This window comes from Brevundimonas sp. NPDC055812, from assembly GCF_053616535.1.
On the sequence record NZ_JBSHDX010000004.1, the window covers coordinates 108796 to 330608 of the forward strand.

225 protein-coding genes, 8 tRNA genes and 3 pseudogenes (1 of these 236 running past the window's edge) are annotated in these 221813 nt (G+C 67.0%); 133 read left to right on the forward strand and 103 right to left on the reverse strand.

Annotated elements, in window-relative coordinates; genetic code table 11:
• Window positions 1–1485: the 5' portion of an Rne/Rng family ribonuclease gene (locus ACWGL1_RS08285; RefSeq protein WP_452111729.1), read on the reverse strand. 1236 nt of this gene lie to the left of the window's left edge; only the first 1485 of its 2721 coding nucleotides appear in the window; the start codon lies at window positions 1483–1485; the stop codon falls past the left edge of the window.
• Window positions 1486–1992: 507 nt separating this feature from the next.
• On the opposite strand from ACWGL1_RS08285, the gene ACWGL1_RS08290 reads away from it, so the two are divergent.
• A complete protein-coding gene (locus ACWGL1_RS08290) occupies window positions 1993–3150 on the forward strand; it encodes an N-acetylmuramoyl-L-alanine amidase family protein (RefSeq protein WP_452111850.1) in 1158 nt (385 codons plus the stop codon).
• A 4-nt stretch (window positions 3151–3154) separates the two neighbouring features.
• On the opposite strand, the gene ACWGL1_RS08295 is transcribed toward ACWGL1_RS08290, so the two are convergent.
• Entirely contained in the window at window positions 3155–3811 is a 657-nt protein-coding gene (locus ACWGL1_RS08295) for a uracil-DNA glycosylase (RefSeq protein WP_452111730.1), read from the reverse strand.
• Window positions 3808–4389, reverse strand: coding sequence for a LabA-like NYN domain-containing protein (locus ACWGL1_RS08300; RefSeq protein ID WP_291774399.1), 582 nt, complete (start codon window positions 4387–4389; stop codon window positions 3808–3810). Before ACWGL1_RS08300 ends, ACWGL1_RS08295 begins: the two co-directional genes overlap by 4 nt.
• 22 nt (window positions 4390–4411) lie before the next feature.
• Here ACWGL1_RS08300 and folK point away from each other — a divergent pair, with 22 nt between their 5' ends.
• The 14 genes from folK (at window position 4412) to ACWGL1_RS08370 (ending at window position 15845) form a co-directional block, all read left to right on the forward strand.
• Complete coding sequence (gene folK / locus ACWGL1_RS08305; protein WP_291774402.1) at window positions 4412–4972, forward strand: 2-amino-4-hydroxy-6-hydroxymethyldihydropteridine diphosphokinase; 561 nt, start codon at window positions 4412–4414, stop codon at window positions 4970–4972.
• Window positions 4973–5023: 51 nt separating this feature from the next.
• Complete coding sequence (locus ACWGL1_RS08310) at window positions 5024–5458, forward strand: cupin domain-containing protein (protein WP_452111731.1); 435 nt, start codon at window positions 5024–5026, stop codon at window positions 5456–5458.
• Between the two features lie 93 nt (window positions 5459–5551).
• On the forward strand, window positions 5552–5911 hold the full coding sequence (gene rpoZ / locus ACWGL1_RS08315) for a DNA-directed RNA polymerase subunit omega (RefSeq protein WP_003165386.1): 360 nt from the start codon (window positions 5552–5554) through the stop codon (window positions 5909–5911).
• 59 nt (window positions 5912–5970) lie between these two features.
• Entirely contained in the window at window positions 5971–8235 is a 2265-nt protein-coding gene (locus ACWGL1_RS08320) for a RelA/SpoT family protein (RefSeq protein WP_291774410.1), read from the forward strand.
• Window positions 8236–8272: 37 nt separating this feature from the next.
• Window positions 8273–9052: an LOG family protein gene (locus tag ACWGL1_RS08325; RefSeq protein ID WP_134580523.1), complete on the forward strand. Its 780-nt coding sequence runs from the start codon at window positions 8273–8275 to the stop codon at window positions 9050–9052.
• Between the two features lie 45 nt (window positions 9053–9097).
• Window positions 9098–9685 carry an orotate phosphoribosyltransferase gene (gene pyrE / locus ACWGL1_RS08330; protein WP_291774421.1) on the forward strand — a complete coding sequence of 196 codons (588 nt, stop codon included), beginning with the start codon at window positions 9098–9100 and terminating at the stop codon, window positions 9683–9685.
• A 3-nt stretch (window positions 9686–9688) separates the two neighbouring features.
• Entirely contained in the window at window positions 9689–9940 is a 252-nt protein-coding gene (locus tag ACWGL1_RS08335; RefSeq protein ID WP_291774424.1) for a hypothetical protein, read from the forward strand.
• Window positions 9937–10683, forward strand: a complete 747-nt coding sequence (locus tag ACWGL1_RS08340; RefSeq protein WP_452111732.1) for a pyridoxine 5'-phosphate synthase — start codon at window positions 9937–9939, stop codon at window positions 10681–10683. Before ACWGL1_RS08335 ends, ACWGL1_RS08340 begins: the two co-directional genes overlap by 4 nt.
• Window positions 10680–11081 carry a holo-ACP synthase gene (gene acpS / locus ACWGL1_RS08345; RefSeq protein ID WP_452111733.1) on the forward strand — a complete coding sequence of 134 codons (402 nt, stop codon included), beginning with the start codon at window positions 10680–10682 and terminating at the stop codon, window positions 11079–11081. The genes ACWGL1_RS08340 and acpS overlap by 4 nt, the downstream gene beginning before the upstream one ends.
• 51 nt (window positions 11082–11132) lie before the next feature.
• The gene (gene lepB / locus ACWGL1_RS08350) at window positions 11133–11882 is read left to right on the forward strand and encodes a signal peptidase I (protein WP_452111734.1); all 750 of its coding nucleotides are present in this window, start codon (window positions 11133–11135) and stop codon (window positions 11880–11882) included.
• 115 nt (window positions 11883–11997) lie between these two features.
• A complete protein-coding gene (gene lepB, locus ACWGL1_RS08355) occupies window positions 11998–12924 on the forward strand; it encodes a signal peptidase I (protein WP_338578604.1) in 927 nt (308 codons plus the stop codon).
• Window positions 12924–13640: a ribonuclease III gene (rnc, locus tag ACWGL1_RS08360; RefSeq protein ID WP_338578491.1), complete on the forward strand. Its 717-nt coding sequence runs from the start codon at window positions 12924–12926 to the stop codon at window positions 13638–13640. Before lepB (ACWGL1_RS08355) ends, rnc begins: the two co-directional genes overlap by 1 nt.
• Window positions 13637–14602 (forward strand): GTPase Era, encoded by a 966-nt coding sequence (gene era, locus ACWGL1_RS08365; RefSeq protein WP_338578492.1) that lies wholly within the window; start codon window positions 13637–13639, stop codon window positions 14600–14602. The genes rnc and era overlap by 4 nt, the downstream gene beginning before the upstream one ends.
• 4 nt (window positions 14603–14606) lie before the next feature.
• Window positions 14607–15845 (forward strand): serine hydrolase domain-containing protein, encoded by a 1239-nt coding sequence (locus ACWGL1_RS08370; protein WP_452111735.1) that lies wholly within the window; start codon window positions 14607–14609, stop codon window positions 15843–15845.
• On the opposite strand, the gene ACWGL1_RS08375 is transcribed toward ACWGL1_RS08370, so the two are convergent.
• On the reverse strand, window positions 15835–17220 hold the full coding sequence (locus ACWGL1_RS08375) for an aminotransferase-like domain-containing protein (RefSeq protein WP_452111736.1): 1386 nt from the start codon (window positions 17218–17220) through the stop codon (window positions 15835–15837). The genes ACWGL1_RS08370 and ACWGL1_RS08375 overlap by 11 nt on opposite strands.
• 103 nt (window positions 17221–17323) lie before the next feature.
• On the opposite strand from ACWGL1_RS08375, the gene ACWGL1_RS08380 reads away from it, so the two are divergent.
• Window positions 17324–18196, forward strand: a complete 873-nt coding sequence (locus tag ACWGL1_RS08380) for a DMT family transporter (RefSeq protein WP_452111737.1) — start codon at window positions 17324–17326, stop codon at window positions 18194–18196.
• A 10-nt stretch (window positions 18197–18206) separates the two neighbouring features.
• On the opposite strand, the gene ACWGL1_RS08385 is transcribed toward ACWGL1_RS08380, so the two are convergent.
• The 3 genes from ACWGL1_RS08385 to gltX all read right to left on the reverse strand — a co-directional run bounded on the left by ACWGL1_RS08385 (window position 18207) and on the right by gltX (window position 22765).
• On the reverse strand, window positions 18207–19715 hold the full coding sequence (locus ACWGL1_RS08385; RefSeq protein WP_452111738.1) for an acetyl-CoA hydrolase/transferase family protein: 1509 nt from the start codon (window positions 19713–19715) through the stop codon (window positions 18207–18209).
• A gap of 265 nt (window positions 19716–19980) precedes the next feature.
• Complete coding sequence (gene gltA / locus ACWGL1_RS08390) at window positions 19981–21282, reverse strand: citrate synthase (protein ID WP_291774456.1); 1302 nt, start codon at window positions 21280–21282, stop codon at window positions 19981–19983.
• Between the two features lie 67 nt (window positions 21283–21349).
• Entirely contained in the window at window positions 21350–22765 is a 1416-nt protein-coding gene (gltX, locus tag ACWGL1_RS08395; protein WP_452111739.1) for a glutamate--tRNA ligase, read from the reverse strand.
• A 58-nt stretch (window positions 22766–22823) separates the two neighbouring features.
• Here gltX and ACWGL1_RS08400 point away from each other — a divergent pair, with 58 nt between their 5' ends.
• The gene (locus ACWGL1_RS08400) at window positions 22824–24917 is read left to right on the forward strand and encodes a ComEC/Rec2 family competence protein (protein ID WP_452111740.1); all 2094 of its coding nucleotides are present in this window, start codon (window positions 22824–22826) and stop codon (window positions 24915–24917) included.
• 56 nt (window positions 24918–24973) lie between these two features.
• Here the strand turns inward: ACWGL1_RS08400 and lexA are convergent, their stop codons facing one another.
• The 3 genes from lexA to ACWGL1_RS08415 form a co-directional block, all read right to left on the reverse strand.
• Window positions 24974–25678 (reverse strand): transcriptional repressor LexA, encoded by a 705-nt coding sequence (gene lexA, locus ACWGL1_RS08405; protein WP_452111741.1) that lies wholly within the window; start codon window positions 25676–25678, stop codon window positions 24974–24976.
• A 122-nt stretch (window positions 25679–25800) separates the two neighbouring features.
• Window positions 25801–27897 carry a prolyl oligopeptidase family serine peptidase gene (locus tag ACWGL1_RS08410; RefSeq protein WP_452111742.1) on the reverse strand — a complete coding sequence of 699 codons (2097 nt, stop codon included), beginning with the start codon at window positions 27895–27897 and terminating at the stop codon, window positions 25801–25803.
• Between the two features lie 116 nt (window positions 27898–28013).
• Window positions 28014–31235 carry an autotransporter outer membrane beta-barrel domain-containing protein gene (locus ACWGL1_RS08415; protein ID WP_452111743.1) on the reverse strand — a complete coding sequence of 1074 codons (3222 nt, stop codon included), beginning with the start codon at window positions 31233–31235 and terminating at the stop codon, window positions 28014–28016.
• A 299-nt stretch (window positions 31236–31534) separates the two neighbouring features.
• Between ACWGL1_RS08415 and ACWGL1_RS08420 the strand changes: the two genes are divergently transcribed.
• The gene (locus ACWGL1_RS08420; RefSeq protein WP_452111744.1) at window positions 31535–32785 is read left to right on the forward strand and encodes a glycosyltransferase; all 1251 of its coding nucleotides are present in this window, start codon (window positions 31535–31537) and stop codon (window positions 32783–32785) included.
• A 151-nt stretch (window positions 32786–32936) separates the two neighbouring features.
• Here the strand turns inward: ACWGL1_RS08420 and ACWGL1_RS08425 are convergent.
• Together ACWGL1_RS08425 and ACWGL1_RS08430 are read right to left on the reverse strand one after the other, a co-directional pair.
• Window positions 32937–33013, reverse strand: a tRNA-Asp gene (locus tag ACWGL1_RS08425).
• A gap of 94 nt (window positions 33014–33107) precedes the next feature.
• Window positions 33108–34724, reverse strand: a pseudogene (locus ACWGL1_RS08430) (AbgT family transporter).
• 209 nt (window positions 34725–34933) lie between these two features.
• Here ACWGL1_RS08430 and ACWGL1_RS08435 point away from each other — a divergent pair.
• From ACWGL1_RS08435 to ACWGL1_RS08535, 21 genes are all read left to right on the forward strand, one after another.
• Window positions 34934–35311, forward strand: coding sequence for an NADH-quinone oxidoreductase subunit A (locus ACWGL1_RS08435; RefSeq protein WP_003164585.1), 378 nt, complete (start codon window positions 34934–34936; stop codon window positions 35309–35311).
• Complete coding sequence (locus ACWGL1_RS08440) at window positions 35281–35880, forward strand: NuoB/complex I 20 kDa subunit family protein (protein ID WP_087141646.1); 600 nt, start codon at window positions 35281–35283, stop codon at window positions 35878–35880. Before ACWGL1_RS08435 ends, ACWGL1_RS08440 begins: the two co-directional genes overlap by 31 nt.
• Complete coding sequence (locus ACWGL1_RS08445) at window positions 35877–36500, forward strand: NADH-quinone oxidoreductase subunit C (protein WP_291774501.1); 624 nt, start codon at window positions 35877–35879, stop codon at window positions 36498–36500. The genes ACWGL1_RS08440 and ACWGL1_RS08445 overlap by 4 nt, the downstream gene beginning before the upstream one ends.
• 92 nt (window positions 36501–36592) lie before the next feature.
• Window positions 36593–37771, forward strand: a complete 1179-nt coding sequence (locus tag ACWGL1_RS08450) for an NADH-quinone oxidoreductase subunit D (protein ID WP_291776096.1) — start codon at window positions 36593–36595, stop codon at window positions 37769–37771.
• Complete coding sequence (gene nuoE, locus ACWGL1_RS08455) at window positions 37768–38442, forward strand: NADH-quinone oxidoreductase subunit NuoE (RefSeq protein WP_452111745.1); 675 nt, start codon at window positions 37768–37770, stop codon at window positions 38440–38442. The genes ACWGL1_RS08450 and nuoE overlap by 4 nt, the downstream gene beginning before the upstream one ends.
• The gene (locus ACWGL1_RS08460; protein ID WP_312218487.1) at window positions 38442–38711 is read left to right on the forward strand and encodes a DUF3611 family protein; all 270 of its coding nucleotides are present in this window, start codon (window positions 38442–38444) and stop codon (window positions 38709–38711) included. Before nuoE ends, ACWGL1_RS08460 begins: the two co-directional genes overlap by 1 nt.
• Before the next feature lie 6 nt (window positions 38712–38717).
• Window positions 38718–40031: an NADH-quinone oxidoreductase subunit NuoF gene (gene nuoF / locus ACWGL1_RS08465; RefSeq protein WP_343829573.1), complete on the forward strand. Its 1314-nt coding sequence runs from the start codon at window positions 38718–38720 to the stop codon at window positions 40029–40031.
• A 5-nt stretch (window positions 40032–40036) separates the two neighbouring features.
• Complete coding sequence (gene nuoG / locus ACWGL1_RS08470; RefSeq protein WP_452111746.1) at window positions 40037–42082, forward strand: NADH-quinone oxidoreductase subunit NuoG; 2046 nt, start codon at window positions 40037–40039, stop codon at window positions 42080–42082.
• A gap of 3 nt (window positions 42083–42085) precedes the next feature.
• Entirely contained in the window at window positions 42086–43162 is a 1077-nt protein-coding gene (nuoH, locus tag ACWGL1_RS08475) for an NADH-quinone oxidoreductase subunit NuoH (RefSeq protein WP_291774511.1), read from the forward strand.
• Window positions 43162–43389, forward strand: coding sequence for a hypothetical protein (locus ACWGL1_RS08480; RefSeq protein ID WP_338578507.1), 228 nt, complete (start codon window positions 43162–43164; stop codon window positions 43387–43389). Before nuoH ends, ACWGL1_RS08480 begins: the two co-directional genes overlap by 1 nt.
• On the forward strand, window positions 43386–43601 hold the full coding sequence (locus ACWGL1_RS08485; protein WP_291774518.1) for a hypothetical protein: 216 nt from the start codon (window positions 43386–43388) through the stop codon (window positions 43599–43601). The genes ACWGL1_RS08480 and ACWGL1_RS08485 overlap by 4 nt, the downstream gene beginning before the upstream one ends.
• The gene (nuoI, locus tag ACWGL1_RS08490) at window positions 43601–44092 is read left to right on the forward strand and encodes an NADH-quinone oxidoreductase subunit NuoI (protein ID WP_040345161.1); all 492 of its coding nucleotides are present in this window, start codon (window positions 43601–43603) and stop codon (window positions 44090–44092) included. The genes ACWGL1_RS08485 and nuoI overlap by 1 nt, the downstream gene beginning before the upstream one ends.
• A gap of 114 nt (window positions 44093–44206) precedes the next feature.
• Window positions 44207–44833, forward strand: a complete 627-nt coding sequence (locus ACWGL1_RS08495; RefSeq protein WP_291774529.1) for an NADH-quinone oxidoreductase subunit J — start codon at window positions 44207–44209, stop codon at window positions 44831–44833.
• Window positions 44833–45141, forward strand: coding sequence for an NADH-quinone oxidoreductase subunit NuoK (gene nuoK / locus ACWGL1_RS08500; RefSeq protein ID WP_291774531.1), 309 nt, complete (start codon window positions 44833–44835; stop codon window positions 45139–45141). The genes ACWGL1_RS08495 and nuoK overlap by 1 nt, the downstream gene beginning before the upstream one ends.
• Before the next feature lie 14 nt (window positions 45142–45155).
• Window positions 45156–47234: an NADH-quinone oxidoreductase subunit L gene (gene nuoL, locus ACWGL1_RS08505; protein WP_452111851.1), complete on the forward strand. Its 2079-nt coding sequence runs from the start codon at window positions 45156–45158 to the stop codon at window positions 47232–47234.
• Between the two features lie 5 nt (window positions 47235–47239).
• On the forward strand, window positions 47240–48727 hold the full coding sequence (locus ACWGL1_RS08510; RefSeq protein ID WP_452111747.1) for an NADH-quinone oxidoreductase subunit M: 1488 nt from the start codon (window positions 47240–47242) through the stop codon (window positions 48725–48727).
• Between the two features lie 7 nt (window positions 48728–48734).
• The gene (nuoN, locus tag ACWGL1_RS08515) at window positions 48735–50177 is read left to right on the forward strand and encodes an NADH-quinone oxidoreductase subunit NuoN (protein ID WP_452111748.1); all 1443 of its coding nucleotides are present in this window, start codon (window positions 48735–48737) and stop codon (window positions 50175–50177) included.
• A gap of 6 nt (window positions 50178–50183) precedes the next feature.
• Window positions 50184–50930: a biotin--[acetyl-CoA-carboxylase] ligase gene (locus ACWGL1_RS08520; protein WP_452111749.1), complete on the forward strand. Its 747-nt coding sequence runs from the start codon at window positions 50184–50186 to the stop codon at window positions 50928–50930.
• Window positions 50927–51721: a type III pantothenate kinase gene (locus tag ACWGL1_RS08525; RefSeq protein ID WP_338578606.1), complete on the forward strand. Its 795-nt coding sequence runs from the start codon at window positions 50927–50929 to the stop codon at window positions 51719–51721. Before ACWGL1_RS08520 ends, ACWGL1_RS08525 begins: the two co-directional genes overlap by 4 nt.
• A 6-nt stretch (window positions 51722–51727) precedes the next feature.
• A complete protein-coding gene (locus ACWGL1_RS08530) occupies window positions 51728–53404 on the forward strand; it encodes a ribonuclease J (RefSeq protein ID WP_338578512.1) in 1677 nt (558 codons plus the stop codon).
• Window positions 53404–53742, forward strand: coding sequence for a DUF3088 family protein (locus ACWGL1_RS08535; protein WP_025977378.1), 339 nt, complete (start codon window positions 53404–53406; stop codon window positions 53740–53742). The genes ACWGL1_RS08530 and ACWGL1_RS08535 overlap by 1 nt, the downstream gene beginning before the upstream one ends.
• 174 nt (window positions 53743–53916) lie before the next feature.
• On the opposite strand, the gene ACWGL1_RS08540 is transcribed toward ACWGL1_RS08535, so the two are convergent.
• A complete protein-coding gene (locus ACWGL1_RS08540; RefSeq protein WP_291774550.1) occupies window positions 53917–54270 on the reverse strand; it encodes a 5-carboxymethyl-2-hydroxymuconate Delta-isomerase in 354 nt (117 codons plus the stop codon).
• A 73-nt stretch (window positions 54271–54343) separates the two neighbouring features.
• On the opposite strand from ACWGL1_RS08540, the gene ACWGL1_RS08545 reads away from it, so the two are divergent.
• From ACWGL1_RS08545 to ACWGL1_RS08560, 4 genes are read left to right on the forward strand one after another with little or no spacing between them, the layout of a single operon-like run.
• The gene (locus ACWGL1_RS08545; protein WP_291774553.1) at window positions 54344–54610 is read left to right on the forward strand and encodes a DUF1467 family protein; all 267 of its coding nucleotides are present in this window, start codon (window positions 54344–54346) and stop codon (window positions 54608–54610) included.
• A gap of 60 nt (window positions 54611–54670) precedes the next feature.
• Window positions 54671–55987, forward strand: a complete 1317-nt coding sequence (proS, locus tag ACWGL1_RS08550) for a proline--tRNA ligase (RefSeq protein ID WP_452111750.1) — start codon at window positions 54671–54673, stop codon at window positions 55985–55987.
• Complete coding sequence (locus ACWGL1_RS08555) at window positions 55984–57297, forward strand: lipoprotein-releasing ABC transporter permease subunit (RefSeq protein ID WP_338578514.1); 1314 nt, start codon at window positions 55984–55986, stop codon at window positions 57295–57297. Before proS ends, ACWGL1_RS08555 begins: the two co-directional genes overlap by 4 nt.
• Window positions 57290–58033, forward strand: a complete 744-nt coding sequence (locus tag ACWGL1_RS08560; protein WP_291774561.1) for an ABC transporter ATP-binding protein — start codon at window positions 57290–57292, stop codon at window positions 58031–58033. The genes ACWGL1_RS08555 and ACWGL1_RS08560 overlap by 8 nt, the downstream gene beginning before the upstream one ends.
• Here ACWGL1_RS08560 and ACWGL1_RS08565 read toward each other — a convergent pair.
• Entirely contained in the window at window positions 58030–58401 is a 372-nt protein-coding gene (locus tag ACWGL1_RS08565) for a hypothetical protein (protein ID WP_291774565.1), read from the reverse strand. The two genes, ACWGL1_RS08560 and ACWGL1_RS08565, sit on opposite strands and share 4 nt — an antisense overlap.
• A 202-nt stretch (window positions 58402–58603) precedes the next feature.
• Here ACWGL1_RS08565 and ACWGL1_RS08570 point away from each other — a divergent pair, with 202 nt between their 5' ends.
• From ACWGL1_RS08570 to lpxB, 18 genes are all read left to right on the forward strand, one after another.
• Entirely contained in the window at window positions 58604–59242 is a 639-nt protein-coding gene (locus ACWGL1_RS08570; protein WP_452111852.1) for a response regulator transcription factor, read from the forward strand.
• A 230-nt stretch (window positions 59243–59472) separates the two neighbouring features.
• Entirely contained in the window at window positions 59473–62928 is a 3456-nt protein-coding gene (gene dnaE / locus ACWGL1_RS08575; protein ID WP_452111751.1) for a DNA polymerase III subunit alpha, read from the forward strand.
• Window positions 62928–63293 (forward strand): GFA family protein, encoded by a 366-nt coding sequence (locus ACWGL1_RS08580; protein ID WP_291774574.1) that lies wholly within the window; start codon window positions 62928–62930, stop codon window positions 63291–63293. Before dnaE ends, ACWGL1_RS08580 begins: the two co-directional genes overlap by 1 nt.
• Window positions 63294–63521: 228 nt before the next feature.
• Window positions 63522–64370 (forward strand): 30S ribosomal protein S2, encoded by an 849-nt coding sequence (gene rpsB, locus ACWGL1_RS08585; protein WP_291774577.1) that lies wholly within the window; start codon window positions 63522–63524, stop codon window positions 64368–64370.
• Window positions 64371–64472: 102 nt separating this feature from the next.
• A complete protein-coding gene (gene tsf / locus ACWGL1_RS08590; RefSeq protein ID WP_338578516.1) occupies window positions 64473–65411 on the forward strand; it encodes a translation elongation factor Ts in 939 nt (312 codons plus the stop codon).
• 138 nt (window positions 65412–65549) lie between these two features.
• A complete protein-coding gene (gene pyrH / locus ACWGL1_RS08595; protein ID WP_312218653.1) occupies window positions 65550–66287 on the forward strand; it encodes a UMP kinase in 738 nt (245 codons plus the stop codon).
• Window positions 66288–66318: 31 nt separating this feature from the next.
• Entirely contained in the window at window positions 66319–66885 is a 567-nt protein-coding gene (frr, locus tag ACWGL1_RS08600) for a ribosome recycling factor (protein ID WP_409450024.1), read from the forward strand.
• A 34-nt stretch (window positions 66886–66919) separates the two neighbouring features.
• Window positions 66920–67678 (forward strand): polyprenyl diphosphate synthase, encoded by a 759-nt coding sequence (gene uppS, locus ACWGL1_RS08605; protein WP_452111752.1) that lies wholly within the window; start codon window positions 66920–66922, stop codon window positions 67676–67678.
• 1 nt (window position 67679) lies between these two features.
• Entirely contained in the window at window positions 67680–68498 is an 819-nt protein-coding gene (locus ACWGL1_RS08610; RefSeq protein ID WP_291774599.1) for a phosphatidate cytidylyltransferase, read from the forward strand.
• On the forward strand, window positions 68495–69691 hold the full coding sequence (gene dxr / locus ACWGL1_RS08615) for a 1-deoxy-D-xylulose-5-phosphate reductoisomerase (RefSeq protein ID WP_452111753.1): 1197 nt from the start codon (window positions 68495–68497) through the stop codon (window positions 69689–69691). The genes ACWGL1_RS08610 and dxr overlap by 4 nt, the downstream gene beginning before the upstream one ends.
• Before the next feature lie 15 nt (window positions 69692–69706).
• Window positions 69707–70924 carry a M50 family metallopeptidase gene (locus tag ACWGL1_RS08620; protein WP_452111754.1) on the forward strand — a complete coding sequence of 406 codons (1218 nt, stop codon included), beginning with the start codon at window positions 69707–69709 and terminating at the stop codon, window positions 70922–70924.
• Between the two features lie 53 nt (window positions 70925–70977).
• Complete coding sequence (bamA, locus tag ACWGL1_RS08625; RefSeq protein WP_291774608.1) at window positions 70978–73383, forward strand: outer membrane protein assembly factor BamA; 2406 nt, start codon at window positions 70978–70980, stop codon at window positions 73381–73383.
• Between the two features lie 34 nt (window positions 73384–73417).
• Window positions 73418–74002, forward strand: a complete 585-nt coding sequence (locus ACWGL1_RS08630; RefSeq protein ID WP_291774611.1) for an OmpH family outer membrane protein — start codon at window positions 73418–73420, stop codon at window positions 74000–74002.
• 8 nt (window positions 74003–74010) lie between these two features.
• The gene (gene lpxD / locus ACWGL1_RS08635) at window positions 74011–75030 is read left to right on the forward strand and encodes a UDP-3-O-(3-hydroxymyristoyl)glucosamine N-acyltransferase (RefSeq protein ID WP_291774614.1); all 1020 of its coding nucleotides are present in this window, start codon (window positions 74011–74013) and stop codon (window positions 75028–75030) included.
• The gene (gene fabZ, locus ACWGL1_RS08640) at window positions 75027–75491 is read left to right on the forward strand and encodes a 3-hydroxyacyl-ACP dehydratase FabZ (protein WP_046653574.1); all 465 of its coding nucleotides are present in this window, start codon (window positions 75027–75029) and stop codon (window positions 75489–75491) included. The genes lpxD and fabZ overlap by 4 nt, the downstream gene beginning before the upstream one ends.
• Window positions 75488–76276 (forward strand): acyl-ACP--UDP-N-acetylglucosamine O-acyltransferase, encoded by a 789-nt coding sequence (lpxA, locus tag ACWGL1_RS08645; protein ID WP_452111755.1) that lies wholly within the window; start codon window positions 75488–75490, stop codon window positions 76274–76276. Before fabZ ends, lpxA begins: the two co-directional genes overlap by 4 nt.
• Entirely contained in the window at window positions 76273–77112 is an 840-nt protein-coding gene (lpxI, locus tag ACWGL1_RS08650) for a UDP-2,3-diacylglucosamine diphosphatase (RefSeq protein WP_452111756.1), read from the forward strand. Before lpxA ends, lpxI begins: the two co-directional genes overlap by 4 nt.
• A complete protein-coding gene (gene lpxB / locus ACWGL1_RS08655; protein ID WP_452111757.1) occupies window positions 77109–78275 on the forward strand; it encodes a lipid-A-disaccharide synthase in 1167 nt (388 codons plus the stop codon). The genes lpxI and lpxB overlap by 4 nt, the downstream gene beginning before the upstream one ends.
• A gap of 148 nt (window positions 78276–78423) precedes the next feature.
• On the opposite strand, the gene trpC is transcribed toward lpxB, so the two are convergent.
• The 3 genes from trpC to ACWGL1_RS08670 are packed head-to-tail and all read right to left on the reverse strand — an operon-like array spanning window position 78424 to window position 80851.
• Window positions 78424–79227: an indole-3-glycerol phosphate synthase TrpC gene (gene trpC / locus ACWGL1_RS08660; RefSeq protein WP_452111758.1), complete on the reverse strand. Its 804-nt coding sequence runs from the start codon at window positions 79225–79227 to the stop codon at window positions 78424–78426.
• Window positions 79227–80264, reverse strand: coding sequence for an anthranilate phosphoribosyltransferase (gene trpD / locus ACWGL1_RS08665; protein WP_452111853.1), 1038 nt, complete (start codon window positions 80262–80264; stop codon window positions 79227–79229). Before trpD ends, trpC begins: the two co-directional genes overlap by 1 nt.
• Window positions 80261–80851: an anthranilate synthase component II gene (locus ACWGL1_RS08670; RefSeq protein ID WP_291774631.1), complete on the reverse strand. Its 591-nt coding sequence runs from the start codon at window positions 80849–80851 to the stop codon at window positions 80261–80263. The genes trpD and ACWGL1_RS08670 overlap by 4 nt, the downstream gene beginning before the upstream one ends.
• A gap of 124 nt (window positions 80852–80975) precedes the next feature.
• On the opposite strand from ACWGL1_RS08670, the gene ACWGL1_RS08675 reads away from it, so the two are divergent.
• Window positions 80976–81164 (forward strand): hypothetical protein, encoded by a 189-nt coding sequence (locus tag ACWGL1_RS08675; RefSeq protein WP_452111759.1) that lies wholly within the window; start codon window positions 80976–80978, stop codon window positions 81162–81164.
• On the opposite strand, the gene trpE is transcribed toward ACWGL1_RS08675, so the two are convergent.
• Window positions 81161–82678 carry an anthranilate synthase component I gene (trpE, locus tag ACWGL1_RS08680; RefSeq protein WP_291774634.1) on the reverse strand — a complete coding sequence of 506 codons (1518 nt, stop codon included), beginning with the start codon at window positions 82676–82678 and terminating at the stop codon, window positions 81161–81163. The two genes, ACWGL1_RS08675 and trpE, sit on opposite strands and share 4 nt — an antisense overlap.
• Window positions 82678–84606, reverse strand: a complete 1929-nt coding sequence (locus tag ACWGL1_RS08685) for a peptidylprolyl isomerase (RefSeq protein ID WP_452111760.1) — start codon at window positions 84604–84606, stop codon at window positions 82678–82680. The genes trpE and ACWGL1_RS08685 overlap by 1 nt, the downstream gene beginning before the upstream one ends.
• Before the next feature lie 131 nt (window positions 84607–84737).
• On the opposite strand from ACWGL1_RS08685, the gene tpiA reads away from it, so the two are divergent.
• From tpiA to ACWGL1_RS08705, 4 genes are all read left to right on the forward strand, one after another.
• Window positions 84738–85487, forward strand: a complete 750-nt coding sequence (gene tpiA, locus ACWGL1_RS08690; RefSeq protein ID WP_346521655.1) for a triose-phosphate isomerase — start codon at window positions 84738–84740, stop codon at window positions 85485–85487.
• Between the two features lie 85 nt (window positions 85488–85572).
• A complete protein-coding gene (gene secG, locus ACWGL1_RS08695) occupies window positions 85573–85977 on the forward strand; it encodes a preprotein translocase subunit SecG (RefSeq protein WP_312218110.1) in 405 nt (134 codons plus the stop codon).
• A 123-nt stretch (window positions 85978–86100) separates the two neighbouring features.
• Entirely contained in the window at window positions 86101–87753 is a 1653-nt protein-coding gene (locus ACWGL1_RS08700) for a CTP synthase (protein ID WP_338578526.1), read from the forward strand.
• Between the two features lie 69 nt (window positions 87754–87822).
• Window positions 87823–87951 carry a hypothetical protein gene (locus ACWGL1_RS08705; RefSeq protein ID WP_291774648.1) on the forward strand — a complete coding sequence of 43 codons (129 nt, stop codon included), beginning with the start codon at window positions 87823–87825 and terminating at the stop codon, window positions 87949–87951.
• 4 nt (window positions 87952–87955) lie between these two features.
• Here ACWGL1_RS08705 and ACWGL1_RS08710 read toward each other — a convergent pair whose 3' ends face one another.
• From ACWGL1_RS08710 to ACWGL1_RS08720, 3 genes are all read right to left on the reverse strand, one after another.
• A complete protein-coding gene (locus ACWGL1_RS08710) occupies window positions 87956–88675 on the reverse strand; it encodes a LamG domain-containing protein (RefSeq protein ID WP_452111761.1) in 720 nt (239 codons plus the stop codon).
• Window positions 88676–88846: 171 nt separating this feature from the next.
• Complete coding sequence (locus ACWGL1_RS08715; RefSeq protein ID WP_312218106.1) at window positions 88847–89905, reverse strand: GGDEF domain-containing protein; 1059 nt, start codon at window positions 89903–89905, stop codon at window positions 88847–88849.
• Between the two features lie 80 nt (window positions 89906–89985).
• Window positions 89986–91446 carry a DEAD/DEAH box helicase gene (locus tag ACWGL1_RS08720; RefSeq protein ID WP_312218104.1) on the reverse strand — a complete coding sequence of 487 codons (1461 nt, stop codon included), beginning with the start codon at window positions 91444–91446 and terminating at the stop codon, window positions 89986–89988.
• Between the two features lie 223 nt (window positions 91447–91669).
• Between ACWGL1_RS08720 and ACWGL1_RS08725 the strand changes: the two genes are divergently transcribed.
• Complete coding sequence (locus tag ACWGL1_RS08725) at window positions 91670–92038, forward strand: hypothetical protein (RefSeq protein WP_452111762.1); 369 nt, start codon at window positions 91670–91672, stop codon at window positions 92036–92038.
• A 39-nt stretch (window positions 92039–92077) separates the two neighbouring features.
• Here the strand turns inward: ACWGL1_RS08725 and topA are convergent, their stop codons facing one another.
• Complete coding sequence (topA, locus tag ACWGL1_RS08730; RefSeq protein ID WP_452111763.1) at window positions 92078–94705, reverse strand: type I DNA topoisomerase; 2628 nt, start codon at window positions 94703–94705, stop codon at window positions 92078–92080.
• Window positions 94706–94857: 152 nt separating this feature from the next.
• On the opposite strand from topA, the gene ACWGL1_RS08735 reads away from it, so the two are divergent.
• On the forward strand, window positions 94858–95043 hold the full coding sequence (locus ACWGL1_RS08735) for a hypothetical protein (protein WP_291774666.1): 186 nt from the start codon (window positions 94858–94860) through the stop codon (window positions 95041–95043).
• Here ACWGL1_RS08735 and dprA read toward each other — a convergent pair.
• The 7 genes from dprA to ACWGL1_RS08770 form a co-directional block, all read right to left on the reverse strand.
• Entirely contained in the window at window positions 95040–96128 is a 1089-nt protein-coding gene (dprA, locus tag ACWGL1_RS08740; RefSeq protein WP_452111764.1) for a DNA-processing protein DprA, read from the reverse strand. The genes ACWGL1_RS08735 and dprA overlap by 4 nt on opposite strands.
• The gene (gene plsY / locus ACWGL1_RS08745) at window positions 96125–96763 is read right to left on the reverse strand and encodes a glycerol-3-phosphate 1-O-acyltransferase PlsY (RefSeq protein ID WP_452111765.1); all 639 of its coding nucleotides are present in this window, start codon (window positions 96761–96763) and stop codon (window positions 96125–96127) included. Before plsY ends, dprA begins: the two co-directional genes overlap by 4 nt.
• 14 nt (window positions 96764–96777) lie before the next feature.
• On the reverse strand, window positions 96778–98076 hold the full coding sequence (pyrC, locus tag ACWGL1_RS08750; RefSeq protein WP_452111766.1) for a dihydroorotase: 1299 nt from the start codon (window positions 98074–98076) through the stop codon (window positions 96778–96780).
• A complete protein-coding gene (locus ACWGL1_RS08755; protein WP_338578533.1) occupies window positions 98073–99056 on the reverse strand; it encodes an aspartate carbamoyltransferase catalytic subunit in 984 nt (327 codons plus the stop codon). Before ACWGL1_RS08755 ends, pyrC begins: the two co-directional genes overlap by 4 nt.
• 23 nt (window positions 99057–99079) lie before the next feature.
• On the reverse strand, window positions 99080–100003 hold the full coding sequence (locus ACWGL1_RS08760; protein ID WP_452111767.1) for an AEC family transporter: 924 nt from the start codon (window positions 100001–100003) through the stop codon (window positions 99080–99082).
• A gap of 1 nt (window position 100004) precedes the next feature.
• Window positions 100005–100469 carry a Holliday junction resolvase RuvX gene (gene ruvX / locus ACWGL1_RS08765; protein ID WP_346486674.1) on the reverse strand — a complete coding sequence of 155 codons (465 nt, stop codon included), beginning with the start codon at window positions 100467–100469 and terminating at the stop codon, window positions 100005–100007.
• 199 nt (window positions 100470–100668) lie between these two features.
• The gene (locus ACWGL1_RS08770) at window positions 100669–100968 is read right to left on the reverse strand and encodes a helix-turn-helix domain-containing protein (RefSeq protein ID WP_291774686.1); all 300 of its coding nucleotides are present in this window, start codon (window positions 100966–100968) and stop codon (window positions 100669–100671) included.
• A 171-nt stretch (window positions 100969–101139) separates the two neighbouring features.
• On the opposite strand from ACWGL1_RS08770, the gene gatC reads away from it, so the two are divergent.
• From gatC to gatB, 3 genes are read left to right on the forward strand one after another with little or no spacing between them, the layout of a single operon-like run.
• A complete protein-coding gene (gatC, locus tag ACWGL1_RS08775) occupies window positions 101140–101427 on the forward strand; it encodes an Asp-tRNA(Asn)/Glu-tRNA(Gln) amidotransferase subunit GatC (RefSeq protein ID WP_046653549.1) in 288 nt (95 codons plus the stop codon).
• A 3-nt stretch (window positions 101428–101430) separates the two neighbouring features.
• Window positions 101431–102909, forward strand: coding sequence for an Asp-tRNA(Asn)/Glu-tRNA(Gln) amidotransferase subunit GatA (gatA, locus tag ACWGL1_RS08780; protein WP_452111768.1), 1479 nt, complete (start codon window positions 101431–101433; stop codon window positions 102907–102909).
• A gap of 2 nt (window positions 102910–102911) precedes the next feature.
• Window positions 102912–104405 (forward strand): Asp-tRNA(Asn)/Glu-tRNA(Gln) amidotransferase subunit GatB, encoded by a 1494-nt coding sequence (gene gatB / locus ACWGL1_RS08785; protein ID WP_452111854.1) that lies wholly within the window; start codon window positions 102912–102914, stop codon window positions 104403–104405.
• A gap of 170 nt (window positions 104406–104575) precedes the next feature.
• On the opposite strand, the gene ACWGL1_RS08790 is transcribed toward gatB, so the two are convergent.
• On the reverse strand, window positions 104576–105586 hold the full coding sequence (locus ACWGL1_RS08790; protein ID WP_452111769.1) for an RcnB family protein: 1011 nt from the start codon (window positions 105584–105586) through the stop codon (window positions 104576–104578).
• A gap of 153 nt (window positions 105587–105739) precedes the next feature.
• Window positions 105740–106297: an RcnB family protein gene (locus ACWGL1_RS08795; protein ID WP_452111770.1), complete on the reverse strand. Its 558-nt coding sequence runs from the start codon at window positions 106295–106297 to the stop codon at window positions 105740–105742.
• Between the two features lie 202 nt (window positions 106298–106499).
• Here ACWGL1_RS08795 and ACWGL1_RS08800 point away from each other — a divergent pair, with 202 nt between their 5' ends.
• The 3 genes from ACWGL1_RS08800 to ACWGL1_RS08810 all read left to right on the forward strand — a co-directional run bounded on the left by ACWGL1_RS08800 (window position 106500) and on the right by ACWGL1_RS08810 (window position 107297).
• Window positions 106500–106802 (forward strand): sel1 repeat family protein, encoded by a 303-nt coding sequence (locus tag ACWGL1_RS08800; RefSeq protein ID WP_312218086.1) that lies wholly within the window; start codon window positions 106500–106502, stop codon window positions 106800–106802.
• 93 nt (window positions 106803–106895) lie between these two features.
• Window positions 106896–107201 (forward strand): ETC complex I subunit, encoded by a 306-nt coding sequence (locus tag ACWGL1_RS08805; protein WP_452111771.1) that lies wholly within the window; start codon window positions 106896–106898, stop codon window positions 107199–107201.
• A gap of 19 nt (window positions 107202–107220) precedes the next feature.
• Window positions 107221–107297 (forward strand) — tRNA-Arg (locus tag ACWGL1_RS08810).
• On the opposite strand, the gene metC is transcribed toward ACWGL1_RS08810, so the two are convergent.
• A complete protein-coding gene (metC, locus tag ACWGL1_RS08815) occupies window positions 107256–108449 on the reverse strand; it encodes a cystathionine beta-lyase (protein ID WP_452111855.1) in 1194 nt (397 codons plus the stop codon). The genes ACWGL1_RS08810 and metC overlap by 42 nt on opposite strands.
• A gap of 78 nt (window positions 108450–108527) precedes the next feature.
• On the opposite strand from metC, the gene ACWGL1_RS08820 reads away from it, so the two are divergent.
• Both ACWGL1_RS08820 and ACWGL1_RS08825 read left to right on the forward strand, forming a co-directional pair.
• The gene (locus ACWGL1_RS08820; protein ID WP_291774709.1) at window positions 108528–109634 is read left to right on the forward strand and encodes an amino acid ABC transporter substrate-binding protein; all 1107 of its coding nucleotides are present in this window, start codon (window positions 108528–108530) and stop codon (window positions 109632–109634) included.
• 33 nt (window positions 109635–109667) lie between these two features.
• Entirely contained in the window at window positions 109668–110984 is a 1317-nt protein-coding gene (locus ACWGL1_RS08825; RefSeq protein ID WP_346486680.1) for a dicarboxylate/amino acid:cation symporter, read from the forward strand.
• Between the two features lie 58 nt (window positions 110985–111042).
• On the opposite strand, the gene ACWGL1_RS08830 is transcribed toward ACWGL1_RS08825, so the two are convergent.
• The 3 genes from ACWGL1_RS08830 to ACWGL1_RS08840 form a co-directional block, all read right to left on the reverse strand.
• Window positions 111043–111939 carry a pirin family protein gene (locus ACWGL1_RS08830; protein ID WP_291774714.1) on the reverse strand — a complete coding sequence of 299 codons (897 nt, stop codon included), beginning with the start codon at window positions 111937–111939 and terminating at the stop codon, window positions 111043–111045.
• A gap of 78 nt (window positions 111940–112017) precedes the next feature.
• Window positions 112018–112659 (reverse strand): hydrolase, encoded by a 642-nt coding sequence (locus ACWGL1_RS08835; protein WP_452111772.1) that lies wholly within the window; start codon window positions 112657–112659, stop codon window positions 112018–112020.
• Window positions 112660–112764: 105 nt separating this feature from the next.
• The gene (locus tag ACWGL1_RS08840) at window positions 112765–113634 is read right to left on the reverse strand and encodes a pirin family protein (protein WP_452111773.1); all 870 of its coding nucleotides are present in this window, start codon (window positions 113632–113634) and stop codon (window positions 112765–112767) included.
• 126 nt (window positions 113635–113760) lie between these two features.
• On the opposite strand from ACWGL1_RS08840, the gene ACWGL1_RS08845 reads away from it, so the two are divergent.
• Window positions 113761–114681, forward strand: coding sequence for a LysR substrate-binding domain-containing protein (locus tag ACWGL1_RS08845; protein ID WP_452111774.1), 921 nt, complete (start codon window positions 113761–113763; stop codon window positions 114679–114681).
• 88 nt (window positions 114682–114769) lie between these two features.
• Entirely contained in the window at window positions 114770–115786 is a 1017-nt protein-coding gene (locus ACWGL1_RS08850) for a DNA topoisomerase IB (protein ID WP_452111775.1), read from the forward strand.
• Here ACWGL1_RS08850 and ACWGL1_RS08855 read toward each other — a convergent pair.
• The 10 genes from ACWGL1_RS08855 to ACWGL1_RS08900 form a co-directional block, all read right to left on the reverse strand.
• Window positions 115783–116388, reverse strand: coding sequence for a cysteine hydrolase family protein (locus ACWGL1_RS08855; protein WP_338578546.1), 606 nt, complete (start codon window positions 116386–116388; stop codon window positions 115783–115785). The two genes, ACWGL1_RS08850 and ACWGL1_RS08855, sit on opposite strands and share 4 nt — an antisense overlap.
• A gap of 40 nt (window positions 116389–116428) precedes the next feature.
• On the reverse strand, window positions 116429–119092 hold the full coding sequence (gene metH / locus ACWGL1_RS08860; protein WP_452111856.1) for a methionine synthase: 2664 nt from the start codon (window positions 119090–119092) through the stop codon (window positions 116429–116431).
• The gene (locus ACWGL1_RS08865; protein ID WP_452111776.1) at window positions 119092–120168 is read right to left on the reverse strand and encodes a homocysteine S-methyltransferase family protein; all 1077 of its coding nucleotides are present in this window, start codon (window positions 120166–120168) and stop codon (window positions 119092–119094) included. The genes metH and ACWGL1_RS08865 overlap by 1 nt, the downstream gene beginning before the upstream one ends.
• The gene (metF, locus tag ACWGL1_RS08870; protein ID WP_338578548.1) at window positions 120169–121131 is read right to left on the reverse strand and encodes a methylenetetrahydrofolate reductase [NAD(P)H]; all 963 of its coding nucleotides are present in this window, start codon (window positions 121129–121131) and stop codon (window positions 120169–120171) included. It lies immediately after the preceding gene.
• Entirely contained in the window at window positions 121131–122093 is a 963-nt protein-coding gene (locus ACWGL1_RS08875; RefSeq protein WP_338578549.1) for an ArsR/SmtB family transcription factor, read from the reverse strand. Before ACWGL1_RS08875 ends, metF begins: the two co-directional genes overlap by 1 nt.
• Window positions 122094–122229: 136 nt before the next feature.
• Window positions 122230–123159: a 2-hydroxyacid dehydrogenase gene (locus ACWGL1_RS08880; RefSeq protein ID WP_338578550.1), complete on the reverse strand. Its 930-nt coding sequence runs from the start codon at window positions 123157–123159 to the stop codon at window positions 122230–122232.
• Window positions 123160–123253: 94 nt separating this feature from the next.
• Entirely contained in the window at window positions 123254–124921 is a 1668-nt protein-coding gene (gene ettA / locus ACWGL1_RS08885; protein ID WP_338578551.1) for an energy-dependent translational throttle protein EttA, read from the reverse strand.
• A 114-nt stretch (window positions 124922–125035) separates the two neighbouring features.
• A complete protein-coding gene (locus ACWGL1_RS08890) occupies window positions 125036–125962 on the reverse strand; it encodes an alpha/beta hydrolase (RefSeq protein ID WP_452111777.1) in 927 nt (308 codons plus the stop codon).
• 68 nt (window positions 125963–126030) lie between these two features.
• Window positions 126031–126642: a TIGR02466 family protein gene (locus ACWGL1_RS08895; RefSeq protein WP_452111778.1), complete on the reverse strand. Its 612-nt coding sequence runs from the start codon at window positions 126640–126642 to the stop codon at window positions 126031–126033.
• 53 nt (window positions 126643–126695) lie between these two features.
• Window positions 126696–127466, reverse strand: coding sequence for a tRNA1(Val) (adenine(37)-N6)-methyltransferase (locus ACWGL1_RS08900; protein ID WP_343829641.1), 771 nt, complete (start codon window positions 127464–127466; stop codon window positions 126696–126698).
• A 142-nt stretch (window positions 127467–127608) separates the two neighbouring features.
• Between ACWGL1_RS08900 and ACWGL1_RS08905 the strand changes: the two genes are divergently transcribed.
• Together ACWGL1_RS08905 and ACWGL1_RS08910 are read left to right on the forward strand one after the other, a co-directional pair.
• Window positions 127609–128583: a polyprenyl synthetase family protein gene (locus tag ACWGL1_RS08905; protein ID WP_343829835.1), complete on the forward strand. Its 975-nt coding sequence runs from the start codon at window positions 127609–127611 to the stop codon at window positions 128581–128583.
• Complete coding sequence (locus tag ACWGL1_RS08910) at window positions 128583–129035, forward strand: hypothetical protein (RefSeq protein WP_452111779.1); 453 nt, start codon at window positions 128583–128585, stop codon at window positions 129033–129035. The genes ACWGL1_RS08905 and ACWGL1_RS08910 overlap by 1 nt, the downstream gene beginning before the upstream one ends.
• Before the next feature lie 56 nt (window positions 129036–129091).
• Here ACWGL1_RS08910 and ACWGL1_RS08915 read toward each other — a convergent pair whose 3' ends face one another.
• Window positions 129092–130297 (reverse strand): pyridoxal phosphate-dependent aminotransferase, encoded by a 1206-nt coding sequence (locus ACWGL1_RS08915; protein WP_452111780.1) that lies wholly within the window; start codon window positions 130295–130297, stop codon window positions 129092–129094.
• Window positions 130298–130419: 122 nt separating this feature from the next.
• Here ACWGL1_RS08915 and ACWGL1_RS08920 point away from each other — a divergent pair, with 122 nt between their 5' ends.
• The 8 genes from ACWGL1_RS08920 (at window position 130420) to ACWGL1_RS08955 (ending at window position 138428) form a co-directional block, all read left to right on the forward strand.
• Window positions 130420–131142 carry a TVP38/TMEM64 family protein gene (locus ACWGL1_RS08920; RefSeq protein WP_452111781.1) on the forward strand — a complete coding sequence of 241 codons (723 nt, stop codon included), beginning with the start codon at window positions 130420–130422 and terminating at the stop codon, window positions 131140–131142.
• Between the two features lie 13 nt (window positions 131143–131155).
• Window positions 131156–131773: a glutathione S-transferase family protein gene (locus tag ACWGL1_RS08925; RefSeq protein ID WP_452111782.1), complete on the forward strand. Its 618-nt coding sequence runs from the start codon at window positions 131156–131158 to the stop codon at window positions 131771–131773.
• A 254-nt stretch (window positions 131774–132027) separates the two neighbouring features.
• A complete protein-coding gene (locus ACWGL1_RS08930; RefSeq protein ID WP_291774770.1) occupies window positions 132028–133068 on the forward strand; it encodes a rod shape-determining protein in 1041 nt (346 codons plus the stop codon).
• Between the two features lie 118 nt (window positions 133069–133186).
• The gene (mreC, locus tag ACWGL1_RS08935; RefSeq protein ID WP_452111783.1) at window positions 133187–134263 is read left to right on the forward strand and encodes a rod shape-determining protein MreC; all 1077 of its coding nucleotides are present in this window, start codon (window positions 133187–133189) and stop codon (window positions 134261–134263) included.
• Between the two features lie 20 nt (window positions 134264–134283).
• Entirely contained in the window at window positions 134284–134778 is a 495-nt protein-coding gene (locus ACWGL1_RS08940) for a hypothetical protein (protein ID WP_409450071.1), read from the forward strand.
• Window positions 134775–136769, forward strand: a complete 1995-nt coding sequence (gene mrdA, locus ACWGL1_RS08945) for a penicillin-binding protein 2 (RefSeq protein WP_312220117.1) — start codon at window positions 134775–134777, stop codon at window positions 136767–136769. Before ACWGL1_RS08940 ends, mrdA begins: the two co-directional genes overlap by 4 nt.
• Complete coding sequence (rodA, locus tag ACWGL1_RS08950) at window positions 136766–137923, forward strand: rod shape-determining protein RodA (protein ID WP_291774782.1); 1158 nt, start codon at window positions 136766–136768, stop codon at window positions 137921–137923. The genes mrdA and rodA overlap by 4 nt, the downstream gene beginning before the upstream one ends.
• Before the next feature lie 28 nt (window positions 137924–137951).
• The gene (locus tag ACWGL1_RS08955) at window positions 137952–138428 is read left to right on the forward strand and encodes a DUF6173 family protein (protein ID WP_338578557.1); all 477 of its coding nucleotides are present in this window, start codon (window positions 137952–137954) and stop codon (window positions 138426–138428) included.
• Window positions 138429–138443: 15 nt separating this feature from the next.
• Here ACWGL1_RS08955 and pip read toward each other — a convergent pair whose 3' ends face one another.
• Complete coding sequence (gene pip, locus ACWGL1_RS08960; RefSeq protein WP_452111784.1) at window positions 138444–139406, reverse strand: prolyl aminopeptidase; 963 nt, start codon at window positions 139404–139406, stop codon at window positions 138444–138446.
• A 27-nt stretch (window positions 139407–139433) separates the two neighbouring features.
• On the reverse strand, window positions 139434–139802 hold the full coding sequence (locus ACWGL1_RS08965) for a DUF423 domain-containing protein (RefSeq protein ID WP_452111785.1): 369 nt from the start codon (window positions 139800–139802) through the stop codon (window positions 139434–139436).
• A gap of 48 nt (window positions 139803–139850) precedes the next feature.
• Here ACWGL1_RS08965 and ACWGL1_RS08970 point away from each other — a divergent pair, with 48 nt between their 5' ends.
• Complete coding sequence (locus tag ACWGL1_RS08970) at window positions 139851–141020, forward strand: MFS transporter (RefSeq protein WP_452111786.1); 1170 nt, start codon at window positions 139851–139853, stop codon at window positions 141018–141020.
• Here ACWGL1_RS08970 and ACWGL1_RS08975 read toward each other — a convergent pair.
• The 3 genes from ACWGL1_RS08975 to ACWGL1_RS08985 form a co-directional block, all read right to left on the reverse strand.
• Complete coding sequence (locus ACWGL1_RS08975; protein ID WP_338578561.1) at window positions 141006–141608, reverse strand: hypothetical protein; 603 nt, start codon at window positions 141606–141608, stop codon at window positions 141006–141008. The genes ACWGL1_RS08970 and ACWGL1_RS08975 overlap by 15 nt on opposite strands.
• 118 nt (window positions 141609–141726) lie before the next feature.
• Entirely contained in the window at window positions 141727–144294 is a 2568-nt protein-coding gene (locus ACWGL1_RS08980; protein ID WP_452111787.1) for a tipN, read from the reverse strand.
• 142 nt (window positions 144295–144436) lie between these two features.
• The gene (locus tag ACWGL1_RS08985; protein ID WP_291774804.1) at window positions 144437–144748 is read right to left on the reverse strand and encodes a hypothetical protein; all 312 of its coding nucleotides are present in this window, start codon (window positions 144746–144748) and stop codon (window positions 144437–144439) included.
• A 34-nt stretch (window positions 144749–144782) separates the two neighbouring features.
• On the opposite strand from ACWGL1_RS08985, the gene ACWGL1_RS08990 reads away from it, so the two are divergent.
• Window positions 144783–146261: a phospholipase D-like domain-containing protein gene (locus tag ACWGL1_RS08990; RefSeq protein ID WP_312220547.1), complete on the forward strand. Its 1479-nt coding sequence runs from the start codon at window positions 144783–144785 to the stop codon at window positions 146259–146261.
• On the opposite strand, the gene ACWGL1_RS08995 is transcribed toward ACWGL1_RS08990, so the two are convergent.
• The 5 genes from ACWGL1_RS08995 to folD form a co-directional block, all read right to left on the reverse strand.
• Window positions 146246–147001, reverse strand: a complete 756-nt coding sequence (locus ACWGL1_RS08995) for an endonuclease/exonuclease/phosphatase family protein (RefSeq protein ID WP_452111788.1) — start codon at window positions 146999–147001, stop codon at window positions 146246–146248. The genes ACWGL1_RS08990 and ACWGL1_RS08995 overlap by 16 nt on opposite strands.
• A gap of 70 nt (window positions 147002–147071) precedes the next feature.
• Entirely contained in the window at window positions 147072–147761 is a 690-nt protein-coding gene (locus ACWGL1_RS09000; protein ID WP_452111789.1) for a TPM domain-containing protein, read from the reverse strand.
• A complete protein-coding gene (locus ACWGL1_RS09005) occupies window positions 147755–148624 on the reverse strand; it encodes a TPM domain-containing protein (RefSeq protein ID WP_452111790.1) in 870 nt (289 codons plus the stop codon). Before ACWGL1_RS09005 ends, ACWGL1_RS09000 begins: the two co-directional genes overlap by 7 nt.
• 7 nt (window positions 148625–148631) lie before the next feature.
• A complete protein-coding gene (locus ACWGL1_RS09010) occupies window positions 148632–149330 on the reverse strand; it encodes a LemA family protein (RefSeq protein ID WP_338578568.1) in 699 nt (232 codons plus the stop codon).
• A gap of 96 nt (window positions 149331–149426) precedes the next feature.
• On the reverse strand, window positions 149427–150350 hold the full coding sequence (gene folD, locus ACWGL1_RS09015) for a bifunctional methylenetetrahydrofolate dehydrogenase/methenyltetrahydrofolate cyclohydrolase FolD (RefSeq protein ID WP_291774823.1): 924 nt from the start codon (window positions 150348–150350) through the stop codon (window positions 149427–149429).
• 93 nt (window positions 150351–150443) lie between these two features.
• On the opposite strand from folD, the gene ACWGL1_RS09020 reads away from it, so the two are divergent.
• From ACWGL1_RS09020 to ACWGL1_RS09030, 3 genes are read left to right on the forward strand one after another with little or no spacing between them, the layout of a single operon-like run.
• Window positions 150444–152258, forward strand: a complete 1815-nt coding sequence (locus ACWGL1_RS09020; protein WP_452111791.1) for a PPC domain-containing protein — start codon at window positions 150444–150446, stop codon at window positions 152256–152258.
• A 35-nt stretch (window positions 152259–152293) separates the two neighbouring features.
• Complete coding sequence (fni, locus tag ACWGL1_RS09025) at window positions 152294–153307, forward strand: type 2 isopentenyl-diphosphate Delta-isomerase (RefSeq protein WP_452111857.1); 1014 nt, start codon at window positions 152294–152296, stop codon at window positions 153305–153307.
• A 50-nt stretch (window positions 153308–153357) separates the two neighbouring features.
• Window positions 153358–154119 carry a peptidase gene (locus ACWGL1_RS09030; protein ID WP_338578572.1) on the forward strand — a complete coding sequence of 254 codons (762 nt, stop codon included), beginning with the start codon at window positions 153358–153360 and terminating at the stop codon, window positions 154117–154119.
• A 33-nt stretch (window positions 154120–154152) separates the two neighbouring features.
• Here ACWGL1_RS09030 and ACWGL1_RS09035 read toward each other — a convergent pair whose 3' ends face one another.
• The 3 genes from ACWGL1_RS09035 to hutU are packed head-to-tail and all read right to left on the reverse strand — an operon-like array spanning window position 154153 to window position 157917.
• On the reverse strand, window positions 154153–154647 hold the full coding sequence (locus ACWGL1_RS09035) for a hypothetical protein (protein ID WP_338578573.1): 495 nt from the start codon (window positions 154645–154647) through the stop codon (window positions 154153–154155).
• Window positions 154648–154703: 56 nt separating this feature from the next.
• On the reverse strand, window positions 154704–156236 hold the full coding sequence (gene hutH, locus ACWGL1_RS09040) for a histidine ammonia-lyase (protein WP_452111792.1): 1533 nt from the start codon (window positions 156234–156236) through the stop codon (window positions 154704–154706).
• Window positions 156237–156240: 4 nt separating this feature from the next.
• Complete coding sequence (gene hutU / locus ACWGL1_RS09045) at window positions 156241–157917, reverse strand: urocanate hydratase (RefSeq protein ID WP_452111793.1); 1677 nt, start codon at window positions 157915–157917, stop codon at window positions 156241–156243.
• Window positions 157918–158003: 86 nt separating this feature from the next.
• Between hutU and ACWGL1_RS09050 the strand changes: the two genes are divergently transcribed.
• The 7 genes from ACWGL1_RS09050 (at window position 158004) to ACWGL1_RS09080 (ending at window position 168417) form a co-directional block, all read left to right on the forward strand.
• On the forward strand, window positions 158004–158702 hold the full coding sequence (locus ACWGL1_RS09050) for a UTRA domain-containing protein (RefSeq protein ID WP_452111858.1): 699 nt from the start codon (window positions 158004–158006) through the stop codon (window positions 158700–158702).
• A 19-nt stretch (window positions 158703–158721) separates the two neighbouring features.
• Window positions 158722–159612, forward strand: coding sequence for an agmatinase family protein (locus tag ACWGL1_RS09055; protein ID WP_452111794.1), 891 nt, complete (start codon window positions 158722–158724; stop codon window positions 159610–159612).
• A gap of 11 nt (window positions 159613–159623) precedes the next feature.
• Window positions 159624–160061 carry a hypothetical protein gene (locus ACWGL1_RS09060; RefSeq protein WP_452111795.1) on the forward strand — a complete coding sequence of 146 codons (438 nt, stop codon included), beginning with the start codon at window positions 159624–159626 and terminating at the stop codon, window positions 160059–160061.
• A complete protein-coding gene (hutI, locus tag ACWGL1_RS09065; protein WP_452111796.1) occupies window positions 160058–161269 on the forward strand; it encodes an imidazolonepropionase in 1212 nt (403 codons plus the stop codon). The genes ACWGL1_RS09060 and hutI overlap by 4 nt, the downstream gene beginning before the upstream one ends.
• Window positions 161270–161415: 146 nt before the next feature.
• Entirely contained in the window at window positions 161416–164808 is a 3393-nt protein-coding gene (locus tag ACWGL1_RS09070) for a class I SAM-dependent DNA methyltransferase (RefSeq protein WP_452111797.1), read from the forward strand.
• 137 nt (window positions 164809–164945) lie between these two features.
• Window positions 164946–167687 (forward strand): valine--tRNA ligase, encoded by a 2742-nt coding sequence (locus ACWGL1_RS09075; protein ID WP_452111798.1) that lies wholly within the window; start codon window positions 164946–164948, stop codon window positions 167685–167687.
• A gap of 4 nt (window positions 167688–167691) precedes the next feature.
• On the forward strand, window positions 167692–168417 hold the full coding sequence (locus ACWGL1_RS09080) for a TlyA family RNA methyltransferase (RefSeq protein WP_452111799.1): 726 nt from the start codon (window positions 167692–167694) through the stop codon (window positions 168415–168417).
• Window positions 168418–168490: 73 nt separating this feature from the next.
• Here ACWGL1_RS09080 and ACWGL1_RS09085 read toward each other — a convergent pair whose 3' ends face one another.
• Window positions 168491–169135, reverse strand: a complete 645-nt coding sequence (locus ACWGL1_RS09085) for a glycine zipper 2TM domain-containing protein (protein WP_291774857.1) — start codon at window positions 169133–169135, stop codon at window positions 168491–168493.
• 153 nt (window positions 169136–169288) lie between these two features.
• On the opposite strand from ACWGL1_RS09085, the gene ACWGL1_RS09090 reads away from it, so the two are divergent.
• On the forward strand, window positions 169289–170533 hold the full coding sequence (locus ACWGL1_RS09090) for a class I SAM-dependent RNA methyltransferase (protein WP_452111800.1): 1245 nt from the start codon (window positions 169289–169291) through the stop codon (window positions 170531–170533).
• Here ACWGL1_RS09090 and ACWGL1_RS09095 read toward each other — a convergent pair whose 3' ends face one another.
• The 4 genes from ACWGL1_RS09095 to ACWGL1_RS09110 all read right to left on the reverse strand — a co-directional run bounded on the left by ACWGL1_RS09095 (window position 170534) and on the right by ACWGL1_RS09110 (window position 178031).
• Complete coding sequence (locus tag ACWGL1_RS09095) at window positions 170534–171610, reverse strand: PA0069 family radical SAM protein (RefSeq protein ID WP_452111801.1); 1077 nt, start codon at window positions 171608–171610, stop codon at window positions 170534–170536.
• An 84-nt stretch (window positions 171611–171694) separates the two neighbouring features.
• Complete coding sequence (locus ACWGL1_RS09100; protein ID WP_452111802.1) at window positions 171695–175933, reverse strand: translocation/assembly module TamB domain-containing protein; 4239 nt, start codon at window positions 175931–175933, stop codon at window positions 171695–171697.
• Window positions 175930–177717 (reverse strand): autotransporter assembly complex protein TamA, encoded by a 1788-nt coding sequence (locus tag ACWGL1_RS09105; RefSeq protein ID WP_291774871.1) that lies wholly within the window; start codon window positions 177715–177717, stop codon window positions 175930–175932. Before ACWGL1_RS09105 ends, ACWGL1_RS09100 begins: the two co-directional genes overlap by 4 nt.
• Window positions 177718–177773: 56 nt before the next feature.
• Window positions 177774–178031 carry a hypothetical protein gene (locus ACWGL1_RS09110; protein WP_452111803.1) on the reverse strand — a complete coding sequence of 86 codons (258 nt, stop codon included), beginning with the start codon at window positions 178029–178031 and terminating at the stop codon, window positions 177774–177776.
• Window positions 178032–178283: 252 nt separating this feature from the next.
• On the opposite strand from ACWGL1_RS09110, the gene ACWGL1_RS09115 reads away from it, so the two are divergent.
• Window positions 178284–178360: transfer RNA gene (locus ACWGL1_RS09115), tRNA-Lys, on the forward strand.
• A gap of 87 nt (window positions 178361–178447) precedes the next feature.
• Here the strand turns inward: ACWGL1_RS09115 and ACWGL1_RS09120 are convergent.
• From ACWGL1_RS09120 to ACWGL1_RS09185, 14 genes are all read right to left on the reverse strand, one after another.
• Window positions 178448–179617, reverse strand: coding sequence for a site-specific integrase (locus tag ACWGL1_RS09120; RefSeq protein WP_452111804.1), 1170 nt, complete (start codon window positions 179615–179617; stop codon window positions 178448–178450).
• Window positions 179599–179964: a hypothetical protein gene (locus ACWGL1_RS09125; RefSeq protein WP_452111805.1), complete on the reverse strand. Its 366-nt coding sequence runs from the start codon at window positions 179962–179964 to the stop codon at window positions 179599–179601. Before ACWGL1_RS09125 ends, ACWGL1_RS09120 begins: the two co-directional genes overlap by 19 nt.
• The gene (locus tag ACWGL1_RS09130; RefSeq protein WP_452111806.1) at window positions 179961–180305 is read right to left on the reverse strand and encodes a hypothetical protein; all 345 of its coding nucleotides are present in this window, start codon (window positions 180303–180305) and stop codon (window positions 179961–179963) included. Before ACWGL1_RS09130 ends, ACWGL1_RS09125 begins: the two co-directional genes overlap by 4 nt.
• Window positions 180302–180517 carry a hypothetical protein gene (locus ACWGL1_RS09135; protein WP_452111807.1) on the reverse strand — a complete coding sequence of 72 codons (216 nt, stop codon included), beginning with the start codon at window positions 180515–180517 and terminating at the stop codon, window positions 180302–180304. The genes ACWGL1_RS09130 and ACWGL1_RS09135 overlap by 4 nt, the downstream gene beginning before the upstream one ends.
• Before the next feature lie 58 nt (window positions 180518–180575).
• Window positions 180576–180725 (reverse strand): hypothetical protein, encoded by a 150-nt coding sequence (locus ACWGL1_RS09140; protein WP_286950535.1) that lies wholly within the window; start codon window positions 180723–180725, stop codon window positions 180576–180578.
• Window positions 180722–181186, reverse strand: coding sequence for a TetR/AcrR family transcriptional regulator (locus tag ACWGL1_RS09145; protein ID WP_452111808.1), 465 nt, complete (start codon window positions 181184–181186; stop codon window positions 180722–180724). Before ACWGL1_RS09145 ends, ACWGL1_RS09140 begins: the two co-directional genes overlap by 4 nt.
• Window positions 181187–181196: 10 nt before the next feature.
• Window positions 181197–181595, reverse strand: coding sequence for a helix-turn-helix domain-containing protein (locus ACWGL1_RS09150; protein ID WP_286950539.1), 399 nt, complete (start codon window positions 181593–181595; stop codon window positions 181197–181199).
• An 85-nt stretch (window positions 181596–181680) separates the two neighbouring features.
• A complete protein-coding gene (locus tag ACWGL1_RS09155; protein WP_003165099.1) occupies window positions 181681–181902 on the reverse strand; it encodes a hypothetical protein in 222 nt (73 codons plus the stop codon).
• A gap of 59 nt (window positions 181903–181961) precedes the next feature.
• Window positions 181962–182330, reverse strand: a complete 369-nt coding sequence (locus tag ACWGL1_RS09160) for a hypothetical protein (RefSeq protein WP_452111809.1) — start codon at window positions 182328–182330, stop codon at window positions 181962–181964.
• On the reverse strand, window positions 182330–182611 hold the full coding sequence (locus ACWGL1_RS09165) for a DUF2312 domain-containing protein (RefSeq protein WP_286950541.1): 282 nt from the start codon (window positions 182609–182611) through the stop codon (window positions 182330–182332). The genes ACWGL1_RS09160 and ACWGL1_RS09165 overlap by 1 nt, the downstream gene beginning before the upstream one ends.
• Window positions 182611–182796: a hypothetical protein gene (locus ACWGL1_RS09170; protein WP_452111810.1), complete on the reverse strand. Its 186-nt coding sequence runs from the start codon at window positions 182794–182796 to the stop codon at window positions 182611–182613. The genes ACWGL1_RS09165 and ACWGL1_RS09170 overlap by 1 nt, the downstream gene beginning before the upstream one ends.
• Window positions 182793–183095: a hypothetical protein gene (locus tag ACWGL1_RS09175; RefSeq protein ID WP_452111811.1), complete on the reverse strand. Its 303-nt coding sequence runs from the start codon at window positions 183093–183095 to the stop codon at window positions 182793–182795. Before ACWGL1_RS09175 ends, ACWGL1_RS09170 begins: the two co-directional genes overlap by 4 nt.
• Window positions 183092–183301, reverse strand: coding sequence for a hypothetical protein (locus tag ACWGL1_RS09180; RefSeq protein ID WP_452111812.1), 210 nt, complete (start codon window positions 183299–183301; stop codon window positions 183092–183094). The genes ACWGL1_RS09175 and ACWGL1_RS09180 overlap by 4 nt, the downstream gene beginning before the upstream one ends.
• A gap of 188 nt (window positions 183302–183489) precedes the next feature.
• Window positions 183490–183825, reverse strand: coding sequence for a hypothetical protein (locus ACWGL1_RS09185; RefSeq protein WP_452111813.1), 336 nt, complete (start codon window positions 183823–183825; stop codon window positions 183490–183492).
• 69 nt (window positions 183826–183894) lie between these two features.
• On the opposite strand from ACWGL1_RS09185, the gene ACWGL1_RS09190 reads away from it, so the two are divergent.
• Together ACWGL1_RS09190 and ACWGL1_RS09195 are read left to right on the forward strand one after the other, a co-directional pair.
• Window positions 183895–184125 (forward strand): helix-turn-helix domain-containing protein, encoded by a 231-nt coding sequence (locus ACWGL1_RS09190; RefSeq protein WP_452111814.1) that lies wholly within the window; start codon window positions 183895–183897, stop codon window positions 184123–184125.
• Window positions 184122–184427, forward strand: a complete 306-nt coding sequence (locus tag ACWGL1_RS09195) for a hypothetical protein (RefSeq protein WP_452111815.1) — start codon at window positions 184122–184124, stop codon at window positions 184425–184427. The genes ACWGL1_RS09190 and ACWGL1_RS09195 overlap by 4 nt, the downstream gene beginning before the upstream one ends.
• 4 nt (window positions 184428–184431) lie before the next feature.
• Here the strand turns inward: ACWGL1_RS09195 and ACWGL1_RS09200 are convergent, their stop codons facing one another.
• Window positions 184432–184692 (reverse strand): hypothetical protein, encoded by a 261-nt coding sequence (locus ACWGL1_RS09200; RefSeq protein ID WP_452111816.1) that lies wholly within the window; start codon window positions 184690–184692, stop codon window positions 184432–184434.
• A gap of 122 nt (window positions 184693–184814) precedes the next feature.
• Between ACWGL1_RS09200 and ACWGL1_RS09205 the strand changes: the two genes are divergently transcribed.
• The 7 genes from ACWGL1_RS09205 to ACWGL1_RS09235 all read left to right on the forward strand — a co-directional run bounded on the left by ACWGL1_RS09205 (window position 184815) and on the right by ACWGL1_RS09235 (window position 190098).
• Window positions 184815–185132 carry a hypothetical protein gene (locus tag ACWGL1_RS09205; RefSeq protein ID WP_452111817.1) on the forward strand — a complete coding sequence of 106 codons (318 nt, stop codon included), beginning with the start codon at window positions 184815–184817 and terminating at the stop codon, window positions 185130–185132.
• Between the two features lie 670 nt (window positions 185133–185802).
• Window positions 185803–186225 (forward strand): hypothetical protein, encoded by a 423-nt coding sequence (locus ACWGL1_RS09210; RefSeq protein WP_452111818.1) that lies wholly within the window; start codon window positions 185803–185805, stop codon window positions 186223–186225.
• Complete coding sequence (locus ACWGL1_RS09215) at window positions 186222–186905, forward strand: hypothetical protein (RefSeq protein ID WP_452111819.1); 684 nt, start codon at window positions 186222–186224, stop codon at window positions 186903–186905. The genes ACWGL1_RS09210 and ACWGL1_RS09215 overlap by 4 nt, the downstream gene beginning before the upstream one ends.
• A 485-nt stretch (window positions 186906–187390) precedes the next feature.
• Window positions 187391–187993, forward strand: a complete 603-nt coding sequence (locus ACWGL1_RS09220; RefSeq protein ID WP_452111820.1) for an Ltp family lipoprotein — start codon at window positions 187391–187393, stop codon at window positions 187991–187993.
• 70 nt (window positions 187994–188063) lie between these two features.
• Window positions 188064–188333 (forward strand): BrnT family toxin, encoded by a 270-nt coding sequence (locus ACWGL1_RS09225; RefSeq protein WP_303703019.1) that lies wholly within the window; start codon window positions 188064–188066, stop codon window positions 188331–188333.
• Window positions 188323–188592: a BrnA antitoxin family protein gene (locus ACWGL1_RS09230; protein WP_452111821.1), complete on the forward strand. Its 270-nt coding sequence runs from the start codon at window positions 188323–188325 to the stop codon at window positions 188590–188592. Before ACWGL1_RS09225 ends, ACWGL1_RS09230 begins: the two co-directional genes overlap by 11 nt.
• Window positions 188593–189687: 1095 nt before the next feature.
• A complete protein-coding gene (locus ACWGL1_RS09235; RefSeq protein ID WP_452111822.1) occupies window positions 189688–190098 on the forward strand; it encodes a hypothetical protein in 411 nt (136 codons plus the stop codon).
• Window positions 190099–190259: 161 nt separating this feature from the next.
• On the opposite strand, the gene ACWGL1_RS09240 is transcribed toward ACWGL1_RS09235, so the two are convergent.
• The 13 genes and pseudogenes from ACWGL1_RS09240 to ACWGL1_RS09300 all read right to left on the reverse strand — a co-directional run bounded on the left by ACWGL1_RS09240 (window position 190260) and on the right by ACWGL1_RS09300 (window position 197603).
• Window positions 190260–190568, reverse strand: a complete 309-nt coding sequence (locus tag ACWGL1_RS09240; protein WP_452111823.1) for an ogr/Delta-like zinc finger family protein — start codon at window positions 190566–190568, stop codon at window positions 190260–190262.
• A 75-nt stretch (window positions 190569–190643) separates the two neighbouring features.
• A complete protein-coding gene (locus ACWGL1_RS09245; RefSeq protein WP_452111824.1) occupies window positions 190644–191390 on the reverse strand; it encodes a contractile injection system protein, VgrG/Pvc8 family in 747 nt (248 codons plus the stop codon).
• Entirely contained in the window at window positions 191351–191761 is a 411-nt protein-coding gene (locus tag ACWGL1_RS09250) for a hypothetical protein (protein WP_452111825.1), read from the reverse strand. Before ACWGL1_RS09250 ends, ACWGL1_RS09245 begins: the two co-directional genes overlap by 40 nt.
• Window positions 191762–191763: 2 nt before the next feature.
• A complete protein-coding gene (locus tag ACWGL1_RS09255; RefSeq protein WP_452111826.1) occupies window positions 191764–192135 on the reverse strand; it encodes a GPW/gp25 family protein in 372 nt (123 codons plus the stop codon).
• Window positions 192132–192686, reverse strand: a complete 555-nt coding sequence (locus ACWGL1_RS09260) for a phage baseplate assembly protein V (RefSeq protein ID WP_452111827.1) — start codon at window positions 192684–192686, stop codon at window positions 192132–192134. Before ACWGL1_RS09260 ends, ACWGL1_RS09255 begins: the two co-directional genes overlap by 4 nt.
• Window positions 192687–192760: 74 nt before the next feature.
• Window positions 192761–192853 (reverse strand): annotated as a pseudogene (locus ACWGL1_RS09265) (phage tail assembly chaperone); the annotation flags it as partial.
• Between the two features lie 254 nt (window positions 192854–193107).
• Window positions 193108–193197 (reverse strand) — tRNA-Ser (locus ACWGL1_RS09270).
• A gap of 98 nt (window positions 193198–193295) precedes the next feature.
• Complete coding sequence (locus tag ACWGL1_RS09275) at window positions 193296–194288, reverse strand: NUDIX hydrolase (protein ID WP_452111828.1); 993 nt, start codon at window positions 194286–194288, stop codon at window positions 193296–193298.
• Between the two features lie 22 nt (window positions 194289–194310).
• The gene (locus ACWGL1_RS09280) at window positions 194311–194904 is read right to left on the reverse strand and encodes an HD family hydrolase (RefSeq protein WP_312219911.1); all 594 of its coding nucleotides are present in this window, start codon (window positions 194902–194904) and stop codon (window positions 194311–194313) included.
• A gap of 154 nt (window positions 194905–195058) precedes the next feature.
• Window positions 195059–195937 (reverse strand): methyltransferase type 11, encoded by an 879-nt coding sequence (locus ACWGL1_RS09285; RefSeq protein WP_291783139.1) that lies wholly within the window; start codon window positions 195935–195937, stop codon window positions 195059–195061.
• 94 nt (window positions 195938–196031) lie between these two features.
• Window positions 196032–196892, reverse strand: a complete 861-nt coding sequence (locus ACWGL1_RS09290) for an AAA family ATPase (protein ID WP_291783137.1) — start codon at window positions 196890–196892, stop codon at window positions 196032–196034.
• Between the two features lie 70 nt (window positions 196893–196962).
• Window positions 196963–197169 (reverse strand): hypothetical protein, encoded by a 207-nt coding sequence (locus ACWGL1_RS09295; protein ID WP_291783135.1) that lies wholly within the window; start codon window positions 197167–197169, stop codon window positions 196963–196965.
• 8 nt (window positions 197170–197177) lie between these two features.
• Window positions 197178–197603, reverse strand: a complete 426-nt coding sequence (locus ACWGL1_RS09300) for a hypothetical protein (protein ID WP_346522622.1) — start codon at window positions 197601–197603, stop codon at window positions 197178–197180.
• A 154-nt stretch (window positions 197604–197757) separates the two neighbouring features.
• Between ACWGL1_RS09300 and flbT the strand changes: the two genes are divergently transcribed.
• Both flbT and flaF read left to right on the forward strand, forming a co-directional pair.
• Complete coding sequence (gene flbT, locus ACWGL1_RS09305) at window positions 197758–198183, forward strand: flagellar biosynthesis repressor FlbT (RefSeq protein ID WP_452111829.1); 426 nt, start codon at window positions 197758–197760, stop codon at window positions 198181–198183.
• On the forward strand, window positions 198143–198505 hold the full coding sequence (gene flaF, locus ACWGL1_RS09310; RefSeq protein ID WP_046653005.1) for a flagellar biosynthesis regulator FlaF: 363 nt from the start codon (window positions 198143–198145) through the stop codon (window positions 198503–198505). The genes flbT and flaF overlap by 41 nt, the downstream gene beginning before the upstream one ends.
• A 16-nt stretch (window positions 198506–198521) precedes the next feature.
• Here flaF and ACWGL1_RS09315 read toward each other — a convergent pair whose 3' ends face one another.
• From ACWGL1_RS09315 to ACWGL1_RS09345, 7 genes are all read right to left on the reverse strand, one after another.
• Window positions 198522–199175, reverse strand: a complete 654-nt coding sequence (locus tag ACWGL1_RS09315; protein ID WP_343831485.1) for an exopolysaccharide biosynthesis protein — start codon at window positions 199173–199175, stop codon at window positions 198522–198524.
• Window positions 199176–199267: 92 nt separating this feature from the next.
• On the reverse strand, window positions 199268–199456 hold the full coding sequence (locus tag ACWGL1_RS09320; RefSeq protein ID WP_024353207.1) for a DUF3008 family protein: 189 nt from the start codon (window positions 199454–199456) through the stop codon (window positions 199268–199270).
• Window positions 199457–199507: 51 nt separating this feature from the next.
• Window positions 199508–200671, reverse strand: coding sequence for an isovaleryl-CoA dehydrogenase (locus ACWGL1_RS09325; RefSeq protein ID WP_452111830.1), 1164 nt, complete (start codon window positions 200669–200671; stop codon window positions 199508–199510).
• Window positions 200672–200715: 44 nt separating this feature from the next.
• Window positions 200716–201588: a lysozyme gene (locus ACWGL1_RS09330; RefSeq protein WP_452111831.1), complete on the reverse strand. Its 873-nt coding sequence runs from the start codon at window positions 201586–201588 to the stop codon at window positions 200716–200718.
• Window positions 201589–201627: 39 nt separating this feature from the next.
• Window positions 201628–203046, reverse strand: a complete 1419-nt coding sequence (mgtE, locus tag ACWGL1_RS09335; protein ID WP_291783113.1) for a magnesium transporter — start codon at window positions 203044–203046, stop codon at window positions 201628–201630.
• Between the two features lie 65 nt (window positions 203047–203111).
• Window positions 203112–203196: transfer RNA gene (locus ACWGL1_RS09340), tRNA-Leu, on the reverse strand.
• A gap of 147 nt (window positions 203197–203343) precedes the next feature.
• On the reverse strand, window positions 203344–203595 hold the full coding sequence (locus ACWGL1_RS09345; protein WP_003164329.1) for a FliM/FliN family flagellar motor switch protein: 252 nt from the start codon (window positions 203593–203595) through the stop codon (window positions 203344–203346).
• Window positions 203596–203661: 66 nt separating this feature from the next.
• Between ACWGL1_RS09345 and lipB the strand changes: the two genes are divergently transcribed.
• Window positions 203662–204378: a lipoyl(octanoyl) transferase LipB gene (gene lipB / locus ACWGL1_RS09350; protein WP_452111832.1), complete on the forward strand. Its 717-nt coding sequence runs from the start codon at window positions 203662–203664 to the stop codon at window positions 204376–204378.
• Here lipB and ACWGL1_RS09355 read toward each other — a convergent pair.
• Window positions 204354–204773 (reverse strand): DUF805 domain-containing protein, encoded by a 420-nt coding sequence (locus tag ACWGL1_RS09355; protein WP_452111833.1) that lies wholly within the window; start codon window positions 204771–204773, stop codon window positions 204354–204356. The genes lipB and ACWGL1_RS09355 overlap by 25 nt on opposite strands.
• 184 nt (window positions 204774–204957) lie before the next feature.
• On the opposite strand from ACWGL1_RS09355, the gene ACWGL1_RS09360 reads away from it, so the two are divergent.
• The 4 genes from ACWGL1_RS09360 (at window position 204958) to ACWGL1_RS09375 (ending at window position 208484) form a co-directional block, all read left to right on the forward strand.
• Window positions 204958–206442 (forward strand): hypothetical protein, encoded by a 1485-nt coding sequence (locus tag ACWGL1_RS09360; RefSeq protein ID WP_452111834.1) that lies wholly within the window; start codon window positions 204958–204960, stop codon window positions 206440–206442.
• 72 nt (window positions 206443–206514) lie between these two features.
• Window positions 206515–207021 (forward strand): peptide-methionine (R)-S-oxide reductase MsrB, encoded by a 507-nt coding sequence (gene msrB / locus ACWGL1_RS09365; protein WP_452111835.1) that lies wholly within the window; start codon window positions 206515–206517, stop codon window positions 207019–207021.
• A 43-nt stretch (window positions 207022–207064) separates the two neighbouring features.
• Window positions 207065–207694 carry a hypothetical protein gene (locus ACWGL1_RS09370; RefSeq protein WP_312219577.1) on the forward strand — a complete coding sequence of 210 codons (630 nt, stop codon included), beginning with the start codon at window positions 207065–207067 and terminating at the stop codon, window positions 207692–207694.
• Between the two features lie 121 nt (window positions 207695–207815).
• A complete protein-coding gene (locus tag ACWGL1_RS09375; protein WP_291783090.1) occupies window positions 207816–208484 on the forward strand; it encodes a DedA family protein in 669 nt (222 codons plus the stop codon).
• Window positions 208485–208710: 226 nt separating this feature from the next.
• Here the strand turns inward: ACWGL1_RS09375 and ACWGL1_RS09380 are convergent, their stop codons facing one another.
• Both ACWGL1_RS09380 and ACWGL1_RS09385 read right to left on the reverse strand, forming a co-directional pair.
• Window positions 208711–211977, reverse strand: coding sequence for an amidohydrolase family protein (locus tag ACWGL1_RS09380; RefSeq protein WP_452111836.1), 3267 nt, complete (start codon window positions 211975–211977; stop codon window positions 208711–208713).
• A gap of 249 nt (window positions 211978–212226) precedes the next feature.
• A tRNA-Thr gene (locus ACWGL1_RS09385) sits at window positions 212227–212301 on the reverse strand.
• Window positions 212302–212399: 98 nt separating this feature from the next.
• On the opposite strand from ACWGL1_RS09385, the gene ACWGL1_RS09390 reads away from it, so the two are divergent.
• The 15 genes and pseudogenes from ACWGL1_RS09390 to ACWGL1_RS09460 all read left to right on the forward strand — a co-directional run.
• A complete protein-coding gene (locus ACWGL1_RS09390) occupies window positions 212400–212597 on the forward strand; it encodes a hypothetical protein (RefSeq protein WP_452111837.1) in 198 nt (65 codons plus the stop codon).
• 109 nt (window positions 212598–212706) lie between these two features.
• Window positions 212707–213996: a UDP-N-acetylglucosamine 1-carboxyvinyltransferase gene (gene murA / locus ACWGL1_RS09395; RefSeq protein WP_452111838.1), complete on the forward strand. Its 1290-nt coding sequence runs from the start codon at window positions 212707–212709 to the stop codon at window positions 213994–213996.
• Window positions 213986–214486 (forward strand): DUF2948 family protein, encoded by a 501-nt coding sequence (locus ACWGL1_RS09400; RefSeq protein ID WP_291783077.1) that lies wholly within the window; start codon window positions 213986–213988, stop codon window positions 214484–214486. The genes murA and ACWGL1_RS09400 overlap by 11 nt, the downstream gene beginning before the upstream one ends.
• Entirely contained in the window at window positions 214483–214950 is a 468-nt protein-coding gene (locus ACWGL1_RS09405; RefSeq protein ID WP_291783074.1) for a UPF0262 family protein, read from the forward strand. Before ACWGL1_RS09400 ends, ACWGL1_RS09405 begins: the two co-directional genes overlap by 4 nt.
• Window positions 214951–215057: 107 nt before the next feature.
• A complete protein-coding gene (gene infA / locus ACWGL1_RS09410; protein WP_003164348.1) occupies window positions 215058–215276 on the forward strand; it encodes a translation initiation factor IF-1 in 219 nt (72 codons plus the stop codon).
• An 8-nt stretch (window positions 215277–215284) separates the two neighbouring features.
• Complete coding sequence (locus tag ACWGL1_RS09415; protein WP_452111839.1) at window positions 215285–215884, forward strand: Maf family protein; 600 nt, start codon at window positions 215285–215287, stop codon at window positions 215882–215884.
• Entirely contained in the window at window positions 215884–216894 is a 1011-nt protein-coding gene (locus tag ACWGL1_RS09420; protein WP_452111840.1) for a ribonuclease E/G, read from the forward strand. The genes ACWGL1_RS09415 and ACWGL1_RS09420 overlap by 1 nt, the downstream gene beginning before the upstream one ends.
• A 3-nt stretch (window positions 216895–216897) precedes the next feature.
• Window positions 216898–217062 (forward strand): DNA gyrase inhibitor YacG, encoded by a 165-nt coding sequence (locus tag ACWGL1_RS09425; RefSeq protein WP_291783050.1) that lies wholly within the window; start codon window positions 216898–216900, stop codon window positions 217060–217062.
• 63 nt (window positions 217063–217125) lie between these two features.
• Window positions 217126–217201, forward strand: a tRNA-Phe gene (locus ACWGL1_RS09430).
• A gap of 430 nt (window positions 217202–217631) precedes the next feature.
• Complete coding sequence (locus tag ACWGL1_RS09435; protein ID WP_291783047.1) at window positions 217632–218549, forward strand: MotA/TolQ/ExbB proton channel family protein; 918 nt, start codon at window positions 217632–217634, stop codon at window positions 218547–218549.
• Window positions 218550–218554: 5 nt separating this feature from the next.
• Entirely contained in the window at window positions 218555–218986 is a 432-nt protein-coding gene (locus ACWGL1_RS09440; RefSeq protein WP_291783045.1) for an ExbD/TolR family protein, read from the forward strand.
• 19 nt (window positions 218987–219005) lie between these two features.
• Window positions 219006–219719 (forward strand): energy transducer TonB, encoded by a 714-nt coding sequence (locus tag ACWGL1_RS09445; protein ID WP_452111841.1) that lies wholly within the window; start codon window positions 219006–219008, stop codon window positions 219717–219719.
• 492 nt (window positions 219720–220211) lie between these two features.
• Window positions 220212–220970, forward strand: a complete 759-nt coding sequence (locus ACWGL1_RS09450) for a M48 family metallopeptidase (RefSeq protein ID WP_452111842.1) — start codon at window positions 220212–220214, stop codon at window positions 220968–220970.
• 93 nt (window positions 220971–221063) lie between these two features.
• Window positions 221064–221140: transfer RNA gene (locus ACWGL1_RS09455), tRNA-His, on the forward strand.
• A 46-nt stretch (window positions 221141–221186) separates the two neighbouring features.
• Window positions 221187–221585 (forward strand): annotated as a pseudogene (locus tag ACWGL1_RS09460) (methyltransferase domain-containing protein); the annotation flags it as partial.
• Between the last annotated feature and the right edge of the window lie 228 nt (window positions 221586–221813).

Here is a 221813-nt window from a genome sequence, read left to right on the forward strand (position 1 = left end):
GTGGTTCAGGATATACAGCGCCACGGCGGTCGAGACGCGCAGGTTCACCGATCCCGCGCCGTTCTTGCCGGCCTCGATGTCGACGGCGCGCAGGGTGGTCAGGGCCGCCGATTCGGCCGAGCGGACGCGCCCGGCGCCCTGGCAGCATTCGCAGACCTCGGTCGCGCCCTCGATCACGCCCAGGCGGCGGCGCTGACGGCTGATCTCCATCAGGCCGAAGCCGGAGATGCGGCCCATCTGGATGCGCGCACGGTCCTTCGCCAGGGCGTCCTTGAGGGCCTTCTCGACCGCGCGGTTGTTCTTGCCCTCGTCCATGTCGATGAAGTCGATGACGATCAGACCGGCCAGGTCGCGCAGGCGCAGCTGGCGGGCGGCCTCGACGGCGGCTTCCATGTTGGTCTTGGTCGCCGTGGCCTCGACGTTGCGCTCCTTGGTGGCGCGACCCGAGTTCACGTCGATGGCCACCAGGGCCTCGGTCTGGTTGATGACCAGATAGCCGCCCGACTTCAGCGGCACGACCGGCTGGTGAATCTGGGTCAGCACCTCTTCGATGCCGTTCGAGGCGAACAGCGGGCGCGAGCCCTGATAGAGGTGGATCTTCTTGGCCTGGGACGGCATCAGCACGCGCATGAAGTCGCGGGCCTGCTTGAAGCCCTCGACGCCCTCGACCTGAATGCCGTCGAAGTCCTTGTCGTACATGTCGCGCACGGCGCGGCGGACCAGGTTCTCTTCCTCGTGGATCATCGCCGGCGCATTGGAGCGCAGGGTCAGTTCGCGGATCGTCTCCCACAGGCGCAGCAGATATTCATAGTCGCGCTTGATCTCGGCCCGGGTGCGCTTGGCGCCCGCCGTGCGGATGATCAGGCCCATGCCCTGCGGCACCTTCAGCGCGGCGGCGGCGGACTTCAGCCGGCGACGGTCCGAGGTGTTGGTGATCTTGCGGCTGATGCCGCCGCCCTTGCCGGTGTTCGGCATCAGCACGCAGTAGCGGCCGGCCAGCGACAGCCAGGTGGTCAGGGCCGCGCCCTTGGCGCCGCGCTCGTCCTTGACGACCTGCACCAGCAGGATCTGGCGACGCTTGATGACGTCCTGGATCTTGTAGCGGCGCATCAGGCGACGCTTCAGGCGTTCCTCGTCGGCAAGCTTGCCGTCGGAATCGGCGTCGTCGGATTCACGGCCCAGATCGTCTTCGTCCGCGTCGTCGTGCGCTTCGGCCATGATGGCTTCGCGGTCGGCGACGGGGATCTGATAGTAATCCGGGTGGATTTCGTTGAAGGCCAGGAAACCGTGGCGGTTGCCGCCGTATTCGACGAAGGCGGCCTGCAGGCTGGGCTCTACGCGGGTGACCTTGGCGAGATAGATGTTGCCGCGAAGCTGGCGCCGCGCGCGGGATTCGAAATCGAATTCCTCAACCTGGCGGCCGTCCACGATCGCGACGCGGGTTTCTTCCGCGTGCGCCGCGTCTATCAACATGGTTTTTGACATTGAAGGTCTCTCTCAGGCGCGCCAGGCCGTGCGCCGCGAACGCAGTCGCGGGAATAGGGGCGGCTCGCCGAATGGAAATGGGGGCCAGGGCGCGCGTCATCCCCTCGCTGAAAGCGAGAGCGGCATGATCTTGCCGTTCGGGAGCGCAGGCGGGTCGGCCCATTGGGTTGTCGGTCCTGGGTCCGAACGCGCCGATCAAGGCTGCATCCCGAACCCGTATCTCCGGATCGACGGCCAGGCCGCGCGATCCTCGGAATTGGTGAAAGTTTCAGCGCCGCGAGGAGGGCGCGCCTGATCCCGAACAGATGACGGGCGGCGCGATCGTTCGCATGCGGAACCGATAATAGGCATATGCTGCGGAAAATAAAAGAACCGAGGCGGTAAGAGGTCTTAACGAAATCCTTAAACCCTGGGGTCATGCTGGCCCCTAAACTGCAGGGCGATTTCCCTCTGATGTTGGGTCGGTGGCGTGACAATCTGAGCCGTTGGGGCGTGCGCGAATGGTCGATGACCGGCCTGGCGTTTGTCGTCATCTGCCTTGTCGTGTTCACGGCGACGCGGGGCCTGGCCTTCGGTCCGGACGGCGAGATCGTGCGTCTTCGCTTCGGCGGCGACGCCCAGCGGACTCGCGTGGTGCTGGATCTGGGACGCTCGACGCGCGGTCAGGTGATCGAGGACGGTTCGGCTGGACGGGTCATCCTGTCCCTGGCGGGCGTCAGTCCGGCGCGGGGGCTGGAGGGCAGCGGCACGGGCCTGGTGCGCGGATATGAGGTCAGCGCGGCCTCAGGCGCGTCGCGCGTGCGGCTGGACCTGGCGCGCGGCGCCGAGATCGAGCGTCGCTTCCTGCTGCCGCCCGGCGACGGGGTGGACCACTATCGCTATGTCATCGACCTGAAGGCCACGGGCGACGCTGCGGCGGTTCCGGTCGCCGCGCCGCGTCGCGAACAGGCCCGCGCCGAGAAGCCTCTGATCGTCATCGACGCCGGCCACGGCGGCCGCGATCCCGGCGCTCAGGGCCAGCATGTTCAGGAAAAGGCCGTCACCCTGGCCGCCGCTCGGGATCTCAAGGCGGCGCTGGAGCGCACAGGCCGCTATCGCGTGCGCCTGACCCGCGACGGCGACGTCTATGTGATCCACGGCCGTCGGGTGCAGATCGCCCGCGACGCCGGAGCGGATCTGTTCATCTCCCTGCACGCCGACGCGGGGTCGGACCCGGCGCTGCGCGGCGCCAGCGTCTACACTCTGTCCGAACAGGGCGCGGGTCGCGCCGTGCGCGAGTTCACCAAGGGCGACGACTGGCAACGCGACCTGCGCCTGCCGGGTCGCGACGCCTCGGTCGACCGCATCCTGCTGGACATGACCCAGCGCGCCACCCAGAACCGCTCGGCCCAGTTCGCGCGGGTGCTGCTGACCCATATCGAGGGGGACAACCACCCCCTGCTGCGCCGCAGCCACCGCGATGCGGGCCTGGCCGTGCTGCTGGCGCCTGACGTTCCGGCCGTCCTGTTGGAGATGGGCTTCATCACCAACCCGGAAGACGAGCGCGTCCTGAGCGACGAACGCGCCCGCCGTCGCCTGATGCGCTCGGTCGCCGAGGGCATCGACCGCTACTTCCGCGAACCGGCCGCACCCGTGATGGTCGCCGGAGACATCGCCGGGGGCTGAAGCCTTAGGCCTCCAGCGCGGCTTTGGCGCGTCTGAAGACATCCTCGAACATCTCGGCGGTCAGTCGGCCGGTGTTCGTGTTCAGTCGCGAGCAGTGATAGCTGTTGATCAGGGTGTAGGGACCGACCTTGCCCTCGATCCCGTGCCCGGCGGGAATGGCCGAGCCGGGATAGCCCAGGGTGCGCAGGATGCTGCGCCGGGACACGTCGCCCAGGGTCACGATCACCTTCAGCCGGGGCAGGGCGGACAGCCGATCCACCAGGAAGGGGCGGCACGTATTCTCCTCCGTCGCCGTCGGCTTGTTCTGAGGCGGGGCGCAGCGCACGGCGTTGGTGATCATGCAGTCGACCAGCGTCAGGTCGTCGTCGCCGTTCGGGTCATAGCGACCCTGGGCGAAACCGGTCTTCTTCAGCGTGTCGTACAGCAGCCAGCCGGCGTGGTCCCCGGTGAAGGGACGGCCCGTCCGATTGGCGCCGGTGCGGCCCGGCGCCAACCCCGCGATCAGCAGCCGTGCGTCCGGATCGCCGAAGGAGGGCGCCGGGCCGTTCCACCAGTCCGGGTTCTGGCGCGCGTTCTCGGCCCGGTAGGCGACCAGGCGCGGGCAAAGGGGACAGTCGCGGGGCGGCTCGGGATTCAACTCAGCGCTCAGTCGGGGGCTCACGCGCGGTCGCTCCGGTCCAGGGTGCGGGCCACGCCTTGATTCATCGGAGCCTTGGGCTTGCCGACCTGGTTCATGATGTCGGCCAGATCGATGAAGGCGTCAGCCTGGCGGCGCAGGTCGTCGGATATCTGGGGCGGCTGGCTCTTGACCGTCGAGACGACGGTGACGCGCACGCCCTTGGCCTGCATCGCCTGGACCAGACGACGGAAGTCGCCGTCGCCCGAGAACAGCACCGCCTGATCCAGACGCGGCGCCAACTCGAGCATGTCGACGGCGATCTCGATGTCCATATTGCCCTTGGTGCGGCTATGGCCCTGGGCGTCGGTGAAGCGCTTCACCGGCTTGGTCACGACGGTGAAGCCGTTGTAGTCGAGCCAGTCGACGAGGGGGCGGACAGGCGAGAATTCTTCGCCCTCGACCACGGCCGTGTAATAATAGGCGCGCACCAGCCGGCCTTCGCCGACGAACCAGGTGGAGAGCTTCTTGAAGTCGAGGTCGCAGTTCAGGGCGCGCGCCGCCGAATAGAGGTTGGCGCCGTCGATGAACAGGGCGATGCGGTCGTCGGGGTGGTCGGTCATGAACGAAAATGAGTCCGTCGATATGGTCGAGAAAATGAAGGTCCCGACCGACGCCGCCGGGGAATCCCGGCCCGACATCGATCTGGACGCGGCAGTCATCGTCGCACTGGGCTGCAATGACAAGGGCGATTGGTCGTCCTGCGTCGAGGCGCTGGAGGCGGCGCTGGCCCGGTTCCGCGCCGAGGGCGTGGATGTTCTGGCCCGTTCGTCCTGGTGGTCGTCGCAAGCCTGGCCCGATCCGACTGATCCGCCGTTCCTGAACGGCGTGGCCGTGGTCAGCACCGCCCATGACGCCCCGACTCTGATGCGGACCCTGGGGCGGATCGAGGATCTGTTCGGCCGGGTGCGGACGGCGCGCAATGCGCCGCGGACGCTGGATCTGGACCTGATCGCCTATGGGCGTCTCAGCGGGGATCTGAACGGGCTGATCCTGCCGCACCCGCGCGCGGCGGACCGGCTGTTCGTCATGGGGCCGCTGGCGGAGGTCGCGCCGGAGTGGGTGCATCCCGTCTGCGGCGGCTCGGCGAAGGACCTGGCGGAGCGCGCCGGCGTGGGGCGCGATGCGCGGCCTTTGCCGCATTGATGTCGACGCGTCGCCGGGGCAGGGTGGGGCGATGACACCGGGAGACATGACATGAGCCTCGCCCTGTTGATGACGATGGCCGCCCTTCTGGCCGCCCAGGACGGGGCGACGCCCGCTTCGCCGCCTGCGGGCGTCGGACGGGTCGTGCGGGAGGCGGATGTCCGCGTGATGCAGCCGCCGCCGCATAACGGGACGGGCATGAGCACGGCCTATCGCATCAGCGACGGCGTGCCGAACCGGGCGATGGAGTTCCGCAAGCGGGTCCTGCACCCGGGGGCCTCGATCGGCCTGCATCCCATCGCTCATGACGAGGTCTATTATGTCGTCAGCGGCGTCGGCGTGGTCAGCAGCGACGGGGAGGATGCCGTTGTCGGACCCGGCGACGCGGCCTATCTTTACGACGGCAATGTCGTCGGCATTCGCCAGACGGGGGATGAAGATCTGGTTCTGATCATCTCCTATCCGCTGTCGAAGCGGCGGGATTGACCGGAAAACCGCCTCAATGCCGCCTTCGCGGCGTTGCACAATTGGCTTTCACCCTATATTTTGTGCGGTTCTCCCTGCCGCCAGAGGAAATTCATGGCCCGCGTCACTGTCGAAGACTGCATCGAAAAGGTGCCGAACCGCTTTGGTCTGGTTCTGCTGGCCGGCCACCGCGCCCGCAACATCGCCAACGGCGCCCCGCTGACGCTGGACCGCGACAACGACAAGAACCCGGTCGTCGCCCTGCGCGAACTGGCCGAGGACACCGTCACCCCGGACGAACTGCGCGAGAACATCATCACCACCCTGCAACGGGTCGATGAGCGCACCGAGGCCGAGGACGAAGCCGAGGTCGTGGCCCTGCTGGCCGAGCCGCAGCACATGAACATGGCCGAGGCCGAACTGATCCGCGCGCTGCAAAGCGACCGCGACGGGGGCCAGGAGGAGCGCTACTGACGGCCGACCCGGTCACCAAGGTAGCAAGACGGGCGGCGCGACCTCAGACGGACACGCCGATGGACCCCGCCGCGAATCTGCAGGACAAGACATCGGCGTCGTCTCTTTCCGAGGCGGCGCCGAAGTCGTCTGAAGGCCCTGCATTGTCTGATACCAAGCGCGCACCGATCATGCGCCAGTTCGAATTGATCGAGGCGGTCAAGGCCTATGACCCGACCGCCGACGAGGCGCTGCTGAACCGCGCCTATGTCTATGCGATGAAGATGCACGGCTCGCAGCTGCGGGCCTCCGGCGATCCCTATTTCGCCCACCCGATCCAGGTCGCGGGCATTCTGACGGATTACCGCCTGGACACGGCGACCATCGTCACCGCCCTGCTGCACGACGTGGTCGAGGACACCTCCGCCACCCGCGACGACATCGCCGAGATGTTCGGCGAGGAGATCGCCGTCCTGGTCGAAGGCGTCACCAAGCTGTCGCGGCTGGAGCTGCAGGCCGAGCACACGCGTCAGGCCGAGAACCTGCGCAAATTCATCCTGGCCATCAGCCGGGACGTGCGGGTGCTGCTGGTCAAGCTGGCCGACCGTCTGCACAACATGCGCACCCTCCACTTCGTGAAGCCGGAGAAGCGCGAGCGCATCAGTCGCGAAACGCTGGAAGTCTATGCGCCGCTGGGTCGGTCGATCGGCATCCACTCCATCGCCGCCGAGTTGGAGGAGCTGGCGTTCGAGCATCTGAACGCCACGGCGCGCGTCGCCATCCAGCGTCGTCTGGAAGCCCTGAAGCTCGAGAACGGCAGCGCCATCGAGGCCGTTTCGCCTGAGATCGAGCGCGTCCTGTCCGAGGCGGGCGTCCAGGCACGGGTCAAGGGGCGCGAGAAGACGCCCTATTCCATCTGGCGCAAGCTGCAGCGCAAGACGGTCGGCTTTTCGTCCCTGTCGGACATCTACGGCTTCCGCGTCATCGTCGAGAGCGAGGACGACTGCTATCGCGCCCTGGGCGTCATTCACCGCGCGTGGCCCATGGTGCCGGAGCGGTTCAAGGACTTCATCTCGACGCCGAAGTCGAACAATTACCGGTCCCTGCACACCACGGTGGTCGGGCCGGGCGGCCTGCGCATCGAGATGCAGATCCGCACCGAGGCCATGGACCGCGTGGCCGAGGACGGGGTGGCGGCGCACTGGCGCTACAAGAACCAGTCCTACGGCTTCGATCGTGAGGCGATGGAGGCCGATGGCGGTCGCGACCCCCTGCTGAACCTGCGCCATCTGGTTCAGGTGATCGAACACGGGGAGGGGGGCGAGGACTGGGTCGAGCACGCCAAGCTCGAAATGTATCTGGACCAGGTCTTCGTCTTCACGCCCAAGGGGACGCTGATCACCCTGCCGCGCGGCGGGATGCCGCTGGACTTCGCCTACGCCGTCCACACCGAGGTCGGCGACACGGCCGTGGGGGTCAAAATCAACGGCGAGCTGAAGCCCATGCGCACGGCGCTTCAGAACGGCGACGTGGTCGAGATCATCCGCGGGACCAAGCGCGAGGCGCCCACCGACTGGCGCAGCCTGACCGTCACGGGCCGGGCGCGCTCGGCCATCCGTCGATTCATCCGCTCGTCGGAGCGCGAGGAGTTCGTGCGTCTGGGCAAGACGACGCTGGAGCAGACGCTGGAGCGGGCGGGCAAGTCGTTGGCCGACGTCAAGCTGACGGAGGTGCTGAAGACCTTCGCCATGCCGTCGGAAGAAGACATGTTCGACGCGATCGGTCGCGGCCGCCTGACCGCGACGCGCGTGGCCGAGACCCTGTTCCCGGCGCTGAAGGGGCAACTGAAGGCCGGGCCGGAGCGCAAGCGCATCGGCGAGGAATCGCCGCGTCTGTTCGTGCGCGGCGGCGGTCTGACGCCCGGCGTCAGCATCCATTTCGGCCAGTGTTGTTCGCCCGTGCCGGGCGACCGCATCGTCGGCATTCTTGAGCCGGACAAGGGGCTGACGGTCCACACTATCGACTGCCAGACTCTGGCCGATTTCGCCGACGACGATTCCGTCTGGCAGGATCTGCAGTGGACGCCGCAGGCAGAGCGCAGCGCCGTCGGCTCGGTCAAGCTGCACGCCACCCTGACCAATGCGCGCGGCGTGCTGGGGCAGGTGGCCTCCATTATCGGCGAGGCGGGCGGCAACATCCTGAACCTGTCGATGGCCCATCGTCAGCACGACTTCTATGACGTCAACATCGACGTGGAGGTCGAGGACGCCCGCCACGCCACCATGATCATTGCGGCGCTGAGGGCCAATCCCTACGTCGATACGGTCGATCGCGCGCGCGGTTGAGCCGACGCTGACGCCATCAGTTTTCTCAAAGGTCGTAATGTCTCCCGAACAACAAAAGCTCGCCAATGAGGCCCAGATGGCCTCGCCCTCCTATCGTCTGGCCGCTCTGGATCAGGACTTCCTGCTGGGCGAGTCGATGCGCGGCGTGCGCTTCCTGATGGAGTATGAGAAGGCCGAGCAGGCGTTGAAGGCGTGGGGCGTGCGCTCGACCATCGTCGTCTTCGGCAGCGCCCGCGTGGGCGTGAACGGCGACGGCCGACACGCCTATTGGTACGAACAGGCGCGCGAGTTCGGCCGTATCGCCTCCGAACGCGGCGGCGCCTTCCGCGGCGAGCCCGGCGAGGTGCGCGACAACGTCATCGCCACGGGCGGCGGGCCGGGCATCATGCAAGCCGCCAACCAGGGCGCGCACGAGGCTGGGGCGCCGTCCATCGGCTTCAACGTCACCCTGCCGCACGAGCAGTTCCCGAACCCGTGGTCGACGCCGGAACTGACGTTCCAGTTCCACTACTTCGCCATGCGCAAGATGCACCTGGCCATGCGGGCCAATGCGCTGGTGGTCTTCCCCGGCGGTTTCGGCACCCTGGACGAACTGTTCGAGATCCTGACGCTGCGCCAGACCGACAAGGCGCCGCCCATCCCCATCGTGCTGTTCGACGAGGCCTACTGGCGCTCGGTGATCAATTTCGACGCCCTGATCGAGCACGGCATGGTGAAGGCGTCGGACATGGAGCTGTTCGCCTTCGCCGACGACGCCGAGACGGTGTGGACCCGGTTGCTGGAAGGCGGGTTGAAGCCCAACTGCGACATCAAATAGGGCGCGGGTTGAGGGCTGCCGTCACAGGGTCTAAGGACGGCTTTCATGAACACTGAAGACGTCCTCAACGAATTCCGCGACGCCGGCGCCCTGCGCGAAGGCCATTTCGTCCTCTCGTCCGGCCTGCACAGCCCGGTCTTCCTGCAGAAGAACCTGGTCTTCATGGACGGCGCCCGCTGCGAGCGCCTGTGCAAGGCGCTGGCCGAAAAGATCATCGCTACGGTCGGCCCGGTCGATGCGGCGATCTCGCCCGCCGTCGGCGGCATCATCCCCGGCTATGAGACGGCCAAGCACCTGAACGTGCGCTCCATGTACGTCGAGCGCGAGGGCGGCGAGTTCAAACTGCGTCGCGGCTTCTCGGTCGAGCCGGGCGAGAAGATCGTCATGGTCGAGGACATCGTCACCACGGGGCTGTCCTCGCGCGAATGCATCGCCGCGATCCAGAAGGCGGGCGGCCATGTCGTCGCCGCGGCCTGCATCGTCGATCGTTCGGGCGGCAAGGTCGATGTGGGCGTGCCCCTGATCGCTCTGGCCTCGATGGAGGTGCCTGCCTATCCGGCCGACGCCCTGCCGCCGGAACTGGCCGCCCTGCCGGTCGAGGATCCGGGCAGCCGCCGGTTGTCCAAGGGGTAGGAAATGGCGTCGCAGCCTATAACGGACCGGAACAGCCTGGCCTTTCGCCTGTTTTTTAACGAGCGGACGGCGCGTGGACTTTCGGCTTTGCGCTTCATGCTGCTGGGGGCTGCGTGTTTGGTGCTTGTGGAAAAATGGCGGCGAGGCGTGTTTACCGGCGACGAACTGTCCGCATTGGTGATCCTTGCCGTTCTGGTTGGCTTTTTGGGCGATTTGGTTCGCCGTAGAGCGACCAAGACCGGAGAGGCGGGATGAAGCGTCAGTGGGTTCGTCTGGGCGTCAATATCGACCACGTCGCCACGGTCCGTAACGCGCGCGGCGGCGCTCATCCCGACCCGGCCCGCGCGGCTGAGGCGGCGCTGGCGGCCGGCGCCGACGGCATCACCGCCCACCTGCGCGAGGATCGTCGCCATATCACCGACGCCGACATCGACGTGCTGACGGCCCTGTGCCGCCGCGCGGACAAGCCGCTGAACTTCGAGATGGCGGTGACGGACGAGATGCTGGCCATCGCCCTGCGCCACCGTCCGCACGCCGCCTGTCTGGTGCCTGAGCGCCGCGAAGAGGTGACGACCGAGGGCGGACTGGCCGTCGCCGGTCACGAGGCCCGCATCGCCCCGGTGGTGAAGGCCCTGTCCGACGCCGGCATCCGCGTCAGCCTGTTCATCGAACCGTCCGAGGATCAGGTCGAGGCCGCCGCCGCCGTCGGCGCCCAGGTGGTCGAGTTCCACACCGGCCGCTATTGCCACCTGACCGACCCGGCCCAGCGCGCGGTCGAGTTCGAGCGTCTGGCCGCCGCCGCCGCCCAGGCCGACATTCTGGGGCTGGAGGTCCATGCGGGCCACGGCCTCGACTTCGCCACGGCGGGGGATGTGCTGGCCATCCGCGAGATCGTCGAGCTGAACATCGGCCACTTCCTGATCGGTGAGGCGGTCTTCGTTGGTCTGGACGCCGCCATTCGCCGGATGCGCGCGGCGATGGACGAGGCCGTGTCGTGATCATCGGTGTCGGCGCCGACCTGTCGGACATCCGGCGCATTCAGGCGTCGCTGGACCGCTTCGGCGACCGTTTCAAACAGCGTGTCTTCACCGAACTGGAACGCGCCCGCTCGGACCGCAAGGCCGATCCGGCGTGGAGCTACGCCAAGCGGTTCGCCGCCAAGGAAGCCTGCGCCAAGGCCCTGGGCACCGGGATGCGCTCCGACGTCTACTGGCGCGACATGGAGGTGGTGAACCTGCCTTCCGGCCAGCCGACCCTGGCCCTGACCGGCCACGCGGCCGAGCATCTGACCCGCCTGACCCCGCCGGGGCATGAGGCGCGCATCCACCTGACCCTCAGCGACGAACACCCCTATGCCCTGGCCTTTGTGGTGATCGAAGCCGTGCCGTTGGCTTAGGCGCGTGGTGTCGGCTAGATAGCGATCGCTGGTTTTTTATCGGGGCCGACAATGAGTAAATCGCAGACGGCGTTGGCCGAATGGATCGACACGCTTCGTGTCGTGTCGATCTTTCTGCTGATCGCGCTGGTGCTGCGTGTGCTGCTGTTCCAGCCCTTCACCATCCCGTCGGCCTCGATGGAGCCGAACCTGTACGAAGGCGACTACATCGTCGTGTCGAAGTGGTCGTACGGCTATTCCAAGCACTCGATCCCGTTCAGCCCGCCGGTGTTCAACGGCCGCATCCTGGGCAAGGCGCCCGCGCGCGGCGACATCGCCGTGTTCAAGCTGCCGCGCGACAACAAGACCGACTACATCAAGCGCGTGATCGGCCTGCCGGGCGACAAGGTGCAGATGATCGCCAACAAGCTCTACATCAACGGCGCGCCGGTTCAGGACGTCGAGGTCAGCCGCGCCCAGATGGCCGATATGTTCGGCGCCCGTTCGGTGACGCAGCTGCGCGAGACCCTGCCGGGCGGCCGCACCTTCATGACGCAGGACTTCGGTCCGGGCGGCGAGCTGGACGACACGCCGCTGTATGAAGTGCCGTCGGGCCATTATTTCATGATGGGCGATAACCGCGACAACTCGATCGACAGCCGTGTCGAGATGTCGGCGGGCGTGGGCATGGTCCCGGCCGAAAATCTGGTCGGCAAGGCCGAGATCATCATGTTCTCGTGGACGCCGGGCGCCTCTCTGTTCAACCCGGTCAGCTGGTTCGCAAACGTGCGCTTCAGCCGGTTCTTCAAGATCCTCCATTAAGGCCATTCCTGAAGAGGTTGCGGTTCCTTCATCATGCGGAGTCTTGCCCGCTGCGGGTTCAGCGATTACGCCTCGCTCTTCCAACCCTGCGCGCGGCAGGGGATTCGAGCAGATGATGACCGACGACCCCAAGCTGAACGGCGGCGCGGGCGCCTCCGCCCTTGATCCGGCGGTCGGCCGCCCGATCTGGAGCGATGACGGCGACGCCCCCTTCGACATGGGGGACGACCCTGAAGCGCTCGACAGCGAAAAGCCGATCCATGCGCCGCGGCGCTACAGGAAAGCCAAACGAGTGACGAAAGAAAAGTCCGCGAGCAACGAAACGGTCGAGATCATCAAGACCGTCGTTTTCGCCCTGCTGATCGCGCTGGTGCTGCGTGTGCTGCTGTTCCAGCCCTTCACCATCCCGTCGGCCTCGATGGAGCCGAACCTGTACGAAGGCGACTACATCGTCGTGTCGAAGTGGTCGTACGGCTATTCCAAGCACTCGATCCCGTTCAGCCCGCCGGTGTTCAACGGCCGCATCCTGGGCAAGGCGCCCGCGCGCGGCGACATCGCCGTGTTCAAGCTGCCGCGCGACAACAAGACCGACTACATCAAGCGCGTGATCGGCCTGCCGGGCGACAAGGTGCAGATGATCGCCAACAAGCTCTACATCAACGGCGCGCCGGTTCAGGACGTCGAGGTCAGCCGCGCCCAGATGGCCGATATGTTCGGCGCCCGTTCGGTGACGCAGCTGCGCGAGACCCTGCCGGGCGGCCGCACCTTCATGACGCAGGACTTCGGTCCGGGCGGCGAGCTGGACGACACGCCGCTGTATGAAGTGCCGTCGGGCCATTATTTCATGATGGGCGATAACCGCGACAACTCGATCGACAGCCGTGTCGAGATGTCGGCGGGCGTGGGCATGGTCCCGGCCGAAAATCTGGTCGGCAAGGCCGAGATCATCATGTTCTCGTGGACGCCGGGCGCCTCGCTGTTCAATCCGGTCAGCTGGTTCGCCAATGTGCGCTTCAGCCGGTTCTTCAAGATCCTCGACTGATGGCCGGCGGACGCACGAACGTGCGCGCCGAGGCCGTGGCGGCCCTGCGTCGTCGTCTGGGACATGATTTCGCCGAGCCGGAGCTGCTGGAACGCGCCCTGACCCATTCCAGCGTGGGCGAAGGCGCAGGCCCGCAGGTTCCGGCCGACAACGAGCGGCTGGAGTTCCTGGGCGACCGGGTGCTGGGTCTTCTGGTGGCCGACCGCCTGGTGCGCGACTTTCCCGCAGCGGACGAGGGGCAGTTGTCGGCCCGCCTGCACGCCCTGGTGGACAAGGCCGCCTGCGCCCGCGTGGGCGAGCGGCTAGGCGTCGGCGACGCCCTGCGCCTGTCTCCGGGCGAGACCAAGACCGGCGGCCGCAGAAAGGCCGGAGTCATCGCCGATGCTGTTGAGGCGATCCTGGCGGGCGTCTATCGCGACGGCGGCCTGATCGCGGCTCAGGCCGTGTTCGAGCGCGCCTGGGCCGAGGAACTGGCGGCGCCTCCCGCGCCGGCCATCACCAATCCCAAGTCCGCCCTGCAGGAATGGGCGCAGGGGCAGGGCCGTCCGCTGCCGACCTATGCGGTGATCCAGCGCACCGGCTCGGACCACGCGCCGACCTTCACGGTCGAGGCGACGGTGACCGGCTATGAACCCGCCCGAGCCCAAGGGCGTTCGCGACAGGAGGCGGAAAAGGCCGCCGCCGTCGCTCTTTTGAAACGTGAAGGCGTGATTTGACCGAAACTCCCGAAACCACCGAGATCAGCAACCAGCACGCGGGCTTCGCCGCCATCATCGGCGCGCCCAATGCGGGCAAGTCGACGCTGGTGAACCGGTTGACGGGCTCCAAGGTCTCCATCGTCACCCAGAAGGTGCAGACGACGCGCTTTCCCGTGCGGGGCATCGCCATCGAGGGCGACGCCCAGATCGTGCTGGTGGATACGCCCGGCGTCTTCACCCCACGCCGCCGTCTGGACCGCGCCATGGTCGCCTCGGCCTGGGCCGGGGCGCAGGACGCCGACGTGGTCGTCCACCTGGTCGACGCCCAGTCGCACATCGACGCCGAAGGCCGCGAAGGCACGCCTGCCGACCGCCGCTCGGCCGAGGACACCGAGACCATCATCGCCAATCTGAAGGCGACCGACACCAAGGTCATCCTGGCGTTGAACAAGATCGACGGGATGCGCCGCGACACCCTGCTGGCCCTGTCGCAGCGCCTGTTCGAAACGGGTGTCTATTCCGAGGTCTTCATGATCTCGGCGCTCAGCGGCGACGGCGTGGACGATCTGAAGGCGCGTCTGGCCAAGGCTATGCCCGAGGGGCCGTGGCTCTATCCCGAAGACCAGTCGGCGGACGTGCCGCTGCGCGTTCTGGCCGCCGAGATCACGCGCGAGAAGGTCTATCTGCGCGTCCACGAGGAACTGCCCTATTCGGCGGCGGTCGAGACGACCAGCTTCGAGGACCGCGCCGACGGCTCGGCGCGCATCGAACAGACCATCTATGTCGAGCGTGAAAGCCAGCGCCCGATCGTGCTGGGCAAGGGCGGCCAGACCCTGAAATGGATCGGCCAGAAGGCGCGCGAGGAGCTGATCGAGATCCTGGATCGCCCCGTTCACCTGTTTTTGACCGTCAAAGTCGATCCGAAGTGGCAAGACTCTAAGGCATTGTACGCCCAGTTCGGCCTGGAGTTTGACGTCTAGTACCGTGTTCATCGTTCCCAAGACTGCGGGCGGCAGGCCCTGGTTCCTCGGCTCTCTCGTCGCCGCCGGCCTGATTTCGGCCGGGGCGGGGGCCTGGTTCCTGAACGCCGTCGCGCCGGAGACCCAGGCGGCTGTCGTCTACCAGTCGGACCTGCCCAAGCGACCGCCCGTCCAGGTGGTCGAGGCTCTGCCGCAGTTGAAGGAACGGTTGGATCATCTGGCCGCGACCAAGCAGTTCACCGGCGCGGTCCTGGTGTCGAAGGGCGGTCAGGTCCTGTTCCGTCAGGTCTACGGCAAGGCGAACTATGAGCAGGACACGCCCTTCGCCCTGGACACCCGTTTCCGCCTGGCGTCGGTGTCCAAGCAGTTCACCGCCGTCGCTGTCCTGAAGCTTCAGGACGAGGGCAAGCTGTCGGTCGACGACCCCGTCTGCAAATGGATCGAGCCGTGCCCGGACGCCTGGCGGCCGCTGCGCATCCATCACCTGCTGTCGCACACTTCGGGTATCCCGGACCTGATGGCCCAGGCCGAGTGGGGCCGTATTCGGGTCACCCATCGTACGCCGCAGGAGCTGACCGAGACCTCGGCCCGCTATGGCCTGCAGTTCGAACCGGGAACAAAGGTTCGCTACAACAACGCCGCCTTCAATCTGGCGGCCGAGATCGTGTCGAGGGCCAGCGGCCAGCCGTTCGAGACCTATCTGGAGCAGGCCATCCTCAAGCCCCAGGGCCTGAAGGACACCGGCTCCGACGTGAACGACGACGCCCAGGGGCTGGCCATGGGCTACGGCCTGTTCCCGGCGGGTCTGACGCCGCAGCCCATCGCCAACGTCAGCGTAGTGGCCGGCGCCGGGGCCTTGTATTCGACGCTGGACGACATGCTGGCCTGGAACCGCGCCCTGCATCAGGGCCATATCCTGAGCGACAAGGCCTATGCCGACCTGATCGCCGACCATGCGCCGGACGATATGCCGGAGCGGCGCGGCCCGCACCGGGCCTATGGCTACGGCCTCTATGTCAGCGCCCTGGGCGAGCGGACCTCTTCGCCGTTCAGCGATCGCCAGATTTACCACACCGGCAGCTGGGCGGGCTTCCGTAACCTGGTGTCCTATCAGCCGGATCAGGAGGTGACGGTGGTGGTGCTGTCCAACAACTACCACCTGCGCGACCTGGTGCTGTTGATCAATCAGCAGGCCATGGCCGAGGCTCTCGGCCGCCCGTTCCCCGCTGCGCTCAGCCGCTGAGGCCTAGGCGCAGGAAGCTCATCAGGCGCGGGTCGTCGCAGTGGGTCACATTGACCCGCATGAAGCGGCTGGCCGTCTGTGAGGGGCTGAACACGTCGCCCGGCGCCAGGACGATATCCTCCTTCAGCGCGGCCCGAGCCAATTCGGCGGAATCGATTTCGCCGGGCAGTCGGCACCAAAGATTGAAGCCGCCGCGCGGCTCGATCCAGGGTTCGACGCCGAGGGATCTCAGGCGGGCGATCACCTCGCGGCGCTTTCGCGCCAGGCGTCGATGAACCTCGTCCAGATGCTTGCGATAGCCGCCCCCGGCCAGGACGTGGGCGATGGCCTCGGCCGCCACCGGACTGGCGCCGACAAAGCCCGTCGCCACCTGAAGATCAGCCAGGTCCGAAATCCGGTCGACGCGCGCCGCGATGTAGCCGCAGCGCAGGGAGGCCGACAGCGTCTTGGAGAAGCTGCCGATGCGGATGACCCGGTTAAGCCCGTCCAGCGCCGCCAGTCGGGTGGTGGGCTCGGGCTCCAGATCGGCGAAAAGATCGTCCTCGATGATGGTGAGGTCATGCGCGGCGGCCAGATTCAGCAGGCGGTGCGCCGTCTGGGGCGCGATGCCGGCGCCGGTCGGGTTCTGAAGCCCGGCGTTGGTCAGATAGAGCCGGGGCGAGGCCTGCTTCAGTACGGCCTCGAACCGTTCGACGTCAGGGCCTGTGGGCGTGTAGGGGACGCCGACGACCTGGACCTGATGCGCGCGCAGCAGGGCGCGGAAGTTGAAGTAGCAGGGATCGTCCACGACCACCGTATCGCCGGGCCGCAGCAGATAACGGCACGTCAGATCGACGGCATGGGTGCCGGAGCCGGTCAGCAGCACCTGATCCTGGCCGAGTTGCAGCCCCTCGGTCGCCAGACGACCCAGAAGGATGCGGCGCAGCGCCCTCGAGCCGAGCACGCCGCCATAGTCGGTCAGAAGGGCGTCGTCCGCCCGCGCTACGGCGCGCAGGGCCTTGCGCAGCGCCTCGGTCGGCATCCAGTCGGCAGGCAGCCAGCCGCAGCCGGGCTTGAGGGCCTCCGGCGGCGCCTCCAGCGACTGGCGCGACACCCAGAAGGGATCGACGGCGCGGTCGTGCAGGCCGGGATCGACCGCAAAACTGAGCGGAGGCAGGGCGGCGCCCGAGACATAGAAGCCTGATCCCGGCCGGGCGCGGATCAACCCCTCGGCCGCCAGCCGGTCATAGGCCTCGACGACGGTTGAAGGCGAAACCGCCATGGTCTCGGCGAAACGCCGGATCGACGGCAGGCGGTCGCCGGGGGCCAGGCTGCGCCCGGCGATACGGATGCGAATGGCCTCCATGACCTCGGTGGTGCGTGTGCTGCGGGACAACCGTGCCGGCTCCATAATCCATACAGTTCGGCGAAAGCGTATCGATCTGTGGCTGCCTTCGCCAGCGCCGGGAGTCCAATCAGGCGGCGAAGAGGAAGACGGAATGGACACGGCGAAACAGAAGCGCATCGACGGCCTGATCTGCGGGCTTCTGGGGGTGGTGATCTTCAGCGGCTCGCTGCCCGCGACGCGGTTGGCGGTGGCGGACCTGTCGCCGCTGTTCCTGACGGGCGCGCGGGCGGTTATCGCGGCGGCGCTGGCGGGGCTGGTGCTGTTGGCCACGCGGCAGGCGCGGCCGGACCGGCGCGATCTGATGTCGCTGGCGGTGATCGCGGTCGGGGTGGTGGTGGGTTTTCCCCTGCTGTCGGCCCTGGCGCTGCAGCATATGACCTCGGCCCGGTCGATCGTCTTCATCGGCCTGCTGCCGTTGTCTACGGCCATCTTCGGCGTAATGAGAGGCGGGGAGAGGCCGCGCCCGCTGTTCTGGCTGTTCTCCGGTCTGGGCAGCGCCACGGTGATCGGTTTCGCCTTCAGCAGCCACGGCGACGGAGCGTGGACCAGCGACCTGCTGATGCTGGGCTCCATCGTCATCTGCGGTCTGGGCTATGCCGAGGGCGGCATACTGGCGCGGCGTCTGGGCGGCTGGCAGGTCATCTGTTGGGCGCTGGTGCTGTCGGCGCCGATCATGCTGGTGGTGACGACGATGGACCTGCCCGCCGACTGGAGCGCCATCGGCGTCCCGGCGTGGACCGGACTGGCCTATGTCTCGGTCTTCTCGATGCTGATCGGCTTCATCTTCTGGTATCGCGGCCTGGCGATGGGCGGCATCGCCAGCGTGGGTCAGCTGCAACTGCTCCAGCCCTTCTTCGCCCTGGCGCTGGCGGGGCTGGTGCTGCACGAGGCCGTGCCGTGGACCATGGTCGCGGCGGCCGCACTGACGGTGGCCAGCGTCGCCGTGGCCCGCCGTTATGCCTGAGACGGGAGGGTCAGGCCTTCATCGACCCCGTTTCGATGTAGCGCTGGTGCCACGACAGCGCCTCGGTCAGCAGGTGCGGCGACTGCAGGCCGTATGACCCTTCCAGCGCGCGGTCGTAATAGTCCTTCAGCGCGTCGCGATAGTCGGGGTGCGCGCAGTTGGCGATGATGACCCGCGCGCGCTGCTTGGGCGACAGGCCGCGCAGGTCGGCCAGCCCCTGTTCCGTGACGATGACCTGCACGTCCTGGGTGATGTGGTCGACGTGGCTGGCCATGGGCACGATGGCCGAGATCTTGCCGCCCTTGGCCGTCGAGGGCGTGACGAAGCAGGAGATGTAGGCGTTACGCGCAAAGTCGCCCGAGCCGCCGATGCCGTTCTGGATGCGCGAGCCCATGACGCGGGTCGAGTTGACGTTGCCGTAGATGTCGGCCTCGATCAGGCCGTTCATGGCGATGCAGCCCAGGCGGCGGATGATCTCCGGGTGGTTCGAGATTTCCTGTGGGCGCAGGATGATCTTGCCGCGGAACTGCTCCATCCGGCTGTTCAGATCGGCGGCGGCCTCGGGGCTGAGCGAGAAGGCGGTGGCCGAGGCGACCGTCAGTTTCCCTGAGTCCAGCAGGTCCAGCATCCCGTCCTGCAGCACCTCCGTATAGGCGGTCAGGTTCTCGAACGGGCTGTCCTGAAGGCCGGCCAGCACGGCGTTGGCGACATTGCCCACGCCCGATTGCAGCGGCAGCAGATGGGCGGGCAGGCGGCCCAGCTTCACTTCATGCTGCAGGAACTCGATCAGATGCCAGGCGATGGCTGTGGCGCTGGCGTCGGGCGCGGCGAAGGGCAGGTTGCGGTCAGGGCTGTCCGTCTCGACGATGGCGGCGATCTTCGATGGATCGACGCGGAAGACCGTCTCGCCGATCAGGTCGGTCGGTTTGGTCAGCGGGATCGGCACGCGCGCGGGTGGCAGGGCGGTGCCGTAGTAGATGTCGTGCATCCCCTCCAGCGCGGCGTTCTGCCAGCTGTTGACCTCGAGGATGATGCGGTCGGCGCGGTCCAGCCAGGTCTTGTTGTTGCCGATGGACGACGAGGGGATCAGCGCCCCGTCCTCGCGGATGCCCGACACCTCGACTACCGCCGTCTCCAGCGGACCGAGGAAGCCCTGCCAGGCCACCGGCGCCACCTGCGACAGGTGCATGTCCAGGTATTCCATCTCGCCCTTGTTGATCTTCTCACGCGCGACGGGATCGGAGTTGTAGGGCAGGCGGAACTCGATGCCGTCCGCCTTGGCTAGGGCGCCGTCCAACTCAGGCCCGGTCGAGGCGCCGGTCCAGACCTTCAGCCGGAACGGGTTGCCGGCTGCGTGCTCGGCCTCGATCCGCTCGGCCAGGGCCATGGGCACGACCTTGGGATAGCCCGAGCCGGTGAAGCCGCTCATGCCCACGGTCGAGTTGGCCGGGATCAGGGCGGCGACGTCCTGGGCGGACATGATCTTCGACTTGAGGGCGGCGTTACGGACGCGGGACATCGCAAACCTGACGACTGGAGCCGGGGAGGGCTCAAGGAACGACGCGGACATAGGCGCCGCATCACCCTGATTCCAATACGGCTTTGGTCGTAACACGCCGTGATCACAAAGGCGTTAGCCGTAGGATTGTCTGGCGGACAGCGCCATGATCGCCGGATCCTCGCCTTGCGGTTCACTGAGGGCGCGAGGCTTGATGACTCACCGAGCACGAAAAAACGCCGGAGCTTTCGCCCCGGCGTTTCTGCATTTTTCGTTGTGCGACGGCTTAGCCGCGCTGGGCCAGCGGCACGTAGTCGCGCTCGGTCGGGCCCGTGTACAGCTGGCGCGGACGGCCGATCTTCTGCGACGGATCGGCCATCATTTCCTGCCACTGGGCGATCCAACCCACGGTGCGGGCCAGGGCGAACAGCACGGTGAACATGGTGGTCGGGAAGCCCATGGCCGACAGGGTGATGCCCGAATAGAAGTCGACGTTCGGGAACAGCTTGCGCGAGGTGAAATATTCGTCCTGCAGGGCGACGGCTTCCAGTTCCTTGGCGACCTGGAACAGCGGGTCGTTCTCGCGGCCCGTGGCGGCCAGAACCTCATAGGCCGACTGCTGCATGACCTTGGCGCGCGGGTCGTAGTTCTTGTACACGCGATGGCCGAAGCCCATCAGCTTGTACTTGCGCGCCTTCACGCCCTCGATGAACTCGGGGATGCGGTCCGGGGTGCCGATTTCCTTCAGCATGTTCAGCGCCTCTTCGTTGGCGCCGCCGTGCGACGGGCCCCACAGACAGGCGATGCCGGCGGCGATACAGGCGAACGGATTGGCGCCCGACGAACCGGCCAGGCGGACGGTCGAGGTCGAGGCGTTCTGTTCGTGATCGGCGTGCAGGATGAAGATGCGGTCCATGGCGCGCACCAGGGCCGGGTCGACCTGATAGTCCTCGGCCGGGACGGCGAAGCACATGCGCAGGAAGTTCTCGGCGTACGACAGGTCGTTGCGCGGCGAGATGAAGGGCTGGCCGATGTGGTACTTGTAGGCGCGGGCCGCGATCGTCGGCATCTTGGCGATCAGACGGATGGCCGAGATGTTGCGCTGGACCGGGTCATGGATGTCCAGGCTGTCGTGATAGAAGGCCGACAGGGCGCCGACGGTGCCGACCATGATCGCCATCGGATGAGCGTCGCGACGGAAGCCCTCGAAGAAGCGGTCGAACTGGGCGTGCAGCATGGTGTGGCGCGTGACGCACTGCTCGAACTCTTCGAATTCGGCGGCGTTCGGCAGTTCGCCGTGCAGCAGCAAGTGGCAGACTTCCAGGAAGTTGGACTTGGAGGCCAGTTGGTCGATGGGGTAGCCGCGGTGCAGCAGCACGCCTTCATCGCCGTCGATATAGGTCAGACCCGATTCGCAGGCCGCCGTGGAGGTGAAGCCGGGATCGAAGGTGAAGGCGCCGGTTCCGCCGTACAGCTTGCGAATGTCGATGACGTCCGGGCCGGTCGAGCCGGAAAGGACAGGGAGCTCAACAGTCTTGTCCTGGTAGGACAGGGTCGCCGAGCCGGCGGGTTTCGCTTGTTCAGTCATCTAGGCCCCTTGTTCTTCCTTGGACCGGCGCGCGGGGAGGCGGGCGGCCTGAGTTGGTTATGGGTGATCACTTAGTCTGTTGCAGCGCATCATCCAAGCGCCCGAGGCTTTCGTCGCGTCCGAGCGCGCAAAGCGTGCGGGCGATATCGGGCGACGCCGAGCCAGCCGTCAAGGCAGCGCGCATGGAAGGGCCGATTTTTCCGAAGCCTACGCCTTCCTCCTCGGCGAAAGCCTTAAGTTCTGCCTCCAAGGCGAAGACGTCCCAGCTCTGGAAAAGTCCCAGTCGTTCACGCAGTCGTGAGATTCGCAGCCCGGTTTCGCCCTGCAGCAAAGCCGCCGATTTCTCGTTCAACGGGAGCGGACGCGCCTGCAACACGAATGCCGTTTGGTCGGCGAGTTCCGGTATGGTCTTGGCGCGATCCTTGATGAAGGGCATGGCCCGCAGCAGCCGTTCCTCGTCATCCGGCTGCAGCGCGCGGCCGCGCGCCAGATGGGCGTCCAGCGTCAGCTTGGCCAGACGGTCGTCGTCGGCCAGGCGCAGCCAGTGGGCGTTGACGTGGGCCAGTTTGTCGAAGTCCAGGCGGGCGGGCGCCTTGTTGACGCCGGTCAGGTCGAACCAGGCCAGGGCCTGCTCGTCGCTGAACAGCTCGTCGTCGCCGTGGGCCCAGCCCAGTCGGGCCAGATAGTTGCGCATGGCCTCGGGCAGATAGCCCATGTCGGCGTACTCATGCACCGCCTGGGCGCCGTGGCGCTTGGACAGCTTGGCGCCGTCCGGGCCGTGGATCAGGGGGATGTGGGCGAAGGTGGGCCGCGTCCAGCCCAGGGCGTCGTAGATCAGGCTCTGGCGGGCGGCGTTGTTCAGATGATCGTCGCCGCGGATGACGTGGGTCACGCCCATGTCGTGGTCGTCCACCACCACGGCCAGATTGTAGGTCGGCGCTCCGTCCGAGCGGAGGATGACCAGATCGTCCAGCGATGCGGACTCCCAGCGCACGGTTCCCTGCACCGCATCGTCGACCACGACAGCCTGATCCAGCGGGCGGCGGAAGCGCACCGTGTGCGGCTTGGCCAGATCGTCGACGCCGGGCTCGCGGTCGCGCCAGGGCGAGACGAAGTCGCGGCCCTCGGCCTTGGCCTGGTCCCGCAGGGCCGTGGTCTCGTCGGCGGTCAGGAAGTCACGATAGGCGTGGCCGCCCGCCAGCAGTTCATTGATCACCTCGCGGTGACGGTCGGCGCGCGCGAACTGGAAGACCGGCTCTTCGTCGCCGAACAGCTCCAGCCAGGACAGGCCGTCGAAGATGGCCTTCACCGCCTCATCCGTCGAACGCTCGCGATCGGTGTCCTCGATGCGGATCAGGAATTTGCCGCCGCGTCCCTTGGCGTACAACCAATTGAATAACGCGGTTCTCGCCCCGCCGATATGCAGGTAGCCTGTGGGCGAGGGGGCGAAGCGGGTGACGACGGTCGAGGAAGGGGAGGTCATAGAGGCAGGGTCCATAGGGCAGGGTCTTATACGCCCGCCCGTGGGGAAGCGAACCCTTATGGCCCGGTTAATTGACAGCCTGGGCGACGATGCGCGGTCCCAGGCGGATCGTTGGCCGCTGTGGTCATCCGTCTGTTTCGGGGCGGGATGCGGCTGCTACTTCATCCTGAAAGAGGAACCCGCGACGTGGCCGCTGGCTGCGGCGGGCCTGGCGCTGTTGGGCCTCTGGCTTGTCGGTCGGGCGCGGGGGTTGCCGCGTGCTGCGACACTAAGCCTGCTTATGCTGGCCTGTTTCAGCGGCGGCCTGGCGGTGGCCAAGCTGAGGGCCGAGGCGGTGGCGGCGCCCATCGCACCAGCGGACATGGTGCCGACCCAGATCGAAGGGTGGGTGATGGACGTGGATTCGCCGGGCCAGAACGGCGCTCGCATCGTCGTGGCGCCGGTGCGGGTGCGCGGTCTGACGCCCGAGGCGACGCCCGAGCGGTTGCGCGTGACGGTGAAAGGCGCGCCGCCGCCGCCCGGCGCGGCCATCCGCGTCTTCGGCATCCTGAATCCGCCGCCGCCGCCCGCCAGTCCCGGCGCCTATGACTTTGGCCGCAACGCCTATTTCCAGGGCATGGGCGGGACGCTGTTCGCTCTGGGGCCGACGCGGCCCGCCGCTCTGGCGCCGCCGCCGTGGCGGGTGCGGATGGAGATGAAGGTTAACGCCGTGCGCTACGCCCTGGCCGAGCGGATCGTGGCGCGTCTGGGCGAACGCACGGGCGGGGTGGCGGCGGCCATGACGACGGGGCACGAGACCTGGATCCAGAGCCCCGACCTGGACGCCATGCGGGATTCGGGACTGGCGCACATCCTGTCGATCTCGGGCCTGCACATGGCGGTCGTCGGGGGCTTCGTCTTCTTCACGGCGCGCCTGTTGGTCGCAGCCTGGCCGTGGCTGGCGCTGCGCGTGTCGGGCAAGAAGGTCGCGGCGATCGCCGGTCTGGTTGCGGTCGGGACGTATCTGGTGATCTCGGGCGCGCCGCCGCCGGCCGAGCGGGCGGCGGTCACGGCCTCCATCGCCTTCCTGGCCGTCCTGGCGGACCGGCAGGCGGTGACGATGCGGGCGTTGGCGGCGGCGGCCTTCGTGGTCCTGTTGCTGCGGCCGGAAGCCGTGGTGACGCCGGGGTTCCAGATGTCGTTCGCGGCGACGGCGGCTCTGGTCGCTCTGGTCGAGGTCTGGCCGCGTCGTATCCGCGAGTTCGCCGCGCCCTGGCCTATCGTCATGGTGCAGAGGTTCGGCAGTTGGCTGCTGGCCGCCTGCGCCGCCAGTCTGGTGGCGGGCATGGCGACTGGGCCGTTCGCCATGCAGCATTTCAACCGTACGGCCGTCTATGGGCTGATCGCCAACCTGGCGACGGCGCCGCTGGCGGACTTCATCATGATGCCCGCCTTGGCGCTGGGGGCGGCGCTGGAGCCTTTGGGACTTGGCGCGCCCTTCCTGTGGCTGGCGGGGAAGTCTGTGGACGCCATGCTGGCCATCGGCCACTGGGCGGCGAGCCTGCCCGGCGCGGTTCAGGCGATCCCCAGCGCTCCGGCGGCGGCCCTGCCGGTCGCCTTCCTGGGGATTCTGTTCATGTGCCTGTGGCGCGGACGATGGCGATGGGTGGGCCTGCCCTTCGCGGCGGCGGTGCTGATCTGGCCGCGCCCGGCGCCGCCGGACGTGTGGATCGGCGACGGCGGGGCGAATGCGGCGTATCAGCAGGGGGAACAGGCGGTCGTGATGCGGCCTGCCGTGCGTCAGTTCGCCAGCGACCTGTGGTCCCGGCGGCGAGGGCTGGAAGCGGTCGGGCGGCCGGGTGAAGGCTGGACCTGCAAGCGGTCCTTCTGCGCGCCGGAAGGCCGGGAGGGCGCGCTGGCGCTGTGGTGGGGCAAGGCGGCGCCGGCCGCGGAGCAGATGGATCAGATGTGTCGCAACGCCGAGGTGGTCAGCGTGCGAGCCGTGGTCGCGACCCTGCCGCCGTCATGCGAGGGGCGGCTGGTGCTGGACGGCGCCGACCATGCGCACGGCGGCTCGGTGGAGCTGTGGCGGGATGAGGCGGGCGGCTGGCGCGCCCTATGGGCGGCGGAGGTGCGGGGACGGCGGCCGTGGAGCGGAGGCGGGACGGATTAGGCGTTGACCCTCAACCCCGCTCATCCCGGCGGACGCCGGGATGAGCGGAAGTGGGATCAGTGATACCGGCGCAGCAGACCGACCAGCTTGCCCTGGACCTCGACCTGGTCGGGGCCGAAGATGCGGGTCTCATAGGCGCTGTTGGCGGGCTCCAGGGCGATGGACTGGCCCTTCTTGCGCAGGCGCTTCAGCGTGGCTTCCTCGCCCTCGACCAGGGCCACGACGATCTCGCCCGAGGAGGCGTTCTCGACCCGCTTGATGATGACCGTGTCGCCGTCGAGGATGCCGGCTTCGATCATGGAGTCGCCTTCGATCTCGAGCAGGTAATGCTCGCCGGCGCCCAGCATGGTTTCAGGGACGGGCAGGCGCTCGCGCTCATGCTGGATGGCGGCGATCGGGGTGCCGGCGGCGATCTTGCCCAGCAGGGGCAGATCGCGCACGTCGTTGGCGGCTTCCGCGACAACCTGGCGCGGGTTCAGGCCGCCGCCCTGGATCACGTCGGGCCTGAACGGGGCCCGCCCCTTGGCCGGCGCAGCGGCCGTCGCCTGTTCCGGCAGCTTGACCACCTCCAGCGCGCGGGCGCGGTGGGCCAGACGGCGGATGAAGCCGCGTTCCTCCAGCGCCGTGATCAGGCGGTGGATGCCGGACTTGGACGCCAGGTCCAGCGCCTCCTTCATCTCGTCGAAGGACGGCGAAACGCCCGTCTCCCGGATGCGCTCATGAATGAACATCAGGAGTTCGTGCTGTTTCTTTGTGAGCATGGCGGCGAATCCAGAACAAGGCGTGAACCGTTCGTGATGTTCTGTAAGTGTTCTGGTTAAAAGTCAACTAACGCCACGCTGGCCCCCCGCGCCCGTCGCCGGACGGACGCGGGGACAGGCTCTTACTGCGCCGTCATGGTCGGGGCGCCGTCCTTGTACCGCTCGAACCACTCGATGATGGCGTTCATGCGGGCCGCGTTCTGGGACGGGCGGACGGCCAGGCTGTGGCCGACGCCGGGGATCTTCACCAGGGCCGTGGGCACGCCGCGCAGCTGCAGGGCGGTGTAGTACTGCTCCGACTCGCTGACCGGGGTGCGATAGTCCTCGTCGCCGACGACGACCATGGTCGGGGTCTTCACGTTGCCGACCAGCGACAGCGGCGACCGGCGCCAGTAGGCCTGCGGGTTCTCCCACGGAAATTCGCCGAACCAGTAGCGGGCGAAGAAGGCGGGGTTGTCGCCCGTCAGCACGAAGCTGGCCCAGTCGATGACGGGCTTCTGGACCACGGCGGCCTTGAAGCGGTCGGTCTTGCCGACGATCCAGCTGGTCAGCACGCCGCCGCCCGAGCCGCCGGTGACGAACAGGCGGTTCGGATCGGCGACGCCCTGGGCGATGACGGCGTCGACGCTGCTGATCAGGTCGTCATAGTCGTTCGACGGATAGTTGTGGTGGATCAGGTTGGCGAACTCGTCCCCATAGGAGGTCGAGCCGCGCGGATTGACCGACAGGACGGCATAGCCCGCTGCGGCGAACAGCTGGTTGTCGGTGGCGAAGTGCGGGCCATAGGCGGCGAACGGGCCGCCGTGGATTTCCAGCACCAGGGGATAGCGCTGGCCCTCGACATAGTCGGCCGGCAGCGTCAGCCAGCTTTCGACCGCGCGCTGATCGTGGGAGGAGGCGACCTGGACGCGACGCACCTCGCCCAGGCGGCGAGCGCCCAGGAAATCGGCGTTCAGACGGGTCAGCTGGGTGCTTCGGCCGCTCTTCAGGACGTGGACGTCGGCCGGGCGGCTTGAATCGCCGCGCGTATAGGCGATGGCGCCGTCGTCGGCCACGGTGAAGCCGCCGCCGGTGTAAGGACGGCCGAAGTCGTCGCCGGTCAGATCTTCGATCAGGGTGGTGATCGCGCCGTCCAGCGACACGCGGGCGACCTTGGTGCGGCCCTGGTCGTCATAGGCGACATAGACCGAGCGGCCGTCGCGGCTCCACACTGGCGACTGGACCGAACGGTCGATATCCCCGGTCAGGACGCGGCGGTTAGAGCCGTCGGCGTCCATCACATGAAGGCGGGTGTTGTGATAGCCCATCCGATTGTCGTCGTAGCCGAGGTAGGCGATGCGACGACCGTCGGGCGATGCGACGGGCGAATTGTCCGGCCCCGCGCGGTCGGTAAGGGCCGTCAGACCTCCCGTCTGCACGTCCAGGGCGTAGACTTCACTGTCGGCGGACTCGCGTTGCCAGTCGGCACGGCGGTTGGCGCTGAGGTAGATGGTGCGGGAATCGGCCGACCAGGACAGGCCGCCGCCGTGATTGAAGTCGCCATGGGTCAGCTGGCGCCCGCCGCCGCCCTGGGAGCCGACGACGAAGACGTGGCGGAAGCCGGGCTTCAGATAGCCCTGACCGTCGGCGCGATAGGTGACGGTGTCGATGATCTCCAGCGGCGGAGCCCACTGGGCGCCTTCCGGCTTGACCAGCGGCGAACCGATCTTGGGCTTTTCGCCGGGAACCAGGACGGAATAGGCCAATTGCTCGCCGTTGGGCGACCAACTGACGCTGGACGGGGTGTTCGGTAGGTTGGTGACGCGGACCGATTCTCCCGACGCCATCCAGCGCACGAATAGCTGCGGCGCGCCGCCTTCGGCGCTGGAGATGTAGGACAGGCGCGTGCCGTCCGGCGACCAGCGCGGCTGACGGTGCGAGCCGGCCGAGGCGATCAGCGGCGCGTGGCGGCCGGTCTTCACGTCGATCAGCCAGATGGTCGGGCGCATCCGGTCGGTCATGATGTCGGCCGTCTGGCGAACATAGGCGATCTGCGCGCCGTCCGGACTGATCTGGGCGTCGGAGGCGACCTCCATGCCGAACAGGTCCTGGGCGGAGAAGAGACCGCGGTCGACGGCGGGCAGGGCGGGCGCGGCGATTGACGGCTCGGCGGTCTGGGCCATCGCCGGCGCATGGGCGCTCAGGATCAGGGCGCAGGCCGCCCAGGCGAACTTGTTCATATGAAACCCCCTCTGGTTCGGGAGGATCATAGAAAGGCGAGAGGGCTCGGCAAGATAGGGAAAGGGCCGCCGGAACGAATCCGGCGGCCCTTTTGTGTTCGTGTTCCGAAGAAAAATCAGAACTTGAAGCTGGCCCGCAGCAGCAGGGTGTAGCGGACGTAGTCTTCCAGCAGTTCGGCATCGCCGGTGATCGACAGCAGCCCCAGGTCGTTGCCGACGTTCAGGCGGAAGCCCAGGATCGGACCGCCGCCCTCGATGCTGGCGGGGTCCAGGGTGAAGGCGTCGCCGCCCGAAGCCAGGCGGGCGATGGTGGTACCGGCGTCGACCGAGAAGTTCTGACGCCAGCCCAGACGGACCTCGGGGCGAATCCAGCCGTCCTTGCCGAAGCCGTAGCCGATGTTCACGGCCGCCACGCCCGAGAAGATGTGGCCGTCGCGCTCATCGATATCGAGGTCGAAGCCGTCGCCGCCGCCCTGTTCGGTGCGGGCGTCCTCGCTCAGCGAGAAATATTCGACATAGGCCTCGGGGCGGATGTTCAGGCGCCCGAAGTGGCGCTCGTACGAAGCGCCGCCGGCGGCGGCCAGGGTGAAGCCGTGCCAGCTGGATTCGTTCTTCAGGTTGACGCCCTCGGCGACCAGCTTGCGCGTGGCGTTGAAGGAGGCGTAGCCGCCTGCGGCGCGCGCCCAGGTCGTCCAGTATTGGCCTTGAGCCCGCCAGTAGAGGCCCAGCTCCAGGAGGCTGGCCGACAGCACTTCCTCGGCCGCCGATTCCGAGTCTTCCAGATCCGACGAGGTGAAGGCCGCCGTCAGGCCGAAGGCCCCCATGTTGGTGCCGCGTTCGACGCCGCCGGCCAGGCCGAAGCCCTCGGAACGGAAGCCGTAGGTGTCGGTCTTGTCCTTGTCGGCGTAGAAGTTGATCTCCTGCACCCAGGCGCTGGTTTCGCCCGGCGCCGCGGCGGCGTTGCGGCCGGTCAGGGCGCGGGTCACGGCGTCGACGCCGCTGGCCAGCGACAGCAGCGGGCCGCCCGAGTGGTCGGGCAACAACTGCTGATAGATGTGGAAGAAGCCGTCGCGGTCCGTCTGGTTCAGCATGGCCGCGCGGATCAGCTCATTGTCGGCCAGGCCGGCGTAGAGCACGTCATAGGCGGCGGCCTCGGCCTTGATCATGCCGGCCTCTTCCGCCGTGCGGCGACGGGCGTCGACCGTCAGCTTTCCGGCGGCTTCGTCGACGTTGGCGTTGACCACGAAGGCGTAGGGCGAGTTGGACTGCAGCACGTCCTGGTCGATGGCGCCGACGTTCAGGTCGCCCGCCTCGATGATGGTGAAGGACGTCGGGTCCTGGATCAGGGAGTTGAAGCGCACGCCCAGGCCCGCCCCGTCGGCCAGGTCGGCGCTGCCGCTGACCTTGAAGCCGCCGTTGGCGTCGTTGGCGGGGTCCAGGGTCACGATCAGGTTGCCGTCGGCGCCGACGTTCAGGTCGCTGACCTGAAGCTGGCCCGTATGGCGCGCATCCAGGGTGCCCTTGGAGATGTCGATGTCCAACTGGCCGTCGCCATTGGACAGCTTGCCGGTCACCACGGCGCCGCCGCTGATGGCCAGGCGGTCGGCGCCGGTTCCGAAGGAGATGTCTCCGTTCACCGTGCCGTTGCGGATGTCCAGCACATCGGCGCCCGAGCCCAGACGGATGTCGCCGCGGATCGCGGGTTCATTGGCGTCAGGCACCCCGTCGCCGTCGGCGTCCGGCAGCTTGTGATCGGGAACGACCACGCCGTCCTGGACCAGGGTGACGCCTGTGCTGTTGGCGCTGACGTCCACGGCGATGGCCGAGCCGGTCTGGGCCACATCCTTTTCGGGGCTGATGGCGGCCACGATCTTGCCGGTGTTGTTGATCGTGGTCAGCGTGCCGGATTCATCGCGCAGGGCGACGGCGTCGCCCTTGGAGCCGTTGACCCCTGCCGTCACCGAGCCGGAGTTGACGAAGGAGGCGACATTGGCGCCCTGGTTGATCAGCACGCCGGCGGCGACGTTGGCTTCCGAGCTGGCGGAGACGCTTTGAATCGCCCCCGAGTTGACGATGCTCGGCGCCGTGGCGTCCGCGCCGATCAGGACCCCCGTGCTGTCGCCCGTGTTCGCCGAAGAGGTGATCGTGCCCTGGTTGCGCAGCCCGCCGGCCAGGGTGACCGACTGGCCCGTGCCGCCGATCTGGACAGCGGTGGCGTCGACGTCCTTGTAGACGCCGGCCGCCTCGATGGAGCCCCGGTTGATCAGACCATAGGCGTCGTCTCCGGTTCCCACCGGGCCCAGGTTGATGGCCTTGTCGGCTGAGCCGACCAGCACCGCCGGCGCGCCGCCGAACGAACGGATGGCGGCGGTCGTCTCCTGGGCGTCGGGAATACCGTCCTTGTCGCGGTCGGTGTCTTTCTTCTCTTCCTCAGTCGCGTCGTCAGGCAGGGGCGGGGGAGGGCCATCAAAGACCACGCCGCCGGTGACGTCGCCCGCGATGCGGACGGCCGGGCCGCCCTGCAGCAGATCGTCGTCGTCGAGATTTTCGAGATAGGTCGCGCCCTCGCGCGGCTCGCCCGTCGTCGGCTTGCTGGGCGGCGGGGTGGTGTAGCGATAGCCGGTCGTATTGACCGCGCCCTGAATCTTGACCGCGCCGTCGACCGCGCCGTCGATAGCGACCCCGGTCGCGTTCTCGCCGATGGCGCTGACGCTGCCCAGAATAGTGACGTCGCCGGTGATGTCGCCGGTCGTGTGGATGCCGTAGGTGTCGTTGCCGACGACGCTGACCTGACCCTGGCTGAAGAGGTCGCCGGTCAACGGGGCCTCGACCGTCAGGCCCGAGGAATTATTGCCCTCGACCTTGATCGAACCGGACGATTCGATGCGGATGTCGCCGACCAGCGGAGCCGAGCCCGTGACGCGGACGCCGTGACGGTTCGTCCCGTCGGCGAACGGACCGTCCAGGTCGCCGTCCTTGTCCTCGTCCTTATATTCCTCGATCGAGTCGGTGATGTTGATCGCGCCGCCGATGGTGACGTCGCCGGTGTTGCCGCCGTTGACCAGGATGCCCGTGGCGCCGTCGGCGGCCTTGAGCATGTCGATCTTGGACCCGGAATCCAGTTTCACGTCATTGCTGGAATCCAGCGTCACGGCGGCGCCTGACGTCACGGCGATCGAACCGCCGCTGGCCAGCCGCACGTCGTCCCGCGCGCCGTTGTTGGCGGTCGAGGTGCTGACAGGCGTCGTCCGCGCGTTCGAAATGACCTGTTCGGCCTGAGCGCCGGACGCGACCAGCAGGGGGGCGATCGCAACGGCGCTCGCGAGCAGAATACGCATTCGTAAGAAACCCCTCGTGGTCGCACGCGCAAGGATTGAAGGCGCCCCTCCTAACAGGGTCCACGCCCGCACGCCCCAAGTTTCTCGAATTTGAGGCGAATGCAAGGCCCGGCCTATGCAGATGAAGCTGAACGGCGGATGAAAAGCGGCGGCGTGCGACCGGATTGCGACGCCCTCTTGAGCGTAGCGGTTCCAGGCGCTACGGGCCGAAAGTCGCGGTGAAGATCAGCCGTGTCCGTCGCATCCAAAGCCGGAGCTTTAGCGTTAGCGTGAAGAACGACAGGCACAGGATCCATCGCATGAGCGCGAACCATATCGACGTCCAGGAAAGCGAACTGAGGCTGTTTCCCGGCCTGGACGAAGAGGTGGCCGACACCTTGCGAGCCACGAAGACCGCAGCCGCTGATTCCCGGCCGCGCCTCGTTGACACCACCATGTTGTTCGCGCCGCGCTCCGGCGGGGTGAAACGCTATCTCCTATCGAAGAAGGCCTGGCTGGAGGGGCATCGGCCCGAGGTGGCGCACAACCTGGTCGTGCCGGGGGCGGGATACAGGATGGAGCCTGACGGCGTGGTCCGTCTTCACGCGCCCAAGCTGCCGTTCGGCGACGGCTATCGCTGGCCCAGTTCGGTGCGGCGCTGGGGCGCCTGGGTGTCGTCGCTCAATCCCGCGCTGATCGAGGCGGGCGATCCCTATACGCCTGGCCAGGGCGCGCTGGAGGCCGGCCAGAGGGTCGGCTGCCCGGTCGTCGGCTTCTGCCACTCGGACCCGGCGGCCCTGGCGGCCCTGCATTTCGGGGAATGGGCCAAGAAGCCGGTCGAAAAGCGGTGGGCCAGGCTGTTCTCCCAATTCGACCGCGTGGTCTCGCCCAGCCGTTTTATCGCGCAGCGCCTGGAAGAGGCGGGCGTGGGCGGCATTGTGATTCGTCCGCTGGGCGTCGAGGTGGACACCTTCCATCCCGACCGCCGCGATCGCGACTGGCTGTTGAAGAAGCTGGGCCTGGGCGCCGACGCCCGTTTGCTGTGTTTCGCGGGGCGTCCGGCCAAGGAGAAGAACGTCGGCGTCCTGATCGACGCGGTGCAGCGTCTGGGCGCGCCCTACCATCTGGTGCTGGTCGGTGCGGGGGCGGGGATGCCGCCCGAGGATCGGGTCATCTCCCTGCCTTACGAGAAGGATCCGCGCGCGGTGGCCCGCATCATCGCCAGCTGCGACGCCTTCGTGCACGCCAACGACAAGGAACCGTTCGGCCTGATCGTGCTGGAGGCCATGGCCTGCGGCCGGGCCGTGGTGGGCGTCAACTCGGGCGGCGTGGCCGAGACGGTGGACGAGAGCGTCGGTCAGTTGGCCGTTTCCGCCGACCCGGTCGACTACGCAGCGGCCATTGAGGCCCTGTTCGCGCGCGACGTGGAGGCCCTGGGGGCGGCGGCGCGGGTCAAGGCGGTCGAGCAGTTCGCCTGGAACCGCGTGTTCGAGGATCTGACCATGCTTTATGGCGAACTGACCGGGAAGGCCGAGTTCGTCACGCCGCGAGAGATGTTGCCGATCAACTAGGCGCCCGCCGCTGTCGCCCTCGGGCTCGTCCCGAGGGCTTAAGGCCGGACGCGGCGGAACAGACGCACGAAAGCTGCGTCTGCGATCAATCTCGATTGTCAGAAGACAAAGGGAAGGGCGGTGCGCCACTCCCTCAGAACCCTGAGAGGAGTGGCGCGAGTGACGGGGCTCGAACCCGCGACCTCCGGCGTGACAGGCCGGCACTCTAACCAACTGAGCTACACCCGCGTTCCCATCCGAAGCGACTGTGCGCCCCGGCGAGGGGCGTCGTTTAGGCGGGGCCGCGTCGCACGTCAAGCGACGCGGCTGTGGATAAATCAAATCATCTGGCCGAGGGCGTTGCGGCGGCCTGCGGCGGGGCTGCGGGACCGGCGATTCCGCCGTCCGCAGGCAGTTGCGACGCCGTGGCGGGCGGCGGCGGTTCGTAGTGGACGCCCACGCCCGGTCCCAGCGGCAGGTCCAGCGCCACCCAGGACGCGACCATGATCAGTCCCGCGACCAGGAAGGCCCCGGCGTAGGGCAGCATGGTCGCCATCAGCGAGCCCAGACCGAACTTCGGATCCCAGCGCTGGGCGAAGGTCAGGATCAGCGGGAAGTAGCTCATCAGCGGCGTGGCGATGTTGGTGACGGAATCACCCATGCGATAGGCGGCGGTGGTCATCTCGGGACTGATGCCCAGCAGCATGAACATGGGCACGACGATGGGGGCGAGCGCCGACCACTTGGCCGAGGCCGAGCCGATGAACAGGTCGAAGACGCAGGACACCAGCACCACCATGATCAGCAGCAGCGGCGTGGGCAGGGCCAGTTCGCGTAAGGAGGCGGCGGCGTTGACCGCCAGGATCGGCCCCAGGCCCGACCAGTTGAACATGGCGACGAAGTGGGCGGCGAAGAAGGCCAGGACGATGTAGGGGGCCAGTTGGCTGATGCCCTCGCGCATCATCCGCACCAGGTCGTGGTGGGTCTTGATCGAGCCGGACCCCGCGCCGAAGGCCGCGCCCGCCATGAAGAAGGTCAGGGCGAAGAAGGCCACCAGCGAGCGATACAGGGGATTGAAGCGCTGTTCCGGCTCGGCGTCGGCGTCGACGAAGGGCGAGCCAGGCAGGAAGGTCACGATTGTCCAGACGGCGATCATGGCCAGGATGGTCAGGCCCGCCCAGGCCAGGCCGCGCTTTTCGGCCGCGGTGAGGGGCGTCTTCTCTTCGGCGGCGACCGGTGCGGCGTCGTGCGGCGTCCAGGCGCCGAGGCGCGGCTCGATCACCCGGTCGGTCAGGAACTAGACGATGGGCGTGAAGACGATCACCACCCCGACGATGAAGAACCAGTTGCCGGCGATGCTGACGGCGTAGGACGGGTCGATCAGATGGGCGGCGGGCTCGGTGATGCCCAGGATCAGGGCGTCGCTGGCGCCGGGGAACAGATTGCCGGCATAGCCGCCCGACACGGCGGCGAATCCGGCGGCCAGGCCGGCTAGCGGATGACGGCCCGCTGCGGCGAAGATGACGGCCGCCAGCGGAATCACCACGACATAGGAGGCGTCGGAGGCGTGGTGAGACACCATGCCGGTGATCACCACGATCGGCGTCAGGATGAATCGCGGCGCATTCAGCAGAGCGCCGCGAATGGCGGTGGAGAACAGGCCCGTCCGTTCGGCCACCGAGGCGCCGTAGATGATGGTGATGACGATCCCCAGCGGCGGAAAATCGGCCAGGGTGCGCGGCATGCCGATGAACAGCCGCTCCAGATTGGCGGGCGACAGAAGGCTTTGCGCCTGCAGCGCCTCGCCGGTCACCGGATTGATTGCGGACCAGCCCAGACCTGCGCCGACCAGGCTCAGAACAACCAGGCCCAGGATCAGCCAAAGGAATAGGAAGACAGGATCTGGCAGCCGATTGCCGATGCGTTCGATGGAGTTCAGCAGGCGGGCGGCCAGGTTCATGCGCAAGCTCTCGGCTGTGTCGAAGGCGACGGCGCATTTCGCGGATCAGCGGCATAGGAGGCAATCGCGCGGCCTGCGGCAAATCGCGCAAAAAACTGCGAACCATTCGCAACAAAAAACCTTTGCCGACATGGGTTTGAACCCTGGCGAGGTTGGGTCTAAGAAGCCCCGAATCCGCCCCCTACCTCCCGGCGGGCGAGGCAGCTCGAATGAACGAATTTCTTCTAGAATATCTTCCGATCGTCGTTTTCCTGGGCATCGCCATCGTGCTCGGCGCCGGCTTCATGCTGGCGGCCTGGGTGCTGGCCCCCAAGAACCCCGACACCGAGAAGCTCTCGGCTTATGAGTGCGGCTTCAACGCCTTTGACGACGCGCGCATGAAGTTCGACGTGCGCTTCTATCTGGTGTCGATCCTCTTCATCATCTTCGACCTGGAAATCGCCTTCCTGTTCCCTTGGGCGGTGTCGATGTTCGACCTGTCGCACGGCGGCATGGTCTTCGCCTTCTGGTCGATGATGGTCTTCCTGGGCGTCCTGACGGTCGGCTTCATCTACGAATGGAAGAAGGGAGCCCTGGAATGGCAGTGATCGCCCCCTCTAGCCCCCTGGTCCCCGCCGGTTCCGCCGCGCGCTCGACCGTCGAGGGCTATGACCCCAAGATTCACGACAAGTTCTTCGAGTCCGTCAATACGGAGCTGGGCGAGCGTGGCTTCCTGACGACCTCGCTGGACGACGTCATCACCTGGGCCCGCACCGGTTCGCTGATGTGGATGTCGTTCGGCCTGGCCTGCTGCGCCGTCGAGATGATCCACCTGTCGATGCCGCGCTTCGACCTGGAGCGCTTCGGCACCGCGCCGCGCGGGTCGCCGCGCCAGTCGGACCTGATGATCGTCGCCGGCACCCTGACCAACAAGATGGCTCCGGCTCTGCGCAAGGTCTACGACCAGATGCCGGACCCGCGCTACGTCATCTCGATGGGGTCGTGCGCCAACGGCGGCGGCTATTACCACTACAGCTACAGCGTCGTGCGCGGCTGTGATCGCGTGGTGCCGGTGGACGTTTACGTTCCGGGCTGCCCGCCGACCGCCGAGGCTCTGCTGTACGGCATCCTGCAGCTGCAGAAGAAGATCCGCCGCACGGGGACCATCGAGCGATGAGCGAGCTGGTGCGCGTTGCGGAGCGCGAATCCGCCCTGACGCCTCTGGGCACGGAAATGGTCGCGGCGCTCGGCGTCGAGGCGGTGGTCGCCTATGGCGAACTGACCCTGATCGCCCCGCGCGAGAAGATCGTCGAGGTCATGACGGCCCTGCGCGATCAGTTCGGCTTCCAGCAGTGCATGGACGTCTGCGGCGCCGACTATCCCGACCGCGCCGAGCGGTTCGAGGTCGTCTATCACCTGCTGTCGCTGACGCGCGCCGCGCGCGTTCGCGTCAAGGTCTCGACCGACGAAGTGAAGCCGGTCCCCAGCGTGTCGTCGGTCTATCCGTCGGCCGGCTGGTTCGAGCGTGAAGCCTTCGACATGTACGGCATGATCTTCTCGGATCACCCGGACATGCGCCGCATCCTGACCGACTACGGCTTCCAGGGGCACCCGCTGCGCAAGGACTTCCCGATGACGGGCTATGTCGAGGTCCGCTACGACGAAGAGCAGAAGCGCGTGGTCTATGAGCCGGTGAAGCTGACTCAGGAATTCCGCAACTTCGACTTCCTGTCTCCGTGGGAAGGCGCCGATTATCCGACCGTCCTGCCGGGCGACGAGAAGGCGGGAGCGCAGTAATGGCCGACGGTAACAACACTCCGGCTCCGACCGGTTCGGCGATCGACCCGTTCGAGGACTATGAAGACGGCCTGACCCCGCACGCGCGGGCGATGGACGACCGCAAGTTCACCATCAACTTCGGCCCGCAACACCCGGCCGCGCACGGCGTGCTGCGCCTGGTGCTGGAGCTGGACGGCGAACTGGTCACGCGCGTCGATCCGCACATCGGCCTGCTGCACCGCGGCACCGAGAAGCTGATGGAGGCGCGCACCTACCTCCAGAACATCCCCTACCTGGACCGGCTGGACTACGTCTCGCCGATGAACCAGGAGCACGCCTTCTGCCTGGCGATCGAACGCCTGCTGGAGATCGACGTGCCGTATCGCGGCCAGCTGATCCGGGTGCTTTATTCGGAAATCGGCCGCATCCTGAACCACCTTCTGAACACGACCATGCAGGCCATGGACGTGGGCGCCCTGACCCCGCCGCTGTGGGGCCATGAAGAGCGCGAGAAGCTGATGGTCTTCTATGAGCGGGCCTGCGGCGCGCGTCTGCACGCCAACTACTTCCGTCCGGGCGGCGTCCACCAGGACCTGACGCCCGAGCTGATCGACGACATCGGCCGCTGGTGCGCCGAGTTCCCGGCCAAGCTGGACGACATCGAAAGCCTGGTCACCGAGAACCGCATCTTCAAGCAGCGCAACGTCGACATCGGCGTGGTGTCCAAGGAGAACGCGCTCGCGTGGGGCTTCTCGGGCGTCATGCTGCGCGGCTCGGACATCGCCTGGGACCTGCGCAAGGCTCAGCCGTACGACTGCTACGCGGACCTCGAGTTCGACATCGCCGTCGGCAAGAACGGCGACTGCTGGGATCGCTATCTGTGCCGCGTCGAGGAGATGCGCCAGTCGATCCGCATCATGGAGCAGTGCATCCACAAGCTGCGCAACTGCCCCGGCGAGCCGGTCCTGACCGAAGACAACAAGATCGCCCCGCCGCGCCGCGGTGAGATGAAGCGCTCGATGGAGGCGCTGATCCACCACTTCAAGCTCTACACCGAAGGCTTCCGCACCCCGGAAGGCGAGGTCTATGCGGCCGTCGAGGCGCCGAAGGGCGAGTTCGGCGTCTACCTGGTGTCGGACGGCACCAACAAACCCTACCGCGTCAAGCTGTCGGCGCCCGGCTTCCGTCACCTGCAGGCGATGGACTGGATGAACCGCGGCCACATGCTGGCGGACGTGTCCGCCATCCTCGGCTCGCTCGACATGGTGTTCGGAGAAGTGGACCGATGAGCGTTCGTCGCCTGGCCAAGGAGCAACCGGCCTCTTTCGAGTTTTCGAAGGAGACGATGGAAAAGGCTCAGTGGTGGATCAAGAAGTACCCGGAATCGCGTCGCCAGTCGGCGGTGATCCCGGTCCTGTGGCTGGTCCAGAAGCAGGAGGGCTGGGTGTCCGAGCCGTCGCTGCGCGCCATCGGCGACCTGCTGGGCATGGCCTATATCCGGGTGCTGGAGGTCGCGACCTTCTACACCATGTTCCAGCTGACGCCGGTCGGTACGGCTGCGTTGATCCAGGTCTGCGGCACCACGCAGTGCATGCTGCGCGGCTCCAACGAGCTAATGCGCGTGTGCCGCGAGAAGATCGGTCCCAAGGACGAGCTGTCGGCTGACGGCCGCTTCACCTGGCAGGAAATCGAATGCATCGGCGCTTGCTCGAACGCGCCGGTGGCCCAGATCAACGATCTCTACTACGAAGACCTGACGCCCGAGAACATGGCTCAGATCATCGACGATTTCGCGGCGGGCAAGACGCCGAAGGCGGGCAGCTACGTCGGTCGCCACACGTCAGAGCCCCAGGGCGGCGCGCGCGTTCTGACGGACCCGGCGCTGTATGACGGCTCGGCCGCCAAGAAGATCAAGAAGCTGCCGAACTCGGAGCCTGTCGCTGAAAAGGCGCCGGCCTGATGGCGCGGCCGGACCTCGAAACGGAAGCGGGCAGGGCGGCCTATCGGGCCGAACTGCGACGTGTCGGCTGGCGCCCGCGTTGGGCGGGCCTGGCCTGTATCGTGGTCGCGGCCGCTCTGGTTTTGTTCGCGCGCGAGGGCCGTTTCGGCCTGACTGAAAACGCCGCGGTGGCGGCCTATGGCCTGTTGGCCATCGGATGGGTGCTGGTGATCTACGCCGTCTTCCAGCGCACCCGCCACCACAAGCGCCGCATGGCGGAAGGACTTTAAGGGATCATGGTCGGCATCCTCCAAGACAAGGATCGGATCTTCACCAACCTCTACGGCTTCCATGACTGGGGCCTTGAGGGGGCGAAGAAGCGCGGCGCGTGGAACGCCACCAAGGACATGCTGGACCTTGGCGGCGAATGGATCATCAACAACGTCAAGAACTCGGGCCTGCGCGGACGCGGGGGCGCCGGTTTCTCGACCGGGCTGAAGTGGTCCTTCATGCCCAAGGAAGTGAAGGATCGCCCTCACTACCTGGTCATCAACGCCGATGAGTCCGAGCCCGCCACCTGCAAGGACCGCGAGATCATGCGTCATGATCCGCACCTGCTGATCGAAGGCGCGTTGATCGCCTCCTTCGCGATGAAGGCCCACGCCTGCTACATCTACCTGCGCGGCGAATACATCCTCGAGCGCGAGCGCATGGAAGCCGCCGTCAAGCAGGCCTATGAGGCCAAGCTGATCGGTGACGACAACGTCCACGGCTGGGACTTCCACGTCTATATCCACCACGGCGCCGGGGCCTATATCTGCGGCGAAGAGACGGCTCTGCTGGAGTCGCTGGAAGGCAAGAAGGGCCAGCCGCGCCTGAAGCCGCCGTTCCCGGCGGGCGCCGGCCTCTATGGCTGCCCGACGACTGTGAACAACGTGGAATCGATCGCTGTGGTCGGCACCATCCTGCGTCGCGGCGCCGACTGGTTCGCCAGCTTCGGTCGTCCGAACAACACCGGCACCAAGCTGATGTCCCTGTCGGGCCACGTGAACACGCCCTGCGTGGTCGAAGAGGCCATGTCGATCCCGCTGCGCCAGTTGATCGAGGATCACGGCGGCGGCGTGCGCGGCGGCTGGGAAAACCTGAAGGCCATCATTCCGGGCGGCGCGTCCTGCCCGGTCATCACGCGCGAACAGGCCGAAGTCGCCCTGATGGACTTCGACTCCATGCGCGAGCATCGCTCGTCGCTGGGCACCGCCGGCGTGACGGTCATGGACCAGTCCACCGACATCGTGAAGGCGATCGCCCGCATCAGCTACTTCTTCAAGCACGAGAGCTGCGGCCAGTGCACGCCGTGCCGTGAAGGCACCGGCTGGATGTGGCGCGTGCTGGAACGCATGGCGATCGGCGACGCCGACCCGTCCGAGATCGACCTGCTGCTCGACGTGGCCAGCCAGGTCGAAGGCCACACCATCTGCGCCCTCGGCGACGCCGCCGCCTGGCCCGTTCAGGGCCTGATCCGGCACTTCCGTCACGAGATCGAAGAGCGCATCCACACCTACCGCAGCCGCCGCGCGAACTTCGCCGGCCACGCGATCGCGGCGGAGTAATCGTAATGCCTATCGCCAAGGTCAACGGCGTTGAAGTCGAGTTCGAACCGGGCATGACCGTGCTGCAGGTCGCCGAGCGCGCCGGGCAGGAAATCCCGCGGTTCTGCTACCACGAGCGCCTGTCCATCGCCGGCAACTGCCGCATGTGCCTGGTCGAGGTGAAGCCTGGACCGCCCAAGCCCCAGGCGTCGTGCGCGCTGCCGGCCGCCGACGGCCAGGAAATCTTCACCGACACGCCGATGGTCAAGAAGGCCCGCGAAGGGGTGATGGAGTTCCTGCTCATCAACCACCCGCTGGACTGCCCGATCTGCGACCAGGGCGGCGAGTGCGACCTGCAGGATCAGGCCGTCGGCTACGGCCGCGACGGGTCTCGCTACGGCGAGAACAAGCGCGCAGTCGAAGAAAAGAACATGGGCCCGACGGTCAAGACGTTCATGACGCGCTGCATCCAGTGCACGCGTTGCGTCCGCTTCATCACCGAAGTGGCGGGCGTGCCGGACATCGGCATGATCTCGCGCGGGGAAAGCGCTGAGATCACGACCTATCTGGAAAAGAACATCGACAGCGAACTGTCGGGCAACGTCAACGACCTGTGCCCGGTGGGCGCTCTGACGCACCGCCCGTGGCAGTATCACTACCGCCCGTGGGAGCTGAAGAAGACCGAGACCATCGACGTGATGGACGCGCTCGGTTCGAACATCCGCGCCGACGCGCGCGGCGCCGAGGTCATGCGCGTTCTGCCGCGCGTGAACGAGGGCATCAACGAGGAGTGGCTGTCGGACAAGAGCCGCTATGCCGTCGACGGCCTGCAGGCGCGTCGTCTGGACCGTCCTTGGGTGCGTGAGAACGGCAAGCTGCGTCCGGCTTCGTGGGACGAGGCTCTGTCGGTCGTCGCCGACAAGATCAAGGCCGCCTCGGCTGACCGCATCGGCGCCATCGCCGGCGACCTGCAGGACGCCGAGTCGATGAAGGCGACGCTGGACCTGTTCCGCGCGCTGGGTTCGGCCAACACCGACTGCCGTCAGGACGGCGCCGCGCTGGGCGGCGAGGTTCGTGAAGGCTGGCTGTTTAACTCCGGCCTGCAAGGCATTGAAAACGCTGACGCCATTCTGATCGTCGGCGCCAATCCGCGTACAGAAGCGCCGCTGCTGAACGCGCGCATCCGCAAGACCTGGCTGAAGGGCGGCGTCGAAGTCGGCGTCATCGGCCCGCAGGCCGACCTGACCTATGACTACAACTACCTCGGCGCCGGTTCGAAGACCGTCGGCAAGCTGCCCAAGGCCGCTGTCGACTTCCTGACCAAGGCCGAACGGCCCGCCATCATCGTCGGCGCGGGCGCCCTGACCGGCGAGACCGGCCCGGCCGTGCTGAACGCCCTGGGCGCGCTGGCCAAGAAGGTCGGCGTGGTCAAGGACGGCTGGAACGGCTTCAACGTCCTGCACACCGCCGCCGCGCGTGTCGGCGGCCTGGACATGGGCTTCCTGCCGGGCGAGGGCGGTCTGGACGTGGCCGCCATGCTGAAGCCGGGCGCGCTGGACGTGCTGTTCTTGCTGGGCGCCGATGAGGTGAACGCGGACGCATCGGGCGCCTTCCGCGTCTATCTGGGTTCGCACGGCGATCGCGGCGCGCACGGCGCGGACGTGATCCTGCCGGGCGCGGCCTACACCGAGAAGTCGGGCCTCTACGTCAACACCGAGGGCCGGGTGCAGATGGCCGAACGCGTGGTCTTCCCGAAGGGCGAGGCCAAGGACGACTGGGCCATCATCCGAGCCCTGTCGGAACGCGTCGGCTGCAAGCTGCCGTTCGACACCCTCGACCAGTTGCGCACGAAGCTGATGGGCGACCATCCGACCTTCGGCCGCATCGACTATCTGGCCCCGGCCGCGACGTTCGACGTCGCCAAGCTGGGCGCCAAGGGAGACCTGGGCGACGTCGCCTTCGTCTCCGTCATCGCCGATCCCTACCTGACCAACCCGATCGCGCGCGCCAGTGAAACCATGGCCCAACTGTCCGCTGAGCGGACGGCGCCGGTCGCTCTGGCGGCGGAGTAAGACATGGACGCTGCGACTTCCTTCTGGGCCACTCCCGTCGGCTGGACCCTCGCCACTCTGGGCGGGATCCTGCTGGTCGTGGTCGGCATCCTGATCTCCCTGGCCTTCCTGCTGCTGGCCGACCGCAAGATCTGGGCGGGCGTTCAGCTGCGCAAGGGTCCGAACGTGGTCGGTCCCTTCGGCCTGCTGCAGTCCTTCGCCGACTTCTTCAAGTTCGTGCTGAAGGAGATCGTCATCCCGGCCGGGTCGGACAAGGTGGTCTTCATTCTGGCCCCGCTGATCAGCTTCGTGCTGGCCTTCATCGCCTGGGCGGTGATCCCGTTCGCGCCGGGCTGGGTGGTGTCGGACCTGAACGTCGGCATCCTGTACATCCTCGCGATCAGCTCGCTGGGCGTGTACGGCATCATCATGGGCGGCTGGGCTTCGAACTCGAAGTACCCGTTCCTGGGCTCGCTGCGTTCGGCGGCGCAGATGGTGTCCTATGAGGTCTCGATGGGCCTCATCATCATCAACGTCATCCTGCTGGCCGGGACGATGAACCTGACCGAGATCGTGACCCAGCAACAGGGTTGGATCTGGAACTGGAACGCCTTCGGCGGCGGGCTCGAGACCCTGCCGACCATCATCGTCATGCTGCCCATGACCATCGTCTTCTTCATCTCGGCTCTGGCCGAGACGAACCGTCCGCCGTTCGACCTGCCCGAAGCGGAGTCGGAGCTGGTGGCCGGTTATCAGGTCGAATATTCCTCGACCCCCTACCTGCTGTTCATGATCGGCGAGTACGCCAACATCGTCTTCATGTGCGCCATGATCACCCTGCTGTTCTGCGGCGGGTGGAATCCGGGCTTCCCGACCGACTTCCTGAACAGCGTCCCGGCCTTCGTGGCCAACCTGTTCTACCTAGCGGTCTTCGCCGTGAAGGTGGTCTTCTGGTTCTTCATGATCGCCCTGGTGAAGGCCTTCGTGCCTCGCTACCGCTATGACCAGCTGATGCGCCTGGGCTGGAAGATCTTCCTACCGGCTTCGCTGATCGCCGTGGTCTTCGTGTCGGCGTGGCGCGTGTTCGCGGTGGGGGCGTGATGGGCGTCCGCGCCACAGTCCTGATCGCGTTGGCGCTCGCCGCCGGCCTGTCGGCCTGCACCTTCACGCCGATGGATCCGGCTGCGCCCGAGACCGCGTCCGCGCGTCTCGAACGCCTGGACCGGGAGCGAGGAGAGGAGGCGGACAAGCGCGCCTATTGCCAACGTCTGTCGCGGGACGATCCGCGTTTCGACAGGGACGGCTGCGAACGCCGGATCGGCGGATGAAGATGAAGGCCGCAGCCCTGATGATCGCCCTGACCGCGCCCATGCTGGCGTCGGCCTGCGCGCCCTATGAGGCCGAGCCCGTCTCGGTCTATCAGTGGGAGCGCAAGGTGCAGGAAGTTGAACGGCGCGAGGCGGAACGCCAGCGCCTTTGCCAGACCCTCGACAAGGAAAGCGCCCGCTATGAACGCGAGTGCGCCGGAGTGAAATCGTAATGCTGACCCGTATCGTTCAGGCGGCCAAGGGCGCGATGCTGACCGACGTGTTCGGCGCCGTCGGCCTGTCGATGAAGTACATGATGAAGCCGAAGGCGACGGTGAACTATCCGTTCGAGCGCAACCCGCAGTCGCCGCGCTTCCGTGGCGAACACGCGCTGCGCCGCTATCCGAACGGCGAAGAACGCTGCATCGCCTGCAAGCTGTGCGAGGCCATCTGCCCGGCGCAAGCCATCACCATCGAGGCCGAACCGCGGGCCGACGGCAGCCGCCGCACGACGCGCTACGACATCGACATGGTCAAATGCATCTACTGCGGCCTGTGCCAGGAGGCCTGCCCGGTGGACGCCATCGTCGAGGGACCGAACAGCGAGTTCGCCACCGAGACCCGCGAAGAACTGCTCTATGACAAGGCGCGCCTGCTGGACAACGGCGACCGCTGGGAGCGTCTGATCGCGAAGAATCTGGAACTCGACGCTCCGTATCGCTAAACGGAGCGGCGATTCCGCCGCGCTGACCCTGACCTTCGGGCCGGGGCTGATTTCTGGAAGGGTCCGGGATTTCCGTCCGGGCCATTGGTTTTGAAGAGGGGCGTCGTCCCGCACATGTTGCAAGGCCTGGCCTTCTATCTTCTGGCGACGGTCGCCGTGGTTTCCGCCCTTCTGGTGGTGACCGCGCGCAATCCCGTGCACTCCGTTCTCTGGCTGATCCTGACCTTCTTCTCGGCGGCCGGACTGTTCGTGCTGCTGAGCGCCGAGTTCCTGGCGATGCTGCTGGTCGTCGTCTACGTCGGCGCCGTGGCGGTGCTGTTCCTGTTCGTGGTCATGATGCTGGACGTCGACTTCGTGAAGCTGCGCGAGGGTTACGCGCGCTACCTGCCGCTGGCGGGCGTCGTGGCGGGCGTGCTGCTGGCCGAGATGATCATGGTGTCGATCAGCGTCGTTCAGGGCGGAGCCGCCCGCGACGCCGCCTCGCCGGTGCCGGCCGGGCCTGACGTCACCAACATCGAGACGATCGGCCGCGTGCTCTACACGGACTATGTCTACTTCTTCCAGGCGGCGGGCGTGGTTCTGCTGATCGCCATGATCGGCGCCATCGTCCTGACCCTTCGTCACCGTCCGGGCGTGCATCGTCAGGATCTGGCGGCGCAAGCCAACCGCGAACGCGCCAAGGCTGTCGAGATCAAGTCCGTGACCACGGGCCAGGGCGTCACCCCAGAGGAGCTTCTGTGATGGATATCTCGCTCCACCACTATCTGGCGGTCGCCGCCATGCTTTTCACCATCGGCGTCTTCGGCATCTTCGTGAACCGCAAGAACGTCATCATCATCCTGATGTCGGTCGAGATGATCCTGCTCGCGGTGAACATCAACTTCGTGGCCTTCTCGACCCACCTGAACGACGTGTCGGGTCAGTTGATGGCCATGTTCGTCCTGACGGTCGCCGCGGCCGAGGCCGCCGTCGGCCTGGCCATTCTCGTGACCTTCTTCCGTAACCGCGGCGACATCGCGGTCGACGACGCCTCCGTGATGAAGGGCTGATCGGAACCGTGACTATCCAGACTCTCGTCACTCTCGGCGTCTTCGCCCCCCTGCTGGGGGCCATGATCGCCGGCTTCTTCGGTCGCCGGATCGGCGACATTCCGTCCCAGGCCGTCACAACCGGCCTGCTGTTCTTCTCGTGCGCGGTCTCGTGGATCGTGTTCAGCCAGTGGACCTGGGGCGGGCTGGAAGCCTTCACCGTCCACATCGCGCCGTTTATCCATGTGGGCGACTTCCAGTCGAACTGGTCGATCCGCGTCGACGCCATGTCGGCGGTCATGCTGATCGTGGTGACCAGCGTCTCGTCGCTGGTCCACCTCTATTCCTGGGGCTACATGAAGGAGGACGACAGCCGTCCTCGCTTCTTCGCCTATCTGTCGCTGTTCACCTTCATGATGCTGGCGCTGGTGACGGCGGCCGACTTCGTGCAGATGTTCTTCGGCTGGGAAGGCGTGGGCCTGGCGTCCTATCTGCTGATCGGCTTCTGGTACAAGAAGGCCTCGGCCTCTTCGGCGGCGATCAAGGCCTTCGTGGTCAACCGCGTCGGCGACTTCGGCTTCCTGCTCGGCATGATGACCGTGTTCTGGATGTTCGGCACGATCGAGTTCGCCAAGCTGTTCCCGATGATCGCCGGCAAGGTCGGCACGGGCTGGGAATTCCTGGGCTACACCTGGTCGGCGCTGGACCTGGCCGGTCTGCTGCTGTTCGTCGGCGCCATGGGCAAGTCGGCGCAGTTCTTCCTGCACACCTGGCTGCCGGACGCGATGGAAGGCCCGACGCCTGTGTCGGCCCTGATCCACGCGGCCACCATGGTCACGGCTGGCGTCTTCATGGTCTGCCTGCTGTCGCCTCTTTATGAGCACGCGCCCGTCGCGTCGCAGTTCATCGCCATCATCGGCGGGATCACCGCCATCTTCGCCGCGACCGTCGGCATGATGCAGAACGACATCAAGCGGGTGATCGCCTATTCGACCTGTTCGCAGCTGGGCTACATGTTCTTCGCGGCGGGCGTCGGCGCCTATCAGCCCGCCATGTTCCACCTGTTCACGCACGCCTTCTTCAAGGCCCTGCTGTTCCTGGGCGCCGGTTCGGTGATCCACGGCATGCACCACGAGCAGGACATGCGGAAGATGGGCGGCCTGTGGAAGCTGCTGCCCGTCACCTATGCGACCATGATGATCGGCACCATCGCCATCACCGGCCTGGGGATGCCCGGCGTCGGCGGCTTCGCCGGCTTCTACTCCAAGGACTCCATCCTCGAGAGCGCCTATGCGGCGGCGACGACCGGCCATTCGGCTGCAGGCATGTTCGCCTTCTTCATCGGCATCTCTGCGGCTCTGCTGACGGCCTATTATTCCTGGCGTCTGGTCTTCATGACCTTCCACAACAAGCCGGTTTGGAAGGAAGAGGAGGGCGCGCACGCCCATCACGCGGACGACCATGCCTCACACGCTCAGATCGAAACCCATTCAGAGCCGCTGGACAGCGACGATCACGCTCACGACGACCACCACCACGGTCCGCTGAAGCCGCATGAAAGCCCGTGGGTCATGGTGCTGCCGCTGCTGCTGCTGTCGGTCGGCGCGGTGGCCGCGGGCATGATCTTCGCCCCGCACTTCATCGGCCATCATGAGGCCGAGTTCTGGCGCGGCGCCATCTTCGTCGGGGCTGAGAACCACGTCCTGCACGAAAGCCACAACGTCCCGACCTGGGTGAAGTGGGCGCCGCTGATCGTGACGCTGCTGGGCACGGCCATCGCCTACTGGCTGTATGTCGTGAAGGAAGGCGCGGCCAAGCAGATGGCCGACCGCAAGGGCCCGCTGTGGACCTTCCTCTACAACAAGTGGTTCTTCGATGAGCTGTATGACGCCGTCTTCGTGAAGGGCGCCAAGGCGATCGGCGACTTCTTCTGGAAGATCGGCGACGTGAAGATCATCGACGGCCTCGGCCCGAACGGCGCGGCCTGGGCTTCGCTGAAGTCGGGCGGCTGGCTGTCCCGGTTCCAGTCCGGTTTCGTCTACTTCTATGCATTCGTGATGCTGATCGGCGTGGCTGCGTTCCTTGCTTTCGCCATCTTCACGTGGGGAGCCTGAGCCTCGTGCCTCACATTCTGAGCATCGTCACCTTCCTGCCGCTTCTCGGCGCGGCCGCGATCCTGGTCGCGCGCCTGCTGAACAAGGGCGGTCAGGACGCCGCGGCCCCGGCCGCCCGCTGGATCGCCCTGGTCACCACCCTGGTGGTGCTGGCGGTGTCCGTCCTGCTGGTCGCGCAGTTCGATCCGTCGAACCCGGCCTATCAGTTCGTCGAGAACTACGCCTGGTTTGCGGGGGCCAGTTATCACCTGGGCGTGGACGGGATCTCCATCCTGTTCGTCCTGCTGACGGCCTTCCTGCTGCCGATCTGCGTGGTGGCCAGCTGGAAGGCGATCGAGACGCGCGTCGTCGAATATATGATCGCCTTCCTGATCCTGGAGACGCTGGTCATCGGGGTGTTCACCTCGCTGGACCTGTTCCTTTTCTACATCTTCTTCGAAGGCACCCTGGTGCCGATGTATCTGATCATCGGCATCTGGGGCGGCGCCAACCGCATCTACGCGGCCTACAAGTTCTTCCTCTACACCCTGCTGGGCTCCGTCCTGATGCTGCTGGCCATGCTGTGGATGGCGCACACGACGGGCACCACCAGCATTCCGGAGCTGAAGCAGTACGCCTTCGACGCCTCGGTGCAGCCGATCCTGTGGCTGGCCTTCTTCGCCTCCTTCGCGGTGAAGATGCCGATGTGGCCGGTGCACACCTGGCTGCCCGACGCTCACGTTCAGGCGCCGACGGCGGGTTCGGTCATTCTGGCCGGCATCCTGCTGAAGCTCGGCGGCTACGGCTTCATCCTGTTCAACATTCCGATGTTCCCGCTGGCGTCGCAGATGTTCACGCCGCTGGTGTTCACCCTGTCGGTGATCGCCGTGGTCTACACCTCGCTGGTCGCCTTCCGTCAGACGGACATGAAGAAGCTGATCGCCTATTCGTCGGTCGCTCACATGGGCTTCGTGACCATGGGCATCTTCGCCGGCAACGACACCGGGGTTCAGGGCGCCGTCTTCCAGATGCTGAGCCACGGCCTGATCTCGGGCGCGCTCTTCCTGTGCGTCGGCGTGGTCTACGACCGGATGCACACCCGTGAGATCGCCCTCTATGGCGGCCTGACGGCGCGGATGCCCTGGTATGCGGCCATCTTCCTGATGTTCACCATGGCCAACGTCGGCCTGCCGGGCACCTCGGGCTTCATCGGCGAAGTGCTGACGATGACGGGCGCCTATCAGGTCTCGACCTGGACGGCCCTGATCGCGGCCTCGGGCGTGATCTTCTCGGCGGTCTATGCGCTGACGCTGTTCCGCAACGTCATGTACGGCCCGATCACCAATCCGGCGCTGGAAAGCATCACCGACATCGACAAGCGCGAGCTGCTGATCTTCGTGCCCCTGATCGTCGGCACCATCTGGCTGGGCCTCTATCCCAACGCCGTTCTGGATTACACCGGGCCAAGCGTTGAGGCCCTGACGACCGCCTATCGCGCAGCCATCGGCGGGTGAGAGCATAATGACTGATCTGTCTTCCGCCCTTCATCTCTCGGCCCCGGAACTGACCCTTGCGGTCGGCGGCCTGGTGCTGCTCATGCTCGGCGCCTTCGCCGGGGAGAAGTCGACGCGCCTGGTTTCGGGCCTGTCGGTGCTGCTGCTGCTGGCGGCGACGGCTCTGGCCGCCGTCGGCCCGCTGGGCGCGGCCTTCAACGGGGCCTATGTGGCCGATCCGCTGGCCGTCTACGGCAAGGCGGTGATCTTCCTGTCCGCCGCTGTGGCCGTAGTGCTGGGCGACGGCTGGATGCATCGCAACAACATCGCCAAGTTCGAATATCCGATCCTGATCGTGCTGGCCTCGGTCGGCATGGGGATGATGGCGTCGTCGGGCGACCTGATCTCGCTCTACATCGGCATCGAGATGCACTCCCTGGCCCTCTACGTCCTGGCCGCCTATCGCCGCGACGATCTGAAGGCCTCGGAAGCCGGTCTGAAGTATTTCGTCCTGGGCGCCCTGTCGTCGGGTCTGCTGCTGTACGGCGCCAGCCTGATCTATGGTTTCGCCGGTTCGATGCGGTTCGAGGACATCGCCGCCTTCGCGACCGCCAACCCCGGTCCGGGCCTGATCTTCGGCCTGGTCTTCCTGATCTGCGGCTTGGCGTTCAAGGTTTCGGCCGCGCCGTTCCACATGTGGACGCCGGACGTCTATGAAGGCGCCCCGACGCCGGTCGTGGCCCTGTTCTCGACCGCGCCCAAGGTGGCGGCCATGGTGCTGATCATCCGCGTGCTGGTCGAAGGCTTCGGCCTGGCCCATGCCCAGTGGGCGCAGGTGGTGATCCTGATCTCGCTGATCAGCTTCGCCGTCGGCGCCTTCGGCGGCCTGATGCAGAAGGACATCCAGCGGCTGCTGGCCTATTCGTCCATCATCAACATCGGCTACGCCCTGCTCGGTGTCGCGGCGGGCACGCAGGTCGGCGTTCAGGCGACCCTGATGTTCATGACCCTGTATGTCGTGGACCAGATCGGCTTCTTCGCCATCCTGCTGTCGCTGAGCCGCAATGGTCGTCCGATCCGCAAGATCGCCGATCTGGCCGGTCTGAAGAAGGACCGCCCGCTGACGGCCGTCGCCCTGACGATCCTGTCGCTGTCGGCTATCGGCATTCCGCCGATGTCGGGCTTCTGGGGCAAGGTTTATGTCTTCGGCGCGGCCGCTGACGCCGGATACTGGATAGCGGGCGCGGCGGGGCTGGTGGCCTCGGTCGTGGCGGGCTTCTACTACCTGCGCATCATCAAGGTGATGTGGTTCGACACGCCGGACTTCGACGTGACGACCGACAAGGCGCCGGCCGGCGCCCAGTGGATCGGTTGGGCGGCTGCGGCCTTCAGCTTCCCCGTGGTGCTTCTGGCTCTCGTCTGGCTGGAGCCGCTGACGCGCGCGGCGGCGGCAGGCGTCGGGATCGGATAAGGGGCCTTGGCGGCTCCGGTCCTGATCCTCGAAGAGACCGACTCCACCAATGCCGAGGCGCGTCATCGCGCCGAGGCGGGCGAGGCCGGGCCGCTGTGGATCGCGGCTCGGCGTCAAACCGCCGGGCGGGGCCGTCGCGGCCGCGCCTGGGACAGCCGCGACGGCAATCTGGCCACGACCCTGCTGCTGACGCTGAAGCGTACTCCGGCCGAGGCGGCGCAACTGACCTTCGCCGCTGCGCTGGCGGTGGCCGACCTGCTGGACCGCTATGTCCCGCCCGCGCTGGTCAGCATCAAATGGCCCAATGACGTTCTGTTGGATGGGCGCAAGTCGTCCGGCATCCTGATCGAATCCGGCCCTGCGCCGTCTGGCGGTCTGTGGCTGGCGGTCGGCATCGGCGTGAACCTGTCCCACGCGCCCGAAGGGACCGAGCGCCCGACCACCTGCATCGCCGAGCATCTTGGTCACGACGTGGCTTCGGCGCCGTCGATGGAGGAGGGGGCCAAGGCGCTGGCTGAAACCTTCGACGTCTGGCTGGAACGCTGGACGCGTCTGGGCTTTCAGCCGGTGCTGGACGCCTGGGTCGCGCGGACGCCGGGCCTGTTCGGGCCGTGCACGGCGCGGCTGAGCCATGAAACCCTGAGCGGGATCGCCGACGGCGTCGAGGCCGACGGCGCCCTGCGTCTGAAACTGCCGGACGGAGGCCTGCGAGTCATCTCCGCCGGCGACGTCTTCTTCGGAGAGACCGCCTGATGCTGCTGGCGATCGAGCAAGGCAATACGAACACGCTTTTCGCCGTCCACGACGGCGAGGAGTGGATCTTCCAGTGGCGCACCGCCACCGATCCCATGCGCACGGCCGATGAATACGCCGTCTGGCTGCACCAGCTGTTCGAGATGCGCGGTCATGGCCTGACCATGGCCGACATGGACGGCTGCATCATCTCCAGCGTGGTGCCGCAGTCGATTTTCAACCTGCGCAACCTGGCGCGACGCTATCTGACCGTCGAACCCCTGGTGATCGGCGAGAACGTCGAGCTGGGCATTGAGGTGCGCATCCACAAACCCAGCGAGGCCGGGGCCGACCGCCTGGTCAACGCCATCGGCGCGCTTCAGGCCTATGAGGGCGACCTGCTGCTGATCGACAGCGGCACGGCGACCACTTTTGACGTCGTCTCGGGTGCCAACGGCAAGGGCGGGGGCGCCTTTGAAGGCGGACTGATCGCGCCGGGCATCAATCTGTCGCTTCAGGCCCTGCACGAGGCTGCGGCCAAGCTGCCGCGCATCGCCATTCAGCGCCCCGAGACCGTCATCGGGCGCGACACCGTCACCTCCATGCAATCGGGCGTCTTCTGGGGCTATATCGCTCTGATCGAAGGGCTGGTGGACCGTATCAAGGCCGAGTGGGGCAAGCCCATGACGGTCATCGGCACCGGCGGCGTCGCCTCCCTGTTCGAGGGCGCTACCGACTCTATCGACCGGTTTGATCCGGACCTGACCATCCGCGGCCTACTCGAAATCTGGCGGCGGAACTCCCATCTGTAAGGCCGTATGACTAAGAAAAATCAAAACGACGAACTCGTCTTCCTGCCGCTGGGCGGTTCGAACGAGGTCGGTATGAACCTGAACGCCTATGGCTTCGGCCCGGCGCATGATCGCAAATGGATCATCGTCGACGTGGGCGTGACCTTCGGCGACCAGTCCACGCCGGGCGTGGACGTCATCGTGCCGGATCCGACCTTCCTGGAAGGCGAGAACATCCTGGGCATCGTGCTGACGCACGCGCACGAGGACCATATCGGCGCCCTGGGCTGGCTGTGGCCGCGCATTCAGGCGCCGCTGTACGCCACGCCCTTCACCGCCTTCCTGATCCGCGAGAAGCTGCGCGACGCCGGCATCTATGAAGATGTCGAACTGATCGAGGCGCCGCTGGGTTCGACGGTGGATCTGGGCCCGTTCGAGGTGACCTATGTCACCATCACCCACTCGATCGCCGAGCCGAACGGCCTGGCCATCAAGACGCCTCTGGGCACGGTGCTGCACACCGGCGACTGGAAGATCGACAACGATCCGGTCGTGGGCGAGCGCACCGACGTCGACTTCATCCAGAATCTGGGCGACGAGGGCGTCCTGGCTATGGTGTGCGACTCCACCAACGTCTTCGTCGACGGGGTCGCCGGGTCCGAGGGCGAGGTGAAGGTCAAGCTGGCCGAGCTGATCCAGGGCCTCAAGGGCCGGGTCGCCGTCGGCTGCTTCGCCTCCAACGTCGCGCGCATGGACAGCGTGATCCGCGCCGCCGAGGCCGCCGGTCGCCGCGTAGCGCTGGCCGGTCGCTCGATGCACCGCATCACCGCCGCCGCCAAGTCGGTCGGCATGTTGAACGACATCAAGCCCTTCCTGTCCGAACAGGAGGCCAAGATCTGGCCGGCGGACGAGATCCTGTATCTGTGCACCGGCAGCCAGGGCGAGGCGCGAGCGGCTCTGTCGCGCGTGGCCGAAGGGACGCATCCCTTCGTCAAGCTGGGGCAGGGGGATCACTGCATCTTCTCGTCGCGCGTCATCCCGGGCAACGAACTGTCCATCGGCCGCCTGCAGGACAAGATGGCTGAGCGCGGAATCCGTATCTACACTGAGAAGGATCACCCCGGCATCCACGTCTCGGGCCACCCGTGCCGTGACGAACTGCGTCAGATGTATCAGTGGGCCCGGCCGCAGATCGCCGTGCCGACCCATGGCATGCGCCGTCACCTGATCGAGCACGGCAATCTGGCCAAGGACATGCAGGTGCCGGAGACGGTGACGCCGCGCAACGGCGACATGGTGCGCCTGGCCCCCGGACCCGCCGCCATCATCGACGAAGTGCCCTCGGGCCGTCTGTTCGTCGACGGCGGCATGTTGGTCGAGGAAGGCGGGGAGGCTCTGCGTGAGCGCAAGCACGCCGCCAGCAACGGCATCCTGATCGTCAGCTTCGCCCTGGACAAGCGCGGGCGGATCGCCAGCGACATCGACGTGCGGGGCATCGGCCTGCCCGGCGACGCGGACCGTCCGCTGGGCGATGTGCTGGATGACATGGCCGAGCGCGTCGAGAACACGGTGCGCGGCCTGAAGGGCGAGGCGCTGGAAGACGAGATGGTCATCGAACAGGCCGTCAGCCGGACCCTGAAGAAGGCCAGCCAGCAGATCTGGGACCGTCGTCCGATCGTCGAAACCGTGGTGCTGAGGCTCTGATGGCGGATCGTCTGTATCTATTGAACCCAGACTGGTTCGACGATCAGGGCGGGCCGTGGTTCTGTCCGCCGGGCGCGCGGATCGAAGGCGTGTTGGGCCTGTATCCGCGCCTGCGCGAGCACCTGACCGTGACCTATCTGGATCACCCGCGTCCGCGCCCGGCCGTGATCGCCGAGGTGGGGGAGGCGAACCAGAGCTGCCCCCTTCTGGTCCTGGACGGCGAGTTCGACTGGCCCGATGCTCAGGTCAGCGAGGAAACGGGCGCGCGCTTCCTGCAGGATGACGACATCCTGCCCTACTGGGCCGCGCGCTACGGCATCGGGCGGCCGCATCCGTAAGCAATGAATCCTTCTCCCGATGGGAGAAGGTGGTCCGAAGGACCGGATGAGGGTTCCCGGCCGATGTCGGCGAAAGCCGTCGCCTGAACGTCTGATTGCGGAACCCTCACCCTTTCGCCTGTTCCAATCGCTCCGCTCTTGGAGGCTCAAGCCCTCTCCCATCGGGAGAGGGTGTTAGAGCGTCACCTTGCGATAGTTGTCGCGGTCCAGGTTTCCGATCTCGACCGAGATCTGGCGTGGGCCTTCATAAGGCGCGACTCCGGCCAGCAGCGCGGCCTGGACGGCTTCGCCCAGGGCTGTCTTCTGTTCCTGGGTGCGGCCGCTGAGGATGCGCAGATCGCAGTGGACCATGGCCTGGACCGGATCGCCGTCGGCGATGATCAGGTTTTCGCAGCGCACGATGCGCGTCTTGCAGGCCTGGGTCGTCGCGCCGACCGTGTCGACACAGAGGCGATGAATCTCCAGCGCCAGGGCGCGCCAGTCGGTCGCGTCGAAATGGGTGGAGTGTTCCAGCGTAATCTGTGGCATTCAGGGCGTCCTTGTTGCGGAGCCTCTCTTATCGCGCCGTGACGATGATTGCGATGAACGGACTTTAGAGACGATGCCCCTTGGCCCCTTCACCCTGGTCGCCACCTTTCTGACGGTGTGGTGGATCGTGTTGTTCGCGATTCTGCCGCTGGGGATGTCTGATCAGATCAAGGATCCGCCGACGGACGGGACCCAGTGGGGCGCGCCGAAGAATCCGAACCTCAAGAAGAAATTCATCACCACGACCTGGGTGTCGATCATCGTCTGGCTCGTCATCGTCGCCGTCGTCTGGATCGGCTGGACCCCGGTGCCCGACATCACCCACGCCAACGCGCTCTAGCTTTCGCCCCCTTCGCCCGGTTAAACCTCGGGCCTGACTGAATTTGCCGAGAATCCTCCCATGCGCCTGTCGCGCTACTTCCTGCCGATCCTGAAAGAAGCCCCCTCCGACGCCCAGATCGTGTCGCATCAGCTGATGCTGCGCGCGGGCATGATCAAACAGGAGGCCGCCGGCATCTACGCCTGGCTGCCGCTGGGCCTGCGGGTACTGCGCAAGATCGAAGGCATCGTCCGCGACGAGCAGGTAAAGGCCGGCGCCGTCGAGCTGTTGATGCCGACGCTGCAATTGGCCGACCTGTGGCGCGAAAGCGGCCGCTACGACGCCTATGGCCCGGAGATGCTGCGCATCACCGACCGTCATGAGCGCGAGTTGCTCTACGGACCGACCAATGAGGAAATGGTCACGGATATCTTCCGGGCCTATGTGAAGAGCTACAAGGCCCTGCCGCTGAACCTCTTCCACATCCAGTGGAAGTTCCGCGACGAGCGCCGTCCGCGCTTCGGCGTCATGCGCGGCCGCGAGTTCCTGATGAAGGACGCCTATACCTTCGATCTGGACGAGGCCTCGGCCCGCATCGCCTACAAGCGGATGTTCGCCGCCTATCTGAACACCTTCGCCCGGCTGGGCCTGAAGGCGGTGCCGATGCGCGCCGACACCGGCCCCATCGGCGGCGACCTGAGCCACGAGTTCATCGTCCTGGCCGAGACTGGCGAGAGCGAGGTCTTCTGCGATCGCAAGCTGGTCGAGATGGCCGCGCCGGGCCACAACCTCAGCGTCGAGCAACTGGAGGGCGTGTTCAACGAACGCACGGCCCTCTACGCCGCGACCGAGGAAATGCACGATGCGGCCCAGTTCGAGGCCCAGACGGCCGAAGGCGACCGTCTGTCGGCGCGCGGCATCGAGGTCGGCCACATCTTCTACTTCGGCACCAAATACTCGGTTCCGATGAAGGCCAAGGTCGCCGGGCCGGACGGCCAGGACACCGAGGTCCATATGGGCAGCTACGGCGTCGGCGTGTCGCGCCTGCTGGGCGCCATCATCGAGGCCAGCCATGACGCCGGCGGCATCATCTGGCCGGACTCGGTCGCTCCGTTCGACGTGGTGGTGATCAATCTGCGCGCCAGCGACGAGGCCGTCTCGGCCGCCTGTGAAGACGCCGTGGCCCGCCTGGAAGCCCTGGGCAAGGACGTCCTCTACGACGACACTGACGAACGTCCGGGCGGCAAGTTCGCCACCGCCGACCTGATCGGCGTGCCGTGGCAGCTGACCATCGGACCCAAGGGCCTGGCCGACGGCGTGGTCGAACTGAAGCGCCGCGCCACCGGCGAGAAGCAGAGCCTGTCGCTGGACGCCGCCCTGGAGCTGCTCACGAAATGACCGACGCCGCGACGGCTTCCGCTCCGCCGCCTGCCTCGAAGGCCTCCGGCCCGTTCTCCAGCTGGGAGATCGGGCTGGCGCTCCGCTACCTGCGCGCCAAGCGCAAGCAGGGCGGGGTGGCGCTGATCGCGATGATCAGCTTCATCGGCATCATGCTGGCCGTCGCCGTGCTGATCAGCGTGATGAGCATCATGGCGGGGTTTCGCGGCACGCTGATGGACCGGATCCTGTCGTTCAACGGCCATATGTATGTTCAGGGACCGGTGCTCTATGCGCCTGATCGCGACGCGGCGCTGAAGCGGATCGCCGATGTGCCGGGCGTGGTGGCGGTGACACCTCTGATCGAGAACCCCGCCATGTTCCGCGCGGGCGGGGCGGCCACCGGCGGCATCGTGCGCGGCGTGCGTCCGCAGGACCTGGCCTCAACCAAGTTCGTCTATGACAGCCTCAGCTCCGAGGCGCGCGAAAGCTTCGGCAAGGGCGAATACGGCGGCGACCAAGTCCTGATCGGCAAGAGCCTGGCCGAGCAGATGGGACTGCGCGAGGGCGATCCCATCTCCATCTACTCCCCGACCGGAGCCGACAGCGCTTTCGGCAATCTGGGCGGGTTGGAGAAGACCTATATCGTCGGCGGAATCTACACCTCGGGGGCGGCGGACTATGATCGCGCCTTCATCTTCATGCCGCTGGAGCAGGCGCAACTGTTCTTCGGCAAGGACGGCGTCTGGGACGTCATCGAGATGAAGGTGGCGGAACCCGACCTGGTCGAGAACCTGCTGACGCCGGTTCAGCGCGCGGCCGGGCCGGGCAGCGTCGTCACCGACTGGCGCAACCGTCAGGCCGCCATCTGGGGCGCGCTGAAGGTCGAGCGCGTGGCCATGAGCATCATCCTCGGCATGGTGGTCGCCATCGCCGCCATGAACATCATCAGCGGCATCGTCATGCTGGTGAAGAACAAGACGCGCGACATCGCCATCCTGCGCACCGTCGGCGCCAGCCAGTCGTCCATCCTGCGCATCTTCTTCATGTCGGGCGCGGCCATCGGCATCGGCGGCACGATCGCGGGCCTGGTGCTGGGGCTGCTGTTCTGCTGGAATATCGGCGCGATCCAGCATTTCCTCGAAGGCCTGCTGGGCGTCCAGCTGTTCAACGCCGACGTCTATATGCTGGACTCCGTTCCGGCCAAGGTCGATCCGTGGGACGTGACCTGGGTCGCCGTCTTCTCCTTCTTCATGAGTTGCCTGGCCAGCCTGCCGCCGTCGTGGAACGCGTCGCGCATCGATCCGGTGGAGGCCCTGCGTTTTGAATAGGCTGCTGAAGAAGAAGCCCGCCGTCGCCGCCGAGACGAACGGCGCCATCCTGTCGTTGCGCGGGGTGACGCGGACCTATCCGACGGCCCAGGGCGGGCTGACGGTGTTGAAGGGCGTCGATCTGGAGGTCATGCCGGGCGAGGTCGTCGGCCTGATCGGACCGTCCGGCTCGGGCAAGTCCAGCCTGCTGCACGCGGCGGGTCTGCTGGAGCGCCCGACCAGCGGCCAGGTGCTGATCGACGGCGAGGATGTCGGCGGGCTTGATGAGCGGTCGCGTACGCGTCTGCGTCTGCATCGCATCGGCTTCGTCTATCAATTCCATCACTTGCTGCCGGAGTTTGATGCTCTGGATAATGTGGCTCTACCGATGCGGATCGCGGGCGTGCGGGAAGGCGAGGCGCGGCGTCGCGCCACCGCGCAGCTGACGGCGCTCGGCCTGGGGCAGCGCGTCACGCACCAGCCCGCGCAATTGTCGGGCGGCGAGCAGCAGCGCGTCGCCATCGCCCGCGCCCTGGCCAACAGCCCCCGCCTGCTGCTGGCCGATGAGCCGACCGGCAATCTGGACCCCGCCACCAGTCAGGCGGTGTTCGAGGCCTTGCGTGAACTGGCCAAGACCACGGGCGTCGCCGCCCTGATCGCCACGCACAACATGGAGCTGGCGGGCCACATGGACCGCGTCTTCGCCCTGAAGGACGGCCACCTGGAGCAGCGCGCGGCCGAAAGCCACGCCTACTAGGAAGCGATGAGCCGCGTCGTCGCCTGCAACGGCGTGCGATAGGCCAGCATCGACCAGCGCAGAGCGGCGGCCGCCAGCAAGGCCGGTATCTCGCCATAGGCCGGATTGTCGGCGTCAAGCGCCCGACGCAGGGCTGCGGCTTCCTCGCACGTCAGGGGCGGGTGCGAGAGCGCCAGGACGCGATGGAAGCGAAAGCGGACCTCCTGACGCCACGCCTGGATCGGCTCGGTCTCGCACGGGCTGACGCCCAGCAGTTGCAGGAAGCCGTCCACGGAGTCGGCCGAGCCCTCCACGGCGTAGATGATCACGTCATCGACAGCGGCCGCAGCACCCGCCAGGCTCAGCGAACGCGCCTGGTCGCGTCTCATGTCGATCAACGCCGGCCATCGCGTGCTGCCGATGAATCCTGATGGGGCGCGAGTCAGGAAAACGGCGCTTTGCAGCATGGCGGGCCTTCCTGGTTGATATCGGCGTATCGGGGGTATGGTTCACCCATGAGTCTTGGGCGATCAATTGCGTGGGACTACGAGGTTTTGCTGCGGCTGAGCCTTGCGTACTTTCGACGGCATGATGCGTGATGGCGTGGACGGCGGTCGAAATGAACAGGCTTCAGAAAGGGTTGGGGGCGCTATTTCTGACATCGCCATCATCGACGATGACCGCGCTCTATTGGAGGTGACCCTGCTCGCCGTGCGCGAGGCGGGCTTCTCCGCGGTCGGCTTCCATGAACCGCTTGACGCCCTCATGTGGGCTTCAGACGCCGATCCGACCTGCATCGTCGCCGACCTGAAGATGCCGGGCGTCGAAGGGTTGGATCTGGTCGCCGCCTTCTGTGCGCTGAACCGTCACGCGGTGATCATCGTCAGCGCCTTCGTGGACGTGCGGACGACGGTCGACGCCATGCGTCTAGGCGTGGACGATGTCCTGCCCAAGCCGGCGACGGTCGATGACCTGGTCCGCGCCCTGCGTCGCGGGGCCGAGGCCTTGAAGACTGCGCCGGCGCGCGAGGAACTGACCTTCACCCGCCGCGAGCGTCAGGTCGCCGAAATGCTGGTCGAAGGCCTGACCACAAAGCAGATCGCCCAGAACCTGGCGCTGAGTCCGCGCACGGTGGAGTTCTTCCGGGCCAGCCTGCTGCGCAAGACCCAGTCCCCCAACTCGGCCGCCCTGGCCTCGGCCCTGACGCGCCTCGGCTTCCTCGCGAATTGAGGTTGACGAGAACAAAGAGGAAACATAGAACAAATGGGCAACATTTGATCTGGGGATAAAACCAATGACGCGTTGGGTGAGGGATCTGCTGTCGCTTGCGTCCTGCGGCGGCTTCGTCTGGATGGTCTGGCAGGCGGCGTTCCTGGTGACGTGACCGCGCCCCAGCGGGCGACTCCCTGCATGATGATCACGCGCCCGTATGATCTGGCGCTGCGATGCGGAGTTTTCGATTGGCGGATGCGGTGAACAGTCAGGGCTTTGTCCACCTGCGGGTCCGCAGCGCCTATTCGCTTCTGGAAGGGGCGATCAAGGCCGGCAAGATCGGCAAGATGGCCGCCGATGCCGGAATGCCGGCGGTGGGCGTGGCGGATCGCGCCAACCTGTTCGGAGCTCTGGAGTTCAGCCAGGCGACCAAGGATGCGGGCGTCCAACCCATTGTCGCCTGCGCCCTTCCGGTGCTCGACATCGGCGGACAGGTCGCCCAGCGCTGGGCCAAGACCCCGACGGTCGTGCTGATCGCCCAGAACGAACAGGGCTGGCTGAATCTGTGCGCCCTGTCGTCGTCGGCCTACCTCGACGCGGGCGAGATGGCCGAACCGGGCGTGCCCTGGGGGCAGATTGTGGATAAGTCCGAGGGGCTGATCCTGCTGTCCGGCGGACCGGACGGTCCCGTCGATCCCTTGTTCGTACAGAAGAAGCCAGCCGAAGCCGCCATCGCCCTGGCGGAGATGAAGCGGGTCTTCGGCGACCGTTTCTATGTCGAACTGCAACGCCATGGCCTGTCTGGCGAGACCGTGGCCGAGGGCGGTCTGGTCGAATGGGCCTACGCCAACGACGCGCCTCTGGTTGCGACCAACGATGTCTATTACGCCAAGGCCGCCCAGGCGAAGTCGCATGACGCCTTGCTCTGTATCTCCGACGGCGCCTTCACCGGCCAGGAGGACCGCCGCCGCGTCACCGGCGAGCACTGGTTCAAGTCAGCTGAGGCGATGCGCGAACTGTTCGCCGACCTGCCGGAGGCCTGCGACAACACCATTCAGATCGCTCGCCGCTGCGCTTTCCTGGTCAAGACGCACAAGCCGATCCTGCCGCGTTTCGATACCGGCGCGGGCCGTTCCGAGGCTGATGAACTGGCGCATCAGGCGCGCGAGGGGCTGAAGGCGCGCCTTGAGAAGAACAAGGCCTATGCGCCCGAGGAGGACTACTGGAACCGCCTCGAGTGGGAGGTCGGGATCATCCAGCAGATGGGGTTCCCCGGCTACTTCCTGATCGTGTCGGACTTCATCAAATGGGCCAAGCTGCATGACATCCCGGTGGGACCGGGACGGGGCTCGGGCGCGGGCTCCCTGGTCGCCTGGTCGCTGACCATCACCGATCTGGACCCCTTGCGGTTCGGCCTGCTGTTCGAGCGCTTCCTGAACCCGGAACGCGTATCGATGCCCGACTTCGACATCGACTTCTGTCAGGAGCGACGCGAAGAGGTCATCGACTACGTTCAGGACCACTACGGCAAGGACCGGGTGGCCCAGATCATCACCTTCGGCACCTTGCAGGCGCGCGCCGTGCTGCGCGACGTGGGCCGGGTGCTGCAGATGCCGCTGGGGCAGGTGGACCGTCTGGCCAAGATGGTGCCCGCCAATCCCGCCAACCCGGTGACCCTGGCTCAGGCCATCGACCTGGAGCCGCGTCTGCGCGAGGCGCGCGACGCCGAGGCTTCGGTCAAGGCGCTGCTGGAGACGGCGTTGGAGCTTGAGGGCCTCTACCGCAACGCCTCGACCCACGCGGCGGGCATCGTCATCGGCGATCGGCCGCTGACGGAGCTGGTGCCCCTGTATCAGGACCCGCGCTCCACCATCCCGGCCAGCCAGTTCAACATGAAGTGGGTCGAGCCGGCGGGCCTGGTGAAGTTCGACTTCCTGGGCCTGAAGACGCTGACGGTGCTGGACCGGGCCAAGGGCTATCTGGAACGGCGCGGGGCGGCCCCGGAATGGAACCTGCTGCCGCTGGACGATCCCAAGACCTATGAGTTGATGGCCTCGGGCCAGACGGTCGGGGTGTTCCAGCTGGAATCGCAGGGGATGCGCGACACCCTGCGCAAGATGCGCTGTGGCTCGATCGAGGAGATCACCGCCCTGATCTCCCTCTACCGGCCAGGGCCGATGGAGATGATCGACACCTACATCGACCGGAAGTTCGGCCGGGCCGAGGTCGATTATCTGCACCCCAGCCTGAAGGAGGTGCTGACCGAGACCTACGGCGTCATCATCTACCAGGAACAGGTGATGAAGATCGCCCAGATCCTGGCGGGCTACAGCCTGGGCGAAGCCGACCTGCTGCGTCGCGCCATGGGCAAGAAGAAGAAGGAGGAGATGGACTTCCAGCGGGCCCGCTTCGTCAAGGGCGCATCCGAGAAGTCTGTGCCGGAGAGCCAGTCCGGCTCCATCTTCGACCTAGTGGCCAAGTTCGCAGGCTACGGCTTCAACAAGTCGCACGCGGCGGCCTATGCGCTGATCTCCTTCCAGACGGGCTGGCTGAAGGCCAATCATCCGGTCGAGTTCTTCGCCGCCTCCATGAGTCTCGATCTGTCGAACACGGACAAGCTGGCGGTCTTCTATCAGGACTGCCGCCGATTCGAGGTTCCGGTGCTGGCGCCGGACATCAACCGCTCGTCCGCCGACTTCGACGTGTCGTGGAAGGACGGGCAGGGCAGCGTGCTCTATGCGCTGGGCGCCATCCGCAACGTGGGCCTGGAGGCGATGAAACACGTCATCGAGGTGCGCGAGACGGGCGGGCCGTTCGCCGACATCTTCGACTTCCTGGAACGGGTCGACCCCAAGGCGGTGAACAAGCGGGCGCTGGAAGGTCTGGCGCGGGCCGGAGCCTTCGACAGAATCCATCCGAACCGCCGTCAGCTGTTCGAACAGGCCGATGTGCTGATGGCCTATTGCCAGAGCGTGGCGGCGGAGCGGGCCTCGTCCCAGGTCAGCCTGTTCGGCGCCGATCAGGCCGCCGCGGCGCGGCCGCGTCTGAAGAGCATGGAGCCGTGGGCCGGGCCGGACAAGCTGGATCACGAGCTTTACGCCGTCGGCTTCTATCTGTCGGGCCATCCGCTGGAGGAACTGACGCCTGCATTGAAGCGCAAGCGCGTGACCTTCGTGGCCGAGGCGCAAGGCCTGGCCGAGGCGGGGCACGAGGCCTTCCAGATGGCCGGGGTGGTGCGCCGCCGTCAGGAGCGGGCCAGCGCCCGCACCGGCGAGAAGTTCGCTTTCGTCACCTTCTCGGACCCGACGGGCGAGTTCGAGTGTCTGTTCCCGCCGGAACAGTTGCGGCGTTGCCGCGAAGTCCTGGAGGTCGGAACCTCTGTCCTGGTCAAGGTGCGGGCCAAGGCGGCGGACGGCGAGGTGCGCTTCTTCGGCGACGACGCCAGCCGCATGGACGTGCTGCTGGACGACGCCCAGATCGGATTGCGGGTGGTCCTGTCGGCCCAGTCGGCGGACGCCGAGGCGCTGAAGGCGCGGCTGGATCGGGCGCGGGCGCAGGGCAAGGGCGGCGAGGTGTGGCTGCAGGCGACGCTGGGCGGCCGCACCGAGGTCGAGATCAAGCTGCCTGGACGATACCGGCTGGACGCGGCGCTGCGCGGCGCGTTGAAGTCGGCGCCGGGGGTGGTGATGCTGGAGGATGCCTGATGAGCGAGACGAGCGTGAAGACCCATGCCGGGTCGTGCCACTGCGGCGCGGTGGCCTATGAGGTCGATGTCGGGCTGGATGGACTGGTCGAGTGCAACTGCTCCCATTGCTACCGCAAGGGGTTCGTTCTGGCGTTCGCGCCGCGTTCGGCCTTTCGCCTGACGAAGGGAGAGGGCGAGACGACGTCCTACTTCTTCAATCAGCACAAGATCGAGCACCGCTTCTGCAAGACCTGCGGGGTGCAGCCGTTCGGCTACGGCGTGGCGCCGGATGGCGGCGAGGTGGCGGCGATCAACATCCGCACCCTGACCGACGTCGAGCCGTGGGATTGGGCCGCCCAGCGCGTGGACGGCCGCAGCTTCTGATCCGGCCGGAACGTCGGCTCGCGGGATGACATCGGCCTCGCGGCGTCTGATGCGGCCATGTTGTTCGGCCGCTTGTGTTTTTCAGGCCTTTCGCCTATATGCGCGGCGCACTTCGCACGTGGGCGTGGCGCGGTCCGGGGAGACATCCCGGCCTGCACCGTTCCGAGGGATCAGCCGATCCTTTTAACCGCCCGCGCTAGGTTTGATCGGAAAAAGGAAAACACGATCATGGCTCTGCCTGAATTCTCGATGCGTACGCTGCTGGAAGCCGGCGCTCACTTCGGCCACCAGACGCACCGCTGGAACCCGAAGATGGATCGCTACATCTTCGGCTCGCGTTCGAACATCCACATCATCGACCTGTCGCAGACGATGCCGCTGCTGCACCAGGCCCTGGTCGCCGTGCGCGACGTGGCCGCCAAGGGCGGTCGCGTGCTGTTCGTCGGCACCAAGCGTCAGGCCGCCGATCCGGTCGCGCAAGCCGCCACGCGCTGCGCCCAGTACTACATGAACAACCGCTGGCTGGGCGGCACCCTGACCAACTGGCGCACCGTCTCCAACTCGATCCAGCGCCTGCGCGAACTGGAAGGCATCGTTGAAGGCGGCGGCGAAGGCCGCAACAAGAAAGAGCTGCTGACCCTGCAGCGCGAGAAGGACCGTCTGGAACTGTCGCTGGGCGGCATCAAGGACATGGGTTCGGTGCCGGACATCATGTTCGTGATCGACACCAACAAGGAAGCGATCGCGATCCAGGAAGCCCGCAAGCTGAACATCCCGATTATCGCCATCCTGGACACCAACTCGGATCCGGACGGCATCACCTATCCGGTGCCGGGCAACGATGACGCCGCCCGCGCCATCCAGACCTACTGCGACCTGATCGCCGACGCCGTCCTGGACGGCCTGGCCGCCGGCGCCGCCGCTCAGGGCATCGACCTGGGGGCTTCGGAAGCTCCGGTGGAGCCGGCCCTGCGCGAAGCCGTCGTGGTTGAAGCCGAGGCTGAAGCCGCTCCGGCCGGCGCCGAAGGCGCGGCTGAAGAGCTGGTCGCCGCCGAGGCCGAGAAGGTCGAAGGCTAAGGACGAAGCGTTCCGGCGCCGCCGCGCGCCGGACCGACGTCAACTTGACATGCGGCCGGGCTAAACAGTCCGGCCGCCCATTTTGAATTTCAGGAGAAAGACATGGCCGAGATCACTGCCGCCCTCGTGAAGGAGCTTCGCGAGCGTTCGGGCGTCGGCATGATGGACTGCAAGAAGGCGCTGGTTGAGAACAACGGCGACATCGAAGCGGCCATCGACTGGCTGCGCGCCAAGGGTCTGTCCAAGGCCGCCAAGAAGGCCGACCGCGTCGCCGCCGAGGGCCTGGTGGCCGTCGCCGTGCGCGAAGACGGCAAGGGCGAAGTCGCCTCGGCCATCGAGTTCAACGCCGAAACCGACTTCGTCGCCCGCAACGACCTGTTCCAGTCGGCGGCGAAGGAATTCGCTCAACTGGGCCTGCACCACGAGGGCGTCGACGCCATTCACGGCGCGACCCTGGAAAACGGCAAGACGGTTCAGGACGAAGTCACCAACCTGATCGCCACCATCGGCGAGAACATGCAGCTGCGTCGCGCGGCTCGCCTGTCGGTCGGTGAAGGCGTGGTTTCGACCTACGTCCACAACGCCGTGTCGCCGGGCGTCGGCCGCATCGGCGTGCTGGTCGCCCTGGAAGGCGCCGGCGACAAGGAAGCCCTGCGCGAAGTGGGCCGTAAGATCGCCATGCACGTGGCGGCCACGGCTCCGCTGGCGCTGGACACCTCGGACCTGGATCCGGCCGCGATCGAGAAGGAACGCGCCGTTCTGATCGAAAAGGCCAAGGAAGAAGGCCGCCCGGAAAACATGATCGAGAAGATCGTCTCGGGCCAGATCGCCAAGTTCCAGAAGGACGTGGTGCTGACCAAGCAGCCGTTCGTTATGGACCCGGACGTGACCATCGAACAACTGGTCGCCAACACCGGCAAGGAGCTGGGCGCCGAGCTGAAGCTGGCGGGCTTCGTCCGCATGGCGCTGGGTGAAGGCGTCGAGAAGGTCGAATCCCCCGACTTCGCGTCGGAAGTCGCCTCGATGACGGGCGGCAACTAACTCGAAACCTCTTCCCGAAAGGGAAGAAATTTCAAAAGGGCGCGTTCGGCTTTGAAGGCTGACGCGCCCTTCGTCTATGATGAGCCGCCGATTCACCTCGCGCGGATGCCAACTCCCTGTATCCACGGACCCCTGACCATGCCCGACGCCCCCTCCGAGTTTCGTTACAAGCGCGTCCTGCTGAAGGTCTCGGGCGAGGTGCTGATGGGCGATCAGCCCTACGGCATCGACATGAAGACCGTGGACGTGGTCGCCGCCGCGGTCGCCGCCGTGGCGCGCCAGGGCGTCGAGATCTGCCTGGTCATCGGCGGGGGCAACATCTTCCGGGGCCTGTCCAAGGCCGCCGAGGGCATGGACCGCGCCAACGCCGACTACATGGGCATGCTGGCCACCATCATGAACGCGCTGGCCATGCAGGGCGCGCTGGAGAAGATCGGCGTCGACACGCGGGTTCAGAGCGCCATTCCGATGGCTGCGATCGCCGAACCCTACATCCGCCGCCGCGCCCTGCGTCACCTGGAAAAGGGCCGGGTGGTGATCTTCGCTGCGGGCGTGGGCGCCCCCTTCTTCACCACGGACTCCGGCGCCGCCCTGCGCGCCGCTGAAATGGGCTGCGACGCCCTGCTGAAGGGCACGAGCGTCGACGGCGTCTATACCGCCGACCCGAAGAAGGACCCGACGGCCACCCGCTATGACACGCTGACCTATCAGGATGTTCTGGCCAAGGACCTGCGCGTCATGGACGCCTCGGCCATCGCCCTGATGCGAGACAGCGGCATTCCGATCGTGGTCTTCTCGATTCGTGAGGAAGGCTCGCTGCACAAGACCTTGACGGGGCAGGGCACTTTCACCGTCATCACCAACAAGCCCGCCTGAGCGGCTTCGCCATTCAACGACAGGACCAAGGATATTCGCCATGGCCAAACCCGATCTCAAGACGTTCCGCGACCGAATGGACAAGTCGGTCGCCGCGCTGAAGGATGACTACGCAGGCCTGCGCACGGGGCGCGCCAACGCCGGACTGCTGGAGCCGGTCGTGGTCGAAGCCTATGGCGCGACCTCGCCTCTGACGGCCGTGGCGGCCATCAGCGTGCCCGAGCCGCGCATGATCTCGGTCAGCGTCTGGGACAAGGGAATGGTGGTCTCGGTCGAGAAGGCGATCCGCGCCGCCGGCCTGGGCCTGAATCCCGTCGTGGACGGCCAGACCCTGCGCATTCCGATCCCGCCGCTGACCGAGGAGCGCCGCAAGGATCTGGTCAAGCTGGCCGGCAAATACGCCGAGGACAAGAAGATCGCCGTGCGCAACGTGCGCCGCGACGCCAACGACGAGCTGAAGAAGGCTGAAAAGGCCGGCGAGATCAGCCAGGATGAACAGAAGAAGATGGAAGCCGAGGTCCAAAAGGACACCGACGCCGCCATCAAGCGCATCGACGAGACCTTGAAGACCAAGGAAGTCGAGATCATGCAGGTCTGACGCCGTCGTCAGACCTGTCCAAGGAAGGTCCCATATGTCGGCCGAGCCCGTCGCCACGGCGCCTGCAAAGGGGCCTCGTCACGTCGCCCTGATCATGGACGGCAACGGCCGCTGGGCGCAGCGGCGGGGCCTTCCGCGCGCCGTGGGCCACCGCGAGGGGGTCCAGGCCCTGCGCCGGACCATCAAGGCCGCGCCCGAACTGGGCGTGCGATGCCTGACGGTGTTCGGCTTCTCGACCGAGAACTGGAGCCGCCCGGCGGATGAGGTGTCCGACCTGATGGGCCTGGTCCGCGCCTTTGTCGGCAGCGACCTGAACCGGCTGGACGCCGCAGGCGTTCGGGTGAAGGTGCTGGGTCGTCGCAAGGGCCTGCCGGACGATATCGCCGCCATCGTCGCGCGAGCCGAGGCCCAGACAGCGCCCAATGAGAAATTCCTGCTGCAGGTGGCCTTCAACTACGGCGGACGGGCGGATCTGGTCGACGCCGCTCAGCGGCTGGTCGATCGCGCCCGAGCGGGCGAGGAGGTGGTCGTGGACGAAGAGGCGCTGGGCGCCGGCCTGTCCACAGCAGGCGCGCCGCCGGTCGATCTGATCGTACGGACGTCGGGCGAACAGCGTCTGTCCAACTTCCTGCTGTGGGAAGCCGCCTACGCCGAGATGGTGTTCCAGGAGATCCTGTGGCCCGACTATGGAGCCGAAGCCCTGGCCGAGGCCATCGCCCAGTTCGGCTGCCGCGAGCGTCGCTACGGCGGACGCGAGGTCATGGACGCGGCCTATGGCGAGGCGGCGGGCTGATATGGCGTTGAAGCCTCGGGATATTGCTCTGCGCGCCGCCTCGGCGGTTGTGCTGGCGCCGGCGGCGGTCCTGGCGACCTGGGCGGGCGGCGACTGGTTCTGCGCCCTGGTGGTCGCGGGGGCGGTGCTGCTGGCCTTCGAGTGGGCGCGGATGTGCGCGCCGAACCTCTGGCGCCCGATCGGGGTCAGCGTAGCCCTGGCCCTGGTCGTGGCGGTGATCGCGGCCCATGTCGGGCAGATTTCCCTGGCTCTGGTGCTGATGGTGTTCGGCGCCTTGGCGGCCGGCCTGTTCGCCCGCACGCGCGGCGAGTCCCTGCTGGATACGGCCTATGGGGTGCTCTACCTCGGCTGGCCCTGCATCCTGCTGATCTGGCTGCGTGACTTGCACGAGGTGCAGGGGCTGTACTGGACGGTGCTGGTCTTCGCCGTGGCCTGGTCTGCCGACATCCTGGCCTATCTGGTCGGCAGCTTCGTCGGCGGGCCCAAGCTGTGGCCGCGCTTTTCGCCCAACAAGACCTGGTCGGGCTTTATCGGCGGCCTGACCGCCGGGATGATCGCCGGCGCCGCCATGGCGGGCTGGCTGGACATGGGGCTGCTCAACGCCTTCTGGGGTGGGGTTCTGGGGTTGGCTGCGGCCCTGGCCACCATGGGCGGCGACCTGTGGGAATCGGCGCTCAAGCGGCGCTTCGGGGTCAAGGACGCGGGCAATCTGATTCCGGGCCACGGCGGTCTGCTGGACCGTGTCGACGGGCTGATGTTCGCCGTGGTCGTGGTGTCGGCGGGGCGTCTGATCGTCCTGATGCTGGAGCGAGCGGCATGATCGCGCGGCGCGTCACTGTTCTGGGATCGACCGGATCGGTCGGCTCGTCGACCCTGGACCTAATGGGGCAGGCGCAAGGCGCGGGCTCGGCCGCGTTCGAGGTCGAGGCCCTGACCGGCGGCGCCAACATCGCCCGTCTGGCTGAACAGGCCCGCCGCTGGCGGCCGCGTATCGCCGTGACGGCCGATCCGGCGCGCTTGAACGAACTGCGCGACGCCCTGGCGGGAACCGGGGTCGAGGCGGCGGCCGGGCCGGACGCCATCGTCGAGGCGGCCGTGCGGCCTGCCGACTGGATCATGGCCTCCATCGTCGGCGCGGCGGGCCTGCGCTCGGCGTGGGCGGCGGCGGGGACGGGCGCGACCCTGGCTCTGGCGAACAAGGAAAGCCTGGTCTGCTGCGGTCCGGCGCTGATCGAGCGGGTCAGGCGCAGCGGCGGGCGGCTGATTCCAGTGGATTCCGAGCATTCGGCCATTTTCCAGGTGTTTCCGGCCGAGGCGCCGGAGCGGGTGTCCAAGCTGGTTCTGACCGCTTCTGGGGGGCCGTTCCGCACCCTGCCGCGCGCGGCCATGACGCGGATCACGCCGGAACAGGCTGTGGCCCATCCGAACTGGAGCATGGGCGCCAAGATCTCGGTCGACAGCGCCACCATGGCCAACAAGGGGTTGGAGCTGATCGAGGCCGCCTATCTGTTCGACATGCCCGGCGAGCGGGTCGATGTGGTCGTCCACCCGGAATCGATCATCCACAGCCTTGTGGAGTATGTGGATGGTTCGACCCTGGCCCAGATGGGCACGCCGGACATGCGCACGCCGATCGCCTGCGCCCTGTCCTGGCCGGACCGTCTGGCCTGGCCGGCGCCCAGGCTGGACCTGGCGGCCCTGGGGCGGCTGACCTTCGAGGCCCCGGACGAGACGCGGTTTCCGGCCCTGCGCCTGGCGCGCGAGGCCCTGGCGGCGGGCGGATCGGCCCCCATCGTGTTCAACGCGGCCAATGAGGTGGCGGCCCTGGCTTTCCTTGACCGGCGGCTGGGCTTTCTCAATATTGCCGCAGTCGTCGCCGACACCCTTGAGAAGGCGACGGGCGCGGGCGTGTCTTGCGGTTCCGACGATGCCTGCGACGCGGCCCTGGCGGTCGATGCGGAGGCGCGACGGATCGCGGGCGACGTCATCGCATCGCTGAACATCGCGGCCTGAGGAGATACGAACGGCATGATAGGCGTGATCAGCCAGGTTCTGACCTATGTCGTGCCGTTCCTGCTCGTGCTGACGCTTGTCGTGACGGTGCATGAGCTGGGCCACTTCCTGACGGCGCGCGCCTTCGGGGTGAAGATGGACCGCTTCTCCATCGGTTTCGGGCGCGCGATCTTCCGCCGGACCGACAAACATGGCGTCGAGTGGCGCCTCGGCTGGCTGCCGCTGGGCGGCTATGTGAAGTTTTCCGGCGATCTGGATGCGACCGGCGTGCCGGATCGTGCGGGTCTTGAGGCGCTGCGCCAGGCTGTGACGGCCGAGCATGGGCCGGGCGCCGAGCGCGACTACCTCTATTTCAAGCCTTTGTGGCAGCGCGCCCTGGTCGTGGCGGGCGGGCCGTTCGCCAACTTCGTCCTGGCCATCTTCATCTTCACCCTGCTGTTCAGCCTGGTGGGCGTCGAACTCAGGCCCGCGCGGGTGATGGAGGTCCAGCCTCAGTCGCCGGCGGCGCAGGCGGGCTTCCTGCCGGGCGATCTGATCACCCATGTGAACGGCAAGCTGATCTCCGACGGCGGCGAGGTGACGCGCGTCGTGGCCCTGAGCAGCGGCGATCCGGTGCGCTTCACCGTGGAGCGCGGGGATCGGGCTGTGCAACTGACGGCCACGCCGGAACGCCGGGTCGAGACGGATCGCATCGCCGGTCGGGTCACCGTCGGCCGCATCGGCCTGGCCCTAGGCTCGAACCGGAATGAGATCCGCCACGTCCGCTATGGCCCCGTCGCGGCCGTGGGGCAGGGGGTGCGCGAAACCGGCGCCATCCTGAACACGACCCTGACCTATATCGGCCGCATCTTCACGGGGCGCGAGTCGGGCGATCAGTTCAGTGGCCCGCTGGGCATCGCCAAGGCTTCGGGCGCCCTGACCAACGCCGCCGTGGCGGCCAATCCCGAACCCTGGGCCATTGTCCGCAATCTGTTGCTGACGCTGACCAGCTTCGCGGCCATACTTTCGGTCGGAATCGGCTTTCTTAATCTGATGCCCATTCCCGTTCTGGATGGGGGGCACCTGCTGTTCTACGCTTATGAAGCCGTGGCGCGCCGTCCGATGGCCGCCCGTGTTCAGGAAGCGGGATATCGGGTCGGTCTTGCTTTGCTGGCGGGTTTGATGTTGTTCGCGACCTGGAACGATCTGCAGAAGCTCAATCTCTTCAAATTCCTCGGCGGGCTCGTCTCGTGAGCCGACGCCAGCCCCCGATGGTATCCCGCATGAATCAAAACGACAGTCGCCTCATGACCCAGACTCCTGGCCGCATTCTCGGGGTCAGCGCCCTGGCCCTGACCTTCGCCGCCGGACTGGCGCAACCGGCCCTGGCCCAGGCCGAGACGGCTCCTGCGCCGACGGCCGCCGCCCAGACGCCGCAGGTGCAGATGGCGCAGCCGGAAGCCGAGCGCGCCCTGGTCAACCGCATCCTGGTGCGGGGCAACCAGCGCATCGATCAGACGACGGTGCTGTCCTATCTGCCGATCCAGCCTGGCGACACCATCGACGCCGTGACCATCGACGTAGCGGTTCGCACCCTGTCGCGCACGGGCCTGTTCGCGGATGTGCAGATCGGCCTTCAGGCCAATGGCGACCTGATCGTCGAGATCGCCGAGAACCCGATCATCAACCAGGTGACCTTCGAGGGTAACAAGGCCCTGGCCGAGAAGAAGCTGCGCGATGAAGTGACCATCCGCCCGCGCGGCATCTACACTCGCGCGCGGGTTCAGGAAGACGTCGGCAAGATCGTCGAGCTTTATCGTCTGTCCGGCCGCATCTCGGCGACGGTGACGCCCAAGCTGGTCCAGCTGGAGCAGAACCGCGTCGACGTGGTGTTCGAGATCGATGAAGGGCCTGAAACCGGCATCGCCGCCGTCACCTTCCTGGGCAACACCGCGTTTTCGGACAGCGACCTGCGTCAGGTCATGGTCACCAAGCAGTCGGCCTGGTGGCGTCTGTTCAGCTCGAACGACAACTACGATCCGAACCGGATCGACTACGATCGCGAGCAGTTGCGGAAATTCTACACCAACCGCGGTTATTACGACTTCCGCATCCTGTCTTCCGTGGCCGAGCTGAAGCCGGACAACAGCGCCTTCGGCCTGACCGTCACGGTGGATGAGGGCGATCGCTACAACTTCGGGGAGATCAAGGTCGTCACCGAGAACGATCGTCTGAACGCCGACTTCCTGCAGATGCTGCTGCCGATCCGCTCGGGCGACCTCTACGAGAGCGACCGTATCCAGGCGGCGGTCGACACCCTGACCTTCGCCGCCGGTTCGGCCGGCTACGCCTTCGTCGAGATCAACCCGACCTATCGCGCGGATCCCGAGACCGACACCGTCAACGTCACCTTCAACGTTCGCGAAGGTCAGCGCGTCTACATCGACCGCATCAATGTGGTCGGCAACACCCGCACCCTGGACACGGTCATCCGCCGCGAGCTGATGGTGGGCGAGGGCGACGCCTTCAACCGCTCCCTGGTCGAGCGTTCGCGCAACAACCTGCGCGCCCTGGGCTTCTTCAAGGACGTCAAGATCGAGGAGACGCGCGGCAGCGCGCCGGACCGTTCGGTCGTCAACGTCACCGTGGAAGAGCAGCCCACCGGCGAACTTTCGGTCGGGGCGGGTTTCAGCTCGGTCGACTCCTTCGTGCTGAACCTGGGCATCACCGAGCGCAACTTCCGCGGTCGCGGCCAGAACGTCGTGGCGCGCGCCGAGTGGGGCTCGCTGCGTCAGCAGATCGACTTCCGCTTCACCGAGCCGAAATTCCTGGGACGCGACGTGCGGGCGGGCTTCGACCTGTTCCACATGCGCTACGACCTGAGCAAATACTCGTCGTATGACTATCGCTCGACCGGGGGCGGGGTGCGCATCACCTATCCGCTGAACGGCTACGCCTCCTTCAGCACCCGCTACTTCCTGAAGAGCGACGAAGTCGTCATTCCGTTCGGCTATTGCGGCGGCGTGGGCGCCGGTTCGTCGGCGCTGTGCGACCAGGCGGGCTCCTACATCAACTCCTCGGCGGGCTACACCCTGCTGGTGAACCGCCTGAACGACCCGGTGCGGCCGACGCGCGGCTGGACCGCGTCGCTGCGTCAGGACTTCGCCGGCATCGGCGGCGACGTGAACTACATCAAGACCGAGGCCGACGCTTCCTGGTACTATGGCATCCGCCCCAACTGGGTGGTCAGCGTTCAGGGCCAGACCGGCTATGTCAGCGGCTGGAACGGCGACCCGATCCGCATCAACGACCGCTTCTTCAAGGGCGGCAACACCTTCCGCGGCTTCGAGACGGCGGGCATGGGCGCGCGCGACCTGACCACGACCGACGCCCTGGGCGGCAACTTCTACGCCATCGGCACGGTTGAACTGACGGTGCCGAACTATCTGCCCGACGAGTACGGCATCAAGACCTCGCTGTTCGCGGACTTCGGCACCATCGGCAAGCTGGACGATCGCTATCTGGTCGACCCGGCGACGGGGCTGCGTAACCCCAACATCGTCGATGAGCTGTCGCTGCGCGCGGCCGCCGGCGTCAGCATCCACTGGCGCTCGCCGATGGGGCCGATCCGTTTCGACCTGTCCAAGGTTCTGAATCGCGAAGACTACGACAAGACCGAGACCTTCCGCTTCTCGACTTCCACCCAATTCTAACCGCGGTCTGACCGCCGCCACCAAGGCCTAGATTATGAAACTCATCGCTATCGGCGCCTTCGCCCTCGCTTCGCTGACCGCTTCGGCCGCCCTGGCCCAATCGCAAGGTCCGGCCAACCCCGGCCCTGCCATCCCCGGCGTCTGCGTCTATTTCAACCAGCGCGTTCTGGCTCAATCGACCGCCGGTCAGGCCGTCCAGACCCGCATGGAGCAATTGGCGCAGGAAGTTCAGGGCGAACTCCAGCCCTACGCCACCGCCATCCAGACCGAGGCCCAGGCCCTGCAGCAGGGCCAGGCGACCATCCCGGCCGACCAGATGAACCAGCGCCGTCAGGCCCTGCAGACCCGCATCCAGGAAGCCCAGCAACTGGAAGGCACGCGCGACAACGAGCTGCGCTACACCCTGGCGGAACAGCGCCGCAAGATCTCGGAGGCTATCGAGCCCCTGCTGGTCGCCGTCTATCAGGAGAAGGGCTGCGGCATCATGATCGACCGCGAGAGCGTCTTCATCATGAACCCGGCCATGGACGTGACGGATATCGTCATCCAGCGCCTGAACGCCCAACTGCCGACCCTGAGCTTCAACCGCATGCCGGTTCCGGCCCAGCCGCAATCCTAAGGCGGGCCATGCCCGATCCGAGGTTCTTCCAGACCCTGTCGTCCCTGACGGTCGCCGCCCTCGCCGAGCACATCGGCGGGGAGGCGGTCCGGGGCGGCGAGGTCGTCATCTCGGCCGTCGCGCCCCTGTCCAGTGCGGACCGGGGCGCGATTGCGTTTCTGGGCGACCGCAAGTTCGCCGCCGCCTTGGCGCAGACGAAGGCGGGATGCGTGATCGTGCCGCCGTCGGCGCTTGATGCGGCGCCGGCTGACGCCGCCGTCATCGTATCAAACGAGGCTCAGGCCGCCTGGGCGCGGGCGTCGGCCCTGCTGCACCGACCGATCCGTCTGGATCGCGCCATCACCGCCGCCGAGGCCGCTGAGGACGACACCGTGGTGGTCGAGCCTGGCGTCATCCTGGGCGAGGGCGTCCGCATCGGACGCGGCAGCCGCATCGGCGCCAACACCGTCATCGGGCCCGGCGTCCAGATCGGCCGCGACTGCCTGATCAGCCCGGGCGTCACCGTGGGCTTCGCCCTGCTGGGCGACCGGGTGAAGCTTCTGGCGGGCGCGCGGATCGGCGAGGCGGGCTTCGGCGCCGCCGGATCGAAGGCCGGACCGGTGGACATTCCCCAACTGGGCCGCGTCATCCTGCAGGACGGGGTGACGGTCGGGGCCAACTCCTGCATCGACCGAGGCGCCTATAACGACACCGTCATCGGCGAGAACACCAAGATCGATAATCTGGTCATGATCGGCCACAACTGTGTTATCGGCCGCAACAACCTGATGGCGGCGCACACCGGCATCTCGGGTTCGGTGACCAGCGGCGACAACTGCATCTTCGGCGGCCGGGCGGGCGTGGGCGACCATATCACCATCGGCGAGGGCGCGCGCGTCGCGGCCGGCGGCGGCGTCCTGGCCGACATTCCGCCGGGCGAGACCTGGTCCGGCTATCCCGCCAAGCCCATCCGCCAGTTCTTGCGCGAGACGGTCTGGCTGTCCAAACAGGCGTCCCAGAAGAAGGGCGCGAAGGAATCGAAAGAATGAGCGAAGACAACAACATCGACTACGCCGAGGTGATGCGTCGCCTGCCGCACCGCTATCCCTTCCTGCTGGTCGACAAGGCGCAGGACTTCGTGGCGGCGACCTCGATCGTCGGCATCAAGAACGTCACCCATAACGAGCCCTTCTTCCCCGGCCACTTCCCGATCGACCCGGTCATGCCGGGCGTGCTGATCGTCGAGGCCATGGCCCAGACGGGCGCCCTGCTGATGTCCAAGTCGCTGGACGTGGCGGTGGCCGACAAGGTCATCATGTTCATGTCGATCGACGGCGTGCGCTTCCGCAAGCCCGCGCGTCCGGGCGATCAGCTGCGCATGGAGGTCAAGGTGATCAAGGCGCGCGGCGACGCCTATAAGTTCCGCGGCGAGACCTTCATCGACGGCAAGCTGGCGGCCGAGGCCGAATTCATGGCCATGGTCGTGACCGTGGCGGAGCCCGCCCAGTGACCATCCACCCGACCGCCGTCGTCGACGCCTCGGCGACCGTGGCGGACGGGGTCGAGATCGGCCCGTTCTGCACCGTGGGGCCGGGCGTGGCGCTGGCTTCCGGCGTGCGCCTGGTCAGCCATGTGGTGATCCAGCAGGACGCCAGCATCGGCGCGAATACCACGATCCACCCCTTCGCCGTCATCGGCGGCGATCCGCAGCACGGCGGATACAAGGGCGAGCCGGTTCGGCTGGAAATCGGCGAGAACAACCTGATCCGCGAGCACTGCACCTTCAACCGGGGCACGCCGCAGGGATCGGGCGTCACCCGCATCGGCTCGAACAACCTGTTCATGACCGGCGCTCACGTGGGCCACGACTGCGTGGTCGGCGACAGCGTCACCATGGCCAACAACGCCACGCTGGGCGGTCACGTCCATGTCGGCGACAGGGTGTTCCTCGGCGGCCTGTGCGCCGTGCACCAGAACGGCCGTGTGGGACAGGGCGCCATCGTCGGCGGCCTGGCCGCCGTGACGCGCGACGTCATCCCCTATGGCTCGGCCTGGGGCAATCACGCCAGCCTGCATGGCCTCAACTTGATCGGGCTGAAGCGCAAGGGCTACGGCAAGGACGCGGTGCGCCGCCTGCTGGCCGCCTATCGCGATCTGTTCGAGGGCGACGGCGTTTTCGCCGAGCGCCTGGATCGGGTCGAACAGGCCTATGCCGACCTGCCCGAGATCATGGAGATCACCGGCTTCATCCATGACGGCGGCAAGCGCCCGCTGTGCCTGCCGGGCGCGGAATGAGGACCGCGCCCAAGCTGGCCCTGATTGCGGGGTCGGGCGATCTGCCCATCCGCGTCGCCCAGTGCTGCGAGGCCGAGGGGCGCGAAGTCTTCATCATCCGCCTGAAGGGCTTCGCCGACGCCCACCTGCACCGCTGGCCGGGGCAGGACTTCAGCATGGCCGAGATCGGCAAGATCGTGAAGGCCATGCGCGCCGAGGGCTGCCGCGCGGTCTGTCTGGCGGGCTACGTCAATCGACCGGACTTCAAGACGCTGAAGCCCGATCTGAAGGGCGCGTCCCTGCTGCCGGGCATCATCGCGGCCGCGTCCAAGGGCGACGACGCCCTGCTACGCAAGATCCTGTCGGTGTTCGAGGATGAAGGCTTCGCCGTCGAGGGCGCGGACGATCTTCTGGGCGGCGAGATGCTGGCGGCGGGCGCGCTGGGCCGTGTGGCGCCGACGGCGGAGCAATTGGCGGACCTGAAGAAGGCGCTGCACGTCGCTGAAAAATCAGGTGAACTGGACATTGGTCAGGGCGCGGTCGTCTGCGACGGACTGGTGCTGGCGGTCGAGGCGCAGGAAGGCACGGACGAGATGCTGCGGCGCGTGGCTGGCCTGCCCGCCGATCTGCGCGGCTCGCCGGGCTTTGCGCGCGGCGCGCTGGGCAAGGCGCCCAAGCCGATACAGGATCTGCGCGTCGACATGCCCGTTATCGGACCGACGACGGTCGAACTGGCCGCCGCTGCGGGCCTGGCCGGGATCGGCGGGTTCGAGGGACGGCTGATCGTCATCGACCATGAAGGTCTGGTCGAGGCGGCCGACCGTCTGGGCCTGTTCGTCTGGGGAGTCGAGAGATGAGCCGTCCGTTGAAGGTCATGCTGGTGGCGGCCGAGGCGTCGGGCGATGCGCTGGGCGCCGGGCTGGCCCGGTCGCTGAAGGCGCGGCTGGGCAAGGACGTGGTCTTCGTGGGCGTCGGCGGTCCGAAGATGGCGGCCGAGGGAGTCGCCAGTCCCTTCGATATTGCTGAACTGTCGATCCTGGGCTGGATCGAGGGCCTTAAGGCCTATGGCCGGGTCAAGAAACGGGTGGTCGAGACGGCGGCGCTGGCGGCGGCGGAAAAGCCGGACGCCGTGGTGCTGATCGACAGCTGGGGCTTCACCATCCGCGTGGCTCAGGCGATCCGCGCCGCCTCGCCGAAGACGCCGCTGATCAAATACGTCGGGCCGCAGGTCTGGGCCTCGCGGCCGGGAAGGGCGAAGACGCTGGCGGGGGCGGTGGATCACCTGCTGGCCCTCTATGCGCTGGACGCGCCGTGGTTCGAGAAGGCGGGCCTGCCGACGACGGTCGTGGGTTCGCAAGCGCTGCACGTCGACATGGCGGGGGCCGACGGCGCCCGCTTTCGCGCGGCGCGAGGCATAGCGGCGGATGCGCCGCTGCTGCTGGTCCTGCCGGGCAGCCGCCCCAGCGAGATCACGCGCATGACGCCTGTCTATGAGCAGGCGGTGAAGCAGTTGAAGGCGAAGATTCCGGGGCTGGAGGTCGCTGTCGTCGCGGCGGGCACGGTAGCCGCCGACGTGGCGGGGCGGGTCGCCGCTTGGCCCTTCCGCGCCCATGTGGTGCAGGAGGCCGACAAGTACGACGCCATGAAGGCCGCAAACGCCGCCCTGGCCACCAGCGGCACGGTCTCCACCGAACTGGCGTTGGCGGGGGCGCCGATGGTCATCGCCTATAAGATCGACGGGCTGAGCTATGTGCTGATGAAACGGCTGGTGACGGCCAAGCACATCACCTTATTCAACATCGCCGCCGACGAGGCCATCGCGCCGGAGTTCATCCAGCACGAAGCGACGCCGCAGGCGCTGGCCAAGGCGGTCGGGCGGCTGCTGACCGATCCCGAGGCGGCGGCCGATCAGGCGCGTCGCCAGATCGAGGCGCTGGACCTGATGGGACGCGGCGGGCCGGACCCGTCGGAACTGGCGGCGGACGCCGTGCTGCGGGTGATTGCGGCGAAGGCGGGCTGATTACCTCACACCCGCTCATCCCGGCGGACGCCGGGACCCAGTAAGAACCTCGCCCGCAGTTTTTGGCCAATTGTGCGGGCGTTACCGTGGTTGAGCCCGTGACCGTGGCCAAAGCACTGGGTCCCGGCGTCCGCCGGGATGAGCGGGGTTAGGCCAGCAAGGCTCGCGTCGCGGCTTCCACATCCGCCTGACGCATCAGGCTTTCGCCGACCAGCAGGGCGCGGGCGCCCGCATCCGCCACTCGCGCTACGTCCTGGGGCGTGAACAGGCCGCTTTCGGCGACCAGCAGCGCGCCGTCGGGGCTCAGCGCCGCCAGTTGCTCCGTCGTCGCCAGATCGACCTCGAAGGTCCGCAGCGAGCGGTTGTTGACGCCGATCAGGGCGTCGTCGCGGCCTTGAACCAGCTTGGCGGCGCGGGCCATCTCGTCCGCGTCGTGCGTCTCGATCAGGGCGTCCATGCCCCAGCGGGTCGTCTCGGCCAGCAGGTCTGCGGCCAGGGCGTCGTCCACCATGTCCATGATGATCAGGATGCAGTCGGCGCCCAGCGCCCGGCTCTCGGCCACCTGCCACGCATCGACCAGGAAGTCCTTGCGCAGGCAGGGCAGGGCGACGGCCGCACGCGCGGCGGTCAGATAGGCGTCGTCGCCCTGGAAGCTTGGCCCGTCGGTCAGCACGGACAGGCAGGACGCGCCGCCGCGCTCATAGGCCTGGGCCAGAACGGGCGGGTCGAAATCGGCGCGGATCAGGCCCTTGGACGGGCTGGCCTTCTTGATCTCGGCGATCAGAGCCGGTTGGCCGGTCTCGGAGAAACGGCGGGCCAGGACGGCGCGGAAGCCGCGCGGGGGCGAGGCCTCGCGGGCGCGCGCCTCGATCGCGTCCTGCGATACGGCGGCCTTGCGGGCGGCGACATCCTTGCGCTTGTAGGCGGCGATGCGGTCCAGAACGTCGCTCATCAGGCGTCCTCGTCTTCGATCGGCGCGTGGGAGACGCGCACCAGTTCAGCCAGGGCGGCGGCGGCGTGACCGTCGTCGATAACGGCGGCGGCCAGTTCAGCGCCCGATTTCAAGTCTTCGACCCGCTCGGCCACCACCAGGGCGGCGGCTGCGTTCAGCAGGACGATGTCGCGGTAGGGTCCGCGCTCGCCCGCCAGCAGGGCGGTCAGGGCCGCCGCATTATGCTCGGCGTCGCCGCCGCGCAGATCGTCCAGCGTCGCCAGCGGCAGTCCGGCGTCGGCGGGCGTGACGGTGAAGCGGCGCACGGCGCCGTCCTTCCATTCGGCCACATCGGTCGGGCCTGTGGTGGTCAGTTCGTCCAGACCCTGGCCGTTGACGGTCCAAGCTCGCTTGGCGCCCAGTCGGCCCAGAACCTCGGCCAGAGGCTCCAGCAGGGCGAGGTCATATACGCCCATGACCTGATGCGTCGCGCCTGCCGGATTGCACAGCGGCCCCAACAGGTTGAACACGGTGCGGAAGCCGATCTCGCCGCGCACCGGCCCGACGTGGCGCATGGCGCCGTGATAGGTCGGCGCGAACAGGAAGGCGATGCCCGCCTGGTCCAGCGCGCGCGCCTGCTGGGCAGGCGTGGCGTCCAGATTGACGCCCAGCGCAGCCAGAACGTCGGACGAGCCGGACTTGGAACTGATGGCGCGGTTGCCGTGCTTGGCGACCTTCAGCCCGGCGCCCGCCAGAACGAAGGCGGCCGCCGTCGAGACGTTGTAGGTGTGCTGGCCGTCGCCGCCGGTGCCGCAGGTGTCGATCACCTGATCGAACGGGTGGTTCAGCGACAGGGCGGCTTCGCGCATGGCGCTGGCGAAGGCGACGATCTCGTCCACCGTCTCGCCCCGGATGCGCAGGGCGGTAACGGCGGCGGCGACCTGTGACGGGGTCGGCTCGCCGCGCAGGCAGGCGGCGAAGAAGCTCTTGGCCTCGTCCAGGGTCAGCACCTGTCCGTCGACCAGCTTGGCCAGCAGGGGCTTGATGCTGTCCATCAGACGTTCGCCAATCTCTTGACGCCCGCCAGATCGAGGAAGTTGGCGATCATCTCGTGGCCGTGCTGGGTGGCGATGGATTCCGGGTGGAACTGGACGCCGTGGATCGGCCGCGTGCGGTGCGACAGGCCCATGATCTCGCCGTCCTCGGTCCAGGCGGTGACCTCCAGCACATCAGGCAGGGTCTCGCGGCGCACGGCCAGCGAGTGATAGCGCGTCGCCGTAAACGGCGAGGGCAGGCCGCCGAACACGCCGCGCCCTACATGCAGGATGGGCGAGGTCTTGCCGTGCATCAGGGTCTTGGCGCGCACCACCTCGCCGCCGAAGGCCTGGCCGATCGACTGGTGGCCCAGGCAGACGCCTAGGATGGGCATGGTCTCGGCGGCCGTCTCGATCAGCGACAGGCAGATGCCCGCCTGGTCGGGCGCGCAGGGGCCGGGCGACAGCAGAACGGCCTCGGGCTGCAAGGCCCAGGCTTCCTCGACCGTCAGGTCGTCGTTGCGGACGACGTGCGTCCGAGCGCCCAGCTCTGCGAGGTAGTGGACGAGGTTGTAGGTGAAGCTGTCGTAGTTATCGACGACGAGGATCATGGCGAAGGCTTCTTGAGAACGGGGAGGCAGGGCGGTCCAAACATGGAAGGCAAGCGGGCCGATTGAAAGCGGACGTTAAGCTGTCCGGGCGATAGAGGGGCATCGCCATCGGAAGAAATCCGTCTTGACCCCTGTAGAATGCATCCGTGACGCCCGCGCCCTGTTGAACGAGGCGCCCAGCGAACAACCCAGACCGCTGCGCCTGCTGGCGGCGGCCGCCTTCGCCGCGACGACGGCGGTTCTTTTGGCCGGGACCATGGTCGTGGGCCCAGGCATATCATTTGACCAGGCTGCCATGGTTTCCAATCCCTAGCCGTCGGAACCCTGGCCGCGCGTGGTCGCGGTGAATCGCCAGGCTTCGCCGGCCGCCTTCATCGGCGCGCGAGCCTTGGCCAGGGTTTCAGCGTATTCGGCGGCCGGGTCGCTGTCGGCGACGACGCCGGCGCCCGCCTGAACGAAGATCTGGCCTTTCGCGAACATGGCGGTGCGCAGGACGATGCAGATGTCCGCCTCGCCATTGGCCGAGATGTAGCCGACGCCGCCGCCGTAGCCGACGCCTCGCTTTTCGGTCTCAAGCTCGTCGATGACCTCCATCGCCCGCACCTTGGGCGCGCCCGACAGGGTGCCGGCGGGCAGGGCGGCCAGAAGCGTGTCCACCGCGTCCAGCTTGGGATCGGCCGAGCCGTTGACGTTGGAGACGATGTGCATGACCTGGCTGTAGCGCTCGACCACAAAGCTTTCCGTGACCTCGACCGATCCGGGCGTCGAGACGCGGCCCACGTCGTTGCGGCCCAGGTCCAGCAGCATCAGATGCTCGGCCCGTTCCTTGGGGTCGGCCAGAAGTTCGACTTCCAGCGCCATGTCCTGTTCGGGCGTGGCGCCGCGCGGGCGGGTGCCCGCCAGCGGGCGGATAGTGACGCGCCCGTCCTTCAGTCGGACCAGGATTTCCGGGCTGGAGCCCGCCAGCTGGAAATCCACATAGTCGAGGAAGAACAGATAGGGCGACGGGTTGCCGCGCCGCAGCGAGCGATAGAAGGCGAACGGATCCTGGCCCCACGGCGCCGAGAAGCGGTGCGCCAGCACGACCTGGAAGATGTCGCCCGCGGCGATGTAGTCCTTGGCCCGCGCCACCATGCGGCCGAAGGCGGCCTCATCGACGGGAGAGTGGAAGTCGGGCGCGGGAACCGGCTCGACCTCGCGCTGGATCGGCAGGGGGCCGCGCAGGCGGTCCTCGAAGTCCTCCAGTCGGGCCTCGGCGGCGGCATGGGCTTGGCTCGGATCGGCCGCCGTGTCGGGATAGGCGGCGGAGATCAGGACGATCTCGTGCTTCACCGAATCGAAGATGGCGACCAGGGCCGGGCGCGCCATGACGGCGTCGGACAGGTCCAGAGGGTCGGGGTTGGCCGGACCCAGCGGCTCCAGCAGACGCACCATATCATAGCCGAAGACGCCGAACAGACCGGCGGCCATCGGGGGCAGGTCGGCGGGCAACTCGAACTTCGTCGCCGCGATCAGGGCGCGCAGGGACTCCAGCGCGGGCCGGTCTTCCGGGGTGAAGACGTCGGCCAAGACGTCGGCGCCGCGCGCAATCTCCGCCTTGCCGTCGCGACAGCGCCAGACCACGTCCGGCGACAGGGTGACGAAGGAATAGCGGCCGTTGACGGCGCCGCCTTCGACCGACTCGAACAGGCTGGCGTAGCGCCGCCCGTGCCCGACCTTAAGGAAGGCCGAGACGGGGGTCTCCAGGTCATCAACCAGGCGGCGGACCAGAACCTGAGGGCGGCCCGCCGACAGACCGGCGATGAAGGCGTCGCGTTCTTGAAGCATTACTTCTTGGCGGGAGCAGGCGCCGTAGCCGGAGCCGCCGCGACCGGAGCCTCGACGCCCAGAGCTTGCAGGCCGGCGGCCGGGTCGTTGCGCGACTTGGTGCGTGCAGCGGCGGCGGCGATGGTGCGGTCGGCCAGGGTGTTGGCCAGCTCTTCGGTCAGACGCGGGCGAGCCTGCTCGGCCAGCGGTGCGGCCAGGGCCGGATCGGCGGCGTGGATGGCGTCGACGCGGCCGACCACGAAGGCGGTCTGCGACTGGGCGTCGGAGAAGACCTGACCCTTGCTCTGGCCGAACAGGCCGCGCAGCACGCCGTCGCCGACCTGGGCCTGCGACTCGCGGCTCTGCTGCACGCCGGTGCGGACGGTCAGCTGGGCGCCGGCCTCGGCGGCCACCTTGGCGATGTCCTCGCCGGCGCGGACGCGGCCGGCCAGTTGTTCGGCCTTGGCCGACAGCAGGCGGGCGTTTTCACGCAGGGTCCACTGCTGACCCAGCGGGCCGCGCACTTCTTCCAGCGTGGGCAGGGCCGAGGGGCGGATGTCGTCGAGGCGGACGGCGAAATACTGACCGTCTCCGGCGTCGATGACGTCGCTCTCGCCGCCCTTGGACAGGGCGTAGGCGCTTTCCAGAACCTGACGCGGGGCGTTCATCGGCTGGCCGTCGGGCAGTTGGCCCTGCTGGGTGAAGGGCGGCAGCTGGATGACGCGGGCCTTGGCGGCCGCGGCGGCGTCGGCCAGGTTCTTGCCTTCCTGACGCGCCTTCTCGAACTGCTCGACCTTGGCGTAGGTCGCGGCCTTGACCGCTTCGGCTTGCAGCTCCTGGGTCAGGGCGGGGCGGGCGCTTTCCAGCGTCACGGCCTGACCGGCCTGGATGGCGGCCAGCTTGGCGACGGTGAAGCCCAGGCGGCCCTGGATCGGCGCCGAGACCTGGTCGATAGCCAGGCCGAACACGGCGGCGCCGACCGCGGGGTCGCCAACGGCGGCCTGCGGCGTGGCCTTGTAGTCGCCCAGCTGGATGTTGTTGGCCTTGGCGACCTCAGCCGGGTTCTTGCCGGCGCGCAGGTCAGCGGCGATCTTGTCGGCGGCTTCCTTGGTCGGAACCGTCAGGGTGACGAAGGTGCGCTTTTCCGGGTCGGCCAGGGCGGCCTTGCGGAACTCATAACGCTCGTTGATCTGCTCTTCGGTGACGGTCGGGCGAGGATCGTTCGGGCCGGGCGTGAACAGCACCAGGGAGATCATGCGGAACTCGGGGCTGCGCAGGCGCGCCTCGTTCTCCTTCATGAAGGCGGTCAGCTGGGCGTCGGTCGGCGCGCCCGCGCGGCCGGCCATGTCCTGAGTCACCGAGAACCAGCGGCCGTCGCGGGTTTCCAGCGCCTGACCCGCCAGCAGGGCGGCGTAGACGCGCGGGGCCTGCAGGCCGGCGAAGACGGCCGAGCCGACGTGCGAGGTGACGTACTGGTCGCGCAGGTCCTGCTCGAGCATTTCCGAGGTCAGGTTCTGCTGGGCCAGGGCCTGAACGTAGAGGTCTTGGTCGAACTGGCCCGTGATCTGGTTGAAGAAGGCCGGAATCTTGCGAATCTCGGCCAGCACCAGCTCCTTGCCCGGACGGATGCCCGCCTTATAGGCCCAGTCCAGGAAGCCGAGACGTTGGGTCTGGCTGTCGAGATACTGCTGATGCAGGTTCTCCTTGACCATGTCGTCATAGCTGACGGGGCGGCCGGCCTGCTCCTGCAGATTGGCGCGCACGCGCTCGAAGTCGGCGCGGAACTGGTTGGAATCGACGCTGCGGTCGCCGGCGCTGATGATATGGCGCGGCCCCAGGTTGGCGAAGATGTCGGATTGCGCGCCGACGATCAGGAAGCTGAGGATGATCAGGGCGAACAGGCCGGCGGCCCATTTCGACTTGGCGAAGTTGCGGAAGAGCGTGATCATCTAAGAAGAACCTGACGAGGGCCGGCGTCGAAAGGGCGCCAAGGGTCGCGTATAGGGGGTGCGGGGCCGCCGCCGCAAGTGAGGCTTGACGACATCTTGGCTTCCGCGACCGTCGCCACTAGACAGGCCGCATGAAACAATCTGTGAAGCTGGTCGCCGGCAACTGGAAAATGAACGGCCTGGGCGCGAGCCTGGCCGAGGCTGAAACCCTCGCAAAGGCGCTGAAGGAACAGGCTGCGGCCTGCCGCGTCGCCCTGTGTCCGCCCGCCACCCTGATCGATCGGATGGCCCAGACGCTGAAGGGCGGCGTCGTCGAAATCGGCGGGCAGGACTGCCACGCCGAGGCGTCGGGCGCCTATACCGGCTCGGTCTCGGCCGGGATGGTCCGCGATGCGGGCGCCGGCCTGGTGATTCTCGGCCACTCCGAACGTCGCGCCGGTTTCGGGGAAACCGACGCCGACGTCGCCGCCAAGGTCGAGGCCGCCCTGGCTGCCGGTCTGGAGCCGATCATCTGCATCGGCGAGACGCTTCAGGAACGCGAAGCCGGACAGGCGGTCGAGGTCGTCAGCCGTCAGGTCGCCGGTTCGCTGCCGGTCTCGCTGGCGGGCAAGGCTTTCGCCGTGGCCTATGAGCCCGTCTGGGCCATCGGCACCGGCCTGACGCCGACGCTGGAGCAGATCGAAGAGGTCCACGCCGCCGTGCGCGCGGCCATGATCGCCAGGCTGGGGGAGGGCGGCCGCGCCGCGCCGATCCTGTACGGCGGCTCGGTCAAGCCGTCGAACGCGGCCGAGATCCTGGCCGTGGCCGAGGTCGGCGGCGCCCTGGTCGGCGGCGCCTCGCTGAAGGCCGAAGACTTCCTGGGCATCATCCGCGCGGTTTGACCGCCTGACAGTTTGCTCGAAACCCGCAACGGTGTTAGAGGCGGCCGCTTGATCGGCGCGTTTCTGCGCCCACATGAATGACGCCATGCTCCAGACCATTCTGCTCGTCGCGATGATCATCATCTCGGTCGCCTTGTCGGCCGTGATCCTGCTGCAACGTTCCGAGGGCGGCGCCCTGGGCATGGGCGGCGGTCCTTCGGGCTTCATGACGGCGCGCGGCGCGGGCAATCTGCTGACCCGCACCACGTCATTCCTGGCGGTGGCCTTCTTCGTCTGCGCCATCGGTCTGACGATCGCGGGCAACTATGCGCGCGGGTCGCGGTCGGTGATCGACGCTGACGCCGTCGGCTCGATCGCGCTGGACCAGCCGCAAGAAACGGCTCCGGCCGCTCCGGAAGCCGCGCCGGCGACCCCGGCCGCTCCGGCCGCGCCGTCGCTGGACGATCTGGAAGCCAGCCTGCCGGCCGGCCAGGGCGCGCCCGCCCAGTAAGGGCGTCGCCGCCATCGAGTTTGGGGAAGCGCGCCGCGAGGCGCGCTTTCTTCTTTTGATCAACAGTTGGATTCGTTCAGGGCCTCTCCGCTCCGGACGAATCATGGAGTAAGGTGTCCGCCCATGGCTCGCTATGTGTTCATCACCGGCGGCGTGGTTTCCTCTCTTGGAAAAGGCCTCGCTTCCGCCGCTCTCGGCGCTCTTCTGCAGGCGCGCGGCTACAAGGTCCGCCTGCGTAAGCTGGACCCTTATCTCAACGTCGATCCGGGCACGATGAGCCCCTATCAGCACGGCGAGGTCTTCGTGACCGACGACGGCGCCGAGACGGACCTCGACCTGGGCCACTATGAGCGCTTCACCGGCGTCTCGGCGGCCAAGTCGGACAACATCACGACCGGCCGCATCTATCAGACGATCATCGAGAAGGAGCGTCGCGGCGACTATCTGGGCGCGACCGTCCAGGTGATCCCGCACGTCACCGACCAGATCAAGCAGTTCTGCCTCAACCCGGCCAAGACCGATGCGGGCGAGGATGTGGACTTCGTCCTGGTCGAAATCGGCGGCACCGTCGGCGACATCGAGGGCCTGCCCTTCTTCGAGGCGATCCGCCAGCTGGAGCAGGACCTGCCGCGGGGCCAGTCGTGCTTCGTCCATCTGACTCTGCTGCCCTTCATCAAGACCGCCGGCGAGATGAAGACCAAGCCGACGCAGCACTCGGTCAAGGAGCTGCGCTCCATCGGCATCCAGCCCGATATCCTGCTGTGCCGGTGCGAGGCGCCGATCCCGGCCGACGAGAAGCGCAAGATCGCCCAGTTCTGCAACGTCCGCCCCGACAGCGTTATTCAGGCGATGGACTCGGCCGACATCTACGCCGTGCCGCTGGATTATCACCGCGAGGGTCTGGACACCCAGGTGCTGGCCCACTTCGGCCTGGATGATGCGCCGGCGCCGGAGTTGTCCGGCTGGAACGAGATCGTGCGTCGTCGCCTGCATCCGGACGGCGAGGTCACCATCGCCGTGGTCGGCAAATACACTGTGCTGAAGGACGCCTATAAGTCATTGATCGAGGCGCTGCAGCACGGCGGCGTCGCCAACAACGCCAAGGTCAATATCGACTGGGTCGAGGCCGACACCTTCGAAGGCGACCCGCAGGCCTGCGCCGAACGTCTGGAAGGCGCCCACGCCATCCTCGTGCCCGGCGGCTTCGGCGAGCGTGGGGCGGAGGGCAAGATCGAGGCGGCGCGCTACGCCCGCGAGCGCAAGATTCCCTATTTCGGAATCTGCTTCGGCATGCAGATGGCGGTGATCGAGGCGGCGCGAAACCTGGCGGGCTTCCCCAAGGCGACCTCGACCGAGTTCGGCCCGGCGGATGAACCCGTGGTCGGCCTGATGACCGAGTGGGTCCAGGGCAATGAGCGCGTCAAGCGCGAGCATGGCGGCGATCTGGGCGGCACCATGCGTCTGGGCGCCTACGCCTCGACCCTGGCGCCGGGCTCCAAGATCGCCGAGATCTATGGTCAGACCGACATCAACGAACGCCACCGACACCGCTATGAGGTGAACATCAACTACCGCGAGGCGGTGGAGCAGAAGGGCGGGCTGTTCTTCGCCGGCATGTCGCCGGACGGCGTCCTGCCGGAAACGGTCGAGCGCCGGGACCACCCCTGGTTCATCGGCGTCCAGTACCACCCGGAATACCGCAGCCGCCCCTTCGCCCCGCATCCGCTGTTCGCCAGCTTCATCGCGGCGGCCCTGGTGCAGAGCCGGCTGGTCTGATCACGAATCCTTGTTGGGGCGTTCGCCTAACCGTGTGTCATCATGTTGTTAACCTTTTGGGCGACGCAGATGGCAGGCGAGATTCTCTACTTTCTGCACCGGCATTTCCGCCTGGTGTTTCTGGTCGGCGCGACGGTCGGCGTGATGACGCTTGGCCTGATCTTTCGCAGCCTTCTGCGCCTTCTGTTCAGCGCTTAGACCTTCAGGGGCGCGGCAGGACGAACTGATCGGGCGTCAAGGCGGAGCGAGAGAAGGCGGCCGCCCGCACCGCGCCGTTGAAGTAGTTGACCCGATTGAACCGACATCCGATCGAGGACGCTCCGGGGCCCTGTGGCTTGAAGGCCAGCGGCGCCTCGCCTTCCAGTCGGCCGTTGACGTAGCTGCGGTAGGTCGCGCCGTCGAAGGTTTGAGCGACGTGAGCCCAGGCGCCGACGGGGTGCAATTTGTCCGGGAAGATCAAGGTGTGATTGTAGCCGGGCCCCTTGGTGAAGGCGTCCAGGCACCATTGCTCGCCGAAGACCCTGATTTCAAACAGAAAGCGGGTGCCGGGCCAGTCGGGTCCGGCGTCAGGAGGCGGGGTTTCCTGAAGGTGGAACCAGCGCTGCTCATGCGCCCCGCCGTCGGGGCGAAACAGGGCTTCGAAGGTGAAGCGCGACGCCCCGGCCAGGGGATGGTTCTCGATGAAAAGAGCGTCGTCGACGCCGTCGAAGGACGCGGCCTGACCCCAGGGCGAATCCGTCAGGCGGGGGCCGCCCTCCGCCTTGACGGCGTGTCCGCCGATCTCGTCCAGCCGGTCGAAGGTCCAAAGATCAGCAGGCGAGCGGAGCGTCGCGCGATCCGGAGAGGAGGCGCACGCCGCCGTGGTCAGGGCCAGACCGCCCATCAGCGTCAGACGACGGGTCGGCAAGAAGGGCGCGCGCATTTCGGAACTCCTATGACACCGGTGGCCATTCTGTTCGCTCTACCGGACCGGAAGGGCGTCGACGCGATCCTGACGGCCGCACCGGCGCGGTCAAGATCGATTCGGCTGTGATGGGCGACTCAGAGGTCGTCTGCGGGAGCGCTCGCGCGGAAACGGGTTTGCTGGAACCGCTTAGGCGGCGGCGGAAGCGACCGCCTCAGCGTTGGTGACCCGGTTGCGACCCGTCCGCTTGGAGGCGTAGAGGGCCTCGTCGGCGCGCTCCAGGAACTGGGACGCCGCTTCGCCGGAGCGGCGCAGCGCGAAGCCGACGGAAATGGTCACGGCGCCCAGGTCGTCGTTGGTCGAACGGCGGCGCAGGCTGCGTGAAGCGATTTCTTCGCGGGCGGCGTTGAGCGCGGCCTCGATCGCGCCCGCCGTCTCGCGCGGGAAGATGACGGCGAATTCTTCGCCGCCATAGCGGGCGGCGATGCGCGGCGCCCGCGCTATGCGGCCCAGGACGCTGGCCACATAGCGCAGCACCTGATCGCCGGTCTGATGGCCCCAGGTGTCGTTGAACCGCTTGAAGTGGTCGATGTCGATCAGGGCCAGTCCGATCGGGGTCGCGTCGCTCTCGGCCTCGTCGCACATGCGCTGCAGTTGTTCGTCGAACGCCTTGCGGTTGGCCAGGTTGGTCAGGGCGTCGGTCATGGCGTCGCGACGGACCTGCTCCAGGTGGTCGCGCAGCTTGACGACCTCGCGATTGGAAGATTCCAGACGACGCTCCAGCGCCGAAGTATGACGACGGATTCGCCGCGTGGCGTCGCTGAGCGAGGAGACGATGACGCCCAGGCTGTCGGTGTCGGGCGCCGAGGCCATGCGGTCGGCCGCCTGGGCCAGGGTGTCGCCATAGTCGGCCTGGCTCTCGCGCGCCTTGTCGATGGCTGCGGCCACCGCCGCCAGTTCGCGGTTCAGGACGACGCCGGCGTCACGAATCTCTTCCGAGAGGCGGCTACGCGGCAGGAACTCGGCTGCCAGCATCTCGGCCGTGGTGTCGGTGAACGGCGCGCCGCTGGACAGCAGGCGCGCCATTTCCTGGCTCAGCGGGCTGTCAGGCGCGCTGAGGTAGTGCAGCCAGAGTTCGAAATTCAACGGCGTCGGCCAGACCGCCGCCGCCTGCATGGCGTCCACCGCCCGGCGCGCCAGGGCATAGGCTTCCGGACTGCGGACCGTGGTGTCGACCTGAGTGGCCATGCCTTGAGCGCCCCTGGGAAGTTCAGGCCGGAACGTTAGCTCGGCCTTCCGTAACGCAGGGTTAAACTAGGAACTGGCTGTCAGTCAGCAAAAACGACCGGTCGTCGCAGGAAGGCCGGCACGTCGTCACCAAAGGCGCTGCCGCGAACAGTCTCGGCGGGTTTGGAGACAGTCTGGGCGGCGGGAGCGCGATCTTCGGATTTCTTGCGGCTGCGCGAACGGCGCGGCGCCTCGTCGGCTTGCGGCGTCGAAGTCTCGGGCGCAGCGGGAATCTCGCTGACCTCGACGGCTTCGACCGGCGCGGCCTCGAGCGATTTGCGCGAGCGGCTGCGTTCGCTGCGCTCGCCGCGCCCACGACCGCGGCTGGAGCGGCTGTCGTCGCGCGGGCGGTCCTTGATCGAGGCGAAGTCGATGTCGTCCAGCGGCAGTTCGACCGGCTCCTTCTTGATCAGCTTCAGCACCTTGTCCAACGACTTGTCGTCGGCGGGCGTCACGATCATGAAGGCCTCGCCCAGGCGTCCGGCGCGCCCGGTGCGGCCGATGCGGTGGACATAGTCGTCGGCGTGGTGCGGAACGTCATAGTTGAAGACGTGGCTGACGGCCGGGATGTCCAGGCCGCGCGCGGCGACGTCGGACGCGACCAGCAGCTTCAGCTCGCCGCTGCGGAAATCGGACAGGGTCTTCATCCGCAACGACTGGTCTAGGTCGCCGTGGATCGGCGCGGCGTTGAAGCCGTGGACCTGAAGCGACTTGGCGACGATGTCGACTTCGGACTTGCGGTTGCAGAAGACGATGCCGTTCTGGACCTCGCCGCGCTCGACCAGGGCGCGCAGGGCGGTGCGCTTGGCCTTGGGGTCCGAGGTCGGCAGGCGGGTGATGTGCTGGGTGATTGTGTCGGCGGTCGTGGCCGGGCGCGCCACCTCGATCCGGGTCGGATCCTTGAGGAATTGCTGGGTCAGGCGCGTGATCTCCGGCGGCATGGTGGCCGAGAAGAACAGGGTCTGGCGGCGCGGCGGCGTCAGCTTGAAGATGCGCTCGATGTCCGGGATGAAGCCCATGTCCAGCATCCGGTCGGCTTCGTCGACCACCATCATCTCGACGCCGGTCAGCAGCATCTTGCCGCGATCGAACAGGTCCAGCAGACGGCCCGGCGTGGCGATCAGAACGTCCACGCCCTTGTTCAAGGCGGCGACCTGGTCGCCCATGGAGACGCCGCCGATCAGCAGCACCCAGTTCAGGCGCGTGCCCTTGGCGTATTTGGCGAAGCTTTCGGCGACCTGGTCGGCCAGTTCGCGGGTCGGCGCCAGCACCACGGCGCGCGGCATCCGGGCGCGAGCGCGGCCTGAGGCCAGGCGATCGACCATGGGCAGGGTGAAGGCGGCCGTCTTGCCGGTGCCGGTCTGGGCGATGCCGAGGACGTCGCGTCCGGCCAGGGCCACCGGAATGGCTTGTTCCTGGATCGGCGTGGCGGTCGTGTAGCCGGTATCGGCGACCGCCTGAAGGGTCGTGGGCGAAAGGCCCAGCTTGGAGAATTCAGTCATGCAGTCCTGAAGGGACGGAGGATAGCGTTCGCAAACGCCTTCAGCTGACGGAACCGCCCCTCGTGGGCGAGCGGGCGGCGCGCATCGCCAGTCCTGTTCCGAGCCTGCGGCCGTATATGGAAGGCCCTACGCCTCAGTCAAGTATTTCTGTTCGGAACAGCCCGCTTGGCGCCGGCGTTTCGGCCTGTATGGTCCCGCGTCGGGACTGGGAGAGGGACGCCGAATGCGCGTAGCCGTATGGATCGCGGTGATGCTGGCTGCGCCGACAAGCGCCTGGGCGTCCGGCGGGCGCGAGGCGGACGCCATGAGCGCGGCGTTCGGCAATACCGTCGTTTCCTACTATGCCGACGGGAACTGGGTGAAACACTGGTTCGACCGCGACGGCGCCTATAGCGCCCTGTTTTCAGATGGGCGCCGCCTGACCGCCCGCTGGGCGCGCGAGGGCGACAAGGTGTGTCTGAACGGGATTCGTCCGCGCATGATTCTGTCACGCTTCTGCACGCCCCTGGTCGACGCTTCGGTGGGCGAGACCTGGCCCGGACGCGACCCTCTGGGACGCCGCGTCCGCAACGAGCTGATTGCAGGGCGGTAAGAAAAACGCCCCCGTTCGTGAGAACGAGGGCGCTTCGTCTTATTCGGCTTCCGCAGTCTTCTTGGCGGGAGCCTTCTTTGCAGCCGGTTTCTTGGCCGCAGGCTCCTTCTTCGCCGTGGGCTTTTTCGCAGCGGCCTTCTTGGCGGGCGCCTTCTTCTTCGGTGCTGCGCCGGCCTTGGCCGCCAGCAGGGGCAGGGCGGCCTCCATCGTCATGTCTTCGGGCGCCGTGCCCTTCGGCAGGGTGGCGTTGATCTTGCCCGACTTGACGTAGGGGCCGTAGCGCCCGGCCATGACCTGAACGGCCTCGCCCGTTTCCGGGTGGGCGCCCAGCTCCTTCAGCGGCGCGGCGGCCGAGGCGCGACCTGCACGACCCGCACGCTTTTCGGCCAGCAGGGCGACCGCGCGGTTCAGGCCGACGTCGAACACCTCCTCGATGTCCGCGACGTTGGCGTAGGTGCCCGCGTGCGCCACGAACGGCCCGTAGCGGCCCAGGCTGGCGGTGATCATCTTGCCGTCCTCGGGATGCGGACCCACGTCGCGCGGCAGGCTGAGCAGGCGCAGCGCCTTCTCGAGGTCGATCGAGGCCGGGGACCAGCCCTTGGGCAGGGACGAGCGCTTGGGCTTGTCCGCATCCGGCGGCGTGGTTTCGACATAGGGGCCGAAGCGGCCGATCTTCAGGTGCACGGGCTGGCCGGTCGCCGGATCGACGCCCAGTTCGCGATCGCCGCTCTCCGCGCCGCCGTCGGCCGCGTCAGGCGAGGCCACCGGGCGGGTGTATTTGCACTCCGGATAGCGCGAGCAGCCGATGAAGGCGCCGAAGCGGCTGGTCTTCAGGCTCAGTTGCCCCTGATGGCACAGGGGGCATTCGCGCGGGTCCGAACCGTCGCTCTTGTCGGGGAAGATGTGCGGGCCCAGCGCCTCATTCAGGTGGTCCAGGATGGCCGTGGTGCGCAATTCGCCTGCGGCCTGGGTCGCGGCGTGGAAATCCTGCCAGAAGCGGCGCAGCAGGGTCTTCCAGTCCAGATCGCCCGCCGACACCTCGTCCAGCTGGGTCTCCAGCGCGGCGGTGAAGTCGTACTCGACCCATTTGGCGAAGAACTGCTCGAGGAAGGCCGTGACCAGCCGTCCCTTGTCCTCGGGGAAGAAGCGGTTCTTGTCCATGCGGACGTATTCGCGGTCGCGCAGGGTCGTCAGGATGGAGGCGTAGGTCGACGGGCGGCCGATGCCCAGTTCTTCCAGCTTCTTGACCAGGGTGGCTTCCGAGAAGCGCGGCGGCGGTTCGGTGAAGTGCTGATCGGTGCGGATGGCCTCGACCTTGGCCTTGGCGCCTTCCTTCAGCGCAGGCAGGCGGCCGCCTTCGTCGTCCTCGTCCTCGGCGCCCTTTTGCTTGTCGTCGCGGCCTTCTTCATAGGCGGCGATGAAGCCGTCGAAGACCACGACCTGGCCGGTGGCGCGAAGGCCCGTCTGGCCGTCGGGCGTCTCGATCTCGACCGTGGTGCGGTCCAGACGCGCCGATTCCATCTGCGAGGCGATCATCCGCTTCCAGATCAGTTCGTACAGACGCTGCAGATCGCTATCGAGCCGCAGGGTGTCGGGGCTGCGCAGGATGTTGGTCGGACGAATGGCCTCGTGCGCTTCCTGGGCGTTCTTGGCCTTGGTCTTGTAGTAGCGCGGCTCGGCCGGGACATAGGCGGGGCCGAAACGCTGGCCGATGGCCTCGCGCGCCTGGGCGATGCCCTCGGGCGTCACATAGACGCCGTCGGTCCGCATATAGGTGATCAGGCCGCCGGTGTCGTCGACGCCCTCATACAGCTTCTGCGCCGCCTGCATGGTGCGCTGGGCGGTGAAACCCAGTTTGCGCGCGGCTTCCTGTTGCAGGGTCGAGGTGGTGAAGGGCGGGGCGGGGGACCGTTTGGCCGGCTTCTTCTCGACCGATTTGATGGTGAAGTCGCCGCTATGGACGGCTTCGCGCGCCGCCATGGCCATGGCCTCGGACACGATGTCCAGACGCTGGACGCGCTTGCCTTCGTGCTTGACCAGACGGGCGGTGAAGGGCGGGCTGTCGGCGATCAGATCGGCCTCGATCGACCAGTATTCCTGAGCCTTGAACCGCTCGATCTCCATCTCGCGGTCGACGACGATGCGCAGGGCGACCGATTGGACACGCCCGGCCGAGCGTGCGCCCGGCAGCTTGCGCCACAGCACCGGCGACAGGTTGAAGCCTACCAGATAGTCCAGCGCCCGGCGCGCCAGATAGGCGTCCACCAGCTCCATATCCAGCTGGCGCGGGTTGGCCATGGCCTCCAGCACCGCCGACTTGGTGATGGCGTTGAAGGTGACGCGCTGGACGTCCTTGTCCTTCAGCGCCTTCTTCTTGTTCAGGATTTCCAGAACGTGCCAGCTGATCGCCTCGCCCTCGCGGTCGGGGTCGGTGGCCAGGATGACGCGGTCGGAGGCCTTGGCGGCCTCGGCGATCTCCGACAGGCGTTTGGAGGCCTTGGCGTCGACCTCCCAGTGCATGGCGAAGTCATCGTCAGGCAGGACGGAGCCGTCCTTGGACGGCAGGTCGCGGACGTGGCCGTAGGAAGCCAGAACCTTATAGTCCGAGCCCAGGTACTTATTGATGGTCTTGGCCTTGGCGGGGCTCTCGACGATGACGAGATTCATGGCGCTCTATCGGGGAAAACGGGGCGCGAACGTGGTTGCGGCGGGCGCGGAAGTCAATCGGCGCGTTGAAGATGGGCAACCATTCCGGGTAACGTGAGTTTACAAGATACCTTAAGTTGTGTTCCTCTCAGACGTTCTCGGGAGGGTTGACGATGAACAAGACAGCGCAGCGACGCCGCAAGGCGGCGAGCCCTGATCTGACGGACTATCCGGTCCGCGAATACGTGGCCGCCATGGCTACGGAACTGGCTGGAATGGCCCGCTGGGACGGGGATGAGCGATTGGCCGGACTTCTTGAAAGCGCGGCGGATCTGGCCCGCCGGACGGCCCCCGCCTAGGTCGAGGCCAGACCGCCGGGCAACAGCGTCGCCCGGCCTGCGAGATGAAGCTCCAGCAGGGCGGCGGCCGTTTCTGCAATCGATAGCCTGGCGGCGCGCGCCAGTTCGTCGCGGCCGATGGGCGTTGGCGACAGCAGGGCCTCGACGCGGTCCAGAACTGCATCGTCGACCTGATCCGGCGATCCGGCGCCGAACGGCGAATCAGCGGGCGGTTCGCGCAGGGTCCGCAAGGACGCGAAGGCCCGCTCGATGTCCTCGATCCCTTCGCACAGGATGGCGCCTTGCCGCAGCAGTTCGTTGGGGCCTTTGGAGCGAGGGTCCAGCGGCGATCCGGGCACGGCGAAGACATCGCGGCCCTGCTCGCCCGCCAGTCGGGCGGTGATCAGGGAGCCGGAACGGATTTCGGCCTCGACCACCACCACGCCGCGCGACAGGCCCGAGATGATGCGGTTGCGGCGCGGGAAGTCGCGCGCCTGCGCTCGCGCGCCGACGGGGCTTTCCGAGACGATGCAGCCGCGCTCGACGATCTGGCGATACAGGTCGGCGTTGTCTGAGGGATAGATGTCGTCCACCCCGCCGCCCAGCACCGCGACCGTGCCGGTTTCCAGCGCGCCCAGATGCGCCGCCGCATCCACCCCTCGCGCCAGACCCGAGACGACGACGTGGCCGCTTTCGCCCAACTGCTGGGCCAGGCCGCGCGCGATGCGTTGCCCGCCCGCCGAGGCGATGCGCGCCCCGACGATGGCCATGCAGGGCCGCTGCATCAGCGACGGATCGCCCAAGGTCCAAAGCAGGGGCGGTGGCGGATCGACTGCAGCCAGGGCTTCGGGATAGGCGGCCTCGCCCCACAGGATCAGCCGCGCGCCGATGCGGACGCCCGCTTCCAGTTCAGCTTCGACGGCTTCGGGCACCGGGATGGAATAGCCGGTGCGTCCTCGATTGCGGATCAGATCGGGCAGGGCGTCCAGCGCGCGCTCGGCCGCGCCGAACCGCTGCAACAGCTGGGAAAAGGCCACGGGGCCGACGCGGTCGGTCCGGGCGAGCCGGAGGCGGGCGAAACGCTCGGCCTCCGACAGCGCCGTCACGCCTTCTTCGCCCCGATCTTGGGCTCGGCGCCTTTCAGCAGGCGGCCGATGTTTTCATGGTGGCGGATGAAGATCAGCACGGCGGTGAAGACCGCCATGATGAAGATGGGCTGTGGCGCCGGCAGGCCCAGCGCAGGCAGGGGCAGCAGGGCGTAGAACGGCGTCAGCGCCGCCGCCACCAGGGCCGACAGGGAGGAATAGCGCAGGGCGAAGGCCATGATCAGCCAGGTCGCCGCCGCCAGCAGGCCCAGCGGCCAGCACGCGGCCAGGATCAGGCCGAAGAAGGTCGCGACCCCCTTGCCGCCCTTGAACCCCAGCCAGACGGGGAACAGGTGGCCCAGGAAGGCCGCGCCGCCGGCGATGGCGCCCGCGACGTCGGTTCCCAGCAGATGCCGCGCGATCAACAGGGCGACCGCGCCCTTGCCTGCATCCAGGATCAGGGTGGCGATGGCCAGATCCTTGCGCCCGGTGCGCAGGACGTTGGTCGCGCCGATATTGCCCGAGCCGATGTTGCGCACGTCGCCCGCGCCCGCCGCGCGGGTCAGGACCACGCCGAACGGAATGGAGCCCAGCAGGTATCCGCCGACAGCCACAAGCCCGAGCGTAAGGAGCGCCGGCCCCGTCAGATCGTGCAAGTGATTCGCTCCCCTTAACGTGCGTCGTGGACGATGCGGCCCGAAACGACGGTGAGCAAGACCTTCCCTTGCAGTCGCCGCCCGTCAAAGGGCGAATTCTTCGACTTGGAGCGAAGCGTCGCGGCGTCGACCACCACCGGCGCCCCGGCGTCGAACAGCACCAGATCGGCGGGCGCGCCTTGCGACAGCTCTCCGGCCTCCAGCCCCAGCAGGGCGGCCGGGCCCTGTGTCATCGGCCGCAGCACGTCCAGCAGATCGACGCCGTATTCGTGGTGCAGCGTCAGGGCGGCGGGCAGCAGGGTCTCCAGACCCACGGCGCCCGGCTCGGCCTCGGCGAAGGGGCGGCGCTTGTTCTCGGCCGGTTCTGGACAGTGGGCCGAGGTGATGACGTCGATCAGGCCGTCGCGCACCGCCTCGACCAGGGCCTGCCGGTCGCTCTCGGCGCGCAAGGGCGGGTCCAGCCGGTAGAAGGTCCGGTAATCGCCGATGTCGATCTCGTTGAAGCACAGGTGGTTGATCGAGGCCGAGGCCGCGACCTCCAGCCCTCGCGCACGAGCGCGGGCCAGCGTCTCCAGCGCGCCCTCGGTCGATATCTGGTCGATCAGGAAACGCGCGCCGGTCTGTTCGACCAGGGCCAGGTCGCGCTCCAACTGGATGCGCTCGGCGATAGCGGGCGCGCCGGACAGGCCCAGTCGGGTCGCTAGTTCGCCCGAGGTCGCGACCGCGCCTTCCGACAGCCACGGCTCGGTCGGGCGGCAGGCGATCAGGGCGTTGAACGAGGCGGCGTAGCTCATCACCCGTTGTAGGGTGCGGGTGTTGCGGATCACCCGGTCGCCGTCGGTGAAATACAGGGCGCCCGCCTCATGCATCAGGCCGATCTCGGCCATGCGCTCGCCGTCGCGAGCTTGCGTGGCCGCGCCCGCCGCACGGACGTGGACCAGGTCGAGCGCCGCGCCGCGCCGCTGGATGTGGTCGATCAGGGCCGGATCGTCGATGGCCGGATCGGTGTCGGGCTGGACGACGATGGTGGTGACGCCGCCCGCCGCCGCCGACAGGCTGGCCGACTTCAGCGTCTCCTTGGGCTCGTTGCCCGGCTCGCCGGTCTTGACCCGGATGTCGATCAGGCCGGGCGCCAGGCAGCGGCCGTCGGCGTCGATGATCTGCACGCCCTCCGGGCGTTGCGTCGCCTGTCCGTGGATGACCTCGACGATGCGGCCGTCCTCGATCAGGACCGCGCCGGGGCCGTCATAGTCGCTGGCCGGGTCCAGCAGGCGGGCGTTGATGATAGCGATGGGCTGTTGAGAGGCGGTCATGCGGCGCCTCCCGCGCGGCGGTGGGCGAGGGCGGCCAGAACGGCCATGCGGGCGGCGACGCCCATCTCGACCTGATCCTGGATCAGGGAGACGCTCAGATCGTCGGCCACGTCGGAATCGATCTCCACGCCCCGGTTCATCGGGCCGGGGTGCATGACCTTGGCGTTCGGCGCGGCCCAGGCCAGCTTTTCGCGATCCAGACCCCAGAAGCGGAAATACTCGCGCGTCGAGGGGATCAGGGCGCCCGCCATCCGTTCCAGTTGAAGGCGCAGCATCATCACCACGTCACAACCGGCCAGACCCTCCTTCATGTCGTGGAAGACCTCGCAGCCCCAGCGGTCGGCGTCGCCGGGCACTAGCGTCGGAGGTCCGATCAGCCGCACCCGCGCGCCCATCATCTGCAGCAGGGCGACGTTCGAGCGCGCCACGCGGCTGTGGGCGATGTCGCCGCAGATGGCCACGGTCAGTCCGCCCACGTCGCCGAAGGCGCGGCGCAGAGACAGCAGGTCCAGCAGAGCCTGCGTCGGGTGCTCATGTCGTCCGTCGCCCGCGTTGACGACCGCGCAGCCCACCTTCTGCGACAGCAGGTCCACCGCGCCGGAAGAAGCGTGGCGCACCACCAGAATCTCCGGCTTCATGGCGTTCAGCGTCACGGCGGTGTCGATCAGCGTCTCGCCCTTCTTCACCGAGGACGAGGCGACCGGCATGGTCACGACATCGGCGCCGAGACGCTTGGCCGCGATCTCGAAGGAGGAACTGGTTCGCGTCGAGTTCTCGAAGAACAGGTTCACGACCGTCTGGCCGCGCATCAGGTCCACGCCCTTGGCTGACTGCCTGTTAAAGTCGACGAAGGCGTCGGCCAGATCCAGCAAGGCCAAGGCGGCCGGCGGATGGAGGTCTCCGGCGGCGAGGAAGTGGTCGCGAGGAAACGGCGTCAGCCGTTCCTTGATGAGATCGGTGACAGGCGCTGCGTGGGTCATTGAGACGCCGTAATAGGCGGGACTCAGGCCAGATGGAATAGCAGCAGCGCCATGGGGATGCCGATCACGGAGAATACCGTCGTCGCCGCGATGATGCCGGCCATCAACGGCGCGTCGCCGCCCATCTGGCGGGCCAGCACATAGGCCGAGGCGGCGCCGGGCGCGGCCCCGCACAGCAGGGCGATTCCCTGCGCCAGTTCATCGCCGCCGTACAGGCGCGCCAGCTGCCACATGGCCAGCGGCGTCACGATCATCTTGACCACCACCACGGCGCTCACCGTGACGCGGGTGCGCGCCAGTTCGCGGAAGCTGAGACCTGCGCCCGCCACGATCAGACCCAGCGGCAGGGCGGCCGATCCCAGCAGTTGCAGCGTCTCGGCCACCCCCGGCGGCCTTGGCGCGCCGGAAAAATTCAGCGCCAGACCCGCCAGACAGGCCAGAAGGATGGGATTGGACATCATCGCCCGGAACAGGGCTTTGGGCGAGGCGCCGCGCTGGTCCGCGCCCCACTTGGCCAGGACGATGACGCTCAGGATGTTGCTGACCGGGATCATGGCGGCGATGACCACGGCGGCCAGGCCGACGCCCTCCGCCCCGAACACCGCCTGCACGACCGGCAGGAAGACGAAGCTGTTCCAGCGGATCATGCCCTGGAAAACGCTGGTGTAGGCCGGGCCGCTGAGGGGTAACAGCGGCCTGGACAGCAGGGTCAGGGTCGAGACGATGATCGACACGGTGACGGCGGCGGCGCCCGCCGCGCCTGCGGCCGATCCCGACAGGTCCGCGTTCCAGATCGCCGGGATCAGGAAGCCGGGATAGAGGACATTGATGGCCAGCTTCTCGATCGGCCGCCAGGCGGCGTCAGGCAGATAGTCCGATTTCTTCAGCCCATAGCCGAGCGCCAGAAGCAGGAAGACCGGCAGGACGCCCGAGAGGAGGGCTGTCATCTCAGTCGCGCAGCCGATCCAGCGCGCCTTGCAGGATCCAGGCGGCGGCGGTGCGGTCCACCACATCGGCGCGGCGCTTGCGGGTCAGGTCCAACTCGTCGATCAGGAACCGCTCGACGGCGGTGGTCGACAGCCGCTCGTCCTGAAAGGCGACGTTGACCGGCCGGAACCGCTCCAGATTGCGGGCGAAGGCGCGGCACGACTGGGCGCGCGGCCCCTCGGTCCCGTCCATGTTCAGCGGCAGGCCGATGATCAGGGCCGAGACGTTGCGGCCGTCCATGATCTTGAACAGGCGTTCGGCGTCCTGGGTGAATTTGGTTTTGCGGATCAGCTCCAGCGGGCTGGCGATGATGCGCCCGGCGTCGGAGGCGGCGACGCCGATGGTGTTCTCGCCCAGATCCAGACCCAGCCACGGGGTGTTGGGCGGGCAGGCGGCGGACAGTTCGGAGAGATCGAATACAGGCACGGGCGGGCGTTAGGCCCTGTGGGCGTGCGTGTCAAAGTGCGGGACCTTTCCACCGCTCATCCCGGCGGACGCCGGGATCCAGTAAGAGCCTCGCGCGCGGCGGGTCGCGACCATCATGCAATGTGATCAAGGTTCTTGCTTGAAGCCAAAGTACTGGATCCCGGCGTCCGCCGGGATGAGCGGGAGCGGGGGGAGTGACTCACACGTCGTCGTCCCCGACCGGCCCGCCTTCGTTCTCCATGCTGCGGATCGAGCGCACTTCCTTGCGCGTGAATTTCAGCCGCACGCCCAGACCGCCGTCGGTCTCGTGCAGGAAGACGGCGCCGCCTTCCTCCAGCGCGGCTTGCAAGCGGCTGCGGGCCTCGTCGCCGGGATCGACGTTCTCGCGCTCGAAGTCCGCGAGGACATCGACCGTCAGGCCGGACAGGCGCGCCACATGATCGCGCGGCCATTGCACCAGGGCGCGGGCGGCGCGGACTTGAGGGCCGGTGATCTTCATGGTCGCATCTCCTTCGATCCGCCTCTCATACTTAGGCGCCGTTGCAGCCGTCAAAAGGGGGCGTTTGGCCGCAACGGCCAGGCTCATTTCGCGCCTGCACCCAAATCCTTGTCGAAGCGGCGTCGAGACGCTAATCCCGACCCCTTAGACTCTCATGCTTTGGAGGGCCGCATGGCCATCGACGCCGCGACGGTGCGCAAGGTTGCGCATCTCGCCCGCATCAAGACCCCCGAGGACCGCCTGGAGCCGCTGGCCCAGGAGCTGAACGGCATCCTGAAGTGGATCGAACAGCTGGACGAGGTGGACGTGCAGGGCGTCGAACCGATGACCTCCAACGTGTCCCAGCCGCTGCGTCTGCGCGACGACGTGGTCACGGACGGCGACAAGGTCGCCGACGTCCTGTCCAACGCGCCCAAGTCCGCCGACGGCTTCTTCGTCGTGCCCAAGGTCGTGGAGTAAGTCATGACCGATCTGACCAAGCTGACGCTGGCCGACGCCGTCGACGGCCTGAAGGCCAAGACCTTCTCGTCCGAAGAACTGACCCAGGCTTTCCTGACCAACATCGAGGCCTCGAACCCGACGCTGAACGCCTATGTCGAGGTGACGGCGGACAAGGCGCTGGAACAGGCGCGCGCGTCCGACGCCCGTCTGGCCAAGGGCGAGGGCGGGGCGCTGGAAGGCGCGCCGCTGGGCATCAAGGACCTGTTCTGCACCGAGGGCGTGCAGACGACCGCCGCCTCCAACATGCTGCGTGGTTTCGTCCCGCCGTATGAATCGACCGTCACCGCCAATCTGTGGCGCGACGGGGCGGTCATGCTGGGCAAGCTGAACATGGACGAATTCGCCATGGGCTCGTCCAACGAGACCTCGGCCTTCGGCCCGGTGAAGAACCCGTGGAAGTCCAAGGGCTCGAACGCCGACCTGACGCCGGGCGGCTCGTCGGGCGGTTCGGCCTCGGCCGTGGCGGCGGACCTGTGCCTGGCCGCGACCGCGTCGGACACCGGCGGCTCGATCCGCCAGCCCGCCGCCTTCACCGGCACCGTGGGCATCAAGCCGACCTATGGCCGCGCCAGCCGCTACGGCATGGTCGCCTTCGCCAGCTCGCTGGACCAGGCCGGGCCGATCGCCAAGACGGTCAGGGATTCGGCCCTGCTGCTGAACTCCATGTGCTCGTTCGACGCCAAGGATTCGACCAGCCTCGACATCCCGACCCCCGACTGGACCCAGTCAGTCGGCCAGTCGGTCAAGGGCCTGCGCATCGGCGTGCCCAAGGAATACGTCCTCGACAGCATGCCCGCCGAGATCCAGAAGCTCTGGGAGCAGGGCGTCGAGTGGCTGAAGGCCGCCGGTTGCGAGATCGTCGAGATCAGCCTGCCGCACACCAAATACGCCCTGCCGACCTACTATATCGTGGCCCCTGCCGAGGCGTCGTCGAACCTGGCGCGCTATGACGGCATGCGCTTCGGCCACCGCGCCGAAGAGTTCACCTCGCTGGACGACCTCTATGCGACCTCGCGCGCCGAGGGCTTCGGCAAGGAGGTCCAGCGCCGCCTGACCATCGGCGCCTATGTGCTGTCGGCGGGCTTCTACGACGCCTACTACGTCAAGGCGCTGAAGGTGCGTCGCCGCATCGCCCAGGACTTCGACAATGTCTGGGGTCAGGTGGACGCCATCCTGACGCCGTCCACCCCGTCGGCCGCCTTCGCCATCGGCGACAAGCAGATCGACCCCCTGACCATGTATCTGAACGACGTCTTCACGGTGACGACCAACCTGGCCGGTCTGCCGGGCATCTCGGTCCCCGCCGGCCTCAGCGCCGACGGCCTGCCGCTGGGCCTGCAGGTCATCGGCAAGGCCCTGGATGAAGCGACGGTGTTCCAGGTCGCGGGCGCCCTCGAAGACGCGGCGGGCTTCGTCGCCAAGCCGGACCGTTGGTGGTGAGCATGACTGAGAACTCCAAACTGATCCAGGGCCGCACCGGCGCTTGGGAAATCGTCATGGGTCTGGAGATCCACGCCCAGGTCGCCTCGAACGCCAAGCTGTTCTCGGGCGCGGCGGTCGGCTTCGGCGCCGGGCCGAACGAGCAGGTGTCGCTGGTCGACGCGGGCTTCCCCGGCATGCTGCCGACCCTGAACAAGTATTGCGTCGAGCAGGCGGTGAAGTCGGGCCTGGGCCTGCGCGCCCAGATCAATCTGAAGAGCCAGTTCGACCGCAAGAACTACTTCTATCCCGACCTGCCGACCGGCTATCAGATCAGCCAGCTGTATCACCCCATCGTGGGCGAGGGCGTGGTCGAGGTTGAGGCCGAGGACGGCAGCTTCTTCAACGTCGGCATCGAGCGCCTGCACCTGGAACAGGACGCGGGCAAGCTGATCCACGACCTGTCGCCGACCGAGTCCTACGTCGACCTGAACCGTGCGGGCACGGCGCTGATGGAGATCGTCTCGCGCCCCGACATCCGCACGCCGGAAGAAGCGGTCGCCTACGTCAAGAAGATCCGGACCATCCTGATCTACCTCGGCACGTGCGACGGCGACATGGAGAAGGGCAATCTGCGCGCCGACGTGAACGTGTCGGTCTGCCGCGCCGGGAACTACGGCAAGTTCAAGGAAACAGGCGACTTCAGCTTCCTGGGGACGCGCTGCGAGATCAAGAACGTCAACAGCTTCCGCTTCATTTCTCAGGCGATCCAGTATGAGGCGCGCCGCCAGATCGAGATCCTCGAAGACGGCGGTTCGATCACGCAGGAGACCCGTCTGTTCGACGCGGTGAAGGGCGAGACCCGCTCCATGCGCTCCAAGGAAGAGGCGCAGGACTATCGCTACTTCCCCGACCCCGACCTGCTGCCGCTGGTGCTGGAACAGGCCTGGATCGACGAGATCAAGGCCAGCCTGCCGGAACTGCCGGACGACAAGCGTCGCCGCTTCATGAGCGAGTACGGCCTGTCGCAATACGACGCGGGCGTGCTGATCTCGGAACAGGCCAAGGCCGACTATTTCGAGGCCGCCGCGAAAGGTCGCGACGCCAAGCTGGTGTCCAACTGGGTGACGAACGAGGTCTCGGCCCGGCTGGCTGCGGACAGCAAGGACTTCAGCGACAACCCGCTGCCCGCCGCCCATGTGGCCCAGCTGGTCGAACTGATCGAGACGAACGTCATCTCGTCCAAGATCGCCAAGGAAGTCTTCGACTACGTCTGGAACGGCGAAGGCTCGCCCGCCGAGGTGGTCGAGAAGCACGGCCTGAAGCAGGTCACGGACACCGGCGCCATCGAGAAGGCGGTGGACGAGATCATCGCCGCCAACCCGGACAAGGCCGCCGCCGTCGCCGAGAAGCCCCAGGCCATCGGCTGGTTCGTCGGTCAGGTCATGAAGGCCACCGGCGGCAAGGCCAACCCGGCCGCGGTCAACGATATCCTTAAATCAAAGCTGGGGCTTTGATGCTTGGGGGCTGCGGCCCCCAAACCCCCGGCTGGTCGCTAACGCTCGCGACGCGGTCGCTCGCTGCTTGAGCGACAGGGGAGTGCGTCGGGTCGAGTAGGCGAAGCCTTTCTGACCGCAGCCCGTTAAAAAGCCCCGGAGATCGCTCTCCGGGGCTTTCCTGTTTTGCGCTACCAGCGCCAGGCGTCGCGGACGACTTCGATGATGTAGCCGTCGTAGTCGTCGATCAGATAGATTGCGTTGTCGACATAGACCCACCGCGTGCCCGGAGGCGGATAGCCCAGGCCGTAGGTGCGCCAGTCGTTCACCTGATAGCGCCAGAAGATGTCCGGCAGGTACTGGCCGACGTAATACTGCCGGTTCCAATAGCTGCGCGGCACGCTGTAGTAGCCGTAGCCGGGGGCGAAATAGTAGCCGATGCGCACGCCGTTCCAGCCCCGGAAGCGTTGGTCATGACGCCACCAGTCGCTGCGATGGCGGCGATCCCAGTCCCGGCGCCACTGGTCGCGGTTCCAGCGGTTGTGGAATTCGCGATAGTCGCGATCCCGATTTCCGTTCCAGCCGGGGCGGTTCGGCCGATTGGGCCGATTGGCGTCGGGACGGCCGGGGCGGTTCCAATCCGGCCGGTTCGGTCGATTGGCGTCTGGTCGGTTCGGACGGTTCCAGTCGGGGCGGTCCGGTCGGTTGGCGCCGGGACGATCAGGACGATCCGGTCTCGACTGGTCGGGACGGTTGGGCCGGTTCGGGCGGTCGGGTCGTCCCGGCCGATCTGGCTGGTTGGGTCGATTCCAGTCGGGGCGATTGGGTCGGTCCGGTCGATCCGGGCGGTTGGGACGTTGCGCTTCCGGACGAGACGGACGATCCGGCCTTGATGAGTCGGGACGCTGACCCGTCGGGCGTTGAGGCCGTTGGCCGTCCGGCCGTGCTTGAGGCCGCGTTTGATCGGGGCGTGATTGCGGGCGAGGCGAATTCTGGCGGGGCGCTTCCTGGCGCTCGCGCGGGCGCACGGCCATGTCGCCGCGTTCACGTTGCGGCGTGGCGCGACGTTCGGCGCGGCGCGGGCTGTCTCCGCGCGTTTGAGCACGGTGCTCGGGCCGGTCCTGGGCCAGGACGGACAGAGGTGCTGCGGCGGGCACGAGGAAGGCGGAGACCGCCGCGAACATGAGAAGGGAACGTTTCATGGTCAAAGTCCTCGCACGCCCAGATTGGGCGGCTTGGGAGGAAAATGCACGAGGGCCCATGAACTGCGGCTGAACGTCGATCACAGAGCATTGTCATGAAAAAAGCCCCGCAAGACAGGATCTTGCGGGGCGAAAAAGATAGCAGTCGCTGCCTTAATAGACGTTGTTCATCACTCTGGCGATCAGGCCGGTCGCGACCGCGATCATCAGGATGTCGTTGCCGGCGTGGACATAGCGATAACCGCGCGGCGCGGGGCGCAGGCCATAGAAATAGGGGTCGCTGACGTAGTAGTTGCGATAGGCCGACGGCAGGTAGCCGCCCGTGCGCCAGCGATAGCCGTAGTAGCGCGGCTCGACCCGATAATAGCCATGGCCGGGGGCGTACCAGTAGCCGTTCCGGGCGCCGCGATAGTCGCGGAATTCCGGCCGCCCGCGCCACCAGTCGCGATTGTCGCGACTCCAGCGGTCATGGCGGCGTTGGTCCTGGCGCCAGTCGCGACGGTCGTGGCGGCGGTCCTGACGCCATTCGCGTCGGTCCTGACGCAATTCACGCCGGTCATCCCGACGGTCCTGACGCCATTCGCGGCGATCGTCACGGCGATCCTGACGCCATTCACGGCGATCGTGTCGATCCTGGGCCTGCGCCATCATGGGAGCGGCCGTGGTCGCCAGCGCCAGGGCGATGACGGCGGCCTTGGTGAGGCGGTTCATATTCAACTCCATTCGAAGCGGCGAAACCCTGTCTGAAGCCCAACTTCGGCGTCCGCGAATGAATGGCGCCTGAACCGCGCTTTCAGCTTGCGCATCGCGCCGCGCGCGGGAGGAAGGCGCGTTAATGCTAATTTCAAACCGCCGGTATTTGAATGCGTTTCCGAGGGCGGCGCAGAAGGTGCTGCTCAGGAGGGACCAAGCGATGAACGCCCACGAAACGGCGCACGAACCGACGGACCGCACGGCCTTGCCGTTGCCGACGCCGGACATGGACGGCGATGCCCTGTTCCGGTTGGGCCTGGCCTATTCGGCCGGCCTGGACGGATGCCCCATCGACCGGGTGTCGGCTCACATGATCTTCAACCTGGCGGCCATGAAGGGGTCGCTCGAGGCGAGGGGATACCGCCGCGACCTCAGCCAGGAGATGGAGCACGACGAGATCGCGGAAGCCCAGCGCGCCGCGCGGCGCTGGATCGACGCCGGCTCATCGTCTCTGGCGGCCTGACCTTTGGCGGCCTGAGAAGCCTTTCGGCGTCTGGACCGGGCGGCGGCGGCGGGGTATGCACCCGGCGAGTTCCCCGTCCGAAGGATTCCGTCCATGCTCGCTCGCATCTACCGCCCGGCCAAGACCGCGATGCAGTCCGGCAAGGCCAAGACGCACGACTGGCGTCTGGAGTTCGAGCCGGCTTCGGCCCGCACGATCGATCCGCTGATGGGCTGGACCAGCTCGACCGACATGAACGGCCAGGTCCGCCTGTCCTTCGACACCAGGGAAGAGGCGATCGAGTACGCCGAACGCCACGGCATCCCCTTCCGCCTGCATGAGCCGAATGAGGCGCCGGTCATCATCAAGGCCTACGCCGACAACTTCGCCACCAACCGCAAGCAGTCCTGGACCCACTGAGTCCGACTGCGGCCCCCCGGCGCCCTTAGCTCAACCGGATAGAGCACCCGCCTTCTAAGCGGACGGTTGCAGGTTCGAGTCCTGCAGGGCGCGCCACGCCTCCAGACCCTTCTCGAGATCGGCGACCAGGTCGGCGGGGTCTTCCAATCCGATATGCAGGCGCAGCAACTGGCCGGGCAGGTCGGGCGCGTGTTCGCGATAGGCCAGTTGCGGGGTCTCAAAGGTGATCAGGCTTTCGAAGCCGCCCCAGGAATAGCCCATGCCGAACAGGCTGAGCGCGCGCATGAAGGCGTGGGCGGCCGCCGTGTCGCCGCCCTTCATGATCACGCCCATCAAGGAGGCGGCGCCCTCGAAATCGCGTCGCCACAGGTCATGGCCGATCGAGCCGGCCAGGGGCGGATAAAGGACGTCGGCGACCTCTGGCCGCGCCTTCAGCCATTGGGCGATCTCCAGAGCCGAGCGGGCCTGGGCTTCATAGCGCAAGGGCAGGGTGCGGACGCCCCGCACCGCCAGCCAGGCGTCATCCGGCGATACGTGCCAGCCCATGTCTTCGATGGCGTGGGCGATGGCGCGAACGATCTCGGGCGCGCACGCCGCGATGCCGCCCATCAGCAGGTCGGAATGGCCGCCGACGTATTTGGTCAGGGCCTGGACGCTGACGTCGACGCCGTGCGCCAGAGGGCGGAAGGCCAGCCCGGCCGCCCAGGTGTTGTCCATGACGGTCAGGACGCCGCGCTCGCGACAGGCGGCGGCCAGCGCGGGAACGTCGGTCATCTCGAAGGTCAGGGAGGCGGGCGCCTCGATCAGCACAAGCCGCGTGCGGGGCGTCAGGGCGGCCAGGACGGTCTCGATCGAGGCGTCGGCGGGGTGGAAGCGCGCGCTGATGCCGCGCGCGGCGAGATGGCGCGTCAGGAACCGGCGCGTCGGGCCGTAGACGGCGTCGGTGGTCAGCACCTCGTCGCCAGGCCGGAGCAGGGCGACCAGGGGCACGGTCACGGCGGCCAGGCCCGAAGGGACCAAGAAGGCGTCGGCGCCGCCCTCCATCTGGGCCAGCAGGGCGCGCAGTTCGCGCGCGGCGCTCGTGCCGTCGAGACCATAGACGGGTCCGTCCGAACCATCCTGCATCCGGGCCGGGTCGTCGCTCAGCATGGTCGAGGCGCGTTCGAGCGGTGGATTGACCGGGCGGCGGCCCTGGCCGCGCCGGGTGGCGCTGGCGATCAGCCGAGTTCGGTCGGAAATGGGCGGCATGGCGGCTCCGGCGGGTTGCGGTTCGGCGCCTAGAGGGCTCTAAACTGTTCAGGGGTGCAAGACGGAGCGGCGGAACGGATGCGGAAATGGCGAGGCGGAGCGGCGGCGGCGGGCGTGGCGGCGCTCCTGGCGACAGGAGCCTGTCAGAGGACGGCTGAACCACAGGCGCCCGAGCCGCGCGAACCTTCCCGCCAGGCGCCGGTCGCCGCCGGCGAGGCGGAGCCCAGCCCGACCCTGGCGGCCGTGCGTCAGCGCGGGCGTTTGAACTGCGGCGTGCACGAGGGACTGGTCGGCTTCGCCTATACGGACAACAGGGGCGCCTGGCGGGGGTTCGACGTCGACTTCTGCCGGGCGACGGCGGCGGCTATCTTCGGCGATCCGGACGCCGTGCGCTTTGTGCCGCTGACGACGGAGCAGCGCTTCGACGCCCTGCGGGACGGGCGGGTGGACGTGCTGTGGCGCAACACCTCCTGGACCATGAGCCGGGATACCGGCGCGCAACTCAGCTTCGCCGGGATCAACTATTATGACGGTCAGGGCTTCATGGTGCGGCGCTCGCTCAATCTGAGCAGCGCGGCCGAATTGAACGGCGCGCGCATCTGCGTGCAGTCGGGCTCGACCACCGAACTGAACGTCGAGGACTATTTCCGTCGCCGGGGCATCGAATATCGACCCGTCGTGGTGGCGACCGAGGGCGAGGCGCGGCAGGCCTATGCGCGAGAGGAATGCGACGCCTTCACCGCCGACATCTCGGCCCTGGCGGCGGCCCGCACGACCCTGCCGAACCCGCAGCAGCACGTCATCCTGCCCGACGTCATCTCCAAGGAGCCGCTGGGCCCCGTGGTGCGCAGCGGCGACGATCGCTGGACAGCGGTGATCCGCTGGACGCTCAACGCCCTGATTCTGGCTGAGGAATTGGGCGTGACGCGCGCAAATGTCGCAGACCTGTCCAAGAATTCCGCTGACCCCAGAGTGCGTCGCCTTCTGGGCGACGAAGGTGACTTTGGACCCAGCCTTGATCTATCGAGAACATGGGCGAAAGACGCGGTTTCCGCAGGTGGAAACTACGGTGAGATATTCAGTCGGAATCTGGGCTCTCAGTCGTCGCTTGATCTGGAGCGCGGGCTGAATGCTCAATGGTCATCACGACCTGGCGGGTTGATCTATGGCCTTCCTGTCCGTTAGTCCAAGGGGATGAGGGAATAGGGAAGGGACCGGATGGAGACCACGGCCAAGCGCGGACTGCCGCTTCATGTGTTGATGCTGATCGGGTTTCTGGTCGGTCTCACAGGCGGCCTCATCGTCAATCTGACCGTCGGGGGCGACGTCGGTTGGGTGCAGTGGCTGACCTCCAACATCACGGGCCCGGCGGGACAGATCTTCCTGCGCCTGCTGTTCATGCTGGTCCTGCCCCTGCTGTTCTCGGCCCTCGTCATCGGGGTGGCCGAGATGGGCGACCTGAAGGCTCTCGGTCGTGCGGGGTCCAAGAGCCTGGGCTTCACCGTCTTCATTTCGGCCGTGGCCGTGCTTATCGGCATGGTGATGGTCAATGTCTTCCGTCCGGGCGACGGGGTTGATCCGGCCCTGGCGCAACAGCTGCTGGATCAGGGGCGTGCGGGGGCCGCATCCATCGTCGGCAGCGCGCCGACCTCGGTGCAGGCGGGCGACTTCTTCCTGGACCTGATTCCGTCGAACGTCTTCACGGCGGCGGCCGAGAACCAGATTCTGCCGGTCATGGTCTTCGCCCTGTTCTTCGGCGTCGGCCTGGTCATGACCAAGAGCCCGGCCACCGACCGGCTGCAACAGACCATCGAGGGTCTGTTCGAGGTGATGATGAAGCTCATCAACCTCGTCATCCGCATCGCGCCCATCGCCATCGCCTGCCTGATGTTCAACCTCGCGGCCCTGTTCGGCTGGGAGCTGCTGATCCGTCTGGGCGCCTTCGTGGCCGTGGCCGTGGGCGCCATGGCGATCCATATGTTCGTGGTCTATCCGCTGGTGATCTGGCTGTTCGGCGGCATGTCGCCGCTGAAGTTCTTCCGCGACATCCGCGAGGCCATGGTGGTGTCCTTTTCCACCGCCTCGTCAAACGCCAGCCTGCCGGTGTCGCTGCGCGTGGCCGAACAGGAACTGGGCCTGCCGCGCAAGATCGCTCGTTTCGTCCTGACCGTCGGCGCCACCGCCAATCAGAACGGCACGGCCCTGTTCGAGGGGGTGACGGTGCTGTTCCTGGCCCAGTTCTTCGGCGTCGACCTGACCCTGGGCCAGCAGGTGATCGTCATGCTGGTGTGCATTCTGGGCGGAGTGGGCACGGCGGGCGTGCCCGCAGGCTCCCTGCCGGTCATCGCCATGATCCTGGCCATGGTGGGGGTGCCGCCGGAGGGGATCGGCCTGATCCTGGGCGTGGATCGCTTCCTGGACATGTGCCGGACGTCGCTGAACGTCACCGGCGACTTGGTCGTCGCGGCGGTGGTGTCGCGCGGGGAAGAGGATGCCGACGCCGACGAGCCGCCTGCAGCGCCGGCCGCCGCCTAGGAAAAAGGCCGACGCAGGATCGCCTGCGTCGGCCTTGTCCCTGGCGCCCGGTCCCCGGTCAGGACATGGGCGGCGCGGGCGGCGTCGGATCGGGAGGCAGGGGGATGAATTCCTGATCATCCATGTCGGGCAGCTTGATGCGGCCCGCGCGCCAGTCGGCCTTGGCCTGCTCGATGCGCTCCCTGGAGGACGAGACGAAGTTCCACTCGATGAAGCGCTCGCCCACCGGCTCGCCGCCCAGCACCATGACGGTGGTCGGCTGCAGGGCGTGGATCACGGACGGCGCGCCCGAGGAGAGGACCGCCATCTGACCGTGACCCAGGGGCTTGCCGTCGTCGATCTCGACCAGGCCCTGGACGACATAGACGGCGCTTTCCGAATGATCGGTCGGAGTCTGGAAGCGGGCGCCGGGCTCAAGCTCCAGGTGCAGGTAGTGCAGCGGCGAGAAGGTGCTGACACCGGCCTTCATGCCCATGGTTTCGCCCGCAACCAGGCGTCCCTTCACCCCGCCCTCGACCCAGGTCGGCAGATCGCCGGGGACGACATGCTGGAAGGACGGGTCGATCTCTTCCTGACCATTGGGCAGGGCGACCCAGGCCTGGATGCCTTCCAGACGCGCGCCTTCGCGGCGAGCGCGTTCGAAACGCTCCGAGTGGGTCACGCCGCTGCCCGCGGTCATCCAGTTGACCTCGGCCGGCCGGATGTCCTGCTGCACGCCCAGGCTGTCGCGGTGCGTGATCTCGCCCTCGAACAGATAGGTCAGGGTCGAGATGCCGATGTGCGGGTGGGGACGCACGTCGACCGTCTTGGGCAGGCCCGCCGGCATGTCCACCGGCCCCATGTGGTCGAAGAAGGCGAAGGGGCCGACCATACGGCGCTTGGCGAAAGGCAGGACGCGGCCGACCTCAAAGCCGCCGAGATCCTTGCGGCGCTGGTCGATGACGAGTTCGATCATATTGATTTTCCTGGAGTAAGAAACGCTGCAACGACGCACGGGGCGACCCGCGCACTATGGCCCGGATCGCCCCAAAGGTCAGTCCTCCTTGTCGTAGGAGAATTGGATCCCGGCCGTGCCGCCGGTTTCGATGAACAGGTTCATGAAGGCGGGGACGGTTTCCGACCGTTTCCAGTCACGCTGCAGCTCGCAGAAGAGCTGAGGCACGGAAATCATCTTTCCGCCGGCCTGTTCGATGCGGCGCAGACCCATTTCGTGGGCGGCGACCGAGGTGCCGCCGACGGCGTCGGCCACGACATAGACCTCATATCCCTCACGCAGAGCGTCCAGAGCGGGGAAGGTCAGGCAGGCCTCGGTCCACAGGGCCGTCATGATCAGCTTCTTGCGGCCGGTGGCCTCGACCGCCTTGCGGAATTCCACGTCTTCCCAGGAGTTGATCGTGGTGCGGTCATAGGTCGGGTAGTCTTTCAGGACCTTACGCAGTTGACCGATCGGCGGCTTGTTCAACCCTGTCTCGACGTTGACGGTCGAGTGGACGATCGGCAGGCCGTAGGCGACGGCGGCCTTGGCCGTGCCGACGATGTTGTTCACCAGCAGTTGGCGGTCCATCGAGGCGATGGAGTTCACCTGGATCGGCTGATAGTCGATGATGACAAAGGCCGAATTCTCGGGGGTCAGAAGGTGATCCGACTTCGGATCGCGGATCGGTTCGCTGGCCATTGGGTCTTTCCTTTCAGGCAGGGGGCCGCGCTCGGACAAATGTCCGTTCGGGGCGGGGGGTGCGGCCCGGTCCGAAGGCCGGGCCTTACGTTTCTGTGAGGGGGATCAGGCGGCCGGAATGTCGCCGAAGCGGCCGCTGTTGAAGTCCGTGATGGCAGTGCGGATCTCGTCCTCGCTGTTCATCACGAACGGGCCGTAGCCGACGATGGGCTCGTCGATGGGCTCTCCGGTCAGGATCAGCAGGGTCGTGTCCGCATCGGCGCTCAGGGCCACGCTGTCGCCCTGACGGTCCAGCAGCAGGGCTTCGGCGGCGCCGGCCGGCTGGTCGCCGTTGACGGTGACATGGCCTGACAGAACCACCACCATGGCCGTATGGCCTTCGGGCAGGTCCAGCGTCGTCTCGGCGTCCCGGTTCAACCGCACGTCCCAAACATTGATGGGCGTGAAGGTGCTGGCCGGGCTTTTCGAGCCGCCCATCGCGCCGGCGATGATCCGGGCCGTGCCTGCGTCATCCGGTAGGGAAACGGTCGGAATGTCGGCGTTCAGGATCGACTGGTAGCCGGGACGGGTCATCTTGTCCTTGGCGGGCAGGTTGACCCACAGTTGAACCATGCGGAACGGGCCGCCGGTGCGCGAGAAGGCCGGGGAGTGGAACTCCTCGTGCAGGATGCCGCCGCCCGCCGTCATCCACTGGACGTCGCCGGGGCCGATGACGCCGCCCTGGCCGGTCGAGTCGCGATGCTCGACCTCGCCGTCATAGACGATGGTCACGGTCTCGAAGCCGCGGTGCGGATGCTGGCCCACGCCGCGCCGCTCGGTCGTCGGCTCGAAATTGTACGGACCGGCGTAGTCGAGCAGCAGGAAGGGGCTGACCTGCTTGCCGACGGCGTTGTAGGAAAACAGCGAACGGACGGGGAAGCCGTCGCCGACCCAGTGGCCGCGGTCGTTGCCGTAACGGCCCAGAACCTTCTTCATGGTCTAGTCTCCATTCGTTGGATCGGCCGCTGGAGGCAGGGCCGATCGCGTTGAAGACTTTATGGCCCTGGAACGCCGGCCTGTGCAGATTGCGAAATCGCCTCGCTGCGTCCTATCAATAGGACGATGAGAGACCTCAACGACCTCTATTACTTCGTCCAGGTGGTGGATCACGGCGGCTTCGCGCCCGCCGCGCGAGCGCTGGGCATGCAGAAGTCCAAGCTCAGTCGACGTATCGCCTTTCTGGAGGACCAACTGGGCACGCGCCTGATCCAGCGATCGTCCCGCAAATTCTCGGTTACGGAGGTCGGTCAGGAATATTACCGCCACTGTCTGGCCATGCTGGTCGAGGCCGAGGCGGCCCAGGCCGTGATCGACAATGTCGCGGCCCAGCCGCGCGGCGTCATTCGCGTCGCCTGCGTGCCGGGGCTGCTGACCTATCAGATGGGCGGGCTGATCGCGCGCTTCATGGCCGTCTATCCCGAGGTCGAGGTGCATCTGCACAGCACCAGCCGCCGGGTGGACGTCATCGGCGAGGGTTTCGACCTGGCTATCCGCGTGCGCGAGCCGCCGCTGGAGATGACGGACCTGGTTATGCGCAAGCTGGACGAGAGCGTGCACCGCCTTGTGGCTGCGCCCGATCTGATCACGCGGTTTGCGCCGCCTTCCGGCCCGGCCGACCTGGCGGGCTGGCCCAGTCTGGATTTCGGTCCGGCGCACCGCGACCACGTCTGGTCCCTGCACCATAAGGACGGCATGACCGCCTCGGTTCGCCATTCTCCGCGTCTGGTGACCGACGATCTGCACATGCTGCATGAGGCGGCGGTGCAGGGGCTGGGCGTCGCCCTGTTGCCGACCGTGGCGGTGGTGCGCGATCTGCATGACGGGCGTCTGGTCGACCTGCTGCCGGATTGGCGGCCGAAGAAGTGGATCGTCCACGCCGTCTTCCCCTCACGACGAGGCCTGCTGCCGTCGGTGCGGATGCTGCTCGATTTCCTGGCCGAAGGCTGTGCGGAACAGCAGGCGCATGGCGAAGCGGTGAGGTGAGCGACTCAGACCAACGGCTGACGACGTCTTCAGGGAGCCGAAGTCCAGCCCTGGCGTTGCCTAGACGCTAGACCGGGCAAGAGCCGCGATGATGCTCATGAAGACGACCGAGGCGCCGTGTTCCGATGGACTGACCTGGTCCAGCGACGACCAACCGGGTCTGACGCGGCGACGGAGCGGTCGCGGTTTCTGTTATCGTGATCCGAACGGACGCCTGATCCGCACGAGAGAGGTTCTGGAGCGCATCCGCGCCCTGGCCATCCCGCCCGCCTGGGAAGACGTCTGGATCTGCGCCGACGCCAGAGGCCATATTCAGGCGACCGGCCGCGATGCGCGAGGCCGCAAGCAATACCGATATCACCCCGATTGGACAGCCCATGCCGCCTCGCACAAGTTCGCGCGCCTTCCGGCCTTCGCGAGTCGCTTGCCGCGCCTGCATGATCGGGTTGAACAGGATCTGTCGCTGCGGGGGCCGCGCAAGGACAAGGTGCTGGCTACCGCAGTGCGTCTGCTGGAGCTCACCCTGATCCGGATAGGCAACGCCGCCTATGCCCGCCACAACCGCAGTTTCGGTCTAACGACCCTGTGCAAGCGGCACCTGGAGGTCGACGGCTCGGTCCTGACGTTCGAGTTCCGGGGCAAGAGCGGCAAGGAACATCGGGTGAAGGTCAGCGATCGGCGCCTGGCGCGGGTGTTGCGCAGCCTGGAGGGCCTTCCGGGCCAGCATCTGTTCAAATACCGCGACGCCGAGGGGACGCTGTGTGCGATCAGTTCGGACGACGTGAACGCCTATATTCACGAAGCCATGGGCGAGCAGTTCTCCGCCAAGGATTTTCGCACCTGGGCCGCCACTGTCTCGGCTGCGCGAGCCTTTTGCGAGATGGCGCCGCCCGCCTCCCAGGCCGAGGCCCGACGCAACGTCTCGACCTGCATGAAGGCGGTGGCGGGTCTGTTGGGCAATACGCCTACGGTCTGCCGGGCCTCCTATGTCCATCCGCGCGTGATCGAACTGTATGAAGCCGGGACCATTGCGAACCTGCTGCCGGGGCCGGACGCTCGGCGGTTCGACGCCCGGCTGGCGAAACTGCTGGATGAGGCCGCCTAGGCCCAGGCCTCCAGAACCTCGTCGCACTCCGCCGTTTCGATCTGCTGGCCGAAACGGTCGTGGTAGAGGTCGAGCAGGGCGTCGTGCGACTGATCCGAGGAACTGCACAGGGCGTCGGAGACCACCACCACCCTGAACCCAAGGTCCACGGCCCCCAGGACGGTCGCCAGCACGCACATGTCGGTCTCCGCTCCCGTCACCACCAGGGTGTCGACCTGGCCCGTCATGAGGGCCGTCGCCAGGCCGGTATCGAGCCAGGGCGAATAGTGCGCCTTGTCCAGCACCCTGGCGGGCGGGGTGAAGGCCTGAAGCTCGGGCAGCAGCTCGACGCGCTCCTCGCCGAGGTTCTCGAGCGTGATCGACGCCCATCGCTCCCAATAGCGCCGCCAGGTCCCCCGTCCGTCGCCGGGCGAGCGCGCGGGTATGAAGCGGGTGAAGCAGGTGCGCTCGGCCTTGCGCTCGCACAGGCGCACGACCACCGGCAGGACGCGGGGCATCCACGGGGTGCGCCACGCCGTGTCCTCGGCGAACAGCCTTTGCATGTCCACGCACAGATGGACCGCGTTGGCCGGGATGCGGCCGAAATGGATGCCGGAAGCCATGCCTGCGCCAAAGCTTAGGGCTTCGAGTGGTTCCCGCCGATCAGGCCGCGTCCCGCGTCGCCGCCTGAGGATCGTAGTTGAGGATGGGCGCCAGCCAGCGCTCGGCCGTCTGCACGTCCCAGCCCTTGCGGGACGCGTAATCCTCGACCTGATCGCGGTCGATCTTGCCGACGCCGAAATAGTGGCTGCCCGGATGGCCGAAGTAGAGGCCGCTGACCGAGGCCGGGGGCGACATGGCGAAGCTTTCCGTCAGCTCCATCCCGGCGTTGGTCCCGGCGTCCAGAAGGCGGAACAGGGTGGATTTTTCCGTGTGGTCGGGCTGAGCGGGATAGCCGGGGGCGGGGCGGATGCCCTGATACTTCTCCTCGATCAGGTCCTGCACTGAGGTTTGTTCGTCAGGGACGTAGCCCCACAACTGGGTGCGGACTGCCTTGTGCAGACGCTCGGCGAAGGCTTCGGCCAGACGGTCGGCCAGGGCCGTGGCCATGATGGCGGAATAGTCGTCGCCCGCCGCCTTGAACTCGGCCGCCTTTTCCAGCTCGCCGTGACCGGCGGTGACGGCGAAGGCGCCCAGGTAGTCGGCGCCGTCCTCGGCGACGAAGTCGGACAGGCACAGGTTCGGCTTGCCGTTGGACTTCTTGATCTGCTGACGCAGGCCGTGGAAGCGGGCGGCTTCGGTCGTCCGGGTTTCGTCGGTCCAGACCACGACGTCGTCGCCACGCGCATTGGCGGGCCAGAAGCCGACGACGCCCTTGGCCGTGAACCACTTCTCCCCGACGATGCGCTTCAGCATGGCCTGCGCGTCGCGGAACAGATCCTGCGCCGCCTCGCCGACAATCTCGTCCTCAAGGATCAGGGGATAGCGGCCGATCAGCTCCCAGCTGGCGAAGAAGGGCGTCCAGTCGATGTGGTCGGCCAAGTCCTGCAGGTCCCAGGCCTCATAGGCGCGCACGCCGAGGAAGGAGGGCGCCGGGGCAGGGCGTTGCGCCTCCTCCGGCCGCCAGCGGTTGACGCGCGCCTGGTCCAGGCTGGCGCGGGCCTTCACCTCCTGCCCACGGGCGTATTGCTCGCGGATGCGGACGTATTCCTCGCGCGTCGCTGCCTCGTTCTTCGCCTTGTCGGTTTCGGACAGCAGGCCGGACACCACGCCGACCGCCCGGCTGGCGTCGATGACATAGGTGGTCGAGCCCTTGCGGTAGTTCGGCTCGATCTTCACCGCCGTATGTGTGCGGCTGGTCGTGGCGCCCCCGATCAGCAGCGGAATGTCGAAGCCGCGCCGCTCCATCTCGGCGGCGACGAAGGTCATTTCGTCCAGCGAAGGCGTGATCAGCCCCGACAGGCCGACGATGTCGACCTTGTGCTCTATGGCGGCGTCCAGGATGCGGTCGGCCGGGACCATGACGCCCAGATCGACCACCTCGTAATTGTTGCACTGAAGCACGACGCCGACGATGTTCTTGCCGATGTCGTGGACGTCGCCCTTGACCGTGGCCATCAGGATCTTGCCCGCCGCCTGACGCGCCTGACCGGCCTTTTCGGCCTCCATGAAGGGTTCAAGGTGGGCCACGGCCTGTTTCATGACGCGGGCGGACTTCACCACCTGCGGCAGGAACATCCGCCCCGAGCCGAACAGGTCGCCGACCACGTTCATCCCGTCCATCAGCGGGCCTTCGATGACGTGCAGCGGCCGCTCGGCGGCCTGACGGGCTTCCTCCGTATCCTCGACGATATAGTCGGTGATGCCGTGGACCAGGGCGTGTTCGATGCGCTTGGCGACGGGGGCGTCGCGCCATCTCAGATCGACTTCCTTGACCGCGCCCTTTTCGCCCTTGTAGCGGGGCGCCATGTCCACCAGCCGCTCGGTATTGGAGACGTTCGTCCGCTGCGGCCGGTTCAGGATCACGTCCTCAACGGCTTCGCGCAGTTCGGCGTCGATGTCGTCATAGACGGGCAGGTCGCCCGCATTGACGATGCCCATGTCCAGACCGGCGTTGATGGCGTGGTACAGGAAGACGCTGTGGATCGCCCGACGCACCGGCTCATTGCCACGGAAGCTGAACGAGACGTTTGACACCCCGCCCGAGACGCGGGCGTGGGGCAGGGTGGCCTTGATGACCTTCGTCGCCTCGATGAAGTCGACGGCGTAGTTGTCGTGCTCCTCGATCCCGGTCGCCACGGCGAAGATGTTGGGGTCGAAGATGATGTCCTCGGGCGGGAAGCCGACCTCATTGACCAGGATGTCATAGGCGCGGGTGCAGATCTCGATCTTGCGCGCGGCGGTGTCGGCCTGGCCGACCTCGTCGAAGGCCATGACCACCACGGCGGCGCCGTAGCGCAGACACTGGACGGCATGGTGGCGGAAGGCGGCCTCGCCCTCCTTCATGCTGATCGAGTTGATGATCGGCTTGCCCTGAACGCACTTCAGACCCGCCTCGATCACTTCCCATTTGGAGGAGTCGATCATGATCGGCACGCGGGCGATGTCGGGCTCGGCCGCGATCAGGTTCAGGAAGGTCCGCATGGCGACGGGGCCGTCCAGCAGCCCTTCGTCCATGTTGACATCGATGACCTGGGCGCCCGCCTCGACCTGCTGACGCGCGACCGACAGGGCGGCGGGATAGTCGCCCGCGATGATCAGTTTCTTGAACTTGGCCGAGCCGGTGACGTTGGTCCGCTCGCCGACGTTGATGAAGACAGGACGCATCACGACACCAACTCAAACGGTTCCAGGCCCGACAGGCGCAGGGCTGTGGGGCGCTCCGGCACGGCGCGCGGGGTCACGTTTGCGACCTCTTCGGCGACGTGGCGGATGTGGTCGGGGGTGGTGCCGCAGCAGCCGCCGACGATGTTGACCAGGCCCGACTGCGCCCATTCCTCGAGGAAGTGAGCCGTTTCGTGCGGCTGCTCGTCATACTGGCCCATGGCGTTGGGCAGACCCGCGTTGGGATAGGCGCTGACCAGGGTGTCGGCGATGCGGCTCAGTTCAGCGATGTGCGGCCGCATCAGCTCGGCACCCAGGGCGCAGTTGAAGCCGACGGCGAACGGCTTGGCGTGGCGGATCGAGTTCCAGAAGGCTTCCGCCGTCTGGCCGCTGAGGGTGCGGCCCGAGCGGTCGGTGATGGTCCCCGAGATCCACAGGGGCAGGGGTTCCAGCCCTTCGTCCTCCAGATCCTTGATCGCCTTGATCGCGGCCTTGCAGTTCAGGGTGTCGAACACCGTCTCGATCAGGAAGATGTCGACCCCGCCGTGGTGCAGGGCGCGGGCCTGCTGCTTATAGGCCTCATAGACCTCGTCGTAGGTGACGGCGCGATAGCCGGGGTCGTTGACGTCGGGGCTCAGCGACAGGGTGCGGTTGGTCGGGCCGATGGCGCCGGCGACGAAGCGGGGCTTGTGCGGCTCTTTCGCGGTCCAGCGGTCGGCGACCTCGCGCGCGATGCGGGCGCCCTCATAGTTCAGGTCATAGACCGCGTCTTCCAGACCGTAATCGGCCTGGGCGATTGTGGTCGAGGAGAAGGTGTTCGTCTCCGAAATGTCCGCCCCGGCGGCGTAATAGACGTCGTGCAGGTCGGCGATGATGTCGGGCCGCGTGAGGATCAACAGGTCGTTGTTGCCCTTTTGCGGGTGGTTGTGCTGGCGGAAGCGCGCGCCGCGGAAGTCTTCTTCCGTCAGCTCGCGGCGCTGGATCATCACGCCCCAGCTGCCGTCCAGCACCAGAATGCGCTCTTTCGCCGCCGCGTGAAGAGCGGCGATGCGGTCGGCGCGGGTCAGGGGGGACGTCATCTACGCAACAGCCTTGGTTTCACGCACGCCCAGAACCCGACAGATCGCATAGACCAGCTCGGCCCGGTTCAGGGTGTAGAAGTGGAAGTCCGAAAAGCCCTCTTCCTGAAGGCGGGCGCAGGTCTCGGCGGCGATGGAGGCGGCCAGCAGCTTGCGCGTCTCCGGGTCGTCGTCCAGCCCGTCGAAATGGCCAGCCAGCCAGTCGGGCAGGGCCGCGCCGCACGCCGCCGTCATCCGCTTCAGACCCGCAAAGTTGGACACCGGCATGACGCCGGGGATCAGGGGAATGGTCACGCCCGCCGCCCGCACCCGGTCGCGGAAACGAAGGAAGGCCTCGATGTCGAAGAAGAACTGCGTCACGGCGCGCGTGGCGCCTGCGTCCACCTTGGCCTTCAGCACCTCGATGTCGTGGTCGATGGACGGGCTTTCCGGGTGCTTTTCCGGATAGGCGCCGACCGTGACCTCGAACCCGCCGATGCGGCTGAGGGCGGCGGTCAGTTCGGTGGCGTTGGCGTAGCCGTCGGCGCGGGGGGTATAGGCGCCGCCGATGCCTGCGGAGCCCGGCGGGTCGCCGCGCAGCGCGACGATGTGATCGACGCCGATGGCCTTGTAGCCCTCGATGACCTCATCGACCTCGGCGCGGCTGGCCTCGACGCAGGTCAGGTGGGCGGCGGGACGCAGGGTGGTCTCGCTGATGATGCGCTGGACCGTGCGGTGCGTCCGCTCGCGCGTCGAGCCGCCCGCGCCGTAGGTGACGGAGACGAAAGCGGGGTTCAGCGGCTCCAGTCGCCGGATCGCCGACCACAGATTGGCCTCGGCCGCGTCCGTCTTGGGCGGGAAGAACTCGAAGGAGACGTTGACGCTGCTGCGGTTGGAACCGGCGCGCGCGACCGGGCCCAGCGGCGACAACAGCAGGGCGCGGGCTTCGGCCAAATTCAGCGAGGATGCGGAGGAGGGGGCCATCAGGCGGTCTTTCGGGCGGTCTGGGCGGCGCGTTCGCCGGTCCAGATGTGAACGGTCAGCCCTTCGGTGTCGGGGGGCAGGGCGATGGGCGCCGAGGGCGTCAGGCCCGCCTCGGTCAGCCATTCGCGGATCTCGGCGTCCGGGAAGCCCAGACGGCGGTGCTGATGCGCCTCGCGCAGGTGCTCGAAATTATGGGGCGCGAAGTCGACGATCAGCAGCTTGCCGCCCGGCATGACCAGACGCGCGGCTTCAGCCACGGCCGCGGCGGGATCAGCGAGGTAGTGCAGCACCTGATGGACGATCACCAGATCGGCGCTTTCGTGAGGCAGGCGGGTCGAGAAGATGTCGCCGTGGCGAAGTTCGACCTTGTCCAGCCCCGCCTTGGAGACATTGGCGCGGGCGATGTTCAGCATGTTCTGCGACAGGTCGAGGCCGACCGACATCTTCGCCTTCTTGCCGAACAGGGTCAGCATCCGGCCCGAGCCGGTGCCTAGATCGACCACGCGCTCGAACGGACCGGAGCCGGCGGCGCGCTCAACCGCCGCCTCGACGGCGCTTTCGCAGACATAGAGGCTGCGCATCTGGTCCCACTGAGGCGCGATCTGTTCGAAGTAGCGGGCGGCGTCGATGGCGCGCTCCTTGCGCACCTCGTCCAGACGGCGATGGTCGGCCTCGCCCTCGCCGTCGTCCAGCAGGTCCAGCACGGTGTCGATCAGACGCCGCGACAGGGCGTCGTGCGACAGGCGGTAGAAGACACGCGCGCCATCGGGGAATCGCTCGATCAGCCCGGCGTCCGCCATCAGCTTTAGATGGCGCGAGACACGCGGCTGGCTCTGGTCCAGAACGCGCGACAGCTCCATCACCGACAGCTCTTCCGCTGCCAGTAGGGACAGGACGCGCAGGCGGGTCGGTTCGCCGGCGGCGCGCAGGGCTTCAACAGTCTGGTCGGCGGTCAGCGTCATAGGTCGTATAAAGATATCCTTATACGCTTATGCAAGCAAAATCTGGTCGCGCGCGTCTTCTATCCGCGTAATGCAGGCACGGATCGTTCGTTCTGCGTCTGGAATAGGGGACTAGACCGCCCCGAGGAGCAGATTTTCAGTCTGCGACAGGCGTCTTCAGCGGCTCGTCCGCGAAGTGGGCGGAGAGATTCTGCAGAAGCAGCATCAGCATTCCCTGCACCGCTTCGGTCGTGGCGCCGCCGGTGTGGGGCGTCAGGACGGTGTTGGGCACCCCCGACCAGCGTGCGGCCTCGGTCGGTTCCTGGGCGAAGACATCCAAGGCCGCGCCGCCCAGACGGCCGTCCTTCAGGGCCGCGATGACGGCGTCCTCGTCCACCAGTTGTCCGCGCGCGACGTTGACCAACAGGCCGGATGGCCCGAGCGCCTCGATCACTTCGGCCGAAATCAGGCCCCGGTTGCTCTCGTCCGCCCGGCAGGCGACGACGAGGACGTCGGAGCCGCGCGCCAGATCGATCAGGCTGTCGGCGCGAGGCCAGGCCGTCTCCTTCTCTCGCGGCGCCCACCAGCGGATATCCATGCGCATGACCTCGGCGCGACGCGCCACAGCTTCGCCGATGTGGCCCAGGCCGACGATCCCCAGTCGCTGACCGCCCAGCGAGGTGGTGATGCTGCGCGTCGACAGCTTCCATTCGCCCGCGCGGATGGTGCGGTCGCCCTCGGCGATCTGGCGGCGCGCGGCCAGGATCAGGCCGATGGCGTGGTCGGCCACGTCTTCGTGGTTCACGCCGGGCGCATGGGTGACGGGCAGGCCGCGCGCGCGGCACCACTCGACGTCGATGCCGTCGTATCCAGCCGTGAAGCAGGCGATCAGCGACAGATTGGGCAGGCGCTCGATCAGCGCCTTGTCCAGTTCGAACTCGCCCGCGACGATCAGGGCGCGGATGTCTCCAGCCGCCTCGACCGGCGGGCCTTCCCAGAAGCGATAGACATCGTAGGCGCCTTCCAGGAAAGCGCTCAGCGGGGCCAGATGCCGCTGCATGATCAGGACGGCGGGGCGCTGGGTCATGAACGCAGACTATCCCGCTTTCGCCGGAGCGCCAGCCCAAAGCAGAACGGCCTCCCATGAAGGGAGGCCGCTCATTGTCAGTCGATCAATCGGATCAGCGACCGAACTTCTGGTGCTGGATGCGCTTGGGAATGATGCTGTCCGCGCCCAGGCGGCGCATCTTGTCCTGTTCATAGGCTTCGAAGTTGCCCTCGAACCATTCCACGTGGCCGTCGCCTTCGAAGGCCAGGATGTGGGTGGCCAGACGGTCCAGGAACCAGCGGTCGTGGCTGATGACCACGGCGCAGCCGGCGAACTCTTCCAGAGCCTCTTCGAGGTTCTGCAGGGTTTCGATGTCCAGGTCGTTGGTCGGTTCGTCGAGCAGGATCAGGTTGCCGCCGGTGGCCAGGGTCTTGGCCAGGTGGACGCGGTTGCGCTCACCGCCCGACAGTTGGCCGACCTTCTTCTGCTGGTCGCCGCCCTTGAAGTTGAACGAGCCGACGTAAGCACGCGTGTTGATCTCGCGCTTGCCGACCATCATGACGTCGGTGCCGCCCGAGATGGCCTGCCAGATGGTGTCGTCCGGCTTCAGGTCGTCGCGCGACTGGTCGACATAGGCCAGCTTGACGGTCTCGCCGACCTTGATCGTGCCGCCGTCGGGCTCTTCCTGACCGGTGATCAGCTTGAACATGGTCGACTTGCCGGCGCCGTTGGGGCCGATGACGCCGACGATGCCGTTGGGCGGCAGCTTGAAGTTCAGATCGTCGAACAGAACCTTGTCGCCATAGGACTTCTTCAGGCCGCTGACTTCCAGAACGACATTGCCCAGACGGGGGCCGGGCGGGATCTGGATGGCGGCGAAGGTCTGGGCCTTGGCGGAGTTCTCCTGCTCGGCGACCATCTTCTCATAGGCGGCCAGACGGGCCTTGGACTTGGCCTGACGGGCCTTGGCGCCCGAGCGGACCCATTCCAATTCGCGGGTAAGGGCGCGCTGGCGGGCTTCGGATTCAGACTGTTCTTGAACGACGCGCTTGGTCTTGGCTTCCAGCCACGAGGAGTAGTTGCCCTCGTGCGGGTGGCCCTTGCCGCGGTCCAGCTCCAGCGTCCACTTGGTCACCTGATCCAGGAAGTAACGGTCGTGGGTCACCAGGATGACGCAGCCGGGGAAGTTCTCGAGGTGGTGCTGCAGCCAGGCCACCGACTCGGCGTCCAGGTGGTTGGTCGGTTCGTCCATCAGCAGCATGTCGGGCTTCGACAGCAGCAGGCGGGCCAGCGCCACGCGGCGCTTTTCACCGCCGGACAGGTTGGTGACTTCCCAATCGTCGGGCGGGCAGCGCAGTGCGCCCATGGCCTGATCGATGCGGCTGTCGATGTCCCAGACGTCGCCGGCGTCGATCTTCTCCTGGAGGGCGGTCATCTCCTCCATCAGCTCGTCGGTGTAGTTTTCACCCAGCTCATTGGCGACTTCGTTGAAGCGGTTGACCCACTGCTTCTCTTCGCACCAGGCCTCGACGTTCTGGCGAACGTTCAGGTTCGGGTCGAGCTGCGGCTCCTGCTCCAGATAGCCGCGCTTGACGCCGTCGGCGGCGCGGGCCTCGCCCTGAAACTCGTGGTCCAGGCCGGCCATGATCTTCAGCAGGGTCGACTTACCCGAGCCGTTGACCCCGACGACGCCGATCTTGGCGTCGTTGTAGAAGCTGAGCCAGATGTTCTCGAAGACCTTCTTGCCGCCGGGATAGGCCTTGGTCAGGCCCTGCATCTGGAAGATATATTGCTGCGCCATGCGTCGCGTCGCGCCCTTGATTCAGTGCGGATGGGGAAGTTGCCGGGGGATGTAGCGATCCCGAGGGCTTTGGGCAAATCTTCGGACGCCGACGCGGCTTTTCGATGGCGGTCTTCAGCGAGCGGGAAGAACGGCTTCCAGGGCGCGGGTGAAGCCGACCGGGGCGACGGTCAGGTGGTCCTCGTCCTCCAGGACGACGGAACTGATCTTCAGGCCGGGATAGCCGCGCGATTCCAGATTCCGCTGCAACGTCTGCATGTCGCCGACCATGTCGGCCTCGCTGTTGCGGCGGGTGGGGCCAGGTTTCTCGTGACCGCCCACATACATGAAGACCTGGCCCTGAAGATCGCGATGGTTGCGGGCGTAGTCGGCCTCGACCCCCATCATGTAGCCCTTGTCGTACCAGAGCGACGGACTGCCCAGGACGTAGGACTGGAACATCGCCGGGTCGCTGAACAGGATCTGCGCGCCCAGCAACCCGCCGTAGGAATGGCCCAGCAGCACGCGGCGCGACGGATCGGCGCGGAACGTCTTCTCGATGAAAGGCAGGGCCTGGGTCTTCAGATAGGTCTGATAGGCTGCGCCGCCGCCGTGCACGGCGGCGCCGGAGCTGCGCGGGCCGTTGGGAGTCGGGGTGTAGTCGCGGCGGCGGCTGTCGGCGCCCTTGTCGCCCTCGGCGTACGACAGGCCGACCAGGATGAACTCCTGCACGACCGGTCCATCCAGATTCACACGACGGGCGATCTGGCGGATGATGGGGAAGGCGTAGTCCGCGTCGGTGACGTAGAGGGTCGGGTAGCGGCGGCCGGGGTTGGCTTCATAACCGGCGGGCAGGCTGACGAAGACCTGATAGTTCCGGCCGGACACGGGGTCGGGCACGCTCCAGACCTGGGTGCCGGTCAGCACATAGGGGGCGCCTTCGGCGGCGGCGCCTGGCTCGGAGAGCGGTGTCCCGGCGTCGGCCTTTTCGCTGCAGGCGCCGAGAAGAAGGGCGCCTGTCGTGAACATGGCGATCGCCGCCGCCGCGCTGAAAACCCGCATCCATTCCCTCCAAGCTGTGCCGTTGGCGCAGGTTTCGGGGCAAATGCGGCGAGGGAAGGGCGAGGACGTCAGGCGTAGTTGAAACTGATGGAGATGCGCTGTTCCTCGGCGCGATTGGCGGGCACCTCGTGGCGCAGCCAGCTTTCCCACATCAGCACCGTGCCGGGCGCGGGCTTCAGATAGACGAAGGGCTGTTCGGCCTCGCCGGCGTCGGCGGTCAGGCCGGGGCGGGCCATCATCATGGCGAGGCGCGGGTCTTCGATCTTCAGGGAAGAGGCGCCGTCGGGCACGTGAATATAGATCGTGCCGGACAGGATCGCGTGCGGGTGGATGTGGCCGGTGTGGCCGCCGCCGGGCATCAGGACGTTGACCCACAGATTGTCGAGCTGAAGCTTCTTGGCCAGGTCGAAATTCAGGGCCTTGGCGAAGGCCGCCGCCTGCTTGTCCAGCAGGCGTTTCAGCGTCGCGAACTCTGGAAACCGCTGCGGCAGGTCGTTGATCGAGCCGTAGGACGTATAGCCCGGATAGTGATTGGCCCGGCACCATTCGATCCCGGCCTCGTCCTCCTCGGCCATGACCAGGCAGAGGTCGAGCAATTCCTCATGCAGTTCCGCCCAGCCGCGCGAAGAGGCGAGGGAGGCGTCATAGACCTGGGTGGCGAAAAGGGATCGCAAGGACATGGCGGGTGCAATAGCCCTTCTCCCACAAGGGGAGAAGGGTGAGAAAGCCGGTTCTAGAAGCCGAGATCAGCCTCGCCGCGCAGGATCGCCTCCGCCTGCTGACTATGCTTGGCCCCGGCGCGGTCATGCAGGATCAGGGGCGGCAGCAGGCGCAGCGGCGCCTTGCCGGTCTTGATCGCCTGGACCAGCACGCGCTTGGCCGGCTGATCGGCGTAGGGCTGGATCGGGCGGATGGCGAACGATCCCGCCTTGGGCGACAGCAGGCTCAATATGTCGGCCAGGCGGTCGGCGCGGTGGATGATGACGATGCGGCCTCCCTCGCGAACAGCCTTCAGCAGGAAGCCGGCCCAGGCGGTCAGGCCGTCGTCGGCCATCCAGGCGCCGAGTTTGCCTTCGGCGGGCGCGCGCAGGGCGGCGGGATCGTCGAAAAAGGGCGGGTTGCTGATCGCCCAGTCGAACGGCGGCAGGCCCAGGGCGCGAAAGCCGCGCGCCACGTCGCCGTTCACGATGGTCGTACGCGCCTCGGCGCCGTTCAGCCCGGCGTTCTCCCGCGCCAGCGCGGCCGCGGCCGCGTCGCGCTCCAGCCCCGTCAGTTGGACATCGGCGCGCCGGGCGGCGACCTGCATCAGCACGGCGCCCGCGCCGCAGCCGGCCTCGATCAGTCGTTCGCCGGGCCGGGCTTCGATCGCTGCGGCCAGCAAGGCGGCGTCCATGCCCGCGCGATATCCCTTGGCGGGTTGGCGCAAGCGGACGCGGCCGCCCAGAAGAGCGGATTCGGTCACCTCTGCGGCGACAGTAAGGGATGACTCGGCTTGACCCGTCATGGCGCCGCCACCATTGTGCGCCGCATCGCGTCCGGGCAAGCGGATGCGTGTGAATTTCGGGCGAATCTCCCCCTTCGCCCCTGTGCTGAAAGAGATTTTCGTGGACGCAGCTCTCGCCGTCGCCTCCCGTCCCAAGGGCGATGTGGACGCCCTGGTTCGTCTGGCCAAGGACGACATGGCGGCGGTCGACGCCCTGATCATCGCGCGGATGCAGTCCGACGTGCCGGTGATCCCCTTGCTGGCGGAGCATCTGGTGTCGGCGGGCGGCAAGCGTCTGCGCCCCCTGCTGACCGTCGCCGCCGCGCGCGCGGTGGGCCAGACGGGCGCCATCGAAGGCCCCAAGAAGCTGGCCGCCTCGGTCGAGTTCATCCACACCGCCACCCTGCTGCACGACGACATCGTCGACGGCTCGGAAATGCGCCGGGGCAAGGTCGCGGCGCACCTGATCTGGGGCGCGGCCTCGTCGGTGCTGGTCGGCGACTTCCTGTTCGCGCGCGCTTTCGAACTGATGGTCGAGACGGATTCCCTGCGCGCGCTGGGCATTCTGGCCACAGCGTCGGCCGTGATCGCCGAGGGCGAGGTGCTGCAACTGACGCGCGCCCACGATCTGAACCTGGACCTGGACACCTATCTGCAGATCATCCGGGCCAAGACGGCGGAGCTGTTCGCCGCGGCCGCCGAATCGGGCGCGGTCGGGGCGGGCGCGACGGACGAACAGGTTGCGGCCTTGCGTGACTACGGCATGGCCCTGGGCATCGCCTTCCAACTGGCGGACGACGCGCTGGACTATGGCGGCGCGACCGAGACCCTGGGCAAGAACGCCGGAGACGACTTCAACGAGGGCAAGGCCACCCTGCCGCTGCTGCTGGCCGTTCAGCGCACCAAAGGGACAGAAGATCTGTTCTGGGATCGCGTCATCACCAAGGGCGACCGCAAGCCCGAGGATTTCGACCGCGCCCGCGAACTGATCATCGGCAGCGGCGCCGTCGCCGCCACGCTGGACACGGCCGGCGACTACGCCGACCGAGCCAAGGCGGCCTTGCAGGTCCTGCCCGCCGGGCCGTGGCGCGCGGCGCTCGAGGCCCTGGCCGACTTCGCCGTCAGCCGGGCGACCTGATGCTGGCGGGCGTCCTGCTGGTCGGAGCGATCCTCGCCATGCAGGATGCGCCGCGTTTCACCATGCCCGCCTCGCCCGGCGACGCCCTGACCGCCGAGGTGTTTCGCCTGAACCCGGATGCGGTCGAGGCGCAGGTGAAGGCCTTGTTGGGTTCCGCCGCGGATGCGGAGGCGGATGAAGCCGATCCGGACCAGCCGCGTCCACCCCTCGACGAGATCATGATCCAGTCTTCCGGTTTGCTGAACATGGCCTATCGCCAGGGTTCGCTGCCGGTCGGGCCGGTGGTCCTCTATGCGGGCCCCGATGCGGATCACGCTCCCGACGCCGCCTGCCGCCTGACCCGCCGCCTGGACGCCGAGATAGACAACTCCGCCGAGGCGACGGAATGGTGCCTCGGGTTCGTGCTGAAGCTGGCGCCGACCCTGGTGTTGCCGCCGGCGCCGATTCATTAGGGGCCATTGACGGCCTGTGACCCTCCCCATCGAAAGGGGAGGGCTTTCAGGGCCTCTTACTTCAGGCTGGCGCAGAAGCGCTGGATGCGGGTGCAGGCCTCTTCCAGCACCGCGTCCGAGGTCGCGTAGCTGATGCGGAAGTAGGGGCTCAGGCCGAAGGCCGCGCCCTGGACCACGGCCACGCCCTCGGCGTTCAGCAGTTCGGCGGTGAAGATCTCATCGTCCGCGATGACCACGCCCGACGGCGCCGTCTTGCCGATCAGGCCCTCGATCGACGGATAGACGTAGAAGGCGCCTTCCGGCTTCGGACAACGGATGCCCGCCGCCTGATTCAGCATGGAGACGACCAGGTCGCGGCGCTTTTCAAAGGCCGCGGCGCGGACGGGCAGGAAGTCCTGCGGGCCGTTCAGGGCCTCGACCGCCGCCCACTGGCTGATGGACGAGGGGTTGGAGGTCGTCTGGCTGGCCACCTTGCGCATCAGATCGATCAGGGGCTTGGGGCCGCCCGCATAGCCGATGCGCCAGCCGGTCATGGCATAGGCCTTGGACACGCCGTTGACCGTCAGGGTGCGGTCGTAGAGGTCGGGCGCGACCTGGGCGATGGTGACGTAGTCGAAGCCGCCGTAGACGAGGTGCTCGTACATGTCGTCGGTAAGGATCCAGACCTGCGGATGCTTGCGCAGCATCTCGGCCAGGGCTTCGAGTTCGGCGCGGGTATAGGCGGCGCCGGTCGGGTTCGACGGCGAGTTGAGGATGATCCACTTGGTCTTCGGCGTGATGGCGGCGTCCAGAACCTCGGGACGCAGCTTGAAGCCGTCGGCTTCCTGACCGATCACAGTGACGGGCTCGCCGCCGGCCAGCAGCACCATGTCGGGATAGGAGACCCAGTAGGGCGCGGGCACGATTACCTCGTCGCCGGGGTTCAGCGTCGCCACCAGCGCGTTGTAGATCACCGGCTTGCCGCCCGAGGCGACGTGGATCTGGTTGGTTTCGTAGGTCAGGCCGTTTTCACGGGCGAACTTGGCGACGATGGCGGCCTTCAGCTCGGGCATGCCGTCCGCGTCGGTGTACTTCGTCTCGCCGCGGTTGATGGCCTCGATGGCCGCCGCCTTGACGTTGTCCGGGGTGTCGAAGTCCGGCTCGCCGGCGCCCAGGCCGATGACGTCGCGGCCCTGACGTTTCAGCTCGCGCGCCTGAGCGGTCACGGCCAGGGTAGCCGAAGGCTTGACGCGGGCGAGGGAGGCGGACTGAAGGCTGGACATGGCTATCCTGTCTGGAGGATGTGGAGAGTGCCGGGGAGGCGAAGGCTTGATACGCAACCCCGCAGGGCCGCACAACGTTTGTGCGCGTCGCGGACGATCAAAAGGCGATTTGGGCGAAATTTATGCGGCGCATCGTCGATTTCCTGCTGAACATGGAGGCCAGACGGTGGCGAACCCTGGCCGTCACCCTGCTGCTGCTTGCGGGAATCATCGCTCTGTTCGCCCTGGGCAAGACCCAGTTGGCGCTGGGCGCAGAGGACCGGCTGGAAGACTGGCTGGCGGGCTATCGCATCGGCCCGTGGGGCCTGGTCGCGGCGGTGGTGGTCTTCACCCTGTCCGCTTTCATCGGCGTGCCGCAGTTCCTGCTGATCGCCGCCTGCGTGGTGGCTTTCGGGCCGTGGTTCGGCTTCCTCTATAGCTGGATCGCCACTATCGCCTCGGCGGCCGTGACCTATTGGCTTGGGCGCGGACCGACCGCGCACACGCTGGAACGCTACGGCGGCGGGACGGTGGAGCGCATCCGCCGGTTTGTCGGCCGCAACGCCTTTTCGGCCAGCTTCATCATCCGCAACGTGCCCTCGGCGCCCTTCATCGTCGTGAACATGGCGTTTGGGGCGGTGCGCGCTTCATTCCCGGCCTACCTGGCGGGATGCGCCCTGGGGGTGCTGCCCAAGACGGCGCTGGTGGCCTTCTTCGGAGGCTCATTCATGGCGGCGGTCAGCGGCGACGGCGTGTGGACCTCGGTGATCCTGGCGGCCGTCGCAGGCGTTTGGCTTGTATTGATGCTGGCGGTGCGCGAGTGGGTGAAGCGCCGCGAGGCCGCACGCAATCTGTCAGTCGATTGATCGGAGAACGACCATGCTGAAGCTCTACTATTCCCCCGGCGCCTGTGCTGTCGCCTCGCATATCGGCCTGGAAGAGGCGGGTGCGGATTATGCGATCGAGAAGATCGACCTGCGCGCCGGCCAGCAGCGGACGCCGGAGTATCTGGCGATCAACCCGGCGGGCGTGACCCCGGCGCTCCAGACCTCCGAGGGCGTGATCACCCAGAACGCCGCCATCCTGGCCTATGTCGCCCAGACGCATCCGCACGCTCAACTGGCCGACCTGGATAATCCGTTCGAATTCGCGCGACTGCAGGCTTTCAACGGCTGGCTGGCGTCCTCGCTGCACCCGGCGATCGGCAAGGCGCTGTTCTCCAAGCCGCCGCTCGAAGGCGAGGCCAAGGACGAGGCCGTCAAGGTCGCGTTGGAGAAGTACGACCTGGCCGAGAATCATCTGCTGGCCGGTCCCTGGGTCATGGGTGAAGATCATTCGATGGCGGACGGTTATCTGATGGTTTTCACCCGCTGGGCGCGCCAGGCGGGCCTGTTGGACAAGACCCGTTTCCCGAAGCTCAACGCTCATCTGGACCTTGTTCAGTCGCGCCCGGCCGTGCAGCGCGTGCTTCATGCCGAGGGTATTCCGGCCGTCTGATCCGAACGCCCCGCAAGCGGGGCTGGAAAGCTTGACCGGCAAGGCTTTCAAGCCTTGCCGTGACAAGCCTGTGATCGAGAAGTCATAGGCGCTTGCAATCCCTGCGGCATGAGGGCAAACGGGCCTGTAGTCGGCTCGGCGAAGACGGTCAGGACAGCTTTGCGGTCAGCGTGAAGCGGGGGTAGGGCGTCGCCACAGCGGACGAATGAAATTCACGCCCTTGCAGGCCCGAACTAAAGCGGTAACCGACGCCCATGCTTTCACCCCTCTTCGGCATGATTTCCAATGACATCGCAATGGATCTGGGGACGGCCAACACCCTGATCTACATGCGCGGCAAGGGGATCGTCCTGAACGAGCCGTCGGTCGTCGCCCTGCGCAACGTCGGCGGCCGCAAGATCGTCCACGCCGTCGGCCTGGAAGCCAAGCAGATGCTGGGCCGCACCCCCGGCCACATGGAAGCCATCCGCCCGATGCGCGACGGGGTCATCGCCGACTTCGAAGTCGCCGAAGAGATGATCAAGCACTTCATCCGCAAGGTTCATAACCGCAAGGGCTTCGTGAACCCGAAGATGATCGTCTGCGTCCCGTCGGGCGCCACGGCCGTCGAACGCCGCGCCATCAACGATTCCTGCCTGAACGCCTCGGCCCGCCGCGTCGGCCTGATCGACGAGCCGATGGCCGCCGCGATCGGCGCCGGCCTGCCGATCCATGAGCCGACCGGTTCGATGGTCGTCGACATCGGCGGCGGCACGACCGAAGTCGCCGTGCTGTCGCTGTCCGGCATCGTCTATTCGCGTTCGGTCCGCGTCGGCGGCGACATGATGGACGACGCCCTGATCGCCTATATGCGCCGCAACCATAACCTGCTGATCGGCGAGACGACCGCCGAGCGCATCAAGAAGGACATCGGCACCGCCCGCGTCCCGGCCGATGGCGAAGGCCTGTCGATCGAGGTCAAGGGCCGCGACCTGATGCAGGGCGTGCCGCGCGAAGTGAAGATGAGCGAACGTCAGGCGGCGGAAGCCCTGGCCGAGCCGGTCTCGCAGATCGTGGAGGCCGTGAAGGTCGCCCTGGAGGCCACGCCGCCGGAACTGGCCGCCGACATCGCCGACAAGGGCATCATGCTGACGGGCGGCGGCGCGCTGTTGCGCGGCCTGGACGCCGAGATCCGCGACCACACGGGCCTGCCGGTGCAGGTGGCGGACGACCCGCTGTCCTGCGTCGCCATCGGCTGCGGCAAGGTGCTGGAGCACCCGTCGTGGATGAAGGGCGTGCTCGAGTCGTCGCTCTGAGGCTGATCGGCCTGTCGTCGGCGCCGCAATCCTGAAGAGGGGGCGGTTTCAGCGACAGGCCCGCACCGTCGGCGGGCCTCGGTCCGCCGATTTCTAAGCTCTAGCAGGAAGGCTGGCCGTGGCGTTTCGCGACGGACCGTTCGAGAATCTGAAGGTGCCGCTGGCCTGGACGGCCGCGGTCATGGTCGTCGGCGGCATCGTCGCTGCGATCATGCTTCTGCTCGCCGATCGACCACAGCCGGGCGCGGATGACCTTCAGCCGGCGCAGGCCGCGTTCGACACCGCCGCAGGAACCACGGGCGGCGTCCTCGCCGCTCCGGTGCGCTGGACCGGCGACGCCGTCGATTACGTCAAAGGCTATTTCTTCGCCGTGTCGGAGAACCGTCGCCTGCGTCGCGAACTGGCGGAGATGAGCGCCTGGCGGGACGACGCCATGGCGTTGAAGAATCTGAACGCCCGCTACGAACAACTTTTGGGCCTTCAGACCGAGCCGCCCATCGCCATGACGGCCGGCCGCGCCATCACCGACGTGCGCGGTCCGTTCGCCCGGTCGCGCCTGCTGAACGTCGGCGCCGGCAAGGGCGTGCGTGTCGGCAATCCGGTGCTGAGCGAGCACGGCGTCGTCGGCCGCATCTCGGGCGTTTCCGGCGTGCATAGCCGCATGGTGTTGCTGACCGACGTGGCCTCGCGCATCCCGGTCATGGTCGAGCGCACGGACGCCCGCGCCATGCTGACCGGCGACGGCAGCCGCAGCCCGCGCCTGGACTATGTGCGGGGCCAGGGGGCGGTGCAGGACGGCGACCGCATCCTGACTTCGGGCGACGGCGGCGGCTTTCCGCGCGGCCTGCCGGTCGGCGTGGTGGCGAAGGGGGTCGACGGCTCCTGGCGGGTCAAGCTCTACAGCGACCGCACGGCCATCGACTATGTGCGGGTGCTGCTGTTCCAGGACTTTGGCCAGCTGGCCGACCAGAACGCCCTCAACGCCGCGCCCCTGGCCAGCCTGAACACGGCGCCGCCGCCGAATGCCGCGCAGGCGGCTGCGATCCAGGACGTGGCTGTTCGCCGCGCCGCCGCCGCCCGCGCCGCCGCTGAACGCGTCCGCGCCGCCAACGCCGCTCCGCCGCCTGCGCCGGTCGCGTCGCCGCCTCAACCCACGACGCCGGCGCCGCCCGCGCCCGACGGAGGCCGCGAGTGAGACGGACGATCACGGTGCGGATGGTCGGTCCGATGCAGTGGATCGGCTACCCGGCGCTGATCGCCGTCGCCGCCACCATCCTGTTCGCCATTCCGCTGCGCCTGTTCGGCCTGACTCTGCCCGAGCCGGTCTGGCCTATGGTTCTGGCTTTCGCCTGGCCGTTGATCCGTCCGTCCATGCTGGCGCCGGCGGTGTTGTTCGGCCTGGGCGTCTTCCTGGATTTCTTCTGGGGCGGTCAGGTCGGGATGTGGGCGCTCAGCCTGCTGCTGATCTACGGCGCGATGCTGCTGGCGTCCAAATATCTGGCCGGTCAGGCGACCATCGTCCTGTTCGCCCTCTATGTCGCGTCGACGGGCCTGGCGTTCGCGGTCGCCTATTTCGTGACGCGCGGCAGCCTTGGGAATGCTCCCAATCTACTGGCTGTTATGGGGCAGATGATCCCGACGCTGCTGCTCTTCCCCCTGGCTGACTGGCTGATCGAGCGTTTTGACGACGCGGACGTGCGATTCCGATGAGCAGCGAACCGCATATCTTCTTTTCCGACGTGAACGAGCGGCAGGGCTCCTTCCTGCGGCGCACCATGCTGCTGGGCGGGGCGACGGTCGTGGGCGGGCTGGCCCTGGTCGGACGCCTGGCGCATCTGCAGCTCTTCAAGTCGGAAGAGTTCGCCACCCTGGCGACGCGCAACCAGTTCAACTTCCGCCAGGTGCCGCCGCCGCGCGGTCTGATCAAGGACCGCAACGGCGTGGTCATCGCCGGGAACCGGCCCAGTTTCCGCGTCCTGGTCGTGCGCGACGAAACCAAGGATCTGGACCAGACGCTGGATCTTCTGGGTCAGCTTCTGCCCGACACTCTGGACCGTCGCCGCACCATCATTCGCGAGGTGAACGCCGCGCCGCGTTTCTCGCCTGTTCCGGTCAAGAGCGACCTGACGTGGGAAGAGTTCTCAAAGGTCAACCTGCACGCGGCGGAGCTGCCGGGCGTCATGGCCGACATGAACGAGGCCCGCTACTATCCGCACGGCGGCGCCTACGCCCATGTGGTCGGCTATGTGGCCAAGGTGTCGGACCGCGACGTGCAGGCCATCCGCGACAAGGGCGAGCAACCGCCCGCCATCCTGTTCAACCCCGGCTTCCGCATCGGCCGTCAGGGCATTGAAAGATCTCTGGATCTTGATCTGCGCGGCGTGGAGGGCGGCAAGCGGGTCGAGGTCAATGCGCGCGGTCGCGTCGTGGCCGAGGACATCGCCGGATCACGCCCGGCGGTGCAAGGCTCCGAAGTCGTCCTGACGCTGGACAACGACGTCCAGCAACGCGCGCTGGAGGTCTTCGGCGAAGAGGCGGGCAGCATCGTCGTCATGGACGTCCGCAACGGCGACATCCTGGCCATGGTGTCGTCGCCGTCGTTCGACCCCAACCTGTTCGTCTCGGGCGTGCCGTCCAAGATCTATCGCGCCCTGGCCGATTATGAGCGTCGGCCTCTGTTGGACAAGGCTCTGAGCGGCACCTTCGCGCCGGGCTCGACCTTCAAGCCGATCGTCGGCCTGGCGGCGATGAAGCGGGGCCTGGACCCCAGCCGCCGCATCGTCTGCAACGGCAGCTTCTATCTGGGTCGGCGGTTCGCCTGCCTGGGACGGCATGGGGCGCTGGATCTGCGCGGCGCCATCAAGGCGTCCTGCAACGTCTACTTCATGACCCTGGCGAGCGAGATGGGGCCGGACGCCATCGCCGAGACCGCGCGCGACATGGGCTTCGGCCAGACCTTCGATATCGGCATTCCCGGACAGAAGGCGGGGTTGGTCCCCGACCGGGAATGGCGCCGGAAGAATCCGGTGCGCGGCGACGGCAAATGGTATCCGGGCGAAAACCCCAGCTATGGCATCGGACAGGGAGCCCTGACCGTGAACGCCTTGCAGTTGGCGGTCTACACGGCGCGGATCGCCAATGGCGCCAAGGCGGTGTCGCCGCGTCTCATCAAGTCCGTCGGCGGAGTAGAGCAGGGCGGCAGCGCCTTCGCCGACCTGCCTTACGATCCCCAGATGCTGCAGGTCCTCCGCGACGGGATGGAGGCGGTGACCGCCGCCGGGGGGACGGGCTTCCGAAACAGCCAGTTGGGGCTGGGCACGGTCAAGATGGCGGGCAAGACCGGCACCGCTCAAGCGCGTAACTACGGCTCCGGGTCGCGCAAGGGGGCCGGGCGCCCCTGGGACCAGAAGGACCACAACCTGTTCGTCGCCTATGCGCCGACCGACAATCCGCGCTACGCGGTCTCGGTCATCGTCCAGCACGGCGGCCTGGGCGGCGGTACGGCCGGGGCGCCGCGCGCGCGCGAGGTGATGAAGGTCGCCCTGCTGAAGGACCCCGAAATCCGCGCCCGCATTGAATCGGCCGGCTTCGAGGCCCAGGAAGACGCCGGCGTCCGTGAGGCCGAGGCCCGGGGCGAGCCGATCGACAGCGCGGATGTCGGCGCCGCCGTCCCGCCCCCCCTGACGGAGCCCGGACAATGACCGCATCCGCCCTGACCCGTCCCGGCGAGCGCGACCGCCTGTCCAGCAAGTTCGCCGAGCTGGATTGGCGCATCATCGGCCTGTTGTGCATCCTGGCCGGGATCGGCACGGCCATGCTGTATTCCATCGCGGGCGGTCACTGGCAGCCGTGGGCGGTCAAGCATCTGATCCGCTTCGGCGTCCTGCTGGCGGCCATGATCGGCATGGCCATGATCCATCCGAAGTGGTGGTTCCATGCGGCCTATCCGTTGTACGGCGTGCTGCTGTTCATGGTCATGCTGGTTGAGTTCACGCCGCTGGGCTACACGGCTGGCGGGGCCAAGAACTGGCTGCACCTCGGCTTCATCCGCATTCAGCCCGCCGAGTTCGTGAAGATCGGCCTCGTGCTGGCCCTGGCGCGTTGGTATCATAGCCATTCGGCCCAGGACGCCCGCTGGTCGTGGAAGCTGCTGATTCCCGCAGGGCTTGTCGGCGTCCCCTTCATCCTTGTCGCCAAGCAACCGGACCTGGGCTCGGCCATGATCATCGGCCTGACCGGAGCGGTGATGATGTTCATGGCGGGGTTGAGCTGGCGCGTCATCGCCGCGGGCGTGGCGGCCGCCGTGGCGGTCATTCCGCCCTTCGTCATGTTTGGGATGCACGACTATCAGCGCAATCGCGTGCTGACCTTCCTGAACCCGGAAGCCGACCCGTCGGGCACGGGCTACAACATCATCCAGTCCAAGATCGCCCTGGGCTCAGGCGGCCTGATGGGCAAGGGCTACGGCCTGGGCAGTCAGAGCCAGCTGGAATTCCTGCCCGAGCGCCACACCGACTTCATCTTCTCGACCGTGTCGGAGGAGTTCGGCTTTCTCGGCTCCTTCACCGTTCTGGCCTGCTATGTCGCGCTGATCCTGATCTCGCTGCGGATCGCGGCGCTGTCGCACAGCCACTTCGGCCGTCTGAGCGCGGCGGGAATGACGGCCTTCGTCGCCCTGTTCGTCCTGATCAACGGCGCCATGGTGATGGGGCTGGCGCCGGTCGTCGGCGTGCCCATGCCGATGCTGTCCTACGGCGGCTCGTCGATGATGACGGTGATGGTCGGCTTCGGCCTGGTCCTGTCGACGCGGGTGCATCGCTATGTCGAACTGCCGAAGGGGCAGGGGCTGTTCTAATCACCCGCGCGGGCGTTAGGCTGTCGCCATGACCGTTCAGACGCCCGCCGCCGAAGCCGCCGACATCCCCAAGGCCGATCCGTCCATGTTCTCGGACTGCGGCGACACGCCCTGTCCTCAGCCCGTCATGGCCGACCCCAGGAATGAGGCGGCGGTGCAGGCCGAGGGCGTGCGGATGCGCGACAACCCGGCGGAATGGGCCTTCGTCCGCCTGTCCAAGCTGATCGAGGAGTTTGAAGCCAATCTCGACAAGGATGAGGAGATCGGCGCGCGCGTGGTCGGCCTGCCGGGCGACGGCACGATGCAGATCATGGACGTCGGCTTCTGGGGACCGGACCTGATCATGTTCTTCGGCCGGAACGCCGACGGCAAGCCGGTCCGACTGATCCAGCACTACAGCCAGATCAATGTGGTGCTCAGCGCTGTAAAGAAGCCGGAGGAACGCGAGGCGCGCCGCATCGGCTTCCAACTCAGCGAGATGGTCCAGAAGACCAATCCGAAATAGCCGATGCGATGACGCTTAAAGCGTCGCAGCCCAGTCGGTGGCGCGGACCAGGCTGTCGATGATGCCGGGCTCGGAAGAGGCGTGGCCGGCGTCGCCGATGAGCTCAAGCTTGGCTTCGGGCCAGGCGCGGTGCAGGGACCAGGCGCCCGAGATCGGCGTCACCACGTCAAAGCGGCCTTGGGCGATCCAGCAGGGGATGTCGCGGATGGTCTCGATGTTCTCGAGGATCCAGTGCTCGCTGTCGAAGAAGCCGCCGTTGGTGAAGTACCAGTTCTCGATCCGGGCGAAGGCGACGGCGAACTCGGGGTCGGCGAACTTGTCCGGCTTGCCTGACGGGCCCTGGATGCTGACGGTCTCGCCTTCCCAGGTCGCCCAGGCCACGGCGCAGCGGTTGCGCTCCTCGACGTCATCGCCGGTCAGGCGCTTGTAGTAGGCGGCCATCAGGTCGCCGCGCTCGGCCTCGGGGATGGGGGCCAGGAAACGCTCCCAGGCGTCGGGGAAGATCATCGAGGCGCCGTCCTGATAGAACCAGTGCAACTCCTTCTTCGTCAGCAGGAAGATGCCGCGCAGGACCAGGGCCAGACAGCGATCGGGGTGCTTGATCGCGTAGGTCATCGACAGGGTCGAACCCCAGGAACCGCCGAAGACCACCCATTTGTCGATGCCGAGCAACTCGCGCAGGCGCTCTATATCGGCGACGAGGTCCCAGGTCGTGTTGTCTTCCAGCGAGGCGTTGGGTCGCGACAGGCCGCAGCCGCGCTGGTCGAACATGACGATGCGGTATCTGGTCGGGTCGAAGTAGCGGCGCATGCCCGGGTTGACCGCCCCGCCGGGGCCGCCGTGCAGGACGATGACCGGCACGCCGTGGGGATTGCCGCTTTCCTCGTAATAGATCTCATGGACGCTGTCGGTGGGCATCCAGCCCGAGGCGTAGGCTTCGATTTCCGGATAGAGGTCGCGGCGCTCGGTGTTGATCACGTGGGATGCCTCTTTGAAAGGATGGTCTCAGGTCTTGGCGAGATTGGACTGGAAGGCGGCGAAGAGGATCAGGAGCCAGCCGGCGATCATCATGGCGCCGCCGACGGGGGCCACGGCGCCCATGAAGGGCAGGCTCAACAGGCCGATCATGGCCAGGGCCACACAGAAAACCAGTCCGCCGGCGCTCGCCAGCCAGCCCGCCAGACGCAGGCGGCGGCTTGACCCGAACAAGGCCAGGGCGACGGCGAGGGCGGCGTGCACCATCTGATAATGGCCGCCTGTGGTCAGCAGGGTCTTGACGGCGGGAGCGGCGCCGTGGGCCGCGAAGGCGCCCAGGGCTACGGCCATGGCGCCGTTGAAACCGGCGAAGGCGAGCAGTTTGCGGTCAGGGCTCATGCCTAATGTCTAGACCACAAAATCGGCGAAGTCTGCTATCGCGCGCCGATGAAAGCCGCATCGCGCATGGCGCTGCAATATATCCTGCTGTTCGGCGCCAGCGGCGTGACCCTGCCGTTCGCCGGCCTGTGGTTCCGCGATCAGGGGCTGAGCGGCGCCCAGATCGGGGCCCTGCTGGCGATTCCCATGCTGGCGCGAGCCCTGACCGGTCCGCTGCTGGCGGTCTGGGCTGATGGTTTCGCCCTGCGCCGGACCCCGATCGCCTTGCTGGGCCTGGTCATGGCCGTCGGCTATGGCGGGGCGGGACTGGTCGAGGGCTTCATTCCATGGGCCCTGTTCTGGCTGGTCGGGGCGACGGCGGCGGCGGCCTTGATCCCGCTCAGCGATGTGATGACCCTGCGCGTTGCGGGGCGCGAGGGGTTCGCCTTCTCCCTGCCGCGCGGCTGCGGTTCGGCGGCCTTCGTCGTCGCCAATCTGACCATGGGAGCCCTGCTGACGCAGGTCTCATCCGACGCCGTCATCCTCTGGGCGGTGACCGCCGCGGTGCTGATCGCGGTCACCGCCTGGCGTGTGCTTCCGGTAGAGCCGGTGGCCGAGGGCGGTCCAGCTTCGCGGTTGGAGCGCTTTCAGGGGCTGGGACGGTTGTTGCGCCGTCCGGTGTTCATGGCGGCCATCTTCTCCGTCGGCGCGGTGCAGGCGACGCACGCCTTCTATTACGGCTTCTCGGCCATCGCCTGGCGCGCGCAGGGGCTGGCCGAGAGCGTGACGGGCCTGTTGTGGGGCTTCTCGGTCGTGGTCGAGATCGGTTTCATGTGGTGGATCGAGCCATGGCGTCGCCGCATCGGGATCGGTCCATGGACCATGTTGTTCATCGGCGCGGGCGCGGCGATCCTGCGCTGGGGCCTGATGGCGTTCGCCCCGCCGCTGTGGATGCTCGTCCCGTTGCAGATGCTGCACGCCCTGACCTTCGCCGCGACCTATCTGGCCGGGGTGCAGATCGTCGAACGCCTGTGTCCGCCGGACAGCCATACCGCCGCCCAGACGCTGAGTTCGGCGCTGTCGGCCGGGGTGCTGATCGGTCTGGCCACCTTGGCCAGCGGGCCGCTGTACGACATCGTTGGGCTGAAGGCCTATCTGGCCATGGCCGGATTGGCGCTGATCGGCGCCCTGGTCGGGCTGTGGGTTCGCGCGCAGGAAGCCGCGTCAGGCCACGACTGAGCGGGGCAGGGGCGCCAGCCGCCGCGCCATGGCCGAGGCCGCTGTCTTCACCGCTGTCCGGACGATGGTTTCGCTGGTCCCGTCGGGAATCCGCAGCAGGCCGATGGACGGCGATTCCAGATTGTCCGGAAGATCCGCCAGGACGCGATAGAGAATGTAGCTCCCCGCATCATCCTCGGCGTCGGAGGCGGCGATGGCCGAAACGCCCGCCGCCGTAAGGTCGCGAAGCATGTCGGCGACCGGCGCCGTCACACGCGCAATGCTGGGGTTGGTGCTGCCCAGGCGACCGGGCTCGCCCAGGCGGCGGTTTTCCGCGCGCATCTGAATCCGCACCGGTCCGGCGTGGACCGTGCGGCCGACCAGGAGCAGGGCCGAGCATTCGCCCCCCGACAGCAGGTTCGTCAGAGTGTCCGCCAAGGTCTCGGCCGAGGCGTCGCCGGGGGTGGCCAAGGTGCGGGCGCCAGGCGGGTTCCAGGGCTCGCCGGACAGATCCTCGACAGGATCCCAGGCCCGATACGACGGCGACCAGGCGCAGATGGAAATGGCGGGGCGCCGATCAGGACGACCGTTGGAATCCAGACCCGTCAAAGGAAATAGACCCCCTCTAGCGCCACGATGGCGCGCCGCAGCCGGAACGGTGCTTTGAAATGCGGCGTCAGGTCAAGCCTGACCGGCGCCGCGATGGCGAGATGAAAAGGCGAAACGGTCAGCTCAGGTCGCCTACGGCGGCGTCCAGAAGCATGAAGGCGCGGCCCTCGTCGGTGGCCAGCCGCATCTGGACGTCGTCGGTGCTGCCGCGCTCTGCCTGAATCTTCAGCCCTTGGGCGAAGGCGCGGACGTAGGCCTCGGCGTCGGCGCGCAGGGCGTCGTCGCCCAGAATACGGCGCGAGACGCTGCGGACGGCGGCCGGCGCGACGCGGCGGACGATCTGACGGGCGCGCGCCGGATCGTGGCTGGAGAAGGCCTGGGCGGCTTCCTCCACGCGGGAGCGCGGCAGCAGGGCGTTGGGATCGACCCCCATGCGACGGATGGCCGAGGTCACGCGCGCCGCCAAGGCGTCGATCTCTTCGGGCGTGCCGATGGCGGCGTTCAGCTCCAGCGGCGGGCTGGGCTCGGACGGGGCGGCGGGCGCCTGTTCCGGCTGGACCAGATCGCGCCAGCTGAGGGCGTCGCCGATGCGCGCGGGGTCGGCTGGAGCCGTTTCAGGCGGCACGGCAGGGGCCGCAGGAATCGGTTCGATTTCCGCTTCGGCCGGATGCTCGGGGCGCAGGCGGCCGCGCAGGCTGGAGGCGGGGGGCGGGGCGGCCTCGCGCGCTGCGGGCGTCGTCGGGCGACGACGGGCGCCGCCTTCGCCGGACACGGCGCCCATCAGACGCACGGCCTCGGTCAGCATCTCATAATTGCGACGCACGCGGTCCTGGAAGCCGGCGTCCAGGGCCTCGGTGTCCTGGGCCGCCTTGCGCGAGGCGGCGGTCAGGGCGCTCAGGCCTTCCTCGACGCTGAGGCGCACGGATTCGACACGGGCGCGCGCTTCGTCGGGCAGGCGGGCGGCGCGCTGATCCATCTCGGCGACCGCCTGTTCGACGGACGTCAGGGCGTCGGTGACCTGAGCCAGGGTCGCCTGGAGGCTGTCGACCAGCTTCTGTCCGGTCAGATCGACCATGTCGGCGGTCTGGGCGACGATGCGGCGGGCGCCGTCGATGCGGGCCTCGGCCGCTTCGTCGGCCTTCTGGGCGGCGTCGAACAGGGATTCGCCCAGGCGGTCGGCGCGGATCTGAGCCTGTTCGATCGCGGCCTGCGCCGCGGCGCGCTGCTCTTCGGCCGTGGCCTGAAGCGCCTCCAGCGAACGTCGCGTCTCCTCGACCAGCAGGTCGCGGGATTCGGCGGCCAGACTCTCGAAGCGGTCCAGCGACAGCTTGGTGGCGTGGTCGAAGCCGTCGGCCTCGCGCTGCGACATCTCCACCAGGGCCTTGAACTGGTCGATCACGGCCTCGACCTGCGCCTTGATGGCGGCGGCGGCGTCGTCGCCTCGCTGGTTCAGATCGTCGGCGGCGGTGCGGGTCTGGGACAGGTGGTCCAGAAGCTGGGCGCGCTGGCTCTCGATCTGGGCGGAGAAGTCCTCCTGGTCCGTGCGCAGGGCGTAGGCGGCTGTGACAAGGGCGGCGCGCTGCTGGCCCAGGCCTTCCTCGACCGACTGAATCTGTTCTGCGACTCCGGAGCCGGCCGTTTCCAGACGGAGGGTCTGGCGCGCCAGATCGTCGGAGGCGGAACGGGCGGCTTCCTGGGCCTCGTTGGCCGCAGCGGCCAGATCGGCAGCGCGGGCGGCCAGGGCGGCCTCGGCCTCACGCAACTGGGTCTGGGCCAGGTCGGAGGCGTCCGCCACCATGCGCGACTGGCGCTCGACCGTCTCGACCACGGCCGAGGCCTGGTTTTCCAGCTGGCCGCCCAGAACCCCCATCTGCTCACGCTCATGCGACAGCTGTTCGGCCAATCGACGGGCCGTGCCGCCCGCCAGCTCCGCCGCCTCGTTCAGGAGGTTGGATTCCTTGACCAGGGCCTCGCGCAGGGAGGCCAGGTCGTCGCGAGCCCGCTCGGCCGACTGTGCGGCGCGGTCGATATCCTCACGCAGGGTGTTCAGCACCTGTCCCGCCTGATTGGCGGCCAGGGCGGTCGGCCCCACCAAGGCGTCGGCCATCTCCCGCGCGCGCTTGGTCTCCTGCGCCAGTCCCGCGCCCTGGCGAACGGCGTGGGCCAGCAGGATGGACAAGCCGACCGGCGCCAGAAGGATCAGGGCGTAGACCGCCAGGCGCAGGGGATCGAGCTCCATCATTCCCGAGCCCAGCTCATAGGCGAACCACGACGCCAGACCGCCGACCCACAGGGCTGAAGCCAGGCCGGCGATCAGATAGGCGTTGGCCGCGCCGTTCGAGGCCTTGCCCTTGCGTCGCTTGGCGGACGTTCGGGCGGGAGGGGCTGCGGGCGCTATCGTGGCGGGCGGCGCGTCGGCGGATTCGGCCAGGGGCGACAGGGCGCGCGCAGCCTTCTCGGCCTCGGCGGCGCGTTGCTCGGCCAGGGCCTGTTGCTCGGCCAGACGCCGGCGCTGGCGTTCCGACATGGGGCGCGGAGGCGCCTCGGGCAGGGGCTCAAGGGTCGGGTCGGGCTTTGCCGGCGCCGCCTCGGCGGCTTCAGCCGTGTCCGACGCGGGCAGGGGCTCGGTCTCCGAGACAGGTTCGGATTCGGTCAGGTTGAGCGGCGGCCGATGGCGGGATTTCATGGGCGTCGGTCTCGATCACTGATCGCCAGGAAGGCGGCGAAGGGGCGCAGGGCACGGACCCTAACGGCTGGATCGTAAGGCGAAAAGGCTCGAGCGCGGATTAGATCGCCCTTAGCCGACAGGGATCAGCGTGATCTGTGGATCAGCAGGACGGCGGAGCGGTCACGTGGACCACGGCCGCAGGCTTGGCGTCGCCGCAATCCTGCACCCGTTGGATTTCACGATCCGACTTGCGCGGAGCATTCATGTCGACGCCGAATTGCGACAACGCCGCTGCGGCGAGCAGGGCGATCAAACCGGCCAGCATCTCAATCAGAGCTTGCATAATTGGACTATGCCAGAAACATCTTCGGGCGACAATGCGACGAACAGACGAAGCGTCGCCATTGATCCGACTGATGCGAAAATGGAACGATCCGGCCGCGCTGGCGTCTGATGAGATCAGGACGCCCATTGGGTCGTCACGCGAATCAGCCATTGCAGGGGGTATGGGAGCAGACCAGTTCTATGAGGGCAGCCTGCTGGAGACGGCCACCGGAGTGTGGCGGTCTGCGACGGCGCATCGGTTCGCCCCCCTGATGGAGAATAAGGCCTACTTCGACGCCCTGGCGTCGGCGTTGCACAAGGCCGAACGCTCCATTCTGATTCTGGGCTGGCAGTTCGACCCGCGCACGCGCCTGGATCCCGAAGGGCCGCTGACCGATCGTCGGGCCGAGATCGGCCATCAGCTGAAGGCCCTTGTCCGCCACAAGCCGGAGCTGGACGTTCGGCTGCTGATCTGGCGTTCGCCGTTGCTGATCGCAGCCTCGCAGGGCTTCTATCCGCACAAGGCGCAGCGCTGGTTCCGGCGTCGCATCGTCGAGTTCCGACTGGACGGCCCCGGCATCCTGGGCGCCTGCCACCATCAGAAGGTGGTGGTGATCGACAATCAGATCGCCTTTTGCGGCGGCGGCGATATCTCGACCGACCGCTGGGACACTGACGAGCATTTCTCGGGCGATCCGCGCCGGTGCGAGCCGACCGGCGTCATCCCCGCGCCCCGGCATGAGGTCATGTGCGTAATGGACGGGCCGGCCGCCCAGGCTCTTGGCGATCTGGCGCGCGAGCGGTGGAGAAGGGGGACGGGCGAGGTGCTCTCCCCGGTTACGGCCAGATGCGGGGATTCCTGGCCAGACGGCGTGTCGCCCTCGATGACGCAGGTGCAGATCGGCGTATCGCGCACCGAGCCCAAGGTGCGCGGCCGTCCCGAGGTGCGTGAGAACGAGGCCCTGCATCTCGAGGCGATCCGGCGGGCGCGTTCGCTGATCTATATGGAGAACCAGTATTTCACCTCGCCCCTGCTGGCGGCGGCCCTGGCTGAACGGCTGGCCGAGCCGGACGGGCCGGAGGTGGTGTTGGTGTCGACCGGGCGAAGCCCCAGCTGGTTCGACGGCCTGACCATGGATACGGCGCGGGCCGAGGTCCTGTATCGGTTGGAACAGGCGGACCGCCACGACCGCTTCACCGCCTTCTATCCGGTGACGGACGAAGGCGAGCGGATCATCGTCCACGCCAAGATGACGATCATCGACGACAAACTGTTGCGGATCGGGTCCAGCAATCTGAACAACCGCTCCATGGGGCTGGATACGGAATGCGACGTCTCGGTCGAGGCGGAGACGGATGAACAGCGCGACGTGATCCGGCGTTTTCGTCGCCGATCCCTGGGTCACTTCATCGGGGTGTCGGGCGAGGCCTTCGCCGAGGCCGAGACGTTGATGGGGTCGGTCGGTCAGGCGATCCAGACCTTTGGACAGGGCCGGATGAAGCCGCTGGGCGCCGCCGAGCCGACGCGGGTGGAGCGGATGTTCGCCGAGTGGCAGTTCGGCGATCCGGTTTCCTCCACCGACGCCTGGCGGCCGTGGAAGCGCCTCAACCGTTCGCACCGCACCCGGCCCAGGTCCGAGGGCGGTCAGGCGCCGGGCTGATTCTTGGGCTGATCGATTTCGAAATCGATGATGAGCGGCAGGTGATCAGACGCTGCTCGCGCCAGGGGCGATGACGCGGCGCTGGCGCTGATCACGCGAATCTCGCGGCTGACGAAGCAGTGGTCGATGCGGATCGCCGGGAAGCTGGACGGGAAGGTCTTGATCGAGGGCTTCAGGCCCAGGCGTCGCTGAGCGTCGTCCAGCCGCCGGGTCAGAGCCTGATAAGGGCGGGTGATCGAGGTGGCGTTGAAGTCGCCGGTCAGGATGGTCGGTCCCTGACACATGGGATCGCCCAGCCATTCATTGCCGATCAATGCGGCGGCCTGAAGCCGCTGCTCCCGCGGGACCAGGCCCAGATGGGTGTTCATGATGTTGACGATCACCCCGTCGAAATCGACGGCTGACCACAGGGCGCCGCGCGGCTCCAACCCCTTGATGCCGGGCAGGGTCGGCAGCGAGGCCGCGCGCACCAGTCGTTCGGGACGGTGGGTCAGTATGGCGTCGCCGTAAAGCTCGGCCTCGACCTTCATGGCGGGGTGGAATTGCACGCTCATCGCCAGGCGTTGGGCGATGGCGTCGGCCTGGTCGACCCAGCCGGTGCGCGCGCGGCCGACGTCCAGCTCCTGCAGGCAGACCACGTCGGGTTCATGCTCGGCGATGACGTCGGCGATCCGCTGCACATCCAGTCTGCGATCGACGCCGACGCAGCGATGAACGTTGTAGGTCAGAAGTCTCGGCATGAATTCCTTGCCCGCGATCGCAGCGACTGTCGCGCCTCAATGCGGCGGTCGCGAGGCCCTGATAACCGGACTAGATGACAACCAGCTTGTCGGGGATCTCATTTTCATCAGCGGGCTTGGGCGGAAAGCGTTCCGCCAGCACCTGACCGCACAGGGCGACGGCCTTCTCGAAGCCTTCGACCGGTCGGTCGCGACGCAGGGCCCCGGTGAGAGCGGCGACCGCGTCGGCCCAGACCTCTGGACTGACGCAGGAATGGATGCCCTCATCGGCCACCACCTCGACCTGATGATCGGCCAGGGCGGCGAAGATGAGGACGCCGGTGCGCGCTTCGGTGACGTGCAGACCGTGGGCCAGGAACTGCTGCATGGCGGCGCGGCGGACCCGCGTGCGACGCAAGGCGGCAGGCGTCAGCAGCCGTCGCACGATCGGGATCAGAGACAGCAGGAACACGGCCAGGAAAACCCCGGCCTGCACCAGCCCATAAGCCGCCAGCGCGCGCCCGATCTCGGCCGATCCGGCGGGCGCGTGGGCGATCTCCCACCCGCCGCCGAAAGTCAGCCAGTCGCCGTTGAAGCCGAACGGGATCAGCCCCAGCGGCAGCAATAGGGCCGCAGCCGCCGCCCAGCCCAGGCTGACGTCGCGATAGGAGGACACCTGGCGCGCCACGACGCAGAAGATCTCGCCGGAGGTGTTCGCCTCGGCCTGAGCGATGGCCTGGGCCACGCGGGCGTGGTCGTCGTTCGTGAATTGCATCACCATCCCCCCGAGGCGCCGCCGCCGCCGAAGCCGCCGCCGCCTCCGCCGAAACCCCCGCCGCCGAAACCGCCGCCGCCGCCCCAGCCTCCGCCGCCGCCCCAGCCGCCGCGATCATCTTCGTCGCGGTGACGCAGGGCTTCGCTGGCGGCCCAGATCAGGATGGGCGACAGGCCGTCGCCGCGACCGCGTCGTTTCCGACCGCCTGCGGCGGCGCCGATCATGCCGAAGAAGATGAAGGCGAAGACCGCCAGGATGACAATGGCGGGCAGGACCGGCTTGGTCGTCCGGGACGCCGCGCTTTTGGCCTCTTCCGCCCGCGCCTGAGCCTCCGCCGGATCGGCGGTCAACTGGGTGATGATGGCGTCCGTCCCGGCGATGATCCCGGCCGCGTAGTCGCCCTGGCGGAAGGGCGGCAGGATGTCGTTGCGGATGATCAGGGACGAATAGGCGTCGGTCAGCACGCCCTCCAGCCCATAGCCGACCTCGATCCGCACCTTTCGCTCGTTCGGCGCGACGATCAGCAGGGCGCCGCCGTCGTTTTCCTTCTGACCGATGCCCCAGTGACGTCCCAGCTGATAGCCGAAGTCCTCGATCTCCTGATCCTGAAGCGAGGGCAAGGTGACGACGACCAACTGGTCGCCGGTCTGCTGCTCCAGCGTCGCCAGTTTGCCGGTCAGGGCCTGCTCCTGTTCGGGCGTCAGCAGTTGGGCGTCATCGACCACGCGGCCGGTCAGCGCCGGAAAACTGATTTCGGCGGCCAAGCCGGCGCCGGGCAGGGCGGCCAGCCACAGGATGAGGCCCAGCATCAGCGCGGGGAGGAGGCCCCGCGCCGCGCCTTCCCTCAGGGCGAGGGCGGAAGGGTTCATTTCAGGCTTACTGCGCCGCCGGGGCGGGCGCAGCCGCAGGCGGCGTCGAACCGGGCGCGGCGCCGGGCGCCGTCGCAGGCGCGCCGCCGCCGGGCTGGACGCCCAGGTCGAAGTTCACGGTCGGCGCCGACTGGGCCTCAGCCGTGGCGGTGAACAACTGCATGGGCTTGGAGCCGCCGTGCAGCGTCTTGGCCCAGATCACGCTCGGGAAGGTGCGCAGGGTGGTGTTGTAGTCGCGCACGGCTTCGTTGTAGTCGCGGCGCGCCACGGCGATGCGGTTCTCGGTCCCTTCCAACTGCGACTGCAGGGTCAGAAAGTTCTGGTTGGCCTGGAGCTGAGGATAGGCCTCGACCGTCACCAGCAGCCGCGACAGGGCGCTGGAAAGCTCGCCTTGCGCCTGCTGGTATTGCTGGAAGGCGGCGGCGTCATCGAGGTTCGAGGCGTCGATGTTGACGCTGGTGGCCTTGGCGCGCGCCTCGATCACCTGGGTCAGGGTGGTGCGCTCCTGAATGGCCGCGCCCTGCACGGTGGCGACCAGGTTCGGCACCAGGTCGGCGCGGCGCTGATACTGGCTCTGAACGTCGGCCCAGGCGGCCTCGGCGCGTTCCTGCTTGGTCGGAATGGTGTTGTAGCCGCAGGCGCCCACGGCGGGGGCCAGGACGACGACAGCGGCGACGGCCGCGATGCGAGGCGAGAAACCAGCCATGAAGAAGCTCCTGCGGGCGGTGGTCGGGACCGCTGATCGCTAAAGACTATCGGGGCCGAAAGGCTCCGCTTCAAGGCTGGATTTTTGACGCAGGTCTCAGCCGTTCAGGTCTTCCGGCTCCACGCCCGCCGTGCGGCAGGCGGCGGTGTAGGTGTTGGCCAGCAGGCAGGCGATGGTCATGGGGCCGACGCCGCCGGGAACGGGGGTGATGCGGCCGGCGACCTCGACCGCCTGGTTGAAGTCGACGTCGCCGACCACGCGGGTCTTGCCTTCGGCGGCCTTGACCGGATCGCGCGAGGGGACGCGGTTGATGCCCACGTCGATGACGGTGGCGCCGGGCTTGATCCAGTCGCCCTTGATCATTTCCGGGCGGCCGACGGCGGCGACCAGAATATCGGCGGTGCGGCACAGGGCCGGCAGGTCGCGGGTGCGCGAGTGGGCGATGGTGACTGTGCAGCTTTCGCCCAGCAGCAGTTGCGCCATCGGCTTGCCGACGATGTTGGAGCGGCCGACGATGACGGCGTTCAGGCCTGACAGGTCGCCCAACTGATCCTTCAGCAGCATCAGGCTGCCCAGGGGAGTGCAGGGGATCATGCCCGGCAGGCCGACGGCCAGGCGCCCGGCGTTGACGACATGGAAGCCGTCCACATCCTTGTCCGGCGAAATGGCGTCCAGAACAGCAGCCGAATCGATGTGCTTGGGCAGGGGCAACTGCACCAGCACGCCGTGGATGCCCGCGTCGGCGTTCAACTGGGCGATCAGGGCCAGCAATTCGTCCTGGGTCGTTTCGGCGGGCAGGCGGTGGGTGTCGGACCGCATCCCGGCCTTCAGCGTCGTCTCGCCCTTGTTGCGGACATACAACTGGCTGGCGGGGTCCTCGCCGACGATGACGACAGCCAGGCCGGGCTTGACGCCATGAGCGGATTCCAGCCGGGCGGCGGCGGCCGCGACGCGCTCCACCAGGGTCTGTGAGAAGGCCTTGCCGTCGATCAGCGAGGCGCGGGCGGGTTCGACAGCCATATTTGGCTCCATCTGCCGGGAACTGGAAAGCGTGGCTGCGATTTACAGGCGCTGCGGTTCGGCGTCTATGATGACGCCAGCAAAGAGGTTTTTATGCGTTATTCCCTGTTCGCGGCGGCCAGCGCCGTCGCCATCCTGTCCACCGGCGCAGCCTGGGCCCAGACGGCGTCTGACGCCCGGCTGGGCGACGACATCCGGGGGCGGCTGGAAGAGGGAGACGCTCGCACCCGTGGAAGCGACGGCTATCGCTACGACGACTATCGCGTGAACCTGCGCGCCGGACAGCGGCTCGAGGCCGAGATGACGGCGGACGATTTCGACGCCTATCTGGAAATTTACGCCGAGGGCTCCTTGCGGGACTCCCTGGCCAGCGACGACGACAGCGCAGGGGCGCTGAACGCGCGTCTGCGATTCACCGCACCGGAGGCGGGGGCGTATATCGTTCGTGCTCGCACCTTCTCGGGCATCGAGACCGGCGACTATCAGTTGTCGCTGAAGGAGCGAGCCGCGCCGCGTCTGCCGCGTCCAGGACGGATCGCTGTCGGCCGAGACGCGACGGGCAGCCTGGGATCGAACAGCGCCGAGGATGACGACGGCGCCCGTTATGACGCCTACGCCTTCCGCGCGTCGGCGGGCGAACGGGTCAAGATCGACCTGGAATCCGACGATTTCGACGCCTTCCTGCGCGTCGGACGCGTCGTCAACGGCGCCTTTGTCCAGATGGCCGAGAACGACGACGGCGGCTCCGGCCTCAACGCCCGTCTGGTGTTCACCGCGCCGCAGGCCGGGGAATATCTGATCCGCGCCACGTCCTATAACAGCTCGGCCCAGGGCGATTATCGGCTGGCGCTGGAGCAGGGACCGCCTGCGCCGACTGCCACGTCGGTGACGGTTGGTGAGGAGACGCGCGGACGCCTGACGCCAGACAGCGCAACCAGCGATTCCGGGGCGCCGGCGGACCTCTATCGCTTCAGCGGGCGCGCCGGGCAGCGGGTGGCCATCACCATGAAGGCCGATGGTTTCGATACCTACCTCGAGCTGTTCGACGCCAACCACAACAGTCTGGCGACCGATGACGACAGCGCGGGCGACCTGAACTCCCGCCTGACGCATACCCTGACCGAGGATGGGGATTATCTGATCGAGGCGCGCGCCTTCTCCAGCGGCGAGGGCCCCTATACGCTGAACATAGAAGAGATCGCGCCGCCGCCGCCGCCGTCGGCCATTGCTTTCGGCCAGACGGTCGAGGGCGAACTGACCAGCAGCGACGCCACCGACGACGACGGCCGGCTGTATGACGCCTTCATCTTCAGCGGGACCGAGGGGCAGCGCGTCCAGGCCGTCATGCGGTCCGGCGATTTCGACGCCTATCTGCAACTCGGGCAGGGCGAAGAGGACTTCAGCGAGATCGCCAGCGATGACGACGGTCTGGGCCAGGGAACGGACGCGCGCCTGATCTTCACCCTGCCAGAGACCGGCGACTATGTTCTGCGCGCACGTTCGTGGTCGCGCGACGCCAAGGGGCTCTATGCGCTGGAGCTTCAGGATCTGGGCGGCGAGCCTTCGCCGGGCAGCTTGCTGATCGGCTCCACCGTGCGAGGCCGCCTGACCGAGCGGGCCAGCATCACTGACGACGGAATCTACTACGACGCCTATCATTTCAAGGCCAAGGCGGATGAGAAGCTGCGCTTCACCCTGATCGCCAGCAGCTTCGACGCGGTGATTGAGGTCGGCGAAGAGAAGGACGGCGACTACTTCAAGCTGGAGGAGGACGACGACAGCCTGTCCGACACCCACGCCCGCCTGAACTGGACCGCGCCGCGCGACGGGACCTATGTCCTGCGGGCCCGCAGCTTCGGCGCCAACTCGACCGGCGACTATGTCCTGATCACGGAGCGGCAGCCCTGAGCGAAACCGGCGACGACGCTGCTTCGGCCCTGATCCTGGGCCGGAAGGACCAGCACCTTGACGTGGTGCTGGCCGGCGGCGGTCGTCATGCGCTGTCGGCCGGGTTCGACGATTGGCGCTTCGTGCACGAGGCCCTGCCGGACCTGGACCATGCTCGAATCGACCTGGGCGTCGACTTCCTGGGGCGGCGGCTGAAGGCGCCTTTCCTGATCAGCGCCATGACCGGCGGCCCTGCGCGGGCCGAGGCGATCAACGCCCGTCTGGCCGAGGCGGCCCAGCATCTGGGCATCGCCCTGGCGGTCGGGTCGCAGAGGGCGGCGCTGGAAGGCGGGGCTGCAGGCGGTCTGGACTTCTCACTGAGGCTGAAGGCGCCGGACACGCCGATCCTGGCCAATATCGGCGCGGCCCAGCTGACGCGCGGATTCGGCCGGGATGAGGCGCGTCGCGCGATGGACATGATCGGCGCTGACGCCCTGGTCGTTCACCTGAACCCGCTTCAGGAGGCCTGTCAGCCGGAGGGGGACCGCGACTGGTGGGGCGTGGGCGCGGCGCTTCAGGCCCTGATCCGCGGTCTGGACGCGCCTGTCATCGTCAAGGAGACGGGCGCCGGGATTTCCGCCGTTACGGCCCAGCGTCTGATCGCCATGGGTGCGGCGGGCGTCGATGTGGCCGGAGCCGGAGGCGCCAACTGGGGCCTGATCGAAGGCGAGCGCGCGACCGATGGGGCGGACAAGGCGCACGCCCTGGCCTTCGCCGATTGGGGCATGCCGACCGCGCGCGCTCTGGCTGAGACGCGCAACGCCTTGCCGGACGCCTTGCTGATCGGATCTGGAGGCGTGCGCGACGGCGTCGACGCGGCCAAGGCGATCCGGTTGGGCGCGGACGTGGTCGGCATGGCCTCGGGCGTCATTCAGGCCGCCACCGTCTCGACCGAGGCCGTCATCGAGCGCTTCCAGTTGACCATTCGGCAACTGCGCACCGTGTGTTTCTGCGTAAACGCTTCAAATTTAGCGGCGTTGAAACGAGTTCCATTGCTTCCTGTCAAATAAGTCGGGCATTTCCGCCCGCACGTTTTTGCGTCGCACCCAAGGAGATTCCCATGCGCGCCCTGCTGATGTCGTCGATCCTGACGTCGTCCCTGCTTCTGGCCGGCGCCGCCGCCGCCCAGAGCACCATCCGCCCCGGCCAGACGGTGACCGGCAATTTCAGCAGCAAGGACGCGCGCATGGACGACGGGTCCCATTACCGTTGCTACGTCGTCCAGACGCAGGCAGGTCAGGCCTACACGGTGACGATGCAGTCCGAGGACTTCGATACCTATCTGATGGCGGGCGCCGGTGCAGATTGCGATGAAACGTCGGTGACGAACGACGACGGTCCGGACATGGGCACCGACTCGCAGTTGCGCTTTGTTTCCAATGGCGGAAACTGGATCATCCGCGCCAATACGCTCAGCGAGGGCGAGACCGGTTCCTTCCGTCTCAGCGTCTCTGAAGGTCAGCGCCTGCGCCCGACCACTCAGGTCGTGCCGATTTCGGTCGGCGAAAGCCGCCAGGGCCGCCTCGAGTTCAGCGACCGCCAGGCGGATGACGGCTCCTTCTACGACTGCTACGCGCTGAGTGTCAGTCGCGGTGGGAATGTCTCGGTTCGCATGGATTCGGCGCAGTTCGACGCCTACCTCTCGCTGCACGAAGGGCCGCAGTGCGACGGCGACAGCCTGGCCTCCGACGACGACAGCGGCGGCGGCACCAGCGCCATGGTCACCCAGAACCTGCGTCCCGGCTCCTATTCCTTCCGCGCCAACAGCCTCAGCTCGGCGCAGGAAGGCGACTACACGGTCTCCGTCACGACAATGCGCTGACGCGGAAAGGCCCCGGTGAAACCGGGGCCTTTTTCAATAGAAGACGCTGTCCGATGCGCGCCGCGTTTCTAACGGTTCCCTGAGCGCGGACTGGCGCGCCTCGCGTTCGGCGGCGTAGTCGGGCTGGGGGGCGTCAAAGCCGAAGCCATAGTCATCCCCTTCCAGCTGTGGCGCAGGCTGCGGCGGCGAGAGGCGGATAAGGGGCGGCGGCGTTTCCTGTTCGGGCGGCGGCGGCGGGTCGGGCGTCAACTCCAGCCAGGCGCTTTCGACATAAGGTTCGTCATCCCCCGGGACGCCGGCGAGCCGGTCGGGATCATGGTCGTATCCATCCCGCAATTCTCCAACAGCCATGATGGAGCCGACCGGAAGGTCAGGTTCAACGGGCGGAACGACTTCGATAACGACAGCCGGGCCTGATCCTCGTCCGCCATGCGCTACGGAAGTCGAGTTCCACGCAGCCCAGCCGGCCGCCCCCAGTCCCATTAGAACCAGGGCGGCGGAGACCAGAATGACGGCATTCCTGTTCATGCTCGGGGGCGGTCCGCGTTCACGTTGCCTATGAAAGCGCTCCACCGCCGTCCGGTTCAAGCCGAAGGCAGGAGATCGCCTGCGAAGGCGCGATAACGGCCCGCGCGCACGCCTTCCGTCGCACGAGCGATGTCCGGCGCGAAATAGCGGTCTTCGGTGTAGGGGCCGCAGGCTTCGCGTACGATGGCGTAGGTCTGCTCCAGTTCCGGCGACGAGGTCAGTGGACGACGGAACTCGATGCCTTGGGCGGCGGCAAGCAGTTCGATGCCCACTACGGTCGCCGTGTTGGCGGCCATGTCCAGCAGGCGGCGCGCGCCGTGGGTGGCCATGGAGACGTGGTCTTCCTGATTGGCGCTGGTCGGTACGGTGTCGATGACGCAGGGATGGGCCACCATGCGGTTCTCGGCCACCAGGGCCGCCGCCGTGACCTGGGCGATCATGAAGCCCGAGTTCACGCCGCTGTCCTTGACCAGGAAGGCGGGCAGGTCGGTCATCTTCGGATCGACCAGGATGGAGGTGCGGCGCTCGCTGATATTGCCAATCTCGCACAGGACCATGGCGATCTGATCGGCTGCATAAGCAACAGGTTCGGCGTGGAAGTTGCCGCCCGAGATGACATCGCCGTCTTCGATGAAGACCAGCGGATTGTCGGTCACGGCGTTGGCTTCACGCTCCAGCATGGCGGCGGCGTTGCGCAGCACGTCCAGCGTCGCGCCCATGACCTGCGGCTGGCAGCGCAGGGAGTAGGGGTCTTGCACCTTGGCGCAGTCGTGGCGGTGGCTGTCGCGGATGGCGCTGCCAGTCAGCAGTTCACGCAGGCGACGGGCCACGTCGATCTGGCCCGGCTGGCCGCGCAGGGCGTGGATGCGGTGATCGAACGGCGCGTCCGAACCCAGCAGAGCGTCGACCGACAGGCCGCCCGCCGCGATGGCGGCGGCGAAGACATCCTCAGCGGCGAACAGGCCGGTCAGGGCCAGCGCCGTCGAACATTGGGTGCCGTTCAGCAGGGCCAGACCTTCCTTGGGGCCCAGAACGACCGGCTTCAGTCCGGCTTTGGCCAGCGCTGAAACAGCGTCCACTGTCTGGCCCTGATAGCGGGCCTCGCCGACGCCGATCAGGACGCACGACATATGGGCCAACGGCGCCAGATCGCCTGAGGCGCCGACCGAACCCTTGGACGGGATCAGCGGCAGGACGCCCGCATTGACCATGCCGATCAGCGTTTCCAGCGTGTGGCGACGGATGCCCGAGGCGCCCTTCGACAGGCTGGCGATCTTCAGCACCATCAGCAGGCGGGTGGTGTCTTCGCTCAGCGGCTCGCCGACGCCGCAGGCATGGCTGAGCACCAGGTTCTTCTGAAGGGTTTCAAGGTCTTCCACCGCGATGCTGGTGTTAGCCAGCAGGCCGAAGCCGGTGTTAATGCCATAGACCGTGCGGCCTTCGTCCAGGATGGCGGCGACGGTCGCCGCGCCCTTCTCGACATTGGCCCAGGCGGCGTCGGTCAGGCTGACGGCGACGGGGCCGCTCAGGGTGGCGCGAAGCTGGGCGAGGGTGAGCGGCGCGGCGCCGATTTCGATGGTGGTGGTCATAAGCTTACAGGTCCAGCGAGGGCAGGTTCAGGCCATGTTCGCGCGCGGCGTCCCTGGCGATGTCATATCCGGCGTCGGCGTGGCGCATGACGCCGGTGGCCGGGTCGTTCCACAGAACGCGCTCCAGACGTCTGGCGGCTTCTTCCGTGCCGTCGGCTACGATGACGACGCCCGAGTGCTGGCTATAACCCATGCCGACCCCGCCGCCGTGGTGCAGCGACACCCACGACGCGCCCGAGGCCGTGTTCAGCAGGGCGTTCAGCAGGGGCCAGTCGGACACGGCGTCCGAGCCGTCCATCATGGCCTCGGTCTCGCGGTTCGGGCTGGCGACGGAGCCGCTGTCCAAGTGGTCGCGGCCGATGACGATGGGCGCGCTCAGCTCGCCCGATTTCACCATCTCGTTGAACATCAGGCCCGCGCGATGACGGTCGCCAAGGCCGATCCAGCAGATGCGCGCCGGCAGGCCCTGGAAGGCGATGCGCTCGCCCGCCATGTCCAGCCAGCGGTGCAGGCCCGCGTTGTCGGGGAACAGCGTCTTCATCGCCTCATCCGTCTTGCGGATGTCCTCGGGATCACCCGACAGGGCGGCCCAGCGGAACGGCCCGATGCCGCGACAGAACAGCGGGCGGATATAGGCAGGGACGAAGCCGGGGAAGTCGAAGGCATTCTCGACGCCCTCATCGAAGGCGACCTGACGGATGTTGTTGCCGTAGTCGGTCGTGGGGACGCCCATCTTCTGGAAGTCCAGCATGGCCCTGACGTGGGTCGCCATCGACGCGCGGGCGGCCTTTTCGACGGCGGCGGGGTCGCTGACGCGCTTTTCCTCCCACTCGGCGACGGTCCAGCCCGAGGGCAGGTAGCCGTTGACCGGGTCGTGAGCGCTGGTCTGATCGGTCACCAGGTCGGGGCGGACGCCGCGCTTGACCATTTCAGGCAGAAGATCAGCCGCATTGCCCAACAAGCCGATCGACAAGGGTTTTTTGTCCTTGAATGATTGCTCCAACAGGGCCAGCGCCTCGTCCAGAGTCTCGGCCATGACGTCGACGTAGCGGGTGCGCAGGCGGAACTCGATGCGGCTGCGCTGGCACTCGATGGTGATGCAGGACGCGCCGGCCATGGTGGCGGCCAGAGGCTGGGCGCCGCCCATGCCGCCCAGGCCCGCCGTCAGGATCCACTTGCCCGACCAGTCGCCGCCATAGTGCTGGCGACCGGCTTCCATGAAGGTCTCATAGGTGCCCTGAACGATGCCCTGGGTGCCGATGTAGATCCACGACCCGGCGGTCATCTGGCCGTACATGGCCAGGCCCTTCTTATCGAGCTCGTTGAAATGCTCCCAGGTCGCCCATTTGGGCACCAGGTTGGAGTTGGCGATCAGTACGCGCGGCGCGTCGACATGGGTGCGGAAGACGCCGACCGGCTTGCCCGACTGGACCATCAGCGTCTCGTCGGCTTCCAGTTTCTTGAGTTGGTCGACGATGGTGTCGAACGCCTGCCAGTTGCGGGCGGCCTTGCCGATGCCTCCATAGACGACCAGGTCTTCGGGGCGCTCGGCCACCTCGGGATCGAGGTTGTTCATCAGCATCCGCATCGCGGCCTCGGCCGCCCAGGTTTTAGCGGTCTTTTCCGACCCGCGCGGGCTACGGATCACTCTGGTATTCTGGCGAGTGTTGGGCGTGGACATCGAATCCTCCATGCGGCTTCGGCCGTCGAATGTTGGGCTCAGTGTTATGTCTAGACATTAGTGCGCGCAAGGGGCAGTTTCGCATGATGGATCAGGAGCCGCTTCATCGCCGGATCGCGGGCGACATCGAGCGCCGCATCGCCTCGGGCGAGTGGCGGCCGGGTTTCCGTATCCCGACCGAGGCTGAACTGACGGCGGAATACGGCTGTGCGCGGATGACGGTGTCGCGCGCGATGTCTGATCTGGCGTCTCGCGGGCTGGTCGTTCGCCGTCGCCGCGCCGGAACCGTGGTGGCCCATCCGCCGGTGCATTCCTCGGCTCTGGTCGCCATTCCTGACATCCAGTCCGAGGTCGAGGGGCGGGGGCTGGCCTATTCCCATCGCCTGCTGGGCCGCATCGTGCGCCCCGCGAGCCCCGATGAAGGACTGGGCGATCGGGTGATCGAGCTGGAAACCCTGCATCTGGCCGACGATCTGCCCTTCGTGTTCGAGCGCCGCCTGATCTCTTTGTCCGCAGCGCCCGAGGCGGAGGCCGCCGATTTCACCACGCAGCCGCCGGGCGGCTGGCTGCTGGCTCACATGCCTTGGACCGAGGCCGAGCACCGCATTTCTGCCGTCGGCGCCGATCATGAGACGGCGGCGGGTCTGGGGCTGGCCGACGGCGCGCCCTGTCTGCGGCTTGAGCGTCGCACTTGGCGCGACGGTCAGGGCGTGACCTGGGCCTCACAGATTTTCCCCGGCGCGGCCTATGATCTGGTCGCGCGCTTTTCCCCCACTAAAAGTTAATTGCTAAAGGATGACCCCCATGAGCGAACCGTCTGAAGCCCTGGGGTGGCGATCTGTCGGCGATCTGGTGGGCCATCATCCCGACGCGCGCGTCGCCCTGATCGGTGCGCCCCTGAACGAGCGGTCGCTGACGCCGGGCCGTTGCGATCTGGGACCGAAGGCCCTGCGAGGCGTGCTGCCGCGTTTGTCGACCTATGACGTCGAGACGGGCATGGAACTCGAGATTAGGGTCCACGACGCGGGCGATGTGGCGCTGAAAGCCGTCTCGCCTTTCGACGCCTTCGAGCCGGTGCGCGACGCGGTGGCGGCGCAGGCCCATCGCGACCTCACGATTCTGGTCGGCGGCAACAACGCCATCACCCGGCCGGGCGTTCATGCCCTCGGCCTCGACCGCGTCGGGGTTCTGACGCTGGACGCCCATTTCGACCTGCGCGACACGGATCAGGGCCTGACCAACGGCAATCCGATCCAGGCTTTGCTGGACGACGGCATGGACGGTCATCGCATCAGCCAGGTCGGCCTCGCCCCCTTCGCCAACACCCGCCGCGCCCATGAAAAGGCGGAAGGCTCAGGCATCAGCGTCCGCACCGCCCGCGAGTGCCGCCAGCGCGGTCTGGCCAGTATCGTGGTCGAGGAACTGGAGCGCCTGTCGTCCCTGTGCGAGGTCATCTATGTCGACTTCGACATCGACGTCATCGACCGCAGCCAGTGGCCCGCCAGCCCCGGCGCGCGCCCCGGCGGAGTCTCGGTTCACGACTTCTTCGACGCCGCCCGCGCCATCGGCGCCCATCCCAAGGTCCGCGCAGTCGACCTGACCGAATACGATCCCTCTCTGGAAGTCGGTGACCTCGGCTCCCTGACGGCGGGGCGCTGGTTCTGCGAAATCCTCAGCGGGGTGGCTGCGCGATGACACGACGCTGGATGGCGGCGGCTGTTCTCCTGCTGGGCGTTCTAGCGGCGGCGCCCGCCTGGCCTTGCACCTATTTTGCGACGACCTACCGTGAGGACCTGTACTTTCAGCAAAGCCTTTGGAGAGATTCAGACGCTGTCTTCCTGGCCAGGGCGACACCCGTGGAGGAGGCTCAGAGCCAGCTTGTTCCGGTGGTTCCCCTTTATGGCCGGTCGCCGCCTCGACGAAGTGTGGCCAACGTCAGTTTGAACTGCGGGGAGACGCCTTCAGAAGGCGTGGTCATCGCTTTTGCGCGCCGCATTCGAGCCAGCGACATCCCTTTGCAGCCTTGGCGGTGGGGCAGTTGGTATGTGATCGGCCAATTTGCCCCGGTTGAGGTAGTCGACCCGAAGGTGGTCGAAGCTTTGAAAGATGCCGCTGTCAGGCTGAAAACGGATCAGGGACAATGACCTACGACCGCCTCATCACCGACTGCCACGTCGCGACCATGACCGAGGGCGGCGCCCCCTATGGCGCCATCGAGAACGCCGCCATCCTGATCAAGGATGGGCGCATCGCCTGGGTCGGGCCGCGCGCGGACCTGCCTGTGCACAAGGCTGTGGAAATCGATCGTCTGGAGGGCCGCTGGGTCACGCCTGGGCTGGTGGACTGCCATACCCATCTGGTCTTCGGCGGCGACCGCTCGGGCGAGTTCGAGCGGCGGCTGGAGGGCGCGACCTACGAAGAGATCGCACGCGCCGGGGGCGGCATCGTCTCGTCCGTGCGCGCCACGCGCGAAGAGAGCGAGGATCAGCTCTACGCCTCGGCTCTGGCGCGGCTTGAGGGGCTGAAGGCCACCGGCGTCACCACGGTCGAGATCAAGTCGGGCTATGGTCTGGACCACGACAGCGAGTTGAAGATGCTGCGTGTCGCGCGCCGCATCGGGCGCGAGGCCGGGGTGCGGGTGCGCACCTCCTATCTCGGCCTTCATGCGGTGCCGCCGGAGCATAAGGCCGACCGCGCCGTCTATGTGGACAAGGCTGTGGACGAAATCTTGCCCGCCGCCCATTCTGAGGGGCTGGTCGATGCGGTGGACGCCTATTGCGAGCCCATCGCCTTCTCGGTCGAGGAGGTCAGCCGTCTGTTCGACAAGGCTGAGGAACTGAGCCTGCCTGTCAAGTTGCACGCCGACCAATTGTCGGACGGTGGCGGGGCGGCGCTGGCCGCCCGCTATCAGGCGCTATCGGCCGACCATATCGAGCACACGACCGAGGCGGGTGTGAAGGCGATGGCCGAGGCGGGCGTGGTGGCGGTGCTGCTGCCCGGCGCCTTCCTGATGCTGCGAGAGACCCAGGCGCCGCCGATCGCCCTGCTGCGCCAGCATGGCGCGCGCATGGCGGTGGCGACAGACTGCAACCCGGGCACCTCGCCGGTCGCGTCGATGACGGCGGCGATCAACCTGGCCTGCGTCCAGTTCCGCCTGACGCCGGAAGAGGCGCTGGCGGGCGCCACGCGCAACGCGGCCCGCGCGCTGGGCCTGCAGGACGAGATCGGCACGCTTGAGGCGGGCAAGGCCGCCGACCTGGCCGTCTGGGACATCAGCCGTCCGGCGGAGCTGGCCTATTGGCTAGGCAAGCCGCTGCTGAATCGTCGCTATCTGGCGGGGCGCGCGATGTGAGATTCTGAAAAAGGCGGAATGGGCGCCGTGGCGATGCGGATGATTGGCGGCTCGAGGCGTTTCGCGTAATGCGAGCGTGCGTTAACTCGAAGTTGTATTGTTCTTGATGTTCTCTCTTTCCGTGTTGTCGGAAGGGGGAATAATCCATGGATGTGGAAGAATTCATCACGCGCTGGAGCGGCGCGACGCTTACCGAGCGGTCGAACTACCAGACCTTCATCATTCAGCTTTGCGCGGTCCTGGGTGTAGCCGCGCCCGACCAGGAGAGTGCGGGCGATCGCGATTATTGTTTCGAGCGTGCCGTGAAATTCCCGTTCCGCGAGGGTAAGGGATGTTCGGGTTCCATTGATTGCTTCAAGCGCGCTTCCTTCGTGATGGAGGTCAAGCAGTCCAAGAAGCGTGCTCCGGGAGGCGAGTACGACCTTCGCCAACTCATGGCTTTCTTGGACCGGCGAAAACGTCGACGCTCCGCTCGGGAAGAGGAGGCGATCAAACGCTTGATGGTCGGCGCCCGCCAGCAAGCGGAAAACTATGCTCAGGCTTTGCCTGAGCGGCCGCCATTCCTCGTGCTGGTGGATGTCGGTGAAGCGATCTACCTGTGGTCAGAATGGCAGAGAGGCGGAAAGGGGTATGCGCCGTTTCCGGATTTGGAGCGTTGCCGGATCGCTCTGACTGACCTGCGAGAACCGGAGGTTCGAGAGCGTTTGCGGAAGGTTTGGAACGATCCGGGGAGCCTGGACCCCGCCAAGCCGATCGCAGAGGCGACCAGTGAAATCGCCGCCGCGCTCGGCAAGCTGATCCGCTTGATCCGCCAGCGAGTGTTGGAAGATCAGCAACCCTTGCTCCAGCCGATATCGGAACGGCGCATCTCTATGTTCGTGCTGCAATGCGTCTTCGCGATGTTCGCCGACAGCGTGGGTCTGATCCGGAACCGGGGCTTTCTCAAGCTGCTGCAGAGCTATCGCGGCAAGGCTGATCGTTTTCACATAAGTGCGACGGACGTTTTTCGACACATGAGGCGCGGCGGCCATTGCGCTGCATTGCGGCAGGACCTGCCCCGCTTCGATGGAGGGCTGTTTCGCGAAGAGGCGGCGCTCGCCTTGACCGAGGATGAACTGGAAGTGCTGATCATCGCGGCGAGGCATGATTGGAAATCGGTTGAACCGGCGACTTTCGGGACCCTGTTGGAGCAGGCTCTGGATCCGGATGATCGCAGGGAACTGGGCGCCCACTACACCCCCAGAGTCTATGTCCAGCGATTGGTTGAAGCGACGATCATGGAGCCCTTGCGGGCAGATTTTGAAGCGATGCGTGCTTCGGCTGTCTATGACTTCGCTCATGGACGTGTGGAGAAGGGAAGGAAGGCCGTTCGGGCGTTTCACAGGACGCTCTGCTCCACCAAGGTTCTCGATCCGGCGTGCGGGACCGGCAACTTCCTCTATGTCGCCATGGCTATGATGAAGGACTTGGAAAGCAACGTTCTGGACCTCATGAAGGACTTCGGGGATGTGGCTGCGTCCAGATCCAGGTGCTGTGTTGGGCCGAACCAGTTCTGGGGCATCGAGAAAAGCGCCCATGCCGCCTCGATCGCGGAAATGGTCATGTGGATTGGTTATCTGCAATGGCGTCTTCGTAATGGAGACGCGCCTGCGGACCTTCTTTGTCTGCGCCCGCCGCGCGCGGAGCGCATTCTGAGAGCCGACGCTCTGCTGGTTTGGGCCGGAAGTGATTTTCAGCGTGATGAGCAGGGACGGCCGGTCCGTCTGTTGAGAAAAGGCGAGCACGAGGAAAGGAATGTCGTTCGATACTTCGATCCCCGGCCAGCCCAATGGCCCCTGGCGCAGTTCATCATCGGCAATCCGCCTTTCATGGGCGGTAAGGACCTGAGGCGCGAACTGGGCGACGGCTATGTCGACGCCCTGTGGAAGGTGAGGCAGGGGCGCTTCCGCTCGGCTGACCTGGTGATGCTCTGGTGGGACCGTGCAGCCGAATTACTGACGACGAAGAATAGTCCGCTGAGGCGCTTCGGTTTCATCACCACCAACTCGATCACTCAGACCTTCTCTCGCCGCGTTCTGGAACATCACCTGAATGGCGAGCCGGCGATGCGACTGACATTCGCCATACCGGATCATCCATGGATCAAGGGCGCGGATCGCGCTGAGGTTCGCATCGCCATGACGGTGGCGGAACGCGGCGCACCCGAAGGACAGGGACGCCTGCTGACCGTATTAAGCGAAGGGATCGGCGTGGATGGAGAGCCGGACATCAAATTTGAGGAGGCTCAAGGCGATATCGGCGCTGATCTGAGCATCGGCGGGGGCCTGGGCGACGCATGCCCGCTCCAGGCCAACGGCCTGCTATGCTCTCAAGGCGTGAAACTGCACGGCGCGGGCTTCATCGTTTCTGCCGATCAGGCGAAGGCTCTGGCGGCGGCCTCGACCGAACCGGCCCCGATCAGGGATTATCGCAACGGTCGCGATCTGGCGGCGCGGCCGAGAGGCGTCAAGGTGATCGACCTGTTCGGGTGGAGCGAGGAGGAAGCGCGTGAGCGTTGGCCGGCGATCGTTCGACACTTATCGGAAACGGTGAAGCCGGAACGGACCCGGAACGCGCGCGGGACTTACCGAGACAACTGGTGGATTTTCGGCGAGCCGCGCGGTGCGTTTCGTGAGGCTCTCGAGGGACTGCCGCGCTATATTGCGACAGTCGAGAAGTCCAAGCATCGCTGGTTTTGCTTCCTTGAAGGGGACGTTCTTCCGGACAATACGGTGGTGACGATCGCTTCAGACGATGCCAGCGTGTTGGGCGTTCTGTCGTCCCGTGTGCACGGCCTTTGGGCCTTGGCTCGCGGAGGCCGGCTTGAGGACCGCCCCGTCTACAACAAGAAGGTCTGCTTTGACGCCTTCCCCTTTCCTGACCTTGATGGGTCTGTCGGGGTCGAGATCGGCGAACTCGCCGAGGAGATAGAGGCGCTGCGTCGCCAGATGCTGTCGGACGATCAGAGTCTGACGATGACGGCGCTCTACAATGAGCGTGAACGTGCGGCGAAGCAGGGCCGGTCGATTTCAAGCAAGATGCACGTCCTGAATCATTTGCATCAGCGTTTGGATGCGACCGTACTGCGAGCCTATGGCTGGCCTGCAGAGGTCGAGGATGCGGCGGTGCTTCAGGCTCTGTTGACGCTCAATCTTGAGCGCGCGCGCCAGGAGGCGGGCGGCACAGTCCGCTTCCTGAGACCGGCTTATCAGAGGACGCGGGTCAAGCTGACGCGGGCTCCAGTGCAGATCGAGGCGCCCCTGGCGCGAGTCGTCGATCTCCGACCCTTGCCTGAGGCGCTGGATGAACTGGCCGGAGCGCTGCTGGAGCAACTGAGGCGTGAAGGCGCCCCATTGCAATCGCTGGATCTGGCGCGCCGTTTCGGCGGGCGGATCGGAGCTCTAGAGACGGATCGGGTGGAGGAAATGCTGGCCGTCCTGGCTGTGGCGGGGTCGGTTCAGCGGACGGACGACGGTTGGTTCTCACCGCGGCGTCACTGATTTGACCTAGCCGCCGGGCGCGGCGATCATTAAGTCACATAAGGGCGGTTCCGGCGGGACCGCCCTTTGCTTTACCGAAGAATTCCAGCCCCGATCGGCGGCGCATTCACGCTACGCCTCGGGGAAACGAGATGACCATGCTTGAGAAGACGTTCGAACCCAAGGCCGCCGAGCCGCGCATTTACGCCCAGTGGGAGGACAGCGGCCTGTTCGCTCCGCGCGCGGCTAAGCCGACTGACGGCGCCGCAGACGCCTATTCGATCGTCATTCCGCCGCCGAACGTAACGGGCAGCCTGCACATCGGCCACGCCCTGAACAACACGCTTCAGGACATTCTGGCCCGCTATCACCGCATGAAGGGCAAGGCTGTCCTGTGGCTGCCCGGCACTGACCACGCGGGCATCGCCACCCAGATGGTGGTCGAGCGCAAGCTGGCCGCCGAGGGCAACATTGGTCGTCGCGACCTGGGCCGTGACGCCTTCATTGAGAAGGTGTGGGAGTGGAAAGCCGAATCCGGCGGGACCATCGTGCGCCAGCTGCGCCGTCTCGGCTCGTCCTGCGACTGGTCGCGCGAACGCTTCACCCTGGACGAGGGACTGAACGCCGCCGTCCGCAAGGTTTTCGTCCAGTTGCACAAGGACGGCCTGATCTATCGCGACAAGCGACTGGTGAACTGGGATCCGCACTTCCAGACCGCCATCTCGGACCTTGAGGTCGAGCAGAAAGAGGTCGACGGCGCTTATTGGCACTTCGCCTATCGCCTGTCGGACGGCGTGACCTATCAGCACCCGGTCGTCTTCGACGAAGACGGCAAGGCGACCGAGTTCGAGACGCGCGACTTCATCGTCGTGGCGACGACCCGGCCGGAGACCATGCTGGGCGACACCGGCGTGGCTGTTCACCCCGAGGACGAACGCTATCAAAGCCTCGTCGGCAAGTTCGTGACCCTGCCGATCACTGGCCGCCGCATTCCGATCGTCGCTGACGACTACGCCGACCCGACCAAGGGTTCGGGCGCGGTGAAGATTACGCCCGCCCATGATTTCAACGACTTTGGCGTCGGAAAGCGTGCGGGACTTGAAGCGCTGAACGTCATGGACGCCTTCGGCCGGATCACCGCAGCCGACACGCCCGACGTGCCTGCCGAATACGAAGGCATGGACCGCTTCGCCGCGCGCAAGGCCATCGTCGCCCGCGCCGAGGAAGAAGGCTGGCTGCGCGAGATCGAGAAGACCAGGCACATGGTCCCGCACGGCGACCGCTCGGGCGTCGTCATCGAGCCGTGGATGACGGACCAGTGGTACGTCGACGCCAAGGTCATGGCCCAGCCGGCCCTGAAGGCGGTCGAGGAGGGCGCGACCGTTTTCGAGCCGAAGTCCTACGAGAAGATCTACTTCGAATGGCTGCGCAACATCGAGCCGTGGTGCATCTCGCGCCAGCTGTGGTGGGGGCACCGCATCCCAGCCTGGTACGGGCCGAACGGCGAGATCTACGTCGCCGAGACGGAAGAGGACGCCCGCGAACAGGCATTGTCGGACTATGATTCCGAGGTCGTGCTGACCCAGGACGAGGACGTTCTGGACACCTGGTTCAGTTCCGCACTGTGGCCGTTCTCGACCATGGGCTGGCCGGAGAAGACCGAGGATCTGGAGCGCTTCTATCCGACCAGCGATCTGGTCACGGCGGCGGACATCATCTTCTTCTGGGTCGCCCGGATGATGATGATGGGCCTGCACTTCATGGACGGCGAAGTCCCGTTCAAGCGCGTCATCATCAATGGTCTGGTCCGCGACGAGAAGGGCCAGAAGATGTCGAAGTCCAAGGGCAACGTCATCGACCCGTTGAACATCATCGACGAGCTGGGCGCCGACCCCCTGCGCTTCACCATGGCGATCCTGTCGGGCTCGCGCGACATCAAACTTTCGAAGCAGCGCATTGAAGGTTATCGCAATTTCGGCACCAAACTGTGGAACGCCGCCCGCTTCAGCCAGATGAACGAAGCGCGCCGCGTCGAGGGCTTCGACCCCGCAGACGTGCAGCAGACGATCAACCGCTGGATCCGCGGCGAACTGACCAAGGCCGAGCGTCAGGTGTCGGACGCTATCGAAGGCGGCCGTTTCGACGATGCGGCGGGCGCGCTTTACCGCTTCATCTGGAACGTCTTCTGCGACTGGTATCTGGAACTGGCCAAGCCGGTGTTCAACGGTTCGGACGAAGCCGCCAAGGCCGAGACCCGCGCCATGACCGCCTGGACCATCGATCAGACGCTGAAGCTGTTGCACCCGGTCATGCCCTACATCACCGAGGAGCTGTGGGCCGAACTGGGCAGGGAAGGCCCGGCGCGCGACGGTCTGCTGATGGGCGAGACCTGGCCGGTGCTGCCGGACGCCTTCGTGGATAGGGACGCTGAGGCCGAGATCGGCTGGCTGGTCGATCTGATCGGCGAGATCCGCGCCCTGCGGGCCGAGATGAACGTGCCGCCCTCGGCCAAGCCGCCGCTGACCTTTGTCGCCCCGGACGCGGCCACGGCTGAACGCATCGCACGTCACCGCGACCTGATCCTGACCCTGGGCCGCGTGTCCGAGGTCGCCGTGGCCGAGGCCGCGCCCGCCGGGGCCGTGACCTTCGTCTCGGGCGGTGCGACGGTCGCCCTGTCGCTGGCCGGGATCATCGATCTGGACGCCGAACGCGCGCGCCTTGAGAAGGAGATCGCCGTCTTCGACGCTGACATCGGCCATGTGAACAAGAAGCTGGGCAACCCCAACTTCGTCGCCCGCGCCGCCGCCGAAGTGGTCGAGGAACAGCGCGCAAAACTGGCTGAAGCCGAAGAGGGCAAGGCCCGGCTGCAGGCCGCGCTGAAGCGGCTGGAAACTCTGTAAGGGCGTGAGGATCGACCAGCTTCTCGTCGCGCGCGGCGTCTTCGACAGTCGCGCCCGCGCCCGCGCCGCCATCGAGGCGGGGCGGGTGAGGGCGGACGGCCGCGTCGTCGCCAAGCCTTCCGAAAAGGTCGCGGAAGACACCGAGATCGAGGCCGAGGCCGCCCATCCCTGGGTCGGTCGCGGCGCCTTGAAGCTGGCGCACGCGCTGGAGCTGTGGCCGGTCGCGATTGAGGGGCGCGTGGTGCTGGATGTCGGCGCCTCGACCGGCGGCTTCACCGAAGTCTGTCTGGATCGCGGCGCGGCGCAGGTTTTCGCCGTGGATGTCGGCACAGGGCAGTTGCATCCCTCGGTCGCCGCCGATCCGCGTGTCGTGAATCTGGAGAAGACTGACGCCCGCCACCTGACCACGGCTCTGATCACCGATACGCCTTCGCTGATCGTCTGCGACGCCAGCTTCATCAGCCTGTCGAAGGTTCTGCCCGCTGCGCTGGCTCTGGCGGAGCCGGAGGCGGACCTGATCACACTGGTCAAGCCTCAGTTCGAGGCGGACGGTCCCAAGGCGGTTGGCAAGAAGGGCGTGGTAAAGGACCCGGAGGCGCACGCCGCCGCCGTGGCCGGGGTGCGCGACTGGCTGGAGGAGAATGGTTGGACCGTGCGCGAGGTCGCTGACAGCCCCATCACCGGCGGCGACGGCAATGTCGAGTTCCTGCTCTGGGCGCGCAAGGCCTGAGCCCAAACGATTTGAGGGCCGCCGGTGATCCGGCGGCCCTCTTCACATCGTCGATTGACAGGGGGGCTGAAACTTAATCGACGACGCGATAGCGGCCCGATTGGTCCATGCAGGTGCGCACGTAGCGCGTCTCCATGCGACCGTCGGGAAGACGGATGTTGCTCTCGGCCAGGCGGCACTGATCGGCGTCGCGGGGCGTGGAGGCGTAGGTATCGGGATAGTCCCGGTAATAGTCGTAAGCATCGCGACGGTCGTCGTAGCGACGATCGTAGTCATAGCCGCGATTGTCATAGCCTCGGTTGTCGTAACCATAGGCAGGCGGGACGTAGGTTCCCTGATAGCCATAGTTGGCGTCGCGGCGATAACGGCTGTCGCAGGCGGCCGAGCTGTTTCCCACGCCGGCGCCGATCGCGGCGCCCAGGACACCGCCCAGAGCGCTGCCTTCGGTGCGGCGGCCGCGGGCCGCCATCTGGGAGCCGGCGACGGCGCCGATGGCGGCGCCCAGCAGGCCGCCGGTCGTGGCGCGCTGGCGCTGATCACGCACACAGGGATCGTAATAGGTCCCCTGGCCGTAGCCGCTGTTTCCATAGCCGTAGGCGGGCGGATAGTCATAGCCGTAGCTCTGGGCCGAGGCGACGCCGGGCAGGGCGACGGCCGAGGCGCAGGCCAGGGCGGCGATGGCGGCGACCGAGGCTTTTTTCGAGATGAGAGCGATCATCGTTTCTGTTCCTTCGACGGACGTTCTCTGAACGGGTCAGGCCGCCGTCTGTTGCAGCCATTGATAGGGCCGCGAAGCTGAACGGCTTTTGATCGCGTCGTTCATCTTCGTTCATGTTTCGATTTTCGCGCGGAAACCGTTAGAAGCCGCCGCATGACGCAAACGCTGACCATCGCCCGCATGGGCCATCAGGGCGACGGGATCGCCGACACCGCCGACGGCCCGGTCTTCGTACCGGGCGCCTTGCCGGACGAGGTGATCGCGGCCGAGGTCAAGGGCGGGCGGGCCGAGCGATTCGAGTTGATCGAGGCCAGTCCCGACCGGCGTCCGATCCACTCGCAAACCTATGCCGAATGCGGCGTCGCGCCGTTGCAGCACTGGGCCGACGCGCCCTACCTGGCCTGGAAGCGCGAGGTGGTGCTCCAGACCCTGGCGCGCGAAGGGCTGGAGACCGAGGTGGAGGCGACGGTGGCCACGCCGCTGGCCAGTCGTCGGCGCCTGGCGTTGCACGCGCGCCAGGGGCCGGACGGGCGAGTCATCCTGGGTTTCAAGGCGCGCAAGTCGTGGCGGGTGGTGGAGCTTACGGATTGCCCGTTGTCGGACCCGCTCCTTACGGCGGCTCTGCCGGCGCTCGCCAAGGTCGCGGCGCCTTTCCTGGGCCATCCCAAGTCGGCGCCGACCCTGCACGTCACCCTGACCGACAGTGGTCTGGACGTCGATGTGACGGGGGTGGAGAAGCGTTCCGGCGGCCTGAACGGCGACCAACTGGCGCTCGCCATTGCGGCGGCGGCCGAAGCGGGTCTGGCGCGTCTCAGCCTGGACGGCGATACGCTGGTGATGGCGCGTCAGCCTCGCGTTCGGTTCGGACGGGCGTCCGTGCCCTTGCCGCCAGGCGCCTTCCTGCAAGCGTCGCCGGCCGCCGAGGCCGCCATGGTCGAACGCGCCGTCGAGGCGGTGAGGGGGGCCAGGAAGGTCGCCGACCTGTTCTGCGGCGCGGGAACCTTCACCTTTCCGCTGGCCGAGGTCGCCAGCGTCACGGCGGCCGATTCCGCCGCCGCCTCCATCGCCGCCCTCAAGGCGGGTGTGAGCACGGCGCAGGGGCTGAAAGGAATCGAGGCCCAGGCGCGCGATCTGTTCCGTCGTCCTCTATCGCCCTACGACCTGAAGGGGTGCGAGGCCATCGTCCTTGATCCGCCGCGCGCGGGCGCCCTGGAGCAGACGCAGCAACTTCCGGGGACCAAGGCCTCGGTCATCGTCGGCGTATCCTGCAACCCCCAGACCTTCGCTCGCGACGCGCGCGTTCTGGTCGATGCCGGTTTCCGGCTCGAGAAGGTCACGCCGATCGACCAGTTCATCTGGTCGACGCATATCGAACTGGTCGGCGTCTTCCGGCGCTGATCAGGACGCCAGGTCGAACAGGTCCAGTTGGGGACGGGCGTCGGCGGGAATGCGAAACTGGGTCACGTCCAGCGTATGACGAGGGCCGTCCAGACCGTAGCGTTTGACCGCCGCCTTGAAGCGCGCGGCGATCAGTTCGGCGACGGGACCCGTTCCCTTCATTCGCTGCGACCAGTCCGGGTCGTAGTCCTTGCCGCCTCGCGTCTGGCGGATCAGCGACATGACGCGCGCCGCGCGGTCGGGGCGGGCGTCGGCCAGCCATTCGCGGAACAGGTCCTTGATTTCGAGCGGCAGGCGCAGGGTCACGTACATGGCTGAGGTCGCCCCGGCCTTCTGCGCCGCCTCCAGCACCGCTTCGAGTTCATGATCGTTCAGGCCGGGGATGACCGGGGCGAAACCGACGCCGACCGGGCATCCAGCTTCGGCCAGACGGCTGATCGCCTCCAGTCGTTTGGCGGGCGTGGAGGCGCGCGGCTCCATCGCCCGCGCCAGCTTGCGGTCCAGGGTGGTGATGGAGACGAAGGCCGAGGCCAGGCCTTGTCTTCCCATGTCGCCCAGAATGTCTGCGTCACGCGCGATCAACACCGACTTGGTGATGATGCTGAACGGCTGTTTGAACCGTTGCATGACCTCCAGGATCGAACGGGTCGATTTCGTCTCGCGCTCAACCGGCTGATAGGGGTCCGTATTGCCGCCTATTTGGATGCGCCGGCAGACGTATCGGGGCTTTGAGAGTTCCTGTTCCAGCAGATGCGCGGCGTGCGGCTTGAAGAAGATCCGGCTCTCGAAATCCAGGCCCGGGGATAGGCCCATCCAGGCATGGGACGGACGGGCGTAGCAGTAGATGCAGCCATGTTCGCAGCCCTTGTAGGGGTTGATGGATCGATCGAAGCCGACGTCGGGACTCGTATTACGGGCGATGATGGTCCGGGCGTGTTCCGGGGACAGGGTGGTGCGGAGCGGCGGGCCCGCTTCGTCCTGATCCGTCCAGCCGTCGTTCCAGGCCTCGCGTCGGTCGGCTTCATACCGACCCGAGGCGTTGGAACGTGCGCCGCGTCCATTGATCGCCTTGTTCATGGCCGCATGATGCGGAACGGTGTGGAACAAATCAAGAACAAATTGGTCGAAGAACAACCCGGAGGTCAGGCCGGGTTGTCTATTCTAGCGTCGCGCGGAGGCGTTGGGGCGGCGATCTCGACGATCGCCGCCGGGACGAGGGCCTTCGCGCCGCCACCGGACGGATAGGGAGGTGTCGCCTTCGCCGCCGAACTTCGAGGTGATGGCGAGGTTGCGCCGGACCTGCCACTCGACGCTGACTGCGGCTCCGCGTTCGGCGCCGCCGATCACTTCGAGGTAGACGTCGTCCGTGATGTAGCGGCCGCCAGCCACGGTCAGGCTGGACGCTTCGCCGCTGAAGGAGAGGCGATCCAGACCGGCCAGTTCTCTCAGATTGCCGATCACGTCGAACCCGCCGCCTCCCGCCAGGGAGGCCACGGCCGAGGCCAGTTGGGCCGCCTCGAACGGCGACAACTGCGCCGCTGATCGGCCGAACAGCACCTGCGACAGGATTTCGTCCTGGGGCAGGGCGGGCGTGGAGGTCAGCTCGATCTTGGGTTCGGCGGCGCTGCCGGTGACTTTGATCACGGCGGTCAGGGCCGGGTCTTCGCGCACGGCCTGAAGATTCAGCCGGATGCGCGCTGGATCGGTAGACAGGATGACCGAGCCGCGATCATCGAAGACGAAACGCTTGCCTGCGAACTCATAGTCGCCGCGCACCACATTGGCCGTGCCGGTCAACTGAGGCTGGGCGATGGTGCCGCGCACCCTGGCGTTGGCGGCTAATTCGACGTTCAGTCCGCGGCCGCGAAGATGAATTTCGCGCCCCGTCAGGGTCAGATCCAGGCCGATCTGAGGGCCGCCAGCCGTCTTCTTCTCGGTTTCGACCGGATCGCCGCCGGGGCGATTGATCTCGACCACGTCCATCTTGACGATGCCGTTGGAGCCAGGCAGCTCCGGCGAGATTTCGGCCTCGTCGATATTCACGGCGCCTGTCAGGCGGATGTTGCCGTCGGCGCCGCGCACTGCAGTCAGGCGGCCGTTTGCGCGGGCCTGGGCGATATCGTTGTCGATGACGCGGAAGCGCGTCAGCTCGAGCTGCAGGGTCGAGGGCGATCCCTGGCGCAGGCCCAGATCGCCGCTGCCTGACACCTCGCCCTTCAGTCCGTCAGTGGCCTGGAAGCGTTCGATCACGGCCTGACTGTCGTTGAAGCGGCTGGCCAGGGTCACGCTTTCGAGGCGAAGCCCCGTGGCGCTGTCGCGGAATGCGCCCTGTTCAAGATCCAGGCGACCGTTCAGGCGCGGGGCGTTCAGCGTGCCGGCCAGGGTCGCCTGACCGTTCACCTGGCCGGACAGCGACTGGGCGCCGCCGAGGAACAGGTCCCAGATCGGCTGTATCTGACCACGAATGGCGACCTGACCCGACATGTCGCGGGTGCGGGCGATGGCGAGGCGCAGAGGCGCGGCGGAAGCCTCGACCGGCAGGCTGACGTCAGCGGTCGCCTGAACGGCCGTGCCGTCGTTGGCCTGGGCGCGCAGCCTAAGAATGTTGTCGCTGAGGTCGGCGTTCAACGTGCCGTCGACGGCCAGTCCTCGAGGGGCGTCCACGCTGCGAAGCTGTTTCAGGTCGATGTTGGCGGAACCGCGCAGCGTGTCGCCCTGGCCTTGCATCGAGACGCGGCCCGTCACCTGCCCGCGCAGGTCGGGCGCGAGAGAGCCCATTTCGACATTGGTCATGTCGGCCTGGATGACGCTGCCCTGGCTATCCTGCTTCAGTTCGCCGGTCAGGACGCCGCCGCCGACGCCCAGGTCCAGGCGTGCGACGCGGCCGTCGCCGTTGATGGCGAAGACGGCGGGCGCACGGGTGGTGAAGGCGATCTCGCGCACGCGGCCGCCGCCGCGCAGGGTCAGGCTCTGGGCTGCGTCCTGGCGGGAATACTCGCCCGAACCATTGAACTGCACGGGATTGGCGCCGCCCACATCGGCCGCCAGGATGAAGGGCAGGCGGTCCAGCGTGCCCTGACCCTTCAGCGACAGGTTGCGCAAGGTCCAGTCCTGGCCGGTCAGGCGCACGTTGCGGCCCGTGACGTCCAGCACGGCGGTCTGGTCGCCGGCGCCTTCGGTCAGACGCACGCGGCCGTTGGCCTCGCCCGAAGCCAGGAAGGCGCCTTGACGCGCGGTGAAGGTCAGATCGGCGCTGGAGGGGAAGTTGTTCGACAGGGCGACGTCGCCCTGGGCCGCCACGCCGCCTGCATTCACATCGACGTCCGACAGCCGAAGGCGCGGTCCGCCCAGGTAGAAGTTGCCCGAGGCGTGGGCCGGTCCGTAGTTGGAGCCGGAGTTCAGGACGACACGCCCGTCCGAGGCGTCGGCGCCCTTGCGGAAGCTGAGCACCAGATCGGCGTTGGTCAGGGTCAGTCCGCCCGCCGCCACCTTGTCGAAGGCGGCGCGCAGGTCGGCGCGCGGCTGGGCCAGGGTGCCGGTCAGGGCGCCGTCGCCCGACATGGCGCCGTCGATGGCGACCGGGCCGACGCCGAACGGGCCCTGGGCGTTCCAGTCCAGCGCCAGCCGCAGCTTGGCCCCCTCGATCAGGCCCTTGGCCCCCGCGCGCCCGGCGGCGCCGGTCAGTTCGCCGCGATCGATGGAGATGACGCCGCCGTTCATCGAACCGGCCAGTTGCAGGCGCGGCGTCGCGCCCAGCAGGCGGTCCAGTTCTTCCATGCCGACGGCCATGCGCGAACCGCGCCCGTCGAAGCTGAGGGTCCAGGGCGCGCCGGCCTTGGCTGAGGCGGCGCGGATCGGGCCGCCGAACGCGCCGCGCGCGCCGGGCTGGATGCGCGACAGGTCGGTCAGATCCGCCCGGCCGGTGAAGTTCAGGCCGCCGTTCAGGCCGCGCCCGCCCGAGCCGGTCAGGGTCAGCCCCTGGCCGCGCGCGTCGATCTTCTTCAGCAGCATGGCGCCGTCGGCCATGCGCGCGCCTTCCATCTGGATGCGCGGCGAAGAGCCCAACAGTCCGCCGATGATGCCCGCCGCAGAGCCGCCGACGGCGCGCACGTCGGTCGTCACGTCGATACGGCCCTTGTTGGCGGCGATGTTGACGGGGCCGGAGATGCGCGTGGCGCGATAGGAGGCGATGTCGGCGTTCAGCAGGCTGGCCGAGCCTTGCAGGGTCCAGACCTGGGCGTCGCCCTTGAACACGCCCGTATAGGCCGCCGGACCGGCGACGGGGCTGCCCACCAGGCGGCTGAGCGAGGAGGTGTTCAGCTCCAGGCTGATGCCGTCGGGCGAGGTGTTGTCCGTGGTGCGGATCAGGCCTCGCGCGCTGGATTCGATGTTGTCGGCGTACAGGCGCCAGGCCACGCCCTGATAGCCGTCGCGCTTGGCGTCCGGCGTCATGGCGAAGCCGAAGCGGGCGGTGCGGCCGATACGCTCGACGAAGGGCTCCAACAGGTCCGAGCCGGAGAAGTCGGCGTAGCCCGACACCTTGGCGCCGTTGTCGCCATAGGTTCCCTTGACCAACAGGGGACGGAACTGGCCGGTCTGGACGGCGACGTCGACGACCTCGCCGTTGACCACGGCGACGGCCGAGAACGGCTGATCCGGCGAATAGCCCAGCGATCCGGCGATAGGGCCGCCCTGGGCTTCATTGGCGCGCAGGTTGACGCGCAGGTCTTCGGGCTTGTCGCCGAAGGCGGCGGCCAGACGGAGATAGTCGCCCTTGCGGTTTAGGCTGTAGGCGTTGACGTTGGCGCTCTTGACGCCGTTGCGCGGAATGGCGGCGTCGCCGCTGAGGGTCCAGCGGCCGTATTCCTTGGAGAAGCCTTCCAGCAGCTCGACATTGGCGCTGAAGCGGTCGATGTCGATGGACAGAGCCTGCGGCCCGCCTGGTTCGCTCGGCGGCTCCAACTCGGGGCGGCGCAACAGACGAATCTGGCCCGCGCTGATTTCGGTCGCATGAAAGCGGCGAGCCAGCAGAGGCCAGTAGGACCAGTCGACACGGACATCAGTCGCTTCCAGCCAGACGCCCTTCTCGTCGGTCACGGTGACGCGCTTCAGGCGGAAGTCGTTGAACAGGTCGCCCTGCAACCCTTCGACGTTGATCCGGCCATAGCGGCTGATCTTCTTGCCCGCGACGAAACTGGTGATCAGTTCGCGCCCCGCGTCGGACACGAGGTACATCCGTCCTCCCACCAGGGCGACCACGATCAAGGCCAGAAGAGCGGCGAAGGTCGCGCCCGCGATGAAGGCCGCCAGTTGCAGGCGCGTACGCTTGCGCTTGGCCTTCTTGGCCGGCGTGTCGGCGACGTCTGCGCCCGTTTCGTGAGGCGGAGGAGTGTCGGTCAAAACGCCTGGCCGATGCTGAGATAGAGCTGGAACCCGGAGTCGCCCTCGCGCTTGTTCAGCGGGAAGGCGATGTCGGCGCGGACGGGGCCGAAAGGCAGCTTGTAGCGGACGCCGACGCCGGCGCCGTATCGCATGTTGCTGAGGTTGGGCGTTTCCTGGAAGCCGACGGCGCCGCCGTCGACGAAGGCCACGGCCTGCAACTTCTCGCCAATATCGCGGCGCACCTCGACGGAGGTTTCGAACAGCGACAGGCCGCCGCGCGGTCGGTTGTTGGGCAGGCGCGGGTTGATGCTCTGATAGGAATAGCCGCGCACCGAGCCGCCGCCGCCTGAATAGAACAGACGATCCGACGGCACGGTCAGTTCCTCGCCGCCTATGATGGAGCCGATGCGCGCCCGCCCGGCCAGCACGGTCTTGGCCCCGTCCTGAAGCGGCAGATAGGCGGTCGCCTGGCCCTCGGTGCGCAGGAACAGCACCGTATCCTCTCCCGCCACCGCGGTCGGTTGCGACGACAGCGACAGGCGATAGCCCGACGTCGGGTTCAGAGGATCGTTCGAGCGATCCATGAAGGCGCTGCCGCGCAGGGTGACGATGGCGAGATCGCGGTCGAAGGTGATCGGCTCCTGCGTCACCGGGTCGAAGCGGTATTCGGTGTAACGGCCTGCGTCGACACCCAGGCCGTAGCTGAACCAGGACGTCTTGCCGAGTCGTTGTGACAGGTCGGCGGCCGCAGTGATGGCGCTGCGGTCGTAGGCGTCGGTCTGTTCGTTGACGATGAAGGACGACAGCTTCAGCGTCCGTCCGGCCCTGCGCCAGTGCGGCTGGGACCATTCACCGCCGATGCGGCTGTCGATGCTGGCGATGCGCGCGCCGTAGCGCAGGGTGTCAGCCCGACCGAAGCGGTTGTATCGGGTGCGGAAGATGTCGACGCCGACGCCTTCATAGGTCGAATAGCTGGCGCCGGCCTCCAGCAGGCTGACCGGGCGATCCGCCAATGTGACCACGACGGGGCGAAGGCCGTCCGGGCGGACATCGTCCAGGGGGGACAGGGCCACGCCCACACCGTCATAGACTCCGGTGTCCAGCAGTCGGCGCTCCAGTTCGGCGACGTCTTCCGGATCGTAGCGGTCGCCCTCGGACCACGGGATGAGACTGTTGAGCCAACTCTCCTTGGTCGGCCCTCGGGTCCGAAGCTGGACGCCGTCCAGGCGCACCAATTCACCGGATTTGATGTTGAAGCCCGGCTGGACCAGGAAGGTGGCGTGATCCACCACCACGCGACGGGGCAGGGCGGTGGCGTCCGCATATCCTCGGCGGGTCAGGTCGGCGACCACGCGGCCCTCCGCCTCCAGAATATCAGCCGCCCGGCCGGGTGCGCCGGGTTTCAGTCGAATGTCTTCAATGACGGCCGCGCTGGTTTCCGCATCGGGCTCGGGCGCCGTCCAATTGACCGAAGCCTCGCCCAGGACGAAGCGGCGACCCGGAACGACCTGCACTATGGCGACCGGATTTTCCTCGCCCTCCACCTGATCTTCCACGGTGGCTTGATAATAGCCTTCTGACCGGAGCAGGGCCTGGGCCGAGGTCAGGGCCGCGCGAGCGCGACGACGCGCCTCGAAGCGATTGGAAGGCGCTCCGTCGACCTGCCCGATAGCGCGTTCGAGCTGGCTCTTGAGGTCGCCGTCGATCTCACCGCGAATCTGAGCCCGGGGTTCGGCGGCGGCCTGGCTTGCAAGGGCGCATAAGGCGGCGCCAGCAAGAAGGAGGGGGAGCCTCGACGTCAAATCCGAACCCTGGTTGCGAGACGATCAGGGGCGCTTAGCCCTGTTCGTCAGGAGAATCAGTAAAACAGCGTATCGCTCTCGGGTTGGACTGTCTCTTCTGAGGACCGTTGGTCCGGCGGCAGAGCCTCGACCGGCGCAGCCGTTTCGGCGGGCGCGGGAGCTTCGGCGACAGTCGGCGCGGCGGCGTCTTCGGCGGCGGGCGCTTCGACCGGAGCGGGCGCTTCGACGGGCGTCGGTTCGCTGTAGGGTTGTTCACAGGCGGCAAGGAAGCCGGAGGCGGCCAGCGCCGCCCCGATCAACAGGCGATTCAACATGGATCGATTCATCGTGGGTCCCCCTTCTAGGGTTGAAAACGTGGAGAAGCGAAGCCGGTTCCTTCGCCGGATCGTCTCCGCGCCTTAGCGAGTTCACGTGAACCTGCAATGAATCGACGCTGGCGGCGGTCGTTTTCAGGGGATCTGGGCTTCATCAGCGCCTTGTTTGCGCGTGGGAAAATTACCTGAAATTTCCACTTGCCCGTCCCGAAGCTCATCCGTATGTTCCGCGCCTCTTCGCAGACGCGATGTGCGCCCCTAGCTCAGTTGGTTAGAGCATCTGACTTTTAATCAGAGGGTCCTCGGTTCGAGCCCGAGGGGGCGTACCACTCGCTTTTCAAAGGGTTAGCGGGTGGTCCCGCTGAAACAGGCGAAGTCATATACAGTCCATATACAGCGCCATATACACTTCGCGTTCACCCCGCGTTCTTGGCCTTGCCGCGCTTCTGGATCTCGATGACGTTGTCGATCTTGTCCTGGGCGGCGTCGGCCAGCTTCCGGCGGTTGGCCTGGCGGCGGTAGATCTTCGCGGCGGCTTCTGAGGTTTGCTCCAGCTGAGACATGATCTCGCTGTCCGAGGCGCCCGCCAGGGCGAGCTCCACGCCGCGCGCGTGGCGTAGGCCGTGGATGGTGAGCGGGCAGTAGACTTTGCCGTCGTCATCCGTCGCGGCGCGGACTTTCCCGGCGCGAGCGAGACGGTCCATGAGGCGCTCGACGGCCTGGTTCAGTTGCCGCTCTTTCCACTTCATCCCCCTGGCGTTGTAGGCCACCGTGAAGGCGCGGTTGGGGGTGCGGGCGATCACGTCCATCAGGCGAGCGTCTTCCCGCTTATCGGCCAGTACGATCCGTTTCTCGGTCAGCCAATAGAGGCGACGCTCGAGGTCGCCATGTTTGTCATAACCTTTCGTGCGGGCGTGAAGCGGTAGGTTGCAGATGGTGCCGCGCCGGAAGCCGCCGTAACGGCCGAGGGCGATCGCGCGGGCCAGGCCGGGCGTGTCCCGCGCGATCGCGTCCTCGATAGCCGCCGTGACTTCGTAATCGTGCCACGCGGGGTTCGCCTCGCCCGCTGCATGCGGTCGCTTGACCTTGGCCACCTTGTGAAAGGGGTCGCCTTCGATGCGGGTGTCTTTTTCGTCCAGGATGGCGGGCGCCAGCGCGTTCTTCAGCACCTGCATGCGTTTGTTCGCGGCGTTGTGGCCGCGCAGCGCCCAGGCGTCGCGCAGGCCGATGATCCAGGAGCGGGTGACTTCGCCCAGGAGGACGTCGCCAATGTCCGCGATCTGCTCCTCGATGTAGTCGTCGTACCCCGATCGGGTGATCTGGGCGAGGGTGATGAAGTCGCTGGATTTCCTGTAAGCCTTCAGCATACCGCCGACCGTGCCGGGCCGGGGTGTCGAGTTGGCCAGCTCGATCTTCGCGATCCGGTCCAGGATCAGCTGCACCTCGTCCTTGAGATCCTGCGTGCCGAGCGCCGCCTTCAGCGGTCCCTCACGGTAGCCGCCCTTGCGGAAATACAGCAGGTCGCTTCCGTCCGCGGCCTTCTGGCGCTGGACGTATTTGACCTTGATCAGTCCGTCGTCCGACAACGGCGGCTCCCTTTGGCGCGCGCCCTGATGCGCTCCAAAGCGCGGGCTGCATGATCACCGGCTCCGATCGGTTCCTCGGGCGCGGCCTTCTCGATCTTCGTCTCGACCGGCGTTTTGCGCAATCCGCCAGGACGAGGCTGAAGGCCAGCGACCCAGCGGTCGACCTGGTCGCGGGGGTAGCGAAGCAGGTTGGCTCCCAACTCGACCGGCGCGACGGGGCAGACCTTCGACAAGGTCTCGTCGCTCATGCCGCCGACATAGGCGCGCAGCTGGTCGCGGCTGAGCAGCGCGGGCCAAGCTTCAGGGATATGGCGGGGGTGGCCGGGCGGGAACAGGGCGGCGGTCACAGCACTGGCTCCTTAAGGGCTTTGCGGATTTGGATGCGGCCGAGAGGCGTCAGGCGATAGCCGTCCGTGTCGGTCAGGATGGCGTCAGGTCCGACCCGGTCGCGGATCTGGTCGACCAGTGGCCCGATCGCCTGGATGTTTCGCAAGATCGCCAGCTTCGACTTAGGCAGGCGGCGACGGATGGCGACGCGGCTGAGGCCGGTCGGCTCCTCTTCCAACCGCGTCACGATCCACGCCGCGCCGGCCGACAAGCCGAAGGCCTGGCCAATGGCAAGGGCGCGCGGGTCGGCGAGGGCGGCGCAAGCGCGGTTCACGATGGCCGTGCGCAGGTCGATGATCACGACGACGACTCCTGGAACAGATCCGGATGGGCTGGCCCGGCCGCGCCGTAGACCGTGCGGAGCTCCTGCTCGCACCAGGTCTGATGACCGGTCCGGTCGTGGTGCTGAGCGGCCATGGCCAGGGCGTTCCGGCCGAGCCAGTGCGGCTGGTCGCGGTGGCAGGCTCGACAACCGGCACGCACCTTGTGGGAGGTTTCCGAGATCCGCTTCATGGGCGAACTCGAGTGCGGATCAGAAAGATCGCGCAGGCTAGAGCGATCAGAAAAGCCGTCACGGCTCCAGCCCCGCCTCGATCAGGAGTCCCAGCTCGACATTGAACAGCGCGGCGATCTTGCGAGCAGGATAGCCAGCGTCGCGGAACCAGGTCGCCCACACGATCAGGCGTTCGTGATGGCCGGGGGTGGGGTTCAGGCCGGTCATGCGGCGGCGAGCTCGACGGCTGCAGGTGTGGCGGCGAGCGGCGGGGCGGCTTTGGCCTCGGCCTTGCGCTGTTCCTCCAGGAGCTGGTCCTTCAAGCGCTCGAGCAGGGCCTCGGCGATGCGCCAGGTCTGAGCTGCGAAGGCGTCATCGCCCTTGGAGACTTCAGGCCGGATATCGACCAGGTCCTGCAGGACCTGGAACAGTTCGGGAGCGGCGCGGGTCAGGACACTGTCGATCGGCGGCTCGCATTCAAAGGCGGCGCGCCACAGATCATCCTTCGTCTCGAAATTGGCGAAGACGGCGCCGGTCGACATCTTGATATGGGCGGCGATCTCGCGAATCCCACCGCCGCCTTTTTCCTTGTAGGAGCCGGGTTCGGCCCAAAGCGCCTTGGCACCGTCGATCACCTTCTGGCGGGTGGCGGCCTTGGCGTGCTTGCGCTTGTTGAGGGGCTTGGTCATGGGGAAACCTTCAGGCTGTGGCGCGAGCGGCCGTGGGCACGGCGCTGGCGGCGAGGATGGCTTTGGCGATGGTGAGGAAGGATCGGCGCTGGGGGCCGCTCATGCGGGCGTAGCAGTCCGCCAGCTCGTAGCCGCCGATCGAAGACCCGAGGGCCGCGAACGGGTCGGGCGCAGGTCCGCGATCAGACATGAGGCGCGGCAGGATTTCGGCGGGGTCGGTCTGCAGCTCGGCGCAGGCGCGGACGAAGGCGCCGATGGTGATGCGGACGTCGCCGTCCTCATACTTCTGATAAGCCTGGTGGCTGACGTCCAAGGCGGCCGCCACTTCGGCCTGGGTCTTACCGGCCTTCAGGCGCGCAGCGCGGAGGCGCTGGCCAATGGCCTGTTCGATGGTGCGGGCGGGATTCACGGCAGTCCCCTGACGATCAGGTAGGTGAGGGCGTAGGCGACGAGGGCCAGCAGAAGCGCGCGGGCCAGGACGGGTCGGCTGGGCCTCATCCGCGCAACCAGGCGACGACAAAGGCGAGGACGACGATCGACACGCAGATCGGCTGCTTCAGGGCGGCGTCGATCAGGCCGATGACGACGCCGGCGATCGGGGCGGCGACATAGAGGGCAAGCGGCGAGAAGCGTCGCGGGCGGCGCGGCAGTTCGCGGACCAGGACGACGGGGCGGGTAGAGAATGCTTCGCTTCGGGCGATGTTGTGATGGGTCACAAGACGCGCTCCATGTGAGGGTGGCGTGGCTTCGGCAGGGACGGGGGCGAAGGCGGCGTTCATGGTCGGGCCTTCTTCACGGTGGCGGCCGAATAGGCCGCGCCGAGGGTGATGGCTTCGCAGGCAGAGAGGATGGTCAGGACGCGGGCTTCTTCATTGGCCAGCAGCCCGATGGCGGCGCCCAGACCTCTGGCCGCGCCTTCCCAGCGATCGACGTAGCCTTCCGGCAGGTCGTGGGGGCCGGGGCCGGACGACGGGAAGTGATCACCGGCGATGATCGCTTGGACGGCGAGCGCCAGAACCTGTTTCGTGGAGGAGGTCCCTGGCTGGTAGGTAGGGCTGGACGTGACGACTTCGCGGGCAGTGTCGAGCAGCAGCGTCGCGGCGTCGGCCAGGCGGGTGGCCGTGGCGTGGTCGAGGGCGGACATCAGACCTCCCCCAGCGCCGAGAGATAGAGGTCCAGGATGGCCTCTTCTTCCTGGCGCTTCGCCTTGTCCTGCTTCCGGATCCGGATGACCTTGCGCAGGATCTTGACGTCGTAGCCCTCGCCTTTGGCCTCGGCGAAGACCTCCTTGATGTCGGACATGACGTCCTGCTTGTCGCGCTCGAGGTTCTCGATGCGCTCGACCAGCGAGCGCAGGCGGCCTTGGGCGCTGGCGGTCAGGACGTCCGGGTCAAGGTCGTTCGGCAGGTGGTGATGGTCGGTCATCAGAACCCGCCTTCCGTGACGACGGGTTCGGAGCTGAGGAGCAGGGCGACGCGCCCGGTTCCGTCCTCGGTGTCCAGCAGGCCGCCCTCGATGGCGACGGCCTGGCCGTCGCCGTCATAGAAGAAGACTTCGGCCTGGGGAGAGGCCAGGGCCTCCATGGCGTTGATCAGTTCGAAGACCTTCATGCCGCGGCCTTTCGGCGCGCGGCCGCGATCCAATTGCGCAGCGCACCCTCGACGCCCGTGGTGCTGCTGGAACTCAGGCCGCCAATACGGACGCGGCAGGCGTCATGTCGCGGATCAATGTGAGCCTGCAGGCGGTCCTGAAGCTCCACGATCAGAGCGACGTGGATATGGTTGCGCCGTTCCCAATAGTCGGCCCGCTCGCGAGAGCCGATCGCCTGGTCGGCGATCTTGAGGGCTTCGGCGACTTGATCTGCGATCGCGGCCAACTCGGCGGGCGTTTTTGCGGATGCGCGACTCACGAGGCCAACGTCCACTTCGCGCCGTCGCCCAGGGTGAAGCCGGGCAGGGGGCGCGCGCCGAAGCTGGCGGTGCGTCCGCCGTGGACCATGCTGACGTTGGTGAACTTACGCTGTTGGCCTTGGGCGTCCTTGCCGGTGACGACCAGGCCGCCGCCTGAACGACGGATCGACCAGTCCGTCAGGGTGTTGGTTTCGGATGCGGGCATTTGCTCCCCCTTCAATGTGGGGGAGAGTGTTCCGTAAAACGGAACAACGAGTCAATCGAAATTATCCGACTTTCGGAACATTCTCGCTGCGAGCCTAGAATACGGCGTTACTGCGGGCGTGGAATGGGCCTGGATGGGTATCCCCGTCGCCCGCTAGGGCTCAGCAGGTGCTGGGGTTGAGTTAGGTGTCAGGCCGGAGTGACGGCCTCTTTGGAGAGGTCCGTGGTGCCTGATTTATTATCCTGGGCTGCGGCGATAGCCATGGCGGCGCTGCGCAGCTGACGTAGCTGCAGGGCGTCTTGAGGGGGCATGAGTAGTTCGTAGGGCTCGATCTGAAGCCACTCCGAGACCTCGTTCACGATTTCCCGCTTGTACGATTGATCGCCGTTGAAGACCTCGGAGGCTTTCCGACGACTCCATCCAAGGTCTTTGATCAGATCGGCCTGGCGTTTCTTTGCGAGCGCCATCCATGATTTGAGGTGCCAGTCCCTATCCATGGCGGGATGATGGTGCGACGCGCTCACGCTGTCGGCCCCGCTAATCGGAACAGGCCTGCTTGACTCGTTGTTCCGATTAATGGAACAAGTCCAGCTATGAGTCTGGCAACATGGCGAAAATCGAGAGGACTGACCCTTGAGCAGACTGCTGCGCAAGCGGGCATCCAGTCCAAGGGCCGGATGAGCCGGATCGAGCGAGGCATCGAGCGGTGCCCGACAGACCTCGCAATCGCCATTGATCGTCTGACGCAGGGCGCCGTTTCAGTCGCCGAACTGCGCCCCGACCTCCACGACGTCCGCGTCATCCAGCCGGAGGCGCGGCCGTGAGCAATCTCCAGATCGCCGTCATCGCGCTGTGCGTGTGCAACGTCCTGCAGTTCGGCATCAACGTCCGCGTCCGCGCTCGGCTGAACCAGCTCGAGCGAAAGGCCCCAACGACGGACCAACTGGCGCAGATCGTGCGCGAGCAACTTTCCGAAACGGCTGACGCTTCCCGCAAGGCCAGCAATCGTCGCGCGGCCAAATACCTCTTCGACGCGGGTTGGTCTGTGGATGACGTCGCCAAGGGGCTTCTCGCCGATCCGGCCGAGGTCGAGGCCTGGCTGAATAAAGGCCGAGCTTATGAGTAGCGGGCTAGTCGACCGGGGTGATGCGGCTTTCCATAACGCCCAGAAGCTTGGCCAGAGCGTCAGCGTACGGATCGTCTTTACCCGGGGCAGGCATCCGATCTTCTCCGATTTTGCGCACGGCCGTCCGGAAAAGACCAACACCAGCGGGAAGTTGAAAGCCCGTAATGGAGAGCAAATCCAGGGTGAAGTCTCGAAGGGCGCGATGTTCGGCTTCGAGCAGGGCCAGCTTGGCCTCGACCGCGATGAGGCGGGCTGTATCAGACATTCGAATCTCTCCTTCGGGTTTTTGACAGAAGCGAAGGTAGAGGCGCCCGCCGTTGCGGCCAAGCTTGGTCGCAGCGGCGGGTTGCGCCTGGCCGTCAACGACTTCCCTAGGGCGGCGTAGCCATGGTTCCGGGGGGATCCAGCAACTGCCGAGACTGTGACGACTGCGGCTATCAGGAGTGCCTGACGGTCGGCGTCTGCCTGAGCGCGCAGGCCCGGGTGATGGGCGTCGATGCGTCCGACCTGGCCAGCGCCGGTCCAGTGTGGATCGGGGTGGATTTCGGCGTTCCGGTCGCTGAGATCCGCGAGCTGGCGCTCCCGTTGCTGAAGACGTTTCCCACCTTCCCCGAGACCCTTGAGGAGTTTCAGCGGCTCTTCCTGGTCAGGCTCATGTCGAGCGACAACCAGGACAACCGATCCGAGGGGGCGCGGCATGAGTAGCGCGCCCTTCTCGGCCCTTCCCCGCGTTGCACGGCGCGGCGGAAGTCCAGGACGCGCGGCGGCTATCCCGCCCCCAGCAGCGCCGTCGCGCGTCCGCCCAGTTATCCACAGGTCGGACAGTCGCCCCCTGTCCAGTTCGCCGACGCGCCGCACCTGCGTCGGTGTTTCCCGTCGGCGCGGCGGCTCCTCCTTGCTGACACGTCGCGTCGACGGGCTCTTGTTCTCAGGGGCCTGGTTCTGAGCCCGCTGTTCGCCCCTGTTGCTGACAGTCTGACTCCGTCCGCCGTTGTGCGCTTCTGCGCCCGGGGTCGGTTGTCCCTGTTGCTGCGCCAGTTGCTGGCGCGCCTCGCCCTGGACCGCGAGCGCGGGGAGGGCGCCAAGCGCGGGATGCGCCCCAACCACATCGGCAAGCCCAGCGTGAGCCTCGCCTGAAGGCGTCATCGCCCCCCGCCCGAGCAATGCCGGGGACGGAATTCTGCGGTGCGGAGCGACGACGCCAACAGCGGCGCGCGCGGCCCCCTTGCCCTCAACCAAGCCAACCATGGCCGCCTTACGAACGGTCATCGGGACGCCTTTTGCCAACGCCCGGCACTGAACCGCCGGAGCGAATGCATGTCTGCGTCCTGCAACCGGCTTCGTCAGGCGGATTCGCAAAGGACGAATCCACCCCATGAACGCGACCCAGCACACCTTGCTGGCGCGGGCGCTCATCGACGCCAATGGCGGCGTCGACGCCTGCTGCTCGCCTGTTACGCGCGTCGAGCGCTCGCAGCTCTACGCCTATCGCCAGTTCGACTCCGGCGTCTTTATGCCCGCCGACGTGATCGACGCTCTGGAAACCCGCTGCGGGAATCCGGTCTATTCATCGTTCCTGTTCAGCCAGGTGAAGGCCGAACCGCAGACCGCCTGCCTGGTCCAGGAGGCGGCCGACGTCGATGAGGCCGGGAATGACGTGTGGCGTTTCCTGCGCCGGGCGGCCGAACAAGGCCCGCTGACCGAATCCCAACGCCGAGAGGCTGAGCGCCTGCTTCAGCGCGTCGATCGCGAGACGGCCGAGCTACGCGCCGTCATCCACGGGACGGACCAGGCATGAGCGCCGTCGCGATGCCCAGGATCGGCGAGCGGATGATGACATCGGCGCTGCCGTGGCCGCAGAAGCTGGACGGGCGCACCTATCAGCCTGTCCGCAGGAATTCGGTGCCAGAGGAAGAGGCCAAGGGCTTCTATCTGAAGGAACGTGCGGGGCACACAGGACGACAGATCCTGCAGGCCGCACGTCGTCTGATGATGGACACGTTCGCAGGCCGCAAGAAGGGCGCCCGGCGCGGGGCGCTGACCCTGGCCGACTACAACATTCTGAAGTTCATGATCTGGGAGTGCTGGGATAAGCGCACCGGGAAACTGGATCCCGCCTACAGCCAAATCCAGAAGGGCACGGGCCACGCGCGTCAAACCATCGCCCGCGCCCTGGATCGCCTGGAAAAGCTCGGCTTCATTGACCGGATGCGGCGGTCGCGTCGTGTTCAACTGGACGACGGCACGATCGAGGTCCGGCAAACCAACAACGCCTATCGTGTCCACCTTCCAGAGCGGGTTCGCCGGTGGCTGAAGTTGCCGCCGCCGCCACCGCTCCCGGATGATCAGCTGCAACGCGACCAAACGGCGTTCATAGAAAACGATCAGCACATCGCCGAGGAAACGGGCCAGAAGACCCTAGGCAGCGTGCTGGCGCGCCTGGGTGCGGCGGTCGAACAAGCCGAGTCTAGTTCCTAGGGAGTCTTCCCCGGTTCATATTTCTAGAAGGAAGAAGATATGAGGCGTCGCCCTAGTCGGGCGACAACATGATCCAGATTCAGGGATGAGGGGCTGTCAGCGACAGCGAGATCAGTCAGCCGAGGGGCGGGCGCGCTCTCGCGCGCCCTTTGTGGTGCCCGGCTGCCGCAGCGTGGCGAGGCCATGGCGGTGACTGTGGTCAGCGCCGTTGGCTCTGCGAAAGGCGAGGGGTCCCGATTTTCGCGCGCGTGGGGGCGGCCGCAGCGATCGCGGACACGGCGCCAGGGCAACGGTTTCGGCCGATCGCGCAACGGTTTCAGGGTTCGGCGCAACGGAAGCGGCGCAGATGACGCCGCTGGGCGTCCAGGCAGGAAAGGGGAGGGCGCGTGTGGGGGCCGGGCGGGAGGGCGGCGCGAAATATCAACGTTGCGCGAATGGCGAATTCAGGGCATGCCCCCGGCCACGACTTTGGATTGGGGGCTTTCATGGAAGCAATCGCTGGTTTCATCATTTTCGCGAGCCTGGCCGCGTTTATCCTCGGCGTGGTGAACGTCATCAGGCCGCAGGCCTGGATGAAGGTGCGCAAGCGCCTGGTCGGCGCGTTCATGGTTCTGGGCTCGATGGGCGGCTGTGTCGCGGGCGGCCTGATGCTGCCGCCGTCGGCCGCGAACACGGCGGTGACGGCTGAGGCGGCGTCCAGCGGCGAGCCGGTCGACGTCGCCGAGGGGGGTGCGCCCGCCGGCGCGCCGACCGCTGCAGCCGAAGCGGCGCCGAAGCTGACGGGTCCGCAAAGGAACGCGGTCAGATCGGCCCGCCAGTATCTGAGCATGACCGGCTTCTCGCGCGATGGGCTTATTGAGCAGCTCTCATCCGACTTCGGTGAGGGCTATGAGGTTGCCGACGCCACGGCGGCCGTCGACAGCCTCGACGTCGACTGGAATGAGAACGCGGCGCGATCGGCGAGGCAATATCTCAGCATGACCGGTTTCTCGTGTAGAGGTCTTGTTGAGCAGCTGTCCTCCAGGGCCGGAGAGAAATACACTGAGAGCCAGGCGCGGTATGGCGCGCAGGCGGCGGGCGCCTGCTAGGTTCAGGGCTTCCGGGTATTATTTTGTATCTACGATTTAGCTTGCGTCCGTGCTGGAACGTAGATACAAAATGCTCATGGACATCGAGTTCGACAGCGCGAAGAACGAAGCGAACATCGCCAAGCACGGCGTGTCGCTGGCGCTGGGGGCGGAGATGGACATGGAGACGGCTGTGGTCGTTGAGGATGACCGTCATGAGTATGGCGAGCGCCGCTTTAGGGCGTTCGGCCATATCGACGGGCTGGCCTACTGCTTCGTCTTCACCGTTCGCGAAACGGCCGTCCGCGCGATCAGTCTGCGTCGCGCACACCAGAAGGAGATGAAACGCTATGGCCCGTGATCCCAAGCTGAACGATCCAGAGAACCCCGAATGGACCGAGGCCGACTTCGCGCGCGCCCGTCCAGCGTCGGAGGTGCTGCCCGCCGACGTCATGGCCGCTTTCGGGCGAGCCAAGGGGCGGGGGCCGCAGAAGGCCCGCACCAAGGTCGCCGTGAACATCCGCCTGTCGGCCGAGGTGCTTGAACACTTCAAGTCGGGCGGCCCGGGCTGGCAGACGCGCATCGATGAGGCGCTGAAGCGGGCCGTGCATGCGAAGTGACGGCTATGAGATGGGCTGGAATTACCGCGAAGGGCGGGGCGCAGATTTAGTCACCGCGTTCGACGAGGACCTCACGAGCTGCCGTGGCGAAGCCGCCTCGTAGCGTTCCTGCCTTCAGTCCCTCGCGGAGCTTGTCCGAGGCCTGCTTTCTCGCCCAATCTCTCTTTAGAGCGAACTCTTTCTCGCGCACTTCGTGGCGGTTCATGTCATCCAAGCTACGCTGATCTATGACGTCGGCAACGGTCCGCGAAGCGAAGTTCGCCTAGGGGGGAGTCACAACCGAACTCACGGCGCGACTTGCTGACCGAGCGTTGTCGCCCCATGGCTTATTCCTCTTTCATGCCAGCGGAAATCTCCAGAAATCCCCAAATAGCTGTTGGCAGACTAATAAAGGATGCGGCGCAAATATAAAGAACTACAAGCGCGTTATTTGACAAATCCAAAAACCTCTCTCCAAATATTGCGAATAATGACAGAGGGCCGAAAAATATAATTAGCCAAAGACCATTCTTGTTTCTTCTGCGCAGTATCTTGTCTAGTTGCCAAAAGCCGTAGACCGCTGCGATCAAGCTCAAGCTAAACCCAATTATATTCAGAAAAAGCATTCCATTACATCTTGGTGTTGAAACCGATTTAGGGGGCGGGTACGTGATACATGCCCCCGGAGCTGCAGCAACCTCAAAAAACGCCTGAGATGGGTCCGCAATGGGTCGTGAAGCGAAGTTCGCTAAGGGTGGCGAGCATACAGCGTAGCTGACAAGATAGGGCATGGCTCGTTCGACCCGAAATCGTAGTGGAGTGCCATCCGTGGCAAGCCTGTCTGGGTTGTCGGACGGCGAGCTTGAGAGGGAATATGCTCGGGTGAAAAGCCGTTTAACGACGCCCCTATCTCCGCTCGTATTGAAGCTCATCCTGAAGAAGCGTCACGCCATCGAAGCCGAACAGGCTCGGCGCGCGGACTAATGTCCGCAACGGGTCGTGAAGCGAAGTTCGCTTAAGGGTGGAAAGCAGACACGGACAATGCTCAGTTTAGGCATGGCCAACGCAACTCTCTCTCGCAGTCGGGCGTCACTCAGGGCTGGGTGCGCGCTAGCCATGCTGGCCTTATTGGGTTGCGCAGACGAGGGCGGCCGCGGATTGCCCGGTCACTGGTTCCCCACGGAGATCAACGGCCAGGACGTAACCGGGTCTAGCGTTGAACTTTGGCTCGACGACATCCAGACAACCGATCTCATGCCCACCACTTACGAACTACGCCTTGGCTGCGCGGATGCGGGGCGATGGGATTCGAAACAGCAACTCCTAGTCAGCAACGCCACGTACGCAGGCGAAGTGCCGCAGGATCAATGCCAAGCTGCGGACGCGCCCCGTCTGGACGCCTTGCGTCGCATGACCCACGAAGGGGTCACGATTGGGGTGGATCCCGAGACCTACGAGGTCAGCTTTGCGACCGCATCAGGACAATCGGCTCGCTTCACCTATTTCCCTTCACCCGTTGTAGACTAGCTGTCTGTGATCCTACGGACGCGCAGACGTACGCCGCGAAGGTCCGCAACGGGTCGAAACCGCGCTTTGGCAGCAGCCGCTATTCAACCTCGCTTCAGCGCGGCGACAGCCCGTTCGAATAGTTCGTTCTGGCTGTCGCTGCGCTGAAGCGAGATCGAGGGCTAGGGAACAGCGACGGCGGGCGGCGCGGGCGGGGCGTCGTCGTTGGCGGGCAGGGGACGGCCCGCGCGATCGCGGCGGACCATGCGGGGCGGCGCCACCGCCAGCTGGATCGCAGGGTTGGGCATGGCGCTCTGAACCGTCGTCCGCTCGATGATGAGAGAGGCGACGCCCTTCCAGCCGCAGTCGTCATTCGAACAGGCCAGGCGGGTTTCGCGGAAGGTCGGCGAGATCTGCCGCGACGTGCGGAAGGTGGTCGGCGAGCAGCAATGCGGGCAGGGCGCGCGGCCGCCGAGACGTTGTTCTTTCACTGAAATGACCCCGAAGGAGCCCCCGCTGAGGTCTTAACATATGACGCCGTTCGAGGGCGAAGAATCTGCATAGCGTCAGCTGTCGGCCAGCTCCATCTGGAGCGAGGTCCGCAGGCCGTTGTCCAGGCTGTGGCGAACCTCGCTGATCAGCCAGGCCGTGCTGTCGATCTCGGCCTTGAAACCCGACGCCGTGACCGTGCGCTCCGGGTAGAGGTCGGGGCGTCCGACGGCCAGGTTGATGCTGAACTCGGCCTTGCCGCGCTCAAGCCGGGCGAACTCGGCGTCGACAGCCTTCTGCGCTGACTTCTCGGTCGCGTAGATGCGACCGAGGCGGCGCGCGTTCTCCCTCGACCCGGCCACGACTTCGCGCCGCCGACCGCCCTGGCGGTCCTGCCATTCGGCCGTGACGCCGGAATAGGATCCGCGCTCAGCCGTCTTCCAGGAATGGCCGTCGCCGCTGCGCCGCGTGATCGTGGCGGGCGGGATTTCGAAGCCGCCCGGCGTCGTCCCAGCGCCGATCGGGTTGAAGACCAGGCGACCGGCCTTCACCGTCGCCACGGCGTCATGCTCGCGGCCCAGGCGGGTCACCAGGGCGGCGTCGCTTTCGCGCCCCTGGGCGAGGTGCTGAAGGCCGACGGCGGCCAAGGCGGGCGCAAGGGCCAGCTGCAGGCCGTTCCGCCCGGCCAGCTCCGACAGGACGGCGCCCAAGGTGACGTTCGACCAGCTGGTTTCCCGCCTGGTCCTGAAGGCGCGCGTCAGGTCGGCCGACTTGGCGCGAATGGTCAGGCGATCGGGCGCGCCGGTGTGACAGGTCTCGTCCACACCTTGCAGATCTGTTCGGCCAACAGAAGCTTGTCGACGCCAGCGATGACGTTGGCGCGGGTCTCGAGCTCGATCTCTTCCGGCGTTTCGCCCAGGCCTTCGGCGACGCGGACCACCACGACGATCGTATTGGCCTGTTTGTCGATCGCCGAGAGCGCCTTGGCCAAGGTGCCGCCGTTGCCCGCCTTAGTGATCGCGGCGGGCAGGTCCGTCAGACGCGCCGGAGTGTTGAGCGGAAAAATGGTCTCGTCCGCATCGTCGGCCACGGCGACCATGCCGATGATGCTGGTCGCCACGGTGCGAAGGACGCGCGGTCCTTCGACCAGTTCGATGACGGTGACGCCGTGATCCAGGGGCGTGATGGCGGCCATGTTCAAGATCCGAATGAATGAAGGGGATAGGAGAGGGTGACGTCCGCCCGGCGCGGCAGATCGAGCCGCTGCAGCTCCAACTGGAGGACGGCGCGACCGTCTTCCGACGCGGTCAGTTGGATGCGGCGCAGGCGGACACGGCTTTCCCAGCGCTGGAGCGCGATCGCGGTGGCGGCGTAGATCCGTAGGGGCAGGGAGCCGTTGAGCGGCTGGTCGATGAGGCGCGGCAGTTCGGACCCGTAGTCGCGGCGCATGACGCGCGAGCCGATCGGCGTCGAGAGGATGTGGGCGATCGACTGGCGCAGATGCTCCAGGCTGTTCGCCGCTATGCCACGACCCGAGGTGCGCGACAGGCCGATCGATGCGCCGATCATTGCTGGGGCGCTCCCGAAAGAGCCTGGCCAGCCGTGACCTTGGTGTGGAAGTGACCCTTGCCGGAGACGCCAGCGGCGACGACGTCGACGTCGGCCGCGATCGTGCCGCTGGACTGGAGGTCGCCGGTCAGGTCGACGTCGGCGGCGATCTTGAGGCCGCCCGGCGCGGTAATGGTCATGGAGCCGGGTAGGGCGAAGGCCAGGTCGCTGGCTTCCGGGTCATAGGAGACCAGAGCGCCGTCCTTGAAACGGACCGCATTCTTCAGCCCGAGGAAAAGGGCTGCGAAGGCGCGCGAGGGCAAGCCGTTGATGATGAACCCGCGCTCGATGTCGCCTTCGGGGCAGATGATGACGGCGGATGCGCCCGGCGTAGGCGGCGACCAGACGGTCGTGTCGCCCACAGCCATGATCCAGTCGAGCGGCGGCGTGAGGGTCTCGCCGATCCGGACGCGGGCAAGGCCAGCATCCAGATCGACGGAGTCGATGACGCCCTCGTGCACGACTTGGGCGAGCTGGCGCAGGGTTTCGTTGTTCGTGGCGCGGGCGGTCATCGCGGCGGACGATGGCGCAGCCCTTGCGGCTTATCGCGCGCCCGCTGTTGTCAGAGGGGTTCTGACAACAAGAGCTATGACCCGGTGGCCAGCAGGGCGGGATCCAGGACGGGCCAGTCGATCGCGTGGGGAAAGCTGTCCTGCTCGGGCACGTCGCGCAGCGCTTGGACGTGCGATCATTGAACCCGGCGGGCGCTATGCTGGAGACCCTGTCAGAGCTGGCGAGGAACGGTCATGTACGTGGCTTCGCAAATGCGTTCCTATGGGCCGAGACGCGCAGAGACTGGCATCGCGGACAGGCGGAAAAAGCCGCCCAAGCGGCCGAACACGCGGATGCGCGGTTCAGCCATGGCGGGAAATGCGCTGAGTTATAGGGGTTTGCTGACCGGCCTGCTGAGCAAGCAGAACCAGCTCAGGACGGTGGCGGAGAGGGGGGGATTCGAACCCCCGGTACGCTTCCACGTACGCCGCATTTCGAGTGCGGTACATTCAACCACTCTGCCACCTCTCCGCGGGTCGGTAGTCCCTAATGGGGCTGAGCGAGCGGCTTCTCTAATCAAAGGCTGCGATGGCTGCAAGCCATGACGGCGAAGAAATTTGAACGGCGGTTCAACGCTGTCCGGGAAGCGACAGGCCGAAGGCGCCGCCATCGCCGGGTTCGGGTCGGACATGGCGGAACAGTTCGGCGGGACGGCCGCCGGTGTCGCTGGTGAAGACGCCCGTGGGCTGGACCAGGCCGGTGCGCTCGACGCCGCGGCGGAAGTTCTGCTTGTGCAGCGACAGGCCCGCCACGGCCTCGGCCGCCGCCTGCAGTGCGGACAGGGTGAAGGTCGCGGGCGTGAGGTCGAACAGGACGGGCCGGTACTTCAGCTTGCTGCGCAGGCGGGCGACGCCGGTCGCCAGGATACGGCGGTGGTCGGACGTCATGGACAGGTCGCCGAGCGGAGCGGGGGCTGGGCGACCGTTGTCGCGGGCGGATTCCTCGACCAGACCCGCCTCATAGAGGAGTTCATAGCGATCCAGCACGCGCTCCTCGTTCCAGCGGGCGCCGGGCGTGAGGGCGAACAGGGCGTCGATGCGGCCCTTGCGCGCGGCGTCGTCGACGGCCCAGGCGCTCAGGGCGGGGATCAGGCGTTCCATGACGGGCGGGCGGCCCCGACGCCAGTCCTCCCAGGGGAAGACGTGGAAGATGGGCGTCCATGCCGCGTCGCGGCCCGAAGCGTTGAAGCTGGCGGAAGCGCCGAAATTGGCGCCTTCGGCGGCGTCGGCGGTCAGGGCGAGGTAGCCGACCGAGATCTCGCGCGCGCGATCCGGGCCGGGCGTGGCGCGCGGGGCGTCGCGGCCCAGGTCGCCGAAGGTGTAGAGCTGTTCGACGAAGCCCAGGGGGAAGCCTGTCTGAGCCGCCACGAAGTCGCGGAGCGCCAGCTCGAAGGTTCGGTCGCGCGCCGGATCGAAGGGGCCGAAGGGCAGGGCGGGGGCGCCGTCGGGAGCGTGGGTGGTCAGGACGACGGCCTCGCGGTCCCGCAGGGCGATGATCACCGCCGACAGGCCGATCCTTATGCCGGTGTGGGAGGATGACGCCTCCGTCCGCCCCTGGTCCATGCGTCTCCCTTGCGCCCGCTTTCTATTCCGTGTGCCAGGCGTCGGCGCCGGGCAGGATTCCGACAGCTTCGGCCAGAACGCGATAGCGGTCCAGATAGCGCTCCTGGGCCACGGCGGCGGGCAGGGGTTCGATCACCAGATCATAGCCGGGGGGCGGAGCGCCGAAGATCTGCAGGGATTCGCGGCGGGTGAATCCGGCCAGTTGCGTCGCCTCATAGAAGGCGCAGGCCTTGTCGGCCTTCTTGATCAGCGACTTGATCGTCTGCGGGGTCTTGGGCGGCAATTGGAAGCGGACGTGGATCGCCGCCTCCAGTCGGGCCTCGAAGTCCTTGTAGCTGGCGCCCAGGGCCGATTTGAACGGCGAGATCATGTCGCCGATGACGTATTCGGAGGCGTCGTGAAGCAGGGCGGCCAGGCGCCATTTCGGCTCAAGCCCCGGGCGAATGTGGGCGGCGATCTCCTCGACCACCAGCGAGTGCTGGGCCACCGAGAAGGCGTGCTCGCCGATCGTCTGGCCGTTCCAGCGGGCGACGCGGGCCAGGCCGTGGGCGATGTCCTCGATCTCGATGTCGAACGGCGAGGGGTCCAGCAGGTCCAGGCGGCGGCCGGATAACATGCGTTGCCAGGCGCGCGGCGGCTTGGGTTTGCGGACTCGGGGCGCGGGGCCGGCGTCTTCGATTTCTTCGGCCAAGGTCTTGATGCTGCGCATGCTCAGGCTGGTGACTCAGACCGAACGCGCGATCAAGGGCGGCCGTTGCGATAGATGGGGGTTAATCGCCGACGTTGAGCGTCACCAGGGCCTTGGCGGCGTCGAACAGGCGGTCCGGGTCGCGGTCCTTGCTGCGGACGGTGGCGACGACGATGGGGCCGCCGACCGGGCCGCGCGCTTCATAGCCCACGGTGCGCCAGCCGCTGGCGGACGGCTCGTTCGCGGCCATCAGGAAGGTCGAACGCACGGATTCGCCCGAGGCGCTGGTGCGGATGCGTGCGGCGCTGTCGGTCGCGTCGATGTTCACGGCGTCGTCTCCGGACGAGACGTTGACGCGGCCGCTCTTGTCGTCGGCGCGGATGGTCAGGCCGCCGATGCGGATGTTGGCGCGGTCGCCGTCAGCCTCGATCTTCATGCCGGGCAGGCGGACGGTGGCCTTGTCGCCCTGGGCGTCGACGCGCAGGCCCGGCATTCTGACCTGGGCGGAATCGCCTGCGACCTCATCGGCGACCCTGGACGCCTCGGCGGCGGCTCGGTCGGCGTCAGCCTCGGCGCGGGCGGCGTCCGCTTCGGCCTTGGCGGCGGCGGCCTCCGCTCGAGCGTTCTCGGCCTCCACCTGGGCCATGGCTTCGGGCAGGTCGGCGGTCAGACGGGTCTCGAAGGGTTTCAGCGCCGTCTGGGCCGAGCGGCCGTCCAACTGGACCAGTTGCAGGATGACTTCCGATCCGCGCGGGCCGCCGTAGACGCAGGACCCGTCGGCCCGGGCCGACCCCTTGCGTGTCAGCACGCCCTGGGTCTGGGGGCATTGCAGGGCGTCGACCACCTTCAGCACGCCGGATGAATCCGAGGTCGTGGAGGTGGTGATGCGCACCGAGCCGCCGTTGTCGCAGGCGGCGGTCATCAGCGCCAGGGCGATAACGGGCCAGGTGATGTGTTGCATGGTCGGCTCCACTCCAGGCCCCGATTGTGCGCCATAAGCGCGGCAGGGCCAGTGAAATCGCGGTAATCGAAAGACGACGGGAAAGCGGCTGAAATCAGCCGCCGGGGCGGGCGCCTTCGCGACGGCTCATGAAGGCCAGGCGCTCGAACAGATGCACGTCCTGCTCGTTCTTCAGCAGGGCGCCGTGCAGCGGCGGGATCAGCTTTCCCGGCGTCTTTTCGCGCAAGGTCTCCGGCGAGACGTCGTCGACCAGCAGCAGCTTCAGCCAGTCCAGAAGCTCCGAGGTCGAAGGCTTCTTCTTCAGGCCCGGCGTGTCGCGGATTTCATAGAAGGTCTTCAGCGCTTCGGCGACCAGGCGCGGCTTGATGCCGGGGAAGTGGACCTCGACGATGTCCTGCATCGTCTCGGCGTCGGGGAAGCGGATGTAGTGGAAGAAGCAGCGGCGAAGGAAGGCGTCCGGCAGTTCCTTCTCGTTGTTCGAGGTGATGACGACCACGGGGCGGACCTCGGCGCGGATCGTCTCGTCCGTCTCCTGAACGTAGAACTCCATGCGGTCGAGCTCCTGCAACAGGTCGTTCGGGAACTCGATGTCGGCCTTGTCGATCTCGTCGATCAAAAGGACGGGGCGGGCCGGGGCGGTGAAAGCCTCCCACAGCTTGCCCTTCTTGAGGTAGTTGCGGACGTCGTGGACGCGTTCGTCGCCCAGCTGGCTGTCGCGCAGACGGCTGACGGCGTCGTATTCATACAGGCCGTTGTGCGCCTTGGTCGTCGACTTGACGTGCCAGGTGATCAGCGGGGCGTTCAGCGCACGCGCCAGTTCATAGGCCAGGACCGTCTTGCCGGTGCCCGGCTCGCCCTTGATCAGCAGCGGCCGTTCCAGCGCCACGGCGGCGTTGACGGCGACCTTCAGGTCGTCGGTGGCGATGTAGTTGGACGTGCCTTCGAACCGGCTCATGCGAAACCTGCTCCATTCCGGGGGAAGGGAGCAGGTAGCTTAAAGAAATCCGTGTGAACAGGCGGCAGGGTCAGGTGATGCGCTTGGCCGACACCGGGTCGCTGGCGGGGAAGGTCTCCTCGACGCCCTCGTCGATCAGGGCTTCCTGACGGTTCTCGGCGTCCTTCTCCTTGTCCTTCAGCTGGTCGGGCTTGCCGCTTTCGTGCGGTGCGCGCTTGGCCGGAGGGGTGTTCGGGTCGGCGTCTTCCTGGGCCTTGGTCGGATGATGGTCGGTCATGAATTCCCTCACTGTTCAGGGCCGTAGCCCAGGTCCTCTATGTCGTCGTCGGAGAGACGCCTGGCCTCCCAGTGGGCGGCGCTGGCCTGGGCGCCGCGCTGATTGCGCATCAAGCCGGCATAGACCAGCTCGACCTCGTCGGCGCCCGACGCCGGGGCGCCGTCGCCGTCGGTTTCGCTCAGGCGCACGCTGTCGACGCCCAGCAGGGCGTCAGCCTCGGCTTCCATCCCGTCCAGGGCCAGGTCGCCGTCCAGATCGGCGTCGTCTTCATCAAAGGGTTCGGGGTCGGCGTCGCCGTCCAACTGGGTGACGTCCAGAACGTCGTCGGCTTCGTCGAACGACAGGTCGCCGTCGCCTTCATCGTCCAGATGGGTCTCGTCATAGACCTCGGCCTGGTCCTGGCCGTCGGCGTCAAAGTCGGGGGCTGGCATCATCGTCTCCCTTCGAAAAGCTCAACGGCTCGGCTCGTCAGGGCGTTCCCATCAGCCGGAACGCGACGCGCCAAATGAAGAGATGGTTAACCACGTCGCTTTACAGTTCTTCAGCGGCCGGCCGTCACGGTGAGGGCGGCGCCACGGAGACCTTCCCTTGCCTCTGAAACTGTCGCTGAAGCCCGGCGAAAAATTCGTGCTGAACGGGGCCGTCGTGCAGAACGGCGACCGTCGCGGCGTCCTGGTCCTGCAGAACAAGGCCAGCGTCCTGCGCGAGAAGGACATCATGCAGCCCGAGGACGTGACCACGCCCGCGCGCCGCATCTACTTCCCTGTCATGATGATGTATCTGGACGAGGCGGAGGCGCCGAAATTCTATGATGAATTCGCCCTGCGCCTGACCGAATTCATGGGGGCGGTCCGCAATCCGGCCGTCCTGACGGAATGCGTCGCCTGCTCCAAGCACGTGCTGGCGCGTCAGTATTACAAGGCCCTGATGGGCGCTCGCAAAATCGTCGATTACGAAGACCAAAGGCTCGGCAATGTCGCTTCAGGCGTACAAGACGGCGGCGACGCGGGCTGAATCCCCGCGTGAGATGGAGTACCGGCTGTTCGGCCAGGTGACGCGCGCCCTGATGCACGCCGCCACCCTGGACAAGTCGGATGTCGCCGGGCGGATGGACGCCCTGGACTGGAACCGCCGCCTGTGGTCCACGCTGGCGACCGCTTGCTCGGATTCGACCAACGCCATGCCTCAGGCGATGCGGGCGCAGTTCATCTCGCTGAGCCTGTTCGTCAACCGCAACACGTCCGAGGTCATGAGGGGCGAGGACGACTTCTCGACCCTGATCGACATCAACCGCATGATCATGCAGGGACTCAGCGGCCAGACCGACGCGGGCTGACGCGGCTCCGGATCTCCTAGAAGAGGTTTGCGGCCCAGCTGGCGATGTTGCCGACGACCGCGACCACTGTGGTCCAAACCAGGGCCAGATAGACGCCGCACACGGCCGTGCCGAAGAAACCGGCCAGGATGAAGGCGCCGTCCCGCTGGATGATGCCCAGGCCGAACAGGGCCAGGGTCAGGCCGGGCAGGGCGTCGCCGAAGGGCACCGGCAGGGCCATCATCATGGCCAGCAGGATGCAGATCACGCCGATCGCCACATCCGCGGCTTCGCCGGTCAGAACGGGCCAGCGCGGCTTGGTCAGCCGCTCGACCCGGCGCAGGCGGGGCAGAATCTTCTCCGCCGCCGTCCGATAGGAGGCGCGGCTTACCGACAGGTTCAGCAGCCAGCGCGGCAACCACACCTTCTCTCGCTGCAGCGCCAGCTCGGCGGCGATCAGGATGATCGGCACGGAAAAGACCGCCTTGCCGCCCGGCGGCCAAGGGAAGAGCGCCATCAGGGCCAGCATCAGGATGACGGCGCCGAAGCCGCGCTCGCCGAAGGCCTCGACCATTTCGCGAAGGGACAGTTTGTCGGACTCGCCCTGATCCAGCCGGTCCTGGCCCAGGCGCTCCAGCACGTCGGAGAAGGTCCGCCCCTCATCGGGCGGCGGCGTGGAAACGAGCGTCATCAAGCGAGACTCAGAGCGATATCATGCGCGACGTTAGGGGCGCGCCGCGACTTGCGCCATCCCCGCCGCGAGGGTTGCGACGAAATAGGCGTCTAGTGTTTTGAGACGTGCTCGGGTTTGCCCTTGCGCTTGGTGTGGGCGAACTCTTCAAGCTGCTTTTCGCTCATCGATTCCATCATGGATTTCGACGCGCCCTTCAGCTTGGATTTGGGCGTGTCGCCGCGCTTGGCCGACAGGGCGGCTCCGGCGGCTTTCTGCTGGGCGGCGGACTTGGCGGGCATGACGATCTCCTTCCGAGTGAAAGGCAACCGTCCGCCCGCCTTAGGGTTCCGTCAGCTTCCCAGAAGCTCGCGGCCGATGAGGAAGCGGCGGATTTCATTGGTGCCGGCGCCGATGTCGTAGAGCTTGGCGTCGCGGACCAGGCGTTCGACCGGCCATTCCTTGGTGTAGCCGGCGCCGCCCAGGGCCTGGACGGCTTCCAGCGTGACCTTCACCGCGTTCTCCGAGGCCAGCAGGATGGCGCCGGCGGCGTCATAGCGGGTGGTCAGGCCCTGATCGCAGGCGCGGGCAACCGAATAGACATAGGCGCGGGCGCTATTCAGGGCGACGTACATGTCGGCCACCTTGCCCTGCATCAGCTGGAAGGAGCCGATGGCCTTGCCGAACTGCTTGCGGTCGCGGACGTAAGGCAGGACGACGTCCAGCGCCGCCTGCATGATGCCCAGCGGACCGGCGGACAGGACGGCGCGCTCATAGTCTAGGCCGCTCATCAGCACGGCGGCGCCGCGCCCTTCGCCGCCCATGATGTTCTCTTCGGGGACTTCGCAGTCCTCGAACACCAGTTCGGCCGTGTCCGAGCCGCGCATGCCCATCTTGTCCAGCTTCTTGGAGACGCTGAAACCCTTCATGCCCTTTTCGATCAGGAAGGCGGTGACGCCGCCGTTGCCGTCGCCGGTGCGGGCGTAGACCACCAGGGTCTCGGCGTGCGGGGCGTTGGTGATCCAGAACTTGGTCCCGTTCAGGACGTAGCGGTCGCCCTTCTTTTCGGCGCGGGTGCGCATGGACATGACGTCCGAACCCGAACCGGCCTCGGACATGGCCAGGGAGCCGACATGTTCGCCCGAGATCAGCCTGGGCAGGTATTTCGTCTTCTGTTCGGGCGTGCCCCAGCGGCGGATCTGGTTGACGCACAGGTTGGAGTGGGCGCCGTAGCTCAGGCCGATCGAGGCCGAGGCGCGCGACACCTCCTCCATCGCCACCACGTGTTCGAGGTAGCCGAGGCCGAGGCCGCCGAACTCTTCCTCGACCGTAATGCCGTGCAAGCCCAACTCGCCCATTTCGGGCCACAGGTCGCGGGCGAACTCATTCTTCTCGTCGATTTCGGCGGCGCGGGGGGTCAGCCGTTCGGCGGCCCAGCGGGCGGTCGTGTCGCGGATGGCGTCAGCGGTCTCGCCGAGGCCGAATTCCATGGATTGGGGCGCGAAGGGTATGCTCATGCCCAAAGGCGTAGCATTGCGCGCGGGCTTCGCAAAGACGCCTGTTAGCGGGACTGTTTGTGCTGTGGGTCGGTCGCCGTCGGCGCCTTGGCGCGCAGGGCGCTCCAAGCCGCCATGCCGATGAAGACGAGGCCGGCGATCGCCAGGCCGGCGCCGATCAGGACGGTCGCGTCGCTCGTCTCCGGGGCGCGCCAGGCGCGCTGGAAGGCGGCGATTCCGGCGAGGAAGGCGAGGACGCCGACGCCGCCGATGAACAGGACGGCGCCCTTGTCGCCCGGCGTCGCGTCGGGGGCTGTGCGCGCTTCGTGGCGCAGGACGGGCGCCGTGGGCGGCGGGGCGGCGGCGGGCGGCTCGGCGGCGCCCGGACCGCGCACCGGGGCGGTCAGCAAGGCGTCCAGCGAGGCAGGCTGATCGGGGGCCGTGTCGAACAGGGCGCGCTCGGCCGAGCGGCGGCGATAAAGGGCGTCGACGGGCGGCGAGGCGCGCTCTGGCCATGCGGACAGGGCGGCGGCGGCTTCGGACGGAGCGCCGGCGTCCAGACTGGCCTGGACGTCCGATCCCTGGAACCGCTCCAGGCCGATGGAGAAGATGAAGCTGGCCAGGGCGTCGAACTGATGCTGGTTCAGGGGCAGGCGCACCCGGTCGTTCAACAGGGCGACGATGGGCATCAGGTCGTACTGCAGCAGCAGTTCGGCCTCGGTCTCGCTGACCACGGCGTCGGGGCGGGCCGAGCGGGCGTGGCCGTAGCCGATGACGGGCGTCCCGTCGCGGCGCAGCACGGTGCGCGGGCGAAAGCCCTCGAAGCTCTTGATCAGCAGAAGGCCTTCTCGAGAGACCTTGCGGCGTTGCGGCGCGGCTGCGGACACGGATTGACCCAATTCGAAACGGGCGTTCTCGCCCCGACGGGGGCGGAGCAAGCCTCATTCCGAAACAGGCGAGGCCGTTTCAGGTCAGGTTTAGAGCAGGACGATGGTCGCCAGGCCGAGAAAGATCAGGAAACCGAAGAAGTCGGTCGTCGCCGTGACGAACACGGCTGAAGACACGGCCGGGTCGAACTTGAGCTTGGACAGGGTCAGCGGCGTCAGCACGCCCACGCTGGCCGCCACAAGCAGGTTCAGGATCATGGCCGCAGCGATGACTGCGCCGATGCGCCAGTCGTGGAACCAGAAGCCCGCCGCCAGGCCGATCAGCGGCGCCAGGACGAAGCCGTTGGCCAGGCCGACCGCCATCTCGCGCCAGAAGGTCCGCAGGGCGTTGGAGGCGTTCAGTTCGCGCGTCGCCAGGGCCCGCACGGTGACGGTCAGGGCCTGCGTCCCCGCATTGCCGCCGATGGCCGAGACGATGGGCATCAGCACGGCAAGCGCCACGATCTGCTGGATGGTGCCCTCGAACAGGGCGATGACGCTGGCGCCCAGGACGGCGGTGAACAGGTTGATGCCCAGCCAGGGCACGCGGCCGCGCACGATCTCCATCACGCTGGACGAGCGGTCCTCGTCGGCGACCCCGGCCAGACGCAGGATGTCCTCGCGGTTCTCTTCCTGGATGATGTTGACCACGTCATCGACGGTCAGCTGGCCGACCAGTCGCCCGCCGACGTCGACCACAGGGGCCGAGATCAGGTGGTATTTCTCGAAGATGTAGGCGACCTCTTCCTGGTCGACGTCCACCTCGATGGGGTTCACCGGCTCCATCAGCTCGGTCAGCGGCGTGGCGCGCGGACTGCGCAGCATCCGGCTGATGGCGACCCCGCCGACCGGCCGGTTCATGGGATCGACCACATAGATGTCGAAGAAGAGCTCGGGCAGGTGATCGCCCTGGGCGCGAACGTGGTCGATGGTGTCGCCGACGTTCCAGAACTGCGGCGCGGCCATGAATTCGCGCTGCATCAGGCGGCCGGCCGAATCCTCTTCATAGCCGAGCGAGGATTCGATGGCGGCGCGTTCGACCTCGGGCATGGCGGCCAGGACGCGTTCGCGCTGGTCCTCCTCCAGGTCCTCGACGACCGAGGCGGCATCGTCCGAATCCAGTTCCTGAAGCGCTTCGGCCAGGGTGGCGGAGGGGACGCGCTCCAGCACCTTTTCACGGATGCCGTCGTCCATTTCCGGCAGGGCTTCGGCCAGCAGGTCCGGCGGCAGCCACTGGACCACGACCGAGCGGTGCTCGGCGGTCAGGAAGCCCATCAGGTCGGCGACGTCGGCGGGGTGCAGGTCTTCCAGCAGGCCGCGCAGCCGCATGCCGTCGCCGTCATCGGCCGCGTCCACCACCTTTTCGACGAAGGCCGCCGTCAGGGCGTAGTCTTCGCCGAGGGCGGCGTGATCATCGTTCTCGAGAGGGGAGTCTTCGGGGCGCAGAGGGGCAAAGTCCGTGTGGGTCACGTATCTGCCTCCTCTGGAGATTGATGTCAGCCGTATCTAGCCGAGATTCGCCCTGTCAGATCAGATGGTGCGGTCGAGAAGACTCGAACTTCCACGGGTTGCCCCACAGCGACCTCAACGCTGCGCGTCTACCAATTCCGCCACGACCGCTCGCATCGGAGGGCGGGCAATAGCGGAGAGCCGCCGGAAAGAAAAGAGCGTTTTGCGAAATCCGTCGCCGCCGAGCGATTTTCCTTCAAACCGATCTTCAGGCCGCGTCGGGTCGAGTAGGCGGGGCCTTCTGACCGTGGCCCAGCATCAAGCCGCGCCCGCCATGAAATCATACACATCCGCCGGCCGAGTCACCGTGATGGCGATGCGGTCGTCGCGAATCTCGATCTCGCCGCGCGCGACCGGGTGGTTGTTGGCCAGGATCCAGACCTCGTCCTTTTCCGAGGCGTCCAGCGGGATCACCGCGCCGCGGCCCATGCGCAGCAGTTGCTGCATCGGCAGGACCGAACGGCCCAGCACGACCGAAATCTCGACATCGACGGCTTCGATCTGGCTCAAAGAGGATACTCGCAAATCAACGGGCGGCCCTTGCGCCGCCGCGTTCGGCCCCACATTGAGGGCATCATGCTTGCCGACCCGTTAAACTCTTCCCAACGCAGCCTGCTTCGCGAGGACGGCCGTCCCGTCGAATGGGCCCTGTCGTCCGGCTATGTCGACTACCCCGCCGCCGAGGCCGCCATGGAGGCGCGCGTCGCCGCCATCGCCGCCGGAGAAGCCGAGGAACTGGTCTGGCTGCTGGAGCATCCGCCGCTCTATACCGCAGGCGTCTCGGCCAAGGACGACGACCTGCTGGCGCCCGACCGCTTTCCGGTTCACCGGACGGGGCGGGGCGGGCAGTTCACCTATCACGGGCCGGGCCAGCGCGTGGCCTATGTGATGCTGGACCTGAACCGGCGCGGCAAGGACGTGCGAGGCTTCGTCCACGGCCTGGAGGACTGGATCATCGGCGCCCTGGACCGTTTCGGCGTCGAGGCCGGAATGCGCGAGGGCCGCGTCGGCGTCTGGGTCGAGCGCAAGGGCGCGGGTTGGAGCCGCGAGGACAAGATCGCCGCCATCGGCGTCAAGGTCCGCAAATGGGTCAGCTTCCACGGCATCAGCCTGAACGTGGAGCCGGACCTGGACCATTTCGGCGGCATCGTGCCCTGCGGCATCACCGAACATGGCGTGACCAGCCTGGTCGATCTGGGCGTGCTGGCGACGATGGATGAGACGGACGACGCGCTGAAGTCGTCCTTCCAGCGGGTGTTCGGCCCGGTTCAGCCGGGCGTCGCGCCGCTCTGACGCCGAACGCCCGGCGCGGCCCCATAGCGATTGAAGGCTTTCTGGCCGGGCAGGACGGCCAGGTCGAACGCGATGAGCGCAAGGGCGGCGGTCGCGACCCCCGCCAGCGGCGTCAACGGCAGGGGCGTCAGCAACGGGGGCCATGCCAGGGCGAAGGCCGCCAGGATCAGCCCGCTCCACCAGCCTGAACGCCCCCGATCATGCAGACGCTGCGACAGGACGCAGAACCCGCAATAGGCCAGGGCGGCGGCGACGAGGGCGTGAAGCCAGCCGGGGATCGGCAGAAGAAGATCAGTCACGGTCCAGGCGCCGATCAGGCACGCTGCGCTCAGCACAAAGCGGAACCGGCCGACGCGCCCCGTGGAGTTCAGAAAAAGATCAACCAGGGCGGTCATTTCGCAAGCACGCGGCGTTCCGGCGCATTTTGCGCCTGCAGAACTCATGGCCTAGTCGGGAAACAGGCGCGCGTAAACGTCGCGACCGGGAAAGCGGTGCAATTTCGTCACAGGGGTGGCGACGGCGCCGTTATTGAGTCTAAAACACGCCCAACCCGCACTCTGACGGACTGGGAGAACCCCCATGAAAAGCCTGCTTTCCGCTTCGGCGGCCGTACTGGCCCTGACTTTCGCCGCCTCGGCCGCCTCGGCCCAGAACTTCAGCGATCTGGCCCGTCAGGATCTTCAGGCCATGCACGCGGCGCTGCGCGACAATCACCCGGCCGCCGTGGTGCCCGGCGAGGCCAGCGCGCCGTTCCGCGCCTGGCTGGACTCGGGTCTGGAGCAGGCCCAGGCCAAGGCCGGTCAGGTCAACAGCGGCGACAGCCACGCCTATTTGCTGCGCTGGTACGCCAACGGTTTCCGCGACTCCAACATCGCCGCCCGCCCGACCTACGAGGGTCTGGGTCCGTATTTCGCCACCAGCTGGCCGGGCGTGGCCACGGCCTGGCGCAACGGCCAGTATGTCGTCTCCTATGTTCAGGACGGCGTGCGCGGCGCGCCGCCGCTGGGCGCTGTCCTCAAGAGCTGCAATGCCGAGCCGATTGAGGATCTGGCCAAGGCCAAGCTGGATCAGTTCGAAGGGGATCTGACGACCGAGGCCGGCCGTGTCCGCAGCGCCCCCTATCTGCTGTGGAACCGCAATAACCCCATGACCACGGGCGTGCCGGGAACCTGCGAGTTCCAGGTCGGTCGCCGCACCCGCGATTACACCTTGTCGCCCCAGCCGGCGACGGCCCAGAACCTGGAGGCCGCCTATCGCGCCTCGGTCTATGTCCCGTCGGGCGCGCCTCTGTCGGTCGAGACGGTGAACGGTCGTCCGTGGGTCAACGTCCACTCTCTGGCTGACGATGCGGGGTGGGACGCCTTCTTCGCCCAGATCGAAGCCCAGTCCGCCGCCATCCGCGGACCGCAGGGCTTCGTGCTCGACCTGCGCGGCGCCAACGGGGCGTCGATCAACGCCACCACGCGCGGCTATGGCCTGGCCAACCGCATCTGGTCGCCGGAATTCACCGTCAGCCGCCAGCCTGAAGCCGGCCAGATCACCTATCGCGCCACCGCCGCCAACCGCCAGTGGTTCGCCGACACCCTGAACCGGATGGTGTCCGACCCGCGCTTCGTCCAGGAATCGGGCGCGGTGATCGAACAGACCCAGGCCATCGTCGCCGCCTTCGACAGCGCCATCGCCGCCGGTCAGCCGACCTTCGTCATGCCCGGCCGTCCGGCGACCCCGGACACCGGCGCGGCCAACCCGGTGCAGGGCCAGGTGGTCGTCCTGGTCGACGCCGGCTGCTCGGGCGGCTGCCTGGACACCCTGGATCTGCTGAGCCGCCTGCCCAACGTGCGCATCGCCGGGTCGACCACGGCCGAGGACACCATCTTCATCGAGCAGACCGTCCTTCGCCTGCCGTCCAACTACGCCGACCTGAGCTATGGCCATAAGGCCTGGACGACGCGCCAGCGCGGCAATAATGCGCCCTACGCCCCCTCGGGCGCGCTGGCCTACACCGGCGACGCGACGGACGAAGCGGCCGTGCGGACGTGGGTGAACGGGCTGTTCGGCGCCTAATCCCAACGATCATCTCGGGCTATTGAGGGCCGGACGGTGGAACGACCGTCCGGCCCTTCCTATTTGAGAACCATGACCCAGACCGAATCTCCCGCCGCCATGCGTTCCGCCTCCGGCTATGACCTGACGCCGCCGACCGACAGCCAGCGTGCGGTGCTGGAAGCCGACCTGTCGCCGGAGGAGAAGCGCGTGCTTCTGGCCCACGGCACCGAGGCGCCCTTCTGCGGGACCCTTCTGGGAGAAAAGCGGGCAGGGGTCTTTTGCTGCCGCGAGTGCGGCCTGCCGCTGTTCCGGTCGGTGACCAAGTTCGAGAGCGGCACGGGCTGGCCCAGCTTCACCGAGCCCGTCGACCTGGCTCACGTCCGCGCCGTGCGCGACGACAGCCATGGCATGGTGCGGGTCGAGACCCGCTGCGCCCGTTGCGACAGCCATCAGGGCCACGTCTTCCCCGACGGCCCCCCGCCGACGGGCCTGCGTTACTGCATCAACTCGGTCGCGCTCAGTTTCGTGGCCGACGGCGAACCCTTGCCTGACCCCCTGGGACGCGGGGATGGAGGGCGCGACGAAGGGACGGCCTGACCTTGGCCGCATTTGAGGGTAGGGTGATCGTGAACGGGAGTAGATGCGTATGTTGATCGAACTCATGGCCGCCTCCCTCTTGCTGGCGAGCAGCGACCCCGAGGGCGTGGTTTCGACCGCGCCGCGCGCGGGTTCGGGCGCCGTGCCGACGGCGAGCGCCGCCGCCCTGGCCGAGACGGTCAGCGACGCCTCGCCGGCCGTGACCCTGCAGACTGCGGCGCCTCACGGCCTGACGACCGAAGAGCAGATTTCCCGCTGGATCGGCGAGCGCAAGGCGGATGCGCCGCCCGTGGAAACCTGGGCCGACGCCTGGGAGGAAGCCGCTCCCCGCAAGATGCACGGCGTGGTCAGCGCGGGAATCGGCACGGGCGGCTACAAGGACTTCGGCGCGGCGGTGTCCCTGCCCCTGGGCGAGAACGGCACGCTGAACCTCAGCTTCAGTCAGACCAAGAACGCCCCCTGGAGCTACGGCTACGGTTACGGCCCCTACGGGTTCGATCCCTATGGCTTCGGGGCGGGCCGTTATGGACTGGGCGGCTATGGCTGGCGTGACGCCTACGGCGCCGTGCCGGGCCCCTTGGGCGTGCGTAGTCCGCGCGAGCGTTCCAGTCGGATCCGTCCGTTTGACCTCGACGATGAGCGCCGCGACACGCCCGACGACGCCTCGCGGTAGGATGGAGAGCCGCTGAAGTGCGGCCTGAGGGTCACGCCGTGCGCTTTTTCCCTCCAGGCGTCGCATCGCCGCATTCCCTTTCCATGGTCTGATCCCATATGCCCTCGGGCAAAGGATCAGTATGGACAGTTTGCTTACCTCGGCCGCCGACTTCATCGCCCGCAACGCCATGTGGGCCGGCGTGATCCTCGGCGTCGTGACCTTTTTCGAGTCCCTGGTCGTCATCGGCGCCTTCGTGCCGGCGACGGGGCTTCTGGTCGCGGCGGGCGGTCTGGTGGCGGCAGGCGTGCTGGATCCCTTCACCGTCATCGGCGGCTGCGTCATCGGCGCCGTCATGGGCGACGCCATCTCCTACTGGATCGGACGCCGTCTGGGCACGCGGGTGCTGCGCCACCATATGCTGGTCCCGCATCGCCGCAAGCTGGCGTGGACGCGCCTCTACTGCCGCCGTTATGGCGTGGCCTCCATCTTCATCGGCCGCTTCTTCGGCCCCTTGCGCGCCTTCGTGCCGGTGATGGTCGGGGTGCTGCAGATGCGACAGCGCGTCTTCCAGATCGCCAACGTCAGCTCGGCCTTCGTCTGGGTTCTGGCCATGTTGGCGCCGGGCTATCTGGCGGCCAAGGGCCTGGCCAGGCTGGAGATGATGAGCGAGGCCCACAACCCGACCCTGTGGCTGCTGGCCTTCGGCGCGGTGGTGGTGGCGCTGGTCGTCGCCATGCGTTGGCTCAAGGGTCGCGCGGCGCGGCGGAACGCCCTGCTGGAAGCCTCGGTGCGCGGGCTGGGGGAGTAACCTCCTCACCTCCGTTCGCGTTTCAAGGCGCAAGCGGGAGATTCCCAACCTCCGTCACTCTCGGGCTTGTCTCGAGCACTTCACGCTGCCTGCCTCCGCTCACCCCGGCGTCCGCCGGGATGAGCGGGAATGAAAGGCAACCACCAACACTTAGGGCCAACTGGATCACCACGAAAAAGGGCCCGGCGGATGCCGGGCCCTTTCGCGTTCCTGCCTTGCGGCGGGATCAGTTGTGCGTGTGGCTGTGCGACTCGGCGGTCGTGACCGTGCCCGAGGCGCTCCAGGCCTGACCGTCTTCGCTCTCGAACCAGAACGGCTTGCGCTCAGGTCCGCCGACCTCGTTCATGTGGTTATCGAACAGGCGGCCGTTGATCATGGTGTAGCCGATCTTGGTCGAGTCCCGCAGGTTCTCGAGCGGATTGGCGTCCAGCACGACCAGATCGGCCAGCTTGCCGACTTCCAGCGAGCCGATGTCCTTGTCCATGCCCAGGGCGCGGGCGCCGTTGATCGTGCCGACGCGCAGGGATTCGTGGGCGCTCATGCCGCCCTGTTCGAACATCCACAGCTCCCAGTGGGCGCCGAGGCCTTCACGCTGGCCGTGGGCGCCGATCTGGACCGAGACGCCCTCATCCATCAGCCGCTTGGATTCGCGGGCGATGGAGATGTGGTTCAACTCCTCCGGCGGGGTCTTCACCGGACGGCGCGAGCGCGAATCGAGGATGCGGCGCGGGACGTACTGGCTCAGGATCGGGTCCTTCCAGACGTCCGTGACCTCGTACCAGTGATTCTCGCCCCAGGCGCCGCCGAAGCCGACGATCAGGGTCGGCGTATAGGCCGTGCCCGTCTGCGACCACAGCTGCACCGCATCGTCGTACATGCGCTCCACCGGCACCGAGTGTTCGATGGTGGTGTGGCCGTCGACCAGCATGCTCATGTTCTGGTGGTAGAGCGAGCCGCCTTCCGGCACGACCATCATGCCCAGTTCGCGGGCGGCCTGCATGATCTGCTGACGCTGCTCGCGGCGGGGCTGGTTGTAGCTCTTCACGCTCCAGGCGCCGATCGCCTGCATGCGGCGCAGATGCGAGCGGGCGTCATCCAGGTCGTTGATGACCGCCGTGGTCGGCGTGGCCGCGCCATACAGGACCGTGCCGGTCGAGAAGATGCGCGGCGCGACGACGCGTCCGGCCTTGGCCAGTTCGCTGTGGGCGAAGATCTCGCTGTTGTCGTTGGACGGATCGTGCAGCGTCGTCACCCCGAAGGCCAGGGCGGCGTAGTTCATCCAGCTCTGCTGCGGGATGATTTCGTCCGAGCCCATGCGGCCGTGCCAGTGGGCGTCCACCAGGCCGGGGATGATGGTCTTGCCGGCCATGTCCATGACGCGGGCGCCGGCCGGAATCGTGACCGAGCCGCGCGGGCCGATGGCCTCGATGCGGTTGCCGTTGACGACCACCACGCCGTCCTCGATGACTTCCTCGCCCTTCATGGTGATCAGGCGGGCGCCGGACAGAACCGTCACGCCGCTGGGGCGGGCGTAGTCGGCGGTGAAGCCGATCTTGATCCCATGCTCGGCCGGCCTGGGCAGGTCGGCCGGGGCGCCGTCCATGAAGGCGAAGCTTTCGCTCAGCGGACGCGAGAACAGCTCCGGACCCATCGACCACTGCAGGCGGCTGGAGTCGCCCGACCAGTGCAGCCATTCGCCCGCGTCACGGGTGACGCGCGTCTGCGGCAGGGCCTTGCTGTCGGCGCCGACCGTGATGGCGCGGCCCGTCGAGGCGAAGGGCGCGATATAGGCGTTGAAGCGCTCGGTCCAGGCGATCCACTGTTCATCAGGGGAGACCGAGAACTCGGCCGCCCATTCGCTGCTGATGTGGTCGCGGACATCCTCGCCCGACAGGTTCATCGAGCGCAGAACGCGCTTGTCGCCGTCACGGGCGCTGACGAAGATGCGGTCGTTGCGCGCGCCGAACTGCGGGTTGGCGCCGGAATCGGTGATCTTCACCGGCTCGCCGCCGCGCGCGGAGATGCGGTAGACGCCCGGCTCGCGGCTCCACAGGGCCGAGCGCAGATAACCGTCGCTGGAGGTGCGGTAGACGATGGTCTGGCCGTCCGGCGAGAAGCGCGGCTCCAGATAGTGGCCGGGGTTGGTCGTGATGGTCCGGCCTTCGCCGCCCGCGACCGGAACGACGCGGATGGAGCCCAGCTTGTCGTCGCTCCAGGTCGTGTAGACGATGGACCGGCCGTCGCGCGACCAGGACGGATAGAGTTCGAAGTGGTCGCTCTGGCGCGTCAGGCGGCGGGGCGCGCCGGCGGCGCCGTCGCGCAGGTCGCGGATCCACAGATTGCCCAAGGCCTCGAACACCACCTTGGAGCCGTCGGGCGAGGTCTGGGCCCAGCGGACCATCTTCACTTCGAACTGGTCCGGCGCCACCTCGACGGGGAATCGGGCGGTCTCCTGCACTCGGCGGGTGTCGGTGACGCGGAAGGGGATGTCGCTGACGGCCTTGGACGCCACGTCGATGCGGCGGATCTTCCCGCCGGCCCAGATGACGATGGAGCCGTTGTCCGGGGTCCAGCTGAAGCCCGGATAGACGCCGTGAATGGCCCAGGTCTCCTGCATGTCGCGGTCCAGGGCGTCGTAGATCGGCGTCTCGCGCCCGGACTCCAGGTCCATGACGTAGAGCGTCGACTGGTAGCGATCGCGGCGCACGAAGGCCAGGGACTTGCCGTCCGGCGAGGGGGTGGGGCGCACCGAACCGCCCGGACCGGTGACGAAGGGCTTGATCTCGCCCGTCTCGCGATCCAGGCGACGGATCACATAGAGCTGGGTGTTCGGGTCCTTGGAGTAGTCGAAGACGCCGCCCGGCGTGGCGTCGTCGCTGAAGTACATATAGCGGCCGTCTGGCGAGAAGGCGGGCTCGCCCGTGTCCTTCTGCTGGGTGCGGCGCTCGGTCAGCTGCACGCCGCTGCCGCCGCCCGCGCGGTGGTACATCCACATTTCGCCTGCGCCCAGCGAGCGCGAGGAGGTGAAGTGCTTGCGGCCGACGACGAACTGGCTGTCGGGCGTCCAGGTCGGGGAGTTCAGCAGGCGGAAGGTCTCGTTCGACACCTGACGCGGGTTAGAGCCGTCGCGGTCCATGACCCACAGGTTGTCGCCGCCCGCGCGGTCCGAGGTGAAGGCGATGAAGCGGCCGTCCGGCGAATAGCGCGGCTGCATGTCCCAGGCGACGCCTGAGGCGATGGGGCGCGCCTCGCCGCCGGTGATCGGCATCACATAGATGTCGCCCAGCAGGTCGAAGACGATCTCGCGGCCGTCAGGGCTGACGTCCACCGCCATCCAGGTGCCTTCGTCGACGTTGATGTTCACGTCGCGCTGGGCGCTGCCCGTCGGGTTCTGCACATCCCATTTCGGCGTGGCGGCCGAGGTCGTGTCCTGGGCGAACGCCGGAAAGGCTACGGTCAGAACCGCAGCCGTAGTCAATAGAACGCGCTTCATGGAAGCCCCCTCGGCTCTCGAACGTATACAGATACGTCGAAGCTAGCGGTGAGGGCTGGGACTTGGCTAGTCGGGATAAGGCGCTGCGGCCCGAATAATCTTCGGCGAACCGGCGGGCATTCCTGAGGTGGTACGCGGATAGGCCGATCGGCCGTGCTGTCGCCTTCGCCCAAGGCGATGAAGACGCATTGTTCTGTCGGGAGGGGCCTGAAATGGTCGAGGCCCAAACCGTTCAGGTTTGGGCCTCGATGGTGCCGCCGGGCAGGATTGAACTGCCGACCTCAGCCTTACCAAGGATGCGCTCTACCACTGAGCTACGGCGGCGGGTCACTGAGGAAGCGGCCGTATAGCCAAAGGCTTCGGCCGGGCCAAGCCCAAAATGCATGCTTGATCAAAATCTTTGGGCGCGGTCTGCTGTGTTCATGAACAAGCCGACCAAAGACGCAGACGAGACGCGCCTCGACGCCGACTTGTCTCCTTCCGCCAGCGTAAACGCCGCTCCGGCCGCCTCGGCCAAGGCCGAACGCGCGGCGCGTCTGGCCGCCGCCTTGAGGGCCAATCTGCGCCGTCGCAAGGCGCCGGGCGCGGGCGGGGCGAGGTCGCCCAAGGAAAGCAACTGAAAGTCATCCGTCCTGCCACGTTCCGGCCTTTCGCAGCCGCCGTCAGCCTTGCTAGATAACCGGTTCGCCGGGCCGTAGGGGTCCGAGCCCCAGGATCATCCCGACACCCATGGACAGCATCGTCATCCACGGCGGCCATCGCCTCAACGGTTCCATTCCGGTCAGCGGAGCCAAGAACTCGGCGATCAAGCTGATGGCGGCGTCGATCCTGACCGATCAGCCCCTGCTGCTGACCAACATGCCGCGTCTGGCGGACACGCGCTTCCTCGGCCAACTGCTGCGCCAGTTCGGCGTGGAGGTGACCGAACGCGAGGGGGCGGACGGGCAGGAGACGCTGTTCCACGCGCCCGAGTTGACCTCGACCTTCGCCCCCTATGATCTGGTGCGTCAGATGCGGGCCTCCTTCAACGTGCTGGGGCCGTTGCTGGCGCGCACGGGGAACGCCAAGGTCTCCTTGCCGGGCGGCTGCACCATCGGGGCGCGGCCGGTCGATCTGCACCTTCAGGCCCTGACGGCCATGGGCGCGGCGATCGAACTGGAAGAGGGCTATGTCACCGCCACGGCGCCCGGAGGGCTGCGGGGGGCCGAGATCGAGTTTCCCTTCGTCTCCGTAGGCGCGACCGAGCACGCCCTTCTGGCCGCCGTGCTGGCGAACGGGACGACGGTGCTGAAGCGCGCCGCGCGCGAGCCGGAGATCGGCGACCTGGCCCGCTGCCTGATCGCCATGGGCGCGAAGATCGAAGGCCTGGACACGGATGTGCTGATCATCACCGGCGTCTCGTCCCTGTCGGGCGCGACCTGGTCGGTGATTCCCGATCGAATCGAGATGGGCTCCTATGCACTGGCTGCGGCGATGGCCGGTGGCGAGGTGCGCCTGACCAAGGGGCGCGCCGATCTGATCACCGCCCTGACCGACAAGATGATCGAGGCCGGCGTCGAGATCGAACCGACCGAGGACGGGCTGATCGTCCGCCGCGACCCGACCCAGCGGCTGAAGGCGGTGGACGTCACGACCGAAATCTATCCGGGCTTCGCCACCGACCTGCAGGCGCAGTTCATGGCCCTGATGACGACGGCCGAGGGCGAAAGCGTCATCCGCGAGAACATTTTCGAGAACCGCTTCATGCATGCGCCGGAACTGGCGCGTCTGGGCGCCGATATCACGGTTCATGCGGGCGAGGCCGTGGTGCGGGGCGTCGACGGGCTGAAGGGGGCGCCGGTCATGGCGACGGATCTTCGCGCCTCCATGTCTCTGGTCATCGCCGGACTTGTGGCCGAAGGTGAGACGACGGTCGGCCGCGTCTATCACCTGGATCGCGGCTTCGAGCGGATGGAAGAGAAGCTGGGCGCCTGCGGCGCCGACGTCCGCAGGATAAAGGGGGAGGGCGATGAGCACTGACGGCGAACCGATCTCGGCCCCCGAACAGGCGGCTCTGAACGAGGCCGAGGGCGAAAGCCTGGCGCCGATCGCGCCCCTGCGCCTGCTGGCCGAGGATGCGGACGATCTGCAGATCATCTCGGCCGCGCTTCAGGACGCCATCATGCGCCCGGTCGACATCCGCTGGGAGAAGGAGGCGCGTCGCTTGACGGTCGTCCTGTCGCGATTCTGCTGGGAATGCGGCGGTACGCGCGTCATGGCCGCCATGCAGTTCGGCGACGTTCAGGCGGTCAAGAGCCGTCGCCTGCCTCGCCTGCCGGATCAGGCGCTGGAGCTTCTGGCGATGGACTTTCATCCGACCGAGGCGCCGGGCGGCAAGGTGCTGATGATGTTCGCCGGCGGCGGAGACCTGCGGATCGACGTGGAGTGTCTGGACGCGGTGCTGACCGATCTGTCGGAACGTTGGCCTGCGCGCATCGCGCCGACTCATCTGGACGAGGCGAGCGCATGAGCGGCCCTCATCAACTGAAGTCGATCGAGATCGACAACGCCTCCCTGCCGGCGGCCACGGCCGAGGTCGAGCATCAGCGCCGGGTGGCCGTCTTCGACCTGGTCGAGCAGAACAGCTTCATCCCGGACGGGGCCGAAGGCGGACCCTACACCCTGACGCTGTCGTCGCAGGATAATCGCCTGGCCTTCGATATCGCCGGACCGGATTTCAGCCGCACCCACGTCCTGTCGCTGACGCCGATGAAGACGGTGATCCGCGACTACGGCCTGATCTGCGAAAGCTATTATGAGGCCCTGCGCGGCTCCTCGCCCAGTCAGATCGAGTCGGTCGATATGGGGCGCCGGGGCCTTCACAATGAAGGCGCCGCCCTGCTGAAAGCCAGGCTGGAAGGCAAGGTGGAGGTGGACCAGGAAACGGCCCGTCGCCTCTTTACGCTGGTATGCGCCCTCTACCGTCGGGGCTGAACTCGACTATCTAAGCGTTTTGGTGCATTAGGCGCCCTCACTTTCACGGCTCGCGCTCACGCCCGGCGCGGGCCCGCAGTCGTATTCACACGGGCGAGAGAGGCCGCATGGCTAAGGAAGAACTGCTGGAGTTCCCCGGCGTGGTCAGCGAATTGCTGCCGAACGCGACGTTCCGCGTGACGCTGGAAAACGATCACGAGATCATCGCCCACACTGCGGGCAAGATGCGCAAGAACCGCATCCGGGTGCTGGCCGGCGACAAGGTGCTGGTCGAGATGACGCCCTATGACCTGACCAAGGGTCGCATCACCTACCGCTTCAAGTAAGGACGCGCGTGTCGCGTCCTGACGCTTCGGCTCCGAGGCTGATTCTGGCCTCGTCGAGCCCGCGCCGCATCGCATTGCTGGCGCAGATCGGCATTGCGCCCGATCTGGTGGATCCCGCCGATATCGACGAAACGCCGCTGAAGGCCGAGGCGCCCGCGCGCCTGGCCCAGCGCCTGGCCTGTTCCAAGGCTGCGGTCGTGGCCGAGCGCCATCCCGATGATGTCGTCCTGGCCGCCGATACGGTGGTGGCCGTGGGCCGTCGCCTGTTGGAGAAGCCGGCCGATGAGGCCGAGGCGATCCGCTTTCTGGAACTGCTGTCCGGGCGCAATCATCGCGTCTTCACCGGCGTGGCCGTGATCCGCAGCGGACGCGTCTCCTGGCGCGTGGTCGAGACCCGCGTCAGCTTCAAGCCCCTCTCCCGGGACGAGATCGCCGCCTATGTCGCCTCGGGCGAATGGCGGGGCAAGGCCGGGGGCTATGGCATTCAGGGGCGGGCCGCCGCCTTTGTCAGCCGAATCGTCGGCAGCCATCCCGCGGTCATGGGCCTGCCGCTCTATGAGGCGGCGAATCTTCTGCGCGGCGCCGGCTGGCGGGCCGAGGCGGCCTGATGGCCGATGTCGAGGTCTTCCTGGACGCGGCTCCGGGCGAGACCCGGGGCATGGTCTTCCGCGATGGGCGCGCCTGCGCCCTCATTATACATAGAGACGACGACCGGCCCGAACATCGCCTGGGCGCGCGCGTCGTCGGCCGGGCGGCGCGTCTGGCGCCGGGGCTGCGCGGCGCCTTCATCGACCTGGGCGGCGGCGAGCCGTTCGGCTTCCTGCCGCTGGGCAAGGCGGATCGCCTGTCCGAAGGCGCCAAGCTCGAGCTTGAGGTCACAGCCGAGCCGCGCGAGCGCAAGGGGCCGGTTCTGCGCCGCCTGGGCGAGGCGAGCGGCGAGCCGCGCCTGCTGGAGGCTGGTCCCGACGTCGCCGCCGTCCTCAACATGCTGGCGCCGGGCGTGACGCCCGTGACGGGCGCCGAGGCCATCCGGGCGGCGCTGCAGGCCGAAGAAGAGGCTCTGGCCGCCGGAATGACCGTGCCCGAACTCGGCCTGGACCTGGCGGTGGAGCGGACCCGCGCCCTGATCGCGGTCGATATCGATTACGCCCCGGTCGCCGGCCGTGACTCCCGCAAGGGGCGAGAGGCGGTCAATCGCGAGGGGCTGCGTCAGGCGGCGCGGCTGCTGGCGCTGAAAGGGTGGGGCGGCTTGATCGCGATCGATCTGGTCGGCGTCGGCCTGCACCCGGAGACCACCTTGTCCATGGCGCGTCTGGCGTTCGCGCACCGTCACGGCGCGGCGATCGGGCCTCTCAGCCGGTTCGGCCTGCTGCAGCTGTCCTTGCCTTGGAAGCGTACGCCCGCAGATGAACGACTCGCTGCGCCGGGAGCGCGGGAGCTCGGCGTTCTGCGTCGCCTGCGTCTCGCCCTGCTGACGGATCGGGCGACGCCGCGTCTGGCCTTGCGTTGCAGTCCGACGTCAGCGGCGATCCTGTCGCCGTGGGTGGCGGACCTGGGTCCGCGCGCCCACATCATCCCCGACGCCGCGCCGGGCGTGTTCGAGATCGAGGAGGGCTGACGCATGGCCCAGTGCCCCATTTGCCGTCGCGCCGAAGCGGTCGCCGCCTACAAGCCCTTCTGCTCCAAGCGTTGCGCCGACGTCGATCTGCAGCGCTGGTTCAGCGGCGGCTACGCCATTCCGGCTGAAGAGGCGCACGATGATGAAAAAGATCGTGGAATTGAGTGAATTGGCGTCTGGACAGCCCGTCCGGGCTCGCCTATAGAGCCGCCTCTCGCGACGCAAAGCGACGCCTGGATAGCTCAGTTGGTAGAGCAGCGGATTGAAAATCCGCGTGTCGGTGGTTCGAATCCGCCTCCAGGCACCACTTTCCCCTTGAATGATGATTATTCGCCTCGGCCTTGAAAAAGCCGAAAAATTGTCACGGGCCTAAACTTTCCTTAACGTTCTGGCGCGCGGCACTGATGTTGCCGTTTTATGGCGTACTCATGCAATATTTGTGCGCGCATGACGTCGAGGCGCGAGTCCGGGGGTGAAAAGCTATTTTCCGCCCTTGACGCTCCGATAGGCGTTCGTCAAAGGGACTTAACCGCATTCTTGCTTGCAGGCTGTGGACGGGGGGGTATGGTTCCATCGCTCCAGTCTGCAAGGCATCCCCGGATGTTTCGCAAGAATGAGGCGCCGACCGGCGGGGGAGAAATTCCGGCGGGAGGAAAATTTCACGGTAAAGGCCCAGCCGACTGACGCGGTTGGGACTTGGGTTCCACGAGTCAGACCAAAGCAGGAACTGGCGAAACATGCTCGATAGCAAGAAGACGAATATCCTCCTCGCAATGGCCGGCGCCGCCGTCCTGATGGCGAGCTCGCCGGTTCTGGCGCAGGACGCGGCCGCACCGGCCGCCCCGGCCGCCGCTTCGGCCCCCGCTGCTGACGCCGCCGCTCCGGCCGCCGACGCTGCTGCACCGGCGGCTGACGCCGCTGCTGAAGAAGCCGCTCCCGCTGAAGAGGCCGCTGCCGGCCACGGCGGCGCGGGCCTCACCCCGATCGCCATGTTCATGATGGCGCACCCGGTGGTTAAGGTCGTGATGGCCGGTCTGGTCCTCGCCTCGATCTTCTCCTGGACGCTGCTGCTCATCAAACTGGTTGAGTTCAGCTCGCTGAACAAGAAGACCAACCGCTTCCTGGAAGAGTACCGCGGCGCTCGCAACCTGGCTGACATCCGTCGCCTGGCCACCTCGGAAGAGTTCGACGGCAACCCGCTGGCCGACATGGCTGCTGCGGCGACCGGCGAAATCGAACTGTCGCGTCAAGCCGGCCTGGACGTCACCGGCGTTCACCGCGACTCCACCGTCGCCCGCGCGGGCAACGCCATCGGCGCCGTCCAAGGCGGCCTGGGCATCCGCCTCTCGGGCGGTCAGCAGTTCCTGGCTTCGGTCGGTTCGTCGGGTCCGTTCATCGGTCTGTTCGGCACCGTGTACGGCATCATGAACTCGTTCATCGGCATCGCCGAGTCGAACACCACCAACCTGGCCGTCGTGGCTCCGGGTATCGCTGAAGCCCTGCTGGCTACCGGCATCGGTCTGTTCGCGGCTATCCCGGCGGTTATCTTCTATAACTACTTCAACACCCGCATCGCTTCGTACGGCGCTCGCGCTGACGGCTTCAACGCCGAGCTGATGAACTCGATCTCGCGTCAACTCGACAAGGGAGCGTAAGACGGATGGCCGCCAAACTTTCCGGTTCCGGCGGCGGCAAGTACACCGTCGAGGCGAACAGCGATATCAATGTCACGCCTTTCGTGGACATTATGCTTGTTCTCCTCATCATCTTCATGGTGGCGGCTCCGCTCGCCACCGTGTCGGTGCCGGTGACACTTCCACGCGCCGTCGCTCCGCCGGCTCCTAATCCGCCCAAGCCTGTCTTCATCTCCATCCAGAATGGCGGCGAAGTTTGGATTGGCGACTTCAGGAGCTCCGTGGGCTCGTTAGGCGATGATCTGAAGATCCAGATCGGAACGCGTGACCCTGAGCAGGAGCGGATCTTCATCCGCGCTGACCAGCAGACGCGTTACGGGGACTTCATGCAGGTCATGAACGCCTTGCAGGATAATGGTTTCTACAGTGTCGCCCTGGTTGGCGAAGATCATTCGTAAGGGGGCGTGACTCAAAAGCATGACTGCTGAACCTCACGAGCACCGCGACCCTCTGCTCGATGCGCCCAGGAAGAAGAAACTTTCTACGGGTGCAATGGTCGGGATCGCCATCTCGGTGATCGTCCACGTCCTGGCGGGTGTCTACCTGTACAAGAGCAAGTTTGAACTCAAAGAGTTCGACTATGTGGATGAGGCCGTGGATGTGGAGCTGATGGCTCCGCCTCCGCCTCCGCCTCCTCCGCCGCCTCCGCCGCCTCCGCCGGACACGCCTCCGCCGCCGAAGCTTCAGGTGCGCGAGCCGGTCGTCAACACCTCGGCGCCTCCGCCGCCGGTGACCTTGCCGATCGAGCCGACGAAGAAGGAAGACCGCGTCGAATACACGGGCCCGCCCGTGATCGTCCCAGGTCCTCCGCCTCCGCCGGCCCCGCCCGCGCCGCCGCGTCCTTCGGTGATCACCAACCCGCAGTGGTCTCGCCCGCCGCGCACGACGGAACGTGACTATCCGCAACGCGCTATGGATCGTGGCGTGAATGGCTCTGCTACGATCGAATGTTCGGTGACGCCGAGCGGAAAGCCGGAGAACTGCCGTGTCGTCTCGGAAGAGCCGGCGGGCATGGGCTTCGGGGCCGCCGCTATCCGGATCATCCAACGTGGACAGCTTTCGCCACGTACGGTTGACGGGGCGGCGACTGACGCGAAGTTCATCGTCCGGTTGCCCTTTAACCTGGACTAAGCGAGCGATCGCACTGAACGAAAAGAAGCGCCTCGAGGTTTCACCTCGGGGCGCTTTTTTCGTGGCCCTGGCTAAGGTTCATTAGAAGCAAGGGGGGAGGGCTAGGGAATGGGGTTGGGGTTGATAAGGGTGATGCCCCTATTGTCTGTCATGCTTGGCGGGCTCGGCGCCTGCGCAACCACGCCGCGTGCGCCGGACGCCTGGGCCTCGGTCCGGTGCGACATCACATCTTCGGGCAAGCCCGAGAATTGCGTCGTTGTGGATGAGCAACCCGCCAACGAGGGATGGGGAGATCAGGCGCTTGCCATTGTGCAGAAGGGGCGGCTTTCCAGAGCCACGGTGGCGGACGCGCAGCCGGGCGCACGATTTACGGTGAGGGTTCCCTTCGTGAAGGATCCGACCAGCGACCAGGCACAACCCTTTGCTCACTGAGGCATGGAGCCAGTCGAGCCAGCCGTGCATTATGGCGGTGAAGTCATTTCCGGAGGTCCGATGTCTCGTAAACCGCTCTTGCTCGCCCTCGCGATCACCACCACCGTTCTTGGCGCGGGCGTCGGGGCCTGCGCCTATAATGAGGCCCTGGGCCGAAGCCAGTTCGTCTTCGTCGACGACAGTGCGCTGATCCAGCAATCGCAGGCCGCCTGGGCCGAGACGCTGCGGACGCAGAAGGTGTCGAACAATGCGACGCAGAACGCGCGAGTGCGCCGCGTCGGCGACCGCATCGTTCAGGCGGCCAATCTGACCAATCGCCCCTGGGATTATGCGGTGTTCGAGGATTCGACGCCCAACGCCTTCGTTCTGCCGTCGGGCCACATCGGGGTGACGACGGGCCTGCTTGGCGTGGCCAGTAACGATGACCAACTGGCCGCCGTGATCGGCCATGAGGTCGGTCACGTCGTCGCAAGACACGCGGCCGAGCGCGCATCGACCACGCAGACGGCGGGCCTCGTGCTGGGCGCGGTGCAGAGCCAGGCGGGCGACTACGGCCAGGCCGTGCAGGCGTTCGGCGGCCTCGGCGCGCAACTGGGCGTGCTGTTGCCCTTCTCGCGCAGCCATGAGCTCGAGGCGGATCGGCTGGGCGTCGATTACATGGCGGCGGCCGGCTACAAGCCGTCCGAGTCGCTGGCCCTGTGGCGCGCCATGGCGGCGGGTCGACAGTCGGGAACGCCGGAGTTCGCCTCGACCCACCCCTCGGATCAGACCCGGATCGCCCAGTTGCAGCAGTACATCGCCAGCCGCGGCTGGAACTGACGGGGATAAAACGCAAAATCCTGCGCGAGGGCGAAAAGGCCGCTTGCCCCCGGCGGCGAGGCCCGCTAGAGAACCGCCCTCGCGCAGAGATGTGCAGCCTTAGCTCAGCTGGTTAGAGCGCCGGTTTGTGGAGCCGGAGGTCCTCAGTTCGATCCTGAGAGGCTGTACCATTCTCCCTCGAATCGCTTCGGCGATCAGACAGGGAGAATATCGACGATGACGTCGCCGGCGTGGGACCCCCAGCAATACAATCGCTTCGAGCGCCAGCGCGATCGCGCGGCCATCGACCTGCTGTCGCATCTGCCGGATGACCTGACGCCTCGAGAGGTCTGGGACATCGGTTGCGGCGCGGGGCAACACGCGGCTCTGCTGAAGCGGCGCTGGCCTGAGGCGCGGGTCCACGGGCTGGATTCCAGCGCGGCCATGCTGGAGCTGGCGCGCGGCCTGCCGGATGACGTGGATTGGGTGCTGGGCGATCTCAAGACCTGGACGCCGGACGCGCCCGTCGATCTGATCCTGGCCAACGCGTCCCTGCAGTGGGCGCCCGACCATGAGAATCTGTTCCGGCGTCTGGTTGGGGCCCTGGCGCCGGGCGGCGTGCTGGCGGTGCAGATGCCCATGGCCTGGGAGACGCGGCATCATACCCTGATGCGCCAGACGGCGGCGGACGGGCCGTGGAGCGCGAGGTTGAAGGGCGTCGACACCATTCAACCGTTGCTGGCGGCGGAGGCCTATTATGACGCGGTGGCGGATCGGTGCGAGGAGGTCGACATCTGGTCGACGACCTATCTGCATGTTCTGGATGGCGAGAACGCCGTGCTGGAATGGATGAAGGGCACAGCC

Bases quoted from the DNA above. Each gene is read 5' to 3' on its own strand.
- ACWGL1_RS08290 (WP_452111850.1), top strand. From the start codon at position 1,993: ATGACCGGCCTGGCGTTTGTCGTCATCTGCCTTGTCGTGTTCACGGCG.
- ACWGL1_RS08300 (WP_291774399.1), bottom strand. From the start codon at position 4,389: ATGACCGACCACCCCGACGACCGCATCGCCCTGTTCATCGACGGCGCC.
- folK (WP_291774402.1), top strand. From the start codon at position 4,412: ATGGTCGAGAAAATGAAGGTCCCGACCGACGCCGCCGGGGAATCCCGG.
- ACWGL1_RS08310 (WP_452111731.1), top strand. From the start codon at position 5,024: ATGAGCCTCGCCCTGTTGATGACGATGGCCGCCCTTCTGGCCGCCCAG.
- rpoZ (WP_003165386.1), top strand. From the start codon at position 5,552: ATGGCCCGCGTCACTGTCGAAGACTGCATCGAAAAGGTGCCGAACCGC.
- ACWGL1_RS08320 (WP_291774410.1), top strand. From the start codon at position 5,971: ATGGACCCCGCCGCGAATCTGCAGGACAAGACATCGGCGTCGTCTCTT.
- ACWGL1_RS08325 (WP_134580523.1), top strand. From the start codon at position 8,273: ATGTCTCCCGAACAACAAAAGCTCGCCAATGAGGCCCAGATGGCCTCG.
- pyrE (WP_291774421.1), top strand. From the start codon at position 9,098: ATGAACACTGAAGACGTCCTCAACGAATTCCGCGACGCCGGCGCCCTG.
- ACWGL1_RS08335 (WP_291774424.1), top strand. From the start codon at position 9,689: ATGGCGTCGCAGCCTATAACGGACCGGAACAGCCTGGCCTTTCGCCTG.
- ACWGL1_RS08340 (WP_452111732.1), top strand. From the start codon at position 9,937: ATGAAGCGTCAGTGGGTTCGTCTGGGCGTCAATATCGACCACGTCGCC.
- lepB (WP_452111734.1), top strand. From the start codon at position 11,133: ATGAGTAAATCGCAGACGGCGTTGGCCGAATGGATCGACACGCTTCGT.
- lepB (WP_338578604.1), top strand. From the start codon at position 11,998: ATGACCGACGACCCCAAGCTGAACGGCGGCGCGGGCGCCTCCGCCCTT.
- rnc (WP_338578491.1), top strand. From the start codon at position 12,924: ATGGCCGGCGGACGCACGAACGTGCGCGCCGAGGCCGTGGCGGCCCTG.
- ACWGL1_RS08380 (WP_452111737.1), top strand. From the start codon at position 17,324: ATGGACACGGCGAAACAGAAGCGCATCGACGGCCTGATCTGCGGGCTT.
- ACWGL1_RS08385 (WP_452111738.1), bottom strand. From the start codon at position 19,715: ATGTCCCGCGTCCGTAACGCCGCCCTCAAGTCGAAGATCATGTCCGCC.
- gltA (WP_291774456.1), bottom strand. From the start codon at position 21,282: ATGACTGAACAAGCGAAACCCGCCGGCTCGGCGACCCTGTCCTACCAG.
- gltX (WP_452111739.1), bottom strand. From the start codon at position 22,765: ATGACCTCCCCTTCCTCGACCGTCGTCACCCGCTTCGCCCCCTCGCCC.
- ACWGL1_RS08400 (WP_452111740.1), top strand. From the start codon at position 22,824: ATGGCCCGGTTAATTGACAGCCTGGGCGACGATGCGCGGTCCCAGGCG.
- lexA (WP_452111741.1), bottom strand. From the start codon at position 25,678: ATGCTCACAAAGAAACAGCACGAACTCCTGATGTTCATTCATGAGCGC.
- ACWGL1_RS08410 (WP_452111742.1), bottom strand. From the start codon at position 27,897: ATGAACAAGTTCGCCTGGGCGGCCTGCGCCCTGATCCTGAGCGCCCAT.
- ACWGL1_RS08415 (WP_452111743.1), bottom strand. From the start codon at position 31,235: ATGCGTATTCTGCTCGCGAGCGCCGTTGCGATCGCCCCCCTGCTGGTC.
- ACWGL1_RS08420 (WP_452111744.1), top strand. From the start codon at position 31,535: ATGAGCGCGAACCATATCGACGTCCAGGAAAGCGAACTGAGGCTGTTT.
- ACWGL1_RS08435 (WP_003164585.1), top strand. From the start codon at position 34,934: ATGAACGAATTTCTTCTAGAATATCTTCCGATCGTCGTTTTCCTGGGC.
- ACWGL1_RS08440 (WP_087141646.1), top strand. From the start codon at position 35,281: ATGGAAGAAGGGAGCCCTGGAATGGCAGTGATCGCCCCCTCTAGCCCC.
- ACWGL1_RS08445 (WP_291774501.1), top strand. From the start codon at position 35,877: ATGAGCGAGCTGGTGCGCGTTGCGGAGCGCGAATCCGCCCTGACGCCT.
- ACWGL1_RS08450 (WP_291776096.1), top strand. From the start codon at position 36,593: ATGGACGACCGCAAGTTCACCATCAACTTCGGCCCGCAACACCCGGCC.
- nuoE (WP_452111745.1), top strand. From the start codon at position 37,768: ATGAGCGTTCGTCGCCTGGCCAAGGAGCAACCGGCCTCTTTCGAGTTT.
- ACWGL1_RS08460 (WP_312218487.1), top strand. From the start codon at position 38,442: ATGGCGCGGCCGGACCTCGAAACGGAAGCGGGCAGGGCGGCCTATCGG.
- nuoF (WP_343829573.1), top strand. From the start codon at position 38,718: ATGGTCGGCATCCTCCAAGACAAGGATCGGATCTTCACCAACCTCTAC.
- nuoG (WP_452111746.1), top strand. From the start codon at position 40,037: ATGCCTATCGCCAAGGTCAACGGCGTTGAAGTCGAGTTCGAACCGGGC.
- nuoH (WP_291774511.1), top strand. From the start codon at position 42,086: ATGGACGCTGCGACTTCCTTCTGGGCCACTCCCGTCGGCTGGACCCTC.
- ACWGL1_RS08480 (WP_338578507.1), top strand. From the start codon at position 43,162: ATGGGCGTCCGCGCCACAGTCCTGATCGCGTTGGCGCTCGCCGCCGGC.
- ACWGL1_RS08485 (WP_291774518.1), top strand. From the start codon at position 43,386: ATGAAGATGAAGGCCGCAGCCCTGATGATCGCCCTGACCGCGCCCATG.
- nuoI (WP_040345161.1), top strand. From the start codon at position 43,601: ATGCTGACCCGTATCGTTCAGGCGGCCAAGGGCGCGATGCTGACCGAC.
- ACWGL1_RS08495 (WP_291774529.1), top strand. From the start codon at position 44,207: ATGTTGCAAGGCCTGGCCTTCTATCTTCTGGCGACGGTCGCCGTGGTT.
- nuoK (WP_291774531.1), top strand. From the start codon at position 44,833: ATGGATATCTCGCTCCACCACTATCTGGCGGTCGCCGCCATGCTTTTC.
- nuoN (WP_452111748.1), top strand. From the start codon at position 48,735: ATGACTGATCTGTCTTCCGCCCTTCATCTCTCGGCCCCGGAACTGACC.
- ACWGL1_RS08530 (WP_338578512.1), top strand. From the start codon at position 51,728: ATGACTAAGAAAAATCAAAACGACGAACTCGTCTTCCTGCCGCTGGGC.
- ACWGL1_RS08535 (WP_025977378.1), top strand. From the start codon at position 53,404: ATGGCGGATCGTCTGTATCTATTGAACCCAGACTGGTTCGACGATCAG.
- ACWGL1_RS08540 (WP_291774550.1), bottom strand. From the start codon at position 54,270: ATGCCACAGATTACGCTGGAACACTCCACCCATTTCGACGCGACCGAC.
- ACWGL1_RS08545 (WP_291774553.1), top strand. From the start codon at position 54,344: ATGCCCCTTGGCCCCTTCACCCTGGTCGCCACCTTTCTGACGGTGTGG.
- proS (WP_452111750.1), top strand. From the start codon at position 54,671: ATGCGCCTGTCGCGCTACTTCCTGCCGATCCTGAAAGAAGCCCCCTCC.
- ACWGL1_RS08555 (WP_338578514.1), top strand. From the start codon at position 55,984: ATGACCGACGCCGCGACGGCTTCCGCTCCGCCGCCTGCCTCGAAGGCC.
- ACWGL1_RS08565 (WP_291774565.1), bottom strand. From the start codon at position 58,401: ATGAGACGCGACCAGGCGCGTTCGCTGAGCCTGGCGGGTGCTGCGGCC.
- ACWGL1_RS08570 (WP_452111852.1), top strand. From the start codon at position 58,604: ATGCGTGATGGCGTGGACGGCGGTCGAAATGAACAGGCTTCAGAAAGG.
- ACWGL1_RS08580 (WP_291774574.1), top strand. From the start codon at position 62,928: ATGAGCGAGACGAGCGTGAAGACCCATGCCGGGTCGTGCCACTGCGGC.
- rpsB (WP_291774577.1), top strand. From the start codon at position 63,522: ATGGCTCTGCCTGAATTCTCGATGCGTACGCTGCTGGAAGCCGGCGCT.
- tsf (WP_338578516.1), top strand. From the start codon at position 64,473: ATGGCCGAGATCACTGCCGCCCTCGTGAAGGAGCTTCGCGAGCGTTCG.
- pyrH (WP_312218653.1), top strand. From the start codon at position 65,550: ATGCCCGACGCCCCCTCCGAGTTTCGTTACAAGCGCGTCCTGCTGAAG.
- uppS (WP_452111752.1), top strand. From the start codon at position 66,920: ATGTCGGCCGAGCCCGTCGCCACGGCGCCTGCAAAGGGGCCTCGTCAC.
- ACWGL1_RS08610 (WP_291774599.1), top strand. From the start codon at position 67,680: ATGGCGTTGAAGCCTCGGGATATTGCTCTGCGCGCCGCCTCGGCGGTT.
- dxr (WP_452111753.1), top strand. From the start codon at position 68,495: ATGATCGCGCGGCGCGTCACTGTTCTGGGATCGACCGGATCGGTCGGC.
- ACWGL1_RS08620 (WP_452111754.1), top strand. From the start codon at position 69,707: ATGATAGGCGTGATCAGCCAGGTTCTGACCTATGTCGTGCCGTTCCTG.
- bamA (WP_291774608.1), top strand. From the start codon at position 70,978: ATGACCCAGACTCCTGGCCGCATTCTCGGGGTCAGCGCCCTGGCCCTG.
- ACWGL1_RS08630 (WP_291774611.1), top strand. From the start codon at position 73,418: ATGAAACTCATCGCTATCGGCGCCTTCGCCCTCGCTTCGCTGACCGCT.
- lpxD (WP_291774614.1), top strand. From the start codon at position 74,011: ATGCCCGATCCGAGGTTCTTCCAGACCCTGTCGTCCCTGACGGTCGCC.
- fabZ (WP_046653574.1), top strand. From the start codon at position 75,027: ATGAGCGAAGACAACAACATCGACTACGCCGAGGTGATGCGTCGCCTG.
- lpxI (WP_452111756.1), top strand. From the start codon at position 76,273: ATGAGGACCGCGCCCAAGCTGGCCCTGATTGCGGGGTCGGGCGATCTG.
- lpxB (WP_452111757.1), top strand. From the start codon at position 77,109: ATGAGCCGTCCGTTGAAGGTCATGCTGGTGGCGGCCGAGGCGTCGGGC.
- trpC (WP_452111758.1), bottom strand. From the start codon at position 79,227: ATGAGCGACGTTCTGGACCGCATCGCCGCCTACAAGCGCAAGGATGTC.
- ACWGL1_RS08670 (WP_291774631.1), bottom strand. From the start codon at position 80,851: ATGATCCTCGTCGTCGATAACTACGACAGCTTCACCTACAACCTCGTC.
- trpE (WP_291774634.1), bottom strand. From the start codon at position 82,678: ATGCTTCAAGAACGCGACGCCTTCATCGCCGGTCTGTCGGCGGGCCGC.
- ACWGL1_RS08685 (WP_452111760.1), bottom strand. From the start codon at position 84,606: ATGATCACGCTCTTCCGCAACTTCGCCAAGTCGAAATGGGCCGCCGGC.
- tpiA (WP_346521655.1), top strand. From the start codon at position 84,738: ATGAAACAATCTGTGAAGCTGGTCGCCGGCAACTGGAAAATGAACGGC.
- secG (WP_312218110.1), top strand. From the start codon at position 85,573: ATGCTCCAGACCATTCTGCTCGTCGCGATGATCATCATCTCGGTCGCC.
- ACWGL1_RS08700 (WP_338578526.1), top strand. From the start codon at position 86,101: ATGGCTCGCTATGTGTTCATCACCGGCGGCGTGGTTTCCTCTCTTGGA.
- ACWGL1_RS08705 (WP_291774648.1), top strand. From the start codon at position 87,823: ATGGCAGGCGAGATTCTCTACTTTCTGCACCGGCATTTCCGCCTGGTG.
- ACWGL1_RS08710 (WP_452111761.1), bottom strand. From the start codon at position 88,675: ATGCGCGCGCCCTTCTTGCCGACCCGTCGTCTGACGCTGATGGGCGGT.
- ACWGL1_RS08715 (WP_312218106.1), bottom strand. From the start codon at position 89,905: ATGGCCACTCAGGTCGACACCACGGTCCGCAGTCCGGAAGCCTATGCC.
- ACWGL1_RS08720 (WP_312218104.1), bottom strand. From the start codon at position 91,446: ATGACTGAATTCTCCAAGCTGGGCCTTTCGCCCACGACCCTTCAGGCG.
- ACWGL1_RS08725 (WP_452111762.1), top strand. From the start codon at position 91,670: ATGCGCGTAGCCGTATGGATCGCGGTGATGCTGGCTGCGCCGACAAGC.
- topA (WP_452111763.1), bottom strand. From the start codon at position 94,705: ATGAATCTCGTCATCGTCGAGAGCCCCGCCAAGGCCAAGACCATCAAT.
- ACWGL1_RS08735 (WP_291774666.1), top strand. From the start codon at position 94,858: ATGAACAAGACAGCGCAGCGACGCCGCAAGGCGGCGAGCCCTGATCTG.
- pyrC (WP_452111766.1), bottom strand. From the start codon at position 98,076: ATGACCGCCTCTCAACAGCCCATCGCTATCATCAACGCCCGCCTGCTG.
- ACWGL1_RS08755 (WP_338578533.1), bottom strand. From the start codon at position 99,056: ATGACCCACGCAGCGCCTGTCACCGATCTCATCAAGGAACGGCTGACG.
- ACWGL1_RS08760 (WP_452111767.1), bottom strand. From the start codon at position 100,003: ATGACAGCCCTCCTCTCGGGCGTCCTGCCGGTCTTCCTGCTTCTGGCG.
- ACWGL1_RS08770 (WP_291774686.1), bottom strand. From the start codon at position 100,968: ATGAAGATCACCGGCCCTCAAGTCCGCGCCGCCCGCGCCCTGGTGCAA.
- gatC (WP_046653549.1), top strand. From the start codon at position 101,140: ATGGCCATCGACGCCGCGACGGTGCGCAAGGTTGCGCATCTCGCCCGC.
- gatA (WP_452111768.1), top strand. From the start codon at position 101,431: ATGACCGATCTGACCAAGCTGACGCTGGCCGACGCCGTCGACGGCCTG.
- gatB (WP_452111854.1), top strand. From the start codon at position 102,912: ATGACTGAGAACTCCAAACTGATCCAGGGCCGCACCGGCGCTTGGGAA.
- ACWGL1_RS08790 (WP_452111769.1), bottom strand. From the start codon at position 105,586: ATGAAACGTTCCCTTCTCATGTTCGCGGCGGTCTCCGCCTTCCTCGTG.
- ACWGL1_RS08795 (WP_452111770.1), bottom strand. From the start codon at position 106,297: ATGAACCGCCTCACCAAGGCCGCCGTCATCGCCCTGGCGCTGGCGACC.
- ACWGL1_RS08800 (WP_312218086.1), top strand. From the start codon at position 106,500: ATGAACGCCCACGAAACGGCGCACGAACCGACGGACCGCACGGCCTTG.
- ACWGL1_RS08805 (WP_452111771.1), top strand. From the start codon at position 106,896: ATGCTCGCTCGCATCTACCGCCCGGCCAAGACCGCGATGCAGTCCGGC.
- metC (WP_452111855.1), bottom strand. From the start codon at position 108,449: ATGCCGCCCATTTCCGACCGAACTCGGCTGATCGCCAGCGCCACCCGG.
- ACWGL1_RS08820 (WP_291774709.1), top strand. From the start codon at position 108,528: ATGCGGAAATGGCGAGGCGGAGCGGCGGCGGCGGGCGTGGCGGCGCTC.
- ACWGL1_RS08825 (WP_346486680.1), top strand. From the start codon at position 109,668: ATGGAGACCACGGCCAAGCGCGGACTGCCGCTTCATGTGTTGATGCTG.
- ACWGL1_RS08830 (WP_291774714.1), bottom strand. From the start codon at position 111,939: ATGATCGAACTCGTCATCGACCAGCGCCGCAAGGATCTCGGCGGCTTT.
- ACWGL1_RS08835 (WP_452111772.1), bottom strand. From the start codon at position 112,659: ATGGCCAGCGAACCGATCCGCGATCCGAAGTCGGATCACCTTCTGACC.
- ACWGL1_RS08840 (WP_452111773.1), bottom strand. From the start codon at position 113,634: ATGAAGAAGGTTCTGGGCCGTTACGGCAACGACCGCGGCCACTGGGTC.
- ACWGL1_RS08845 (WP_452111774.1), top strand. From the start codon at position 113,761: ATGAGAGACCTCAACGACCTCTATTACTTCGTCCAGGTGGTGGATCAC.
- ACWGL1_RS08850 (WP_452111775.1), top strand. From the start codon at position 114,770: ATGATGCTCATGAAGACGACCGAGGCGCCGTGTTCCGATGGACTGACC.
- ACWGL1_RS08855 (WP_338578546.1), bottom strand. From the start codon at position 116,388: ATGGCTTCCGGCATCCATTTCGGCCGCATCCCGGCCAACGCGGTCCAT.
- metH (WP_452111856.1), bottom strand. From the start codon at position 119,092: ATGCGTCCTGTCTTCATCAACGTCGGCGAGCGGACCAACGTCACCGGC.
- ACWGL1_RS08865 (WP_452111776.1), bottom strand. From the start codon at position 120,168: ATGACGTCCCCCCTGACCCGCGCCGACCGCATCGCCGCTCTTCACGCG.
- metF (WP_338578548.1), bottom strand. From the start codon at position 121,131: ATGGCCCCCTCCTCCGCATCCTCGCTGAATTTGGCCGAAGCCCGCGCC.
- ACWGL1_RS08875 (WP_338578549.1), bottom strand. From the start codon at position 122,093: ATGACGCTGACCGCCGACCAGACTGTTGAAGCCCTGCGCGCCGCCGGC.
- ACWGL1_RS08880 (WP_338578550.1), bottom strand. From the start codon at position 123,159: ATGACCCAGCGCCCCGCCGTCCTGATCATGCAGCGGCATCTGGCCCCG.
- ettA (WP_338578551.1), bottom strand. From the start codon at position 124,921: ATGGCGCAGCAATATATCTTCCAGATGCAGGGCCTGACCAAGGCCTAT.
- ACWGL1_RS08890 (WP_452111777.1), bottom strand. From the start codon at position 125,962: ATGCGGGTTTTCAGCGCGGCGGCGGCGATCGCCATGTTCACGACAGGC.
- ACWGL1_RS08895 (WP_452111778.1), bottom strand. From the start codon at position 126,642: ATGTCCTTGCGATCCCTTTTCGCCACCCAGGTCTATGACGCCTCCCTC.
- ACWGL1_RS08900 (WP_343829641.1), bottom strand. From the start codon at position 127,466: ATGACGGGTCAAGCCGAGTCATCCCTTACTGTCGCCGCAGAGGTGACC.
- ACWGL1_RS08910 (WP_452111779.1), top strand. From the start codon at position 128,583: ATGCTGGCGGGCGTCCTGCTGGTCGGAGCGATCCTCGCCATGCAGGAT.
- ACWGL1_RS08915 (WP_452111780.1), bottom strand. From the start codon at position 130,297: ATGTCCAGCCTTCAGTCCGCCTCCCTCGCCCGCGTCAAGCCTTCGGCT.
- ACWGL1_RS08920 (WP_452111781.1), top strand. From the start codon at position 130,420: ATGCGGCGCATCGTCGATTTCCTGCTGAACATGGAGGCCAGACGGTGG.
- ACWGL1_RS08925 (WP_452111782.1), top strand. From the start codon at position 131,156: ATGCTGAAGCTCTACTATTCCCCCGGCGCCTGTGCTGTCGCCTCGCAT.
- ACWGL1_RS08930 (WP_291774770.1), top strand. From the start codon at position 132,028: ATGCTTTCACCCCTCTTCGGCATGATTTCCAATGACATCGCAATGGAT.
- ACWGL1_RS08940 (WP_409450071.1), top strand. From the start codon at position 134,284: ATGGTCGGTCCGATGCAGTGGATCGGCTACCCGGCGCTGATCGCCGTC.
- mrdA (WP_312220117.1), top strand. From the start codon at position 134,775: ATGAGCAGCGAACCGCATATCTTCTTTTCCGACGTGAACGAGCGGCAG.
- rodA (WP_291774782.1), top strand. From the start codon at position 136,766: ATGACCGCATCCGCCCTGACCCGTCCCGGCGAGCGCGACCGCCTGTCC.
- ACWGL1_RS08955 (WP_338578557.1), top strand. From the start codon at position 137,952: ATGACCGTTCAGACGCCCGCCGCCGAAGCCGCCGACATCCCCAAGGCC.
- ACWGL1_RS08965 (WP_452111785.1), bottom strand. From the start codon at position 139,802: ATGAGCCCTGACCGCAAACTGCTCGCCTTCGCCGGTTTCAACGGCGCC.
- ACWGL1_RS08970 (WP_452111786.1), top strand. From the start codon at position 139,851: ATGAAAGCCGCATCGCGCATGGCGCTGCAATATATCCTGCTGTTCGGC.
- ACWGL1_RS08980 (WP_452111787.1), bottom strand. From the start codon at position 144,294: ATGAAATCCCGCCATCGGCCGCCGCTCAACCTGACCGAATCCGAACCT.
- ACWGL1_RS08985 (WP_291774804.1), bottom strand. From the start codon at position 144,748: ATGGGCGTCCTGATCTCATCAGACGCCAGCGCGGCCGGATCGTTCCAT.
- ACWGL1_RS08990 (WP_312220547.1), top strand. From the start codon at position 144,783: ATGGGAGCAGACCAGTTCTATGAGGGCAGCCTGCTGGAGACGGCCACC.
- ACWGL1_RS08995 (WP_452111788.1), bottom strand. From the start codon at position 147,001: ATGCCGAGACTTCTGACCTACAACGTTCATCGCTGCGTCGGCGTCGAT.
- ACWGL1_RS09000 (WP_452111789.1), bottom strand. From the start codon at position 147,761: ATGGTGATGCAATTCACGAACGACGACCACGCCCGCGTGGCCCAGGCC.
- ACWGL1_RS09005 (WP_452111790.1), bottom strand. From the start codon at position 148,624: ATGAACCCTTCCGCCCTCGCCCTGAGGGAAGGCGCGGCGCGGGGCCTC.
- ACWGL1_RS09010 (WP_338578568.1), bottom strand. From the start codon at position 149,330: ATGGCTGGTTTCTCGCCTCGCATCGCGGCCGTCGCCGCTGTCGTCGTC.
- folD (WP_291774823.1), bottom strand. From the start codon at position 150,350: ATGGCTGTCGAACCCGCCCGCGCCTCGCTGATCGACGGCAAGGCCTTC.
- ACWGL1_RS09020 (WP_452111791.1), top strand. From the start codon at position 150,444: ATGCGTTATTCCCTGTTCGCGGCGGCCAGCGCCGTCGCCATCCTGTCC.
- ACWGL1_RS09030 (WP_338578572.1), top strand. From the start codon at position 153,358: ATGCGCGCCCTGCTGATGTCGTCGATCCTGACGTCGTCCCTGCTTCTG.
- ACWGL1_RS09035 (WP_338578573.1), bottom strand. From the start codon at position 154,647: ATGAACAGGAATGCCGTCATTCTGGTCTCCGCCGCCCTGGTTCTAATG.
- hutH (WP_452111792.1), bottom strand. From the start codon at position 156,236: ATGACCACCACCATCGAAATCGGCGCCGCGCCGCTCACCCTCGCCCAG.
- hutU (WP_452111793.1), bottom strand. From the start codon at position 157,917: ATGTCCACGCCCAACACTCGCCAGAATACCAGAGTGATCCGTAGCCCG.
- ACWGL1_RS09050 (WP_452111858.1), top strand. From the start codon at position 158,004: ATGGATCAGGAGCCGCTTCATCGCCGGATCGCGGGCGACATCGAGCGC.
- ACWGL1_RS09055 (WP_452111794.1), top strand. From the start codon at position 158,722: ATGAGCGAACCGTCTGAAGCCCTGGGGTGGCGATCTGTCGGCGATCTG.
- ACWGL1_RS09060 (WP_452111795.1), top strand. From the start codon at position 159,624: ATGGCGGCGGCTGTTCTCCTGCTGGGCGTTCTAGCGGCGGCGCCCGCC.
- hutI (WP_452111796.1), top strand. From the start codon at position 160,058: ATGACCTACGACCGCCTCATCACCGACTGCCACGTCGCGACCATGACC.
- ACWGL1_RS09070 (WP_452111797.1), top strand. From the start codon at position 161,416: ATGGATGTGGAAGAATTCATCACGCGCTGGAGCGGCGCGACGCTTACC.
- ACWGL1_RS09075 (WP_452111798.1), top strand. From the start codon at position 164,946: ATGCTTGAGAAGACGTTCGAACCCAAGGCCGCCGAGCCGCGCATTTAC.
- ACWGL1_RS09085 (WP_291774857.1), bottom strand. From the start codon at position 169,135: ATGATCGCTCTCATCTCGAAAAAAGCCTCGGTCGCCGCCATCGCCGCC.
- ACWGL1_RS09090 (WP_452111800.1), top strand. From the start codon at position 169,289: ATGACGCAAACGCTGACCATCGCCCGCATGGGCCATCAGGGCGACGGG.
- ACWGL1_RS09095 (WP_452111801.1), bottom strand. From the start codon at position 171,610: ATGAACAAGGCGATCAATGGACGCGGCGCACGTTCCAACGCCTCGGGT.
- ACWGL1_RS09110 (WP_452111803.1), bottom strand. From the start codon at position 178,031: ATGTTGAATCGCCTGTTGATCGGGGCGGCGCTGGCCGCCTCCGGCTTC.
- ACWGL1_RS09135 (WP_452111807.1), bottom strand. From the start codon at position 180,517: ATGAAGCGGATCTCGGAAACCTCCCACAAGGTGCGTGCCGGTTGTCGA.
- ACWGL1_RS09140 (WP_286950535.1), bottom strand. From the start codon at position 180,725: ATGACCGGCCTGAACCCCACCCCCGGCCATCACGAACGCCTGATCGTG.
- ACWGL1_RS09145 (WP_452111808.1), bottom strand. From the start codon at position 181,186: ATGACCAAGCCCCTCAACAAGCGCAAGCACGCCAAGGCCGCCACCCGC.
- ACWGL1_RS09160 (WP_452111809.1), bottom strand. From the start codon at position 182,330: ATGTCCGCCCTCGACCACGCCACGGCCACCCGCCTGGCCGACGCCGCG.
- ACWGL1_RS09165 (WP_286950541.1), bottom strand. From the start codon at position 182,611: ATGACCGACCATCACCACCTGCCGAACGACCTTGACCCGGACGTCCTG.
- ACWGL1_RS09170 (WP_452111810.1), bottom strand. From the start codon at position 182,796: ATGAAGGTCTTCGAACTGATCAACGCCATGGAGGCCCTGGCCTCTCCC.
- ACWGL1_RS09180 (WP_452111812.1), bottom strand. From the start codon at position 183,301: ATGCCCGCATCCGAAACCAACACCCTGACGGACTGGTCGATCCGTCGT.
- ACWGL1_RS09190 (WP_452111814.1), top strand. From the start codon at position 183,895: ATGAGTCTGGCAACATGGCGAAAATCGAGAGGACTGACCCTTGAGCAG.
- ACWGL1_RS09200 (WP_452111816.1), bottom strand. From the start codon at position 184,692: ATGTCTGATACAGCCCGCCTCATCGCGGTCGAGGCCAAGCTGGCCCTG.
- ACWGL1_RS09205 (WP_452111817.1), top strand. From the start codon at position 184,815: ATGGTTCCGGGGGGATCCAGCAACTGCCGAGACTGTGACGACTGCGGC.
- ACWGL1_RS09210 (WP_452111818.1), top strand. From the start codon at position 185,803: ATGAACGCGACCCAGCACACCTTGCTGGCGCGGGCGCTCATCGACGCC.
- ACWGL1_RS09215 (WP_452111819.1), top strand. From the start codon at position 186,222: ATGAGCGCCGTCGCGATGCCCAGGATCGGCGAGCGGATGATGACATCG.
- ACWGL1_RS09220 (WP_452111820.1), top strand. From the start codon at position 187,391: ATGGAAGCAATCGCTGGTTTCATCATTTTCGCGAGCCTGGCCGCGTTT.
- ACWGL1_RS09225 (WP_303703019.1), top strand. From the start codon at position 188,064: ATGCTCATGGACATCGAGTTCGACAGCGCGAAGAACGAAGCGAACATC.
- ACWGL1_RS09230 (WP_452111821.1), top strand. From the start codon at position 188,323: ATGGCCCGTGATCCCAAGCTGAACGATCCAGAGAACCCCGAATGGACC.
- ACWGL1_RS09235 (WP_452111822.1), top strand. From the start codon at position 189,688: ATGCTGGCCTTATTGGGTTGCGCAGACGAGGGCGGCCGCGGATTGCCC.
- ACWGL1_RS09250 (WP_452111825.1), bottom strand. From the start codon at position 191,761: ATGGCCGCCATCACGCCCCTGGATCACGGCGTCACCGTCATCGAACTG.
- ACWGL1_RS09255 (WP_452111826.1), bottom strand. From the start codon at position 192,135: ATGATCGGCGCATCGATCGGCCTGTCGCGCACCTCGGGTCGTGGCATA.
- ACWGL1_RS09260 (WP_452111827.1), bottom strand. From the start codon at position 192,686: ATGACCGCCCGCGCCACGAACAACGAAACCCTGCGCCAGCTCGCCCAA.
- ACWGL1_RS09275 (WP_452111828.1), bottom strand. From the start codon at position 194,288: ATGGACCAGGGGCGGACGGAGGCGTCATCCTCCCACACCGGCATAAGG.
- ACWGL1_RS09280 (WP_312219911.1), bottom strand. From the start codon at position 194,904: ATGTTATCCGGCCGCCGCCTGGACCTGCTGGACCCCTCGCCGTTCGAC.
- ACWGL1_RS09285 (WP_291783139.1), bottom strand. From the start codon at position 195,937: ATGCAACACATCACCTGGCCCGTTATCGCCCTGGCGCTGATGACCGCC.
- ACWGL1_RS09290 (WP_291783137.1), bottom strand. From the start codon at position 196,892: ATGAGCCGGTTCGAAGGCACGTCCAACTACATCGCCACCGACGACCTG.
- ACWGL1_RS09295 (WP_291783135.1), bottom strand. From the start codon at position 197,169: ATGACCGACCATCATCCGACCAAGGCCCAGGAAGACGCCGACCCGAAC.
- ACWGL1_RS09300 (WP_346522622.1), bottom strand. From the start codon at position 197,603: ATGATGCCAGCCCCCGACTTTGACGCCGACGGCCAGGACCAGGCCGAG.
- flaF (WP_046653005.1), top strand. From the start codon at position 198,143: ATGTCGCTTCAGGCGTACAAGACGGCGGCGACGCGGGCTGAATCCCCG.
- ACWGL1_RS09315 (WP_343831485.1), bottom strand. From the start codon at position 199,175: ATGACGCTCGTTTCCACGCCGCCGCCCGATGAGGGGCGGACCTTCTCC.
- ACWGL1_RS09320 (WP_024353207.1), bottom strand. From the start codon at position 199,456: ATGCCCGCCAAGTCCGCCGCCCAGCAGAAAGCCGCCGGAGCCGCCCTG.
- ACWGL1_RS09325 (WP_452111830.1), bottom strand. From the start codon at position 200,671: ATGAGCATACCCTTCGCGCCCCAATCCATGGAATTCGGCCTCGGCGAG.
- lipB (WP_452111832.1), top strand. From the start codon at position 203,662: ATGCTTGCCGACCCGTTAAACTCTTCCCAACGCAGCCTGCTTCGCGAG.
- ACWGL1_RS09355 (WP_452111833.1), bottom strand. From the start codon at position 204,773: ATGACCGCCCTGGTTGATCTTTTTCTGAACTCCACGGGGCGCGTCGGC.
- ACWGL1_RS09360 (WP_452111834.1), top strand. From the start codon at position 204,958: ATGAAAAGCCTGCTTTCCGCTTCGGCGGCCGTACTGGCCCTGACTTTC.
- msrB (WP_452111835.1), top strand. From the start codon at position 206,515: ATGACCCAGACCGAATCTCCCGCCGCCATGCGTTCCGCCTCCGGCTAT.
- ACWGL1_RS09370 (WP_312219577.1), top strand. From the start codon at position 207,065: ATGCGTATGTTGATCGAACTCATGGCCGCCTCCCTCTTGCTGGCGAGC.
- ACWGL1_RS09375 (WP_291783090.1), top strand. From the start codon at position 207,816: ATGGACAGTTTGCTTACCTCGGCCGCCGACTTCATCGCCCGCAACGCC.
- ACWGL1_RS09380 (WP_452111836.1), bottom strand. From the start codon at position 211,977: ATGAAGCGCGTTCTATTGACTACGGCTGCGGTTCTGACCGTAGCCTTT.
- ACWGL1_RS09390 (WP_452111837.1), top strand. From the start codon at position 212,400: ATGAACAAGCCGACCAAAGACGCAGACGAGACGCGCCTCGACGCCGAC.
- murA (WP_452111838.1), top strand. From the start codon at position 212,707: ATGGACAGCATCGTCATCCACGGCGGCCATCGCCTCAACGGTTCCATT.
- ACWGL1_RS09400 (WP_291783077.1), top strand. From the start codon at position 213,986: ATGAGCACTGACGGCGAACCGATCTCGGCCCCCGAACAGGCGGCTCTG.
- ACWGL1_RS09405 (WP_291783074.1), top strand. From the start codon at position 214,483: ATGAGCGGCCCTCATCAACTGAAGTCGATCGAGATCGACAACGCCTCC.
- infA (WP_003164348.1), top strand. From the start codon at position 215,058: ATGGCTAAGGAAGAACTGCTGGAGTTCCCCGGCGTGGTCAGCGAATTG.
- ACWGL1_RS09420 (WP_452111840.1), top strand. From the start codon at position 215,884: ATGGCCGATGTCGAGGTCTTCCTGGACGCGGCTCCGGGCGAGACCCGG.
- ACWGL1_RS09425 (WP_291783050.1), top strand. From the start codon at position 216,898: ATGGCCCAGTGCCCCATTTGCCGTCGCGCCGAAGCGGTCGCCGCCTAC.
- ACWGL1_RS09435 (WP_291783047.1), top strand. From the start codon at position 217,632: ATGCTCGATAGCAAGAAGACGAATATCCTCCTCGCAATGGCCGGCGCC.
- ACWGL1_RS09440 (WP_291783045.1), top strand. From the start codon at position 218,555: ATGGCCGCCAAACTTTCCGGTTCCGGCGGCGGCAAGTACACCGTCGAG.
- ACWGL1_RS09445 (WP_452111841.1), top strand. From the start codon at position 219,006: ATGACTGCTGAACCTCACGAGCACCGCGACCCTCTGCTCGATGCGCCC.
- ACWGL1_RS09450 (WP_452111842.1), top strand. From the start codon at position 220,212: ATGTCTCGTAAACCGCTCTTGCTCGCCCTCGCGATCACCACCACCGTT.